The 230,686-nt window shown below is 74.9% G+C and carries 116 protein-coding genes and 1 pseudogene (2 of these 117 only partly in view); 61 read left to right on the top strand and 56 right to left on the bottom strand.

Annotated features, from left to right (window positions below; genetic code table 11):
• Together ACIQ87_RS02930 and ACIQ87_RS02935 are read right to left on the bottom strand one after the other, a co-directional pair.
• Positions 1-632, bottom strand: the 5' portion of a protein-coding gene (locus tag ACIQ87_RS02930; protein WP_402400590.1) for a leucyl/phenylalanyl-tRNA--protein transferase. 142 nt of this gene lie to the left of the window's left edge; the window shows 632 of its 774 coding nt (coding positions 1-632); its start codon is at positions 630-632; its stop codon lies beyond the left edge, outside the window.
• Between the two features lie 59 nt (positions 633-691).
• The gene (locus ACIQ87_RS02935; RefSeq protein ID WP_402400593.1) at positions 692-4,108 is read right to left on the bottom strand and encodes an amino acid adenylation domain-containing protein; all 3,417 of its coding nucleotides are present in this window, start codon (positions 4,106-4,108) and stop codon (positions 692-694) included.
• Positions 4,109-4,339: 231 nt separating this feature from the next.
• On the opposite strand from ACIQ87_RS02935, the gene ACIQ87_RS02940 reads away from it, so the two are divergent.
• On the top strand, positions 4,340-7,570 hold the full coding sequence (locus ACIQ87_RS02940) for an EAL domain-containing protein (RefSeq protein ID WP_402400596.1): 3,231 nt from the start codon (positions 4,340-4,342) through the stop codon (positions 7,568-7,570).
• Between the two features lie 90 nt (positions 7,571-7,660).
• Here ACIQ87_RS02940 and ACIQ87_RS02945 read toward each other — a convergent pair whose 3' ends face one another.
• The 4 genes from ACIQ87_RS02945 to ACIQ87_RS02960 form a co-directional block, all read right to left on the bottom strand.
• Positions 7,661-9,460 (bottom strand): CocE/NonD family hydrolase, encoded by a 1,800-nt coding sequence (locus ACIQ87_RS02945; protein ID WP_402400599.1) that lies wholly within the window; start codon positions 9,458-9,460, stop codon positions 7,661-7,663.
• 171 nt (positions 9,461-9,631) lie between these two features.
• Complete coding sequence (locus ACIQ87_RS02950) at positions 9,632-10,852, bottom strand: putative PEP-binding protein (protein WP_402400600.1); 1,221 nt, start codon at positions 10,850-10,852, stop codon at positions 9,632-9,634.
• Complete coding sequence (locus ACIQ87_RS02955) at positions 10,853-12,739, bottom strand: FAD/NAD(P)-binding protein (RefSeq protein ID WP_402400602.1); 1,887 nt, start codon at positions 12,737-12,739, stop codon at positions 10,853-10,855.
• Between the two features lie 252 nt (positions 12,740-12,991).
• Positions 12,992-13,375, bottom strand: coding sequence for a VOC family protein (locus ACIQ87_RS02960; protein ID WP_402400605.1), 384 nt, complete (start codon positions 13,373-13,375; stop codon positions 12,992-12,994).
• 145 nt (positions 13,376-13,520) lie between these two features.
• On the opposite strand from ACIQ87_RS02960, the gene ACIQ87_RS02965 reads away from it, so the two are divergent.
• Positions 13,521-14,015, top strand: coding sequence for a hypothetical protein (locus tag ACIQ87_RS02965; RefSeq protein ID WP_402400608.1), 495 nt, complete (start codon positions 13,521-13,523; stop codon positions 14,013-14,015).
• Positions 14,016-14,081: 66 nt separating this feature from the next.
• Here ACIQ87_RS02965 and ACIQ87_RS02970 read toward each other — a convergent pair whose 3' ends face one another.
• Together ACIQ87_RS02970 and ACIQ87_RS02975 are read right to left on the bottom strand one after the other, a co-directional pair.
• Positions 14,082-14,348: a hypothetical protein gene (locus tag ACIQ87_RS02970; protein ID WP_402400610.1), complete on the bottom strand. Its 267-nt coding sequence runs from the start codon at positions 14,346-14,348 to the stop codon at positions 14,082-14,084.
• A 67-nt stretch (positions 14,349-14,415) separates the two neighbouring features.
• Positions 14,416-14,805 carry a hypothetical protein gene (locus tag ACIQ87_RS02975; protein WP_402400613.1) on the bottom strand — a complete coding sequence of 130 codons (390 nt, stop codon included), beginning with the start codon at positions 14,803-14,805 and terminating at the stop codon, positions 14,416-14,418.
• 223 nt (positions 14,806-15,028) lie between these two features.
• Here ACIQ87_RS02975 and ACIQ87_RS02980 point away from each other — a divergent pair, with 223 nt between their 5' ends.
• Complete coding sequence (locus ACIQ87_RS02980) at positions 15,029-16,288, top strand: alpha/beta hydrolase family protein (RefSeq protein ID WP_402400615.1); 1,260 nt, start codon at positions 15,029-15,031, stop codon at positions 16,286-16,288.
• A 70-nt stretch (positions 16,289-16,358) separates the two neighbouring features.
• Here ACIQ87_RS02980 and ACIQ87_RS02985 read toward each other — a convergent pair whose 3' ends face one another.
• From ACIQ87_RS02985 to ACIQ87_RS03000, 4 genes are all read right to left on the bottom strand, one after another.
• Positions 16,359-17,099, bottom strand: a complete 741-nt coding sequence (locus tag ACIQ87_RS02985) for a hypothetical protein (protein WP_402400617.1) — start codon at positions 17,097-17,099, stop codon at positions 16,359-16,361.
• Between the two features lie 89 nt (positions 17,100-17,188).
• Positions 17,189-17,749: a PadR family transcriptional regulator gene (locus ACIQ87_RS02990; protein WP_402400620.1), complete on the bottom strand. Its 561-nt coding sequence runs from the start codon at positions 17,747-17,749 to the stop codon at positions 17,189-17,191.
• Positions 17,750-17,791: 42 nt separating this feature from the next.
• A complete protein-coding gene (locus ACIQ87_RS02995; RefSeq protein WP_402400623.1) occupies positions 17,792-18,337 on the bottom strand; it encodes a YcxB family protein in 546 nt (181 codons plus the stop codon).
• Between the two features lie 169 nt (positions 18,338-18,506).
• Entirely contained in the window at positions 18,507-20,549 is a 2,043-nt protein-coding gene (locus ACIQ87_RS03000) for an FAD-dependent oxidoreductase (RefSeq protein ID WP_402400626.1), read from the bottom strand.
• A gap of 225 nt (positions 20,550-20,774) precedes the next feature.
• Here ACIQ87_RS03000 and ACIQ87_RS03005 point away from each other — a divergent pair, with 225 nt between their 5' ends.
• On the top strand, positions 20,775-21,998 hold the full coding sequence (locus ACIQ87_RS03005; RefSeq protein ID WP_402400629.1) for an FAD-dependent monooxygenase: 1,224 nt from the start codon (positions 20,775-20,777) through the stop codon (positions 21,996-21,998).
• Between the two features lie 54 nt (positions 21,999-22,052).
• Here the strand turns inward: ACIQ87_RS03005 and ACIQ87_RS03010 are convergent, their stop codons facing one another.
• Entirely contained in the window at positions 22,053-22,628 is a 576-nt protein-coding gene (locus ACIQ87_RS03010) for a TerD family protein (RefSeq protein ID WP_049650185.1), read from the bottom strand.
• A 123-nt stretch (positions 22,629-22,751) separates the two neighbouring features.
• The gene (locus ACIQ87_RS03015; RefSeq protein WP_402400632.1) at positions 22,752-23,168 is read right to left on the bottom strand and encodes a hypothetical protein; all 417 of its coding nucleotides are present in this window, start codon (positions 23,166-23,168) and stop codon (positions 22,752-22,754) included.
• Positions 23,169-23,247: 79 nt separating this feature from the next.
• On the opposite strand from ACIQ87_RS03015, the gene ACIQ87_RS03020 reads away from it, so the two are divergent.
• From ACIQ87_RS03020 to ACIQ87_RS03035, 4 genes are all read left to right on the top strand, one after another.
• Positions 23,248-23,541 (top strand): hypothetical protein, encoded by a 294-nt coding sequence (locus ACIQ87_RS03020; protein ID WP_402400635.1) that lies wholly within the window; start codon positions 23,248-23,250, stop codon positions 23,539-23,541.
• Positions 23,542-23,674: 133 nt separating this feature from the next.
• Positions 23,675-23,878, top strand: coding sequence for a CopG family transcriptional regulator (locus tag ACIQ87_RS03025; RefSeq protein WP_402400638.1), 204 nt, complete (start codon positions 23,675-23,677; stop codon positions 23,876-23,878).
• 1 nt (position 23,879) lies between these two features.
• On the top strand, positions 23,880-24,230 hold the full coding sequence (locus ACIQ87_RS03030) for a VOC family protein (RefSeq protein WP_402400640.1): 351 nt from the start codon (positions 23,880-23,882) through the stop codon (positions 24,228-24,230).
• Positions 24,231-24,412: 182 nt separating this feature from the next.
• Positions 24,413-24,826: a hypothetical protein gene (locus ACIQ87_RS03035; protein ID WP_402400642.1), complete on the top strand. Its 414-nt coding sequence runs from the start codon at positions 24,413-24,415 to the stop codon at positions 24,824-24,826.
• A 13-nt stretch (positions 24,827-24,839) separates the two neighbouring features.
• Here ACIQ87_RS03035 and ACIQ87_RS03040 read toward each other — a convergent pair whose 3' ends face one another.
• Together ACIQ87_RS03040 and ACIQ87_RS03045 are read right to left on the bottom strand one after the other, a co-directional pair.
• A complete protein-coding gene (locus tag ACIQ87_RS03040; RefSeq protein WP_402400644.1) occupies positions 24,840-26,435 on the bottom strand; it encodes a glycerol-3-phosphate dehydrogenase/oxidase in 1,596 nt (531 codons plus the stop codon).
• Positions 26,432-27,034 carry a TetR/AcrR family transcriptional regulator gene (locus ACIQ87_RS03045; RefSeq protein ID WP_402400647.1) on the bottom strand — a complete coding sequence of 201 codons (603 nt, stop codon included), beginning with the start codon at positions 27,032-27,034 and terminating at the stop codon, positions 26,432-26,434. The genes ACIQ87_RS03040 and ACIQ87_RS03045 overlap by 4 nt, the downstream gene beginning before the upstream one ends.
• 74 nt (positions 27,035-27,108) lie before the next feature.
• On the opposite strand from ACIQ87_RS03045, the gene ACIQ87_RS03050 reads away from it, so the two are divergent.
• Together ACIQ87_RS03050 and ACIQ87_RS03055 are read left to right on the top strand one after the other, a co-directional pair.
• On the top strand, positions 27,109-28,677 hold the full coding sequence (locus ACIQ87_RS03050) for an FAD-binding oxidoreductase (RefSeq protein WP_402400650.1): 1,569 nt from the start codon (positions 27,109-27,111) through the stop codon (positions 28,675-28,677).
• Positions 28,674-29,582, top strand: coding sequence for a diacylglycerol kinase (locus ACIQ87_RS03055; protein WP_402400652.1), 909 nt, complete (start codon positions 28,674-28,676; stop codon positions 29,580-29,582). Before ACIQ87_RS03050 ends, ACIQ87_RS03055 begins: the two co-directional genes overlap by 4 nt.
• On the opposite strand, the gene ACIQ87_RS03060 is transcribed toward ACIQ87_RS03055, so the two are convergent.
• A complete protein-coding gene (locus ACIQ87_RS03060) occupies positions 29,521-29,865 on the bottom strand; it encodes a DUF6342 family protein (RefSeq protein ID WP_402400655.1) in 345 nt (114 codons plus the stop codon). The two genes, ACIQ87_RS03055 and ACIQ87_RS03060, sit on opposite strands and share 62 nt — an antisense overlap.
• A 189-nt stretch (positions 29,866-30,054) precedes the next feature.
• Between ACIQ87_RS03060 and ACIQ87_RS03065 the strand changes: the two genes are divergently transcribed.
• Positions 30,055-31,203 (top strand): Cmx/CmrA family chloramphenicol efflux MFS transporter, encoded by a 1,149-nt coding sequence (locus ACIQ87_RS03065; protein ID WP_402400658.1) that lies wholly within the window; start codon positions 30,055-30,057, stop codon positions 31,201-31,203.
• Positions 31,204-31,441: 238 nt separating this feature from the next.
• On the opposite strand, the gene ACIQ87_RS03070 is transcribed toward ACIQ87_RS03065, so the two are convergent.
• The 7 genes from ACIQ87_RS03070 to ACIQ87_RS03100 all read right to left on the bottom strand — a co-directional run bounded on the left by ACIQ87_RS03070 (position 31,442) and on the right by ACIQ87_RS03100 (position 40,517).
• The gene (locus ACIQ87_RS03070) at positions 31,442-32,800 is read right to left on the bottom strand and encodes a DUF2252 domain-containing protein (RefSeq protein WP_402400661.1); all 1,359 of its coding nucleotides are present in this window, start codon (positions 32,798-32,800) and stop codon (positions 31,442-31,444) included.
• Between the two features lie 142 nt (positions 32,801-32,942).
• Positions 32,943-34,538 (bottom strand): multicopper oxidase family protein, encoded by a 1,596-nt coding sequence (locus ACIQ87_RS03075; protein ID WP_402400663.1) that lies wholly within the window; start codon positions 34,536-34,538, stop codon positions 32,943-32,945.
• The gene (locus tag ACIQ87_RS03080) at positions 34,535-35,008 is read right to left on the bottom strand and encodes a hypothetical protein (RefSeq protein WP_402400664.1); all 474 of its coding nucleotides are present in this window, start codon (positions 35,006-35,008) and stop codon (positions 34,535-34,537) included. The genes ACIQ87_RS03075 and ACIQ87_RS03080 overlap by 4 nt, the downstream gene beginning before the upstream one ends.
• Positions 35,009-35,220: 212 nt before the next feature.
• Positions 35,221-37,746, bottom strand: coding sequence for an FtsX-like permease family protein (locus ACIQ87_RS03085; protein WP_402400666.1), 2,526 nt, complete (start codon positions 37,744-37,746; stop codon positions 35,221-35,223).
• On the bottom strand, positions 37,743-38,624 hold the full coding sequence (locus ACIQ87_RS03090; RefSeq protein WP_402400669.1) for an ABC transporter ATP-binding protein: 882 nt from the start codon (positions 38,622-38,624) through the stop codon (positions 37,743-37,745). The genes ACIQ87_RS03085 and ACIQ87_RS03090 overlap by 4 nt, the downstream gene beginning before the upstream one ends.
• Before the next feature lie 104 nt (positions 38,625-38,728).
• A complete protein-coding gene (locus ACIQ87_RS03095; protein WP_402400672.1) occupies positions 38,729-39,523 on the bottom strand; it encodes an aminotransferase class IV in 795 nt (264 codons plus the stop codon).
• Entirely contained in the window at positions 39,516-40,517 is a 1,002-nt protein-coding gene (locus tag ACIQ87_RS03100; protein WP_402400674.1) for a GNAT family N-acetyltransferase, read from the bottom strand. Before ACIQ87_RS03100 ends, ACIQ87_RS03095 begins: the two co-directional genes overlap by 8 nt.
• Positions 40,518-40,846: 329 nt before the next feature.
• Here ACIQ87_RS03100 and ACIQ87_RS03105 point away from each other — a divergent pair, with 329 nt between their 5' ends.
• Positions 40,847-42,121, top strand: a complete 1,275-nt coding sequence (locus ACIQ87_RS03105) for a hypothetical protein (RefSeq protein WP_402400677.1) — start codon at positions 40,847-40,849, stop codon at positions 42,119-42,121.
• Positions 42,007-43,140, top strand: a complete 1,134-nt coding sequence (locus ACIQ87_RS03110; RefSeq protein WP_402400924.1) for a glycosyltransferase family 4 protein — start codon at positions 42,007-42,009, stop codon at positions 43,138-43,140. Before ACIQ87_RS03105 ends, ACIQ87_RS03110 begins: the two co-directional genes overlap by 115 nt.
• On the opposite strand, the gene ACIQ87_RS03115 is transcribed toward ACIQ87_RS03110, so the two are convergent.
• From ACIQ87_RS03115 to ACIQ87_RS03130, 4 genes are all read right to left on the bottom strand, one after another.
• Complete coding sequence (locus tag ACIQ87_RS03115; protein ID WP_402400678.1) at positions 43,112-43,474, bottom strand: hypothetical protein; 363 nt, start codon at positions 43,472-43,474, stop codon at positions 43,112-43,114. The genes ACIQ87_RS03110 and ACIQ87_RS03115 overlap by 29 nt on opposite strands.
• Before the next feature lie 68 nt (positions 43,475-43,542).
• On the bottom strand, positions 43,543-44,199 hold the full coding sequence (locus ACIQ87_RS03120; RefSeq protein WP_402400680.1) for a response regulator: 657 nt from the start codon (positions 44,197-44,199) through the stop codon (positions 43,543-43,545).
• A complete protein-coding gene (locus ACIQ87_RS03125; protein WP_402400683.1) occupies positions 44,184-45,506 on the bottom strand; it encodes a sensor histidine kinase in 1,323 nt (440 codons plus the stop codon). Before ACIQ87_RS03125 ends, ACIQ87_RS03120 begins: the two co-directional genes overlap by 16 nt.
• A gap of 138 nt (positions 45,507-45,644) precedes the next feature.
• Positions 45,645-46,625 carry a DMT family transporter gene (locus ACIQ87_RS03130; RefSeq protein ID WP_402400686.1) on the bottom strand — a complete coding sequence of 327 codons (981 nt, stop codon included), beginning with the start codon at positions 46,623-46,625 and terminating at the stop codon, positions 45,645-45,647.
• 92 nt (positions 46,626-46,717) lie between these two features.
• Between ACIQ87_RS03130 and ACIQ87_RS03135 the strand changes: the two genes are divergently transcribed.
• Positions 46,718-47,626, top strand: coding sequence for a LysR family transcriptional regulator (locus tag ACIQ87_RS03135; RefSeq protein ID WP_402400689.1), 909 nt, complete (start codon positions 46,718-46,720; stop codon positions 47,624-47,626).
• A gap of 428 nt (positions 47,627-48,054) precedes the next feature.
• On the top strand, positions 48,055-49,719 hold the full coding sequence (locus tag ACIQ87_RS03140; protein ID WP_402400692.1) for a translation initiation factor 2: 1,665 nt from the start codon (positions 48,055-48,057) through the stop codon (positions 49,717-49,719).
• 271 nt (positions 49,720-49,990) lie between these two features.
• Here ACIQ87_RS03140 and ACIQ87_RS03145 read toward each other — a convergent pair whose 3' ends face one another.
• Positions 49,991-52,051, bottom strand: coding sequence for an NB-ARC domain-containing protein (locus ACIQ87_RS03145; protein WP_402400694.1), 2,061 nt, complete (start codon positions 52,049-52,051; stop codon positions 49,991-49,993).
• Positions 52,052-52,240: 189 nt separating this feature from the next.
• On the opposite strand from ACIQ87_RS03145, the gene ACIQ87_RS03150 reads away from it, so the two are divergent.
• Positions 52,241-53,563: a carbohydrate-binding protein gene (locus ACIQ87_RS03150; RefSeq protein ID WP_402400696.1), complete on the top strand. Its 1,323-nt coding sequence runs from the start codon at positions 52,241-52,243 to the stop codon at positions 53,561-53,563.
• A gap of 61 nt (positions 53,564-53,624) precedes the next feature.
• Here ACIQ87_RS03150 and ACIQ87_RS03155 read toward each other — a convergent pair whose 3' ends face one another.
• The 6 genes from ACIQ87_RS03155 to ACIQ87_RS03180 all read right to left on the bottom strand — a co-directional run bounded on the left by ACIQ87_RS03155 (position 53,625) and on the right by ACIQ87_RS03180 (position 63,007).
• Positions 53,625-56,591: a hypothetical protein gene (locus ACIQ87_RS03155; RefSeq protein WP_402400699.1), complete on the bottom strand. Its 2,967-nt coding sequence runs from the start codon at positions 56,589-56,591 to the stop codon at positions 53,625-53,627.
• Entirely contained in the window at positions 56,591-58,498 is a 1,908-nt protein-coding gene (locus ACIQ87_RS03160; RefSeq protein WP_402400701.1) for an HSP90 family protein, read from the bottom strand. Before ACIQ87_RS03160 ends, ACIQ87_RS03155 begins: the two co-directional genes overlap by 1 nt.
• A 120-nt stretch (positions 58,499-58,618) precedes the next feature.
• Positions 58,619-59,659, bottom strand: a complete 1,041-nt coding sequence (locus tag ACIQ87_RS03165) for a hypothetical protein (RefSeq protein ID WP_402400704.1) — start codon at positions 59,657-59,659, stop codon at positions 58,619-58,621.
• 83 nt (positions 59,660-59,742) lie between these two features.
• On the bottom strand, positions 59,743-60,438 hold the full coding sequence (locus tag ACIQ87_RS03170; RefSeq protein ID WP_402400707.1) for a zinc ribbon domain-containing protein: 696 nt from the start codon (positions 60,436-60,438) through the stop codon (positions 59,743-59,745).
• 197 nt (positions 60,439-60,635) lie between these two features.
• Positions 60,636-61,433, bottom strand: a complete 798-nt coding sequence (locus ACIQ87_RS03175) for a hypothetical protein (protein WP_402400710.1) — start codon at positions 61,431-61,433, stop codon at positions 60,636-60,638.
• A gap of 131 nt (positions 61,434-61,564) precedes the next feature.
• A complete protein-coding gene (locus ACIQ87_RS03180; protein WP_402400712.1) occupies positions 61,565-63,007 on the bottom strand; it encodes a glyceraldehyde-3-phosphate dehydrogenase in 1,443 nt (480 codons plus the stop codon).
• Positions 63,008-63,264: 257 nt separating this feature from the next.
• Here ACIQ87_RS03180 and ACIQ87_RS03185 point away from each other — a divergent pair, with 257 nt between their 5' ends.
• The 14 genes and pseudogenes from ACIQ87_RS03185 (at position 63,265) to ACIQ87_RS03250 (ending at position 78,843) form a co-directional block, all read left to right on the top strand.
• Positions 63,265-65,415, top strand: coding sequence for a UvrD-helicase domain-containing protein (locus ACIQ87_RS03185; RefSeq protein ID WP_402400715.1), 2,151 nt, complete (start codon positions 63,265-63,267; stop codon positions 65,413-65,415).
• A 169-nt stretch (positions 65,416-65,584) separates the two neighbouring features.
• Positions 65,585-66,052 (top strand): GreA/GreB family elongation factor, encoded by a 468-nt coding sequence (locus tag ACIQ87_RS03190; protein WP_402400718.1) that lies wholly within the window; start codon positions 65,585-65,587, stop codon positions 66,050-66,052.
• 192 nt (positions 66,053-66,244) lie between these two features.
• Entirely contained in the window at positions 66,245-67,501 is a 1,257-nt protein-coding gene (locus tag ACIQ87_RS03195; RefSeq protein WP_402400721.1) for an MFS transporter, read from the top strand.
• Positions 67,502-67,529: 28 nt separating this feature from the next.
• The gene (gene fdhD, locus ACIQ87_RS03200) at positions 67,530-68,441 is read left to right on the top strand and encodes a formate dehydrogenase accessory sulfurtransferase FdhD (protein WP_402400724.1); all 912 of its coding nucleotides are present in this window, start codon (positions 67,530-67,532) and stop codon (positions 68,439-68,441) included.
• Between the two features lie 3 nt (positions 68,442-68,444).
• A complete protein-coding gene (locus ACIQ87_RS03205) occupies positions 68,445-69,362 on the top strand; it encodes a LysR family transcriptional regulator (protein ID WP_402400726.1) in 918 nt (305 codons plus the stop codon).
• 206 nt (positions 69,363-69,568) lie between these two features.
• Positions 69,569-71,878: an FdhF/YdeP family oxidoreductase gene (locus tag ACIQ87_RS03210; RefSeq protein WP_402400926.1), complete on the top strand. Its 2,310-nt coding sequence runs from the start codon at positions 69,569-69,571 to the stop codon at positions 71,876-71,878.
• Between the two features lie 420 nt (positions 71,879-72,298).
• Positions 72,299-73,948 (top strand): NRAMP family divalent metal transporter, encoded by a 1,650-nt coding sequence (locus ACIQ87_RS03215; protein ID WP_402400729.1) that lies wholly within the window; start codon positions 72,299-72,301, stop codon positions 73,946-73,948.
• 96 nt (positions 73,949-74,044) lie between these two features.
• On the top strand, positions 74,045-74,434 hold the full coding sequence (locus ACIQ87_RS03220) for a winged helix-turn-helix domain-containing protein (RefSeq protein WP_402400731.1): 390 nt from the start codon (positions 74,045-74,047) through the stop codon (positions 74,432-74,434).
• Between the two features lie 53 nt (positions 74,435-74,487).
• Positions 74,488-74,703, top strand: coding sequence for a hypothetical protein (locus ACIQ87_RS03225; protein ID WP_402400734.1), 216 nt, complete (start codon positions 74,488-74,490; stop codon positions 74,701-74,703).
• Positions 74,704-74,811: 108 nt separating this feature from the next.
• On the top strand, positions 74,812-75,192 hold the full coding sequence (locus ACIQ87_RS03230; protein ID WP_402400737.1) for a hypothetical protein: 381 nt from the start codon (positions 74,812-74,814) through the stop codon (positions 75,190-75,192).
• A gap of 145 nt (positions 75,193-75,337) precedes the next feature.
• Positions 75,338-75,604, top strand: a pseudogene (locus ACIQ87_RS03235) (ABC transporter permease subunit); the annotation flags it as partial.
• Positions 75,605-75,923: 319 nt separating this feature from the next.
• The gene (locus ACIQ87_RS03240; RefSeq protein ID WP_402400740.1) at positions 75,924-76,622 is read left to right on the top strand and encodes an ABC transporter permease subunit; all 699 of its coding nucleotides are present in this window, start codon (positions 75,924-75,926) and stop codon (positions 76,620-76,622) included.
• 14 nt (positions 76,623-76,636) lie between these two features.
• Positions 76,637-78,028 (top strand): nitrate/sulfonate/bicarbonate ABC transporter ATP-binding protein, encoded by a 1,392-nt coding sequence (locus ACIQ87_RS03245; RefSeq protein ID WP_402400743.1) that lies wholly within the window; start codon positions 76,637-76,639, stop codon positions 78,026-78,028.
• A gap of 143 nt (positions 78,029-78,171) precedes the next feature.
• On the top strand, positions 78,172-78,843 hold the full coding sequence (locus ACIQ87_RS03250) for a deaminase (protein ID WP_402400745.1): 672 nt from the start codon (positions 78,172-78,174) through the stop codon (positions 78,841-78,843).
• An 83-nt stretch (positions 78,844-78,926) separates the two neighbouring features.
• Here ACIQ87_RS03250 and ACIQ87_RS03255 read toward each other — a convergent pair whose 3' ends face one another.
• On the bottom strand, positions 78,927-79,337 hold the full coding sequence (locus ACIQ87_RS03255) for an ArsR/SmtB family transcription factor (RefSeq protein WP_402400748.1): 411 nt from the start codon (positions 79,335-79,337) through the stop codon (positions 78,927-78,929).
• A gap of 102 nt (positions 79,338-79,439) precedes the next feature.
• Positions 79,440-79,754: an antibiotic biosynthesis monooxygenase family protein gene (locus ACIQ87_RS03260; RefSeq protein ID WP_402400751.1), complete on the bottom strand. Its 315-nt coding sequence runs from the start codon at positions 79,752-79,754 to the stop codon at positions 79,440-79,442.
• A gap of 339 nt (positions 79,755-80,093) precedes the next feature.
• Here ACIQ87_RS03260 and ACIQ87_RS03265 point away from each other — a divergent pair, with 339 nt between their 5' ends.
• The 3 genes from ACIQ87_RS03265 to ACIQ87_RS03275 all read left to right on the top strand — a co-directional run bounded on the left by ACIQ87_RS03265 (position 80,094) and on the right by ACIQ87_RS03275 (position 83,140).
• The gene (locus ACIQ87_RS03265; protein WP_402400754.1) at positions 80,094-80,843 is read left to right on the top strand and encodes a DUF4232 domain-containing protein; all 750 of its coding nucleotides are present in this window, start codon (positions 80,094-80,096) and stop codon (positions 80,841-80,843) included.
• Positions 80,844-80,933: 90 nt separating this feature from the next.
• Positions 80,934-82,358, top strand: a complete 1,425-nt coding sequence (locus ACIQ87_RS03270) for a helix-turn-helix domain-containing protein (RefSeq protein WP_402400756.1) — start codon at positions 80,934-80,936, stop codon at positions 82,356-82,358.
• A 74-nt stretch (positions 82,359-82,432) separates the two neighbouring features.
• On the top strand, positions 82,433-83,140 hold the full coding sequence (locus ACIQ87_RS03275; protein ID WP_402400759.1) for a TetR/AcrR family transcriptional regulator: 708 nt from the start codon (positions 82,433-82,435) through the stop codon (positions 83,138-83,140).
• Between the two features lie 97 nt (positions 83,141-83,237).
• Here ACIQ87_RS03275 and ACIQ87_RS03280 read toward each other — a convergent pair whose 3' ends face one another.
• Both ACIQ87_RS03280 and ACIQ87_RS03285 read right to left on the bottom strand, forming a co-directional pair.
• Positions 83,238-84,875: an amidohydrolase gene (locus ACIQ87_RS03280; RefSeq protein WP_402400762.1), complete on the bottom strand. Its 1,638-nt coding sequence runs from the start codon at positions 84,873-84,875 to the stop codon at positions 83,238-83,240.
• A 93-nt stretch (positions 84,876-84,968) separates the two neighbouring features.
• Positions 84,969-86,390: an APC family permease gene (locus tag ACIQ87_RS03285; RefSeq protein ID WP_402400765.1), complete on the bottom strand. Its 1,422-nt coding sequence runs from the start codon at positions 86,388-86,390 to the stop codon at positions 84,969-84,971.
• Between the two features lie 412 nt (positions 86,391-86,802).
• On the opposite strand from ACIQ87_RS03285, the gene pstS reads away from it, so the two are divergent.
• Positions 86,803-87,915, top strand: a complete 1,113-nt coding sequence (gene pstS / locus ACIQ87_RS03290; protein WP_402400929.1) for a phosphate ABC transporter substrate-binding protein PstS — start codon at positions 86,803-86,805, stop codon at positions 87,913-87,915.
• An 81-nt stretch (positions 87,916-87,996) separates the two neighbouring features.
• Here pstS and ACIQ87_RS03295 read toward each other — a convergent pair whose 3' ends face one another.
• A complete protein-coding gene (locus ACIQ87_RS03295; protein ID WP_402400767.1) occupies positions 87,997-88,980 on the bottom strand; it encodes a LuxR C-terminal-related transcriptional regulator in 984 nt (327 codons plus the stop codon).
• 338 nt (positions 88,981-89,318) lie between these two features.
• Here ACIQ87_RS03295 and ACIQ87_RS03300 point away from each other — a divergent pair, with 338 nt between their 5' ends.
• From ACIQ87_RS03300 to ACIQ87_RS03395, 20 genes are all read left to right on the top strand, one after another.
• Positions 89,319-90,614 (top strand): IS256 family transposase, encoded by a 1,296-nt coding sequence (locus tag ACIQ87_RS03300; protein ID WP_402400770.1) that lies wholly within the window; start codon positions 89,319-89,321, stop codon positions 90,612-90,614.
• Between the two features lie 180 nt (positions 90,615-90,794).
• Positions 90,795-90,953, top strand: a complete 159-nt coding sequence (locus tag ACIQ87_RS03305; protein WP_402400773.1) for a hypothetical protein — start codon at positions 90,795-90,797, stop codon at positions 90,951-90,953.
• A 76-nt stretch (positions 90,954-91,029) separates the two neighbouring features.
• Complete coding sequence (locus tag ACIQ87_RS03310) at positions 91,030-91,242, top strand: MbtH family protein (protein ID WP_392872619.1); 213 nt, start codon at positions 91,030-91,032, stop codon at positions 91,240-91,242.
• A 618-nt stretch (positions 91,243-91,860) separates the two neighbouring features.
• Positions 91,861-101,490 carry an amino acid adenylation domain-containing protein gene (locus ACIQ87_RS03315; protein WP_402400776.1) on the top strand — a complete coding sequence of 3,210 codons (9,630 nt, stop codon included), beginning with the start codon at positions 91,861-91,863 and terminating at the stop codon, positions 101,488-101,490.
• Positions 101,491-101,613: 123 nt separating this feature from the next.
• Positions 101,614-108,696: an amino acid adenylation domain-containing protein gene (locus tag ACIQ87_RS03320; RefSeq protein ID WP_402400779.1), complete on the top strand. Its 7,083-nt coding sequence runs from the start codon at positions 101,614-101,616 to the stop codon at positions 108,694-108,696.
• A 104-nt stretch (positions 108,697-108,800) separates the two neighbouring features.
• Positions 108,801-109,847: an SAM-dependent methyltransferase gene (locus ACIQ87_RS03325; protein WP_402400782.1), complete on the top strand. Its 1,047-nt coding sequence runs from the start codon at positions 108,801-108,803 to the stop codon at positions 109,845-109,847.
• Positions 109,847-110,878, top strand: a complete 1,032-nt coding sequence (locus tag ACIQ87_RS03330; protein ID WP_402400785.1) for a pyridoxal phosphate-dependent aminotransferase — start codon at positions 109,847-109,849, stop codon at positions 110,876-110,878. The genes ACIQ87_RS03325 and ACIQ87_RS03330 overlap by 1 nt, the downstream gene beginning before the upstream one ends.
• Before the next feature lie 212 nt (positions 110,879-111,090).
• Entirely contained in the window at positions 111,091-112,440 is a 1,350-nt protein-coding gene (locus ACIQ87_RS03335) for an MFS transporter (protein ID WP_402400788.1), read from the top strand.
• Between the two features lie 114 nt (positions 112,441-112,554).
• Entirely contained in the window at positions 112,555-113,652 is a 1,098-nt protein-coding gene (gene hppD, locus ACIQ87_RS03340) for a 4-hydroxyphenylpyruvate dioxygenase (protein ID WP_402400791.1), read from the top strand.
• Positions 113,649-114,791: an alpha-hydroxy acid oxidase gene (locus ACIQ87_RS03345; RefSeq protein WP_402400794.1), complete on the top strand. Its 1,143-nt coding sequence runs from the start codon at positions 113,649-113,651 to the stop codon at positions 114,789-114,791. The genes hppD and ACIQ87_RS03345 overlap by 4 nt, the downstream gene beginning before the upstream one ends.
• Positions 114,792-114,856: 65 nt before the next feature.
• Positions 114,857-116,086: a PLP-dependent aminotransferase family protein gene (locus ACIQ87_RS03350; protein ID WP_402400932.1), complete on the top strand. Its 1,230-nt coding sequence runs from the start codon at positions 114,857-114,859 to the stop codon at positions 116,084-116,086.
• Between the two features lie 150 nt (positions 116,087-116,236).
• Entirely contained in the window at positions 116,237-116,461 is a 225-nt protein-coding gene (locus tag ACIQ87_RS03355; RefSeq protein ID WP_402400797.1) for a hypothetical protein, read from the top strand.
• A 154-nt stretch (positions 116,462-116,615) separates the two neighbouring features.
• The gene (locus ACIQ87_RS03360) at positions 116,616-119,156 is read left to right on the top strand and encodes a lantibiotic dehydratase (protein WP_402400800.1); all 2,541 of its coding nucleotides are present in this window, start codon (positions 116,616-116,618) and stop codon (positions 119,154-119,156) included.
• 164 nt (positions 119,157-119,320) lie between these two features.
• Positions 119,321-120,667 carry a B12-binding domain-containing radical SAM protein gene (locus tag ACIQ87_RS03365; protein WP_402400803.1) on the top strand — a complete coding sequence of 449 codons (1,347 nt, stop codon included), beginning with the start codon at positions 119,321-119,323 and terminating at the stop codon, positions 120,665-120,667.
• 1 nt (position 120,668) lies between these two features.
• Entirely contained in the window at positions 120,669-121,766 is a 1,098-nt protein-coding gene (locus ACIQ87_RS03370) for an arginase family protein (RefSeq protein ID WP_402400806.1), read from the top strand.
• On the top strand, positions 121,763-122,815 hold the full coding sequence (locus ACIQ87_RS03375; RefSeq protein ID WP_402400809.1) for a hypothetical protein: 1,053 nt from the start codon (positions 121,763-121,765) through the stop codon (positions 122,813-122,815). The genes ACIQ87_RS03370 and ACIQ87_RS03375 overlap by 4 nt, the downstream gene beginning before the upstream one ends.
• Positions 122,815-123,768, top strand: a complete 954-nt coding sequence (locus ACIQ87_RS03380) for a PHP domain-containing protein (protein WP_402400811.1) — start codon at positions 122,815-122,817, stop codon at positions 123,766-123,768. The genes ACIQ87_RS03375 and ACIQ87_RS03380 overlap by 1 nt, the downstream gene beginning before the upstream one ends.
• Before the next feature lie 4 nt (positions 123,769-123,772).
• Positions 123,773-126,436, top strand: a complete 2,664-nt coding sequence (locus ACIQ87_RS03385) for a lantibiotic dehydratase (protein ID WP_402400814.1) — start codon at positions 123,773-123,775, stop codon at positions 126,434-126,436.
• A complete protein-coding gene (locus ACIQ87_RS03390) occupies positions 126,433-127,683 on the top strand; it encodes an MFS transporter (RefSeq protein WP_402400817.1) in 1,251 nt (416 codons plus the stop codon). Before ACIQ87_RS03385 ends, ACIQ87_RS03390 begins: the two co-directional genes overlap by 4 nt.
• On the top strand, positions 127,680-128,582 hold the full coding sequence (locus ACIQ87_RS03395; RefSeq protein WP_402400819.1) for a phosphotransferase family protein: 903 nt from the start codon (positions 127,680-127,682) through the stop codon (positions 128,580-128,582). Before ACIQ87_RS03390 ends, ACIQ87_RS03395 begins: the two co-directional genes overlap by 4 nt.
• A 141-nt stretch (positions 128,583-128,723) precedes the next feature.
• Here the strand turns inward: ACIQ87_RS03395 and ACIQ87_RS03400 are convergent, their stop codons facing one another.
• Entirely contained in the window at positions 128,724-129,026 is a 303-nt protein-coding gene (locus ACIQ87_RS03400; RefSeq protein ID WP_402400821.1) for a hypothetical protein, read from the bottom strand.
• The gene (locus ACIQ87_RS03405) at positions 129,023-133,021 is read right to left on the bottom strand and encodes a polymorphic toxin-type HINT domain-containing protein (protein WP_402400824.1); all 3,999 of its coding nucleotides are present in this window, start codon (positions 133,019-133,021) and stop codon (positions 129,023-129,025) included. Before ACIQ87_RS03405 ends, ACIQ87_RS03400 begins: the two co-directional genes overlap by 4 nt.
• Before the next feature lie 419 nt (positions 133,022-133,440).
• Between ACIQ87_RS03405 and ACIQ87_RS03410 the strand changes: the two genes are divergently transcribed.
• The 5 genes from ACIQ87_RS03410 to ACIQ87_RS03430 all read left to right on the top strand — a co-directional run bounded on the left by ACIQ87_RS03410 (position 133,441) and on the right by ACIQ87_RS03430 (position 140,312).
• Entirely contained in the window at positions 133,441-133,932 is a 492-nt protein-coding gene (locus ACIQ87_RS03410; protein WP_402400827.1) for a hypothetical protein, read from the top strand.
• 54 nt (positions 133,933-133,986) lie between these two features.
• The gene (locus tag ACIQ87_RS03415) at positions 133,987-134,511 is read left to right on the top strand and encodes a hypothetical protein (RefSeq protein WP_402400829.1); all 525 of its coding nucleotides are present in this window, start codon (positions 133,987-133,989) and stop codon (positions 134,509-134,511) included.
• Between the two features lie 48 nt (positions 134,512-134,559).
• Positions 134,560-136,230: a trypsin-like serine protease gene (locus ACIQ87_RS03420; protein WP_402400831.1), complete on the top strand. Its 1,671-nt coding sequence runs from the start codon at positions 134,560-134,562 to the stop codon at positions 136,228-136,230.
• A gap of 392 nt (positions 136,231-136,622) precedes the next feature.
• Positions 136,623-137,594 carry an AfsA-related hotdog domain-containing protein gene (locus ACIQ87_RS03425; protein ID WP_402400833.1) on the top strand — a complete coding sequence of 324 codons (972 nt, stop codon included), beginning with the start codon at positions 136,623-136,625 and terminating at the stop codon, positions 137,592-137,594.
• Positions 137,595-137,711: 117 nt separating this feature from the next.
• A complete protein-coding gene (locus ACIQ87_RS03430; RefSeq protein ID WP_402400836.1) occupies positions 137,712-140,312 on the top strand; it encodes an AfsR/SARP family transcriptional regulator in 2,601 nt (866 codons plus the stop codon).
• A 93-nt stretch (positions 140,313-140,405) separates the two neighbouring features.
• Here the strand turns inward: ACIQ87_RS03430 and ACIQ87_RS03435 are convergent, their stop codons facing one another.
• Positions 140,406-143,150 carry an AAA family ATPase gene (locus ACIQ87_RS03435; RefSeq protein ID WP_402400838.1) on the bottom strand — a complete coding sequence of 915 codons (2,745 nt, stop codon included), beginning with the start codon at positions 143,148-143,150 and terminating at the stop codon, positions 140,406-140,408.
• A gap of 148 nt (positions 143,151-143,298) precedes the next feature.
• Positions 143,299-143,586 carry a hypothetical protein gene (locus ACIQ87_RS03440; RefSeq protein ID WP_402400841.1) on the bottom strand — a complete coding sequence of 96 codons (288 nt, stop codon included), beginning with the start codon at positions 143,584-143,586 and terminating at the stop codon, positions 143,299-143,301.
• Positions 143,587-143,764: 178 nt separating this feature from the next.
• Between ACIQ87_RS03440 and ACIQ87_RS03445 the strand changes: the two genes are divergently transcribed.
• Entirely contained in the window at positions 143,765-144,823 is a 1,059-nt protein-coding gene (locus tag ACIQ87_RS03445) for a hypothetical protein (RefSeq protein ID WP_402400844.1), read from the top strand.
• Positions 144,824-144,862: 39 nt separating this feature from the next.
• On the opposite strand, the gene ACIQ87_RS03450 is transcribed toward ACIQ87_RS03445, so the two are convergent.
• The 5 genes from ACIQ87_RS03450 to ACIQ87_RS03470 all read right to left on the bottom strand — a co-directional run bounded on the left by ACIQ87_RS03450 (position 144,863) and on the right by ACIQ87_RS03470 (position 150,868).
• Positions 144,863-145,636: a 4'-phosphopantetheinyl transferase family protein gene (locus ACIQ87_RS03450; protein ID WP_402400847.1), complete on the bottom strand. Its 774-nt coding sequence runs from the start codon at positions 145,634-145,636 to the stop codon at positions 144,863-144,865.
• Between the two features lie 391 nt (positions 145,637-146,027).
• Positions 146,028-146,681, bottom strand: coding sequence for a LuxR C-terminal-related transcriptional regulator (locus tag ACIQ87_RS03455; protein WP_392872677.1), 654 nt, complete (start codon positions 146,679-146,681; stop codon positions 146,028-146,030).
• A complete protein-coding gene (locus ACIQ87_RS03460) occupies positions 146,645-147,994 on the bottom strand; it encodes a histidine kinase (RefSeq protein WP_402400850.1) in 1,350 nt (449 codons plus the stop codon). Before ACIQ87_RS03460 ends, ACIQ87_RS03455 begins: the two co-directional genes overlap by 37 nt.
• A gap of 145 nt (positions 147,995-148,139) precedes the next feature.
• Positions 148,140-150,056 (bottom strand): hypothetical protein, encoded by a 1,917-nt coding sequence (locus ACIQ87_RS03465; RefSeq protein WP_402400853.1) that lies wholly within the window; start codon positions 150,054-150,056, stop codon positions 148,140-148,142.
• 5 nt (positions 150,057-150,061) lie between these two features.
• Positions 150,062-150,868 (bottom strand): ABC transporter ATP-binding protein, encoded by an 807-nt coding sequence (locus ACIQ87_RS03470; protein WP_402400856.1) that lies wholly within the window; start codon positions 150,866-150,868, stop codon positions 150,062-150,064.
• Positions 150,869-151,139: 271 nt separating this feature from the next.
• On the opposite strand from ACIQ87_RS03470, the gene ACIQ87_RS03475 reads away from it, so the two are divergent.
• On the top strand, positions 151,140-152,378 hold the full coding sequence (locus ACIQ87_RS03475) for a cytochrome P450 (RefSeq protein WP_402400859.1): 1,239 nt from the start codon (positions 151,140-151,142) through the stop codon (positions 152,376-152,378).
• 78 nt (positions 152,379-152,456) lie between these two features.
• On the opposite strand, the gene ACIQ87_RS03480 is transcribed toward ACIQ87_RS03475, so the two are convergent.
• The 7 genes from ACIQ87_RS03480 to ACIQ87_RS03510 all read right to left on the bottom strand — a co-directional run.
• Positions 152,457-155,642, bottom strand: coding sequence for an amino acid adenylation domain-containing protein (locus tag ACIQ87_RS03480; protein WP_402400862.1), 3,186 nt, complete (start codon positions 155,640-155,642; stop codon positions 152,457-152,459).
• 13 nt (positions 155,643-155,655) lie between these two features.
• Positions 155,656-156,450 (bottom strand): hypothetical protein, encoded by a 795-nt coding sequence (locus tag ACIQ87_RS03485; protein ID WP_402400865.1) that lies wholly within the window; start codon positions 156,448-156,450, stop codon positions 155,656-155,658.
• A 205-nt stretch (positions 156,451-156,655) separates the two neighbouring features.
• A complete protein-coding gene (locus tag ACIQ87_RS03490; RefSeq protein ID WP_402400868.1) occupies positions 156,656-157,417 on the bottom strand; it encodes a thioesterase II family protein in 762 nt (253 codons plus the stop codon).
• Between the two features lie 124 nt (positions 157,418-157,541).
• The gene (locus ACIQ87_RS03495; protein ID WP_402400871.1) at positions 157,542-172,793 is read right to left on the bottom strand and encodes a type I polyketide synthase; all 15,252 of its coding nucleotides are present in this window, start codon (positions 172,791-172,793) and stop codon (positions 157,542-157,544) included.
• Between the two features lie 127 nt (positions 172,794-172,920).
• The gene (locus ACIQ87_RS03500; protein ID WP_402400874.1) at positions 172,921-183,801 is read right to left on the bottom strand and encodes a type I polyketide synthase; all 10,881 of its coding nucleotides are present in this window, start codon (positions 183,799-183,801) and stop codon (positions 172,921-172,923) included.
• A 20-nt stretch (positions 183,802-183,821) separates the two neighbouring features.
• Positions 183,822-199,547 (bottom strand): SDR family NAD(P)-dependent oxidoreductase, encoded by a 15,726-nt coding sequence (locus ACIQ87_RS03505; protein WP_402400877.1) that lies wholly within the window; start codon positions 199,545-199,547, stop codon positions 183,822-183,824.
• A gap of 57 nt (positions 199,548-199,604) precedes the next feature.
• Positions 199,605-230,686: the 3' portion of a type I polyketide synthase gene (locus ACIQ87_RS03510; RefSeq protein ID WP_402400880.1), read on the bottom strand. 2,830 nt of this gene lie beyond the right edge of the window; only the last 31,082 of its 33,912 coding nucleotides appear in the window; its start codon lies off the right edge, out of view; its stop codon occupies positions 199,605-199,607.

A 230,686-nucleotide genomic window follows, 5' to 3' on the forward strand; every position in this document is an offset into this window, starting at 1 on the left:
TGGGCGTCGAGCAGCCGCCCGCCCGCCGCGGCGAACCGCGCCCCGAGGTCGGCGACGGCGACCCGGGAGGCGTCCGGGCGGCGGTGGAACATCGAGTCCAGGCTCAGCACCGGGCCGACCGCGATCCCGAACACCCCGCCGATCAGCTCCTCCCCCTCCCAGACCTCCCCGCTGTGCGCCGCCCCCAGCTCGTGCAGCCGCAGCAGGACGTCCGCCAACTCTCCGGTGAGCCAGACCGGTCGGCGCCCCTCGGCGCAGCCCGCCAGCACCCGGCCGAAGGCCCGGTCCGCGCTCGTCCACCACGAGGACCGGTTGCGCAGCCGCCGCGCCAGCCGGCTCCCGAGCCGGACGCCGTCGGGGGCGATCACCGGCCGGGGATCGGGCGACCACCAGGCCAGCGCGTACGGGTCCGCCCCGCCCGGCAGCAGCGCCACCTCTCCCGCCTCGACGGCGTCCCCGTACACCGCCTCGTTGTACGCGCCGGCGTACACGTCCGCCGCCGGCAGCGGGAACAGCCCCCGCCGGTACGCCGTCAGCAGGCCCCCGGGGCCGAGCGCCCCGAGCGATCCTCCGAAGGCCACCGGGCCGCCCCCGGGGCCGCGCCACACGTCCAGCCCCTCCAGTGCCTTCAAGGTCTCTGGCCCCGCCGGCCCCTGCCGCCCCTGCGGCCCCTGCGGCCCTTCGAAGGGCCTCACCACGACGCCGTCCGCAGGAAGCCCTCCCGCTCCAGCCCCGCCAGGTAGTGGTCGATCAACCCCGCCTCCACCGGCGGCAGTTCGATCCCGCTCCCGGCCAGTGCCGCATCCGCGTCCGCCCGCTCGAACAGCGGGAACGTCGGCCGGAAGTACATCTCGCTGATCGACAGCTCCGACCCCGGCGCCCGGTCCACGAACAGCGGGACGAAGGGCGCGATCGGGTGCGTCGGGTTCCCGGCGGCGAACCGGACCAGCCGCCGCACCCAGTCCCCGTACGGCAGTCGGGCGATCCGGTGGCCGCGTGCCCGCAGCCGCTCGGCGAGGTCGGCGAGGACGCCCGGCCGCGGGGAGGTGAGGTGGTAGACCTCGCCGGCGGCGGGCGCGTGGGCGGCGATGTGGGCGACGGCGCGGGCGAAGCGGTCGGCGGGGACGAAGTCGAGCAGCAGTTGCACGTCCGGGCTGGTCCCGCTGTCGGCCAGGTAGGCGATCAGCGCACACAGTTCGGTGCCGGTGTTCATCACCCCGCCCGCGAGGTCCCCGGTGACGTCGTTGGTGCGCAGCACGGTCACCGGCAGCCCGGCGGCGGCCGCGTTGTGCAGCAGCTGTTCGGCGACCCACTTGCTCTCGACGTAGCCGACGCCGAGCCGTTCCGGGTGGGCGAGCGGGGTCCGCTCGGTGACCTTGGCGATGCCGGCCGCGCCGAAGCCGGCCAGGACGGCGAGGGTGGAGAGGTAGTGCACGGGGATGCCCCGGCTGCGTCCGGCGAGCCGGACGACCTCCCGGGTGCCGCCGACGTTGGGCTGTCGCAACTGGTGGTACGGATACAGCAAGTTGACCTGCCCGCCGAGGTGGTGGATCGCGTCCAGGCGCCCGGCCAGCCAGTCGTACCGGCGGTCCGTCAGCCCGAGCCGCGGCCGGGTGAGGTCGCCGACCAGCGGCACCACCCGCCGGTCGGCGAGGTCGTGCCGCAGGAAGCGCTGCTGCGCCGCGCGCAGCCGTTCCAGCGCGTGTTCCTCGTCGGGTGCGCGGACCAGGCAGTGGATGCGCGCCCGGGTGGTGGCGAGCAGCGCGTCCAGCAGGTGGGCGCCGCAGAAACCGGTGGCGCCGGTGAGCAGGATCTCGGCGGGGTCGGCGCGGGAGGGCGCCGGGTTCCAGGACTGCCGGAGGTCCTCGGTGAGCCGGGCCTCCGCGGACCAGTCGACCTCGGTGTCCCGTACGGCACCGACGGGGGCGTCCGTGCGCGCCGCCCGCAGCGCCCCCGCGAAGGCCCGCAGGACGGGCTCGCGCAGCAGCGCCCGGGTGAGCGCCCGCACCTGCCCGACCTCGACGCCGAACATGATCCGGGCCCGGGCCAGCATCTCCATGGCGAGCAGCGAGGTGCCGCCGAGCGCGAAGAAGTCGCCGTCCGGGCCGACGTGTTCGACGCCGAGCAGTTCGGCCCACAGCTGCCCGACGGCCGCCTCGACCGCCCCGGCTCCCGCCCGGTCGGGGACGGATGCGGGCACGGACACGGGCACGGGCACGGGTGCGGGCATGGGCACGGGCACCGGCGCGGGCTCGGCCGCCTGGGCGCGCACCGGAGCGCGCGGCAGCCGCCCCCGGTCGATCTTCCCCGCCGCCGTGAGCGGCATCGCCTCCAGCGGCACGAACGCGGTCGGCACCAGGTGCTCCGGCAGCCGCTCGGCCAGGTACGCCCGGATTCCGGCCGCCCCGCCGCTCACCCCGGGGACGAGCGTGTAGTACGCCGTGAGCGCGCGGCCGCCGTCCGCCGCCTCGCCGCGGGCCGTGACCCCGGCCTGCCGGACGTCGGGGTGCGCGGCCAGGACGGCCTCGATCTCGGCCGGGTCCACCCGGTACCCGCGCACCTTCACCTGGTCGTCGAAGCGCCCGAGGATCTCCAGCTGCCCGTCCGCCCGCCACCGCCCGGCGTCGCCGGTGCGGTACATCCGCTCGCCGGGCAGCGGCGCGTACGGGTCGGGCAGGAAGGACTCGGCGGTGAGCCCGGCCTGCCGCCAGTAGCCCCGGGCGAGGCCCGGTCCGCCGAGGTGGATCTGCCCCTTCTCGCCGGGCCGGACGGGGTGCAGCCGGGCGTCGAGCACGTGCACCCGCACGCCGGGCAGCGGCCGTCCGATCGGCACGGACGCGACGGGGGCGCCCACCGGCCCGCCACCGTGCGGCACCCCGCCGAGCAGGTCCGCCGTGACCTCGCAGAGCGTCGAGGTCACGGCGGCCTCGGTGACGCCGTACGCGTTGACCAGCCGGGCGCCCGGCAGCCGCTCCAGGCAGCGGCGGCAGTCGTCGGCGTGCACGGAGTCCCCGCCGACCACCACCAGCCGCAGTTCCCGGGGGCCGGGCCCGCCGGGCGGGAGCAGGTCGAGCAGGCGGTGCCAGTAGGCGGGGGTGAAGTCGGCGACGGCCAGGCCCAGCCCGGGCAGCCGGCCGGCCAGTTCGGTGGGGGCCCAGGTGCCGCCCGCGCGCCCGCCGCCGCCGAGCACCACCGTCGCGCCCGCCAGCAGCGCGCCGAACACCTGTTCCAGCGCGGTGTCGGAGCCCAGCGCGGCCAGTTGCAGGACGCGTTCACCGGGGCGCAGCCGGTAGGCCTGGACGATCCGGTCGAGGGTGAACAGCAGTGCGCGGTGGGTGACGGGCACGCCCTTGGGGCGGCCTGTGGTCCCCGAGGTGTAGATCAGGTAGGCGAGGTCGTCGGGGACGGCCCCGTCGTCGCTCAGGAACTCCCCGGCGTACGGCGCGTCCCCGGCGTGTGACGGCTCCCCGGGGCCGCCGCCGCGCGGGCCGGGGACCGGGGCCGGGACGGGCACCCGGTCCGTTCCCGGAAAGCCCTCGCCGTCGGCGACCACCACCCGCGCCCCGCAGTCCTCGACCAGCCGGGCCGACCGCCGCCGGGGGTGGGCCGGGTCCAGCGGCAGGAAGGCGCCGCCCGCCTTGAGCACGGCCAGCCAGGCGGTCACCAGCCCGGCCCCGCGCTCCAGGCAGACCGGCACCACCTGCTCCGGACCGGTTCCGCGGGCCCGCAGCGCGGCGGCCAACCGGTCGCTGCCCAGGTCGAGTTCGCGGTAGCTCAGCGTGGCGTCGTCGGCGACGACGGCGACCGCCTCCGGGTCGTACGCCGCCCGCGCGCGGAACAGTCCGTGCACCGTGTCCGCGAATCCGGCCGCCGGCCGTCGTACGGGGGCGCCCTCGGGGAAGCCCAGTTCGGCCGGGTGCCACTCGCGCTCGACCCAGTCCCGGCAGTCGGCCCGTCCGGCCGGCCCGTGGACCTGCCACCAGCCCGCCGGGACGGTCAAGTCTCCCGGCCAGATCGCGTACTGACCGTCGTCGTTGCGGACCACGGCGTGACGACCGGAGCTCACATCCGTTCGTACGCCCTGTGCGCTGTCTGCTGCGTCGTCCACCGGCTTGACCTCGTGCTGTGGCGGCAGAATGCTTGGGAGTGCGACATTTCCGACTATACGCACTCCTGCCCCGTCGAGAACGTCCGGTCGTACCCCCACCGGGCGCCTCACTGCTGCGCGAAAGCGCTCATCCGTCCCACCCGGGCCGGCGCCGTACGCCCGGCCCGGCCCGCCCTCGCCCGAACTCCCCCGCCCGACCGGCGGGGTGATGTCGCGGAGGAGGTAGCCTCGTTGACTCGCCGGCGCCGACGCCTGATGGTCTGTTACCTGCTCTGGATGGTGCTGTTCACCGGCATCTACTACGCGAATCCGAGCCAGCGGATCATCTGGTGGACGGGCATCGGCCTCGGCGGCGTCGCCGCCATCGTGGTCGGCGTCCGCCTCAACCGGCCCGCGCACGCGCGGTTCTGGTACGTGCTGGCGCTCGCCAACCTCAGCTTCACGGTGGGCGAGGTGATCCAGGCCGTCCAGTTGGACATCCTGCACCTGCCCAACCCGTTCCCGTCCGTCGCGGACGCCTTCTACCTCGCCGAGTACGTGCTGTACGCGGTCGGCGTGCTGGGCTTCATCCGCTGGCGCACGGCCCGTCAGGACCGCGCCGGGCTGCTCGACGCGCTCATCCCCACCATCGGGCTGGCCCTGCTCGCCTGGATCTACCTGATCCTCCCGTACGCCCGGAACCCGGACCTCGACTGGATCCAGAAGGCCGTCTCGATCGCCTACCCGCTCGGCGACGTGGTCGTGCTCGCCCTGCTGCTGCGTCTGCTGACCCCACGCGGGGGCACCTCCCGCGCGCTGCGGCTGCTCGCCGTCGGCTCGCTCGGCCTGCTGGTCTCCGACGTGCTGTACGGGCTGATCCAGCTGCACGGAACCTGGCACATCGGCACGCCCGTCGAACTCGGCTGGGCCGCCTTCTACACCGCCTGGGGCGCCGCGGCGCTGCACCCGTCGATGGTCGAGCTGACCCGGCCGGTCCCCACCCAGCAGCCGGACCTGAGCACCGCCCGGCTGGCGCTGCTCACCCTCGCCTCGCTGATCGCCCCGGCGATCCTGATCATCGAGGCGCTGGCCGGCAACACCGGCAACGCCGGTGTGATCGGTGCCTTCTCCGCGCTGCTCTACCTGCTGGTGCTGGCCCGGCTGGCGGTGGTGGCCTCCGCCCGGCGGCAGGCCGTGGCCCGTGAGCGGGCGCTGCGCGAGGCGGGCGCCCGGCTGACCGCGGCCGTCACCGTGGAGGAGGTGGCCGACGCCGTCCAGTCCGCCGCCTCCACCCTGATGCCGGCCGAGGCCGGGCACGTCGCCCTGCTCGCGGTGACCGAGGACGGCGTGCTGCACGTCCGGCACGCCGGGAGCGGCACCGCCCGGCCGACGCCGGGGGACGCCGCGCCGTCCGACCAGGTGCTCCGGCTCGCCGCCGCCCGGGAGACCCTGCTGCTGCCGGTGGCCGCCCTGGGCCTGGCCGCCGACGACCCGCCCGGCGCCCCGAAGGCGGGCGGCACGAAGGCCGACGGCACCAGGCCCGGTGCCGCCAGGCCCGGTGCCGCCCGCCCCGGCGGCATGCCGTACGCCCTGGTCTGCCCGCTCACCCTGGCCGAGCGTCCCTCCGGCGACCCGCTGATCGGCGCGCTGATCGTCACCGGCACCGAGCAGGAGCTGACCAGCCTCTGGAGTTCGCTGGAGATCCTGGCCGCCCAGGCGGCCCTCGCCGTCGAACGGGTGGTGCTGAGCCGGGAGGTCACCCGCCGCAACAGCGAGCTGTACTTCCGCACCCTGGTGCAGAACTCCAGCGACGTCATCCTGATCCTCGACGCCGACGACGGCGTGCGCTACGCCTCCCCGTCCGCCGCGACGCTGCTCGGCCATCCGAACCTGGTCGGCACCCTGCTGACCGACCTCGTCCCGCCCGAGGACAGCCGGGAGGTCGGCAAGGCGCTGGCCCGGATGCGCGGGATGTGCGAGGCGGCCGACCAGCCCCGGGGCGAGCAGCCGCGCGAGCACTGGCGGCTGCTGCGCCAGGACCACACCCCGATCGAGGCCGAGGTCCGCTTCAACGACCTGCGCGCGGACCCGACCGTCGGCGCCCTGGTGCTCACCCTGCGCGACGTGACCGAGCAGCGGCAGATGGAGCGCGAGCTGACCCACCGGGCCTTCCACGACTCGCTGACCGGACTGGCCAACCGGGTGCTGTTCCAGGACCGGGTCGGCCACGCGCTCTCCCGGGGCGAGCGCAGCGGGGCCGTCACCGGGGTGCTCTTCATCGACCTGGACGACTTCAAGGTGGTCAACGACACCCAGGGCCACGCGGTCGGCGACGAGCTGCTGGTCGCCGTCTCGCTGCGGATCTCCACCGCGCTGCGCGCCTCGGACACCGCCGCCCGGCTCGGTGGCGACGAGTTCGCGGTGCTGGTGGAGGACGCGCGGCTGCCGGAGGACGTGGACACCATCGCGGACGGGGTGCTGGCGGTGTTCGCCGAGCCGTTCAAGCTCAGGTCGGGCGCGGTGCGGGTGACGGCCAGCATCGGCGTGGCGACCACCGAGGACAGCGTGGACGCGACCGAGCTGCTCGCCCACGCCGACCTCGCGCTCTACGCCGCCAAGGCGGCCGGCCGCCGCCAGTGGCGCCACTACCGGCCGGCCCTGCAGACCGGGATGGTGGAGCGGCACGAGCTGAACGAGCACCTGGACTCGGCGATCGCGGAGTCGGCCTTCCAGCTGTACTACCAACCGATCGTCGATCTGCGTTCGGGCGATCTGGTCGCCTTCGAGGCGCTGGTCCGCTGGCCGCACGACCGGCGCGGCATGGTGCTGCCCGACGAGTTCATCGCCCTCGCCGAGGAGAGCGGCCAGATCGTCCCGCTCGGCGCCTGGGTGCTGGAGCGCGCCGCCCAGGAGGTCGCCGCCTGGCAGGCCGCGAGCTCGGCGGTCCGGATGGCCGCCGGCCGGCCGCCGCTGCGGGTCAACGTCAACGTCTCCGCCCGGCAGTTCCGCGACGCCGGCTTCGTGGACGTGGTCCGCCGGGCGCTGGCCACCACCGGCATCGACCCGCGCACCCTCGTCCTGGAGCTCACCGAGTCCGTGCTGATGCGCCGCGACGACCGCATCCACGCCGACATGGCCACCCTGTCCGGCCTCGGCGTCGGCATCGCCATCGACGACTTCGGCACCGGCTACTCCTCGCTGTCCTACCTGCGCGAGTTCCCGATCTCCCTGCTCAAGATCGACAAGTCCTTCATCGACGGCCTCGGCCACTCGCCCCAGCAGTACGCCCTGGTCGAGGGCATCACCCGGATCGCCGACACCCTCGGGGTCCAGGTGATCGCCGAGGGCATCGAGACCCCCGATCAGCGCGACCTGCTGGCCGCCATGGGCTGCCCGCTCGGCCAGGGGTACCTCTTCGCCCACCCCATGGACTCCCCCAGGGCCCGCGCCCTGGTCCGCGGGACGTCCTACGAACCGGCCTGAGGCGCGCGGAGCCGGGGGTGGGCGCCGAGGGCGGGCCCGGAACGGCCCGCCGCGGCGAGGCGGCGGGCCGTCGTCGAGCGCGGTCCGGAATCAGCCCAGCGGCAGCTCCAGGCGGGACTCGCTGCCGCGCGGCGAGCTGACGATGGTGGTGCTGACGACCTGGGCCCAGGCCCCGGGCAGGTACAGCGGGTCGGCGCTGTTGACGACCAGCGCCAGCCGGTGTTCGGCCGCCACGTCGTACGAGGTGGCCTGGAGCTTCCAGCTGACGGTGGCGTCCTCGCCCGGGGTCAGCCCGGTCTCGGTGTACGGCTCGTGGGTGATGATCCGCGCGGTGCCGTCCGGGGCGATGTCGAACAGATAGGCCACCAGGGTCGCGGTGTCCGTGGTGCTGCGTACCGTCAGCCGGACCTCCGCGGCGCCCCGGATGCGGCGGGCCGCGTCGCCGCCCTGGGCCGTCAGCGCCTCCGTCGACCAGGACAGCAGCCGCGAGGACTCGAACTGCTCCGGGTCGTACCGCTTGGGGTTGCCGAACCACTCCTTCTCCCCGGTCTTGAGGAGTTGACCCGCGTCGGCCTCGGTCGGGTTACCGGCGATGAAGTCCTGCGACCACCCGGCGGTCGGCTTGTCGCTCAGCGTGCCCTCGCCGGTGAGGTTCCACGTCTCACCGCCGGTGGTGACCTCGCTCCAGGAGGAGTACGACTGCCGGTGCGCCGGGACGGTGATCCGCCTGCCGCCGATGCCGGTGCCGGTGGTCTCGTAGGTGAACATGGACTGGTTGATCACCTGCGACCAGTTCGGCACGTCGTTGGCGACGCCGAGCAGGTGGTGGTCCAACCAGTCGTAGGCCTCCTGGATCGGCACCGCCAGCCCGGGGAACGGCCAGCCGGCCGACAGACCCACCAGGCCGGGGCCCTCGGGGGCGCCGTGGTCGCCGATCCACAGGTTCAGGTGCTTCGGCACGGTGAGCGCCTCGAAGGTCTCGATCACCGGGCCGACCGGGAAGAGCGTCTCGTGCCAGGTGTTGGAGATGAAGGTCGGGATCCCGCGTTCGTTGGTCTTGTCGACATAGGTCTGCGGGGAGCGCTTGGTGCCCCACTCCACCACGGCGTCGAGGTTCACGCCGTTGCGGAAGTCGGTCAGGATCCGCCGGCCCTCCTCGTCGAACTTCTCCTCCATCTCGCCGCCGGTGAAGCCGATCAGGGCCTCGACGGCCGCCAGATGCCGGGTGCCGTTGGCGTAGAGGCTGGTGGCCAGGTTGCCCCAGGTGCTCAGGGCGACGACGGCGGAGACGCGGTTCTGTGGGTCGTGGGCGGCCACCAGCTGGCTGATCCCTGAGCCGTAGGACTCGCCGAGGAAACCGATCTTGGTGGGGCTGAAGTACCGCTCGGCGAAGTCGATCACCTTCGAGCCGTCGGCCCAGTCCTTGTCGCCGCCGACGTCGATGTGGCCCCCGGAGGTCGACAGCCAGCCCTTGATGCCGATCCCGCGCGGGGTGTACGCGAGGACGTGGTACCCCTTCTGCGCCAGCTTGAGGTACAGGTGCAGGAAGGGCAGCCAGCCGAACGGGTTCCAGCCGGCCGGGACGATCACCGCCGGGTGGGGCTCGCCGTCGCGGAGCTTGATGGCGAGCCCCGACAGCCGGACGTCGCCGGCGCCGTCGATGCCGTGGAGGTCGGTCTCGGCCTTCGCCCGCACCTCCCCGACCAACTCCGCCAGCACCGGCGGCAGCTGCACCCCCGCCTCACCCCGCAGCGCGGCGAGCAGCGCCTCGGCCACGCCGAGGGTGGACGCGCTGGGGGTGAGGCCGTCGCCCCAGATGCCGTTGGTGGCGATGTCGGTGAGCGTGGCCTCGGTGATCGCCGGGATCGGCTCTCCGCTGATGCTGGTCATACCAACCACCCTTTCCGTGGACGGATTACTGACCGCATCCTGGTCACATCCGATCGAAAGGAAACTGACCGTGTGTCAGATTCACCGATACGGGTGGAGCCTTGAGCCAACTCCCGACAATGACAAGAGGGTTGTAGTATCCGCGCCCCCGACTTCCGTCCAGTGCCCCGGTCAGGACCGGAGCACGAGGGGCCGGAGCTCGGCGGTGCACATCATGTAGCCGTCCGGGGTGGGGACATGGGCGAGGTAGTGGGCGAGGTCCGTGCCCAGCGAGAACACCCGCACCGGGGTGCCCGCGGCGCGCGCGGACTCCACCACCCTGCGCACGCCGTCCAGGACGGCCGGGTGCCGGGTCTGGTAGGACTCCGCCACCAGGTGGTTGCCGCGGTCCGCGGCCAGGTAGAACTGCACCAGGTCCTTGACCCCGACGAACAGTTCGCTGGCCCCGGCCGCGCAGATCTCCGCCGTGGCGTGCACCGCCGCCGGCGTCTCGATGAACGCGGACAGCGGCACCTCGGCCGGCAGCCGCAGGTGCGCCCTGAGCCGGCCGAACTCCTGCGCGTCGTTGAGGAACGGAACGGAGAGCTGCACCAGGCCGGCCTCCTCGCCGAGCCGCTCGCGCAGCGAACCGAGCATGGCGTGCAACGCGTCCCGGTAGGCGGCCGACCCCAGCAGCCAGCGGGCGCCGTGCAGGCCCAGTTCGGGGTTGGGCTCGACCGCGACCGGGGCCAGCTCGGTGACGCTGGCGGCGTGGTCGGAGCGCAGGTCCAGGAGCCTCAGCACCAGCCGCTGGCCGGGCAGCAGCGCCTCGACGAAGCCGCACAGCCGGTCCGCGAGGGCCCGCCCGTAGGCCTCCGCGTCCGCCGGGCCGCCCTCCAGGGCGTCCAGCGGGCTCAGCGCCGCCGCCAGGCAGAGGAACTCCTCCCGGATGAAGAAGCAGTCGACCCGCTTCGCGTTCGGCCCGCAGGAGTTGATCGTCCGGATGTCCTGCATGTCCGCGATCACCGCGCAGGCCGAGCCGAGGTCGTCCAGCGAGGGGCTCCCGGCCCCGGAGTCCTGGTCGCCCCCGGCGGCGGCGCCGGACTCGACCACGATCGACTCGCTGTCGAGGTCCAGCACCGCCTCGCCGACCAGGTCGGCGAGGTCCGCCTCGTCGACCCGGAGCACCGGGATCCCCCGGCCGCGGCAGAGGGACTGCATGTGGCCGGTGAGCCCGCCCGAACCGCAGACGACCGCGGCCGCCGCCACGATCGCGTCGTACAGGCCGGCGTGGAGGGAGGGGGCGACGAGGATGGATCCGTCGAGTGGACGTCTCGTGCGATTGCAGGTACCGCGCACTTCGCTCTGAATGCCACCGGTCAGCAGGGATCCCTGAATCCGTCGCCCGTTCAACTAGTCCTCCTGTTCTCCGGCGGTCGCCATTCCCAGCTGTCGACGCAGTTGTCGTGGTGTCACGGAAACATCGGTGAGCCGTTCGACCGCGACCCGGTTGACGACCGCCCTCATCAGGCGGTCGTGCCGAGCGGCGTCCGTCGGACGGGTCGGACGGTCACCCATGGACCGAATACGGGCGTCCAGCCTGGAATCGAGCAGTTCACGCTCGATCCGACCGCGCGAGGCCATTCTCCTGGCCTCCAGTAACACAGCGTCCTCGAATCCCTCCCGGACCGCTTCCTCCAGATTGCCAAGGGCCCCGTGGTACCGGACCAGACCCAGGGCGACCTCCTCGGCCGAAACGTCCTCCTCCGGTTCCAGCCGCTCGACCACGTGGGCGGCGACCGCGATCGAATGGTTCTTGATCGCGGCGAGGTTGAAGGTGAACGCACCCGTCCGGCCGTTGCGCACGATCTCGTCGCCCTCCCGCAGCGCGCCGACCGCGGAGACCGGCCCGGACTCCCCGCCGGAGCCCAGCAGCGCCCCCCGCCCGTCGACCTCCAGGCCGCGCCCGGTGCGCTCGTGGGGCACCGCGAGCCCGCGCCGCAGGAGGTTGCGCCACAGCGGCTGCTCGACCCTGGTGTAGTCCGACTCCCGGCTGAAGTTGGACACCACCAGGTCGACCTCGATCGCGTGCTCCTCCTCCGCGGAGACGACCGACACCAGCAGCCGGCCCGACTCCGCCGGGACGACCGCCTCCACCCTGCCGAGGACCAGCTCCACCGCCCCGTCCGTGCCGTCCGCCCGGTCCAGTGCCCGCTCGATGACCGCCATGGTGTACTCCAGCACCCCGACCCGCAGCGCGGCCAGCGCGGTGCCGAACTCGTCCAGCAGCCCGCGCAGTTCGGCGGTGGGAATGCGCTCGATGGCCTCGGGCAGGTGCGGCTCCCACGCCTTGACCACCCGCTCGGCGACCACCACCGGGGAGACCTCGGGATGCTCCCGGACGACCGTCGAACACGCCGTGTCCCACTCGGCCCGGACCCGGTCGAGGAACTCCGCGCGGTTCCGGTACGGCTGCAACAGGGTCTTCGGACAGGGCAGGTTCAACACCCCGTGCTCGTGGCCGTCCGGGTACGTCCGGAACATCGTCCCGGTCCTGGAGATCAGCTGGATCCTCCCGGTGTGGCCCTGGCGCAGCAGGAGGCCCGCCGAGTCGTAGGCGCTCAGGACGGAACCGACGATCGCGACGTCCGCCCCGGAGGGGAGCGAGACGAGCTTGCGGATCCCGGCCGCCGAGTACGGGTTGCGGATGAAGGACGCGTGCGTACGGACCTCGGAGGCGAAGGCCGGCTCCCGGAGTTCGAGGCCGGTCGCCAGGACGACGTGGTCGGCGCGGAGCACCGTCACCGCCGGGGGCCCGTCGGGGGCCGGCCGCTCCACCGTCACGTCGACACCGGTGGGGCCGACCTCCAGATCGACCGCGTCGCCGTCCGCCTCGACGAGCACCACCCCAGGACGGGCTTCGCGTCTCGCCTCGGCCAGCCGGTCGTCCAGGTAGTCCTGGAAGATCCGCCGGGGCGCCGGCCCCTGCTCGACGAACCGGAGCCCGGCCCAGGGCTCCGGCCAACCACCGCGGTCCGCCTCGTGGTTGGCCCAGTGGACGAAGTCCAGGACGTCCTCGCGGAACACCGACATCCGGCCCGCCTGGATGTTGAACACGTAGTCCCAGGGGTTGCCGTCCCGGTGGTAGGCGACACCCGCGGAGCGGTAGTCGGAGCGCCGCTCCAGCAGGACGATCTCCAGCGGTCTGCGCGCGAAGCAGAGCAGCCGGATCGCCGTCGCGGTGCCGGCCAGGCCCGCCCCGACTATGAGGACTTTCGGACGCGTACCAGATCGACTCATGGTCAAGCCTTCCCGTCGAGGGATGGGAGCCCGGCTCCGCCGTCCCGGACACCGGGCGCAAAGGTCTGCTGAGGAAGTGTGACGCGGAAGGAGTGCCCAGGGTCCCGGAACGGCCGAATGAGGGCCGCCCGTCCCGGCCTGGTGGCGGGCGGCACGCCGACGGCCCACCGCCGGGCGGGCGGTGGGCCGTCGAGAGGAGGAGCAGCCGGTCGGCCCCGGACTCCCGGCACGGGCGGACCACCCGTGGCCGGGCTACGGGTGCGCGGCGGCCCGGTCGGACTCGCTGCGCAGCACGCAGAACTCGTTCCCCTCAGGATCGGAGAGGATTGCCCAACCCGAGCCGTCGGGGTTCCGGTGGTCGGCGACGAAGCCGGCGCCGAGCCCCAGCAGCCGCTCCACCTCCTGGTCGCGCGAGGTCTCGGGCCGCAGGCAGAGGTGCACCCGGTTCTTGACCGTCTTCGCCTCGGGCACCTGGTTGAAGTACAGCACCAGGCCGCCCGACAGCGGCACCTGCGTCTCCCGGTCCCCCGGCCGGCAGTCCGGATCCAGCGGCCTGCCCGTCACCCCGCTCCAGAACAGCGCCAGCCCATGGGCGTCCGCGCAGTCGATCGCCACGTTCTGCAGTACCGAAACCATGGGCGCGAGTCTTCCCGATCACCGCGCCGGACGCCACCGCCCCGCGCACGTCCTCCCCGCTCCCCGCTCCCGGCTCCCGGCTCCCGGCTCCCGTCGCTCCGGCCCCGCGAGCAGCCGCGGACGGCCGGTCTGGTTGGATGCGGGCATGAACAGCACCGCCCATCCGGAATCAGGTCTCTCGAAGAGCGTCTGGAGCGATGCCGACTTCGAGGAGATGGGCTGGCACGACGCCACCGTCCACGGCCTGTACGTGCAGCAGGGCGACGAGTTCGAGGCCCGGCTCCTCCTCGACCTCGACTACGTCGTCCGCTGGGTCGACCCGGTCCGGCCCGCGAAGACCTTCTCCTTCTGGGTCGCCCCCGCGACGCTCGTCTTCGACGGGGTGTGGGACCTCGAGGGCGGTCTCGACTACAAGAAAACCGCCCCGGAGCTGGAGATCGCCGACCTGCACCGGCAGGCCCCGGACGACGACCACCGGGATTCGTCGCACTGGCACGTCGAGGGCCACTCCTTCGACCTGCGATTCCGCGCGTCGGGCTTCCGCCAGTACTTCCGCGAGGCCCCGCGGCTCTCGCCGGGCCCGGTCCTCTCCCCCGCCGAGCGCGGAGGCTGCCGCTTCACCGAGGCCGGCTTCGCCTGAGCGGGCCCACCGCCCGGGCCCACCGCCCGGGGCGGGCCCGGGCAGCGCAGGGCCGGGGCGGCGACCTCAGAGCCGGTGCAGCGCCGCCTCGCAGAGCCGACAGCGCTGCTGCTCCAGCTCGGGCGGGTACCACGGCTCGCCGGGCCGGGCGGGGCGGTAGTGGGCGTGCTCCATCGGGGCGGTGTCCAGTCCGCAGAGGGTTCGCGCCTGCGGGTCCTCCGGGACGTCCGGGTCCTGGCCGGCGGCGTGCACCGCGACCACGCCCGGCCCGACACCCTCGGGGCCGAGGGCCTGGTCCGGGCCCAGTTCGAAGAGGACGACGATCGAGGCCACGGTCCCACCGTGGCGGGCGGCGGACGCCCGCGCATTTCGATCTTCACCCGGCCGGGGCCCCGGGCCGCTACCGCGCCGCCCCGCGGTAGCACGTACCGCCGGGCCCCGTGTCCGGGGAGCCCATGCCGAAGACGTACAGGAGGAACAGCACCACGGCCACCACCAGCAGCGCCACCCACTTGACCTCCGGCTCCGTCTCCTCCGGCAGCACCGCGGCCAGCACCCCCTGGAGGAGGGCCAGCGCAACGGTCATGCCGATCAGGGCGATCGGCAGGCTCAGCACCATCGACGCCTGGGTCGCCCGGTCCATCCCGCGCGGGCAGTCCGACCACCGCCACCGGATCAGGGCCGCGCCCGCCGCGGTGCCCGCCACCGCGAGCACCGGCCCGGCGAGGAACCACAGGCAGCCGTACCGGCTTCCACTGCCGGAGCTGTCGCCGGCCGTCGACGCCGTCATCCGTGCCCGTCCCCCTCGTCCGATCCGCGTTCCGGGGACGCACACGCCTCGTGGGCCCCGTCCGGTTCCCCGCGTGCCGCAGCTGCCGATCGACAGGAACGTCGTCCGGCCCCGCCCGTCCGCATCAGCCCGGGGATGTAAACCCGTGGGCCGATGCGGGGTGACGGAGGATCAATCGGTGGGCGGATGCTGCCCGCCCGGCCCCCGTGACAGCGTTCCGCGCATGGACACCACGTCGCCGGACACCACGCCGACCGCCTCCCCTTCCGGACCGACCCGCCGCCGGGTGCTGGGCGCCGCCCTCGCGCTGGGCGCCGTCGCGCCGCTGGGCCTCGCCCGCACCGCGTCGGCCGCCACCGCCTCGGCCACCACCGCTCCCGCCTCCTCCGCCGCCGCCCCCTCCCGGCTCACCCTGCCCGCGCCGACCGGCCCGTTCCCGGTGGGCATGGTGCCGCTGCACCTGCGCGACGGGTCCCGGCCGGACCCGAACGCCAGGCCCGGACGGTTCCGCGAGCTGATGGCCACCGTCTGGTACCCGGCCCGGGCCGCGGACGCCGACTCGTACCCGCCGGCCCCCTGGATGACCGAGGGCGCCCTGAAGGCCTTCCTCGACGACGCCGGCTACCCGCTGCCCCTGTCGCTCGCCCCGCTCACCTCGGGCCACCAGGGCGCGCCCGTCCACCGGTCCGGCCGGCCGCTGCCCGTCGTCCTCTACTCGCACGGCGCGGGCAGCCACCGCGCCGACCACACCGTCGTGGTCCAGGAGTTGGCCAGCCACGGCTTCGCCGTCGTCACCGTCGACCACACCCACGACGGGTTCACCGAGTTCCCGGACGGCACCGTCGTCACCCGGGACGCCACCTTCCCGGGGCTGTACCCGAAGGACTACGCCGCCGACCTGCTCTTCCTGCTCGACCAGGTCGTCGGCCTCGCCGCCGGACGCAACCCGGACGTCGACGGCCGCGCCCTGCCGGACGGCCTGCTCGGCGGTCTGGACGCGCGGAACATCGGCGCCTTCGGCTGGTCCAAGGGCGGCACCGGCACCGCCCTCGCCATGGTCGCCGACCGGCGCATCCGCGCCGGGCTCTCGCTGGACGGGCCGATGGCGTGCAACCCCGCCATCACCACCGACATCGACCGGCCGTTCATGATGATGACCGCCGACTTCGCCCGGGCCACCAACCCGTACGCCGAGGCCTTCTGGGGCCACCTGCGCGGCTGGCGCCTGGACGTCCAGGCCACCGGCGCCGTGCACGGCTCGTACGGCGACAACATGACGCTGATCCCCCAGGCGGGCAGGCTGCTCGGCATGACCGAGCAGCAGATCCAGTCCCAGGTGGGCACCCTCGACCCGCAGCGCGGGATCCTCGTCCAACAGGCCTACCCGCTCGCCTTCTTCGACCTCCACCTGCGCGACCGCCACCACGGCAAGCTGCTCGACGGCCCGTCGAAGGCCTTCCCCGAGGTCGTCTACCACCCGTAGTGCCCGCCGGCGGACACGACGGCGGGCGGCCGACACGGGGGTGCGGCCGCCCGCCGGGTGCGGGGGCGGGTCAGACGCGCTGTCCTTCGGAGGCCACGGCGGTGGGGGCGGTGGTGCTGCCGGCCTGGGTGCCGAGGGTGCGCTCGACCTTGGCGACGGCGGTGCGGTACCGCATCGAGGCGTCCTCCTCGTTGCTGCCCTGGCGTTCGAAGTAGCCGAAGACCATGGCCACCGTGCCGAAGCGCTCGACGCCGACGTAACCGTTGAGTTGGACGCCGGCCAGGGTGCCGTCGAGACGGACGGCGGGGGCGTCCTTGCGGTCGCCGAGGGTCACCGGGGTGACGGCGAAGGTCACGGTGTCGGCGGTGCCGGAGCTGAAGGTGATGGTGTGGCAGGTCTTGAGGGCGTCGGCGGCGGAGTTGAAGTCGGTGGTGAGCCGGTCGGGCGCTTCGGCCGCCAGGGCCTGGGTGACCATCGGGTTGCCGTCCGGACCGTCGAGTTCGGTCTCGGCGCGCGGGATCGGCGCGCCCGGCTCGGTGACGTACATGTTGATCAGGGCGTTGAGCGCGGCGCAGCCGGTCACCGGGGAGGACGGGCTCGCGCCGGGGCTGGGGCTGGGGCTCTGCGTCACCGGGATCTCGGTCCAGTCGGCGCCGAGGTCGGACGCGGTCAGCAGGGCCGACTTCAGCTGGTCGGCGGAGGGGAGGTCCGCGGTCGGTGCGGCGGACGCCGGCAGGGTGGCCGGGCCCAGGAGCACCGCCAGGGCGGCGGCCGCGGCGGCGAGGGTGTGGATGGGCCTGGGACGGGACATGCGGGCCCCCGGTCGAGAGTTCGGGCAGGGACAGCCACCAGTGTCCCACCGGGGTCCCGAGGGGGCGCGCGGGCGGGGATCCGCGCAGGTCAGGAGCCGTCCGCGGGGTCCGTGGCCGGTAGCGTTCCCAGGGCTTCCAGGGTCTCGGCGAGCCACTGCACCCAGAAGGTCTCCAGCCCGATGCCGGCCCGCAGCACCGCGTGCTGCAGCCGGTTCTCGGCGTCCGCCCGCTCGACCGGGAAGTCGCGCCGCTCGATCTCCCGGTAGTCGTCCAACTGCTCGCGGTGCAGGGCGAGATGGCGCTCCAGCTCGGCCGCCAGCCCGTCCGTGCCGACCACCGCGGCCGCTCGCAGCCGCAGCAGCAGGGGCTCCCGGACGGCGCGCGGCGCGGCGCCCTCGGCGGTCCAGCGGGCGAGTTCGGCACGGCCCTCGGGCAGGACCTCGTACTCCTTCTTCTGTCCGCGCACCGGTCCTTCCGGCTGGAGGTTCCGGATGTGCCCGGAGGCCTCCAGCCGGCCCAGTTCGCGGTAGATCTGCTGGTGGGTGGCGGGCCAGAAAAAGCCGATCGACCTGTCGAACCGCCTGGTCAGCTCCAGCCCCGAGGACGGCTTCTCCAGCAGGGCGGTGAGGATGGCGTGCGGCAGCGACATGCCGTCGATCGTACGGGGCCCGCCGCGGGCGGCGGGCCCGGCTCAGCCCCGGGCGGGCGCGGAGGCGTGCCGGGCGAGCAGGGCGCCCAGGCCGTCGGGGTCGGCGGTGCCGCGCTTGGGCAGGATGGTGAGGCAGGAGTTGTTCTTGTCGGCGCTCAGCAGCACGAACAGCCCCGGGGTCTCCACGTAGTACGGGGCCGCCTGCCAGGTCAGGGTGCTGGTGGAGTGGTGGTTGGCGATGGTCACGCCGGCGGCTTCGACGGCGACCTTGAACTCGCCCTTCTGAGCGGCCAGCCGGTGGAACTGGCTCGCCTGGAGCCGGGGCACCCCCACGATCAGGAACAGGACGGCCACCACCATGACCACCAGCGACGTGTCGACCCCCTCGCCGCCCGCGAGTTCGATCGTGCCGGCGAGCAGGCAGCACACGCCGACCACGTAGGTGAGCATCCGGGTGCGCCGGCCCGCGCGAGTCGTCCGGGACCGGGCCGCCAGGGCCTCCCGGAAGTCCGCCGCCGTCGGCGTGTACGCGAGCTCGATCCGCTCGTCCACCGCCGGTCTGTGCCCCGCCTCGATCTGCTCGTCCATCGACCTGCTCCCCCTCGATCCGCTTCGTGACCTGCGCATTCGGCCTGCGCTTCGGCCTGCGGATCCTAGCAACACCCGGCGGGCGGGCCACCAGTGGTTTCACGACCGGCGTCCCGCGGCTCGCACCGCGGGGCGCCGGCCCGGGGACGCCGGCCCGGGGACGCGGGCCTCAGAGCGAGGCGGCCAGCTCGGTGCCCTGCTTGATGGCGCGCTTGGCGTCCAGTTCGGCGGCCACGTCCGCGCCGCCGATCACGTGCGCCGACAGGCCGCGCTCGCGCAGCGCCTCGTACAGGTCGCGGCGCGACTCCTGGCCGGTGCAGAGCACGACGGTGTCCACGGGCAGGAGTTGGCGCTCGCCGTCGACGGTGAGGTGCAGCCCGGCGTCGTCGATCAGCTCGTAGGTGACGCCGGGGACCATCACCACGCCGCGGTGCTTGAGTTCGGTGCGGTGGATCCAGCCGGTGGTCTTGCCGAGGCCGGCGCCGACCTTGGTGGTCTTGCGCTGGAGCAGGTGGACGCTGCGCGGGGGCTTCGGCCGCTCCGGGGCGCGCAGGCCGCCGCGCTCGCGGTACTCCGGGTCGATGCCCCACTTGGCCTGGAACGCGGGCGGGTTGAGGCTCGCGGCGTCGCCCGGGTCGGTGAGGAACTCGGCCACGTCGAAGCCGATGCCGCCCGCGCCGAGGATGGCGACCCGCTCGCCGACGGGCGCGCCGTCGCGCAGCACGTCGAGGTAGCCGAGCACGCTGGGGTGGTCGATTCCCGGGATGTCGGCGGGAGTTCGCGGGGTGACGCCGGTGGCGAGCACGATCTCGTCGTGGCCGTGCTCGGCCAGCTGCTCGGCGGTGACGGTCGCGCCGAGCCGCAGCGTGACGGCCAACTCGGCCAGCCGGGTGCGGAAGTAGCGCAGCGTCTCGTCGAACTCCTCCTTGCCGGGGATGCGCCGGGCGATGTTCAGCTGCCCGCCGATCGTCTCGGCGGCGTCGTACAGCGTGACGTCGTGGCCGCGTTCGGCGGCGGAGACGGCGAACGCGAGTCCGGCCGGGCCCGCCCCGACGACGCCGATCCGCTTGCGCGACCGCGTGGGCCCGAGGACGAGTTCGGTCTCGTGGCAGGCGCGCGGGTTGACCAGGCAGGAGGTGATCTGGAGGTTGAAGGTGTGGTCGAGGCAGGCCTGGTTGCAGCCGATGCAGGTGTTGATGGCCTCGGCGCGGTCCGCCCGGGCCTTGGCGACGAAGTCGGCGTCGGCGAGCAGCGGGCGGGCCATCGAGACCAGGTCGGCACTGCCCTCGGCGAGCAACTTCTCGGCGATTTCAGGGGTGTTGATGCGGTTGGTGGTGACCAGCGGGATGCCGACCTTCCCCATCACCTCCTTCGTCACCCAGGCGAAGGCGCCGCGCGGCACCGAGGTGGCGATGGTGGGGATGCGGGCCTCGTGCCAGCCGATGCCGCTGTTGATGATGGTCGCCCCGGCGGCCTCGACGGCCTGGGCGAGCCGCACGACCTCCTCCAGGGTGGAGCCGCCGGGGACCAGGTCGAGCATGGAGAGCCGGTAGACGATGATGAAGTCCTCGCCGACCCGCTCGCGGACCCGGCGGACGATCTCCACCGGGAAGCGCATCCGCTGCTCGTACGCCCCGCCCCACTCGTCCTCGCGGTGGTTGGTGGCGGCGACGATGAACTCGTTGATCAGGTAGCCCTCGGAGCCCATGATCTCGACGCCGTCGTACCCGGCGCGGCGGGCGAGTTCGGCACAGCGGGCGAAGTCCTCGATGGTCTGCTCGACCTGCTCGGCGGTGAGCTCGTTGGGCGTGAAGGGGCTGATCGGGGCCTGGATCGCGCTGGGGGCGACGAGGTCGCGGTGGTAGGCGTAGCGGCCGAAGTGCAGGATCTGCAGGGCGATCTTCCCGCCGGCGGCGTGCACCGCGTCGGTGACCGTCCGGTGCCGGTCGGCCTCCTCCTCGGTGGTCAGCATCGCGCCGCCCTCCCAGGGGCGCCCGGCCTCGTTGGGGGCGATGCCGCCGGTGACGATCAGGCCGACGCCGCCGCGGGCCCGCTCGGCGTAGAAGGCGGCCATCCGCTCGTAGCCGCCGGGGGCCTCCTCCAGGCCGACGTGCATCGAGCCCATGATCACGCGGTTGGGCAGGGTGGTGAAGCCGAGGTCGAGCGGGCTGAGCAGGTGCGGGTAGCGGCTGCTGCCGGGGTGGGCGCTCATCGACGTCTCCTGGGGGCGCGGGCGGGGGTCGTTGGTTACCGCAGGGTAGGGGACGGGCGGCTGGATATGCAACTAGTTGCATAAGGCCCGAAGGTCCGCTCCGATGCGCCCTCCGGATGGCGCAGAACACGGCACCCGGAGCGGACGGGCGGCGTATCGTCGTGTCCCGGACAGGGCGGGGGACATCGCGAGCTCGGGAGAGGGGCGACTGTGCGGGGTGGCTCGGTGGCCGTGGTCGGGGGCAGCATCGCCGGGAGCGCCTTCGCCGGCGCCGCCGCCCGGCTCGGCGCGGAACGGGTGGTGGTGCTGGAACGCAGCCCCGGCCGCCTGGAGGACCGCGGCGTGGGACTGTGCACCCACGACGACCGCTTCGACGAACTGGTCCGGGCCGGGCACCTCGACGCCGACACCCGCCGCCACCGCCTCACCGTCCGCCGCTGGGTCACCCGCGGCGCGGCCGGCGAGGGCGACGGACCGGACGGCTGCGGGCGGCTGCTCTGGGCCCAGCCCTTCCCGTTCCACTCCCACCACTGGGGCGTGCTCTGGCAGGCGCTGCGCGAACGGACGCCCGAGCAGGTCGAGTTCCGGCTGGGCGCCACCGTGACGGCCGTCGGCGACGACGGGGACGGCGCCTGGGCCGAAGCGGGCCGCGGCCGCGAGGAGTACGACCTGGTGATCGGCGCCGACGGCTACCGCTCGGTGGTCCGCGCCGCCGTCTGCCCGCAGGCCGAGCCCGAGTACGCCGGGTACGTGTGCTGGCGCGGCAGCTACGACTCCGCCCTGCTGGCCGAACTGCCCGGCGGCGCGGCGCCCTGGCCCGAGGAACAGTGCGTCACCGCCTGCTACCCCGGCGGCCAGGTGGTGATCTACCGCATCCCCGGGGTCGAGCCCGGCCGCACCCAGGTGAACTGGGTCTTCTACGCCCCCACCCCCGCCTGGCTACGGCTCGACGGCCCGACCAGCATCCCGGCGGGCACCCTCGGCGACGGACAGCTGGACGAACTGCGGCAGCTCGCCGAGCGACACCTGCCGCCGTACTGGGCCGGCCTGGTCACCCTGACCCCGCGCGAACGGACCTTCCTGCAGCCGATCTACGACCTGGCGGCCCCGCACCGCACGGCCGGCCGGCTGCTGATCGGCGGGGACGCGGCCACCGTGGTGCGCCCGCACAACACCAGCGGCGTGGTGAAGGCGGTGCAGGACGCCCACGCCTTCGAGCTGGCCGGACGGGAGCACGGCTCCTGGCCGGCCCTGCTGGCCGCCTACGACCGCGAACGGACGGCGTCCGGACGGGAGTTGGTGGAGCTTGGCCGCGCCCTCGGCCGGGCCCAGGTCACCGCGGCACCGGACTGGCCGGGGATGGACGAGCCGGCCATGACCGCCTGGTGGCAGCACCAGTTCACCGGCGGCGGGGGTTTCGGCGGCCACGCGATCGGCCGGACCGGCTGAGCGCCCGCCACGGCCGCCGAAACCGCCGAAACCCCGTCAGATCACCGCGGACGATCAGACGTTGACGCCGTAGTCGGTCGCGATGCCACGCAGGCCGGAGGCGTAGCCCTGGCCGATGGCGCGGAACTTCCACTCGTTGCCGTTGCGGTACAGCTCGCCGAAGACCATCGCCGTCTCGGTCGAGGCGTCCTCGGTCAGGTCGTAGCGCGCGATCTCCAGGCCGTTGGCCTGGTTGACGATCCGGATGAACGCGTTGCGCACCTGGCCGAAGTTCTGCAGCCGGGCGTCGGCGTCGTAGATCGACACCGGGAAGACCACCTTGGCCACGTCGGCCGGGACGCGGTCCAGGTCGACCTTGATCTGCTCGTCGTCCCCGTCCCCGCCGCCGGTCAGGTTGTCGCCGCTGTGCTCGACCGAACCCTCGGGGCTGCGGAGGTTGTTGAAGAAGACGAAGTGCTGGTCCGAGACCACCTTGCCCAGCGCGTTGCACAGCAGCGCACTGGCGTCCAGGTCGTAGTCGGCGCCGGTGGTGGTGCGCACGTCCCAGCCGAGACCGACGATCACGGCGCTCAGACCGGGCGCCTCCTTGCTCAGCGAGACGTTGCCGCCCTTGGCCAGCGAAACTCCCACAATGCCCTCCTCTGATCTCTCCCTGTGGACGAATCTACAACACTGTAGAGATCACGAGAATCCGTCTGCGGGTGGGCCCGCCCCGGGAAGTTCTCCGGGTCGCGCACGGGAACCGCTCACCACTCACTGCACGGCGTCGATCTCGATCCGCAGCGCGCCGTCCTCGGCCAGCGACCTGCGGGCCCAACCCAGCAGCAGGCTCAGCACCTCGCGCTCGGCGGCCGGGAGCCGGGCCAGGTCCACCCGCTCGACCTCCCGGACCAGCCCGGCCATCGACGGCCGCCCGATCCGGCTGCTGAAGTCGAGGTCCGGCTCGTGCCGGGCGAGGGTGGGCAGCGCCCGCGCACCCAGACGGCACAGGACGGCCCGCAGCGCGCCCCCGTCCACCCACGCCTCCAGCAGCCCGGACTGCGGCGCCGGGCCGGCCTTCCGCCCCGCCCTCACCTTGACCGGCACCCGGTACAGCCCGAGCACGTACTCGTGCTCCGCCACCTCGTCGTCCGGCCCGTACGGCCGCGGGCCACCCGCTGCGCTCCTCATGCCGAGCACCCTAACGACCTGCCGCCCTAGACTGTCAGTGGATTTCCCCTCGTCGCAGGCCCGGTCGCCGGAGGTCCCGATGCGCCAGCGGTACAGCTTCCACCTCGACCAGGGCGGGCACTCGGTGACCGTCAACGTCCGCTCCGGCCGGATCACCGAGACCGAGGTGCTGGTCGACGGCAAGGAGTGCGCCTTCCACCGCGTCCACGGGCACGGCGCCTACCCGCTGACCCTCGCCACCCAGGTCGCCGAGGAGCCGCCGAAGCCGCTCGCGGTGCGGCTGGAGCGCACCGGCCGGGCCGAGCACCCGCTCTCCTGCGTACTGGAGCTGTCCGGCGCCGAACACCCGATGCCCGAGCGCACGGCCCGCTGACCCCGGCACGCTGACCCCGGCACGTCGACCCCGGCACGTCGACGCTCGCGACCCGCCGACTCCGCTTCACCGCTCGGCCCCGCTCCTTTGCGGGGCTACCTTGCTAGCAAGCTAGAGTGCTAGCATCGTGAGCGTGGGAGACGAGGATGTGAAGCAGTTCAACGTGTACCTGCCGATCGGGCTGATCAAGCAGGTCAAGCTCCGCGCCGTCGAGCAGGAGCTGTCGCTGTCGGCACTGGTCGCCGAGGCGCTGCGCGCCTACCTCGGCGACGTCCCCGCCGCCCAGCACGCGCAACCGTCCGAGAAGTCCGTCGAGAAATCCGTCAAGGAGGACTGAGATGACCACCGAGGGCATCGAAGCCGTGTTCATGGAGACCCACAACTGGGGCAAGTCCGTGAAGTTCTTCCAGGGCCTGGGCTACGAGCTGGAGTTCGCCACCGACCACAACTCCGGCCGGCTGCGCAGCAGCACCGGCCCCAGCCTGTTCATCGCCGAGATCCCGGCGGACCGGCAGCCGCAGGTCCAGCTGGTGCTGAAGGTGGCGGACGCCGACGCCTTCGCCACCGCCGACGGCGTGGAGCTGGAGACCCCGTTCGAGGACACCCACTTCGGCACCCGGATGGCGGCCGTCCGCGACCCCGACGGACGCCTCTGGGGCCTCCAGGCGCCGGGCAGGACCGAGGCGTAGCAGCGGGGGCGGGCTCGGGCCGGTACGGCGGATCGCCGTACCGGCCCGAGCCCGCGGTACATCGGACACCTGCCCGGGCACACGGGCAGCCACCCGTTCAGGCGGTTTGCTCGCATTTGCCCGGGAATGCCGGAAACCCCTACGATCCCTCGGCCACCCCACCACCCACCGAAGGCCTCCGCATGACCTCCCCCGCCTCCCCCGCCACCCCCGACGCCCCCGACGCCTTCGACGAGTTGCTGCGTGAGGTGATGGGCGACGCCGAGCGCTTCGGTCACCGCCAGCACGTCCGGCTCACCTGGCTCGCCGTCCGCCGCCACGGCGCCACGGCCGCCCTCGACCTGATCGGCGAGGGCATCCTGCGCACCGCCACCAAGGCCGGCGCGCCACAGAAGTTCCACGTCACCATGACCCGGGCCTGGGTCGAGCTGGTGGCCCACCACGCCGACGACGCACCGGACTTCGACGCGTTCGCGGCCCGCCACCCCGACCTGCTCGACAAGGACCTGCTCGCCCGCCACTACCGGCCCGGGACGCTCGCGGACGAGCGAGCCCGGACGAGCTGGGTCGAGCCGGACCTCGCGCCCCTCCCCTAAGGGCCCTGGCCGCTCAGCCCTCCTGAACCGCCCCTCGGCACTCTCCGACGATCTCCTCGACGGCCTTCCGGGCCCGCTCGGCGTCCTCCGCGACCAGCCCGATCCTGGTGCGGCGGTCGAGCACGTCGGCCACGTCCAGCGCTCCCTCGTGGGTGACGGCGTAGGCGATCTCGGCGCGGGTCACGTCCAGGCCCTCCGCGACCGGCGCCGACTCCCCCGCCGCCAGCACCTCGTGGGCCGCGCCGCCGTGACGGGCGAGCAGTGAGGCGGGTACCGAGGCGGGCACCGAACCCATGGCACCTTCCCCGGCGGGCAGCGGGCGGCTGTCCCGGTGCCCGGGGGCGCCGATCAGCGGCAGCCGGGCCGTCCAGCAGGCCCGGGCGGGCAGGCCGCGCAGCCGGACGGCGGCGTCCACCGCGTCCTCGGCCATCCTGCGGTAGGTGGTGAGCTTGCCGCCGACCACGGTGACCACCCCGTCCGGGTTCTCCAGCACCGCGTGCTCGCGGGAGATGTCGGCGGTGCTGCCGTCCCCGGTGTCGATCAGCGGGCGCAGCCCGGCGTAGGCCCCGCGCACGTCCGCCCTGGTCAGAGCGGTCTCAAGGGCGGCGTTGACGGTCTCGAGGAGGAAGGAGAGCTCGGCCTCGGTGGGCTGGGGCTCGTCCGGGATCGGGCCCGGGGCGTCCTCGTCGGTCAGGCCGATCGCGACCCGGCCGAGCTGCTGCGGCAGGGCGAAGACGAAGCGGCTGGTGGAGCCGGGCACCGGCACGGTGAGGGCGGCGGTCGGGTTGCCGAGCGCCCGCGCGTCCACCAGCAGGTGGGTGCCCCGGCTGGGCCGGAGCCTGATCGAGGTGTCCACCTCGCCCGCCCAGACGCCGGTGGCGTTGACCACCGCGCCGGCCCGGACGGCCAGTTCCCGCCCGGTGAGGGTGTCGACCAGCCGGGCCGAGGTGCCGGTGACCTGCTCGGCGCGCACCCTGGTCAGCACGCTCGCCCCGTACTGCGCGGCGGTCCTGGCCAGTGCGACCACCAGCCGGGCGTCGTCCACGAGTTGGCCGTCGTGCGCCACCAGCGCGCCGCGCAGCCCGTCCGTCCGCACGCCCGGCACCAGCAGGCGGGTCCGGTCGGCGTCGATCCGGCGCACCCGCGGCAGCAGCGCTCCCGGGGTGCCGGCCGTCAGGCGCAGCGCGTCGCCGGCGTGGAAGCCGGTGCGGATCAGCGCGGCCTGGCCCGGGCGCAGCAGGCCGGGGAGCAGCGGCACCAGTTGGGGCAGCGCCCGGATCAGGTGCGGGGCGGTGCGGGTCATCAGCACGCCGCGCTCGACGGCGCTCTCCCGGGCCACCTTGATCCGCCCGGAGGCGAGGTAGCGCAGGCCGCCGTGCACCAGCTTGGAGCTCCAGCGGCTCGTGCCGAAGGCCAGGTCCCTGGCCTCGACCAGCACCGTGCGCAGGCCGCGCGAGGCCGCGTCCAGGGCCACGCCGGCGCCGGTGACGCCGCCGCCGATGACCAGGAGGTCGATCCGGGGGTCGTCGCCGAGCGCTTCGAGCTCCAGCGTGCGGCGGGCGGCGTCGAGTCGGGAGGTCCCGGCGTACGGGCCTGCGGTGGGGGTCATGGCGCGAGGTATCCGTTCAGCGCTCTGGCCAGTTCGCGCCGCCAGGCCGCCTCGGGCAGCAGGGAGGCGACCATGCGGTGCGACTGGACGGTGGACTGGGCGATCAGCAGGACCATGGCGGCCAGTTCGAGCGGCTCGCCGGCCCGGATCGAGCCGTGCTCCTGGCCCCGCTCGATGGCGGCGCGCAGCGCCTCCAGCAGGCCGCGCTGGCTGGCGCCGAGCCGCTCGACGACGTACTGGAGGAGCAGGTCGGAGTCGTCGGAGTGCAGCAGTGCGCCGAGCACCGGGTGGTCGCGCAGCCGGACGGCGATCTCCACGACCCGCTCGACGAGGGTCTCCCGGTCGTGGACGTCCAGCCCGGCGCCCTCCAGGGTGGTCAGGATCTCCCGGGTGAGCAGTGCGCCGATCACCGCCCGGACGTCCGGCCAGCGGCGGTAGACGGTCGGGCGGCTGACCCCGGCGCGGCGGGCGATCTCGGCCAGCTGGGTGCGGCGCACGCCGAGGTGGACGATCAGGTCGGCGGCGGCGTCCAGGATCGCGTCGTCGGTGCTGCGCTCCCCGGGGGCCTGGGGCTGAGGCTCGGCGTTACTACTTGACATGATGTGTGAAACTGTAACGCATGGCACCTGAGACGCAAGCGGGACCGGCCGGCGCCGCACTTCCGCTCCCCCCGATGAAGTGGGACGCCTGGGGCGACCCGGCCCTGGCCAAGGAGCTGTCCGCCGACATCAAGGGACTGCTCGCCGCGGCCCTCGGCGTGACCGGCGACGCCGCCCCCGGGCCGAGCGCCGACGAGGTCGTGCTGCGCCCGTCCCGGATCTCCGCCGAAGCCCTCGCGGCCCTGGCCGCCGCCGTCGGAGAGGCCAACGTCAGTGCCGCCGACGCCGACCGGCTGCCGCGCGCCGGTGGCAAGTCCACCCCCGACCTGCTGCGCCGGCGCAGCCACGAGCCGCAGGACGCGCCCGACGCGGTCGTGCTGCCCGGCAGCGAGCAGGAGGTCGCCGCCGTCCTCGCGGTGTGCGCCGAACTCCGCATCGCCGTCGTCCCGTTCGGCGGCGGCACCAGCGTCGTCGGCGGCCTCGACCCCGAGCGCGGCGGCCTCGACGCCGTCGTCTCGCTCGACCTGCGCCGCTTCGACCGGCTGCTCGCCCTGGACGAGACCTCCGGCGAGGCCGTCCTCGGCGCCGGCCTCACCGGCCCGGCCGCGGAGGCCCTGCTCGCCGAACGCGGCTGGGAGCTCGGCCACTACCCGCAGAGCTTCCGTTACGCCACCATCGGCGGCTTCGCGGCCACCCGCTCCTCCGGCCAGGACTCCGCCGGGTACGGGCGCTTCGACGAGATGGTGCGCGGCCTGCGCGTCGTCACCCCCGCCGGGGTGCTCGACCTCGGCCGTGCCCCCGCCTCCGCCGCCGGCCCCGACCTGCGCCAGCTCTTCCTCGGCTCCGAGGGCACCCTCGGCGTGATCACCGCCGTCCGCCTGCGGGTTCACCCGCTGCCCGCCGTCAAGGCGTACGAGGCGTGGAGCTTCCCCGACTTCGCCACCGGGGCGGCCGCGCTGCGCGCCGTCGAGCAGCAGGGCACCGGCCCGACCGTGATCCGGCTCTCCGACGAGGCCGAGACCATGATCAACCTGGCCATGACCGAGCAGATCGGCGGCGCCCCGGCGGTCAGCGGCTGCCTGGCCGTCACCGTCTTCGAGGGCAGCGCCGCCCAGGTCGCCGCCCGGCAGCAGCTCACCCGCGACGCCCTGCTCGCCGCCGGCGGCACCTCGCTCGGCGAGGCCCCCGCCCGGGCCTGGGAACACGGCCGGTTCAGCGCCCCCTACCTGCGCGACTCCCTGCTCGGCGCCGGCGCGCTCTGCGAGACCCTGGAGACCGCCGCCACCTGGGAGCGGCTCCCCCACCTGCGCACCGCCGTCACCGAGGCGCTCACCGGGGCCCTGCCCGGCGCCCTCGTGCTCTGCCACATCTCGCACGTCTACCCGACCGGCGCCTCGCTCTACTTCACCGTCGCCGCCGCCCTCGGCGAGGACCCGCTCACCCGCTGGGGCGTCGCCAAGCGCGCCGCCGGGGACGCCATCATCGGCGCGGGCGGCACCATCAGCCACCACCACGCCGTCGGCGCCGACCACCGGCCGTGGATGACCGACGAGATCGGCGACCTCGGCGTGCGCATCCTGCGCGCCGTCAAGGCCGAACTCGACCCGGCGGGCATCCTCAACCCGGGCAAGCTGATCCCGTGAACGAGGTGAGAACCGTCCGCAGGGTCGCCGTTCTCACCAACCCGGCGGCGGGCATCGGCCATGCCGAGCCCGCCGCCCACCGGGCCACCGCCCGGCTGCGGGCCCTCGGCATCGAGGTCGAGCCGCACGCCGGGCGCTCCCCCGAGGACGCCGTCCGCCTCGCCCGCGAGGCGGTGGCCGGCGGGGTGGACGCGGTGGCCGTCGTCGGCGGCGACGGCATGATCAACCTCGCCCTCCAGGCCCTGGCCGGCACCCCCGTCCCGCTCGGCGTGATACCCGCCGGCACCGGCAACGACCACGCCCGTGAGTACGGGCTGCCGCTCGGCACCCCCGAGGCCGCCGCCGACGTCATCGCCGCCGGACGCACCCGCGGCATCGACCTCGGCCGGATCACCGGCCCGGACGGCGCCGTCCGCTGGTACGGCTCCGTCCTCGCCACCGGCTTCGACTCCCTGGTCAGCGACCGCGCCAACCGGCTGCGCTGGCCGCGCGGCCGGATGCGCTACAACCTCGCCATCGCCGTCGAGTTCGCCAACCTGCGGGCGCTGCCGTTCCGCATCACCCTCGCCGACGGCACCGTCATCGAACGCGACCTGACCCTGGCCGCCGTCGGCAACACCCGCAGCTACGGCGGCGGCATGCTGATCTGCCCCGCCGCCCTGCCCGACGACGGCCTGCTCGACGTCACCCTCGTCGACGCCATGCCGCGGCTGCGCATCGCCCGCTTCTTCCCGACGCTCTTCAAGGGCACCCACATCAGCCACCCGGAGGTCACCACGCTGCGCACCGAGTCCCTGCGGATCGAGTCGCCCGGCATCACCGCCTACGCCGACGGGGAGTTCATCACCCGGCTCCCGGTGGACGTCGCGGTGGCGAAGGACGCCCTGCGGATGCTGGTGCCGTGAGCCGGCGACCGGCGCCGCCCGACGGCGGCCGGGCCGGCGAGCGGCGCACGGCAACGGCGGAGGTCCGCGCACTCCGGAGAGTGCGCGGACCTCGGGGCCGCGGGAACCGCGCGGCCGCCTGGTAGCCCAGGTTGATCCGGTACTGCCCCTCGGTCAGGTCACCTGCGAGGTAGAGGTTGCCGGAGGAGTCCAGGACCGCGACGACCACCTTGGCGTCGCCGTGGTGGGTCGTGAAGTAGAACTTGTCGCTCCGACAGCGGACGGTCGGGTAGCCTGCGGGCATGTCGAGCCCTGAGGCATCCAGGGTGGGGTCTCTCGGTCACGCGCCGTCAGCCCCCTGAAACCCGGAACCCCCGAACCGAACCACCGAGTTCCGGTCCGGGCGAGCGCCACGCCCGCGCCGCCCGGGGGCTGAGCGTGCGGTGACGAGACGTCCGTTCCTCGTTCCCACCGCCCTCCTCGGAGCCTCGCCATGCCTCTTCCGCTCTACCTGCTCGCCCTGGCCGTGTTCGCCATGGGCACCTCGGAGTTCATGCTCGCCGGGCTGTTGCCCGACCTCGCCGCCGACCTCGGCGTCCCCGTCGGCACCGCCGGCGGGCTGACCTCGGCCTTCGCGGTCGGGATGGCGCTCGGCGCGCCCCTGATGGCCGTGCTCGTCCGCAACCGGTCGGGGCGCGGCAGCCTGCTCGGGTTCGTCCTGGCCTTCGCGGCGGCGCACGCCGTCGGGGCCGTCACCGCGAGCTTCCCGGTGCTGCTCGTCACCCGGGTGGTGGCCGCGCTCGCCGACGCCGGGTTCCTGGCCCTGGCCCTGACCACCGTCGCCGCGCTGGTCCCGGCGGACCGCAAGGGGCGGGCGCTCGCGGTGCTGCTGGCGGGGACGACGGTGGCGACGGTGGCCGGTGTCCCGGGCGGGGCGGTGCTGGGCGCGCTGTTCGGGTGGCGCGCCGCGTTCTGGGCCGTCGCGCTGCTCTGCCTTCCGGCCGCCGCCGGGATCGCCAAGTACCTTCCGTCTCCGGCCACTTCGTCCGACGGGACCGCGACGGCAGAACTGCGCTCGGAGTTCGCCGAGCTGCGCCGCCCGGGGCTGCTCCGCGCGATGCTCCTCGCCGCGCTGGTGAACGCGGCGACCTTCGGCGGGTTCACCTTCCTCGCCCCCGTGGTGACCGGCCGCGCCGGGCTGGGCGAGCTGTGGGTGCCGGTCGCGCTGGTGCTGTTCGGTGCCGGGTCGTTCGCCGGGGTCAGCGTCGCCGGGCGGCTCGCGGACCGGCGCCCCGGCCTGGTCCTCGCGGTCGGCGGCCCGCTGCTGCTGGTGGGCTGGCCGGCGCTCGCCGTCGTCTCGGACGCGCCGGGCGCGCTGCTGCCGCTGGTGTTCCTGCTGGGCGCGCTGTCCTTCGCGGTCGGCGGCACGCTGATCACCCGGGTGCTGTACGAGGCGGTCGGCGCCCCCACCCTGGCCGGCGCCTACGCCACCGCCGCGCTCAACCTCGGCGCCACCGCGGGCCCGCTGCTGGCCGCCGCCGCCCTCGGCACGGCGGCCGGCGACCTCGGCCCGTTCTTCGCCGGGGGCCTGCTGGTCGCCACGGCGCTGCCGATCGCCGCGATCCGGCCCAGGGTCGGCTGACCCACGGCGTCCGGCACCCCGCGCCGCACCGCCGTCGGAGCACGGCGGCGCGGCGCGCGGGAGCCCGAGGACGCGCAGGGACGCGGGGGCGCGGGGGCGCGCAGGGACGCGGGCGCGCCAGTCGACCACCTCTTCCGGCCGGTCCTGGACGGCCTGCGGCCCGGCCCCGGCCCTGGCTCTGGCCCTGCCGTGGAGCCTGCCCGAGCCCTGGCCTGAAGCCGGGCCCGACCCCGGCGGCTCACACCCCCGGGGTCGCCGTCACCCGGCCGGCCGCGATCGCCGCCACCAGCTCACCGTGGTCCGCCACCGTACGGTCCGCGTAGCGCAGGGCGAAGTCGGCGACGGCCTCGGCGAAGGTGTCCGCGCTGCCGAGGTAGCCGGCGATGGCCAGGCGGTCGCCGGTGCGGGCGTGGGCGCGGGCGAGGGTGCGGCCGCAGAGGTCGGCGTAGGCGCACAGGCCGGAGGGGGTGAGGTCGGCGATGTCCGTCGAACCCTTCATGTCGCGCAGTTGGCGGCCGTAGTAGTGCCGCCCGGCGGGGCCGGTGGTCCAGCCGAGGAAGATGTCGCTGGCGGCCTGCATCAGGTGCTGCCCGGTGACCACCCGGCGGCCGCCGTGGTGGACGGCCACCTCGGCGTCCACCCGCACGGGCGGCAGGTGCTCCTCCAGCACCGACCGCCCGGCCTCCTTCAGCTGGAGGAAGAGCGGGTCGCGGCCGTCCCGGCCTTCCAGCAGCACGATGTAGCAGCGGGTGCCGACGCTGCCCACGCCGACCACCTTGGTCGCCGCGTCGACGAAGCGGTAGCGGTCCATCAGCACCCGGCGGTCCTCCGCGAGGGTCGACCGGTAGTCGCTGAACACCTTGCCGATGGCGCGCAGTTCGGCCGGCTTCAACGGTTCGATCAGTGGCGGCGCGCTGATGATCCGACGCTTCCCGTCCCGTTCCTCGGTGAGTTTGCCGAAGGCCTGGAGGCTGGTGCAGCGCCGGGCGCGGGCGAGGCCGGCCTCGACCTGCCTGCGCTGCCCCGGCTTGCGCAGCAGCGCCGGCAGGTCGGCGGTGTCCACCCGGTCGTACCAGACGTCGAGTTCGCCCATCCCGGCCAGTCGCCGCATGCCGCCCGCGTACGCCCGGACGGCGGCGAGCGCGGCCCGGCGCGCCCGGCGCTCGTCCTGGCCGTTGTCCCGGGCGGCGACGGCGACGCTGGCGGCGAGCCGTTTGACGTCCCATTCGAAGGGGCCGGGGAAGGTCTCGTCGAAGTCGTTGACGTCGAAGAGCAGCGCGCGCTCCGGCGAGGCGTACACGCCGAAGTTCAACAGGTGTGCGTCGCCGCAGAGTTGGACGATGAGGCCGGTGCCGGGGAGGGCTCCGAGGTCGGCCGCCAGCACGGCGGCGGCACCGCGCAGGTAGGCGAACGGGCTCTGCGCCATCCGCCCGTAGCGGATCGGCAGCAGCCGGGCGATCCGGTCCTCGCCCTGCCGTTCCAGCACGTCGAGCGGGTCCGGCCGTTCGGCGGCGGGGATCCACCGGCCGTGGGCGGAACGGGAGACGCGCTCCCGGGCGGCCCGGCCGCGCCGGCGGCGTTCGGCGGGGGTGGTCATGCGGCGGCTCCGTCCGTCGGCAGGTCCTTCTTCCCGCGACGGTAGGACAGGAGTGCCGAAGGGCGCAGCGGACGCCCTCCGACCCTGCGCCGTCCGGGTGAACCGGGCGGCTCGGAACCGGCCGGATCTCCGGACAGCGGACTCACCGCACGGTGAAGTCCGCCATCATCGCCATGTCCTCGTGCTCCAGGTTGTGGCAGTGCAGCATGTACACCCCCGGGTGGTCGGTGAACCTCACCAGCACCTCCACCGCCTCGGCCGGGCGCAGGTCCACGGTGTCCTTCCACCCCGCGTCGTACGGGCCAGGGTCGTCGCCGTTGCGGCCGATCACCTGGAACTGGTTCAGATGGACGTGCACCGGGTGGTGCAGGTCGCTGGAGAAGCGCCAGAGTTCGACCTCGCCGAGGGCGGGCCTGGCGATGTTCCGGCCGGGCTCGTACAGGCGGCCGTTGATGGTCCAGCCGTCGCCGCGGCTGCGGCGGAAGGCGAAGTCGCGGGTGGCGACGGCGTCGTAGGCGTCCAGGGCTTCGACGGTGGCGAGTCGGTCGGGCACCCTCGCGTCGTCGGTCACCTGCCTCGCGGTGACGTCGAAGCGCATCACCTCGGCCGTCCGGCCGCGGCCGAAGCGGTTGACCAGCCGGACCTTGGTGCCGGGCGCGTAGCGGGCGAAGTCGACCACGACGTCGAAGCGTTCGGCGGGCGCGATCTCGATCCCGTCGTGCCGGACCGGGGCGGCGAGCAGGCCGCCGTCGGAGCCGATCTGGACCAGGGCGTCGCCGCCGGCGGGCTGCGGGTCGAGTTCCAGCCGGTAGAGCCGGGTGTTGGAGGCGTTGAGCAGCCGCAGCCGGTAGCGGACCCGGTCGACGTCCAGTCGTGGCCAGGGCGCGCCGTTGACCAGGATGACGTCGCCGAGCACGCCGTTGGCGTAGGCGTCGGTGACGCCCGGCTCGCCGAGGTCGGGATCGACGGCCGGGTAGCTGAAGGAGCCGTCGGCGGCGAAGGAGCGGTCGGCGATCATCAGCGGCAGGTCCCGCTCACCGTGCGGCAGCGGCAGCGCGGCCTCCTCGTCGTCGTGCACGAGGTGGAAGCCGGCCAGTCCGCGCCAGACGGCGGGGCCGGTGAAGCCCATCCGGTGGTCGTGGTACCAGAGGGTGGCGGCGCGCTGCCTGCCCGGATAGGTGTACGTGCGCTCGCCGGTGACGGTCCTGCCCTCGGCGTGGCGCATCCCCGGCATCCCCGCCATGCCCCCCATGTCCGCCATGTCCACCATCCGCCGGGCGTCGTCGTCCGACGTCCCGACCGGCAGCACCAGGTCCACGGGGTAGCCGTCGCTGTCCGCCGGGGTGTGCCCGCCGTGCAGGTGGGTCGTCGTGGGCACCGGCAGCTCGTTGCGGTGTCTGACCACCGCCGGCCGCCCGGAGCGGGCGACCAGGGTCGGCCCGGGGAAACTGCCCCCGTACGTCCAGGCCTCGGTCGTCACGCCGGGGAGGATCTCCAGGTTCGCGACCTGCTGGGTGATCTCGTAGTGGTCGCCGGTCTCGTCGGTGCGCACCGGCCGCAGCACGGGCGGCAGCGGCAGCGCGGTCCGGAAGGCCTCCGGAAGGTCGAGCTCGCTGCTCAGCAGTTGCCCGGGGCGGCCCTCGGCGAGCATCCGGGCGGCGGAGGGGGCGGCGACGGCGGCCAGGGCGCCCGTGCCGAGGACGGAGGCGCCGATGCCCAGGAACCGGCGCCGGTTCACTGGGACACCTCCACCGGCCCGCCGGGGCGCGGCAGCCGTCCGGCGCCGTCCGGGCCGCCGGCCACTCGTACGTTCCGGGCCGGCAGCGGCAGCCGCCAGGCGCCGACCAGGCCGAACAGCACACCGCTGACCAGCAGGACGCCGAGCGTGACGTGCACGCCGAGCGCCCGGGCGTAGCCGGCGGCGATCTGTCCGGTGACGGCGCCGGCGAGCAGCGCGGTGGTCCACAGCGGCCACAGCGGGCCCCGGCCGTGCCACCGGACGGCGGCGGCCCCCGCGAGCTGGACCACCACCACGGTGGCCAGCACCATCCCGGTGCCCTCGTGGTCCTTCAGGGATTCGTAGGTGCCGTTCAGGAAGCTTCCGGCGAGCATGACCTGGAGCAGTGACAGCAGCGCCAACAAGGTGGTGGAGGTGCGCAGCAGGATCAGCGGCCAGCGGGGTGCCGGGGCGGCAGGAGGACTGCTCATGTCGGGCTACTCTCTGCGTCGAGGTCGGGCGGGGCGGGCGAGAGCGTAACCGACCGGACATCACGATCCGCCCGAATAGGGCCGGTTGGTACTTCCGGTGGTTTCGTTCGCCACCCACTCGGGCCGTAGCCCTCACCCGAAGGAGGGATGCCCCCGAGTCGTCCTCGAGCGCACCCCTCCCCGGCCTGCCGCGGCCCGCTTCCGCTTCGCCGCTACTGGCGTGCCGCGCCCAGCGCCGCCGGCCGGGTGCGCAGCAGGGCCCGGACCGGCACCCCGGTCGCGGCGAGGCAGAGCAGCACGGCTCCGGCGGCCAGCGGCAGGGCGAGCATCGGCGGTACGTACGGGGCGGAGTTGGCCACGCCCCGGGCGACCGGCACCAGGGTGAGCCCGGCGATCGCCGCGCCGACCGCCAGCCCGGTCGTGGCCACCAGCAGCGCCTCCCAGCGCATCATGCGGCGCACCTGGCGCCGGGTGGTTCCGGCCAGTCGCAGCAGCGCGACCTCCCGGCGCCGGTCCAGCACCGTCATCACCAGGGTGTTGGCGGCGCTGACGGCGGCGAACCCGCCGAGCACGGCGGCCATCACGGTGTTGGCCCAGCCGCTGATCTCCAGGTCCTTGTCGGCCTGGGCGACGAAGCCGGCCCGGTCGGTCACGGTGGCCCCGGTCAGGGCGCCCAGTCCGGCGGCCACCGCCGCGGGGTCGGCGCCCGGCGCGTCGGCGACCAGCACCTGGCTGTCGTACCCGGCGGTGACGTGCTCGGCCACCGCGGCCCGGGGCAGCAGCGCCTGGCCGACGCCGAGCCCGCGGTCGTACACCGCGACCACGGCGGGCCGCACGGCGGTGCCGTCGCCGAGCCAGAGCTTCACCCGGTCGCCGACCTCGGCGCCGAACGCGTCGGCCATGGTGACGCTCAGCGCGATGGTGTCGGGGGCGCGGCCGAGGTCGGCGAGCGTGCCGCTGCGCACGCCCAGGTCGAGCACCTTCGGCAGCCGGGCCGGGTCGCCGTCGACGCCGAGCACGGGGGCGGAGCCCGGCTGGCCGGCGTTCTCGAAGACGACTCCGGTGCGCAGCACGCCGACGGCGGTGTCCACGCCGGGCACCCGGGCCGCCCGTTCGGCCGTCCCGGCGGGCAGGCCGGGGCCGGTGGAGGCGATCACGTGGTCGGCGGTGACACCGGCCCGGACGTTCTCGCCGGTGGTGTGGCGCACGGTGCTCTGGAGGATCAGCAGGGTGCCGCAGAAGGCGGTGACCAGCACGATCGGGGTGATCGCGGAGGCCAGCCGGCGGGCGTTGGCGCGGGTGTTGTCGGCGGCCAGCGAGCCGGGCGCGCCGCCGGCCCGCAGCGGGGCGCCGAGCACCACGGCGGCGGCCCGGGCCAGCCGGGGGCCGAGCAGGGCGACGGCCAGCATGAAGCACATCACCACGCCGAGCGCGGTCTGGGCGGCCTTGGCGCCGTCCAGGGACGTGGCGACGGCGGCGGCCGCGGTGCCGCCGGCGACGAAGACCAGCCCGAGGACCGTGCGGACCCGGCCCGGGCGGGGCGGCTCGACGGCGGCCTCGCCGAGCGCCTGGGCGGCCCGCATCCGGGACGGCCGGCGGGCGGCCAGGAAGCCGGCGGTCAGCGCGGCGAGGGTGCAGGCGAGGACGGCGGCGAGCATCGGCAGCGGGCCGACGTCCAGACGGACGTCCGCGGGGACGGCGCCGCGCTCGACCAGCTGGCCGAACCACCAGCGGGCGAGGGCGAGTCCGGGCAGCACGCCGAGGGCCGCGGCGAGCGGCGCGACCAGCATCGCCTCGGCGGCGATGGTGCGGCGGATCTGGCGCGGGGTGGCGCCGATGGCGCGCAGCAGGGCGAACTCGCGGGCGCGCTGGCCGGTGGCGAGGGCGACGGTGCTCATCACCACGAAGATCGCGGTCATGGTGGCGTAGCCGCCGAAGGTGCCGCCGAGGGCGATCAGCATGGTGCGGGTGTCGCCGGGGGCGGGGTGCTCGACGGCGCCCCGGTCGTCCCCGGTGAAGGTCCTGGCGTCGCCGCCGACGGCCTGGCGGACCTGCGCGGCGAGCGCGGAGGTGGTGACGCCCTCGCGGGGCTGCACGGCGATGGCGTCGATCCGGCCGGGGTGGCCGGAGAGGCGGTCGGCGGTGGGGCCGGCGAACCAGGCGGTGGGGCCGGCCTGCTGGGCGGCGGCCAGGCCGGAGACCCGGTAGTCCGCGGTGCCGCCGGGCGCGGTGAGCGTGAGGCTCGCGCCGGGCGCGAGGTGGGCGGCGTGCGCCGTGTCGGCGTCCAGCACCACCTCGTTCGCGCCGGGGGCGCGGCCCTCGACCAGCTTGTCGCCCGGCCCGGCGATGCCGAGCGCGGCGAAGCCCCGGCCGGTCAGGGCCGGCGCCCGGTCGGTGGCGGGCAGCGGGAAGGCGGTGTCCGGGCGGGCGGCCGCGACCCCGGGCAGGGCGGCCAGCCGGGCGACCAGCGCGGCGTCCGTCCGGGCCCGCTCCGGGACGGTCAGCTCCTCGGTCTCGGTGTCCTCACCGATCTTCCGCTGGAACGTCACGGCCTGCTCGGCCGCGACCACCACCGGGGCGTTCGCGTACCGGGTGGGCTGGAGGCTCGCGGTCAGGCCGGTCTGCAGCAGCACGCCGCAGGCCACCACCACGGCGGCGCCCAGCAGCAGGGCGACCAGGGTGCCCACGAAGGACGCGGGCCGGAAGCGCACCGAGGCGCGCGCGAGTCCGTTCGTCATGCCGCCGCTCCCACCGGACGGGCGGTCAGCGCGACCATCCGGTCCGCGACGGCCTGCGGGCTCGGGTGCGGCAGGTCGTCGACGATCGCGCCGCCGGCCAGGAACAGCGCCCGGTCGGCGAAGGAGGCCGCCACCGGGTCGTGGGTCACCATCACCACCGTCGCGCCGAGCGAGTCCACGGCCTGCCGCAGCAGGGACAGCACCTCGTGCGCGGTCCGGGTGTCCAGCGCGCCGGTCGGCTCGTCGGCGAACACCACGTCCGGGCGGGTGATCAGCGCGCGGGCGATCGCCACCCGCTGCTGCTGGCCGCCGGAGAGCTGGCCGGGCCGCCGCCCGGCGTGCTCGCCGAGGCCCACCCGCGCCAGTAGCTCCCGGGCCCGGGCGCGGTCCTGGCGCTCCCCGGCGAGGCGCTGCGGGAGCAGCACGTTCTGCTCGACGGTCAGCGAGGGCAGCAGGTTGAAGGACTGGAAGACGAAGCCGATCCGGCTGCGGCGCAGCTTGGTCAGCCGGTCCTCGCCGAGTGCGGTGATGTCCTCGCCGCCCAGCAGGACCTGCCCGGCGTCCGGGCGGTCCAGACCCGCCGCGCACTGGAGGAAGGTGGACTTGCCGGAGCCGGAGGGGCCCATCACCGCGGTGAAACTGCCGTGGGCGAGCGCCAGGTCGACTCCGCGCAGCGCCTGTACCGTCGCCTCGCCGCGCCCGTAGGCGCGGCGCACCCCGCGCAGCTCGATCGCGGGGGCCGCCTGCGGGGCCGGGGCGTACGGGGCGCTGTCGTACGGGGCGCCGCCGTACCGGGCCGCGGTGTGGACGGATCCGTCAGGGCCGTACCGGTCCGTTCCGAACTCGTCGGTCCTGCGGCGGTCTTGGCGGCGTGCCATGGGTGGGCCTTCCTTCGGTCTGCGTCGCTCGTCGTCAACGTGCTCCAACCTAGGAAGCGCGGGCTCCGCGGACCATGCAGGCCACCGGCGGACCGAAGGTGGGGTTATCCCCCCACCCGTTCGCCGGGAATCCCCAGGTAGGAGGCTCGCAGCTCGGCGAGCACCGGGTGCGCGGGGTCGAAGGCGGTGCCGTCCACGGCCGCCAGCGGACGCACCCCGACACCCGCATTGACCGCGAAGGCGGCGGTGAAGCGGGCCAGCGCGTCGGCGGGCAGCGGCGCGCGGAACTGCGGTCCGCGGTACGCGGCCGACAGCAGGGCCTCGGTGACGCCGGGCAGGCTCGGGCCCTGCGGCCAGACCAGCTCGTCCCCGGCCAGGAAGCCGACGTTCCAGGTCGCGCCCTCGACCACCAGGCCGCCCTCGTCGACCAGCAACACGTCGTCGAAGCCCGCCAGTTGGGCCTGCCGGCGATGGTGCACCAGGCCGAACAGGCCGACGTGCTTCACCTCCGACAGCTCCCGCCGGTAGGTGGTGGTGCGGACCCGCAGCGGGGCGGGGTCGGCCGTCGCGGCCGGGCGGGTGGTCACCAGCAGGACGGGTGCGGCCGGTGCGGCGGGGCGCTCCAGGCCGAGCGCCGGGTCGTACACGGTGACACGGACGATCACCGGCGCGCCGTCGGCCGGCAGCACCGCACCGATCCGCTCCCGCACGACCGCCCGGTCAAGCTCGACGCCGAACAGCAGCCGGCAGTCCCGGACCAGCCGGTCCAGGTGCAGCGCCAGACCGCGCACCCGGCCCGCCTCGGCGCGCAGGGTGGTGAAGTGCCCGTAGTTGAGCAGCCCCAGCGCGGCCAGCCGCGCCGGGTCGGCGGGGGCGCCGTCGATCTCGATCTCAGCCATCCCCCGAGTCTGCCAGCCGCCAGGACGCCGGCGGGGCCTGCTCCGGGAGCCGGGACTGCGGCAGTCGGGACTCCGGGAGCGGGGACTGCGACAGCGGCACCGGGCGGTACGGGCTCGCCACCGGCCGGCCCGCCGCCCTGGCCACCCGTTCGAACTCCTCGATCCGGTACGCCAGGCCCTCCGGCTCCCCGGCGTCCGACCAGCGCCACGCCTCCGCCCACCACTGCGGACCGCGCACCAACGGCCGGCCGGCCAGCGCCAGGTACAGGGCGAGCGTGGAGCGGGCGTACTCGTGCACCCAGCCGTCGCAGCCCCGGTAGTCCGCCGTCTCGTCCAGCCGCAGCCAGCGGCCCTCCTGCCCGGCGGCCAGTATCGGCACCCAGCCGCGCAGCCGGTCCTCGACCAGCAGGAGCAGCCGGCCGTCCTCCTCCCGCACGCGGTGCGCGGGGAGTTGGGGCATCCGGGCGAAGGACAGCGAGTGCTTCCAGCCCACCACCCACAGGCCCCGGCGCAGGTAGTAGCGGACCGCCGGCTGCCAGGCCCAGTGTGCCTCCAGCCGGAACCCGGGTAGGCCCTCGGCGGTGGCCGCCGCGTAGACCTCGTCCAGCGCGGCGGCGGCCAGGCCGCGGCCGCGCGCCTGCGGGGCCACGTAGAGGGAGGAGACGGCGAGCTGGCTCGGGCCCTTGGTCCAGTTGTCCACCGCGACGGTGCCGACGACCGTGCCGCCGTCGTCCTGGATCCAGTAGCGGCGCCGGTACAGCTCGCCGCCGGGCCACTCCCGCCCGCTCTCCCCCAGCCGCTCCCGCCACCCGCGCTCCACCTGCGGCGCCAGCCCGTCCGGGTCCACCAGCTCGCCCAGCCCGCCCTCCACCAGGGACGCCAAGTCCCAGAGCGCGAACCGCCGTTCCTCCCCCGGCCCGGCCGCCCGCAGCCGCGGCCCCGCCGCCAGCCGGTCCTGCGCCCGCTCCACCGCCGCATCCCACGACCTCAGCACACGGCGAGGATAGCGGGCCCGTCGGGACGATCAGTAATCCGGCTGCCACCGAACGTCAGTGCAGGCGGGGGACGTTCGGCTCCCGGGCCGGACGGACCTCACCGCCCGGAGGGACGTCAGCGCCGGGACGGACCTCACCGCCCGGACGGACCTCAGAGCCGGGACGGACCTCAGCGCCGGGACGGACCGGCCCGACGGCGGCGGGCCACCCGATGAACCCCCGCCCGCGCGAGGAGCGTCGCGGGCCCGGGCGGAGGTAGGGAAAACCCGACCACGGGACTCGACTTGACCGTGCTGACCCCGCCGGCCTGCGGCGATGCAATGAAGGGGTGACGAAACGGGCGTGGTGGTGGTGCGGTGGGTGGCTGGCCGCGGCGGGGTGGGCGGGAGCGTTCCCGCTGGTGTCCGGGCTCGGGCCGCACCGGAGTTGGGGGGCGTGGGCGGCCCTCGGGTACCTGCTCGCGGCGCTCGTCGTGGCGACGGCACGGCGGCGCGGGCCCGAGCTGTCGGTGGCGGTCGCGGCCGTCGGGGCGGTGCTGGTGCCGCTGATCGTGCTGGTGCCGACCGGGCAGGGGCAGAGCGAGGTCGGGGTGATCGAGCGCTCCGGGTCACTGCTGCTGCACACCGGCACGCCGTACCGGGCCGACCCGCAGGTGGTCGAGGAGTACGACCCGTACCTCCCGGGGATGGCCCTGCTGGGCCTGCCCCGCGCGCTGCTGGGCGGTTCGCCGCTGGGTGACGCCCGGCTCTGGTGCGCCGCGGTGTTCGTGGTCTGCGTGCTGCGGACGGTGCCCGCCGGGCGCCGGCTCGGCGCCGTCGCGCTCACCGCCTCGCCGGTGGTCGCGCTGCCGCTCTGCGTCAGCGGCGTCGACCTGCCGCTCATCGGCCTGTGCCGGCTCGCCCTGGTCCGCGCCGCCGAACGGCGGCCGGTGGCGGCCGGGTTGGCGCTGGCCGCCGCCTGCTCGCTGAAGTGGACGGCCTGGCCGGCGCTCGCCGTGGTGGCGGCCCTGCTGGCGGCCACGGCCGGACGGCGCGCCGCGCTGCGCGGGACGGCCGTCGCGGTGGGGGCGGCGGCGGTGGCGGTGCTGCCGGTGGCGCTGCGCTCGCCCGGGCCGCTGATGGAGCAGGTGTTCGCCTTCCCCACCGGGCGCGGCCGGCTGGCGACCCCGGCCGCCAGCCCACTGCCCGGGCGGCTGCTCGCCGATCTCGGCCCGATGGGCTGGTACGCCGCCGTCGGCCTGCTGCTGCTCGCCGGGCTCGCCGTCGGGGCCTCGCTGCTCACCCGCCCGCCCCGCACCGCGGCCGCCGCGGCGCACCGGCTGGCCCTGGGGCTGTCAGCGGCCTTCCTGCTGGCGCCCGCCGGACGGTTCGGCTACCTCGCGCTGCCGCTCGTCCTCGTCCTGCTCTCCTCCTCGTCCTCCGTTCCGAAAGGCCTGCCATGGGCACCACCCTCGTCGTCACCAACGACTTCCCGCCGCGCCAGGGCGGCATCGAGACCTTCGTCCGGGCCATGGCCGACCGCGTCCCCGGTCACGACGTCGTGGTCTACACCTCGGCCGAACCGGGCGCCGAGCGCCACGACGCCGCTCTCCCCTACCCGGTGATCCGCGACCGCGCCCGCATGCTGCTGCCGACCCCGCGGGCCACCCGCCGGGCCGCGGAGATCGCCCGCGCCCACGGCTGCGACCGGGTCTGGTTCGGCGCCGCGGCCCCGCTCGCCGCGATGGCGCCCGGCCTGCGGCGGCTGGCCCCGGGCATCCGCCGCACCGTCGCCACCACGCACGGCCACGAGATCTGGTGGGCCCGCACCCCCGGCGCCCGCGGCCTGCTGCGCCGGATCGGCCGCGGTACGGACGTGGTGACCTACCTCGGCGCCTACACCCGGGCCCGGATCGCGCCCGCGCTCGGGCCGGACGCCCGGCTGGCGCGCCTGGTGCCGGGGGTCGACCCGTCGGTGTTCCGGCCCGCCGGCGCCGGGAGCCCGGCGACCGCCCCGGTGGTCCTCTGCGTGGCGCGGCTGGTCCCGCGCAAGGGCCAGGACGTGCTGATCCGCGCGCTGCCCGCGGTCCGCCGGGCCGTGCCCGGGACCACCCTGGTGCTGGTCGGCCGGGGCCCGGACGAGGGCCGGCTGCGGGGCCTCGCCCGCCGGCTCACCGAACCGGGCAGCGTGGTGTTCACCGGCGGCCTCGACCACGCCGCGACCGCCGCGCACTACGCCGGGGCGGACGTCTTCGCGATGCCGTGCCGCACCCGTCGGCTGGGTCTGGAGGCCGAGGGCCTGGGCATCGTCTTCCTGGAGGCGGCGGCCGCCGGCCTCCCGGTGGTGGCCGGCCGCTCCGGCGGCGCCCCGGACACCGTCCTGGACGGTGTCACCGGCGCGGTGGTCGACGGCCGGGCCCCCGCCGAGGTGGCCGCCGCCCTGACCCGGATCCTGCTGGCCCCGCCCGCCGAGCGCGCCCGGATGGGGGCGGCGGGGCGGCGCTGGGCCGAGGAGCACTGGGCCTGGGAGGCCTCGGCGCGGCGGCTCACCGACCTGCTCGACCCCACCGCGCCCCTGCCGGAAGCGGCCGCTCAGGACGCCCCGGCCGCGCACGTCACTCCGGCTGCCCCCGCAGGTGCCTGACCAGGCGGGCGATCGCCGGGGCCCCGCCGTTGGCCTGGACGGCCGTCACCCAGTTCCGCGCCTGGCCGGCCAGGTCGTCCCGGCTCGGGCAGGAGAAGCTGAACAGCCAGACGTGGGCGGACAGATCACGCTCCGGCAGTGCCCGCCACTCCTCGCCGCCGGCCTGCGTCAGCATGTCCTGGCAGGCCGTCAGTGCCTGGTCGCCGTCCCCGGCCCACTCCTGTCGCAGCCACAGCAGGAAGTTCGTCTGGGCCGTCGTGGTGTCGTCCTTGGTCGCCTCGCCCTTGAGCAGTCGGTTGACGATCGCGCTCTGCGGTTCCCGTGTCCTCGCCATGACGCCATCGTTCCGGCACCGCGACCGCCCTGACAAGTGGGTGACCCGCCACCCGACGGGCCGGCCGCTCACTCCCCGCGCAGGTGGGCCAGCACCGCGAGCACCCGCCGGTTGCCCTCCGTCGGGTCCAGGTCCAGCTTCATGAAGATGTTCCCGCAGTGCTTCACCACCGAGGCCTCGGTGATGCTCAACCGGCCTGCCACGGCCTGGTTGTTGAGGCCTTCGGCGATCAGCGCGAGCACCTCGCGCTCGCGCGGGGTGAGGCGGGCGAGCGGGCGGTCGGCGGACTGGCCGCGCAGCAGCGCCCGGACCACCTCGGGGTCGATCACCGTCTCCCCGCCGGCGACCCGCCGCAGCGCGTCCAGGAACTCCGCGACGTCGCCGACCCGGTCCTTCAACAGGTAGCCCAGACCGGCCGGTTGGGCGCCGGCGGCGGCGAGCAGCCGGGTCGCGTACGGGGTGGCCACGTACTGGGAGAGGACCAGGACGGGCAGGCCCGGGTGGCGCTCGCGCAGGGCGAGGGCGGCGCGCAGGCCCTCGTCGGTGTGGTCGGGGGGCATCCGGACGTCGGTGAGCACGATGTCAGGACGGTCGGCGTCGACGGCCGCCGCCAGCGCCCGGGCGTCGCCGACGGCCGCGGTCACCACATGGCCGCCGAGGGCGAGGAGTTCGACCAGTCCGGCGCGCAGCAGCACCGCGTCCTCGGCGATCACGACCCGGAGCACGGCACCTCCAGCCGCAGCGTCGTCGGGCCGCCCGTCGGGCTCGTCACCATCAGCCGTCCTCTCAGCAGTGCCACCCGGTCGGCGAGCCCCGCCAGCCCGGCCCCGGCGGCCGGGTCGGCCCCGCCGCGGCCGTCGTCGGTCACCTGGACGACCAGCCGGCCGCGCGAGACCCGCCCGTGGACGGTGATCGCGGTGGCACCGCTGTGCTTGGCGGCGTTGGTGAGCGCCTCGGTGACGGTGAAGTAGGCGGTGGTCTCCACGGGGGCGGGCAGCCGCTCCGGGAGCTCGATGTCGGTGGCCACCGGGATCGGGTGGCGCTGGGCGACCTCGTCCACGGCGGCGGCGAGCCCGTGGTCGGTGAGCACCTGCGGGTGGATGCCGCGCACCAGCCCGCGCAGCTGCTCCAGCGCCTGCCGGGCCTCGCCGCGCGCCCGGGTGACGAGTTCCGCCGCCCGCCCGTCCCGCTCGCGCAGCTCGTACTCGGCGAGCCCGAGGGTCATGCTGAGCGCGACCAGCTGCTGCTGCGCGCCGTCGTGCAGATCGCGCTCGATCCGGCGCCGCTCGGCCTCGAAGGCGTCGGCCAACCGGGCGCGGGAGCGGGTGAGTTCGAGCACCTGACGGCCGAGGTCGTCCTCCCGGGGCCCGAGCAGGAAGCGGGCCAGGGCGACCTCGGCGGCGGTCAGCAGCGCCCCGGCGTAGGCGCAGAGCAGCAGGCCGGCCAGCCCGACGGCGGTGAACGGCAGGGCGGCGAGCGGCCCGTGGGCGGCGTGCCCGGGGATCAGCATCACCGTCTCCGGCGCGAGCGCCCAGACCACCAGCGGGGAGAGCACGTACAGGCCGGAGAGCACCAGGAGGACGGTGAAGCCGAGCGCGGCGGCGGCCAGCACCGTCGAGGCGAGCACCGTGTGGGCGAGTTCGCGCCAGGTGGCCCGCTCGCGCAGCCGGGTGCGGATGCGGGCGCGGTGGCCCGCCCCGGGCAGGCTCCGGTGCGGGTCGGGCAGCGGGACCGGCTCGACCAGCCGCAGCCGCCACCGGGCCGCGGTGGCGGCCGGGATGCCCGCGAGTGCCAGGGCGAGGAGCACCGGCAGCCCGATGCCGACCACCGACAGGCCCATGCCGAGCACCAGCAGCACCGCGAGGACCGCCAGCTGCACCGGCCCGAGCAGGGCGCTGCCCAGCAGGTACGCCCAGCAGCGCGGCACCCGGCGGGTGAAGGGGAAGCGCAGCGGGTGCGCCCACAGCGCCTCGCGGACGGAGGCGGGCCGCTGCTCCCCCTCGCTGGTCCCGTCGCCGGTCCTCTCGCTCACCCGGTCAACCCTAACGGAACGTCTGACGGCCCTTCGGGGCCTCGCCCGGGGCCTCACCTGGGACTCCACCTGGGACTCCACCTGGGCCTCTGCCTGGACCTCTGCCTGGACCGGTACGCCGGTGGCCTCCACCCGGGCCTACGCCTGGGCTGCCTCCTGGGCCTCCACCCGGTCCCCGGTCGAACCCTCGGCCGGAGCCCCGCCCGGTGCCTCCGCCCGGGCCCGGCGCGGCCTGGTCAGCGCGACGGCCACGATCACCAGCGCGCCGCCGGCCAGGGCGTTCCAGCCCACCGGCTCGTGCAGGACGGCCGCGCCGAGCGCCGTCGACCAGAGCGGCATCGCGTACGTGACGGCGGAGGCCACGGTCGTCCCCGCACTGCGCACCAGCGCGATGTTGAGCAGGTACGCCAGACCGGTGCCGAACACACCGAGCACCAGCAGGGCGAGCGCCGCGCCGGCCCCGGGCCAGTGCGGGACGCCCGCGGCGAGCGGCGCGACCAGGGCCAGCTCGACGGCGGCACAGGTGATCTGGAGCACGGACAGGGCGGCCACCGACTCCGAGCGGCCGGACAGGAAGCGGCGCAGATAGACGTAGCCGGCGCCGTAGCAGCAGGTGGCGGCCAGGCAGGCCAGCGCGCCGGTCGTCGCGCCGGCACCGAGGCCGTGCCAGACCCCGAGCACGGTGAGCACGCCGAGGAAGCCGAGCCCGAGTCCGGCCAGCCGCCGGGCGCCCGGGCGGCGCTCCTCGGGGACGGTCAGCACCGCGAACAGCAGGGTGAACAGCGGGGTGGTCGCGTTCATCACCCCGGCGAGCAGCGAGCTGACCCTGGTCTCGCCGAACGGGAAGAGGGTGAACGGCACGGCGTTGAGCAGCACCGCCACCACCGCCGAGTGGCCCCACAGCGCCCGGTCGCGCGGGACCCGCTCGCCGCGCACCACGAGGATCGCCCACAGCGCGGCCGCGCCCAGCAGGCAGCGCCACAGCGCCACCCAGAGCGGCGGCACCCCCGCGTCGACCGCCACCTTGATCAGGGCGAAGCTCGCGCCCCAGATCGCCGACAGGGCCACGAAGCCCGGCAGCCAGCGCCGCATCCCCACCACCTCCTGTCCGAGTCCCATGTCCGAGTCCGTGCCATCGGCTGGACAGAGACTGGCCCGGCGTCGGAGCATGAGTCCAACAAGTGGCGTTGCACTCGTGATGAGGAAGTCTCATGACCTCGGACGTCAACCTGGCCCAGCTCAGGGCCCTGGTCGCGGTCTCCGACACCGGCGGCTTCGGCGCGGCCGCCGACGAGTTGGGCATCAGCCAGTCCGCGGTCTCGCACGCCGTCGCCGCACTGGAACGGGCCCTCGGCGCGCCCGTGCTGTGGCGCGGCAGCCCGTGCCGCGCCACTCCACTGGGCGAACAGGTCCTGCCGCACGCCCGGACGGCCGTCGCCTCGGCCGCCGCCGTCCGCACGATCGCCGCCCGGCACTCCGGCGGCCTGACCGGCACCATACGGCTGGCGGCGCCGACCACCGTCTGCCAGGCACTGCTGCCCGGACTGCTGAAGGACTGGCGGGCGGCCCACCCGCAGCTGACCGTCCGGGTCTTCGAGGGCGAGGACGACGAGCTGCCGGTCTGGCTGGAGGCGGGCATGGTGGACGCCGCCGTACTGATGGACGCCGGCCGGCTGCCGCCCGGGGCGGTCGCGCTCGGCGCCGACTCCATGCACGTGCTGCTGCGCCGCGACCACCCGCTGGCCGGCGAACCGACCGTCCACGTGGCCGAGTTGGAGGACGACGACTTCCTGCTCTCGGAGGGCGGCTGCGAGCGCTACGTCCGCGAGGCCTACCGACGGGCCGGGGTCCGCTTCACTCCGCGGCACCGCATCCGCGACCTGAACACCCTGATCGGCATGGTGCACGCGGGTGTCGGGGTGTCGGTGATGCCCGCACTGGCGCTGACCATGCTCCCGGCCGACTGCGTGCTGATCCCGATCCGCCCCGCCGTCCACCGGACGCTGACGCTCACCGGGCCGAGCGGCCGCCCGTGGTCCCCGGCGGTCAGCGGTCTGCTGGCGGGCGTGGGCGCGGACCTCGTCGGCAGGGCCTCACCGGGCCCCGCCGCCAGGGCCTGAGCGAGCCCGCCGCCAGGGCCTGACCTGCCGCAACGGCTCCTCCACCGGTCGCGTAGATTCGGCTGCGGCTGACGGGGCGTCCGGTGAGGGGGAGGAGCGGTGGGGCGGAATGCGCTGATCCACGCCGTTCCGGCACCCCGGCCGTTACCATCGCCCCTATGCCGCCGCAGGACCACCCCGACCACGCCGAGCCGGTGCCGCCGCACCGACTCCGGGGGGTGCTGAGGTGTGGTACGGGACCATTGGGCCAGCCAGCCAGCCAGCCAGCCAGCCAGCCAGCCAGCCAGCCAGCCAGCCAGCCAGCCAGCCAGCCAGCCAGCCAGCCAGCCCGCCCGGGTGGCCAGGGTGGCCGACTGGGCGGGTGGCCGGATGGGCGGCCGCTGGCGCCTCCGTGCGGTGCGGACTCCCCCGCCGAGGTGCTGTTCGCCGTGCGCTCGGCCACCGCACTGCACCGCCTGCTCGACCTGCTGCCCGTCTTCGAGGGTGACGAGCGCGTCCGCTGCCGCTTCACCCTGGTGCCCGGCTCCGACTTCGCCACCGACGCACTGGCGGCCGTGGACGCCGCCGGGGCACGCTGCGTCCCGTGGGCGGAGGCCCTCGCCGGCCGGCACGACCTGATCCTCACCGCCAGTCCCAAGGGCGCGCTCGGCGGCCTGCACGGGCGGCAGGTGCTGCTCCCCCACGGCGCGGGTTTCAACAAGGCGCTGGCCCGGGAGGGCTCGCCCTCGCTGCCGTCCGGCCTCGACCCGGCGTTCCTGCTCAACGACGGCCGACCCACCGCCGCCCTGCACGCCCTCGCCCACCCCGACCAGGTCGAGGAGCTGGCCGACCGGCTGCCCGGAGCGCGGCAGCACGCCATCGTCGCCGGGGACCCGACGCTCGACCGGCTCCTGGAGTCCCTGGACCGGCGGGAGGCCGTCCGCGCCGCGCTCGGCACCGGCGGGCGACGGCTGGTGGTGCTCTCCTCCACCTGGGGGCCGCAGTCACTGCTCACCCGCCGCCCCGAGCTGCCCGCCGGGCTCGCCGCCCGGCTGCCGTACGACGAGTACCAGCTCGCGCTGGTCGTCCACCCCAACGAGTACAGCCGGACCGGCTCCTTCGACCTGTCCCGGCGGCTGCGCCCCGCACTGGACGCGGGCCTGCTGCTCGCGGCGCCCTACGAGGAGTGGGCGGCGTTGTTGGTCGCCGCGGACGTCCTGGTCACCGACCACGGCTCGGTCGCGCTCTACGCCGCCGCGCTGGACCTGCCGGTGGTGGCGGCCTGTGACGGCGCGGACGAGCTGGTCCCCGACAGTCCGATGGCCCACCTGCTGGCCGCCGTGCCGCGCCTGGAGGGTTTGGAGGGTCTTGGCCGCTCGGGCCGCTCGGACCGCTCGGACCCGCCGGTACCGGTCCTGCCGGAGGGGCCGGGCGGCACCCGGCGGTTCGCCGAGCGGGCGTTCGCGCTCGCCGGGCAGTGCCTGGAGACGCTGCGGCCGGAGCTGTACAAGCTGCTCGACCTCGTCCCACCGCCGTACCCGGTCCGGCCCCGCCCGCTGCCGGTGCCGGTACCCGAGCGCGCTCCGCGGACCCCGGACACCTTCGCCGTCCGGGCGTCCCTCGACGGCGAACGGATCACCGTCGACCGGCTCCCGCCGTGGACGGACCTGCCCTACCACCACCTCGCCGCCGAGTACGGCCGGGCCGGCACCCGCGCCCTCCAGAGCGCCGCCCTGCTGTACCGGCGCGCCGACACTCCGGCGGCGCCGACCGGTTGGCACCACGAGTACCGGACCGCCGCCGACTGGACGGCCGAGGTCTTCGCCGAGTACCCAAACTGCCGCACGGCCGCCGTGGTCCTCTCCCCCACCGCCGGGCTGCTGCGTCGCGACGGGGGCGACCCGGTCACCGTGCACGTGGCCCCCGACCGCTCCGGCGGCCGCATCCGCCGTACCGACCCGGCCGCCGCGCTCTCCGCCGTCCACACCTGGCTCGCCACCCACCCGGACGGCCTGCGCACGCTCCCCGCCGCCCTGACGGCCCGGATCGGCACCGCGACCCACCACCTCCGGATGGAACCGGCCACCGAGGCCGAAGCCGAGCAGCCGGTCTGAGCCGGCGCGGCGAACGGCGAACAGCTGACAGATTTCGACATCTGTTATCCGTCGGCTGTCATCTGTTCCTTGCCGGCCGCCCCGACGGCCCACATCGACATCGCGACCCACGCCCTCCGGCTGGAGCCGACCGCCAAGGCCGAAGCGGAACGGTCGATCTGAGCCGACGCGGGACGAACGGCGAACAGCGAACAGCTGACAGATTTCGAAATCTGTTATCTGTCGGCTGTCATCTGTTCCTCGTCCGCCGCCCCCGCGCCCCCGCTCCGGGCTACCCCCGCAGCCGCGCCGCCTCCGCCCGGTAGCCGGCCGCCTGCTCGGCCTCGCCCTGTTCCTCGTGGAAGTCCGCCAGCGCGTCCAGGACCCGCAGTTCGTCGGTGGCCGACTTCCGGGCGCGGGCGCCGTCGAGGGCGGCCCGGTACAGCGGCGCGGCCTCCGCCCGCCGTCCGGCCGCCCGCAGCGCGGTGGCGAGTTCGAACCCGGTGCGCGAGGTCATGCGCTCACGACGGTCCTCGGTGGCGACCCGGTGCGCCTCGGTGAGCAGGGCGACGGCACGCTCGGGGTCGCCGAGGGCGAGGGCGGCACGGCCGAGCAGGTAGGTCTGGAGCATCGCGCCGTAGGTGTTCCCGATCGCGAGGTGCTCGGCCCGGGCCGCCTCGAAGTCGGGGACGGCGGCGGCCCAGTCGCCCTGGACCGAGGCCAGCTTGCCGCGGAACTCGACGGCGGAGGCGCGGAGTTTGCGCTCCGGCTCGGTGGAGCCGAGGAGCCGGGCCCGCCCGACGGCCACCCGCAACTGCTCGGCGGCCTCCGCGTACCGGCGCTGTTCCCACAGCGGCCGGGCGAGCTGGCAGCGCATCCGGACGACAGCGAGCGGGTCCTCACAGCGGTCGGCGGAGGCGACGCCGAGCCCGAAGGAGTCGATCACGTCGGCGTAGTGCTGGTGGTCGAGGAAGTGGGTCCAGAGCGGTTCGCACAGCGCGACGGCGTCGGCGTCCAGGCCGTCCTCGTACGCGATCCGCACACAGCCGTAGAGGGCGAGGTGCTCCCGCTCCAGCCAGTGCAGGGCCTCCAGGCGGGAGGCGAACGACAGGTCGGGCGCCTCGGCGAGCCCCGGTTCCTCCTCCGGCGGCCGGGCCACCACCAGCCGGGGCCCGGCCGCGACCAGGTCCGCGCGGGTGGCCTGCCGCCGGTACCAGCGGACCAGTCGGCGCCGGGCGGCCGGGACGTCCTCGGCGGCATCCGGGTCAAGGGCCGCCCGCCGCGAGGCGTGCCCGCGGATGAGGTCGTGCAGCCCCCGCCCGTCCGGCCGCGGGAGCAGCAGCCCCGCCTCGTCCAGCTCCTCCAGCGCGCCCTCGGCGTCGGCCACGCCTCCGCCGAGCAGTGCGGCGGCCGCCCCGTCCGTGACCACGGGCCCCGGGTGGTGCGGCAGCAGCCGGTAGAGCCGGGCCGCCTCGGGGCTCAGACCGGCGTACGCCGCGTCCCAGACGGCTTCCACCACGGGCACTCCCTCCCGGTCCAGCGTGACGGTCAACTCGTCGATGAGCCTGCGCAGTTCACGGTTCCGGTAGCGGCTCACCCAGCGGCCGGCGACGTGCAGCGCGGCGGGCAGCCCGGCGCAGCGGCGGGCGAGTTCGGCGGCGGCCTCGGGGTCGGCGGCGAGCCGGGGGTCGGAGACGGTGGCGCGCAGCAGCCCGGTGGCGTCCTCGCCGCCGAGGGGGCCGAGCGGCAGTTCGACGGCGCGGGTGCCGTCGAGGTCGTGGAGACGGCCGTGGCTGGTGACGATGACGATTCCGCCGGCCGAGGAGGGCAGCAGCGGCAGCACCTCGGCGCCGCTGCGGGCGTTGTCGAGGACGAGCACCAGCCGCTTGTCCTGGCTGGCGGTCCAGTAGCGGCGGCGCCGGTCGGCGTAGCCGGGTGGGAGCGCGGCGTCGGGGTCGAGGCCGCGGGTCAGTTCCCCGAGGGCGTCGGCGAGCTCGACGGTTCCGTCGCGCCGCAGGTCGTCGAGGTCGAGGTGGAGGATGCCGTCCGGGCAGCGGTCGTGCTCGCGCAGCACCCGGGCGAGCCGGAAGCCGAGCGCGGTCTTGCCGATGCCGCCCATGCCGCTGAGGGCGACCACCAGCGGGCCGCCGGTCGCCGCGGCCTCGGAGGTGGCGGCGAGGACCTGTTCCTGTTCGCCGGTCCGGTCGGCGAAGTGGGGCAGCTCGGGCGGCAGCTGCCAGGGGACGGCGGGCGGCGCCTGCTGGGTCAGGTTCAGCTGCCCGATGGTGTGCGCCTGGATGATGGCGCCGGCGCGCACCTGCCCGTCCACGCGGTTCGTGTTCTCCTTGGCCACCCGTCAACTGTAGGGCCTGCCGGTCGGTCGGACGCGGCTTGACCCTTTGGGGGTTGACCACCCTTCGGGGCAGGTCTATACCAGTGAGGGCCTTCGGCAACCACTCGCCGCCGACGGCCCGTTCGGCCGGCACGCCGCGGCGTGACCAGGTCCGCCCTCCCCCACCGCCGTGTCCTGGAAAGGCTTCCGATGGAACGCGCTCTTCCCCCACACCGCACCCCACACCGCGCCCCACCCGCGCCGCGGGAACGCCGCCCCCACCGCCCCCACCGCTCCCGCCGGGCCGCGCTCGCCGTGGCGGGCGTGCTCGGCCTGGTCGCCGGCGGTGTCGCCGCGCTGGCCGGCACCGGCTCCGCCGCCGCGGACACCACCGGCCCGGCCGCCGCTGCCGCCGGAGGGCTCGGCAACAACTGGTACGCCTCGGCGCCGTACCTGATGCCGGAGGACAACAGCCCGCCGGACGCCGCCGCCGTCATGGACGCCACCGGCCAGAAGGCCTTCCAGCTGGCGTTCATCCTGGCGCAGGGCAACAGCTGTTCGCCCGCCTGGGGCGGCACCTCCTCGATCGACACCGACACCACCATGCCGGGCGTCATCCGGACCGTCCGCGGCAAGGGCGGGGACGTCTCGGTGTCGGTCGGCGGCTACGGCGGCACCAAGCTGGGCCAGGTCTGCGGCACGCCCGAGGCGACCGCCGCCGGGTACCAGAAGGTGATCACCAAGTACGGCCTCAAGGCGATCGACTTCGACCTGGAGGAGCCGGAGTACGAGGACACCGCGGCCATCCACAACGAGATCGGCGCGGCGCGGATCCTCCAGCAGGACAACCCCGGCCTGTACGTGTCGATCACCACCGCCGGCACCAACGCGGGCACCGGCTGGTTCGGCACCCAGATGCTGAACGAGGCCAAGTCGCAGGGCTTCACGCCGGACAACTACTCGATCATGCCGTTCGACGGCGGCTTCAACGGCGCCGCGGCGCAGACCGACGCGCTGGTGAAGTTCAACCGGATCCTGCAGACCACCTTCGGCTGGAACGAGGCCACCGCGTACGCCCACGAGGGCGTGTCGATGATGAACGGCCGCACCGACGCCGCCGAGTACTTCCACCAGTCCGACTTCCAGACCGTGCTGGACTTCGCCACCGCGCACGGGCTGGCCCGCTACACGTACTGGTCGGTCAACCGGGACCGCCAGTGCGCGGGCAACGTCGACCCGGGACTGTCCGGCTCCTGCTCCAGCGTGGTGCAGAACGACTGGGACTTCACCAAGTACACGGTGAAGTTCGCCGGCGTAACGCCGCCCACCACCCCGCCGACCACCCCGCCGACGACTCCCCCGACCACCCCGGGCAGCTGCACCGCCCCGGCGTGGAGCGCGAGCACCACGTACAACGGCGGTGCCAAGGTCTCGTACAACGGGCACGACTACCACGCCAAGTGGTGGACGGTGAACGAGGTGCCGAGCGCCAGCGGCCAGTGGGGCGTCTGGGCCGACGACGGGCCCTGCTGACGGAACGACCGTCGGTGCGGCGGGGGCCCGGGCCCCCGCCGCACCGACAGGACGCGGGGCGTCACTCGCCCGCGAACTGCTCCCGCAGGTCCGCCAGGATCTCCGCGGCCTCCGGCAGACCGACCGCCTCGCAGCGCGCTATGCCGGCCGTCAGCCGGGCCACCGCCGCGTCCGTGCGGCCGAGGTCGCTGCCCTCGATCAACGCGGCCAGCCGGACGGCCTCAGCCCGCGGCGACTCGGCCTGCCCGCCGCCCGCCTCGTACTCCGGGATGGCCCGCTCGACCTCGGCCAGCGCCTCCTCGTGCCGCCCGGCGACGGCCAGCGCGCGCGCCCGCTCGTAGTGCGAACCACCGCGCAGGTACCAGGAGTTGTACTCCGCGCCGGCCCGCTCGGCGGCCTCGCCGATCGCGTCCGCCTCGGCCAGCAGGGCGAGCGCGGCCGAGAGCCCCTCCTCGCCCTTGGCCCGCGTCGTCAGCCGCACCAACTCCCGCAGGGTGGCGGCCATCTGGTCCACCTGGGGGGCCTTGCCGTGCGCCTCGCGGGCCCGGGCGAGCGCCGCGTCGGCGGCGTCCCAGCGCTCGGCCCGGGCGAGCGCCACGGTGGCCTCGCAGGCGACCATGGTGTGGGTCTCCTGCTCCTCCCAGCCGGCCACCTGGTCGGCCAGCCGCAGGTACTCCTCGGCGGCGTCCCGGTACTCCTCCAGCTCGGACAGGCCCCGGGCGAGGTCCAGCCGGGCCTGGGCGAGCATCCGGCCGTCCAAGCGGGCCGCCGACGCGTCCAGCAGCACCGACTCCAGCACGGCCACCGCGTCCGCCGGCCGGCCGGTGTCGCGCAGCACGTCGGCCAGCTGCAGGCGCACCTGGGCGGCCTCCTCGACCGCCTCGGCGCCCTTGCGGTCGTAGCGCGCGGCCGCCTCCGACAGCGCGCGGACCGCGCCGCCGAGGTCGCCCACCCGCAGGCAGGAGTGGCCGAGCATCATGTACGTCGGCGCGAACGGGTAGGAGTCGTCGCCCCAGCGGACGGCCTCGGCCAGCGCCCGGTGGAACACCTCGACCGCCGGGCCGGGCTCGTCGCTCTGCAGCAGCACCTGGCCCAGCAGGCCGAGCACCCGCGGGGTGTGCCAGGGCAGCTCGGCGGCGTCCAACCGGGCGAGCACCTCACGCAGTTCGGCCTTCGCCTCGGCCATCCGGCCCGCCCGGGCGGCGGCGTCCGCGGTGTACTGCCGGGAGGTGGCGGCCCGCCGCTCGGAGCCGAGCTCCACGGCCGCCCGCCGGTACGCCCCGACGGCCGCCTCGAAGCGCTCGGCCACCTCGGCGGCGGGCTCGGGCAGCGCCTCGACCAGGTCGTGGTGGGCGGCGTAGGCGCGGGTCTGCAGCACGATCAGGTAGTCGTCGTCGGTCAGTTCGCCGCCGGCGCGCAGCTCCTCGGCCCGGACGAGCGCCGCGTCGAGCGCCGCCCAGTCGGGCCTCCGGGCGCCGCTGCCCTCGCCGTCGCCGTCACCGTCACCCTGGACGTCTCCGTCGACGTCGCCGTCGCTCTCGTCCAGGTCCGCGATCAGCGTCCGGGTGCGGCACATCAGCGCCGCCCCGGCCAGCCCCGCCTCCTCGAACAGGTCGGCGGCGGCCAACAGTCCGGCCTTGCCCTCGGCGTACGCGTCGCGCTGGAGCGCCTCGTGGGCGCGCTGCTCGGCGAGTTCGGCGCGCAGCCGCTCGGGGCCGCCCAGCTCGGCGCTCTCCGGATGGACGAAGCCGGCGGCCCCGACGCGCTCGGCGACCCGCTTCCACAGCCGGTCGGAGTCCGGGTGGCCGAGCACCTCCAGCTCGCGGGCACGCAGCACCAGGGCGGTGAAGTCCTCCGGCTCCGGCTCGACCGCCCGGCGCGGCGCGGGGGCGACGGCCGGGGCGGCGGACAGCCCAGGCGCCGCGGCGGCCCGCACGCCCAACGCCAGCGGCTCGGCGAGCAGCGGCTCGGCGGCCAGCCGGGCGCGCCGCGCGGCGCCGACCGCGTCGGTGCCGTTGCGGGCGTCGAAGCGGGCGGCCAGGGCGTCGGCCTCGGTGCGCACGTGGGCGAGCAGGGAGTCCACCGTCCAGGTGGTGCCGGCCGGGCCGCTGACCGCCAGGTCGCCGTGGCCGGTCCGGGCGAGCCGGCCGAGCAGCACCTCGACGCCGGTCAGGAAGTCCAGCAGGGCCGCCGGGTCCCCCGTGACGGCGAACAGGCCGCGGTTCTCGGCGAGCAGCTCCAGGCCGCGCGGCTCGTTGCCGGACAGCGCGCAGAACTCGACGTGCAGGCCGAGGGCGCTCAGCATCGAGGCCTTGCCGCGGGAGTTGCGGTAGCCGGCGAGGTGGCCGGAGACGGCCTCGTCCAGCCGGCCCTGGCGCAGCTGGGCGAGCAGCGCGGTGGCCTGGCTGAGGTGGGGCTCCTGCTCGCAGCCGCTGCGGCCGTCCAGCACCGGGGCGAGCACCTCCAGTGCCCGGGCGTCGTCCCCGGCGGCGATGAAGTGCCGGGCTCGGGCGCGGGTCTCGCAGGCGTGGCAGTCGCTCAGCTCGGAGCGCGGGCGCGCCGCCCACAGCTCGTAGGCGTCCTGCACCCCGGTGCCGGTCTGTACGGCCAGGTGGTAGCGCTGGGCGTAGTAGGGCTGGAGGTCGTGGCCGGCCGCGCGGTAGCGGTCGCGCAGCTCGGTGTGCCAGCGCCGGATCGCCGCGAGCGGGACGTCCGGGGTGTCCTTGAGCGCGTCGGCGACCCACTTGAAGCGCCAGAGCACCTGGTGCCGGGACCATTCACCGAAGCCGTCCGGGTCGGTGTCCCAGAGCTTGAGGATGCGGGCGAAGACGACCGGGCTCTTGCTGCGCTCGCCGTCGTACTCGTAGGCCTCCATCAGCTCCAGCAGGGCCATCGAGCGGACCCCGGTGTCCTCGAACTGTTCGGCGGCGTCGACGAGTTCCTCGGCGGTGACGGTCCTGGTCCGGCCGTACGGGCGGGCGTCGTTCTCGCGCAGCGCGGCCATCACCGCGTCGGGGGTGTCCAGCATCACGCCTCCTTCTCGCCGTCGGACTTCTCGACGCCGGACTTCTCGACGCCGGGGGAACCCGCCGCGGCCGCCGCCTCGTGGCCGAGCATGGCGTGGTCGAGCAGGCTGATGAACGAGCGGTTGAGCAGGGCGGACTCGCTGGCCTTGAGCGGACGGCGGGTCATCAGCACGGCCTGCCCGTACAGCGCCTCGACGGCGGTGACGGCCAGCTCGCGGCTGGTGACGGTGGCGGCGCGGCGCACCAGCGGGTTGAGGTGGTTGAGCACCAGCTGGGCGCGGGGCGCCTCGGCGCGCAGCGAGCCGAGGATGTCGGCCCACAACCCGTCGGCCTCGTCGGCGAGTTCGGCGCGGGTGCGCTCGTGCCTGGCCTCCCGGTTGTCGAGCAGCAGGGCGGGCGCGTTGGTCGGGTGGAAGCTGCGCAGCGCGACGTCGCAGTCGAACCGGCCGACCACCTCGCGGGCGATCGTCAGGAAGGCGTTGGCGGCCAGTTCGGCGGCCGGGTCGACGGTGTCCAGGTGCGCGGTGACGGTGCCCGGGTCGAGGTCGGAGACGGAGACCCCGGGGCGGATCTCGGGCAGCCGGTGCACCAGGTCGTGGTCGTAGGTGTAGCCGCCGTTGACCACGCCGAGTCCGGCCGCGCCGGCGATCGGGGCGACCTGCCGGAACTCCTCGACCGTACGGGTCACCAGCACCACCGGGTGGCTGCGGGCGAACTCGTCCAGGGTGACGTTGCCGTCGGTGGTCTCGAACGGCAGCCAGGGCAGCATCATCCGCAGCAACTCGTCGTCGTAGCGGGCGAGTTCTTTGACGGCCAGGTGGTGGACGGACAGGAAGCGGTGCAGCAGGGCGGGGTCGCTCGCGGACAGGCCGGTCAGCCAGTCGCGGATCCGGGCGCCGAGCGCGTCGCGGACGGCGGCCAGCGTCTCGTCGGCGTACAGGCCCTCGCGGGAGGCGGTGGGGCGCAGCCCGTCGGTGTCGACGACGCAGCGGACGAAGAACGCCCAGTCCGGCAGCAGTTCGTCGGCCTGGTCGGAGAGCAGCATGCCCTTGAGGTGCACCCGGTGGCCGTTGCGGCGCGAGGGCGGGGCGGCGTCCGGCAGGACGTACGCGACACCGCGCAGGCCGACCAGCGGCAGGTCCAGCTCGATGGTGTCGAGCGGGGTGAAGTCGAAGGCCGCGCGGCAGTACTCGGTGAGGGCGTCGCGCCGGGCGATCGGGGAGGCGTGGCGCTCGGCCCACGGCGGGGTGCGGTTGATCCGGTGCTCGGTGCCGTTGCCGTCGATAACGGTGACGTCGTGGCGCAGCAGGCTGCCGAAGTCCCGGGCGAGGGTGACGACCCGGCCGGGGCGGGTCCACTCGACGGCGTCGGCGCGCGGGGCCAGCGTGACGGTGGTGCCGGGCTCGGGCTTGGCCGAGGCGGGCAGGGTGCGGATGGTGTAGCTGCCGTCGGAGCTGCCGCGCCACTCGATCGCCGGGGCGTCGGGGGTGGCGGCGGAGCGGGTGACCACGGTGATCTCGTCGGCGACCACGAAGCAGGCGAGCAGGCCGATGCCGAACTGGCCGATGAAGTCGCCGCGGGCCCGGGCCAGTCCGGCGCCGTCGAGCCGGCCGTCGGCGTCGCGCTTGGAGCTGCGGCCGATGGTGGCGAGGAAGGTGTGGACGTCCTGCTCGGTCAGGCCGATGCCGGTGTCGGTGACGGACAGCTCGTCGTCGGCGCGGACGGTGATCCTGGCCGGCGCCCCGGGGTCGAGGGCGCGGCGGGCGGAGATCGCGTCCACCGCGTTCTGCAGCAGCTCGCGCAGGTACACCCGCGGGCTGGAGTAGAGGTGGTGGGAGAGCAGGTCCACCAGGCCGCGCAGGTCCACCTGGAAGGTGTGCGCACTCGTCGGGTTGTCGGTAGGGGACACCGGAGGCTCTTTCGATCGCGGGGTGGATGACGGTGGTGGGCGGGTGGCGGACAAACGGCGGGCGGGTGCCGGCGCCGGGCGGGTGCCGGTGCCGGGCGGGTGCCGGCGCCGACGTACGGCTCAGCGCCAGTACGACGTGCAGCGGTCCCGGTGGGCGCGGAAGGCCTTGACCGGATCACGCGACAGGTACTGCCACGGCGACTCGGTCACGAAGCCGTCCAGCGCCTCGAACAGCAGACGTGCCGTCTTGGGCTGGCCGGCGAGGGAGAAGGCCATCGCGAAGGCGTTGAAGCTCGCCTGCCAGCCGCGCACCGGCGTGAAGTCGGGGTGCAGGACGGACCGGAAGGCCGCCTCCTGCAGCTCGCCCACCACGGCGGGGCTGGTCAGGTACGCGCCGTCCTCGCCGTCCGGGAGGGCCAGCCAGTGTTCCAGGTGTGCGCGCGCCACCAGCTCGCCGAGCTGGCTGCCCTCGGGGGCGGCGAGCATCGCGGTGCGGGCGAACTCGTGCATCTCCTCGTGCGAGCCGCCCCACTTGGCGCTCAGCTGCTGCAGCCGGGTCCGGTGCGAGCCGGCGTTCCCGGGCGCACGGCGCACGGCGGCCTCGAAGCGGACGGTGGCGACGTCCGCGCCGAGCGAGGCTCCCATGGCGCTCCTCTGCAGGAAACTCCAGGGGGCGTGCCAGGACGGCTCGCGCTCGGCGGCCTCCAGCAGCTGCTCCTCGGCGGTGTCCAGCCGCTCGTGGAACACCTTCCAGCGCTCCTCGGTGACGTCCTTGGCGCGGGCGCCGGTGCGGGCCTCCCAGCCCCAGACGACGTGCCGGGCGCCGGACAGCACCAGCAGCAGCGCGTCGTCCGGGGTGTCGGCCAGCGCGCGGGCCGTCCACTGCTCGACCCTGGGTACGTCGGATATCGCCCCGACCAGGAAGGACAGGTCGGCGCCGTCGGCGGCAGCCAGCACGGGGCGCAGCGCGGGCCAGTCCCCGGCGGCGGCCTGGCGGAGCGCCAGGCGCGCCGTCTCGTCCCCGTACGTCGGGTCGAGCCGCGGCTCGCCGGCACCGGCCGCCGCGGGCGATCCGGTGCCCCGGCGACCGAAGCCGAACCCGCGCCGCCCGGCTCCGCCCTGCGCGCCCTCCCCACCGGAACGGCGTCGGAACAGCGGCATGTCTGGCCCCCTCGAACGTCATCGGAATCTTTCACATGACCGAACAGTGGCCACGAGATAGGTACATTTGGCTTCCTCCCGTGCTAAGGCACAGGGGTTCCGGCCGCCCGTGCCGCACGGGGGTTTCGCCCTGTGCGTGTACGCGTCGCCGGTGGTTGGCGCTTCTCGGACCGCCTCGTGGCGAGGTCTCCACGCCCTGACACCGCATGCCCTGCGGCGTTGAGGATGTTCTTCGCGGCGTTCACGTCAGCATGGTCCCCGTGCCCGCAGGCCGTGCACTCGAAGACCGCTTGGCTCTTGCGGTTCTTCGGATCCACATGCCCGCAGGCATGGCAGGTCTGCGATGTGTACGCGGGATTCACCAGCACCACGCGGGTGCCGGTGGTACGCGCCGCGTTGCGCAGCGCGACTTCGAACAGGTGCCAGCCCTTGTCAAGGATGACCCGGTTCCCGGCCGGAAACCGGAACGACGGCAACCAGCGGGCCTTCGACCGCCACCGAACCCTGAACGTCCCGTGCTCGCGGCACGCCCGATCCGGATCCCGCAGGGTCTGCTGCAACACATGCGACGGCGCATCGGCCGGCCACGGGAACTCCCGCTTCGCCTCCGCCAGCTCGGCGGCCTGCGACACGTAGTCCATCCACGCACCCCGCCGCCGATACTCCCGTCGCTGCTCCGACGCGGTGTTCCACACCACCCGGCAGACGTCGCCGAACAGCTCACACAACCCGACCTGCGCCGAGTCGAGCACAAGCCGGTATCGACGCCCGGACAACATCGCGGAACACCCCCCTTCTGCAGCTGTGATCAATCTAGTGCATGTCACTGACAACGCAGCGACTCGCGCCGCTTCACGGCTTCGGCTGGCGGAGAGCCGACTTCAAGCCGAAGCAAGGGGTCTGCGCTCAATTCAGATCGAGGTCGACTGACATCCGTTTGCCCAGCCCAGCGCGCTGCGTGTGCGGGGAGGGAGCCTCAGCCCGCGGCGAGCCCGGCGTCCGGCGTCTTCCCGGCCTGCGCCTGCTCGATCCGCTGCACCAGCATCACCGCGAACCGCCGGGTGGCGGCCACGTCCACCGGACCGCCCTCGCTGGTCACGCTCGCCACCACGGTGCCCGAGCGCACCACGATGCCGACGCCCTCGCCCTCGGCCAGCGGCCCCTGGAAGGCCTGGCTCTCGCTGCCCAGCGCCGGGGTGTCGACCTTCCTGAACGGCCCGGCGGCGTACGAGGCGTAGTTCTCCTTCAGCCGCTGCGCCGCCGCGTCCCGGCTGGGCAGGGTGTCCACCAGGAAGCGCACGACGACGTCCCCCGAGGAGTACCGGACCGACCCGCTCAGCGGCTTTCCGGCGCAGGAGGCGGCCGCGGCGCCGGCGCAGGTGACCTTGTGGTCGGCGGTGTCGACCCTGCGCTTCTCCTCCTCCCACCCGGGCATCGCCCTGGCGTCCGGCAGCACCTGTCCGACCACCTTGTCGTCCAGCAGCGCCGCCTCCAGGTCCCCGTGCGGCGCCTCGGCGGCCGGGGCGGGTGCGGGGGCCGAAGCGGAGGCGGCCGCCGGGGGCGCCCCGGGGGCGTCGGCGCCAGCCGGGGCGGACCCGGGTGCGGCCACGGCCGCCGAGGCCGTGGGCGCCGCCGACAGCGCCGCCGCCGGACCGGACGCGGCCGAAGCCGCCGTCCCGCCACGGCTGTCGGACCCCCCGGAGGAGCACCCGGTCAGCACACCCGTCAGCACCCCGGCCGCCGCCACCGCGGCGAGCACCCGCCGACCACCCATCCCCGTCGCCTCCCCAGTCCTGTCAGTGACTGCTCAAGATAGCCGCAGCCCGTCCCCCGAACGCCGGTGGGGCGGTGACCGATCGGTCACCGCCCCACCGCACTGCCGTGTCGTCCTGCCCTACCGGTGGGTCAGACCGCCGGGACCGGGAAGGTCGGGTACTCGACGCCCGAGATGTACTGGACGACCCGGATCACCTGGCACGAGTAGCCGAACTCGTTGTCGTACCACAGGTAGAGGATCGCGTTGTCGCCCTCGACCTTGGTCGCGCCGGCGTCCACGATGGAGGCGTGGCGCGAGCCGATGAAGTCGCTGGAGACGGCGTCGGGCGAGTCCGTGAAGTCGATCTGGCGCTTCAGCGGGGACGTCAGCGAGACGTTCCGCAGGTACTCCAGGACGTCCTCGCGGTTGGTCTCCCGCTTCAGCTGGAGGTTGAGGATCGCGATGGAGACGTCCGGCACCGGGACGCGGATCGAGCTGCCGGTGATCTTCGCCTCGAGGTCCGGCAGGGCCTTGGCGACGGCCGAGGCGGCACCGGTCTCGGTGATCACCATGTTCAGCGGCGCCGAGCGGCCACGGCGGTCGGCCTTGTGGTAGTTGTCCAGCAGGTTCTGGTCGTTGGTGAACGAGTGGACGGTCTCCACGTGGCCGCGGACCACGCCGTACTCGTCCTCCATCGCCTTCAGCGGCGGGACGATGGCGTTGGTGGTGCAGGAGGCGCAGGACAGGATCTGCTCGTCCGGCTTGATCGTGTCGTGGTTCACGCCGTGCACGATGTTCGGGACGTCGCCCTTGCCCGGCGCGGTCAGCACGACCTTGGCGATGCCGGGGCGCAGGTGCTTCGACAGGCCCTCGCGGTCGCGCCAGCGGCCGGTGTTGTCGATCAGGATCGCGTCCTTGATCCCGTACTCCGTGTAGTCGACCTTGGTCGGGTCGTCGGAGTAGATCACCGTGATCTCGTTGCCGTTGGCGATGATCTTGTTGTTCGCCTCGTCGACGGTGATCGTGCCCTGGAACTGGCCGTGGATGGAGTCACGGCGCAGCAGCGAGGCGCGCTTGACCAGGTCGTCACCGCCGCTGTTGCGCACGACGATGGCCTTCAGCCGCAGGCCGTTGGCCGAGGCCTTCTCGACCAGCAGGCGGGCGACCAGACGGCCGATGCGGCCGAACCCGTACAGCACGACGTCCTGCCCGGACCGGCACTCCAGCTTGTTCTCGCCGGTGGCGCCGACGACGGCCCGGGCGGTGAACTCCGCCACCGACAGGCCCCGGTCGTCCGCCTTGTAGGTCGAGGCGAGCATCCCGAGGTCGATCTGCGAGGGGCCGAGGTCCAGGGCGGTCAGGGCCTCCAGGAACGGCATCGTCTCGGTGACCGAGAGCTCCTCGCCGGCTATCTGCCGGGCGAAGCGGTGCGTCTTGAGGATGCTGACCACCGACTTGTTCACCAGGGACCGGCTGTGGAGCAGGACGGTGACGTCCCGCTCCCGGTGCAGGCGCCCGATGATCGGGATCATCGACTCCGCGATCTCCTCGCGGTTCTTCCAGTCCGTGAACACGTCGTCGTTGACAGTCACAAGTCCATCTTTCGAGCTGAGGGTGTTGCCCACATGGTAGCTTCGCCCGCCCGCGCCCCGACCGCCGGTCCCCGCCCGGCCCTCCCCGTCCACGCCCCCGACCTGCGCTTTCGCCCCCCGCCCCGCCCCCGAAGGTGATCACCGCCACCCCGCAGGGGCCCCCGCCGGACGGCCCGCCGCGAGTGATCACCGGGGCCAGTACAGTGAGGCGCACTGCCCGGCCGCGCGGACGGGCCGGGAGCGCGAGGGGGGCCGGGGTGGCGACGCTGGGCATGCACCGGGACTTCCTGATGGAGTTCGCGGCGCTGGAGAAGCCGGTGCAGCGGCGGGTCTTCGAGACCTTCGAGAAGTTCACCGGGGCCACCCACACCGGCGTGCACCTGGAGAAGCTCACCAACCAGCGGGACCCACGGATCCGGACCATCCGGATCACCGACTTCTGGCGCGGGGTCGTCCTCAAGGCCGACCGGGGCGACGGCTACCTGCTGCTGAAGGTCCTTCCGCACGACAAGGCCAACGACTGGGCCGCCAAGCACCGGGCCTCGGTCAACGCCGCCACCCACGGCGTCGAGATCCGCAACGACGTCGCGCTGGAACGGGCCTCCCGGTCGCTGAGGGTGCTGGCCGCCGACGAACCCCGGAGGCTCTTCGCCGACCGTTCCGACAAGGTCCTGCGCAGTCTGGGCGTCGACGAGGAGATCCTGCCGATCATCCGGCTGCTCCCCGACGAGGCCCACCTGGAGGCGCTCCACCGCGTGCTGCCGGAGCAGCAGTTCGACGTCCTGATCGGCCTCGCGAGCGGGATGGAGCCGGCGGAGATCGACCGTGAGATCGTCCAGGCGTACGCCCGGGCGGCCGCCCCCACGAGCGTCGAGCAGCCCGCCGGCGGTCTGGTCTCGGCGATGGCCCGCGCGCGCGGCCGGGTCGCCCTGGTGTCCGGGCCCGAGGAGCTGCTGGAGATCCTGGAACGCCCCTTCGACGCCTGGCGGATCTTCCTGCACCCGGCCCAGTACCGGGTCGCCTACCGGGAGTCGTACAGCGGGCCGGCCCGGGTGACGGGTGGTCCCGGGACCGGGAAGACGGTGGTGGCCCTGCACCGGGCGTACCACCTGGCACGCCGGTTGCCGCAGGACGCGCCTGACGGATCGATTCTGCTGACCACCTTCTCCGAGGACCTCGCCGCGGAGCTGGAGCGCTGCCTCGCACTGCTCGTCACGAACGAGCGGATCCTGGCGAAGGTCCGCGTGGTCACCGTCGACGCGCTGGCCGAGGAGGTCCTGCGGCGTTCCCCCCGCGGCGCCCCGGCGAAGGTCCTCTTCCAGCAGCACGCGGTCCTCGCCCGCTGGGGACGGGTCACCCGTCGGCTCGGCGCCGAGTTCACCGACGTGTTCCTCGACCAGGAGTGGCGCCAGGTCGTCCTGGCCCAGGCGATCGGGAGCCACGAGCAGTACCTGCGGGCACCGCGCTCCGGCCGCGGCAAGGCCCTCGGGGCCGCGGAGCGGACCCGGCTGTGGCGGGTGGTGGCCGCGTTCGAGGAAGAGCTGCGCCAGGCAGGGGAGTTGACGTACCTCCAGGTCTGCGCGCAGGCCGCGCGGGCCCTCGACGACCAGGACGCCCGCCCGTTCCGGCACGTGGTGATCGACGAGGCGCAGGACCTCCACCCCGTCCAGTGGCGGTTCCTACGCGCGCTCGTGGCCGTCGGGCCGGACGACCTGTTCCTCGCCGGCGATCCGCACCAGCGGATCTACCGGAACAAGGTCTCGCTGCGCTCGCTCGGCATCCAGGTGGTCGGCCGTTCCTTCCGCCTGCGGATCAACTACCGGACGACGCAGGAGATCCTCAGCTGGTCCGCGTCCCTGCTCACCGGCGAACGCCCGGACGACATGGACGGCGGCGAGGACTCGCTGGCCGGCTACCACTCGACCCTGCACGGCGCGCACCCCGAGGTGTTCGGCCACCCCGACCAGGCCGAGGAGATCCGGGCCCTCGTCGCGCGCGTCGAGGAGTGGACCGCCTCGGGCGTGAGCCCGGCGGACATCGGAGTCGCCGTGCGCACCGCCCGGCTCGGCCGCGACATCGTCCGGGCCCTGGAGCGGAGCGGGACGCCGGCCCACCTGCTCGGCGACGCGCCCTCCCCCGGTGTCCGGGTCGGGACCATGCACCGGATGAAGGGGCTGGAGTTCCGCTGCGTCGCCGTGGCGGGCGTGAGCGACGGAATGCTGCCCATGCCCAGCGCGGTCACCCCGCAGGACACGGACCCGCTGCAGCACCGCGAGGACCTGGACAGCGAGCTGAGCCTGCTCTTCGTGGCGTGCACGCGCGCGCGGGAAGCCCTCTTCGTCTCCTGGCACGGGGCACCCAGCGACTTCCTCGAACCGGTCGTCCCGGCACACTCGCCGGCCCGGTGACCCGCGCGGCCGCGGGACTGCGGGACCGCGGGAGCACAGGACCGCGGGTGACGCTCGGTGAGGCGCCGAAGGCGGTCGATCCGCCCGGAAGTTGCCCCGGTCCCCGTCGGGTGGGGTAATGGGAGACGGCCGGTGTTCGAGCGTTGACGAGCAGCCCCGGGAGCTTGGGATGAGCGGTGGGCCGGAACCGATCAGTGCCGAGGGTCTGCGCGCGGTGCGGGAGGAGTTGGCGCAGCTGCGGGTGGAGCGGGGGAAGGTGGCCGCGACGCTGCGCGGGGTGGAGCCGACGGGGGACCGGGCGGACGCGGCGGACGAGTTGCAGCGGGCCTCGGAGGTGACCCGGCTGGACCGGCGGATCACCGAGCTGGAGACGCGCCTGCGGGAGGCCGAGGTGGCCGGGGAGCCGTCCACGCGCGTGGTCGGGGTGGGGTCGACGGTGACCGTGCGGTTCGGCGACGGCACGGAGGAGACCGTCGAGATCTCGGAGTTGGCGGAGGAGCGGGACCTCACCCTGGTCACCTTCGACAGCCCGCTCGGGAAGGCGCTGCTGGGCCGCCACGCCGGGGAGACGGTGCACTACGAGACTCCGGCCGGCGCGGACAGCGCGGTGGTGCTGTCGGTGGGCGACGCGGCGTAACCCGGGCGGAATCGCGGAATTCCCGATCGCCCGTCCGGGACATTCCTGGAAGGGCGTTCGGGAATTCGCCGATAGGCGCCGCCTATCGGCTCACAGGAATTGCCTCTTTGACGCTCCGGGACGACGGACCACACACTGGACCTGCGGAAATCCAGGAATGGCCGGAAAGTCGGGAACGGGGCAGAACAGCGCATGGGCAGTACCGATGAAATGCCCGTGCCGCACGCCGCCGGCCATTGGATCCCGGCGGCCGCCGCCGTCGCCGTCGCCGCCTGGGGCGCCAATCAGTTCACGGCGCTGGCCTCCGTGTACCGGGCCCGCACCGACTGGTCGGCGCTCTCGCTGGCCGCGATGTTCTCGGTCTACCTGCTCGGCCTGGTGCCCGGTCTGCTGCTGGGCGCACCGGCCGCCGACCGCTACGGACGGCGGCGGACGGTGCGCGGCGCGCTGGCCCTGTCCGCCGCCGCCAGCGTGGTGCTGGCCCTGCCGGACGAACCGTCGGTGTACGCCGCCCGGCTGGCCACCGGCTTCACGGCCGGGCTGGTGTTCCTCGCCGGGACGGCCTGGCTGCGCGAGCTGTCCGGGCGCGGCGTCCCGCCCGAGCGGAGCGCCCGCCGGGCGATGTACGCCACCGGTACGGGCTTCGCGGCGGGTGCGCTGGCCTCCGGGGTGATCGCCGAGTGGCTGCCCGCCCCGACGGTGCTGCCCGGTCTCGTCCACGCGCTGGGCTGCCTGCTGGTACTGCGGGCCACCCGCGGGCTCCCGGAGACCGTCCGCGGCCACGGCACCGGACCGGTGCGCGGCACGCCGCCGCCCCACACGGCCGCCGTCCGCCACCCCCGGTTCCGCTACGTCGTCCTGCCCGCCAGCCCGGCCGTGCTCGGCGCCGCCACCGTGGCGTACGTGGTGCTGCCGCCGCTGGTCGCCGACCGGGTGCCCGGCTACGCGCCGCTGTTCAGCGGTCTGGTCGCGGCGCTGACCCTGGCCACGGGCGTGGTCGCCCAGCCCTTCGCGGCCCGGCTGGACGACGTGGACAGCGCCCGGGCCACCCTCACCGCGATGGCCACCGTGATCGCCGGACTGCTGCTCGGCGCCCTCGCCGCCGCCCGGGACTCGGTGGGCCTGGTGGTGGCCGCCGCCGTCGTCCTCGGCACCGGGTACGGGCTGACGCTCGGCGCGGGGCTGCACGAGGTGGAGCGGCTGACCCCGCCCGCCTCCGGGCCGACCTCCGCCTCGCTCTACCAGAGCACCACCTCCAGCGGCTTCCTCACCCCGCTGCTGCTCGCCGGCACCGCCGGCCACGCCTCCTACCCGGCGCTGCTGGCGGGCATGGCGGCCGTCGGCCTGCTCTGCCTGGCCGTCACCGCGGCGCACAGCCGCCGCCACCTGCCGGACCCGCCGGAGCCGCGCACCGCCGTCAGGAGGGAGGATTCATCCGTACAGACCTGACGCAGAGCACACCGAGGAGCCGACGAGCATGGGCCGAGTGACCGTACCCCGCAGAGTGCTGCGCCTGCGCCAGGGCACGCCGTCGTACCGCCCCGACACCCTGGCGGCCGAGGAGCCGATGGAGATCCGGGTCGGCGGGCGTCCGCTGACGGTGACCATGCGCACCCCCGGCAGCGACTTCGACCTGGCGGCCGGCTTCCTGGTCAGCGAGGGCGCGGTGCACGCCGCCGAGCAGGTGGCCGGCATCCGCTACTGCGCCGGCGCCACCGGCGACGGCGGCAACACCTACAACGTGGTGGACGTCCTGCTCGCCCCCGGTGTGCCCGCGCCCGACGCCTCGCTGGAGCGCAACTTCTACACCACCTCCTCCTGCGGCCTGTGCGGCAAGGCCAGCCTGGACGCGGTGCGCACCACCGCGCCGTGGAGCGTCGCCGAGGACGGGCTGCGGGTGACCCCCGCGCTGCTCTCCGCGCTGCCCGACCGGCTGCGCGCCGCCCAGAAGGTCTTCGACAGCACCGGCGGCCTGCACGCGGCCGGGCTGTTCGACGCCGACGGGCGGCTGCTCTGCCTGCGCGAGGACGTGGGCCGGCACAACGCGGTGGACAAGGTGGTCGGCCACGCCCTGCGCGAGGGCCTGCTCCCGGCCCGCGGCACGGTGCTGATGGTCAGCGGCCGGGCCTCCTTCGAGCTGGTGCAGAAGGCCGTGATGGCGGGCATCCCGGTACTCGCGGCGGTCTCCGCGCCGTCCTCGCTGGCCGTGGACCTCGCCGAGGAGAGCGGGCTGACCCTGGTCGGCTTCCTGCGTGGCGACTCGATGAACGTCTACACCCGCACCGACCGCGTCGACACCGACGGCCCCTCGACCGCCGGTCCCACGACCGCCACCGCCACCGCCACCGCCACCACCGTCCCCGGCACCGCCGTCCCCGGGATCAAGTAGGCGATGCTGTTCCGCCAGCTCGAGTACCTCGTCGCGCTCTCCCGGGAGCGCCACTTCGCGCGCGCCGCCCAGGCCTGCCACGCCTCCCAGCCGGCCCTGTCCGAGGCGCTGCGCAAGCTGGAGGACGAGCTCGGGGTGCTGCTGGTGCGGCGCGGCCGCGCCTACGAGGGCCTGACCCCGGAGGGCGAGCGGATCGTGCTGTGGGCGCAGCGCATCCTGGCCGACCGGGACGCCCTGCGGGACGAGGTGGACGCGCTGCGCACCGGTCTGAGCGGACGGCTGCGGATCGGCTCGGTGCCGACCGCCTCGGGCGCGGTGTCCCTGCTCACCGGGCCGTTCTGCACCGCCCACCCGCTGGCCGCCGTGGAGTTGTCCACCGATCTGCGCTCCGAGGAACTCCTGCGCCTGGTACGGAACTTCGAGATCGACGCGGGCGTCACCTACCTGCCGGGGCCGGGCCACGAGGACCTGCGCGCAGTCCCGCTGTACGAGGAGCGGTACGTCCTGCTGACCGGCCCGGCCGACGAGCTGGCCCAGCACCCGCGGGCGACGTGGGCGCAGGCCGCCCGGCTGCCGCTGTGCCTGCTGCACCCGGGCATGCAGGGCCGCCGGGTGCTGGACGAGGTGTTCGCCGGCCTCGGGCTGGAGCCGACGCCGCGGGTCGAGACCGACTCGGTGGCCTCGCTCTTCGCCCACGTCCGCACCGGGCAGTGGGCGAGCGTGGTGCCGTACGCGTGGCTGCACGTGTTCGGCGTGCCGCAGGGGATGCGGGCCGTCCCGCTGGCGGAGCCGGCGCACAGCGCGCCGATCGGGCTGGTGATCGCCGCCCGGGAGCCCGGCTCGGTGATGGCCCGCGCGTTGCTGGAGGTCGCCCGGCGCACGGAGGTGGCCGCCGTGCTCGGCAGCCTGCCGGGCGGGTGAGCGTCCGGTGCGACGGGCCGCCGGCCACCGGCCGGGCTCGACGCGCGGGGTCCCACCGCCCGGCATAGCCTCGACCCGACGCCGGGTGCCCGACGCCGGGTACCCGCCCCGGGTGCCCGTCTCCGGGCGCCCCCGGGTGTCCGACCCCGTGCGCCCGTGCGCCCGTGCGACGGAAGGCGAGTGCCGTGACCACCTCCGACGACGACGTGACCACCGCCGCGCGGCAGCGGCCGGAGGACGTCGGCCCCTCCCCCGCCGGCCCGCCCCACGTCCGGCCGTACCACCACCCGGCCGCCGGCTGGGGCGCGGCGAAGAGCGTCACCCGCTTCCTGGCGCGCGAGGGCGCGTACCTGGACGGGCCGCGGGCCGTGATGCGGATGAACCACGAGAACGGCGGCTTCGACTGCCCCGGCTGCGCCTGGCCCGACGACACCAAGGGCCTGCACCTGGACATCTGCGAGAACGGCATCAAGCACGTCACCTGGGAGATGACCCGCAAGCGGGTCAGCCGGGAGTTCTTCGCCGCCCACACCGTGGGCGAGCTGTCCGGGTGGAGCGACTTCGCCCTGGAGGACCAGGGCCGGCTCACCGAGCCGATGGTCTACGACCCGGCCACCGACCACTACGTCCCGATCACCTGGAAGGACGCCTTCGCGCTGGTCGGCCGCACCCTGCGCGGGTTGGACGACCCGAACCGGGCCGCCTTCTACACCTCCGGCCGGCTCGGCAACGAGGCGACCTTCCTCTACCAGCTGATGGCCCGCGAGCTGGGCACCAACAACCTGCCCGACTGCTCCAACATGTGCCACGAGGCCAGCGGCCGGGCCCTGCAGGCCGCGCTCGGCACCGGGAAGGGCACGGTCGACCTCAAGGACTGGGAGGTCACCGACGCGCTGTTCATCCTGGGCGTCAACGCGGCCTCCAACGCGCCCCGGATGCTCACCTCGCTCGCCGAGGCGTACCGGCGCGGCGCGCGGATCGTGCACGTCAACCCGCTGGTGGAGGCGGCGGCGACCCGGACGATCATCCCGCACGACTTCACCGACATGGCGCTGAACCGGGCCACCCGCACCAGCACCCTCAACCTCCAGCCGCGGATCGGCGGCGACATGGCGCTGCTGCGCGGCATGGCGAAGGCGATCCTGGAGCAGTCCGCGACCGACGAACGGGCGCTGGACCGGCTGTTCATCGAGCGCCACACCAGCGGCTTCGAGGCCTACCGCGACATCTGCGCGGCCACGCCCTGGGAGGAGATCGAGCGGCAGAGCGGGCTGGACCGGGCCGCCGTCCTGGAGGCGGCGCGGGTCTACCGGGAGGCCGACCGCTCGATCTTCAGCTGGTGCCTGGGCGTCACCCAGCACGAGCACGGGGTGGACACCGTCCGGGAGATCGTCAACCTCCTGCTGCTGCGCGGCAACCTGGGCCGCGAGGGGGCGGGCCCCTCCCCGGTGCGCGGGCACAGCAACGTCCAGGGCAACCGCACCTGCGGCATCGACCACCGACCCACCGCCGCGTTCCTGGACCGGCTCGCCGAGGTGTGCGGGATCGAGCCGCCGCGTGAGCACGGGCTGGACACCGTCGGCACGATCGAGGCGATGCGGCGCGGCGACATCACGGTGTTCGTCGGCATGGGCGGCAACTTCGCGCTCGCCGCGCCGGACACCCCGTACACCCACCAGGCCCTGGAATCCTGCGAGTTGACCGTCCAGGTGAGCACCAAGCTGAACCGCAGCCACCTGGTGCACGGCCGGGCCGCGCTGATCCTGCCGTGCCTGGGCCGCACCGAGAAGGACCACCAGCGGGCCGGGGTGCAGTCCACCTCGGTCGAGGACTCGATGAGCATGGTGCACCTGTCGGTCGGCATGAAGCGCCCGGCCTCGCCGCACCTGCTCTCCGAACCCGCGATCATCGCCGGGATGGCCCGCGCGGCGCTGCCGGACAGCCCCGTCCCCTGGGAGTGGTACATCGAGGACTACGACCGCGTCCGCGACACCATGGCCAGGGTCCTGGACGGCTTCGAGGACTTCAACCGCCGGGTGCGGCTGCCGCTGGGCTTCCGGATCAAGCAGCCGGCCCGCGAGCTGGTCTTCGACACCCCCTCCGGCAAGGCCGAGTTCTCCAGCGCCCCGCTGCCCGACGTCGTCCCCGAGCCGGGCACCCTGGCGCTGGGCACGATGCGCTCGCACGACCAGTGGAACACCACCATCTACTCGGACGACGACCGCTACCGGGGTGTGCGGAACCTGCGCACCCTGGTGTTCATGAACCGGGACGACATGCGCGAGCGCGGCCTGGCCGAGTTCGACCGGGTCGACGTCACCAGCACCGCCCGGGACGGCTCCACCCGCTCGGTGCACGGCTACCTGGCCGTCCCGTACGACATCCCGCGCGGCTGCGCGGCCGGGTACATGCCGGAACTGAACGTGCTGTGCGCGATCGGGGACCACAGCACCCAGAGCGACCAGCCGATCATGAAGCACCTGAAGGTGACCGTGACGAAGGCGACCCGATCGTAAAGGTTTAACCAAGTACGCAAGTATCGCCTCCGAGCAGGGCTAAGCTCGGACGAGTTGGGGTGAACCGGCGGTCGCGTTCCGCGGGCCGGTGAACTCCTTGCCGCGTCGATGACACGCACCACGGGGTGCACCGGCCGGGAGGAGGCGAGAGACATGGATTGCAGTAGTCCGGGCCACAGCAGCCCCTACCCCCGCTTGCCCTCGTACACCTCCGGCATGCGGTAACACCATTCCCTGCACGATGTCCTGACGATCCGTCAGCCACGACGACACGTCGTTTCCGCACGCGGTTCCACCGTGCCCGCACGCCTGCGTACGGGCCGCCGCCACCGCGTGTCGATGCGCCGTGCCCGCTTGCAGGGAACGCTGCCGCCTGCCTCCGACCCGCCCCGCCTGCCCGGGGCCCAGGGAGGAAACGTCATGACCACCCACGCCACTCTCGACTCCACGGTCCCCGAGCCGCGTTCGGCCGTCCTCGACGACGCGCACATCGGCGACATCAGGGGTGCGCTCGGCACCATCCGGCTCGACGACACCACGCCCCGCCACGGCCTGTCGGCGCGGCTGAAGACGCTGCTCGCGATCGTCGGCCCCGGCCTGATCGTGATGGTCGGCGACAACGACGCCGGCGCCTTCTCCACCTACGGCCAGGCCGGCCAGAACTACGGCACCAAGCTGCTGTGGACGCTGCTGATGCTCGTCCCGGTGCTCTACGTCAACCAGGAGATGGTGCTGCGCCTGGGCGCCGTCACCGGCGTCGGCCACGCCCGGCTGATCCTGGAGCGCTTCGGGAAGTTCTGGGGCGCGTTCAGTGTGATCGACCTGTTCCTGCTGAACGCCCTGACCCTGGTCACGGAGTTCATCGGAGTGACGCTCGCGGCCGGGTGCCTGGGACTGCCGAAGGCGGCCTCGGTGGTACTGGCGGCCGGGATCATCGTCGCCTCGGCCTTCACCGGCTCCTTCCGGCGCTTCGAGCGGGTCGCCGTCACCCTGTGCATAGGCTCGCTGCTGCTGGTCCCGATCTACTTCATGGTCCACCCCAGGACCTCGCAGATGGCCCACGACTTCGTCGTGCCCAGCATGCCCGGCGGCGCCGGCGAACTCGCCGCCGTGATGCTGGTCATCGTCTCCATCGTCGGCACCACCGTCGCCCCGTGGCAGCTGTTCTTCCAGCAGTCCTACGTCATCGACAAGCGGATCACCCCCCGCTTCATGAAGTACGAGAAGGCCGACCTCTGGATCGGCATCGTGATCGTGATCGTCGGCGCCGCCGCCATGATGGGCCTCACCGCCGCCGCCTTCGCGGGCACCGACGGCTTCGGCCAGTTCTCCGACGCGGCGGCCGTCGCCCGGGGCGTCGAGGACAAGGCCGGCCGGCTGGCGGGTGTGCTGTTCGCCATCGCGCTGCTGGACGCCTCGATCATCGGCGCCTTCGCGGTCTCCCTGTCCACCGCGTACGCGATCGGCGACGTGTTCGGCATCAGGCACTCGCTGCACCGCGGGGTGAAGGGTGCCAAGGGCTTCTACGGGATCTACGCGGGCCTGGTCGTCGCCGCGGCGGCGATCACCCTGCTCTCCACCGACTACACCCAGGGGCTGATGACCCAGTTCGTCCAGGTGCTGGCCGGGGTGCTGCTGCCGTCCGCGACCGTCTTCCTGCTGCTGCTCTGCAACGACCGGGCCGTGCTCGGCCCCTGGGTGAACGGCCCCAGGACCAACGCCTTCACCTCGGCGGTGGTCGGCGTCCTGGTGATGCTCTCGCTGATCCTCACCGCCGCCGTGGTCTGGCCGGACATCAGCTCCGGGGCGATCCTGTGGATCATGGCCGGCTGCGGCGTCGCCGGGGTGCTCGTCGCCGGGTACTCCTTCACCGCCGGGCGCCGCGGCACCAAGGAGGACCCCGTCGACCGCACCGGCCGGGAGAACTGGCGGATGCCCCCGCTGGAGACCCTCGACCGGCCGGTGATGTCCACCGCCCGCAAGGTCGGCATGGGCGCGCTGCGTGCCTACCTGCTGCTCGCGATGGCGATGGTCATCGTCAAGATCGTCCAGACCGCGCTCAGCCACTGAGCCGCGGACCGGGCCGACGGACCGGCACCACCACCACCTCCCCGTCCGCCCCGACGTCCGCCCCGTCCGCCCCGACCCCGAAGGAGTCCGACCACCATGGCCCTGCGCTACCCCAGGCTCGACGCCCTCTTCTCGGACCACCCCGCACCCGCCCCTAACCGGCGCCCGGCCCCGCGCCCCTTCCCCGCGCCCGGCCTGGTGGTGGACACCGAGCAGCGCACCGTCACCGTCGAGGGCCGCCAGGTCACCATGCCGTACCTGGAGTTCGAGCTGCTCGCCCACCTGGTCGGCAACCCGCTGCGGGTGCACTCCCGGCGCCAGCTGATGGAGAACGTCTGGGGCCGCACCGACACCGGCGACTCCCGCACCGTCGCCACCCACATCGCCCGGATCCGGCGCAAGCTCGGCCCCGGGCACCGGGAGGCGATCGCCACCGTCCGGCAGATCGGCTACAAGTACGACCCCCGGCTGGCCCGGACCGCCTGACCGCTTGACCGCCCCACAGAAGGACACGTCACCCGTCGAAGGAGGGCCCCGCGATGACCCGAACCGTCCTGTTCCCCCGGACCGGCAGAGGCACCGCCCTGTGCGGCGTCCTGCTGCTGATCACCACCGAGGGCCTCGCCGTCGGCCTCGCACCCCACCCGCTGCGGCTGTTCCTGTCCGGTGCGCTCGTCGGCGCCTCGGTCGCCGGGCTGCTGCTCGCCCTGCTGCTGGCCGGCAGCCGGCGGCGGCAATCGTCGGACACGCGCTAGCCGGGCGGGCCCCGGGGCGGTACGTCATGCGGTACGGCATGCGGGACGGGTTTGCATACGGACGTACCGAGGGAGCAGACTGCCCGGGTTTGCGCCGGAGGTACCGCCATGACCCTGCTGAAGCCCGCCCCGGGCCGCACCCGGAGCCCAGTGCCTGGCGGCCGGTCCCGGAGCCCGCTGCCCGGCGGCCGGTCCGCGGGCCTGTTGCCCGCCCGGACGGCGAGCCGCCTCGGCGGGCGGGTGTGGGTGGACCTGGTCGTCGCGGCCGCCGTCCTGGTGCTGCTCTACCTGGTGCTGCGGCTCGGCCAGGGCGGCTCCGTCCGGTTCTCCTCCGTCCGGGACTCGGCCGTCGACACCGACCCGGCCCGGCTGCCGTACGACGCGGTGCGTTCGCTGCTGCGGATGTTCGCCGCGCTCGCCGTCTCGGTCGTCTTCACCTTCTGCTACGCCTACGCCGCCGCTCGCAGCCGCCGACTGGAGCGGTGCTGATCCCGGCGCTGGACATCCTCCAGTCGGTGCCGGTGCTCGCCTTCCTGAGCGTCGCGGTCTCCGGCTTCCTCGCGCTCCTCCCCGGCCCGGTGCTCGGCCTCGAGTCGCCGCCGTGTTCGCCATCTTCACGTCCCAGGCCTGGAACATGACCTTCGCCTTCTACCAGGCGCTGGTCTCGATGCCGCGCGAACTCGACGAACTGTCCCGCTCGTTCGGGTTCAGCCGGTGGACGCGGTTCTGGAAGGTCGAGCTGCCCTCGGGGATGATCGGCCTGGTCTGGAACGGCATGCTCGGCTTCGGTGGCGGCTGGTTCTTCCTGGTCGCCTCCGAGGCGATCACCGTGGACGGCCGGCGGTACGCGCTGCCCGGGGTCGGCTCGTACGCGGGCGCGGCCATCGCCGCCGGGGACCTCGGCCGGGTCGGCTGGGCGATCGCCACCATGGTGGTGCTGGTGATCGGCGTCAACTTCCTGTTCTGGCGGCCGCTCACCGCCTGGGCCGAGCGCTTCAAGAACGAGCAGTCCGAGGCCACCGAGGTGCAGCGCTCGGTCGTGCTGGACCTGCTGCGCCGCTCCCGGCTGCCCACCGCGCTCGGCGGGGCACTGCGCCCGGCCGGACGGGCACTGAACCGGGCCGGGCGGGTCTTCGGCACCGCCGCCCACCCGCCGGCGGCCCGCCCCGGCCGACGGCGGGCCGGGGACGTGGCCTTCGCCCTGGTCGCGGGGCGGCATCGTGCTGTGGGGCGTCCTCGACCTGGGCCGCTACCTCGCCGACCGCACCGGCCTCGGCGTCTTCGGCGAGCCGCTGCTGCTGGGCCTGGCCACCCTCGCCCGGGTGCTCGTGCTGGTCGTGGTGGCCACCGTGGTCTGGGTGCCGATCAGTGTGAAGATCGGCTTCTCGCCCCGGCTGACCAGGATCGCCCAGCCCGTCGTCCAGGTGCTGGCCGGCTTCCCGGCCAACTTCCTCTTCCCCCTGGTGGTCTGGCTGCTGCTGCGCACCGGGGTGTCGATCGACCTCGGCGGCATCCTGCTGATGGCCCTCGGCTCCCAGTGGTACATCCTGTTCAACGCCATCGCCGGCGCCATGGCCGTGCCCGCCGACCTGCGCGAGGCGATGGACGACCTCGGCGTGCGCGGCTGGCAGCGCTGGCGGCGGCTGATCATCCCGGCGGTCTTCCCGGCGTACGTCACCGGTGGCATCACCGCCTCCGGCGGCGCCTGGAACGCGTCCATCGTCGCCGAGGTGGTCACCTTCGGCTCCACCACGCTGACCGCGACCGGCCTCGGCGCGTACATCGCCCGGGCCGCCGAGCACGGTGACCACCCGCGCCTGCTCGCCGGAGTCGCGGTGATGAGCCTGTACGTCGTCGTCCTCAACCGTCTGCTCTGGCGCCGGCTCTACCGGCTGGCCGAGCGCCGCTACTCGCTGTAGTCCGGAGTCCGCCGATGCGCTTCCCGTTCCGCCTCCGCGCCACCGCCACCGCTTCCACCGCTCCCGTTCCCACTCCTGCTCCCGCCCCGGTTCCCGAAGGGGACGAGGGGGATCGGGAGGTGCTGCTGGAGGCCGCCGGCCTGACCAAGGCCTACGCCGGGGCGGCCGGCGAACTGCCGGTGCTCTCCGGCATCGACCTCACCGTGCGGGCCGGCGAGATCGTCGCCGTGCTCGGGCGCTCGGGCTCCGGCAAGTCCACCCTGCTGCGCTGCCTGGCCGGGCTGATCCCGCCCAGCTCCGGCACCGTCCGCTACCGCGGCACCCCGCTCACCGGCGCCAACCCCGGCACCGCGCTGGTCTTCCAGACCTTCGCGCTGCTGCCCTGGCTGACCGTCCGGCAGAACGTCGAGCTCGGTCTGGAGGCCCGCGGGGTGCCGCCCCGGGAGCGTGCCCGGGCCGCCGCCCAGGCCATCGACCTGATCGGCCTGACCGGCTTCGCGTCCGCCTACCCCAAGGAGCTCTCCGGCGGGATGCGCCAGCGGGTCGGCTTCGCCCGGGCGCTGGTCGTCGAACCGGACGTGCTGATGATGGACGAACCGTTCTCCGCGCTCGACGTGCTCACCGCCGAGAACCTGCGCGGCGAGCTGATGGAGCTGTGGGACTCCGGCCAGTTCCCCACCCGGGCCGTCGTCCTGGTCACCCACAACATCGAGGAGGCGGTGCTGATGGCCGACCGTGTCGTGGTCCTCGGCGCCCGCCCGTACGGGACCATCCGGGAGACCGTCGAGGTCGCCCTGGAGCGGCCGCGGGACCGCGAATCGGCGGCCTTCGACGCGCTGGTGGACCGGGTGTACCGGATCATGACCGGCCGGCCCATGGACACCCGGCCCGCCGGCCGCACCGGCCACGACCCCGACCCCGATCGGCGCACCGTCGCCAGCACTCCGCTGCCCCCGGCGAGCGTCGACGGCCTGTCCGGTCTCGCCGAGACGGTCGCCCACCGCGGCGGGAGCTGCGACCTGGCCGGGCTCGCCGACGAACTCGGCCTGGACATCGACGACCTGCTCCCCCAGGTCGACGCCCTCGACCTGCTCGGGCTCGCCGAGGTCCACGGCGACGACCTGCTGCTCACCGGGACCGGCGCCGCCTACGCCGGGGCCGACGCCCAGGACTCCCGCGCGGTGTTCGCCGCCGCGGCCCTGGAGGTCCCGCTGGTCAAGCTGATCGCCAACAGCCTCGGCGGCCGCCCCGGCGCCACCGTCCGCACCGGGTTCCTGCGTGACCTGCTCGGCCGCCACTACACCGCCGAGCAGACCGACCGGCAGTTGGAGACCGCCACCGACTGGGGCCGCTACGCGGGGCTCTTCGCGTACGACGCCGACCGGCAGGAGTACCGGCTGCGGTAGCGGCTCCCGGCCCCGGGAGCCGGACGGACCGGCGGGCCGCGATACCGGCGAACCCCAGCGCCCCGTGCCCCCGCCCGCGGAGAATGCCGTCGGGGCCGGCGCACCCGTCGTGCCGGCACGTCGACCGGACGGAGAACACAGGGATGTCGGACAGGCGCTCCTTCCTCAGAACCGCCGCCGCGGCCGGGACCGTTCCGTACGCCGCGCGCGCCGCACCGGTCGCGCGACCGGAGCCGGAGCCGGAGCCCCGGTCACGGCCGCGGGAGCGGGAGCGGGAGCGGGAGCGGGAGCGGGAGCGGGAGCGGGAGCGGGAGCGGGAGCGGGAGCGGGAACAGCGGCGCGGCCACGAGTACTTCATGGCCCAGGCGATCGTCGAGGGCCGCAAGCTGGATCGCTACCCCTTCGGAGCGGTGATCGTCCGGGCCGGGGTGGTGGTGGCCCGCGGGGTCGCCGCCGCCGCGGAGAACCCGACGTACCACGGGGAGATGGTCGCCATCGAGGACCACGCGCAGCGGGCGGACGACCCCGACTGGGGCGCCACGACCCTGTACACGACCGCGGAGCCCTGCCCGATGTGCATGAGCGCCTGCGCGTGGGCCGGGATCCGGCGGGTCGTGTGGGGGACGACGATCGAAGGGCTGCGCCGCACCGGTCTGGGTCAGATCGATCTCGCCGCGACCGCCGTCGCCGAGGCCGCCAGGTCCTTCTACTCCCCGCGGCTGCTCCTCGGCGGCGTGCTGGCCGCCGAGACCGACGCGATGTTCCGCCGCGCCCGGGCCATCCGCGACGGCGGGATCCCGGCGGGCACGGGCTGATCCGGGCGCGGCGCGCCGGGGAGCCGGACGGGCTGGGCGGGCTGGGCGGGCTGGGCGGGCTGGGGCCGGACGGGACCGGCCGGTTAGCCGGTCGCCGGGCGGCGGCGCACCGCGCGGGCCGCGCGGGCGAAGGGCTGCGGGGCGGTCGCACCGGCCGGAGCGGCCCCGTCGTCGCCGCCGTCGCGGCGGTCGGGCAGGTCCTGGGCGATCAGCGCGGCCTCGGTGAGCAGCCCGCGCACCTCGGTGGCCCGGTAGAAGATCCGCGTGCCCTCCCGCCGGGCCACCACCAGACCGGCCGCCCGCAGCTTCGCCAGGTGCTGCGAGGTCGCCGCCACGTGCGCCCCCAGCAGCTCGGCCAGCTCGCTCACCGGCAGCTCCCGGCCGCTCAGTGCCCACAGCAGCCGGTAGCGCGACGGGTCCGCCACCGCCTTCAGCACCGCCACCGCCCGCTCCGCCGCCTCGGCGTCCCAGGCCTCTTCCCGCACACCACCCATACAGGGATCGTACCGAGGTGCGCCCGCGCGCCCGGGTCGGGAAGATCCGACGGCGGCCCCGGGGCGTGCGCCGGGCGTTCGCGCCGGGCGGTCGCGCCGGGGTCAGCGCGCCGGGTACGCCTCCGGCTCCAGGGTCGAGCTGGTCCGGAGCACGTCGGTGACGCTCAACTCGTAGAACGAGTACCACGTGTCCCGCCCCTGCTGTTGGGCGTTCCGGTGCTCCAGGTCGGCGCGCCACTGCGCCAGCGTCTCCGGGTTGCGCCACCACACCAGCGTCAGGCGTTCGCCGTCCTCGGCCTCGTAGCTCTTGACCCGGACGAGGTCGTCGCCGTAGACCGCCCGTGCCTTCTCGGCGAGGTGGTCGTCCGTCGTCCGGTAGTCGCCGTCGACCTGCTCCGAGAAGCGCGACCTGAACACGACCAGAATCATCTCTGTCTCCCATCAGTTCCGGCTGATGACATCTGATGACACAGCAGTTCCCCCGGTTCCCACGGTTCACCCGGTCCCCGGTGGTTCCGTTCCCGCGCCGGCCCCGCGAAGGGCCTGCGGAACGTTCCGGAAGTCCATTCCAGGCAGGCACGAAGCCGCAGGTCAGAGGGCATGGAACCGTTCCGGCGTCCCGGCCTGGCCGGGAAGTCTGGCGGACCGGGCGGACGGCGGACCAGAGTTCTGCCCAGCGGCCGGTGCCGATGGCCCGCCGCCCCGTCCACTCCTTCATCCGCGGCTTCGTCCGCGATCCGTTACGGGGGAACCTCCATGTCCGTTCGCCGCGCCGTGTCCGCTCGCCGTGCCCTGTTCGTCCCGGCCGCCCTCGCCCTGGGCGCCTCCCTCACCCTGACGGCCTGTGGGCCCGACGGCGGCGACGCGGCGCAGCCCGCGAAGCCCGCCCGGTCCGCCTCGGCCGCCGCGCCCGCCGCGCCCGCCGGAGACGCCGCCCAGCCGACCGCCGGAGCTCCCGCCCCGGCCGCCGGAGCTCCCTCCTCCGCCCGCCCCAAGACCCCCGTGGCCCCCGCCACGGCCGGCGGGGGCGCGGCCGGAACCGATGAGGCGTACGCCTACACCCACTCCTGCAAGGCCGACAAGCTGACGGTCAAGGTGACCACCAGGGCCGGGTCGCCCGACCAGCGGGTGATCGAGGTGCACAACCAGGGCAGCACCTACTGCGGTCTGAGCTACTACCCGCTCGTCAACCTCGGGAGCTCGAAGGCCCCCGACCACGGCAACGACCTCACCCCGCTGGTTCCGGGCGGGCTGGGCGGCCCGCCGGCCCACGCGCTGGCCCCCGGCAAGAGCACCTACGCGGTGGTGGACCTCAACCCCGGCAGCGGCAGCGTGGCCGACGTGGACCAGCTGAACGTCCTGGCCGACGACCAGATGCCCAACTCCGACACCCGGACCTTCCAGCTCGGCGCCGGCGCGAAGGTCGGCAAGCAGCCCAAGGTCGGCCTGTACCGGGACAACGTCGCCGACGCGGCCTCCTCCACCGAGACGGCCGGCCGGAGCTGACCTGCTGCGTCGCGCTCCCCCCGCTCCCGGTACGGTGATCCGCGGATCGGTGACATCCCGGGCCGGCCCGGGGTGGGGGAAGGGCAGCAGATGAGTGTGGAGACCGAGGAGTTCGCGGCGATGCTGCGCGAACTCAAGGAGCGTTCGGGCCGCAGCTACGGGGCCCTGGCCACTCGGCTGCACGTCAGCACCTCCACCCTGCACCGCTACTGCAACGGCGCCGCCGTACCGACCGAGTACGCGCCGGTGGAACGGCTGGCCCGGGTCTGCGGGGCCGGCACCGAGGAACTGGTCGAGTTGCACCGCCGCTGGATCCTGGCCGACGCGGCCCGCCGCCGGGAGTCCTCCGCCGCGGGCGCCCCGGCCGGCACCGGACCGGCACCCGCACCGCGGCCGGAGGCCCGGCCGGAGCCCGAGACCGATCCGGCGCCTGGCCGGGAGCCCGATGCGAAGCCCGGCCAGGAGCCCGGCCAGGAGCCCGGTCAGGAGCCCGGTCTGGAGCCGGAGCACCGGCCGGGCGCCGGGCCCGACCGGCCGTCAGCCGCCCTACCGGAGGAGGAAGAGGAGGTGACGAACGCGACCCCCTCGGCCCCGCCCGCCGGGCCGCGCCGCCGCGTCCGCGCCCGAGTGCTGTTGAGCGCGACCGCCGTGGCCGTGCTGGCCGCCGTGGTCTCCGGCCTCGTGCTGCGCGAGGCCGGAGACACCCCGCGCACCTCCGCCCCCTCGGCCGTCTCCTCGGCCGTCTCCTCGGCTGCCGCACCGTCCGTCTCCGCCGGTGCGGTGGCCGGCACCGCGCCCACCGACGCCCCGGCTCCGCCCGCCCCCTCGGACCCCGCCGCCACGGACACCCCGTCCGCGACCGCCTCGGCGATCCCCGAGGAGCTCCCCCCGCCGTTCCACGTCAGCGTCCTCAACAACAACTGGGGCAGCCTCTGCAACCAGTGGTTCCTCTCCGCCCGCTCCCCCGCCCAGGTGGCTCCGCCCCCGTCGTCCTCCGGCCGGATCGACAGCTGGGCGGCCTCCCAGCGCATGGTCCCCGCCGGGCACCTGCGCATCGAGCTGACCGCCCTGGGCGCCGACTCGGACACCGTCGTGCTGAACGCCATGTACGTGCAGGTGGTCAGCACCCGGCCCGCACCCAAGTGGAACGCCTACACGCCCGGGTCCGGCTGCGGCGGCGGGCTCGAACCGGCGGCCTTCGCGGTGGACCTCGACGCGGCCACGCCGCGCGCCGTCCCCGTCCCGGGCAACGAGGGCGAACGGAAGACCGCCACGACGGACTTCCCGTACCGGATCTCGGCCAACGACCCGCAGGTGATCGACGTGGACGCCTCCACCCGGTCCCAGGACGTCAGCTGGTTCCTCGAACTGGTGTGGACCGGCAAGGACGGCCGCAGCGGCACCACGCGGGTGGGCCTCGGCGACCAGCAGCAGTTCCGGACCGTGGGCAGGCACGGCGCGCCGAACTACTTCTACAACGGCACCGCCTGGGCCCCGGACCACGACGAGGGCTGAGCCCGACCGTCGGCCGGGGGCGGAACGTGCCCGCCCTCTGGATTGTGTCAACGGTGTCGGCATAACCTCGGCGGATGACCGACCGCGTAGTGCCCGAACCGCAGCGACGCCGACGCCGTCCCACCAAGCAGGGCGTGGTGCTCTCCGCCGAGCTGATCGTCGACACGGCGATCCGGCTGATCGGCGGGCACGGCGCCGAGGCGCTCACGGTGCGGCGGCTCGGCTCGGCCCTCGGCGCCGACCCAAGCGCGGTCTACCGCTACTTCCACAGCACCGACGACCTGCTGCTCGCCATCGCCGACGAACTGATCGGCCGTGCCCAGCGTGGCTGGCGGCCCACCGGCGACTGGCGCGCCGACCTGCGCGCCATCGGCCTGCGGATCCACGCCAGCTACCAGGCCCACCCGCAGGCCGCCATCCTCGCCGCCCACCGCACCACCGGCCGCACCCACGAGATCGCCGCCGTCGAGGCGATCCTCGGCGTCCTGCGCACGGCGGGTTTCCCCGACCCCGAGGCCGTCCGGATCTACCACGCCTTCGTCGACCAGAGCCTCGGCTTCGCCGCCCTGGACGCCGCCATGCTCGCTCTCCCGGCCGCCGCCCAGAACGCCGACCTCGACGTCTGGCAGGGCTCCTACGCCCGGCTCGACGCCGTCGACCACCCGCACATCGCGGCCACCGCCCACCTGCTCACCACCGACATGCACCGCAGCGGGTACCCGTACGCCCTGGACCTGCTGCTGGAGGCCGCCGAGGCCCGGCTGCGGGCGGCTGGCGGCTGAGGAGGAGGGCGCGCGCCGCTGCGCGCGGGAACGCGGCCGGCCGTCGGTGGTGGGCCCCCGGGCTCACCACCGACGGCCGGTCCGGCCCCGGGCCGGCTCACTGCGCCGCGTGCACCAGCTCCCCTCCGACGTACGTCCGCAGCACCCGGGCGTGGGCGATCTCCTCCGGCGGCCCGGTGAGGATGTCGCGGTCGAGCACGACGAGGTCGGCCAGGTTCCCGGCCGCGAGCACCCCGGCGTCGTCGTGCCCGTTCAGGTGGGCGCTGCCGGCCGTGTAGGCGGCGATCGCGGCGGACAGGTCGAGCCGCTGCTCGGGCAGGAAGACCTTCCCGTCGGTGGCCTCCGGCTCCATCCGGTTGACCGCCACGTGCAGCCCCGCCAGCGGGTCCGGGCTGCTCACCGGCCAGTCGCTGCCCGCCGCCAGGGTGGCGCCGGCCCGCTGGAGCGCGCCGAACGGGTACTGCCAGGCGGCCCGCTCCGGCCCGAGGAAGGGGATGGTGAGCTCGTCCATCTGCGGCTCGTGGGCCGCCCAGAGCGGCTGGATGTTGGCGACGGCGCCGAGCCGGGCGAAGCGCGGCAGGTCGTCGGGGTGGACCACCTGGAGGTGGGCGAGGTGGTGGCGGGTGCCGCGCCGGCCGTTGGCGGTGCGGGCGGCCTCGACGGCGTCCAGCGCCTCGCGCACGGCCCGGTCGCCGAGCGCGTGGAAGTGCACCTGGAAGTCGAGCGCGTCCAGTTCGGTGACGTACCCGCGCAGCGCCGCCGGATCGACGAAGCTGAGGCCGGTGTTGGCGGTGGCGCAGCCGCAGCCGTCCAGGTACGGGCTGGTCATCGCGGCGGTGAAGTTCTCCGCGATGCCGTCCTGCATGATCTTCACCGAGCCGGCCCGGAACCGGCCGTGGCTCAACTCGCGGCGCCGCCGGACGAGTTCGGGGATCTGCTCGGCGCCCCGGTCCCGCTCCCACCAGAGCGCGCCGGTCACCCGGGCGGTCAGCGCGCCGGAGCGGGCGGCGGCCAGGTAGGCGTCGGAGGGGTCGGGCATGCCGTTGAACTCGCCGAGCAGGGCGTCCTGCCAGCCGGTGATGCCGAGCGAGTGCAGCAGGCGCTGGGCGCGCAGCAGTCCGTCGAGCCGGTCGGCGGCGGTCGAGGGCGGGATCAGTCGGGCGACCAGGGCGGTGGCGCCCTCCTGGAGGGTGCCGCCGGGGGTGCCGTCGGCCTCGCGCTCGATCCGGCCGTCGGCCGGGTCGGGGGTGTCGGCGGTGAGGCCGGCGAGTTCCAGCGCCCGGGTGTTGGCCCAGGCGCCGTGGTGGTCGCGGTTGGTGAGGTAGACCGGGCGGTCGGGGACGACGGAGTCGAGCAGCTGCCGAGTGGGCAGGCCGCCCTCGAAGCTCTCCATCGACCAGCCGCTGCCGGTGATCCACTCCTGCTCCGGGTTCGCCTCGGCGTACGCCCGGATGCGCGCCAGGTAGTCGGCGACGCCGACGGTGCCGGTGAGGTCGCAGGACGCCAGCTCCGCGCCGCCGCCCACCGCGTGGATGTGGGCGTCCTGGAAGCCGGGCAGCAGCAGCTTGCCGGTGAGGTCGACGACCTCCGTCCTCGGCCCGATCAGCTCCCGGACCTCGTCGTGCCCGACGGCGACGATCCGTTCGCCGACGACCGCCAGGCCGCTCGCCCGGGTGCGGGCCGCGTCGCCGGTGTGGACGGGGCCATGGGTGAAGACCAGATCGGCCTCGGTCATGGGTGGTGCTCCGTTCTCGCTTGGTCGTGCTTGGTCGTGCTTGGTCGTGCTTGGTCGTGCTTCGTGCTTCACGCATCATGCGCCGTACGGGTCCTACCCGGCGGTCTCCCCCAGGAAGTACGGCGAGCGCCGCCGCCAGCGGGCCCAGGCCGCCGCCGGCAACCCGCTGACGATCATCAGGATCACCACGGACAGCTCGAACCAGCCGTTGTCGGCGGCGAGTTCGAAGTGGTCGGCGGAGTCGTAGAAGGTCCAGGCGAGGTAGCCGCCGACGGCGAGCAGCGCCGCCGCGCCCAGGATCGGTCCGACCACCGCGCGCAGGCCCTCCAGTGGGGCGGTGCGCAGCAGGCCGCGGAAGCGGACGGCGGCGGCGATGGCGGTGAGCGCGTAGTAGAGCGCGACGACGATGCCGATGGCGTTGACCGCGGCCGAGATCAGGTCGTTGACGGTCGGGATGGCGATCGCGCACAGGGCCAGGGCGACGGCGAAGCCGGTGACCAGCAGGGTGCCGGCGGCGGGGGTGGCGTGGCGGGGGTGCAGTCGGGTCCAGACCGGGCCGAGCACCCGGTCGCGTCCCATCGCGTACATCCCGCGGGCGGTCGGGATCACCGAGGACTGCAGCGAGGCCACCGCGGAGAACATCAGTGCGATCAACGGCAGTGCGGCCAGCGGCTGTTCGGCCAGTTTCGTACCGAAGTAGGTCAGCCCGTGGGCGCCGTTGTCGGCCAACTCGTCCAAGGGCAGCACCCGTTGGAACGCGGTGCCGGCGAGCAGGAACAGCAGCAGCATCACCACCAGGGCGATCATGCCGCCCCGGGAGGCGTCCCGCGGGTCGCGCACCTCCTCGCCGACACTGAACACCGACTCGAAGCCCCAGTAGCAGAAGACCGCGAGCACCATGCCCTGCGCGACCGCGCCGAAGGAGGGGATGTCGAAGGGGTTGTACCACTGGAGCGAGAACGGCTGGTCCCCGGCGAACAGCCCGTAGCCGCAGAAGCCCAGCAGCACGACGTACTCGAAGACCAGCAGCGCCTTCTGCAGCCTCGCGGCCAGGTCCAGCCCGCGCACCGCGACCAGCGCGGCGCCGACCAGCACGACCAGACCGATGAGCGTGCACTGCACCGTCGAGTCCGCGTCCAGCCGCAGGCCCGCGACGCTGCGCAGGTGGGCCAGGTCGAGCAGTTGGATGACCGAGGAGCCGGTGACGGTCGTGGTGTACGCCATGAAGACCACGGTCCCCACGGTGTTCACCCACCCGGTCAGGAAGCCCAGCCAGGGGCTGAGGGTGCGGCCGACCCAGCGGTAGCTGCTGCCCGCGTCCGGGTCGACGGCGTTCAGCCGCCCGTAGCCGCCCGCGATGGCGAGCACCGGCAGGAAGGCCAGCAGCATGATCGCCGGCAGGTGCAGGCCGACCACCCCGGCCATCAGGCCCAGGCCGATCCCGATACTGCTGGTGGCGGCCGTGCTGGAGGCGGCGATCGCCGCCCCGTCCAGCAGGCCGAGCGACTGTCGCATCGCGACGTGGGAGGCTCGCGCGTCCGCTCTCGGGCTGCCGCCCGTGTCCTTCACCGTCGATGCCAACGGATCACCGCCTTGGTCGTGGGGTGCGCGTGTGGGGGAGCTCCCGCACCGGTCGGAGGGGGTGACGCGGACGGGAAGTGCGAGCCATGAAACCGGCGCCGCCCGCACACGTCAATGCCGTTGTCATAAGAGCGCCGCGCCCGGGCGCCGGCCGTCGGGTTCCCCGCCGACCGCCCTCGGTTAACCCCGGATTCACCGGCCGCCGGAAATCACGTTCACCTCGGCCGCCTAGCGTCGTTCGTCCCCCCGGCCCCGGCCGTGTGGCCGCACCGCCTGACCGCACCGCCGCCTGCCGGAACCCTGCACGAGCACCGTGAACCAGAACCGTTCCGACGAGAGGGAACCACTGATGCTCCAGCGCAACCGCCGGTCCACCACCCTCGCCCTGAGCGCGGTGGCGCTGGCCGGCGCACTGACGCTCACCGCCTGCGGGGACGAGAAGCCCGGGCCCACCGATGCGAGCGCCGCCTCGATCGCCTGCGGAGGGAAGGGCGGGAACCTCCTCGGCGCCGGCTCCACCGCGCAGGGCAACGCGATGGACGTCTGGAAGACCGCCTACAACGCCGCCTGTTCCGGCACCACCGTCAACTACAGCGGTGGCGGATCCGGCGCGGGCGTCCAGCAGTTCAACCAGGGCAAGGTCGCCTTCGCGGGCACCGACTACGTGCTCAAGCCCGCCGACGTCGACGCCTCCAAGTCGGTCTGCACCGGCGGCCGGGCGATCGACCTGCCGATGGTCGGCGGCCTCGTCTCGCTGGTCTACAACCTGGACGGCGTCGACAACCTGGTGCTGGACGGCCCGACCGCCGCGAAGATCTTCGACTCGCAGATCACCAGGTGGAACGACCAGGCGATCGCCGCCCTCAACCCGGGCGCCAAGCTGCCGGACGCGGAGATCCAGTCCTTCCACCGCTCGGACGACTCCGGCACCACCTACAACCTGACCTCCTACTTCGCCAAGACCTCCGGCGGGGCCTGGAGCGCGGCGCCGGACAAGGCCTGGAAGGGCAAGGAGGGCCAGTCCGCCAACGGCAGCGCCGGCGTCTCCGCCCAGATCAAGCAGGTCAAGAACTCCATCGGCTACGCGGAGCTCTCCTACGCCCAGGTCAACAACCTGAAGAGCGCCAGGATCGCCACCGGCGCCGCCAAGCCCGTCGAGGCCACCGGCGCCAACGCGGCCGCCACCATCGCCTCCTCCACCGTGGCCGGCACCGACGGCGACCTCGCGCTCTCCCTCGACTACGGCACCAAGGCCGACAACGCCTACCCGATCGTCCTCGTCACCTACGAGATCGCCTGCGACAAGGGCAACAAGGCCGACACCCTCGCCGCCCTCAAGTCCTTCCTCACCTACACCGTCGGCGACGGCGCCCAGAAGGCCATCGGCGAGAAGGGCTACGTCCCCCTCCCGGCCGCGATCGCCGACAAGGTCAAGGCCGCCGTCGCCACCCTCGCCTGACCCGCCCCGCACCCGCGCCGCCGCCGGCCCCACCGGGGCCCGGCGGCGGTGTCTTCCAGGACCCGGCCGGCTGCCCCCTCGTCAGAGTTCGTCGAGGGGCTCGTCGAGGACGCCCTGGCGGGCGATGATGTAGCCGAGGTGGCCGCGGCTGCGGCTGCCGAGGAGTTCGCTGGCCTTCTGGATGTGGCTGGAGACGGTGCGGGTGCTCATGCCGAGGCGGGAGGCGATGGCCTCGTCGGTGTAGCCGTTGACCATCAGGCGCAGGACGTTCTGGCGGGTGCGGGCGGTCAGCAGCCGGGGGCGGTGGTGGCCGTGCTGGTAGGTGACGGGCTCGGCACGCTCCCACATCAGCTCGAAGATCTTGAGCAGGTACTCGACCAGCGGCGGGAGTTCGATGAGCATGGCCGCGGCCTCGCGGTCGGCGCCGGCCGGGATGAAGGCGGTGGTGCGGTCGCAGATGATCACCCGGTCGAAGACCTCGTTCAGGGTCCGCACCTGGGCGCCCTGGGCGGTGACCTGCTCGATGTAGGCCAGCGTCGGGCCGTGCGAGCGCACGGTGTGCTGGTAGAGGGTGCGCTGGCGCACGCCGCGGCCGGCCAGGGCGAGGTCGCGCGGGAGCGCGTCGGCGAGTTGCTCGGGCCCGCGGCCGCCGCCCGGCTGGGCGGTGAGCAGTTCCTCGGAGCAGGCGGCGACGGCCTTCTCCAGCGCGAGGTTGATCTCCTCGCCCGCCAGTAGCCGGATCGGCAGCTTGGCCTGCCGCATGACGTCGCGGTAGGCGTGCTCGGCACTGTGGAAGGAGGTGTGCAGCGCGGCGAGCCGTTCCTGGTGCGCCAGTACGGCGAGTTCGAGCGGACGCGCTAACCCGGTGACGGCGATGTCGGGCGGGACGGGGGCCAGCCGGTCGCCGGGGCCGGGCAGCGGGCGCAGCAGCCCCATGGCGAGCAGGCATTCGGGGGCTTCGCCGGTCGCCTCCCCCTCGGCCAGCGCCGTGCGGTAGAACTCGATGCCCCGGTCGCAGAGCTGGGGGGTTCCCCTTTCCGCGCAGTTGTCCTGAGTTGGGCACATCTGGGCATCCTTCCGGCTTCGGCATTGCGGTTTCACGAATGCCCGTACCGGCTACCGCCAGGCATCAGAACCGGCAAGATGGAGGTGACTGCCGTTCGGACGCCGCCCCCCGGGCTCCGACAGCCGTGAGTGTACGCCCAATGGGCGCGGAAATCATCGGCTGACAGTAGTCGGGTGAGCACGCAGGAGGGGGAGCCGACGGTGGCGGTCACGATCACGGCCGCGCCCGGCAGCGGTGACCCGGGGGATTGCCGGCGCATCGCACCTGGCGCCCCGGCGGGGTGCCCGGAGCGGGCGGTCGGCGCATGGAACGGCCTACAGACGGAAGGCACCCCCAGTTGCGAGCTGATTCCGACCCAGCGACACCGCCCGCCGCCCTCGCCGGCCTGGTGGACCAGCGCCTGGTGCGACAGTTCGCGGAGGCCGCCGCCGCGCAGGTCGGCTCCGGTGCGGTCCGGCTGCTGGGCGACGGCGGGATCCTCCAGGCCTTCGCCAAGCAGCTGATCGAGGGCGCCCTGGAGCTCGAACTCCAGGAGCACCTGCGCGGCTCCGGCTCGGATTCCGGCTCCGGGTCCGGTACCGGCGGCAACGGCCGCAACGGCGCCCGGGCCAGACGGCTGCTCACCGAGATCGGCCCGGTCGAGGTGCGGGTGCCCCGGGACCGCGAGGGCAGCTTCACCCCCAAGGCCGTCCTCCCCCGGGCCCGGCGGCTGCCCGGGCTCGACCGGCTGGTGATCTCGCTGACCGCGCGCGGCCTCAGTTCGGGCGAGCTGGTGGCGCACCTGGCCGAGGTGTACGGGGTGGAGCTGAGCAGGGAGACCGTCTCGGCCATCACGGACCAGGTGCTCGACGAGCTCGCCGAGCGGCGCGGGCGGCGGCTCGACCCGGTCTACCCGGTGGTCTTCGTCGACTCGGTGCGCAGCGGCCGCTCGGGCGGGCCGCTGGTGCACCTGGCGCTCGGGGTCTCCGTCGAGGGCCGGCGCGAGGTGCTGGGCCTGTGGCCGGCCGCGGACGGGGAGCAGTGGCCGCAGGTGCTGGCCGGGCTCGCCGGGCGCGGGGTGCGGGAGGTCTGGGTGCTGGTCGGCGGCACCGGCGCGGCGCTGGCCGAGGCGGCGGCCGAGCAGTGGCCGAGCACCGTGGTGCACGGCTCGGTGGCCCACCTGCTGCACGCGGCGCTGCGGCACGCGCCCGGCGAGGACTGGGCGGCGCTGTCGCGGGCGCTGCGCGGGACCTGTACGGCGGCGACCGAGGCGGCCGCGCTGGAGCGGCTGACCGAGGCCGAGCGGGAGTGGGGGCCGAGCCACCGCGAGGTGTTCCGGGTGTGGCGCTCGGGCTGGCCGCTGCTGGCGCCCGGTTTCCGCTTCGGACCCGAGGCGCGGCGGCTGCTGACGGGCGGGGGCGCGCTGGAGCGGCTGCACGCCCGGCTGCGCCGGATCGAGCAGTCCGCGGGCCGGGTGCAGGACGAACGGGCCGCGCTCAAGCGCGCCTATCTGGCGACGCTCGCCCTGGAGTCGCCGGCCGGGGCGGGGCGGCCGGGGGTCGAGGACTGGCCCGCCGTCCGGGCGGAGTTGCGCCGGGGCTCGCGGCGGCGCGCGGGGGTGCGCGTCTCCGCACTGCTCCCACCACTGATCTGACAGAGCCAGGCGGGGGTTGGATCATGTCTGTCTGTTTTTGACACGATCTGCCCAGGCTTCCGGTTCCCGCATTGCGTGTTCACGATCACAAAGAGAGCTTCCAAGCACGTTTGGGCCTTCGGCAGGATGCGTTTCAGAGCGAAGAGGGCAGACCGCCCTCCTCAGGAAGAGGAATTCGCGATGCCAAGCCTTGCCGTCCGCGTCCACAAGATGCCCGGGATGCGCACCGTTCGACCGGCCGCCGTGGTGGGCCTGCGACTCCACGACCGGCCGCACCCGTCCACGGATTCCCTCGGCGCCCACGACTCCCTCTGCGGGGACTCCGGCTGGGGTCCGTGAGCCTCGGCTCCGTCGACCACCCGATCCTCGCCTTCTCGCACTGCCCCGAACAGACCTGATCAGAGAGGAACCGACGATGGCGAACCCGTTCGAGGACCCCGAGGCCAGCTACCTCGTCCTGGTCAACGACGAGGGCCAGCACTCGCTCTGGCCGGCCTTCAGCCCGGTGCCCGCCGGCTGGCAGCAGGTGTTCGGCGCCGCCGGACGTCAGGACTGCCTCGACTACGTCGAGCAGAACTGGCAGGACCTGCGGCCGAAGAGCCTGATCGCGCAGCTGTCCGAGCACTGACCTCGGCCACCGCCCACCGACCGTCGGCGGGCTGAACACCCGGCTTCCGTACGGGGATCCCCGCCGAGCGGCCGCTCACCCGGCCACACCGCCTCGGCGCCGACCGCGGAGCAGACCGCCGCTCACCCGGCGTGGCACCGCGCCCGAGCCGCCGCTCACCCGGCCGCTCCCCGGCCCTTCCCCCGGTCGTCGGCACCACCCGCGGCACGGATCGCACCACACCATCGCGGCACCGGATCGCACCACACCGCACCGTCGCGATCCTCCGCACCACACCGCACCGCCGCGATCCTCCGCACCACCGCGAGCCGTCTCACCCTCGCGAGCCACCGCTGCACCCCACCACCGCCGTACGGCCCCGTCACGCCGTCGGCGCGCTCCCGTGTCCGACGTCTACGCGCGTGCATCGAACAGCGCCGGCGCGCCGGCACCCGCCGCACCGCGCCGGCGCCGCCACACCGCCGCGCCGCGCCGCACGCCCGTCACACGAAGCACACCCCCAGCACCGCAAGACGACCGCAACTTCGCTCCGCCGACCGCCGGGCTGACCGCCCCGAGGTCAACCCAGCTCGCCGCTCCCGCCACCGCGGGGGCCAGCCGCACGAGGGAGAGAGTCACATGTCCGGGGTCCAGCAGACGCACAGATCCGAGCAGCGGCCGGAATCGGCCGAGGTCCTGTGCCGCGCCCGTCCCGACGCCCGTCCGACCCTCACCGAGCTGGTCGACGCCCAGGTCGCCCGCACCCCCGACGCCCCCGCGCTGTACGCCGAGGGCACCACCCTCACGTACGCCGAACTGGACGCCCGCGCCAACCGGCTGGCCCGGGTGCTGGCCGCCCGCGGCCTGGGCACCGAGGACGTCGTCGCGCTGGCCCTGCCGAAGTCCCCCGAGGCGATCGCCGCGATCCTCGCCGTCGCCAAGACCGGCGCCGCCTGGCTGCCCGCCGACCCGGCCTACCCGGCCGAGCGGCTGCGCCACATGCTGACCGACTCCCGCGCCGCCCTGGTGCTCACCACCGCCGAGGCCGCCGGGCAACTGCCCGAGACCGGCGCCCCGCTCCTGCTGCTCGACTCCCCCGAGCACCGGGCCGAACTCGACGCCCGCAGCGACGCCCCGTTCACCGCCGCCGAGCGGGTGCGGCCGCTGAGCGCGCCGAACACCGCGTACGTCATCTACACCTCCGGCTCCACCGGCGTGCCCAAGGGCGTGGCCGTCACCCACACCGGGCTGCCCAGCATGATCGGCACCCAGGTCGCCGCCACCGGGGTCGGCCCCGGCAGCCGGGTGCTCCAGGCCTCCTCGCTCAGCTTCGACGTCTCCGTCTCCGACCTGTGCGTCGCCCTCACCACCGGCGCCGCGCTCGTCCTGCCGCGCGAGCAGAGCCAGTTGGTCGGCGAGCCGCTGGCCGCCCTGATCGACCGGTTCGGCGTCACCCACGCCGACATCGCCACCGCGATGATCTCCACCCTGCCCGACCTGCCGATGCCCTCGCTGCGCACCCTGATCGGCGGCGGCGAGGCCGTGTCCCGCGAGCTGGCCGCCCGCTGCGGCCGCGGCCGGCTGATGCTCAACAGCTACGGGCCGACCGAGGCCACCGTCATCGTCTCCATGAGCGAGCCGCTCACCGGCGAGGAGCAGCCGCCGATCGGCCGGCCCTGCCAGGACGTGCGCATCCACGTGCTGGACGAGCGGCTGCGCCCGGTCGAGCCGGGCACCGTGGGCGAGCTGTACCTGGCCGGCCCGCACCTGGCCCGCGGCTACCTCAACCGTCCCGGCCTGACCGCCGAACGCTTCGTGGCCGACCCGTACGGCGAGCCCGGGAGCCGGATGTACCGCACCGGCGACCTCGGCAGCTACCGCCCGGACGGCCAGCTGGACTTCCTCGGCCGGGCCGACGACCAGGTGAAGATCCGCGGCTTCCGGGTGGAGCTCGGCGAGATCGAGCAGACCCTCTCCGCCCACCCCGAGGTGCGCCAGGCCGTGGTGCTGGTCCGCGAGGACCGCCCGGGCGAGCGCCGGCTGGTCGGCTACACCGTCGGCGCCGCCGACCCGGCCGAGCTGCGGGCGTACTGCGCCGAGCGGCTGCCCGACCACATGGTGCCCACCGTCGTGGTGCTCGACCGGCTGCCGCTGACGCCCAACGGCAAGGTGGACAAGCGCGCCCTGCCCGCGCCGGTGTTCGGCGCCGGCGAGGAGGACGGCCGCGCCCCCGTCGGGGAGCTGGAGCACACCCTGGTCCGGCTGTTCGGCGAGGTGCTGGGCCTGCCCCGGGTGGGCGTCACGGAGTCCTTCTTCGAGCTCGGCGGGGACTCCATCGTCGCCATCCAGCTGGTCTCCAGAGCCCGGCACGCGGGCCTCCAGCTCACCCCGCGCGAGGTGTTCCTCGCCCCGACCGTCGAGGCGCTGGCGCTGATCGCCCGTCCGCTGGAGGGCCCGGTCGTCGTCGAGCCCGCCGGGGCCGGCCTCGGCGAGGTGCCGCCGACGCCCATCGTGCACTGGCTGGCCGCGCAGCACGGCGCGGTCGAGAGCTTCTACCAGTCGACCCTGCTCACCCTGCCCGCCGGCACCACCCGGGAGCACCTGACCGCCGCCGTCCAGGCCCTGCTCGACCACCACGACCTGTTCCGCGCCCGCACCTCCCCGCTCGCCGAGCGCCCCTGGACGCTGCACGTGCCGGAGCCCGGCGCCGTCGCCGCGGCCGACGTGCTGAGCCTGGTCGAGGGCCCGGCCACCGCCGGGGCGCTGCGCGCCGCGACCGAGGCCGCCCGCGAGCGGCTGTCGCCCGAGGACGGCCGGATGGTGCGGGCCGTGCGCTTCGACGCCGGCCCGGAGCTGCCCTCGCAGCTGCTGCTGGTGATCCACCACCTGGTGGTGGACGGCGTCACCTGGCGCATCGTCGAGGAGGACCTGCTGGGCGCGCTCGACGCGCTCCGCGAGGGCCGGGCCGTCGAACTCGCGCCGGTGCCCACCTCCTTCCGCCGCTGGGCCCAGCGGCTCACCGCCGAGGCCAACACCGACCGTCGCGCCGCCGAACTCCCGCTCTGGCAGGCCGCGTTGGCAACCCCGGACCCGCTGCTCGGCGACCGCCCGCTGGACCCTTCGCAGGACACCTACGCCACCGAGGGCCTGCTGCGGCTGGTGCTGCCCGCCGAGACCACCCAGGCACTGCTCACCAAGGTCACCGCCGCCTACCACGCCCAGGTCAACGACGTGCTGCTGACGGCGCTGGCGCTGGCCCTCGGCCACTGGCGCGGCCTGGAGACCACCGGGCCCGACGGCGCGGTGCTGGTCACCGTGGAGGGCCACGGCCGCGAGGAGATCGTGGAGGGCGTCGACCTCCACCGCACCGCCGGCTGGTTCACCTCCGTCTACCCCGTCCGGCTCGCCCCCGGGGCTCCGGACTGGTCCGAGGTCACCGCGGCCGGCCCCGAGCTCGGCCGGGCCCTCGGCCGGGTGAAGGAGCAGCTGCGGGCCGTCCCGGACAACGGCATCGGCTTCGGCCTGCTGCGCCACCTCAACCCGGAGACCGCCGCCGTCCTCGCCGACTGCGCCGACCCGCAGATCGAGTTCAACTACCTGGGCCGCTTCGCGCCCGAGGGCGTCACCGCCGAGGACGTGCTGGCCGGCACCGAGGCGATGTCCGAGGGCGCCGCGACGGGCCTCGCGCTCGGCCGGGTGCTCGGCCTGGACGCCACCACCGTGGACACCCCGCAGGGCCCGCTGCTGGTCGCCCAGTGGTCGTACGCCTCCGGGCTGCTCTCCGAGGAGCGGGTGCGCGCCTTCGCCGAGGCCTGGTTCGCCGCGCTGGGCGCGCTCGCCGAGCACGCCGAGCGGCCGGACGCGGGCGGGCACACCCCCTCCGACTTCCCGCTGGTCGAGCTGACCCAGGACGAGGTGGACGCGCTCGCCGCCCACCACGCCCCGGCCCGCCTGGTGGACGTCTGGCCCACCTCGCCGCTCCAGCAAGGCATGGCCTTCCACTCGGCGTACGACGCCGAGGGCGCGGACGTCTACACCTCGGTGGTGACCTTCGACCTGACCGGCCCGGTGGACGCCGACCGGCTGCGCGCCGCCGCCGAGGCGCTGCTGGTCCGCCAGCCGAACCTCAGGGCCGCGTTCCACCAGCGGCACGACGGCCCGCCGGTGCAGGTCGTCCCGGACGGCGTCGAACTGCCCTTCACCGTCCTCGACCTGAGCGAGCACGCCGACCCGCGGGCGGAGGCCGCCAGGATCGCCGCCGCCGAGTACGGCCGCCGCTTCGACCTCGACCGCCCGCCGCTGCTGCGCTACACCCTGCTCAGACTCGCCCCAGGGCAGCACCAGCTGATCGCCTCCGCGCACCACATCCTGCTGGACGGCTGGTCCACCCCGCTGTTCGCCGAGGAGCTGTGGGGCCTGTACTTCGAGCAGCCGATGGCCCCGGCCGCCCCGTACCGCGAGTACCTGCGCTGGATCACCCGGCGCGACGGCGTGGCCGCCCGCGCCGCCTGGGCCCAGGCGCTGGCCGGCGCCGACGAGCCCACCCTGCTCGCGCCCGGCCGCTCCGCCGCCACCCCGCAGCTGCCGCTGCGCCTGCACACCGGGCTCACCCCGGAGCGCACCGAGGCCCTCGCCCGTACCGCCCGCCGCTACGGCGTCACCCTCAACACCCTGGTCCAGGCGGCCTGGGGCGTGCTGCTGGCGCGGCTCACCGGCCGCGAGGACGTGCTGTTCGGCACCACCGTCTCCGGCCGCCCGCACGACCTGCCGGGCGTGGAGCGGATGATGGGCCTGCTCATCAACACCGTGCCGGTGCGGGTGCGCCTGGACCAGGCGGAGAGCTGGGGCCAGCTGCTGCTGCGCCTGCAGCACGAGCAGTCCGCGCTGCTGGACCACCAGCACCTCAGCCTCACCGAGATCCAGCAACTCGCCGGGATGGGAAGCCTGTTCGACACTGTCACGGTGTACGGCAACTACCCGGACCCGTCCGCCCTGGACGACGCCGACCCGAGCGGCGCGACCGGCGTCACCCTGGTCGAGGACGTCGACAGCGCCCACTACCCGCTGGTGCTGGCCCTCACCCCCGGCGACGGCCTCCAGCTGCGCCTGGACCACCAGCCGGACGCCTTCACCGCCGACGAGGCCCGCGCCCTGCTGGACCGCTTCCTCGCCCTGCTCGACCGGATCGTCGCCGACCCGGCCGAACTCGTCGGCACCGTCGAGGTGTTGACCGCGGCCGAGCGCGCCGAGCTGGTCACCGAGTGGAGCGGCACCGGCACCCCGCTGCCGGAGGGCTCGCTGCCCGAACTGTTCGAGGCACGGGCCGCCGCGACCCCGGACGCGATCGCGCTCACCGCCGACGACGCCGAGCTGACCTACGCCCAGCTCAACGCCCGGGCCAACGGCCTGGCGCTGCGGCTGGTCGAGGCCGGGGTCGTCCGGGAGACGCCGGTCGCGCTGATGATCGACCGCTCGGCCGCCCAGGTGGTGGCGATCCTGGCGGTGCTCAAGGCCGGCGGCCTGTACGTGCCGCTGGACGACGCCCAGCCGGCGGACCGGCTGCGGACCGTCCTCGCGGACGCCGGGGCCGAGCTGGTGCTGGCCGACGACGCGCACCGCGGGCACCCCGCGCTGGCCGGCCTGACCGTGCTCGACCCGCACGCAGAGGAGCACCCGGAGAACCTCGGACTGCCGCAGCGCGCCGACCAGTTGGTGTACGTGATGCACACCTCGGGCTCGACCGGCGTGCCCAAGGGCATCGCCGTCACCCACCGCGGCGTGGTGGACCTCGCCCTCGGCGGGCAGTTCACCGGCGGAGGCCACGAGCGGCTGCCGGTGCACGCGCCCTCCGCCTTCGACGCCTCCACCTACGAGATCTGGACCCCGCTGCTCTCCGGCGGCCAGCTGGTGATCGCCCCGGCCGGCCGGCTCGGCATCGCCGAGCTGGCGGCGGTGATCGGCCACGAGCGGACCACCTCCGCCTGGATCAGCGTCGGCCTGTTCAACGTGCTGGCCGCCGAGGCCCCGGAGACCTTCGCCGGGCTGCACGAGGTGTGGACGGGCGGGGACATCGCCTCGCCGGTCGCCATGCGGCGGGTGCTGGACAGCTGCCCCGGACTGCGGCTGGTCAACGTCTACGGGCCCACCGAGACGACCACCTTCGCGACGCACTTCCCGATGACCTCGGCCGCCGAGGTGCCCGCCGTCGTGCCGATCGGCCGGCCGCTGCCCAACAACCGGCTGTACGTGCTGGACGCCGGGCTGCGCCCGGTGCCGGTCGGGGTGGCCGGCGAGCTGTACATCGGCGGCAACGGCCTGGCCCGCGGCTACGTCCGCCGACCCGGCCTGACCTCCGAGCGCTTCGTGGCCTGCCCGTTCGGCGAGCCCGGCGGCCGGATGTACCGCACCGGCGACGTGGTCCGCTGGACCCCCTCGGGTGAACTGGAGTTCGTCGGTCGAGCGGACGACCAGGTCAAGCTGCGCGGCTTCCGGATCGAACTCGGCGAGGTCGAGGCGGCGTTCACCGCCCACCCGGCGGTCGGCCAGGTCTGCGTGGCGGTCCGCCAGGACCAGCCGGGCGACAAGCGCCTGGTCGCGTACGTCACCGGCGAGGTGCGGGCCGAGGAGCTGCGCGACTTCGTCACCGACCGGCTGCCCGGCTACATGCTGCCAGCCGCGATCGTCGTCCTCGACGAGCTGCCGGTGAACCCCAACGGCAAGGTGGACCGCAAGGCCCTGCCCGCGCCCGACTACAACGGCGCCGACGGCGGGCGCGAGCCGCGCAACGCCACCGAGCGGGCCCTGTGCGAGCTGTTCGCCGAGGTCCTCGGGCTCGCCCGGATCAGCATCGACGACAACTTCTTCGAGCGCGGCGGGCACTCGCTGCTCGCCACCAAGCTGGTCAGCCGCGTCCGCGCCGGGCTGGGCGCCGAGCTGCCGATCCGCGCGCTCTTCGACAACCCGACGGTGGCCCTGCTGGCCGCCGCGCTGCCCGACTCCGCCGCGGCCCGCCCGGCCCTGCGGCCGGCCGAGCGGCCGGAGCGCGTGCCGCTCTCCTCCGCACAGCAACGCCTGTGGTTCATCGAGCAGTTCGAGGGCCAGAGCGCGCTCTACAACACCCCCGTCGCGGTCCGGCTCACCGGCGCCGTCGACGCCGCCGCCCTGGAGCGGGCCGTCCGGGACGTGGCGGAGCGGCACGAGGTGATGCGCACCGTCTTCCCGACCGTCGACGGACAGCCGCACCAACTGGTCACCTCAGCCGACGAGTTGGCCCTGCACCGGGTGCCGGTCGCCGACGGGGCCGAGCTGCGGACCGCACTGGTCACCGCCGGCGAGGAGGTCTTCGACCTCGCCCGCGACCTGCCGGTGCGCGCCACCCTGCTGTCGCTGCCGCACGACGAGCACGTCCTGCTGGTGCTGATGCACCACATCGCCAGCGACGGCTGGTCGGTGGAGCCGCTCTTCCGCGACCTCGCCGAGGCCTACCGGGCCCGCTGCGCCGGCGCCGAGCCGCAGTGGCGGCCGCTGCCCGTGCAGTACGCCGACTACACCCTCTGGCAGCGCGAACTGCTCGGCACCGACGAGCGGCCCAGCGACCTGCTGAACGCCCAACTCGCCTACTGGCAGCAGGCCCTGGCCGACGCGCCGGAGGAGCTGGCGCTCCCCTACGACCGGCCGCGCCCGGCCGTGCCGGGGCACCGGGGCGGCCTGGTCGAGGTCACCGTCGACGCCGAACTGCACGGAAAGCTCGGCGAGTTGGCGGCGGCGCAGAACGCCAGCCTGTTCATGGCGCTGCAGGCCGCGGTCGCCACCCTCTACACCCGCCTCGGCGCCGGCACCGACCTGCCGCTCGGCACCCCCGTCGCCGGCCGCACCGACGAAGCCCTCGACGACCTGGTCGGCTTCTTCGTCAACACCCTGCTGCTGCGCACCGACACCAGCGGCGACCCCAGCTTCCGGGAACTGCTGGACCGGGTCCGGCGCACCGACCTGGACGCCTACGACCACCAGGACATCCCCTTCGAGCGCCTGGTCGAGCACCTCAACCCGACCCGCACCCCCGCCCGCCACCCGCTCTTCCAGACCCTGGTGGCACTGGAGAGCCGGGTGACGGTGCCGGCCGCCTTCGACGACCTGGGCTGCGCGGAGCACCCCTTCGAGCTGGACGTGGCCAAGTTCGACCTGTCCTTCCGCTTCACCGAGCAGGGCCCCCAGGCGGGCCTGACGGTGGCGGTCGAGTACGCCGTCGACCTCTTCGACCACGCCACCGTGGCCGCCCTCGGCGAGCGGCTGCTGCGGGTGCTGCGCGCCGCCGTGGCCACCCCGGACGCGCCGATCGGCGGCATCGAGATCCTCGACCCGGCCGAGCGCGAGCTGCTCCTCACCGGCTGGAACGACACCGCGGCGCCCGTCCCGGACGCGACCCTGCCGGAGCTGTTCGAGGCCCAGGCCGCCGCCACCCCCGACGCGCCGGCCGTGGTCACCGCGGACGCCACCCTCAGCTACGCCGAACTGGACTCCCGCGCCGAGCACCTGGCGGCCCACCTGGCCGCCGCCGGGGTCGGCGCCGAGACGCCGGTGGTCCTGCTGATGGACCGCTCCGCCGACCTGCTGACGGCGATCCTCGCGGTGGCCAAGGCGGGCGGCGTGTACGTCCCGCTGGACGACCGGCACCCGGCCCAGCGGCTGCGGCGGGTCACCGCCGAGACGGCCGCGGCGCTCGTCCTGGTCGACCCGGCGCACCGGGACCACCCACTGGCCGCCGACGCCCCCTGCCCCGTCCTGCCGCTCACCGAGGGCTGGTTCGAGGGTCCGCGCGAGCGGCTCGCCCACCGGGCCGCGCCCCACCCGGAGCAGCTCGCGTACGTGATGTTCACCTCCGGCTCCACCGGGGAGCCCAAGGGCATCGCGATCACCCACCGGGACGTGGTGCAGCTCGCCACCGACCCGTGCTGGCGGCACGACGAGGGCCTGCGGGTGCTGTTCCACGCGCCGCACGCCTTCGACGCCTCGACCTACGAGATCTGGGTGCCGCTGCTGTCCGGTGGCCGGGTGGTCGTCGCGCCGCAGGGCGACCTGGACGCGGCCGCCATCCGCGACCTGGTCCGGGTCCACGCGCTCACCCACGTGCACGTCACCGCCGGCCTGTTCCGGGTCATCGCGGAGGAGGACCCGGCCATCTTCGCCGGTGTGCGCGAGGTGCTGACCGGCGGCGACGTGGTCTCCGCCCCGGCCGTGCGCCGGGTGCTGGAGGCCGTCCCCGGCATCGCGGTGCGGGCGCTCTACGGGCCGACCGAGACCACCCTGTGCGCCACCCAGTACCCGATGCCGGACGCCACGGCGGTGCCGAGCACGGTGCCGATCGGGCGCCCGCTGGCCAACACCCGGCTGTACGTGCTGGACGCCGGGCTGCGCCCGGTGCCGGCCGGGGTGGCGGGCGAGCTGTACATCGCCGGGGCCGGCCTGGCCCGCGGCTACGTCGGCCGCCCGGCGCTCAGCGCCGAACGCTTCGTCGCCTGCCCGTTCGGCGAGCCCGGCGGCCGGATGTACCGCACCGGGGACCTCGCCCGCTGGACGGCATGGGGGTCCCCCCGGCCGGTGGGGGCACCTCCCAGCCGCCAGGCTGGGGGCGCTGGGGGAGGCGTCCTGGAGTTCCTCGGCCGCGCCGACGACCAGGTGAAGATCCGCGGCTTCCGGATCGAACTCGGCGAGGTCGAGGCCGCGTTCACCGCCCACGAGAGCGTCGGCCAGGCGCTCGCGGTGGTCCGCGAGGACCAGCCGGGCGACAAGCGCCTGGTGGTGTACGCCACCGGCAAGGCCACCGACGGCGAGCTGCGCGCCTTCGTCGCGGACCGCCTCGCCGGCTACATGCTCCCGGCCGCCGTGGTCGTCCTGGACAGCCTGCCGGTCACCGCCAACGGCAAGGTCGACCGCCGGGCCCTGCCCGCGCCCGAGTACGCCGGGGCGGCCGAGGGCCGCGCCCCGCGCACCGAGCGCGAGCGGGAGCTCTGCGCCCTGTTCGCCGAGGTGCTGGGCGTGCCGACGGTCAGCATCGACGACCGCTTCTTCGACCTCGGCGGCCACTCCCTGCTCGCCACCCGGCTGGTCAGCCGCATCCGCGCCACCCTCGGCGCGGAGCTGCCGATCCGCACGCTGTTCGACGCGCCCACGGTCGCCGCCCTCGCCGCCGTCCTGCCCGGCGGCGAGCAGGCGCCCGCACCGAAGAAGGCCCGCCCGGCCCTGCGGCCGATGCGCCGCCCGCAGGCCTGACCGGCGGCGGGACGCGGGCCGCCCATCGGCGGCGGCCCGCCCCGCCCCTCGACCGCCCCGCCCCACCGGGCGGAGCGTCCCCACCAGCCACAGCAGCCGTACGTCGCCAGTCGGAGGCAGACCTTGATCCCGTTGTCGTTCGCCCAGCAGCGGCTCTGGTTCATCGAACAGTTCGAGGGCCCGAGCGCCCTCTACAACACTCCGTTCGCCCTCCGGCTGACCGGTGAGCTCGACGCCGCCGCCCTCGAAGGCGCGCTCGGGGACGTGGTGGACCGGCACGAGGTGCTGCGCACCGTCTTCCCCACCACCGACGGCCAGCCCCACCAGCACATCCTCGCCGAAGGGCGCCCGCCGCTGCACCGGGTGCCGGCGGCCGGCGAGGCCGAACTGCACGAGCTGATGCGCGAGGCCGCCGGGCAGGTCTTCGACCTCGCCGCGGACCTCCCGGTCCGGGCCTGGCTGTACGCCCTGCCCGCGCCGGACGAGCACGTCCTGCTGCTGCTCACCCACCACATCGCCAGCGACGGCTGGTCGGTGGCCCCGCTCTTCCGCGACCTCGCCGAGGCCTACCGGGCCCGCCTCGCCGGCACCGAGCCGCAGTGGGAGCCGCTGCCGGTGCAGTACGCCGACTACACCCTCTGGCAGCGCGAACTGCTCGGCGAGGAGGACGACCCGGAGAGCGTCGTCTCCCTGCAACTCGCCCACTGGCAGCAGGAGTTGTCCGGCCTGCCGGAGGAGCTGGCGCTCCCCTACGACCGGCCGCGCCCGGCCCTGCCGAGCCGCCGCGGCGGCGCCGCCGACTTCGAGCTGGACGCCGAACTGCACACCGCCCTCACCGAGTTGGCCTCCGGTCGGCACGCCAGCCTGTTCATGGCGCTGCAGGCCGCGGTCGCCGCCCTCTACACCCGCCTCGGCGCCGGCACCGACCTGCCGCTCGGCACCCCCGTCGCCGGCCGCACCGACGAAGCCCTCGACGACCTGGTCGGCTTCTTCGTCAACACCCTGCTGCTGCGCACCGACACCAGCGGCGACCCCAGCTTCCTCGAGCTGCTGGACCGGGTCCGGCGCACCGACCTGGACGCGTACGACCACCAGGACATCCCCTTCGAGCGCCTGGTCGAGCGCCTCAACCCGACCCGCACCCCCGCCCGCCACCCGCTCTTCCAGACCGTCGTCACACTGAACGCGGAGCGGGCCGGCGACCTCGCCTTCGGCGCCGCGGTGGGCACCCCGGTCGAGGTCGGCGAGGCGCAGGCCCAGTTCGACCTCAACTTCAACTTCGTCGAGCGGCTCGCGCCCGACGGCACCTGCCTGGGCGTGCGCGCCGCCGTCGACTACGCCGCCGACCTCTTCGACCACGCCACCGCCGTCTCCCTCGCCGAGCGGCTGGTGCGGGTGCTGCGCGCCGCCGTCGCCGCCCCCGAGGCCCCGATCGGCACCGTGGAGATCCTCGACCCGGCCGAGCGCGAGCTGCTCCTCGCCGGCTGGAACGGGCCGGCCGCGCCGGTCGCCGAGCAGAGCCTGCCCCGGCTGTTCGAGGCCCAGGCCGCCGCCACCCCCGAGGCCCTCGCCCTCGTCTCCGACACCGAGCGGCTCGACTACGCCGAGCTGAACGACCGCGCCAACCGGCTCGCCGCCCTGCTGCTGGAGCGCGGGCTGACCACCGAACAGCCGGTCGCGGTGCTGATGGAGCGCTCCTCCGGGCTGCTCACCGCCGTCCTCGCGATCGCCAAGGCGGGCGGCACCTACGTCCCGCTGGACGACCGCTACCCGCTGGACCGGCTCCAGCACATCCTCGCCGACACCCGCACCGGCCTGCTGCTCGTCGACCCGGCCCACCGGGACCACCCGGTGCTCGCCACCGGCGGCTTCGCCACCGTCGAGGTCACCGGGACGCTGCTCGACGAGGCCCCCGCGGCGGACAACCCGGCCGTGCCGGTGCTGCCCGGCCAGCTGGTCTACGTGATGTACACCTCCGGCTCGACCGGGGTGCCCAAGGGCGTCGCCGTCACCCACCGCAACGTGGTCGACCTGCTCGGCAACCCGCACTTCCGGGCCGGCCACCACGAGCGGGTGCTGCTGCACTCGCCCACCGCCTTCGACGCCTCCACCACCGAGATCTGGGCGCCGCTGGTCACCGGCGGGGCGATCGTCCTCGCCGAGCCCGGCGAGCTGGACATCCGCCGCCTCGCCGAGACCGTCACCACCCACCGGGTGACCCTGGTCCAGGCCCCGTCCGGCCTGCTGCGGCTGATGGCCGACGAGAACCCGGCCGCCTTCCGCGACGTGCGCCAGGTGTGGACCGGCGGCGACGTCGTCCCGCCGGAGTCCGTCCGCCGGATCCACCGGGCCTGCCCGGACACCGACGTGCTCGCGGTGTACGCGCCCACCGAGACCACCGCGATCAAGACCGTCTTCACCATGCGCCCGGGCGAGCCTGTCCCCGCCGTGGTGCCGATCGGCAGCCCGCTGAACAACACCCGGCCGTACGTGCTGGACACCGCGCTGCGGCCGGTGCCGGCCGGCGTGGCCGGGGAGCTGTACATCGCCGGCGAGGGCCTGGCCCGCGGCTACGTCGGCCGCCCCGCGCTGACCTCCGAGCGCTTCGTGGCCTGCCCGTTCGGCGAGCCGGGCAGCCGGATGTACCGCACCGGCGACCTGGTCCGCTGGACCGCCGACGGCGTCCTGGAGTTCCTCGGCCGGGCCGACGACCAGGTGAAGATCCGCGGCTTCCGGATCGAACTCGGCGAGGTCGAGGGCGCGTTCACCGCCCTCCCGGCCGTCGGCCAGGCCTTCGCCGTGGTCCGCGAGGACCGGCCCGGCGACAAGCGCCTGGTGGTCTACGCCACCGGCGGGGCCGCCCCCGCCGAACTGCGCGCCGCCGTCGCCGACAGCCTGCCCAGCTACATGCTCCCGGCCGCCGTGGTCGTCCTCGACGCCCTCCCGGTGACCGCCAACGGCAAGGTCGACCGCCGCGCCCTGCCCGCCCCCGACTACACCGGGGCCGCCGAGGGCCGCGCCCCGCGCACCGACACCGAGCGCGCGCTGTGCGAACTCTTCACCGACGTCCTCGGGTTGGAGCGGATCGGGATCGACGACAGCTTCTTCGACCTGGGCGGCCACTCGCTGCTCGCCACCAAGCTGGTCAGCCGCATCCGCACCGCGCTCGGCACCGAACTGCCCGTCCGGACACTGTTCGACGCCCCCAGCGTGGCCGCGCTGGCCGCCGCCCTGCCCACCCCGGGCACCGAGGAGCCGGCCGCCCGCCCGGCCCTCGGGCCCGCCACGCGGCCCGAGCGCGTCCCGCTCTCCCCCGCGCAGCAACGCCTGTGGTTCATCGACCAGTTCGAGGGCCCGAGCACGCTCTACAACACCCCGTGCGCCGTCCGGCTGACCGGCCCGGTCGACGCCGCCGCCCTCCGGACGGCCCTGGCGGACCTGCTCGACCGCCACGAGGTGCTGCGCACCGTCTACCCGACCACCGAAGGACAGCCGCACCAGCTGCTCCTGGAACACCCCGAACTCCCGCTGCGGACCGCGGCGGTGGCCGACGAGGAGGAGCTCCACCGGGCCCTCGCCGAGGCCGGCGCGGAGGTCTTCGACCTCGCCCGCGACCTGCCGGTGCGCGCCACCCTGTTCTCGCTGCCCGGCGAGGAGCACGTCCTGCTGGTGCTGATGCACCACATCGCCACCGACGGCTGGTCCGTGGTCCCGCTGCTGCGCGACCTCGCCGAGGCCTACCGGGCCCGCCTCGCCGGCACCGGGCCGCAGTGGCGGCCGCTGCCCGTGCAGTACGCCGACTACACCCTCTGGCAGCACGAGCTGCTCGGCACCGACGAGCGGCCCAGTGACCTGCTGAACGCCCAACTCGCCTACTGGCAGCAGGCCCTGGCCGACCTCCCGGAGGAGCTGACGCTCCCCTTCGACCGCCACCGCCCCGCCGCCCCGAGCCGCCGCGGCGCCGCGGTGGAACTCCGGATGGACGCCGGACTCCACACCGCCCTGGTCGAGTTGGCGCAGCAGAGCCGGGCCAGCGTGTTCATGGTGATGCAGGCCGCGCTGGCCACCACGCTGGGCCGGATCGGCGCGGGCACCGACCTGCCGATCGGCACCGTGGTGGCCGGGCGCACCGACGAGGCGCTGGAGGACCTGGTCGGCTTCTTCGTCAACACCCTGGTGCTGCGCACCGACCTGAGCGGCGACCCGAGCTTCCGCGAGCTGGTGGAGCGCGTCCGGGTCGCCACCCTGGACGCCTTCGAGCACCAGGACGTGCCCTTCGAGCGGCTGGTCGAGCTGCTCAACCCGGTGCGCTCGACCGCCCGCCACCCGCTCTGCCAGGTGATGCTCACCTCCGGCGGCGAGGCCGGGGAGATCAGCCTCGGCGGCCTGCCCGGCCGGGTCGAGCAACTGGACTCGGACCTCGCCAAGTTCGACCTGACCTTCGCCTTCAGCGAGAGCTTCGACGCGGACGGCAGGCCCGCCGGGCTGGGCCTGACGCTGGAGTACGCCGTCGACCTGTTCGACCGGGCCACCGCCGAGGCGACGGCCGCCCGTCTGGAGCGCGCCCTGCGCGCGGTGCTGGCCGACCCGGACCAGTCCGTGGGCCGGGTCGAGGTGCTGGCGCCCGAGGAGCGCGAGCAGCTGCTCACCGGCTGGAACGACACCCGGGAGGACCTCCCGCTCGGCACCTTCCCGTCGCTGTTCGAAGCGCAGGCCGCCGCCCGGCCGGAGGCCGTCGCGCTGTCCTTCGGCACCGAGCAGGTCACCTACGGCGAACTGAACGAGCGCGCCAACCGCCTCGCCCGGCTGCTGATCGAGCACGGCGCGGGCCCCGAGCGGTTCGTCGCGATCGCCCTGGAGCGCTCGGTCGAACTGATCGTCGCCCAGCTCGCGGTGCTCAAGGCCGGCGCCGTCTTCCAGCCGCTGGACCCGCGCTACCCGGCCGACCGGATCGCCTACATGCTGGACGACGCCGCGCCCGCGCTGGTCCTCACCAGCAAGGCGCTGGCCGACGACGTACTCGGCGACAGCACCGTCCCCCGGCTGCTGCTCGAGGACCTGGACGCCTCCGGCCACCCGTCGCACGACCTCACCGGCACCGCGATCACCCCGCACTCCGCCGCGTACGTCATCTACACCTCGGGCTCCACCGGCCGCCCCAAGGGCGTGGTGGTCACCCACAGCGGCCTCGCCGCCATGGTGGAGAGCCAGCGGCGGAACCTGGCCGTCACCCCGGACAGCCGGGTACTGCTGTTCGCCTCGCCGTCCTTCGACGCGGCCGTCTGGGAGCTGGGCATGGCCCTGCTCACCGGCGCCCGGGCCGTCCTCGGCGACGCCGACCGGCTGCTGCCCGGCCCCTCGCTGACGGCGCTGATCGCCGAACAGGGCGTCACCCACCTGACCCTGCCGCCGACCGCGCTGGCCGTGCTCGCCCCGGACGCGCTGCCCGTGGGCGCCACCCTGGTCGTCGCCGGCGAGGCCTGCCCGCCCGACCTGGTCGAGCACTGGTCGGCCCGGCTGCGGATGGTCAACGCCTATGGCCCGACCGAGTCCACCGTCTGCGCCAGCATGAGCAGCCCGCTCAGCGGCCGGATCGCCCCGCCGATGGGCCGGCCGGTGCCGGACACCCGGCTCTACGTCCTGGACGCGGCGCTGCAGCCCGTCCCGGCCGGGGTCGAGGGCGAGCTGTACATCGCCGGCGCGGGCCTGGCCCGCGGCTACCTCAACCGGCCGGGCCAGAGCGCCGAGCGCTTCGTCGCCGACCCGTACGGCGCCCCCGGCAGCCGGATGTACCGCTCGGGCGACCTGGTCCGCCGCCAGGCCGACGGCACCCTGGAGTACCTGGGCCGCACCGACCACCAGGTCAAGATCCGCGGCTTCCGGATCGAGCCCGGCGAGATCGAGGCCGTGCTCGCCCGGCACCCCTCGCTGGCCCAGGCGTTCGTGCTGGTCCGGGAGGACCGCCCGGGCGACCGCCGGCTGGTCGGCTACGCCGTCGCCCACCCCGGGCAGAGCGTCGACCAGGCCGCGCTGCGGGCCCACGTCGGCGCGTCCCTGCCGGACTACATGGTGCCCTCGGCGGTCGTCACCCTGGACGCCCTGCCGCTGACCGCCAACGGCAAGGTCGACCGCAAGGCCCTCCCGGCCCCCGACGCCACCTGGCTCGGCTCCGGGCGGGCGCCCGCGACGCCGCGGGAGGAACTGCTCTGCGGCCTGTTCGCCGACCTGCTCGGGCTGGAGAAGGTCGGCGTCGACGACAACTTCTTCGAGCTGGGCGGGCACTCGCTGCTGGCCAGCCGGCTGGTCGCGGGCCTGCGCGAACTGGTCGGCGAGGACGAGGAGATCGGCGTCCGCGCGGTGTTCGAGGCGCCGACCGTCGCCCGGCTGGCCGAGCGGCTCACCCGGGGCCCGGCCGCCGAGAGCTTCCCCGTCCTGCTGCCGATCCGCACCCGCGGCTCGCGCCCGCCGCTGTTCTGCGTCCACCCGGCCGCCGGCATCAGCTGGGTCTACACCGGCCTGCTGCGCCACCTCGACGCCGAGCAGCCGATCTACGGCCTCCAGGCCCCCGGCCTGGCCGATCCGGGCGCGCACCCGGCCACCGTCGGGGAACTGGCCCGCACCTACCTCGCGCAGATCCGCACCGTCCGCCCCGAGGGCCCGTACGCCCTGCTCGGCTGGTCCTTCGGCGGGGCCGTCGCCCACGCGATCGCCGCGCTGCTGCGCGAACAGGGCGAGGAGGTCCGGCTGCTGGCCCTGCTGGACGCCTACCCGGGCACCGGCGAGCCGGGGCCCGAGCAGTGGCGGGACGACCCGGCGCAGCTCGAGGTGATCCTCGACTCGCTCGGCCACCCGGTCGGGGAGGTCACCGCCTGGCCCGCGGACGAGGACGGCTACGCCGCGCTCGTCCGGGGCGGCGAGGGCCCGCTCGCCGGCCTCAGCGGCGCCGGGGTGGCCCGGGTGGTCTCGGTCTTCCAGGCCAACGCCGAGCTGTCCCACGCGCTCCCGCTGCCCGGTTACGACGGCGACGCGGTGTTCTTCACCGCCGCCAAGGACCGGCCGGCCGACGCCCCCGACCCGGAGAGCTGGCGCCCGTACCTGGGCGGACGGCTCGACGTCCACGAGGTGCCGAGCACCCACGGCGCGATGACGAGCTCCGAAGCGCTCGCCGTCATCGGCCCGGTGCTCGCCGCCCACCTGACTCCCTGACCCGTCCGCCCCACCGACTCAGCACCCCTACCGACCGCAGGCAACCGACCTGCGCACACCACGCGGACCGCACCCGGCCCGCCCACGGAGAAACGGACACCACCATGACCACTGCGGCCATCCCCGACACCTGGCGTGGCATCACCCCGTCGCCGATCACCTCGACCGACGCCTACAACGGCTTCATCGCCGCCAACGTGATCTTCGCGCTGGACCGGATCGGCCTGCTGGAGTCGATCGGGCGCGGCGAGCCGCTCTCGGCCGCCGAGGCCACCGCCCAGGCCGGCGACACCGCCCGCACCGAGGCCGTGCTGCGCGCCGCCGCCGACTACGGCTACCTCAAGGCCGACGGCGACGCCTACCTGCCCACCGAGGCGGGCATGGAGATCGCCGCCGCGCGCGGCTACTTCACCTGGGCCGTCGGCGGCTACCACGACGTGTTCGGCCGCGCCGGCCACCTGAGCGCCGGCACCCACCGCTACAACGAGGACGTCTTCCGCGACGAGGCGATGGTCGCCCTCGGCTCCGCCCAGTGCGACCAGTCGATGTTCGCCGCCCAGCTGACCGACGTGCTGAACGGCATCGACTTCCGCACCATCGCCGACCTGGGCTCCGGCACCTCCGCCCGGGTGCGCCGCGTGGTCTCGCAGCGCGAGGGCACCCGGGGCCTGGGCATCGACATCAGCCGCCCGGCCACCGACATCGCCCGCCGCGACATCGTCGAGGCCGGCATGCAGGACCGGGTCACCGCCGTCCGCGCGGACGTGCTGGGCCTGCTCGGCACCCAGATCGACAACGACGCCGAGGCCGCCGAGGTGGCCGAGGTCGACACCGTGATGAGCTTCTTCCTGCTGCACGACCTGCTGGCCGACCCGTCCACCCGCTCGTCGATCTTCACCCGGATGCGGGAGGCCTTCCCGAAGGCCCGCACCTTCGTCCTCGGCGACACCATGCTGCGCGACCCTGGCACCTCCGAGGGCGCCCAGCCGGTCTTCTCGGTCGGCTTCGAGCTGGCGCACGCGATGATGGGCGTGCCGCTGCACACCAAGGCCACCTACGAGCAGCTGTTCACCGACGCCGGCCTGCGGATCGACCGCGTCGAGGCGCTGGCCACCCCGCACTCCTGGCTCTACGTCCTCCAGGCCGACTGATGGCCGCCCCGTCGGGCGCCAGATACCTGCTGGCGCAGAACGAGCACCCGTACCCGCCGCTGCCGTCGGTGCGGGCCGCGCTGGCCGAGGCCAGTGCCGACCTGCACCGCTACCCGGACTTCCGTCCGGAGCGGATCGCCGGGATCGTCGCCGACTGGCAGGGCGTCCCGGCCGGCCAGGTCGTGGTCGGCCACGGCTCGGCGGGCGTGGCACTGGACCTCTTCCACGCGGTCGTCGAGCCCGGCGACAACGTGGTGCACTCGGACCCCTGCTTCGACGCGTACCCGCTGTTCTGCGAGATCGCCCGGGCCGAGGCCCGGCCGGTCCCGCTCGGCCCCGACGCCCGGCACGACCTGGCGGCGATGGCCGAGCGGATGGACGGGCGCACCCGGATCGTCGTGCTGTGCAACCCGCACAACCCGACCGGCACGGTCTACTCCTGGGCCGAGCTGACGGAGTTCTTCCGCCGGGTGCCGTCCACCGCGCTGATCCTGCTCGACGAGGCGTACGTCGACTTCGCCCTGGGCTGGCAGGCCCCGGACGTGCCGGCCCGGATCGCCGAGTGGCCGAACCTGGTGGTGCTGCGCACGCTGTCCAAGTCGCACGGCATCGCGGCGCTGCGGATCGGCTACGCGCTGGCGGAGGAGTCCGTGGCCCAGCGGGTGCGGGACCACCAGGTGCCGTACGCGGTGAACCGGCTCCAGGAGGCGGGCCTGCTCGCCTCCGTCGCCGCCGGCGACGAGATGGCGCACCGGATCGCCGGGATCGCCGCGGAGCGGGAGCGCACCGAGGCCGAACTGCTGCGGCTCGGCTGGACGGTGGCGCCCAGCGTCACCAACTTCCTGTGGGTCGACGCCCCGGGGGACCAGCTGCCGCTGCGCGCGGAGCTGGAGCGCCTGGGCGTGGCCGTCCGCTACTACCCCGGGATGGGCGTCCGGGTCGCCATCGGCGAGAAGGACGCCAACGACGCGGTGATCGAGGGTTTCGCCGCCGTCGCCCCGCTCGCGCCGGCCCACCCCGTCGCACCCTGACGCCCGGCGCCCTGAGCACCCCGCGTGCGTCAGGGCGCACCCCGGGCACTCCCCGCACCTGCGGCACGTCCGGCACGTCCGGAACTCCCTGCACCTCCAGCACGTCCAGCACCTGCGGAACCTCCTGCACCTGTGGCACCTCCCGTACACCGCACCACCGCACACCCACGCACACTCCGAAGCGCCGCCGTCGGCGCAGCGAAGGAACCGCCATGCACCCGCTGTTGGCCCGCCCGGAGTTCCGGCGCTACCTCGTCGGGCAGACCCTGTCCGTCCTCGGTGACAGCGCCCTCTCCATCGCCCTCGGCATCTGGGCCAAGGTGCTGACCGGCAGCAACTCCGCCGCCGGTCTGGTGCTGTTCTGCTTCTCCGCGCCGCTGCTGCTGCTGCCGCTCGGCGGCCTGCTCGCCGACCGGGTCCGCCGCAGGCCGCTGCTGGTCGGGGTCAACCTGGCGGTGGCGGTGTCGCTGCTGCCGCTGCTGCTGGTCGACGGCCGGGACACGGTCTGGATCATCTACTGCACCGCCACGGTCTGCGGTCTGGCCGGGGCCGTCCTGGCCCCGGCGCAGAGCGCGCTGCTGCGCAGCATCCTGACGGAGCGCCAGGACTTCGGTGCGGCGGCCGGGCTGACCCAGAGCGCCCGGGCCGGCACCACCCTGGTGGCACCACTGGTCGGATCGGGGCTCTACGGCTGGTTCGGCGGGCACGCGGTGGCCGTGGCCGACCTCGTCGTGCTGCTGCTGGCGGCGCTGAGCTTCCTCACCCTGCGGGTGGAGGAGGTCAAGCCGGAACCCTCGGGCCTGCGGTGGCGCAGCGAGGTGCTGGCCGGCTTCGTCCACCTGCGCGCCTCGGTCGGGCTGCGGTCGCTGGTGGCGGCCACCGCCGTCTCCGGCTTCGTGCTGAGCCTGCTCCAGCCGGTGCTGTTCGCACTGACCCAGCACGGACTGCACCGCTCGCCGCAGTTCCTCGGCGTGCTGGAGACCACCGAGGCGGTCGGCGCGCTGGGCGGCTCGGTGGTCGGCGGTCTGCTGATCGGCCGGCTCGGGCCGCGCCGGACGGTCATGGCGGGGTCGGCGGTGTTCGGCCTCGGGACCGTCCTGCTGCTCGCCCCGTCGCTGTACGTGGTGGAGGCCGGCCTGGTGATCGCGGGCGCGGGCATCCCGGCCGCCATGGTCGGGCTGGCCACCGCCGCCCAGGCGTCCACCCCGCCGCAGCTGATGGGGCGCGCCCAGGCGGCCGTCAACCTCTCGCTCACCGCACCGCAGGCGCTGGCCGTCGGCGTCGGCTCCGGCCTGGTGGCCGCCCTGGACTTCCGGGTGGTGCTCGGCGTGATGGTGGTCGGCGCGCTGCTCGCGGCCGCCCACCTGATCGGCAAGCCGGAGGCCCCGACGGAGCCGCCGGGCGCCGAGTCCGAGTCCGAGTCCGACGGCGAGCCCCGGCCCGAGTCCCAGCCCCAGCCCCAGCCCGAACCCGAGTCCGCATCCGAGCCCCGGCCCGAGGGCGCGTCCGCGCCCGAGGGCCCGGCCGAGCGGCAGGACGCCAAGGACCTCCAGGCCGGCTGACCGGCCCCGGCGTACCCGCCCCGCCCCACCCCACATGCCTGCACGACCCCGCACGTCCGATCACCCGATCACCCCTCAGCACCTCCCGTTCCTCCTCACCAGAGAGCTCCTCAGATGACCGACCGTTCTTCTCCCGCCGCCACCCCGATCCCCGTCGCGCTGGACCACGTCGAGTTCTACGTGGCCGACCTGGGCACCGAGACCACCCGGCTGACCGCGGAGTACGGCTTCGAGCTGCTCGTGCCGCCGACCGAGCGCGGCGACGCCGCCGAGCGCTGCCTCTCCGCGCTGTTCGGCCAGGCCGACATCCGGCTGCTGGTCACCCAGCCGCTGGCCGCCGGCCACCCGGCCACCGACTACCTGGAGCGGCACGGCGACGGCGTGGGCGCCCTCGGCCTGCGGGTGTCGGACGCCGCCGACGCCTTCCACGTCCTGACCGCCCGCGGCGCCGCCGCCCTGCGCGAGCCGCAGGCCGCCGACGGCTGCGTCACCGCGGTGGTCGACGCCTTCGGCGACGTGGTGCACACCCTGATCGAGCGCGGTCCCGAGGCCCCGGCCGGCCGTATCCCCGGCCTGCCCGACCCGGCCCCGCTGACCGGCGAGGGCCAGGTCGGCCTGCGCTCCGTCGACCACTTCGCCGTCCTGGTCCCGTTCGGCGAGCTGCGCAAGACCGAGCACCGCTACCGCGAGGTCTTCGGCTTCCGGACGATCTTCGAGGAGCGGGTCGAGGTCGGCACGCTCGGCATGGACTCGGCCGTCGTGCAGAGCGCCGACCGCAGCGTCACCCTCACCCTGATCGAGCCGCTCACCGCCGACGCGGGCGGCCAGATCGCCTCCTTCCTGGGCGGCCACGACGGCGCCGGGGTGCAGCACGTCGCCTTCGCCGCCGAGGACGCGGTGCACTCCGTCTCCGTCATGGCCGAGCGCGGCGTGCCGTTCCTGCGCACCCCGCAGACCTACTACGACGCGCTGCCCGACCGCCTGACGCCGCTGCGGCACTCCTTCGAGCAGCTGCGCGAGCTGAACCTGCTGGTCGACCAGGACCACGACGGCCAGCTGTTCCAGATCTTCACCCGCTCCCAGCACCCGCGGAACACCTTCTTCTTCGAGGTGATCGAGCGCATCCGGGCCCGCAACTTCGGCAGCAACAACATCCGCGCGCTCTACGAGGCCGTGGAGCTCCAGCGCAACGCCAGCGAAGTGGCCGGATGAGCGCGTCCGTCCGCAGCGAACCCCCGGCCGACGTACGCCCGGCGCTGTCCGTCGCGGAGTACGCCGACCGGGCCCGGGCCGTGCTCGCGCCCGAGGTCTGGGAGTGGCTGGAGGGCGGCGCCGAGCGCGAGTTGACCCTCGCCGCCAACCGGGCCGCCTTCGACCGGGTGGGCCTGGTGCCCCGGGTGCTGACCGACGTCGGCACCCGGGACACCGCCGCCACCCTGGTGCGCAGCCGGGCGGCGCTGCCGGTGGCGGTGGCACCCGTCGCCTACCACCGGCTGTTCCACCCCGAGGGCGAGCTGGCCTCGGCCCGCGCCGCGGCCGCCGCGGGCGTGCCGTTCACCGTCGGCACGCTCAGCAGCGTCGGCTTCGAGGAGCTGGCGAAGACCGGTGCCACGCTCTGGTTCCAGCTGTACTGGCTGCGCGACCGCGGCCGGCTGCTCGACCTCGTCAGGGCGGCCGAGGAGGCCGGCAGCGAGGCCCTGGTGGTCACCGCCGACGTGCCGTACATGGGCCGCCGGCTGCGTGACGCCAGGAACGCCTTCGCGCTGCCCGAGGACGTCCGCGCGGCGCTGCTGGAGGGCGGCGCCGCCGGGCGGGCGCACCGGTCCACCACCGCCGTCTCGGCGGTGGCCGCGCACACCGCCGAGCTGCTCTCCCCCGGCGTCACCTGGGCCGACCTGGAGTGGTTGCGCGGGGAGACCGAACTGCCGCTGGTGGTCAAGGGCGTGCTCGACCCGGCCGACGCGCGGCGGGCCGCCGGGATCGGCGCCGCGGCCGTGGTGGTCTCCAACCACGGCGGCCGCCAGCTCGACCGGGCCGTTCCCGCGCTGACGGTGCTGCCCGCCGTCGCCGAGGCGCTGGCCGGCGAGGACTGCCAGGTGCTGATGGACAGCGGGGTGCGCGGCGGCTCGGACGTGCTCACCGCGCTGGCCCTCGGCGCCGCCGGGGTGCTGCTGGGACGCCCGCTGATCTGGGGCCTGGCGGCCGGCGGCGAGGCGGGCTGCACCGAGGTCCTCGACCTGCTCGCCGCCGAACTGCGGCACGCCCTCGGCCTCGCGGGCTGCGCCGACCTGCGGGCCGCCGCCGAACTGCGCACCACCACCCTGCCCTGCACCACCTGGAGCACCCCGTGACCACCGACGCCGCACCGCACGACCTGCTGCTGGCGGGCCTGCACACCTCGCTCGCCGACCCGGCGATGACCTCGATGAACCTGCTCAACGAGATCTCCATCCGCTACCCGGAGGCGGTCTCCTTCGCGGCCGGCCGTCCGGCCGAGCAGTTCTTCGAGACGGACGCCGTCCACCGCCACCTGGACCGCTACCTCGACCACCTGCGCACCGAGCGCGGGCTGACCGAGGAGCAGGCCCGCCGCCAGGTGCTCCAGTACGGGCGGACCAAGGGGATCATCCACGACCTGATCGCCACCCATCTCGCGACGGACGAGGGCATCGAGGTGCCCGCCGAGTCCATCGTGGTGACGGTGGGCTGCCAGGAGGCGATGTTCCTGGTGCTGCGGGCGCTGCGCCGCGGCCCCGAGGACGTGGTGCTGGCCGTCTCCCCCACCTATGTGGGGCTGACCGGCGCGGCGCTGCTGGCCGACCTGCCGGTGCGGGCCGTCGCCGACGGCCCGGACGGCGTGGACCTCGCCGACCTGCGCCGGCAACTGGCCGCCGCCCGGGCCGAGGGGCTGCGCCCGCGGGCGCTGTACCTGGTGCCGGACGTGGCCAACCCGAGCGGCGCCAGCCTGCCGCTGGAGCTGCGCCGGGAGCTGCTGGCGCTGGCCGGCGAGGAGGACTTCCTGCTGCTGGAGGACAACCCGTACTGCGTCTTCGCCGGTGAGGAGCGGCTGCCCTCGCTCAAGGCACTGGACACCGAACGGCGGGTGGTCCACCTCGGCTCCTTCGCCAAGACGGCCCTGCCGGGCGCCCGGGTCGGGTACGTGGTGGCGGACCAGCTGGTGGCGGACGGGCAGGGCGGCACCGCGCTGTTCGCCGACCTGCTCGGCATGATCAAGAGCATGACCACGGTGAACACCTCGCCGATCGCCCAGGCGGTGATCGGCGGCGCGCTGCTGGAGCACGGCCACAGCCTGCGGGCCGCCAACACCGAGGTGGCCGCGCTCTACCGGCGCAACCTCTCGCTGGTGCTGGAGGGCCTGGCCCGGCGCTTCCCGCCCGGCAGCGGGGTGACCTGGAACGAGCCGCGCGGCGGGTTCTTCCTGGTGCTCACGGTGCCGTGCCTGGTGGACGACGCGCTGCTGGAGCGCTCGGCCTCGGAGTACGGGGTGATCTGGACGCCGATGTCGCACTTCTACCCGGGGGAGGGCGGGGAGCACCAACTGCGGCTCTCCGTCAGCCAGGTCGACCCGGCCACCGTCGACCGGGGGCTGGACGGGCTGGCCGCGCTGCTCACCGCGCACTCCTGACCCGCGGGCCCCGGCCCACCCTGAAGGGGCGTCCCGCCGAGGGGCGCCCCTTCCGGCGTAGGCGTCGGCTCCGGTGGTGACGGTGCGCTTCGGCGCGGCCACGCCGGGCAGTCTCCCGGCGCAAGCACCGGAGCCCACCGAGGAGGACGCATGCCGCACGACGAGAACCGGCCCGCCGGACACCAGCCCACCGAGGAGGCCCTGCGCCGCTCGTCCGCCTTCCTCGTCGACGAGGCGCTCGGCTTCGCCTTCCCCGCGGCCCTGCGCGCCGAGGCGGACTTCGCGGAGCTGCTCGACCGGGCCGGCCTGCGGCTGTCCCGGGTCCTGCCCACGGGGACGGTGCTGTCCGTGGTGGAGGCGGTCGCCGCCGACTGACCGACCACCGCGTCCGGCAGTCACCCGCGCGCGGATCTCCCGACGCACCGACCGCGGCCGCTTTCACCCGTCCGGACGGTACCGACACGAAGGATTGCCGCCAGAATGGTCTGGTCGCGAACCGTCGTGACCGGAACGGCCGTTGGGGGCGATCATGGACGAGGCTCGGGAGCTCCGGGGTGGCGGCGGGTGGTCGCTCGCCCCGGTCGCGATGCTGCGCCACGCGGGCTACCCGCTCTCCCTGCTGGACCGCGTCGTCGACTCCCCGACCGCCCGGGCCGCCGACACCGTGCTCGCCCTGCGCGACGAAGCCGTCGAACTGGGGCGGCGGTTGAAGGCCGCCCTGCGCGCGGAGCGGGCCGGCACCCGGGGCGACCTCGCCTCCGGTGTCGGCATGCTCCGGCCCTTCCCGCCCGTCGACCTCGCCCGGCTCGGGGCCGAACTCGGCCCGGCCGCCCTGGACTCGGCCAAGCGCTACCAGGACGCGGTGCTGGCCCTGGACGCCCACTGGACGGCGTTCGAACGGCAGCACGGCGCCGCCCTCGCCGACGCCCGCGGGGCGGTCCTGGACCTCTTCCGCGAGCCCTCCCTCCAGCAGGTCCTGCTGCTGTCCAACGACGCCCGCTTCGAGGAGTTCACGGCCTGGATCGCCGCCGGCGGCGCCGGCTCGGACGGGCACGTCAGGCGGATGACCGACCTGCTCGCCATGTACCTCCAGCGGGTCACCACCAAGAACGAGACCCACGCGCACTTCGGCCCGCTCGCCGTCGCCCGGACCTCCCCGTGGGGCCCCGCCGGCGTCACCTGGTCCACCGGCCCGCTGCGCCGGGTCGCCCGGCTCAGCCACTGGGCGGGCGAGGCGATGGCCGCGGTCCTCAGCGCCCGGCCGGAGGCCTTCGAGACGGTGCGCCCCCGCCGGCGCCCGCTCGCCTTCGCCGAGGGCCCGGTGGTGCGGCTGTACGCGTTCGAGGCCACCACCGGCATGCCGGACGGCTGGCGCTTCGTCGCGGTGCGGTCCGACACCTTCGACGCCCACCAGTGCTGGCTCTGGGAGCGCTGCGACGGCGAGCGCACGGTGGCGCGGCTGCGCGACGACTGGGCCGGACGGCCGGACCGCCCGGCCGACCGCACCTTCGACCGGGTGCTCGCCGAACTCGTCGACCAGGACTGGCTGGTCGGGCGCTGGGAGATCCCGATCGGATCCACCGACGTGCTGCGCTCGCTCGCCGGGCACCTCCCCGCCGGCTCCCCCGACCTCGCCGTGGTGCGCCGCCTCGACGACGGGCTGCGCCGCTTCGCCGAGGGCCCGACGGCGGGCCGCGCGGCCCTCCTCGGCGAACTCAAGGCGGCCTTCGAGGAGGTCACCGGGACGCCGGCCAACCGCTCCGGGGGCCGGCACTACGCCGACCGCGGCATCCTCCACGAGGAGGCGTACAGCCCGGTGCGGGACGTCGTCCTCGGCCCGGACGTCGCCGAACTGATCGGCCGCGAGCTCTCCCCCGTCTACGACCTGACGCTGCTCGTCCCCCGGCTGCGCGTCCGCCGCGAACTGGCCGTCCTGCACCACTGGACGGCGCGGCGCTTCGGCCTCGGCACGCCCGTACCGCTGCCGGACTTCTACGCCGCCTTCTTCGCCGACCGGCCGCTGCTCGCCGCGCGGTGCGAGGAGGTGGACCGGGAGGCCGAGGCCCTCGACCGGGAGGTCGTCGCCCTGCTGCTGGACGGCGCCGAGGACGGCCGGCCGGAGAACGTCGTCGAGCGGGCCCGGCTGGAGGAGTTGCTCGCCCGCCACCCGGCCACCCCGCCCGCGCTGTGCAACCCGGACGTCATGCTCGCCGCGCCGGACGCCGCCGCGATCGGGCGCGGCGACTTCCTCGCCGTCGTCGGCGACTGCCACGCCGTCCGCGAGGCGCTCACCCACTCCAGCTTCGCCCCGCTGCTCCAGGCCGAGGCGCCGGAACTGCTCGACGGGATCCACGCCCGGTACCGGGGTCTGCTCGACGAGGACGAGACGCTGGTGGACCTCTCCCGCTCGCACCCCGACAAGACCGCCGCCCAACTCACCTACCCCTGCCCGGACCTGGAGGTGTACGGACGCTCCCCGAAGGCCCGCTCCGACGTCCTGCGGCCCGACCGGCTGTACCTGGTGGCCACCGCCGACCGGCTGGAACTGCGCGCCCACGGCCTGACCGGCCGGCTGAAGCTGCTCGCCCCGCCGGCCGGCGGCCCGAGCATCCGCCAGGACCCGCTCTCCCCGTTCGCCTTCCCCCGGCACTTCGGCGGCGTCGGCATCCGCGACCGGGACCGCGACCACCTGCCCCGCATCCGCTGCGGCCGCGTCGTGCTGCACCGGGAGCGCTGGCGCATCCCCGCCGGGGCGCTGCGCGGCTGGAGCCCGGGCGTCCACCGGTCCAGGGGCGACGCCCCCGAGTTCGCCGCCGCCCGCGGGCTGCGCCGCGAACTCGGCCTGCCACGCCGCGGCTTCCTGAAGATCCCCGGCGAACCGAAGCCGGTCTACGTCGACTGGGACTCGCCCCTGGTCGTCCGGCAGGTCTTCCGGCTCGCCCGCAGGACGGCCGCCGACCTGGAGTTCACCGAGATGCTCCCCGCCCCGGAGCACCTCTGGCTCGACATCGACGGAGAACGCCACACCAGCGAGCTGCGCTGCGCGGTCTTCTCGCCCCGCTCCCCCTGAGCGCTCCACACCGAGCGCCCCACGTCCGGTGCCCCACCCCGGAGTGGTCCGCCTCCCGTTCCCCACCCCCGAGTGCCCCACCCCCGAGTGATCCACCCCCGAGTGATCCGCCTCCCGTGCTCCACGTCGAGGGCGCCGCGCCCTCACCGACCGAAGGCACCGCCATGACCAAGAGCTGCATCGTCCAGTTGCCCTTTCCCTCCAGCCACGACCCCGACCCCAAGCTGGCGCGCTACTACGACGACTACGACCGGCGATTCCGGGCGATGCTGCCCGAGTACTTCATCCCCACCGACGGCCTGTGGGAGATGCCGCTGTGGGTCGCCCACCTGACCGCCCTGCTGGACACCGCGGGCCTGGACTCCGTCTTCCGCGACCTGTCCGGGACCCCGGCCGAACCGGAGCTGTGCGCCGAGGCGCTGCTGGACGCGACCGCCGCCGGAGACCTCGTGCTGATGTCCCCGCTCGCCCAGAACCTGCGCCTCGCGCTGGAGGTGGCCGAGCGACTGGAGCACGCCCGCCGGCGCGTCGTCCTCGGCGGGAACATGGCCCCGCTCGCCCCGGACGGTTCCGTGCACGCCGTCCACCGCGGCCAGCTCGACGCCACCTTCGTGCACCGGCTGGTCGAACTCGCCTCCGGGTCCGGCGGCAGCCTGGAGAAGCCCCTGCTGCCCGGCCTGGTGTCCGACCGGATCACCTGGGCGCCGGACTACCGCCACCTCGCCGGCTACCAGGGCCGGGTGCCGCTGCTGCGGCTCAACGCCAGCCACGGCTGCCTGTACCAGTGCTCGTTCTGCGGCGACGCCTGGAGCAAACAGCTGACGCTGGTCTCCAGGGACGCGCTCGCCCGGGAGGTGGACGAGCTGACCGCCCGCTTCCCCGACACCCGGCTCTTCTACATCGGCGACAAGACCTTCGGCCAGTCCCGCGAGGCCGTCGGCAACCTGCTGGACGTCTTCCGCGACCGCCCCGGCCACCGCTTCATCGTGCAGACCCACGTGATGCAGGTGAAGGAGTGGATCGTCGACGCCATGCTCGAACTCGGCGTCGTCGCCGTCGAACTCGGCTTCGAGTCGGCCGACTCGCAGATGTTGAAGCGGCTCAACAAGCTCTCCCGTGGCCTGGACGACTACACTTCGAAGATCCGTCAACTCAGCGACGCCGGGCTGAAGATCGTCCTCAACATGATGGGCGGCCTCGACGAGGAGACGGAGGCCTCGCACGGCCAGACCGTCACCTGGATGCGGGAGAACGAATCGGCGCTGTGGCTCTTCAACCTGTACAACTTCGTGCCGTACCCGCTGACCCCGGACTTCCCCAGGCTGCGCGAGCGCATCTTCAACTGGGACTTCGCCGACTGGCGGGAGGACGCCCCGGTCGTCTACCGGCCGCGGCACCTGTCCCCCGAGGACAGCTGGGCGCTGTTCCAGGAGAAGATCGCCACCGCCCACGACGTCATCCGCGGCCCCCGGACCACGCCCGTCCCGGTGCCCGCCGTGCGGGAGGACTGACATGACCGAACTCCCCGACTTCGAGGCGCTGCGGAACAGCGTCTCACCCGAGGACTTCGCCCAGGACCCGCTGCCGGGCTGGGCCGGCGTCGGCACCCTGTTCGGCGCCCCGACCACCACCGCCGAGCGGGTGGACGTCGGCGGGGCGGGCTGGGTGGTGTCCGGCGTGCCGTTCGACGCCACCGCCAGCTCCCGGCCGGGCGCCGCGGAGGGGCCGCGCGCCGTCCGCCAGGCCAGCCTGGTCTTCTCCAGCTACCTCACCAGCCTCGGCCAGTGGCGGATGCTGGACACCCGTACCGGCCGGACCTTCCGCTACCTCGCGCCCCGCGTCGCGGACGCCGGTGACCTGCACGTCTACCCGACGGACACGGTGAAGACCTTCCAGGCCGTGGCCGCCGAGAGCCGCCGCCTGAGCCGCGACGCCCCGCACCTGGTCTTCCTCAACGGCGACCACTCCTGCACCTTCCCCACCTTCGCCGGCTTCCGCGCCGGACGCCTCGACCACGGCGCCGCCCGGGTCGGGTTCGTCAACATCGACCACCACTTCGACTTCGGCAACTGGAGCACCCTGCACGGGCCGCTCTACCACGGCTCCAACTCCCGCCGGATCAGCGAGATCCCGCGGATGCGCCCGGAGGACATCGCCTTCGTCGGCGTCGGGGACGTGACCAGGTACGACCAGTTCCGCGGCCTGCTCGAACGCGGCTTCCATGTCGTGCCCGGCTCCTCGATCACCCGGGACGGCGCCGCCGCGGCGCTGCGCCCGGTGATCGAGGAACTCGGCTCGCGCTGCGACACCGTCTACGTCTCCCTCGACATCGACGTGCTCGACAGCGCCGCCGCGACCGGCACCGGGCACGTCACCATGGGCGGCATCACCATCGGCGACCTCCTCGACGTCTACGAGGAACTGCGGGCGCTGCCCGTCGGCGCCCTCGACATCGCCGAGATCGCGCCCCGCTACGACCCGTCCGGCGGCACCGCGCAGATCGCCGCCCGGCTGCTCTTCGAGTTCCTCTTCCGCACCGAGGTGGCCCCGGCCGAACTCGCGCCCTGGGCCCCCGGCGGCACCCCCTCCGCACCCCGGGAGCACCGGTGAGATTCACGCCCCACGAAGCGCAGTTCGACTGCACCCCGCTGGTCTCCGGGCCCCCCGCCGAGCGCGAGCGCGCACTGGACGCCCTCGCCGCCGAGGCCGTCGAGGTCGTCCACCGGGTCGGGTACGCGGTGTTCCGGATCGGCCGGCTGCGGCTCGGGGTCGAGGACAGCCGCCGGCTGTCCACCGGCATCGTCGAACGCGTGCGCACCGCGCTGATCGCCCGCGGCGCCCCCGGGCGGATGCGGCTGGAGGTCGACCGGGCGCAGCGGACCCACGTGCCCGGGGGCCACGCCACCCGGACCCTGCTGCCCCACCACGACGGCCAGCACTGCTCGTACCTGACGCCCAGCATCCACGACGCCCCCGACTGGGACCCGGCCCGGCGCACCTACGGCGACTCCGGGTACACCACCACCCCCGCGCACAAGATGTACCAGGGCATCTTCCTGCCCGAGGTCGGCGAGGGGTTGAGCGTCACCACGTACTACGACTGGCTCGGCGTGATCGGCGAGGTGCTGGAGCGGCGCGGCGTCGACCGGGGCGCGGACCCGGCGGCGGCCGCCGCCCGCTGGCTCGGCGACAACCTGAGCCGCGGCCTGGCGCGCCAGCCGGAGCACGGCTGCGCCTACCCCTCGGTGGGCGCCATGCTCGGGCTGGAGGAGCCGCTCTGGCACGGCCTGTCCTTCCACCACGGCGAGGCGGAGCTGACCGAGGAGGAGCGCGGGCGCTACCCGGCCGCCGCGCCGCTGGCCCGCGACTGTCCCTGCGGCGAGTGCCGGGGCGAGGCCGCCCGGCTCTTCTGCCACCTGGTGCTGATGGCCACCGGCCTGACCTGGGCGCGGTTCCGCCGCCGCTGGGAGGTGCTCGCCCCGGGCGAGCAGTGCGACCTGCTGCTCGGCCACAACCTGACCATGCTGCACGGCGGCCTGGCCGGCGGCGCGGGGCGGATCATCGAGCCGCTCTGCCTGGTCGTGGACGAGCCGTCCGGCCCCGCGTACGAGCGCTGGCTGGCCGCCTCCTGGCGGCGCACCCTGCCCGGGGCCCGCTGATGGCCCGGAGCCCGCTGACGCGGGGGGCGCCCGCCACCCTGGCCACCCCGGTCGACCTGCACCTGCACACCCGGCACTCGGACGGCGACGAGACGCCGGCCGAACTGGCCCGGCGGTGCGTGGCGGCCGGACTGCGGGTGGCCGCCGTGACGGACCACAACACCCTCGCGGGCGTCGCCGCCTTCGAGCGGGCCGCCGACGGGCACTTCACCGTGGTGCCGGCCTGCGAGATCACCACCGCCTGGCGCGGCGAGGAGGCGCACTGCCTGGCCTACTTCGTCGACCCCGGCGACGAGCCGTTCCGGCGGCGGATCGGACGCGTCCACGACGCCGAACTGGCATGGTGGCGCGACTGGGCCGAGCGGGTGCGGGCCCTGGGCGTACCGCTGGACCGGGCGGGGGTCGAGCGGCGGATCGGCGGCGACCGGGTGGCCCACGTCGACGACTATCTGGCTCTGCTGCTGGAGGCCGCCCGGGACGACCCCAGGTTCGCCCCGTACGCCGAGGGCGGCGACCGGTTCGCCCGCCTCGCCGCCGACTGGTGCCGGCCCGGCCGGCCGCTGCACGTCGAACACCCCCGCTACCCCGACCTGGTGGACGTGCTGCGCTGGATCGAACAGGCGGGCGGGGTCGCCGTGCTCGCCCACCCCGGCCCGCTCACCACCGGCCTGGACGCCCCGCGGTGCGCCGCGCTGCTGGAGCCGCTGCGCGCGGCCGGGCTGGCCGGGCTGGAGGTGTGGACCAGCTGGCACACCCCGGCCGACAGCGCCCGGCTCGCCGAGGCGGCCGGGCGGCTCGGCCTGGTCGCCACCGCCGGGTCCGACCACCACGGGGCGCGGGTCAAGCCCTGGGCGCCGCGCCCCGGCCTGCTGCCCGCGCTCCCCGCCGATCCGCTCGCCGTCCTGGACGCCCTGCACGACCGCCGTCCGCCCGTCCACTCCACTCCCAGGTGAGGCTGTGACCACCGTCAACGACCCCCAGACCGGCACCGGGCCCGCCACCGCCGGGCCCGGCGTGCGCGCCGCCTGGCAGCTCGCGCCGGTCGTCGTGCTCCGCCAGGCCGGCTTCCCGATGGAGCTGCTCGCGCCGCTGGCGGACCCGGACGCCGCCGAGGAGGCCCACGCGCTCGTCGCCCGCGGGCGCCGGCTGAAGGAACTGGCCGAGGAGTTCAAGGCCGTCCTGCGCCGGCACCCGGTGCCCGGCGCCGCCCGGCTGTCCTCCACGGCCGGTTTCCTGCTGCCCGTCCCCGGGCCCGAACTGGCCGCCGCGGCGGCCGCCGCACCCGCCGACGCCGCCACCGTCCTGCACGCCTACCAGGACGCCGCCCGGCACTTCGCCGAGGAGCAGGAGCGCTTCTCCGCCCGGCACCGGGACCGCCTCGACCGGGCCGGGGCCGCCGTGGTCGGGGCCTTCGCCGACGAGCGGCTGCGACAGGTGCTGCTGCTCTCCAACGACTCCGCCTACCCCACCTTCGCGGCCTGGCTCGACGGCCACGACGGCGGGACGGGCCGGCGCACCCGCAAGATGACGGACCTGCTGACCATGTACCTCCAGCGGGTCACCACCAAGAACGAGACCCACTCGCACTTCGGCCCGTTCACCCCCGGCCGCCTCGGCACCGCCCCCGGCATCGACTGGTCCGGCGAACGGGAGCTGGAACGGCGGGCGCTGTTCAGCCACTGGGCCGCGGAGCGGATCGCCCGCAGCGCCGGCGCCGTCCCCGGCCTGCTCGACCACGCCCGGCCCCGGCGCCGCCCGCTGTCCTTCCTGCGCGACGGCCGGATCGACCTCTACGCCTTCACCACCCGCGACGGCCTGGACGCCGACTGGGACTTCCGGCACCTCGGCGGCCGGCCGGTGGAACCGTACGAGGCCTGGCTGTGGCGGCACTGCGACGGCGAACGCACCCTGAGCGAACTGCGGCGGGCCTGGCAGGACGAGCTGCGCAGCCCCGCGCCCTTCGACCGGGTGCTCGCCGCCCTCGCCGACCGCGAATGGGTGGTGGTCGAGTTCGAGATCCCGATCGGCGACCACCGGCCGCTGGCCGCCCTGCGCGAGCAGCTGCTCGCCGCACCCGCCGACCTGGCCGCCCCGCTGCTCGCCGCGATCGACGGCTTCGAGGCGGACCTGACCCGCTTCGCCCGGCTGCCGCTGCCCGAGCGCGCGGCCGCGCTCGCCGCCACCAAGGCCCGGTTCGAGCGGCTGACCGGCGGCCCCGCGAACCGCAACAGCGGCCTGCACTACGCCGACCGCAGCATCCTGTTCGAGGAGGCCCGCGGCCGGCCGGCCGACCTGACCGTCGGCCCGGACCTCGCCCGCTTCATCACCGACGAGCTGTCCGTCGTGTACGAGACCGTGCTGGCCGGCCCGCGCCTGCGGATGCGGCGCGAACTGGCCATCCTCACCCGGTGGGTGGCCGGGCGGTTCGGCCCCGGGGTGGAGATCCCGCTGGACGTGTTCTACGCCGAGTTCTTCCGCGACCGGGACGCCATCGCCCGGGAGTGCCTCGCCGTCGAGGCCGAACTCGCCGAACTGGACCGGGAGATCGGCGCGGCCCTGCTCGGCGCGGCCGCGACGGACCCGGACCGCTCCGAGGTCGTGGTGGACCGGGAGCGGATGGCGGCCGTCCTCGCGGCGCGGCCCGGCGGCCCGCCGGCGCTCTGCGACCCGGACATCCTGTTCGCCGCGAAGAGCCGGGAGGACCTGGCCGAGGGCCGGTTCACCGCCGTCATCGGCGACTGCCACGCGGTGCGCGAGGTCATCACCCACACCAGCTTCGGCCCGCTGGTCCAGGAGCACGTCCCCGAGCTGCTCCCCGAGGTGTACCGCGGCTACCGGTCCCTGCTCGCCGACGACGAGGTGCTCGCCAACCTGTCCCGCGGCCACCCCGACAAGTCCTCCACCCAACTCGTCTACCCCTGCCACGACCTGGAGGTCTACGGCCGCTCCGGGCAGTCCCGCGACCGGGTCCTCCAGCCCTCCCAGCTGTACCTGGTGCTGCGCGGCGGCCGGCTGGAGCTGCGCGCCCACGGCGTCGGGGGCCGGCTGCGCCTGATGGCGCCCCCGGCCGGCGGCCCGAGCATCCGCCAGGACCCGCTCTCCCCGTTCGCCTTCCCCCGGCACTTCGGCGGCGCCGGGCTGGACGCGCCCGAGCTGACGCACATCCCGCGGATCCGCTGCGGCCGGGTCGTGCTGCAGCGCGAGACCTGGCGGATCCCCGCCGACCGGCTGCGCGACACGGGCGTCCTCGGCCGGCAGCGGGGCCGGGACGACGCCGCCCGGTTCGTCGCCGCCTGCCGGTTGCGCGCCGAGCACCGGCTGCCCCGGCACGTCTTCGTCAAGGTCCCCGGCGAGCCCAAGCCGGTCTACGTGGACTGGGACTCCCCGCTGCTGGTACGGCAATTGGTCCGGCTGGCCGGCGGGGCCGACGGCGTCCTGGAGGTCTCCGAGATGCTGCCCGCCCCGGACCAGCGCTGGCTGGAGGTGGACGGCCACCGGTACACCAGCGAACTGCGCTGCGCCGTCTTCTCGACGGGGAACGGCCTCGTGACGGGGGACAGCCTCGTGACGGGGGACGGCCCCTCGGCCGGGGACGGCCGGCGGTCGGAGCCGCGCGGGTGAGCACCGACACCGCCGTCCGTCCGAACTCCGGCTACCACCGCGTCCTCGGCGCCGCCGCCTCCTCCGCGGTCGGCGACGGCATGCGCTTCGCCGCGCTGCCGCTGCTGTCCGCCGCGGTGCTGCACGACGCCTTCCGGGTGTCCGCGGTCACCGCCGCCACCACCCTGCCCTGGCTGTTCTTCGCGCTGCCCGCCGGGGCGTACGCCGACCGCTTCGAGCGGCGGCGGCTGATGGTCCTCGCCGACCTGCTGCGCGCCGTGGTGCTCTTCCTCACCGTCGTGCTGCTCGCCGCCGGCCGACTGGGCTTCTGGCCGCTGGTCACCGCCGCGTTCCTGCTGGGCGTCGGCGAGGTGCTGTTCGACTGCGCGTCCTTCGCGCTGCTGCCGGGCGTCGTGCCCAAGGAACGGCTGGAGTCGGCGAACGGCCGGCTCTTCGCCGTCCAGACGGCCGGGCGCGACCTGCTCGGACAGGTGGTCGGCGGCGTGCTGTTCACGGTGGGCCGCGCCGTCCCGCTGCTGCTGGACGCGCTCTCCTTCCTCGCCTCCGCGGCGCTGCTGCGCGGCGTGCGCGCGCCCGAGTCCGAGCCCGAACCCGGCCCGTCCGCCGGCGGGCCCCGCCTCCTGGCCGACATCCGCGAGGGCGTCGCGTTCGTCCTCCGCGACCGGCTGCTGCGCGCCCTGACCGTCTCCGCCGGCGTCGTCAACGCCGTCTACCTGGGGCAGATCGCCGTCCTCGTCATCCTGGTGCGCGACGTGCTGGAGCTCCCGGACTCCGCGTACGGGGCACTGCTGGCCGCCGGGGCGGTCGGCGGCGTGGTCGGCGGCGCCGTCGCGAGCCGGCTGACCAGGGCGATCGGCCGGGCCCCGGCACTGGTCGGCAACCTGGCCCTGACGGGCGCCGCCGGCCTGGCGGTGGCCGCCACCGACCGGGTCGCCGTGGTCGCCGCCGCCTACGGCCTGACCGGCTTCGCCCTGATGGTCTGGAACGTCGTCGCCGTCTCGCTGCGCCAGACGGTCATCCCGGACCGGATGCTCGGCCGGGCCACGGGCGTCTACCGGCTGTTCGCCTGGGGCACGATGCCCCTCGGCGCGCTGGTCTTCGGCCGGGTGAGCGCCTCGGCGGGGCCGCGCGCCGCCTTCGCCCTCGGCGGCGCGGCCACCCTGCTGACCTGCCTGCCGATCGCCTACACCCTGCTACGGGACAGCAGGGTGACGGACCGTCACGACACACCGGAGGACGCCCCATGAGCGAACGCTTCGCCGCACTGGACCGACTGGCCGAGCAGTGGGGCCTCAGCGGCCTCGAACTCGTCGGCAAGGGACTGGAGTTCACCGTCTTCCGGGCCCGGGCGCGGGACGGCGCACCGGTCGCCGTCCGGCTCGCGCACCGCCGTTTCGACTCCAACGCCAACGACCCGCACGTGGACACCCGCGCCCTGCTCGTCCAGGAGCACGCCATCGCCCGGCACCTGGCCGAGCACGGCCTGCCCGTCGCCCGGGCCCGGGAGCTGGTCCTCGCCGACGACCCAGGCTCCCCCGACGTGCTGCTCTCCGACTACGTCCCCGACGACGGCTCCCCGCTCGACTCCCACGCCCTCGGGCGGCTCCTCGCCCGGCTCCACCGGGTGCCCCCGCCGCGGCTGCGCCCCGTCGCCGCCGAGGGCGGCACCACCGCCGAGGCCCTCGCCGCCCGGATAGCCCGCCGCTGGGCCGAACTCGCCCACCGCGTCGACGACTGGCCCGCACCCCCGGCCCCCGGGCTCCTCGCCCGCCACCTCTCCCCGCTCACCGGGAGCAGCCTCCTCCACCTCGACGTCCGCAGCTCCAACATCCGCCGCCACCAGGGCCGCACCACCGCCCTCCTGGACTGGTCGAACGCCCTCCTCGGCACCCCCGCCCTGGAGTTCGGCCGCCTCGCCGAATACGCCCGCTACCCGGAGAACGACCTCGACCTCACCGCCCTGCGCGCCGGCTACGCCACCCTCGCCCCCGTCCCCGCCGAGGACGACCCCTGCCTCCTCGCCTGCCGCCTGGACGCCGCCCTGATGCTCGCCCTGGTCTTCCTCTCCGAGGCCCCCGACCCCACCCGCGCCCCCACCGCCACCGCCCACGCCCGCGACCTGGCCGTGCGCCTCGGCCGCCCCTGACCAGTCACGCGGAAGTGGGACCTTGCCCCACCCGGTGACGTCGGCAGGTGACGCCGAACGACCACAAGGCCCCGCCGTACTTTCGGCGGGGCCTTGCGCGGTTACCGGATCGGCACTGTTGCCGGAATTACGGCTCGGCGACTACACGACTTTCGACCCGATGGCACGAAGGACATCGGCAAGCCAGACCAGACCGTACCCGATGGCCTTTTCCTCGTCGTCGATCATCTCCTCGACCTGGCTCCACGATTCGGAAACCATGCCGATGGTGAGCTCCGGAGGACCGGAGTAGACGTCGGCCATCGACGCTACCGGGACCGACCAGAAGGCGTCGTGATCGATGGCGATCCCTCCGGCCGGCGCGCTGGCGGCGACATGGCGCACGAGCACATCGAGCGCCTCGCGCAGCCTTTCCAAGGGGATCTGCAGTTCAGGTTCGTTCACTTGCATCCTTCGGGGCGAATCTTGGCGATGTTGTCCTTGAAGGTCTGGATCTCCTTGTTGAGGTGTCTGACCCTTCCCTCGATGATGCTCTTTCGCACCTCATCATTGGGCGCGTTCTTCAGGAATCCCTTGTTGTCGTACGCGTCCGGATTCTCCAGGTATTCCTTCAGCTTCTGCTCGTGTTCGGCAATCCGCTGTTCGTAGGTCCGGATCGCCTTGAGATCTTCGGGCGACAGGTTTTCGCCGTCATTATGCACCAGGACCGGCGTGGCCCCGGCGAGCGCGTAGTAGGTGTGGAGTTCTTCGACGGTGAGGTTGTAGGCGGGCTGGAGGGTGTTCCAGTGCCGGACGTCCTCGACGCGCCGGGGCCGGCCGACCGGGTCGCGCAGTTCGTCGCCGGTCTTGAGGTCGACGGCGTAGATCCACTGCTTCCGGTTCTCGGACCAGAAGGCGTGGTGGTCGGTGCTGGTCAGGGACTGCCCGGCGCCGAGCGAGACGTCGGTGAAGTCGCGGTCGTCCGGGCCGAAGATGGTCGCCGTGACCCGGCGGGGTCCGGTCTGTCCCGTGATGGGATCGGTGGCGAGGACCTCGTCGCCGATCCTGACGGTCTCGATCGGGCGGGTGGAGCCGTCGCCCATGAGGACGCGGGTGCCGGCCGGGAAGCTGTTCAGCGGGCAGGACTTGGGGACCCGGCCGACCAGCTTCTTGATGAACTCGACGGCCTTCTCGCCCCAGGAGCCGAACTTCTTGGCCCACTTGGCGAGCTTGGCGACGGCGGCACCGTCTCCGATGAAGGGGATCGCGCCGATGCAGGACTCGACCGCCTCGGTGGTGCGGCCTTCGACCGCGTAGTAGGCGCAGTTGACGAGGTCGGCGATGTCGGCGAGGCCGGGGGCGATGACGCCGCCCGCGCCGCCGATGACGTCGAGGGTGAAGTGGATGCTCTCGGAGACGAGGCGGTAGATGGCGCTGGAGGTCTCGTTGTCCTCCTTCGCCTTCTTGATCTCCTCCTCGATCGCCGCGATCGAGTCCTGCTTCTGCTTGTCGAGCTGAGCCTGCTTCTCGGCCACCAGGCGATCGGCCGCCAGCTTGTCGGCCTCGGCCTTCTGCTCGGCGTCGAACTTGCCCTGGTAGTTGGCGCGGGCGTCGTCGGCGGACGCCTGGGCGGCCTCCGCGTCCTTGCCGGCCGCTACCGCCGAGGCCCGGGCCTCGCTCGCGGACTCATGGGCTTCAGCCGCGGCCAGCCGTGCCTGCCCGGCCGACTGTTCGGCCCGGTTGGCGGAGTGGACGGCGCTGGCGGCGTCGCGGTTGGCGGAGGCCTTGGCGGTGTTGGCGGTCTTCGCCGCGGCGGCGGCCTTGGCGGCGGAGGCCTGGGCGGCGTCGGCGGCGGCCTGGGCCTTGGCGACGTGGTCGGCGGCGGTGTCGGCCGACGCCTTGGCCGTGGCCTCGTAGCCCCTGGCCTCGTCGGCGATGCCACGCGCGTAGGCGGCGGCGGCCTGAGCCGTGGCCGCGTTCTGCTGGGCCGCTGCGGACGCGGCGGTCGCCTGGGCTATCAGGCCCTGGACATCGGCGACGTGCAGCGCGGTGAGCTGGTCCTTCTGCTGCGCGGTGTACTGGCCTTCGGCCACGAAGGCGCGCAGACCCCGCACGGGGCCTTCGATGGCGATCTTCGCCGCGGCCTTGAGCTCGGGCTCGGTGGACGGGGCGTCCTCCAGCCGGGTGGCGGTGAGAAGGTCGTCGGCGGCCTGCGCGTCCGACAGCCCCTTGCCGAGGAAGTCCCGCAGGGCCGCTGGGGTGTTGGTCCGCAGCGCGGCGTCGGCGGCGGCCTTGACGGCGGGGCCGGCCTTGTCGCTGAGACGGGTGATCGTCAGCCGGTTCTCCGGCGCAGCGGCCTCGAACTGACCACTGTTCAGGAAGGCGCTGATCCGGGCGCTGTCGCCCTGCAGCGCGGCGTAGGCCGCGGTGCGGACCGCCTCGCTGTCGGCGTCCTTGTGGATCTGGGCGACGTGCTCGCGAGCGTCGCGCTCCTCGGCCTCCCGCCGGCCGGTCTTCACGTAGGCGAAGACAGCCGTGTCGTCACCGGTGAGGGCGTCCTCGGCGGCCGCCGCTCCCCACTCACCGGAGATCTTGCGGGAGATCAGGGCGAGCTTGCGGCCGTCGGTGGCGACCAGCTCCGGGGTGGTGCCGGGCTGGTCGGCCAGCTGGGCGAGACGGGCGGCCTCGGCCTTCGCCTTCTGGACCTCCTGGGCGGCCCGGTCGGTCTGCGCCTGCTTGTCCGCCTCTTCGGCCTTGGCCTGGCGGGCCTTCTCCACGGCCACCGCGGTGCGGTTGGTCAGGTCCTCGGCCTCGATGCGGCGGGCCAGGTCCTGGACCTTGTTGGCCTTGTCGACCGCGTTCTGGGCATCCGCCGCGTAGCCGGAGGCGGCGTTCGCGTGGTCGGTCGACTCCTGCGCGGCGTTCGCGCTCTGGCCGGCGTGGTCGGCGGCGTCCCGGGCGGCCTGGGCCGCCGCGGCGGCGTGTTCGCGCGCGGACTTCAGCAGCGCCGCGGCCAGCTGCGACTGCGTCGCGGCCTCCCCGGCCAGTTGCTGCGCGGCGGCGGCCGCACGGCCGGCCTCGGCGGCCTGACGGCGCGTCGTCGCCGCGGCCTGCTTGGCCTTGGCCGACTGGCCGCCGGCGCTGGCCGCGTAGGCACCGGCCTGCTCGGCGGATCCCGCCGCGGCGTCCGCGTTGCCCTTGGCACTCAGCGCGGCAGCCGACGCGTCCTTGCTGTCTGCGAGGGCCTTGTCCGAATGGACGAGCGTGTCCTCCGCGGCCGCCGTCAGCTTGGCGGCCGCGTCAGCGGCGTCCGCCGCCACTCGCGCCTCGTGCGCCTTGGTCGCGTCACCGGCCGCCGCGGCCGCGGAAGTCCGCGCACCGGCCGCGGCCCGCTGGGCCCCGGCCGCCGCGGCCGCCGCGTTCGACGCCGCGTAAGCCGCGGCACGCGCACCCGCGTTGGCGGCACGCGCGGCCGACAGCGCCGTGTTCGCCGCCTTGCCCGCGCGCTCGGCCGCCGTCGCGGCCTTGTTCGCCGCCTCCGTCGCCTTGGCCGAATCGTTGCCCGCCTGCTGCGTCTCCACCGCGGCCCTGGCCGCGGCCTCCATGGCCTTCTGCGCCTCGTAGACGGCCGTGTTCTTGGCGTCGATGGCCGCAGCCGTCTCCTGGGCCGCCTGCGCGCCCGCGTCCTTCGCCTGCTGGACCAGCTGCGCGATGCTCGCGCGCTCCAGGTCACGGTTCTGCGCGACGTACTGACCGACCGCGAGGAAGTCGCGGACGTCCTCGATCGACCCGTTCAGCGCCGCACGAGCCGCCGCCTGGGTGTTCGCGCCGCCCGCGCTCAGGATCTGGACCAGCTTGACCCGGTCGTCCGCGTCCTTGGCCGGGAACTGGCCCTCGGTCAGGAACCGCTGCAGTTCCTCACTGCTGTTGCTGCGCAACGCGGCATCGCCCGCGGCCTGGAGACCACGGCCCGCCCCTGTCGCGGGGTCGATGATCCGGGTGATCCACAGCCGCCGGTCCGCGTCCATGGCCGACTGCCAGCCGCTTTCCAGGAACGCGCGCAGCTCTGCGGGGGTGCCCTCGATGGCCTTGCCCGCGGCCTCGCGGACCTTCGGCCCGCCCACGCCTTCGATCTGCGACGCGGCCAGCAGGTCGTCCAGGTGCTGGGAGCCGACGAGCTCGTTGTAGACGAACCGCGTCACGTCCTGGTCCGAGCCCGCCAACGCGGCCTCGGCCAGTTCGTGCACCCGGGGACCGCCGTCGAGCCACGCCTGCACCGCGCGCTCACGGGGGCTCAGCTGAACCTTCACGCCGGTCGGCTCGACGGCGACGGCGTTCGGAATGCCCGCCCCCACCAGACCCGCCGTCAGGGCGAGCGGCAGCAGGCTCAGGGAGAGCCTGCCCAGCAGCGGCGGCCTCCCCCTCCTCCGCCGTCGTGAGCCGGATATCGAATGGTGCATCAAAACCTCCGCTGTCGGTGCCGGCCAATCACGGCCGCAGCGGAGCCTACGACAAATGAAACCACAACAGAACGCCTACGAAGCCACGAAGTTGCACGCAAAGTGAAGGCGATGACGCCCCCGGTCACAGGCATAGCCCAGCAAAATAAACACATCACCACGAACCCCACATTGCCTTGAAAACCAAGACATTCCACCCCTGCTGACCATGGAAACAGTTGTCGAGGCGTCAGTCCATCTGGTTCGATGGGCCGGATTCCGCCGGGGGCGACAAAGGCCGCGCTGCAGTGAGAGCACGCATTTCCAAGGACATTGACGCTTCGTTAAGGGCCCGCGGTTCGCCACCCAATCAGGTTGGTTCGCGCCAATCCGTGGATCCGCCCTTCAGGGCAACACCAGCTGAACGAAAAGGATTAGGAATGGCAAAGCACGTGTCCCGCTGGCTCGTTGGCGGTGCCGTCGTGGCGGCCGTGACGCTGGGCGCCACCGCGCTCGCGTCGGCCGACGGCGCCCCCGCGGACAACTCGACCGCGCCGGTGGCGGTCGAGGACTTCAACCACCCCGGCCCAGCCCCGTACCCGAACGTCAAGCTGCTGCGCGGCGACGGCCACATCATGCTGTCCGACTGCGCCGTGGACAACCAGATCAGCGTCCTCAGCTTCGACCTGCCCAACAGCAGCGGCAACCAGATCTGCTTCCGCGCCACCAGCACCACCGGCTACCTCGCCCTGGAGGTGCCCAACGTCTTCCGCATCCGCACCGACGACTACTCGGTCAACGCCAAGCTCACCACCGTGGACGGCGTCCAGAGCGTCGACATCGCCAAGGGCACCGCCGCCAGCGTCGGCATCGGCAGCGGCACCGGCACCGGCAAGCCCGCCGCGCTCCTCGAACTGCGCATCACCGGCTGACCCCCACCGGCACCGCTCCCCGCTCCCCGCTCACCCTTCCCGATGGAGCCCCAGGTGACCCACACCCCCCTCCGCAGCACCAGGAGGACCGGCCGCACCACCACACGCCGGTGGCTCGCCGCCGCCGCCGTGACCGCGACCGCGCTCGCCGGAGCCACCGCGATCGCCTCCGCCGACACCACCCCGCCCCCCGCCGACAACTCCGCCGCACCCCCGGCCGTCGAGGACTTCACCTACCCCGGCGCCGACACCGTCACCAAGGTCAAACTGGTACGCGGCGACGGCCACATCCTGCTCGGCGACTGCGCCAAGCCCACCCAGATCCAGATCTGGACCCGCGCCCCGGGCAACCCGGACAACCGGATCTGCTTCACCGTCGCCGGCACCACCGGCACCCTCACCCTCCAGCTGCCCGACGCCTTCGCCGTCCAGACCAGCGGCGGCCGCTCACTGAAGGTCGGCCTCACCGTCGACGGCACCGCCCAGACCCTCGACGTCCCCAAGGACGGCTTCAAGGGCATCGGCGAAGGCACCAGCGGCAACCCGGCCGGCATCACCGAGCTCACCGTCACCGGCTGACAGCCACCGCCCGCATCCACACGCCACCTCTCACCTCCGGGAACACACATGCTTCGCAACTCCTCGCCCCGCAACCTGCGGGCGGGCACCCTGGCCACCGTCCTCGCCGCCGGCGCCCTGACCACCCTCGCCACGCCCCCGGCCGGCGCCGTCGGCGGCGCCGGCGCCGCCGAGGACTCCTACACCTACACCGCGCGCCTGGTGATCGGCGACAACCTGCGCGCCTGCACCGGCACGCTGGTGGACCGCTCCTGGGTGCTCACCGCCGCGTCCTGCTTCGCCGACGACCCGGCGCAGCCGCAGGCGCTGGCCGCGGGTGCGCCGAAGTGGAAGACCACCGCCACCATCGGCCGTACCGACCTGACCACGTCCAAGGGCAAGACCGCCGAGATCACCGAGCTGGTGCCGCGTGCCGACCGTGACCTGGTGATGGCCCGCCTGGGCACGCCGGTCGACGGCATCGCCCCGCTCGCGGTCACCTCCACCGCCCCCACCGCCGGGCAGACGCTGAAGGTGCCCGCGTACGGACGGACCAAGGACGAGTGGGCGCCGCTCAAGCTCCACAGCGGCGCGTTCTCCCTCGACACGGTGAGTGCGACCGGCATCGGCACCACCGGCACGGGCGGCGCGGCGATCTGCAAGGGCGACACCGGCGCTCCCGTGGTGCGTGAGGTGAACGGCAAGGCGGAGCTGGTGGCCGTCGCCTCCCGCTCGTGGCAGGGCGGCTGCCTGGGCGTACCGGCCACCGAGACCCGCACCGGCGCGTTCAACTCCCGCGTCGACGACGTCGCCGGGTGGGTGCAGCAGGTCCGTGCGAAGGCCGTGGGCTGGAAGACCCAGGCCCTGGTGCGCGGTGACGCGAACCTGTTCTTCGCGTCCCGGCTGTACGACGGGTCGTGGACGCCGTTCGAGGATGTCCAGGCCGTGGCCGGGAGCATCGGTGGTGTGCGGGCCGCGTCCTCGGTCGGTATCAACGGTGACACCCATGTGGTCGCGCTCGGTGGTGACGGGCACCTGCACTACGCCGTGCACAACCTCGACGGCGGCTGGGGGCAGAAGTTCGTCGACCTGAACACGACGGTGTCCGACCTGGGCAACATCACCCAGGTGACCATCGCCTCGGTCGGTGGTGACCTGCACGTGGTCGTCGTCGCGGACGGCTACCTGTTCCACAACGTCCGCTCCGCGAGCGGGCAGTGGACGTCGTTCAAGCTGGTCACCGACGTGACCGGTCCGCTGAACGGGATCACGTCGATCTCGGCGGCCGGTGCCGCGGGCGGGGAGCTGCACATCGCCGCCGTGTCGGGTGGGAAGGTCTACCACGCGGCCCGTTTCGCCTCCGGGAGCTGGTCCCGCTGGGGCTCGGTCGCCGAGGCCGCCGGTGCCACCGCGCCGGTGAGCGCCGTCGCCGTCACCCGGCAGAACGACGACCTCGACCTCGCCCTGATCGCGAGCGACGGCCAGTACCACACCATGCGCTACGCCAGCGGCAGCTGGCAGCCGGTCAGGTCGCTCGGCAGCGTCGTCGGGAACGTCGCCGGCACCGGTATCAGCGCCGCCACCGTCGACACCGACGCCGTGTTCGCCGTCACCACCAACGACAACAAGGTCCTGCTCACCGCCCGCCACGCCGACGGCGGCTGGAGCGCCCCCGAGGACCTCAACCTCACCGCGATCCCCGGCAACCACACCGGAACCGTGATCACCAGCTCCCTCTGACCGGTGGTTCACCGAGCGTCCTGGTGTGGGAGCGGACACGATCCCGCACCAGGACGCTCGCGTCGTTACCGAGGGCGGCCGGCTGCTCCTGCCGAATCCGGCCCGTCTCGTCGACGTCACCACACTGCGGTCGAACTCGTCTATCCTGGGCGACACTTCGCCTCCTGCGGGACCCCGCCGGTGGCGGCCGCGACGGCGGGGCCACGGACGGATCGCGGCCCCGGAGGGCGGCGCCCCCGGCGCCGGGCAGGGGTCGGACGACGGGTGGGACAACCGGCGGTGCAGCTTGCTGCCACCGTGACGGGCTGTCCTCGGGCGCGCCGCGGAGTCATGCTGACCCTGGGCCCGTCGACACCGCGGCCGCCGAGCAGCAGCCGGGTGAGGGAACCGCCATGACCACCGAGAGCACCGCGATCGTCGCCCCGGCACCCGCCGCGGCGCCGGTCCGCCGGGGCGTGCGGCACCTGGTGCACTGCCCTCCCTCGTGGGACCACTACCTGCTCGCGGCCCCCGCCACCGGCGAGGACCGCTTCCTGCTCACCGGCGACATGCCCGGCGACCACCCGCTGTTCAACGACGGGCCCGGCCAGTTCCACGACCCGCTGGTGGTCGCCGAAGCCCTCCAGGAGACCGGCGAGTTCATCGGCCGTCAGTACTTCGGCATCGCCGCCGACCGGCCCGGACTCTACCAGCGGTTCGGCCTGCGGCTCACCGACCTCGCCGCCTGGCGCACCGGCCCCGACCCGGCCCGGATGACCGTCGAACTGTGGGCCGCCCCCACCGGCGCCGCGTCCGGGGCGCCGTCCGGGCTGGACCTGCGGCTGGACGTCTCGCTGGACGACGTGCCGTGCGCGACCGGCGCCGCGGCCCTCGCCTTCGCCCCGGCCGGCCGCGGCGGCCCCGGCTGGCCGCTGCGGGCCGCCTGGCCGGCCCCGGCCGTGCGGCCGGTCACCCCGGCCGAGGTCGGCCGGCTCGACCCGGCCAACGTGGTCGTCGCCGAACCCACCCCGGCCCCCAGCGGCCGGCTCAGCACCTGGGTGCTGCCCAGCCGGCAGAACCCGGCGCTCGGCGCCGCCGCCGGCGGACGGCTGTCCGGCACGCTGCTGCTGGAGGCCGTCCGGCAGTGCGCGGTGCTGACCGCCGGACGGGCCGTCGGGCTGGTGCCCGAGCGGTCCGTGCCGGCCGGCTGCGAGATCCGTTTCCACGGCCGGCCCCGGTCCGCCTCGCCAGTGCGCTGCGCGGCCGTCCCCGGGGCACTCGACCGGGACGCGGCCGGCCGGCCCGCCGTCCCGGTCACCGTCACCCTGGTCCAGGACCGGGTGACGGTCGGGGAGGCCCGGACGCTCGTCGTCCAGGACTTCTGAGGGGGACGGACTCCACGGGAGGCGGACGAGGTGGCAGACGTGGGGGCGTCGCCGCGGGGAGCGGGCGACGGGCGGAGCGGACGGGGGGCAGGGGTGAGGTTCCGGATCCTGGGACCGATGGAGATCGAGGGGGACGGGGGACCGGCGGTACCGCTCACCCCGGGGCCGCCGAAGGTGCGGACCGTCCTGGGCACCCTGCTGGTGCAGGCCAACCAGGTCGTGACGGTCGACACCCTGGTGGCCGAGCTGTGGCGGGACGCGCCGCCGCGCACCGTCAGCACCACGCTCCAGGTCTACATCTCCCAGCTGCGCAAGCTGCTGGACACCGCCGACCCCGGGCACGGACGCGACCTCCTGCTCACCCACGCCCGCGGCTACCGGCTCGCCGTCGAGGACGACGGGCTCGACCTGACCGCCCTGGAGGACCTGCACCGCCGCGGCCGGGAGGCCCTGGCCGCCGGCGACCACCGCGACGCCGCCGACCTCTACCGCAGGGCCGCGGCCCTGCGGCGCGGCCCGCTGCTCTCCGACACCCCGCACGGCCCGCTGCTGGAGTCCGTCGCCACCCAGCTCGCCGAGGCCGAGAGCAGCGCCCTCGCCCACCGGATCCACGCCGACCTGCAACTCGGCCGGCACCACGAGCTGATCGGCGAACTGCGCACGCTCACCGCGCGGTACCCGCTGCGCGAGGAACTGCACGAGCACCTGCTGCTCGCCCTCTACCGGGCCGGCCGGCAGGCCGAGGCCCTCCAGGCCTTCGCCGCGCTGCGCACCCACCTGGTCGCCGAACTCGGCGTCGAACCCGGCCCGTCGGTGCGGCGGCTGCACGGGCGAATCCTCACCGGCGACCCCGAACTGCTGCGCACCCCGGAGCCGGCGGCGGGCGGCCCCACCACGACGCGCGGGCCGGCCGCCGAGCCGCCCGACGTCCGGGCCGGCACCGCGCTGCCCGCCGCCGACCCGGCCTTCACCGGCCGCGGGCCCGCCCTGGCCCTGGTCGAGGAGTTCCTGCGGAACGCGCCCGCCGGCGCGTTCGTCGCGATAGCCGGGCAGCCCGGGGTGGGCAAGACCGCCCTCGCCCTGGAGGCCGCCCACCGCAGCGGGCCCGCCTTCCCCGACGGCCGGCTCTTCCTCGACCTCCAGCCCGAACCCGGCCGGCCGCTGAGCGCGGTCGAGGCGGTCACCGCCCTGCTGCGCCGGCTCGGGGTCCGGCCGGCCGCCGACGCCGGCGCCGGCGAGCTCCTGGACACCTGGCAGCAGGAACTGACCGGGCGCCGGCTGCTGCTGGTGCTCGACAACGTCGACTCCGAGGCGCAGCTGCGCCCGCTGCTGCCCGGCACCCCGGGCAGCGCCGCGATCGTCACCGGCCGCCGGCTGCCGGTGGGGCTCGGCGGGATCCGGCCGGTGGTGCTGGACGTGCCCGATCCGGCCGAGTCCCGGCGGCTGTTCACCGCGGTGGCGGGCCACGGGCGGGAGGCGGCCGAGCCGGAGGCCGTCACCGAGCTGCTGGAGCTGTGCGGCCGCCTGCCGCTGGCCGTCCGGATCGCCGGGGCCCAGCTGACGGCCCGACCGCACTGGAGCGCGGCCACGCTGGTGGAGCGGCTGCGCGAGGAGCGGACCCGGCTCGGCGAGCTGCGGATCGGCGGGCTCGACGCGCGGGCCGCGCTGGTGCGCGCCTACCGCGACGCCGGTCCGGTGCCGCGGTGGGCGTTCCGGCTGCTCGGGCTGCTGCCGGCCGGGCCGTTCGGGCCGGCCGCGGCGGACGCCGTGCTGGGGCTGCCGCGCTCGGAGACCACCCGGCTGCTGGACGAACTGGTCGACGACCGGCTGCTGGTGGCGGGCCCCGAGCAGGGGCGGTACCGGCTGCCGGAGCTGCTGCGGGTGCTGGCCGTGGAACGGCTGGCGGACGAGGAGGGGCCCGCCGAGGCCGCGGCCGCCGTGGAGCGGCTCTGCACGGAGTACGCCCGGGTCGCCACCCAGGTCACCGCCGTGCTGACGCACGGCCTGTCGGCCGACGGCGCCCGGTGGGACACCGCCCAGCTGCGGCCCTCCGACTGGTTCACCCGGGAGCGCGACGCGCTGGTCCGGGCCGTCCGGCAGGCCCACGGGTACGGCCGCTGGGCCGCGGTGGTACGGCTCGCGGGCGCGCTGCGCGGCCACCTCGAGGCGCACGCCGACTGGGGCGCCTGGGCGCGGACGCACGCCCTCGCCCTCGACGCGGCCCGCCGCTGCGGCGACCGCGCCGCCGAGGGCCGCATGCTCCGCTCCCTCGGCGACCTCGCCTGGGAGCAGCGGCGCCCGGCCCAGGCCGAGGAGCACTACGAGCTGGCCCGGCGGATCACGGAGGAGACCGGCGACCGCGCCGAACTCGCCCTCACCCTGGTCGGTCTGGCCGAACTCCGGTGTGACCGCGGCGAGTTCGGCGCGGCGGCGGAGCTGCTCGCGGCCGCCCCCGACGTCGCCGAGCCGCGCCCCCGGTTCGAGGTGCGGCGCGCGCTGGCCCTGCTGGCCCTGGCGGGCGAGGACCACCTCGGTGCCCTCGCCCACTTCACCGCCTGCCGTGACCTCGCCCTCGCCCTGCACGACCGGCGGCTGGAGTCCTTCGCCCGCCGCGCGATCCACGCGCTGCACGGCGACCGGCCGGCCGCGGCCCGGCCCGTCGAGTTCCGACCCGGCGTCTGGCGCCTCCCCCGGCCGGCCCCGTACGTCCTGCGCTGACCCACCGGGGGCCGGGGCCGGGACAGGACGTGGCCGGGCCGGACGACGGTGGTCGTCCGGCCCGGCCGCGCGCGGGGGTCGGCTAGCCGGGGCTCACACCCGGCCGCCGGAGCCGAGCAGGTGCATCTCGGCGGCCAGTTCCTGACGGCGGGTGATGTTGAGCTTCCGGTAGATCCTGGTCAGGTGCTGCTCGACGGTGCTGACGGTGATGTAGAGCTTGGCCGCGATCTCGCGGTTGGTGTGGCCGTACACCGCGAGCATGGCCACCCGCTTCTCGGAGTCGCTGAGCCTGGCCTCCACCTCGACGTGGCCGCCGGCGCAGCGGCCGTCGTCCTCGGCGTCGCCGCCGGGCGGCAGGTCGAGGCCGGGGGCGATCTGCTCGCGCAGGGCGTCCGCGCCGCACTCCTTGGCGAGCTGCCAGGCGCGCCGGTTGACCATGTTGGCCCGGCCGGAGTCGCCGTTCTCCTTCAGCACCCACGCGAAGTCGACCAGGGTGCGGGCGAGCTCGTAGCGGTCCTCGGAGTCCCGCAGCTCGTCGACCGCGCGGGCGAGCAGGGCGTGCCGCTCGCGGGGGTCGCTGAGGGCGGCCCGGACCCGCAGGGTGACGCCGGAGATCCACGGGTGGGCGGCGTCGCGGAAGGCGAGCTGGTCGGTGATCAGTCGGGCGGCCTGCTGGGGCTCGCCGAGCTGGATCAGCGCCTCGGCCGCACCGGTGCGCCACGGGGCGAGCAGCGGCCGGTCGAGCCCCCACCGCTTGAGGGTGCGGCCGATCTCCAGGAAGTCGCCGAGCGCCGCGTGGAAGCGGTGGGTCGCGAGGTGGTACTGGCCGCGGGCCCGCAGGTAGCGGATGCCGTGGATGCTGGTGCCGAGCCCTTCGGGCAGCGGCCGGCTGAGTTCGCGGGCGGCCGTGTCGTGGCGGCCGGCGGCGGTGGCCGCGCGGATCAGGACGGAGGCCACTCCCCCGGCGAACACGCTGCCGCCGCGTTCGGGCAGCAGGTCCAGGGCCGCCTCGGCGTGCTCCCGGGCGCCGGCGAGGTCACCCTGGCGGAGCAGGGCGTCGGCGTACAGGGCGGTGAAGGTCGACTGCCACCCGGGGGCGCCGCGCCGGACGGCCTCCTCCATGAAGACCTGGCACCAGGGCAGCGCGCGGGCCGGTCCGTCGACGCACAGCAGGGCCCGGATGGCCTGCACGATGGGGGCCGCGGTGCCGCCGCCGAGGGTGGCGCCGCGCAGGAACATCTCGGCCGCGGCGACGGTCGCGCCGCCCGCCGAGTACTCGGGGACGGCCCACAGCCCGGCGGGGGCGCAGGGCCTGACCAGCAGGGGTGCGCCGGGGGCGGCCGGCTCGGCCGCGGCCCCGCTCTCGGCCGGGGTCGGGCCGCCGCCCCACCACGGGAAGGCGGAGAGGCCGTCCAGCGGGTCTCCGCCGCGGCCGAACCGGACGGGGTGGGCGACCAGGGCGGGCTGCTCGGCGTCCCGGTCGGCGGTGAAGCGGTCCAGCACCTCGGCCGCCTCGTCGATGCGGCCCTGCTCGGTGAGCAGCCGGGCGAGCGGCCCGAGCCTGGCCTGGCCGAGCCGGCCGGCCCGCAGGGTCTCCAGCGGCCCGGCGAGGTCGCGCTCGGCGGCGCTGGGGTTGGTGCGCCAGGTGATCCCGGCGAGCATGGTGCGGAAGTGGTTGCGCTGCTCGTCGTCGACCCGGCCCCGGTGGGCGAGTTCGAGGCAGGCGGCGGCCCGGTCGGTGTCGCCGTCGGCGAGCAGCTGCTCGGCGGCGGTGGAGAGCACCGCGACCGCCCAGGGCAGGTCGGTGGAGCCGACGCAGAGGAGCTGGGCGGCGACGGCGGCGGTGGGGGCGCCGTCGCGGTAGAGGAGTTCGGCGGCCCGCCGGTGCAGGTCGGCGCGGTCCCGCGGGTCCATCCGGTCCAGCACCGCCTGGCGGGCGACCGGGTGGTGGAAGCGGTGGCCGTCGAGGATGCCGGCGGCGGTGAGCGCGGCGGTGTCGCGGCCGACCGTGCCGGCGGTGCTGTCGAGCATCCGCACGGCGAGGTCGTCCGAGGCGTGCTCGCCGAGGACGGCGGTCACCTCGGCGAGCCGGCGGGCGGCCGGGCCGCAGCGGCGCAGGCAGGCCAGGACGGCCTGGGTGAAGGCGCGGCCGGGCTCGGGGGCCCGTCCGCCGAGGCGGTGCTCCTCGATCAGGGCTCGGAGCAGCAGCGGGTTGCCGCCGGCCACCTCGGCGGGCGGCCGGCCGCCGGCCGGGGCGTCGCGGAGCTCGGCGGCGACCAGCCGGGCCACCGCGTCGGGGCGCAGCCGCTCGGCCCTGATCCGGACGAAGTTGCGGGTGCGCAGCAGCTCGGTGCCGTAGCGGTCCTCCCCGGACTTGTGCAGCGACTCGGTGCAGGCCAGCAGGACCCGGGCGGAGCGGGTGCGGCGGACCAGGTGGAGCAGGTAGCGGCAGGACAGCTCGTCGATGTGGTGCAGGTCGTCGACGCAGATCACCACCGGCGCGGTCTCGGCGAGGCGGTGCACCGCGGCGCACAGCGCCTGCATCACGTCGGTCCGGTCCGGGTCCGCCGCGTGCGCCGGATCGGGCAGGGCCCCGGCCGGGGCGGCCGCCAGCAGCTGGCCGACGACGCCGAGCGCGAGGTCGCGCTCCACGGCGGTGCCGATGGCGCGCAGCACCACCGCCCCGGCGGTGGCGGCCCGTTCGGCGAGGGTTTCCAGGAGTTCGCTCTTGCCGCAGCCGACGGCTCCCTCGATCAGTACGATCCCGGGAATTCCCCGTACGCATTCGTCGAGGGCCGAATCCAACAGATCCAGTTCTCGCTCACGATCGATCAACACTCTTGTCATCCCCCGGTTTCTTCGGTACCGCAGAACCAATCCCGTATGGCGGCGAGGAAAAGCACGGCCCCGTGCTGGGAAGCCCGGGAAATGCGTGCCGGCGGAGTGTCGGCCGACCGGTCTTCACTCCGATCCGCCCGGTCTCGGCTCAGACGGTCCGAATTCTCACCGGGGCGGCCTGGGCGGCGTCCCCGGGCCCGGCGTCGTGGCGGCCGGCGCCCCAGCGGTCGTCCATCGCGCGGATGTCGTTGCGGTCGGCGCCCCAGCGGTCGTCCATCTGCCCGATGTGGGAGAACCTGGCCAGACCCCAGCGGTCGTCCGCGGTGAGCTCGGCGCCGAGGCCCGGGGTGTGCCCGTGGGTGAGCAGGGAGGCGATCACGGCGCCCAGCAGGGCGGTGGGCGCGAGAACCCTGGCCCGGATCGTTGAAAACTTCACGGCTTTCCCCTTGAGCAGTATTGAGCGGGCGTCAGTGCGCCCTGATCCCGCGACAGCCCCGCAGCCAGGCGTCGCTCGGGCCCTACTCTGCCGCTTCCCGAGGCCCCCGTCCGAGTGGATCTCGATGGCGTAAAGTTGCATGGCAGGAACTTCGCAAACGCCGACGGGGGGACGCCAGGTGTTCGGACACCAACCTGTCCAGTCCGGCTTCGCAGAGCTGGACGACCTCAGCGCCCTGGCCTACGGCCACGCCGTCGAGTCCGGCCGGTTCGACCGGGTCGCCATCGCCGCGCGGCTGGAGCTCGAGGACGAGGCCGAGGTCGACCGCATCGAGCAGGTCCTGAAGCTGATGCGCCTGCTCCAGCCCCGACCGGGCGATCCGAGCGTGCTCGTCCCGGTCAGCCCGGACGTCGCCGCCGCCGACCTGGTCGGGCCCGCCGAGCACCACATCCGGGACCTCAAGCAGGCGGTCACCGACGTGCGCAGCAAGCTGCTGTCGCTGACCCCGCTGTACTACGAGGGCCGGCGGCTGCGGAACCGGGTCGAGGCCTTCGACGTCGTCAACGACGTCGACACGATCCAGAACATGCTCGACCAGCTCGGCCAGACCTGCCGCAAGGAGGTGCTGACCGTCCAGCCCGGCGGCGGCCGCCCCGCCACCCTGCTGCCCGCCGCCCGCCGGTCGGCCGAGGGGATGCTGGGGCGCGGGGTGCGGATGCGCACCATCTACCAGCACACCGCCCGCTGCGACCTGGCGACCAAGTCGTACGTCCGGGACGTCACCGCGCTCGGCGCCGAGGTCCGCACCGCGGACCAGGTGATCGACCGGATGCTCGTCTACGACCGGGAGACGGTCTTCCTGCCCGCGCGTGTCGCGGGCGAGACGACCATGGGCGCGGCGATCGTCCGCGAGCCGACCCTGGTGGCCTTCGTGTGCGCGGTCTTCGAGCACCTGTGGGAGAACGCCAGCCCGTTCGTCGCGGACACCCCGAAGGCCGCCCCGAGCACCGACGAGCTCAAGCTGTCGATCATCCGACTGATGGCCCGCGGCCACAAGGACGAGATGGTGGCCCGCCGGCTCGGCATGTCGGTGCGCACCTGCCGGCGCCACATCTCGGAGATCACCGAGGAACTGGAGGCGGCCAGCCGGTTCCAGGCGGGTTACAACGTGGCGCTGGCACGGTTGTTGGAGAGCGAGTCCGCGCTCGTCACGCCGGAGGACGGCGAGCCGGTCTAGGCCGGGGGTCGCGGGGCGGGTTCCGGGGAGGATCGTCCCTCACCCCCGGCCCGGACGGGGCTCGTAGAGCGCGGCGCTGACGTAGTGTCCGCTGTCCAGCTCGAAGGTGCGGAAGACCCACTCGCGGTGGCTCCCGGCGCTGCCGTCGGGGCGTTCGACCCGCACCGGGGTGTCGTCCGGGCCGAAGCCGAACTCGGTGAAGTCGAAGGACCGGCCCGGCCCGAGGGCCTTGCGGTAGGCCTCCTTGCGGTTCCACAGCCGCACCAGGGCCGGGTTGCGCTGCTCCTCGGGCCGGGTGGCGAGGGCGACCAGCTCGTACGGGGTGCACAGGTGGCGGTCCAGGCCCTGCGGGTACAGCTGGCGCTCGGCGCTCTCGACGTCCACGCCGATCAGGCCGCGGGTGGTCAGGCCGACCAGCAGCAGGTCCCCGGACAGGCTCAGGCCGACGTCGAGCCGGTCGTGTCCGCGCAGGTACGGACGGCCGGTGGGGCCGTAGACGAGTTCGGCGCCGTCCGGGTCGCCGTCGAACAGCGTGCCCGCCGCGCGCCGCAGCAACTCCCGGGAGGCGGCGTAGCGGTGGACCACGTCGGGGCCGGCCAGACCCAGGTAGCGCGACCAGTCCCGGCCGAGCGAGCCGGCCGGGGCCCCGTCGGCCGACGGGCGCGCCTCCAGCCGGGCGAGGCGGGTGTAGATCAGCACGGTGCCGTGGTCGGACAGGTCCGCCCTCGCCCGGCTCCAGGCGTCGCCGCCGGAGTCCACCTCGATCGGGTCGCCGACCGGCAGGCCGAGCGTGGAGTTCCCCGGCTGTGTCATGCCTTCTCGCTCCAGAACTGTGGGGTTTTCCCCGGAGGTCGCCCACCCCGGGGTCGTACGCGGAACAAACCGGAAGTCGATCGTCCCTTCCGGCACCGCGAGCTCCTGTCCGGGGCCTGCGACTTCGGGCGGCGCGCCCGAACTATCCGATCCAACGGACAGGCAACCCACGATCGTTCACGGATCGAGACGGAAATGACCACGCCTTTGCCCACATCACACCAGGCTTTTACCTTGTGCGAAACCCCTCGCCTGTGACACCTCTGCGGCCCGCCCCCGGACACCCCTCCAGCATGGCCGACGCCACTAAAGCACCACTAGGGCCCGGCCCGGGCCCTGGGCCCGGTCGTCAAGGCCCGGCCGTCAGGGCCCGGTCGTCAGGGCCCGGCCGTCAGGGCCTGGTCCCGTCGAGGTAGGCCAGGACGGCCAGCACCCTGCGGTTCTCGCCGTCGGAGACGCCGAGGTTGAGCTTGGCGAAGATGTTCGAGGTGTGCTTGCTGACGGCCCCCTCGCTGAAGTGCAGGCGCTGGGCGATCGCCGCGTTCGACAGGCCCTCGGCCATCAGCGCCAGCACGTCCCGCTCGCGCGGCGTGAGCAGGGCCAGCGGCTGGTCGTAGGCGTTGCGGGCGAGCAGCCGGGAGATCACCTGCGGGTCCATCACCGTGCCGCCGGCCGCCACGGTGTGCACCGCGTCGACGAACTGGTCGGCCTTGGACACCCGGTCCTTGAGCAGGTAGCCGACACCGCCGACGCCGTCCGCGATCAGCTCGCGCGCGTACAGCTGCTCGACGTGCTGGGAGAGCACCAGCACGGGCAGCCCCGGCTGCTCCCGGCGGGCGGCCAGCACCACCTGGAGCCCCTCGTCGGTGAAGGTGGGCGGCAGCCGGACGTCCACCACCGCGATGTCGGGCCGGTGCTCCGCGAGGGCCGCGGCCAGCTCCGGGCCGCTCTCCACCGCCGCGACGATGTCGTGCCCGTGGGCACGCAGCAGCAGGGCCAGTCCATCCCTCAGGAGGACGAGGTCCTCGGCGAGGACAACACGCACGGTAGCTCCATGATCAGCCGGGTCGGCCCCCCTGGGGGGCTGCTCAGCGTGAGCGTACCGTCGAAGGCCGCCAGCCTGCGCTGGATGCCCCGCAGGCCACTGCCCTGGCCGGGGTCCGCCCCGCCCTGCCCGTCGTCGGTCACCTCGGCACGCAACAGCCCGGCGGCGTGCGACAGTTCGACGGTCGCGGCGCGGGCCCCGCCGTGCTTGACGGCGTTGGTCAGCGCCTCGCTGACGGCGAAGTAGACCGCGGACTCGACCGGCGACTCGGCCCGGCCCGGCAGGTCGGCCAGGACCTCGACCCGCAGCGGCACGTCCAGCGCCAGGGCGCGCACCCCCTCGACCAGTCCGCGCTCGGCGAGCACCGGCGGGTGGATGCCGCGGACCAGGTCGCGCAGCTCCTGCAGGGCCTGGGTGACGTTCTCCTGAGCCTCGGTCACCACCTGCTTGGCGCCGGACGGATCGCGGTCGATCAGCGCCGCGACCGCGCCCAGCCGCAGGCTCACCGCGACCAGCCGGGCCTGGGCGCCGTCGTGCAGGTCGCGTTCGATCCGGCGCAGCTCGGCGGCCTGGGCCTCGGTGGCGTCCAGCCGGATCTCGGTCAGCTGCTCGACCCGCCGGGCGAGCCGGGAGCGTTCGGTGGGGCCGAGCAGGGCGCGCGTCCAGTGGCCGTACAGCCACAGCGACGGCGCCGCGAGGGCCAGGCCGGCGAGGGTCAGCGCGAGACCGAGCACGGGCGCCAGCGCGCCGCCCAGCGGCAGCAGTTCGTAGCCGGGGCCGGGCGGCAGCACCGGCTGGGCGAGCCCGTACAGGCCGTAGCCGGTCAGCAGCGGGGCGGCGAGCGCGATCACGCCGCCGACCAGCGGGTTGAGCAGCACCCACAGCGCGTCCCGCCAGGTCGCCGGGTCGTTCCACAGCCAGCGGACGGTGCGCGAGATGTCCGCGAACCAGCGGCTCTTGTGGTAGTCGTGGCCGGTCCAGAACCAGCCGTGCAGGGTGCGCTCCAGCGCCGGGCGCGGCGAGTACGGCGACGGGACGGGCACCCGCGACCAGTGGCCGGCCACCCAGCGGGCGCGCTCGGCGGCCGCCCGGACCAGCCTGGTCGCGGCCGGGAAGAGCGGGAAGACGCCCAGGCAGCACCAGAGCAGGAAGCCGACCAGGGACACCGCCAGCAGCAGCGCCGTCACCGGGGTCAGGAGGGCCAGGACGACGAGGCGGCCGAGCGCCGGCGCGGCCCGGCGCAGGGCCCCCGCCGCGTCGGTCGGCGCGGCGTCGCTCGGCTCCACGGCCGCTCGGGACTGCGTGCTGGTCACGGCACCTCCGGTGCGGGGTCGGGCGGGACCGCCGGACGGGCGGCCGCGCTGGTCATGATCCCAGCCCGGCGCGGCGGGCACGGGACGCAGCCCGGCCCGCCCTGACGGGGGTCCAGGGCGGGCCGGGCCGGGCGGGCGGTCCTGGTCAGCGGACCGCCGCCCGCTCTCGCGGCGCCTCGGTGGGCCGGGGCGCCTCGTGGTCGGGGGTGCCGGGCCGGTTGGCCCGGACGAGCAGGTAGACGCTCCAGAAGCAGACCAGGCCGAGCACCATGAAGGCCGCCGCCACCGGGATCTGCAGGGCCGACGGGGCGTACAGGGCGACGAACCAGGACCGGGTCGGCACGCCGAAGGCCGACAGGCACAGCGCCACCGCCCCCTGCGGGGCGAAGCTCAGGATGCCGAGCGTGATCAGGGTGCCGACGGCCACGGCACGGCCGCCGGAGAGGTCGCCCAGACCGCCGGCCTCGGACACCGAGCCGTCCTGCGTCTCGGACTTCGCCGCCTCGGGCGCCCGGCGCACGCCCTTGCGCATCACGTCGAGCAGCTCGGGCCCGCGGTTCTCCAGCCGGCGCTGGGCCGCCCGGCCCAGGGCCCAGGCGTACAGCAGGCCGGTGGCCAGGCCGACCACCACGCCGGCCCAGCGCAGCGGCGCGCTGTCCAGCACCGTGCCGGCCACCACCACGCCCACGGCGGGCAGGGCGCAGAACAGCTGGAACAGCAGCACCACCAGGGTCTGCAGGCGGACCTGGTCGCCGCTCTCGTCGTTGAAGCCGTCCAGCGGGTTGCCGCCGGGCCGGTCGGGGAACGGCGCGGCGCCGAGCACCGACATCAGCGGGATCAGGCCGGCCGCGCCGCCGAGCACGGCGGGCAGGACGGCGAGCACCCACGGCCAGGCCCAGCCGGCCGAGGAGACCGCGGTCAGCGCCAGGGTCAGCACCAGGGCGACCGGGGCGACGATCAGCAGCCAGGTCACCTGCCGGGCCCGGACGTCGACCCGCTCGGCACCCGGGACGACCAGGGTCAGCCAGATCGCCCCGGCGTCCAGGCCGTACAGGTTGGCGCACAGCGCGCCGGCGAACAGCGCGGCGACCACGCCCGTCCACGGCAGCATCACCTGGAAGCCGCTGAGCAGCGGCAGCAGGCCGGTGAACACGCCCGTCCACAGGGCGATCCGCAGGAAGCGGGCCCGGCGCGGGTCACGCGCCCACAGCCGCAGTTCCTTGCCCATCACGGCGCCGCCGACGGAGTCCGGCAGCAGCCCGCCGGTGCCACGGGCGGAGCCCTGCTGGGCCTTGCCGCCGGTGGTGCCCCGCACCAGCTGCCGGGACAGCATGGCCGTCCAGACCGCGAACAGCAGCAGGCACAGCGCCGCCAGCCCGCCCAGGGCGGCGGCGACCGTCGCCCAGTCCGAGCGCCGGGCGGCGTCGACCGCGACCACGGACCAGCCCGAGGGCAGCAGCCGCACCACGGTGCCGGCGTTCGCCGCCCACTCGCCGGTGAACAGCTTGATGAAGAAGCCGATCGCGAACCAGCCGGTGTTCAGGAAGGCCACCACGAAGCCGACCACCAGCGAGGAGACCTCCCAGCCGAGGCGCGAACGCACCACGCTGCCCAGGCCCTGCATGGTGAACTTCGCCAGCACCACCACGAACAGCAGCTGCAGCAGGGTGGCGGGGACGGCGACCAGGAGGGGCAGCAGCCCCAGGCAGGCGCCGCGGACGATCAGCACGCTGAACGCGACCAGGCCGAGCAGCGGGGTGATGCCGATGAAGCCGGCGCCCAGCAGCCCGAGGGCCAGGGTGCGCGGGCGCAGCGGCACCAGGGTGAAGTAGTCGAGCCGCAGTGTCGCGTCACCGCCGGTCAGCATCGGCCCGAGGGCCCAGCCGAGGGTCCACAGCAGCATCACCACGGCCAGCACGCCGACCCCGGCCTGCGGGGTGTCGTAGTCCACCAGGCCCAGCAGCGCGGTGCCCACCGCGACCAGGCCGCCGAACACCGCCCCGAGGATCAGGCTCGCGGCCCGGGGCCCGGACATCGACCGCCGCAGGACGGTCAGTTTCATCCCGCTCAGGACGCCAACCACGACAGCCCCTCCGCTCCTCCGGTACGGGCGCCGACCAGCTCGACGAAGACGTCCTCCAGGGTGCGGCCGGCCCGGACCTCGGACACCGTGCCGGCGGCCACCACGCGGCCCTTGGCGATCACGCCGACGTGGTCGCAGAGCTGCTCGACCAGGGCCATCACGTGGCTGGAGAAGACCACCGAGCCGCCGGAGGCGACGAAGCGCTGGAGGATGACGCGGATGGTCGCGGCGGACACCGGGTCGACGGCCTCGAAGGGCTCGTCGAGCACCAGCAGCCGGGGGGCGTGCAGGAGGGCGGTGGCCAGGCCGATCTTCTTGCGCATGCCGGTGGAGTAGTCGATCACCAGCGTCCGCTCGGCCTCGGTCAGCTCCAGGACGGTCAGCAGTTCCTCGGCCCGGGCGTCCACCGTGCGGGCGTCCATGCCGCGCAGCCGGCCCAGGTAGTGCAGCAGCTCACGGCCGGTCAGTCGCTCGGGCAGCATCATGCCGTCGGGCAGCACCCCGACCAGGGACTTGGCGTGGACCGGGTCGCTCCAGACGTCGACCCCGAAGATCTCCGAGGTCCCCGCGTCCGGCCGCAGCAGGCCCACCGCCATCGACAGGGACGTGGTCTTGCCCGCGCCGTTGGGGCCCACCAGTCCGTAGAACGACCCGCTCGGCACGACCAGTTCGACGCCGTCCACCGCGGTGTACGCTCCGAACCTCTTGCGCAGACCCGACAGCCGCAGCGCCGGCGCCCGCTCGTCGACCGGCGGACGGGATCCCTGGCCCGCGTGCACCGTTCCTCGCACCTCTTCCTCCCACCTCACCCGCGGCCACCGCCGCCCGTCACCGCCTCGCAGCTCCGAGCGGCTCGTCAACGACACTAGGCGGCGGCGAAGGTGAGCAGAATCCACCTTCGCCCCCGTCAGGGGGTGGGTCTGGACCCACCCCTACGGAGCGTGCGCCCACGAAGGGGTCGAGGTCGCCCGGTTAGGGGTTCAGCACCACAGGATCCGCACATACCGTCCGACCGCAGGACCGTCCTGCTGACCACGCGTCGACCCGGCCGGAGGCGTACCCATGCCCACCCTGTCCGACAGCGAGCTGGACACCCAGCTGCGCACCGCCCGTGCGGCCCTGAAGTCCGTGGGCGCACTCGGCGACATCTACGCCCAGCTGCTGCTCGGCCAGGAGGACCCGTACCCGCTGTACGAGCGGATGCGCCCGCGCGGGCCGCTGCAGCGCAGCATGATCGGGTCCTGGCTGGTCGTCGACCGGGCGCTGGCCGACGAGATCCTGCGCGACCGGCGCTTCGGCCGGCGCACCACCAAGGGCGAGTGGCCGGAGGGCCCGTCCGACTTCGACAACTCCTTCCTGGCGATGGACCCGCCCGACCACACCCGGCTGCGCCGGATCGCCACCCCGGCGTTCGGGCCGCGTGTGGTGGCGGCGTTCCGGCCCGAGGTCGAGCGCGCCTGCCACGAGCTGCTGGACCGGGTCGACACCGGCGCCCCGTTCGACCTGATGGACGCCTACGCCAAGCAGGTGCCGGCGCGGGTGATCGGCGCGCTGTTCGGCATCCCCGAGCAGGAGCAGCCGCGCTTCGACGAGCTCTGCCGGGGCCTGAGCCTGGTCCTGGACGGCGTGGTCTCGCTCGCCGAGGTCAAGGAGCTGCAGGCCGCCGTGGACGGCACCAGGGAGCTGTTCACCGAGCTGCTGGAGCTGCGCCGCCGCTCCCCCGGCGACGACCTGGTGAGCCGGCTGCTGGCGGACGTGGACGCCGAGCGGCTGACCGCCGAGGAGCTGGTCGCGATGTGCGGGATGCTCGCTCTGGCTGGCACCGAGACCACCGTCAACCTGATCGGCAACGGCACCCTGGCCATGCTGGGCGAGCGCGCGGTCTGGGAGCGGCTGTGCGCGGACCCGGAGCTGGCGCCGCGCGCCGTCGAGGAGTCGGTGCGCTACGACACCTCGGTGCTGATGCAGAGCCGCTTCACCCACCAGGAGATCGAGATCGCCGGGCGCCGGCTGCCGGTGGACGCCCAGGTGATCATCCTCACCGGCGCCTGCAACCGCGACCCCGCCGCGTACGCCGAGCCGGACCGCTTCGACCTGGACCGCACCGGCGAGCCGGACCACATCTCCTTCTCCAGCGGCATCCACTACTGCCTCGGCGCCCCGCTCGCCAAGCTGGAGGCGGAGGTGGCCTTCCGGGTGCTGTCGCAGCGCCTGCCGGGGCTGCGCCAGGCCGGCCCGGTGCGCCGGCGGCTGTCGCCGTTCATCCGCGGTTTGCACGCCTTCCCGGTGACGGCCTCCTGACAGCCGCACGCGAAGCACCGAGGCCCTGCCGGACGTCCGGCAGGGCCTCGGTGCTTCGGTGCTTCGGTGCTTGGCGGGTCAGTCCTTCTTCTCCGCCGTTCCTTCGATGAACTCGGCGATCTGACGCGGCGTCGGCATGGCGAAGACGTCCGCCAGGCCCAGCCGCACGCCCAGCTTCTCCTCGATCCGCTGCGCCAGTTGGGCGCCGAGCAGTGAATGCCCGCCGCTGGCGAAGAAGTTGGAGTCCGCGGAGAGGTCCGAGCGGGACAGCAGCGACGCCCAGATCGCCACCAGCGCGCCCAGCAGGCCCTCTTCCTCCTCCGCCCGCGCCTGCGTTCCGGCCTCGGCGGCCCGGTCGGCGCGCCGTTCCTCGGCGATCCGGGTCAGCCGCGGGTAGTCGACCTTCTCCGTGACGGTCTTGGGCAGTTCGTCGAGCAGCACGAAGTCGTGCGGCACGGCCGCCCTGGGAAGCCGGTCGCGGGCGTGCTCCCAGAGCCGGTCGCCGATCCCGCGGGCCGCCTCGTCCGCCTCCGCCCCGGACTGGCCCGGCTTGCGCGGCACCTCGACGAAGGCCACCAGCAGGCCGTCCGCGCTGGTGTCCCCGGCGACCACGACCGCGGCCCCCTCGGCCTCCGGGTGCTCGGCCAGCACCGCCTCGACCTCGCCGAGCTCGATCCGGTTGCCGCGCAGCTTGATCTGCCGGTCGGCCCGGCCGAGCAGCTCCAGGCCGGCGTCCGGGCTCCATCGGGCCTGGTCGCCGGTGCGGTAGTACCGCCCGTAGCGGGGGTGCTCGCGGAACTTCTCGGCCGTCAGCTCCGGGCGCCCGTGGTACCCGAGGGTGACGCCGTCGCCCGCGATGCACAGTTCGCCGCGCACCCCGAGCGGCAGTTCCCGGCCGTCCGGGTCGGCGACGAACACCCGGGTGTTGCGGATCGGGCGTCCGACGCCGATCCGCTCCGCCGACTCCATGACGGCGCCGGTGGACCACACCGTGGTCTCGGTCGGCCCGTACAGGTTGCGCAGTTCGGCGCCGGTGGCCAGCAGCCGCCGGGCCAGCGCGGGCGGCATCGGCTCGCCGCCGCAGACCAGCCGGCAGCCCGCCAGCTCCCCGCCGGCCTCGTCCAGGACGAGGCGCCAGGTGGTGGGGGTGGCCTGGATGACGTCCACCCGGTGGCGGCGCAGCACCTCGGCGAGCGCCCGGCCGTCGGTCCTCGCCGTGTCCGGGGCGACGACCAGCCGGCCGCCCGCGAACAGCGGCAGGAACAGGTCCATCACCGACATGTCGAAGGCGAAGGTGGTCATCCACAGGCCGCCGTGCTCCGGCGTCAGGCGCATCTCCTCGCGGAAGTGCGCCACCAGGTTGGCCAGGTTGCCGTGGCTGACCAGGGTGCCCTTGGGGCGGCCGGTCGAGCCGGAGGTGTAGATCAGGTAGGCGCGGGTGTCCGGTGCGCCGGCGCCGTCGAGCGAGCGGGACGGGTCGGCGGCCGGGGCGTCCTCGACGGTGACCAGCGGGACGGCCGAGCGGGGCCGGCCGTCGGCCGCCGTGTCCTCGGGCAGGGTGATCCCGGGGCCGGTGACGACGGTGCGGGTGCCGGAGTCGGCGAGGGTGTCGGCGACCCGGTGGTCCGGGTGGTCCGGGTCGATCGGCAGGTAGGCGGCGCCGGCCAGCCAGATGCCGAAGACGGCGGCGACCAGGTCGGGGCCACGCCGGGCGCACAGGCCGACGATCTCGCCGGGGGTGACGCCGGCCTCCCGCAGCTGTTCCCGGGTGGCGACCGCGGCGTTCCACAACTGCCGGTAGCTGACGGTGCGTTCGCCGTCCTGGACGGCCGGGGCGTCCGGTGTCAGGGCGGCGTGGCGGGCGACGGCGGCGAGGACGGTCGGCGGGACGTCGGTGCGCCCGGTCCGGTTGGCGGCCTCGATCAGCTCGGTGTCGGCGGCGCCGCGCAGCGGGTGCTCGCCGACCGGGAGGTCCGGGTCGGCGCCGAGCGAGACCAGCAGGGCGTCGTAGCGTTCCAGCAGCCGCTCGACCTCGGCGGCGGTGTGCACGTCGGTCGAGTAGCGGCCCTTGACCCGCAGCGCGTCGCTGCCGGGGGCCGCGACGAACTCCAGGTCGAACTTGCTGGTGCCGTTCTCCAGGCTGACCGCGGCGGCCTGCCGGCCGGCGATGGCGAAGGGCGGGAGCCCGCCGCCGGGCGCGTAGTTGAACAGGTGCCGGAACGCGGTGGTGCGCCAGGAGCCGCCGGTGCGGGGCAGTTCGGGCAGCATCAGGTCGATCGGGACGTCGGCGTGCGCGAGGGCGTCGAAGTACCCCGTCCGCGCCCGGGCGACCAGCTCCCGGAAGCCGCCGCCGAGGTCGACCGGCAGCCGCAGCGGCAGCACGTTGACGTGGTAGCCGACGGCCCGGGCGGTCCGCTGGTCCCGGACGTTGACGGGGGTGCCGACCACGATGTCGGGACCGGCGCCGTGCCGGGCCAGCAGCAGGTCGAAGGCGGCCAGCAGGACGACCGCCTCCGGGGCGCGCAGCTCGCGCTGCAGCCGGACGAGCGCGTCGGCGGCCGCCTGCGACAGCACCCGCTCGACGTGGCCGCCGGCCAGGGTCGGCTCGGTGGTCTCGTCCTCACCGAGCCACAGGTCGAGTTCGTCGGCCCGGTAGCCGGCCAGGCCGCGGCGCCAGAACTCGACGCTCTCCCCGCTGGGGGCGGCCGACTCGACGACGGGGACCTCGGGCAGCAGCTCCGCGGGGACCGGGCGACCGGCGAGCGCGGCGTCGTACGCGGCGGCCAGCTCCTCGAACAGGAAGGTCGCCGAGATGGTGTCGAAGACCAGGTGGTGGGCGGCGACGCAGACCACGTCGCCCGCGGGCGTGTGCAGGTGCCGCAGCCGCACCAGCGGACGGTCGGTCACCGCGAAGGCGTGCCGGGCCAGGGCGGCGAGTTCCGCGTCGACGGCGTCCTCGGCGATCTGCGCGTACTCCGGCTCGAACGCGGCCTCGGCCTCCGTCAGGAGCCGGTGCAGCAGCCGGCCCTCCCGCACCTCGAAGCCGGTCCGCAGCACCTGGTGGCGGCGGACCAGCAGCCGGGCGGCCCCGGCCAGCGCGGCCGGGTCCAGCGCGGTGTCCACCCGGAAGGCGACCGCGACGGTGTTGGCCGCGGTGCCGGGGACGAGCCGGTCCATCAGCCAGAGGGCCTCCTCCTTCGGCGTGACCGCCGTCGCCGCCCGCGCCGGCTCGCCGGCGTCGTTCTTGCGTACCAGGCGTCGCATCTGTCGGTTCCCCCTAGCGCGCCGCGAGCAGGTCGGACACCGCGGCGGCGACCTCCGGCCGGCGCAGCAGCTCGTGCCGGTCGATGGCGAAGGGCAGCTCCCGCGCGCCCAGGTGCAGTCCGTCGACCGGGGTGTCGGAGCTGACCACGGTGGAGGTGCTGACGTCCGCGGCCGTGGTGACCTGCGTCGCGGCGACCAGGTAGGCGAGGTAGGAGTCGAACATGGCCATCAGCTCGGCGCGGCGGTCGGCGTCCAGGCCGACCCGCTCCAGGCCGAGGTCGCCGTACTCGCGGTAGAGCGCGACCAGTGCGGCACCGACCGCGACCGGATCGGTCTCGGTCTCCTGCATCCGGTAGCCGGCGCTCTGGGCCGCCTGGATCTCCTCGGGGGTCAGCACGCCCGCCAGCCGGTCGACCAGCTTGTGGAACTGCCAGTACATGACCAGCGGGCTGACCGGCTCGGGGTCGAACAGCACCGTCACCGGGTGGTGGCCCTGGCGGGCGGCGATCTTCTCGCCGAGCGCCGAGCCGAAGATCCCACCGACGCAGAAGCCGAGCACGCCGCGGACGACCGCGCCCACGGGCAGCGCCTCGATCCAGCGGTCGAGGTAGTCGTCGCCGCGCATGCCGGTCTCCTCGCCGGGCGCGGGCTGCATGGTCTCCCAGACCGAGTACGGTCCGTCCAGCATGGGCACCAGGTCGCCGAAGGCGGCCTCGGCCCGGCCCGGGGCAAAGAAGTCGACGGCGAGGACGAGGTCCGTCGGGTCTCCGCTGTGCAGCACCCGCCAGGGGGTGGTGTGCTCGGCCATGTCGGTTCTCCAAGAGGGGATGGAAACGGCGCGGAGTCCGCCCGTTCCTCTGCGGTCAGGCTAGGGACGGGGGTTCGCGGCGGGCACCCCTGTCGGAACCCCTACCACCCCCCGGTGCTGCGACGGTCGGGCCGCCGCGGCGGCCCGGGCCCGGTTCCCGCCCCGGGCCCCGGCGGGCGGGGGGCGGGAACCGGGCCGTTCGGGGTCAGCCGGCCGACACCCGGGCCAGCCGGTCGGCGATCCTGCCGTTGATGTCCCGCTGGTGGTGGGCCAGGAAGAAGTGCCCGCCCGGCAGGACGGTCAGGTCCGAGCCGCCGGTGGTGTGCCGCTCCCACGCCCGGGCCTCGTCGATGGTGGTCTTCGGGTCGTCGTCGCCGGTCAGCACGTGCACCGGGGCGGCGATCACGGCGTCCGGCTCGGGCCGGTAGGTCTCGATCGCGGTGTAGTCGGCGCGGATCGCCGGAAGGATCATCCGCAGCAGCTCCTCGTCGCCGAGCAGGGCGGCGTCGGTGCCGCTGAGCTCGTGCAGCTCGCGGACGATGCCGTCGTCGTCGCGCAGGTGCACCGTCTCGTCCCGGACGCAGGACGGCGCGCGGCGGCCGGAGGCGAACAGCGCCACCGGGCCGTTGCCCTCCCGCTCCTGACGGCGGGCCACCTCGAACGCCAGCACGGCGCCCATGCTGTGGCCGAAGAAGACGGTCGGGCGGTCGGCCCAGGGGGCGAGCGCGGCGTGGACGAGGTCGGCCAGCTCGGGTATGGAGTCGACGCACGGCTCGGTGCGGCGGTCCTGGCGGCCCGGGTACTGCAGGCACAGCACGTCGGTGCGGTCGGCGAGGGCCGCCGACACCGGGAAGTAGAAGCTCGCCGAACCGCCTGCGTGCGGGAAGCAGACCAGCCGGGTCGGGCTGTCGTCGTTCGGGTGGAAGCGCCGGACCCACAGGGCGGCCTGGCTCACGGACACGGACATCTCAGGGTGTTCCCCTCGTCGGTCCGCCGCCCCGGGGCCGGGGCGGCGGAGGGTTTCCAGAGCCCGGCCGGGGCGCGCGGTGCGGGCGCGCGCCCCGGCCGGACTGGCGGCGGGTCGGACGGAATCAGCTCGTCCGGGAGGTCAACCACTCACCGACCGCCGAGGCCACCGCCTCGACGTGCTGCTCCTCCATCATCGAGTAGTGGTCCCCCGGGACGTCCACGACGGTCTGCGCGGACTCCCAGTCGGACCTCCATTCGCGCTCCCCCCAACCGGTCATCGGCTCGGCGGCACGGACCAGCAGTGTGGCCGCCCCGACCGGGCTCGGCTCCGCCTCTTCCAGGAGCCGGAACCAGCCTCCCATGGCGGTCAGCCGGTCGTCGTCCATTGACGCGAACACCCCGTCCCGCTCCGCCATGCCGCCCATGAGCGCGGGCAGCAGCGGAGCCACCAGGTCACTGCCCGGCGCGTAGATGTCTAGCAGAACGAGCGCGACAGGGGGCACCCCTATCTCCTCCAGGTACCGGGCCAGGGCGTGCGCCAGGACCCCTCCGGAGGAGTGGCCGACCAGGACGACGGGCTCGCCCTGCGCCAGTTCGGCGGTCTGCTCGGCCAGCGCGCGCACCCCCGCCGCCAGCGTCGCCGGCAGCGGCTCGCCGCTGCCGAAGCCGGGGGCCCGCAGGGCCCCGACCCGGAACCGGTCGCCCAGCGCCGCGGCGAACCGGGCGTACTGGTGCGGGCCGGAGATCGCCGTCACCGACGGGCAGCAGACCACCACCGGCCGCCCCGCGCCACCGGACAGCCGCACCGGGGCCGGCAGCGGCCCGGCGAGCGCCGGGTCGGTGAAGGCGGGCCGGAACCCGGCGACGCTCTGCAGCATCGCCGCGAAGTCCGCGATCCGTCCGGACGCGACGGCCTGACGGAGCATCGGGGCCAGCGTGCCGGTCGCGGCGGCCGGCGGCGCGTCCTGCGGCACCTCGGCGGCGAGGTGCCCGGCGAGGGCCGCCGGGGTCGGGTGGTCGTAGATCAGCGCGGCCGGCAGCTCCCGCCCGGTCAGGGCGGTCAGCCGGTTGCGCAGCTCCACCGCGGTCAGCGAGGCGAAGCCCTGCTCCAGGAAGTCCCGGTCCGGGTCGACCGCGTCGCCGGAGCGGTGGCCGAGCGCCAGCGCGGCCTCCGTCCGGACGGTCTCCAGCAGGACGGCGTGCCGCCCGCCGGGGCCCGCCTCGGCCAGGCGGCGGGCCAGCGCCCCGGCCGCGTCCCTGACCGGCTCGGCGGACCGCGCCACCGGGTCGCGGTCGGCCGCGTCCGGACCGGCCAGGGCCGCCAGCAGCGGGACGGGGGCGCCGTCACGCAGGGTGCGGGCGAACCAGCTCCAGCCGTCCCCGGCGATCACCAGGCCGTGCTCGCCGAGGGTCACGGCGTGGCCGAGGACCGATGCCGCCTCGTCGACGCCGGGCGCCCGCCCGGTCGGCCCCTCCGAGCCGGTGTCGGCCAGGGCGACCGTCCGCAGCGGGACGTCCCCCTCGGCGCGGCCACGCGCGACCGCGTCCAGGTGGGCGCCGCAGACCGCGGCCACGGCCTGCCCGGCACCGCCCCACACCGACTCGCCCGGCAGGCAGACGACCTGCGTGGCGAGTCCGGGGCCGCCGGCCGGCAGCGCGGTGGCGGCGGCGACCGCCTCCGCCAGCGCCCGCGCGTCCAGGCCGTCCAGGGCGACCGGCTCGGCCGGGGCCACCAGGTGCAGCAGCACCTGCGCCGGGGTGTCGGCCTCGGCCGGCCCGGACACCGGCACGGCGCCGCGCTCGGTCAGCCAGCCGGCCAGCGCCTCGCGCCGGGCGTCGGCCGGGCCGGTGAGCAGCACCGGGCCCTGCGGCCGCCAGGTCGCGGCCTCGGCCGCCAGGCCGAGCGGGGCCGGCACCAGGCGGCGGGCGAAGGCCGCGGCGGACCGCAGCACCACCTCGTCCTCCCCGGTGCGCCCGGCCAGGACGGCCGTCAGCCACTCGCCGGCCAGGCCGTCCAGCCGCTCGGGCAGGTCGACCAGACCGCCCCAGCGCCGCGGGTGCTCGGCGGCGAACGCCCGGCCGAAGCCCCAGGTCAGCGCCTGGGCCGGGTTCGGCACCTCGCTCCGGCCGACCGCGACGGCGCCCCGGGTGGCGCACCAGAGCGGGGCGTCCACCCCGGCGTCGCCGAGGGCCTGGGCCAGCGTCAGGTTGAGCCCCAGTCCGCCCGCCACGGTGGGGACGGCCGGGTGCGGCTGCTCGTCGAGCGCCAGCAGGGACAGCACACCGCGCACCGGCGCCTCGCCGGCGAGCAGCTCGCCCAGGCCCGCCGCGACGGCGGCCCGGTCGGTGTCCTGCGGGTCCAGCACCGCGCCGAGCACGGTGGCGCCCGCGGACTCCAGCAGGCCGAGCAGGGCCGTCACCGGCTCGCTCTCGGCGGCCTCCGCGGGGGCCACCACCAGCCAGTTCCCCGCGAGTTCGGCACTCGGCCGGGCCGCCAGCGGCTGCCACTCCACCCGGTGGCGCACCGCCTCCGCGGCCGCCTGGCCGCGCCGGCGCCGGTGCCAGCCGGACAGCGCGGGCAGCAGCGCCCGGAGCGCCTCGCGGCCCTCGCCGTCGAGGTCGAGCGCGCCGCTCAGACCCTCCAGGTCGGTCTCCTCGACGGCCGCCCAGAAGCCGCCCTCGCCCGCGTGCGCGGCCTCCTTGGCGGCCTCCTCCGGGGCCTCCAGCCAGTACCGCTCGTGCTGGAAGGCGTAGGTCGGCAGGTCGACGAGCCGCCCGCCCCAGTCGGCGGCTATCGCCGGCCAGTCCAACGGGACGCCGTGGACGTGCAGTTCGGCCTGCGCCGTGGTCAGCGCGACCTCCTCCGGCCGGTCGGCGCGCAGCAGCGTCACCAGCAGGGCGTGGTCCGCGTCGGCGCCCAGGCAGTCCCGGGCGGCGGCGGTCAGGACACCGTCGGGGCCGAGCTCCAGGAACCGGCCGGCTCCCGCCTCGCGCAGGGCGGCGACGCCGTCCGCGAACCGGACGGCCGCGCGGACCTGCCGCACCCAGTACGCCGGGTCGGTGAGCTCCTCGCCCGCCTCGGCGCCGGTGACGGTGGAGACCACCGGGATGCGCGGGGCGCTGTACGTCAGGCCCTCCGCGATCCGGCGGAACTCCTCCACCATGCCGTCCATCAGCGGGGAGTGGAAGGCGTGGCTGACGTTGAGACGCTTGGTCTTCTCGAACTTCCCGGTGATGTCCAGGACTTCGGACTCGTCTCCCGAAATCACCACGGAGGTCGGGCCGTTGACGGCCGCGATGCTGACGTTCTCGGTGAGCAGCGGCAGGACGTCCGCCTCGGCGGCCTTGACCGCCACCATCGCGCCGCCCTCCGGCAGCGCCTGCATCAGCCGGCCACGAGCGGCGACCAGGGTGACGGCGTCGTCCAGTGACAGCACACCGGCGACGTGCGCGGCCGCGATCTCACCGATCGAGTGCCCGAGCAGCAGGTCCGGGCGCACCCCCCAGCTCTCCACCAGGCGGAACAGCGCCACCTCGACGGCGAACAGCGCCGGCTGGGCGTACTCGGTGCGGTCCAGCAGCCGCGAGTCCGTGCCGAACACGACCTCGCGCAGCGGGCGGGCCAGGTGGGCGTCGACCCGCTCGCAGACGGCGTCGAAGGCCGCGGCGAACACCGGGTGGGCCCCGTACAGCTCCCGGCCCATGCCGAGGCGCTGGCTGCCCTGTCCGGTGAACAGGAAGGCGGTGCGGCCCGCGGTGGTGCCGGAACCCCGGACCACCCCGGCGCCGCTGCCGTCGGCGACGGCGGCGAGGCCGGCCAGCAGCTCCGCGCGGTCGGTGCCGACCACCACCGCGCGGTGGAAGAAGGACGAGCGGTGCACGGTCAGCGAGCGGGCGACGTCGGCCTCCGTCGGCCCGGGCTCGGCGGCCAGGTGCGCGGCCAGCCGCTCGGCCTGCGCGCGCAGCGCGTCCGGCGTCCGGGCGGACAGCACCCAGGGCAGCACCCGGGCCGGGCCCCGTTCGGCCTCGGCGGGCGCCGGGCCCTGCTCCAGGATCACGTGGGCGTTGGTGCCGCTGACGCCGAAGGAGGAGACGCCCGCGCGGCGCGGTTCGCCGGTCTGCGGCCACGGCCGGGCCTCGGTCAGCAGCTCGACGGCGCCGGAGCTCCAGTCGACGTCCGGGGTCGGCTCGTCGACGTGCAGGGTCTTCGGCAGCACGCCGTGCCGCATCGCCATGATCATCTTGATCACGCCACCGACGCCCGCGGCGGCCTGGGAGTGGCCGATGTTGGACTTCAGCGAGCCCAGCCACAGCGGGTCCCCGGTGCGCCCCTGCCCGTACGTCTCCAGCAGGGCCTGCGCCTCGATCGGGTCGCCCAGCCGGGTGCCGGTACCGTGCGCCTCGACGACGTCCACCTGGGACGGCGTCAGCCGGGCGGCGGCCAGCGCCTGCTCGATGACCCGCTCCTGGGCGGGGCCGTTGGGGGCGGTGATGCCGTTGCTGGCGCCGTCCTGGTTGACGGCGGTGGCGCGGACGACCGCCAGCACCCGGTGGCCGTTGCGCACCGCGTCGGACTGGCGCTCCAGCAGCAGCATGCCCACGCCCTCGGACCAGCAGGTGCCGTCGGCCGCCGCCGCGAAGGACTTGCAGCGCCCGTCGGTGGCCAGGCCGCGCTGGCGGCTGAACTCGATGAACACCTGCGGGGTGGCCATCACCGTGACACCGCCGGCCAGGGCCATCGTGCACTCGCCGCTGCGCAGCGACTGGGCGGCCAGGTGCAGGGCGACCAGCGAGGAGGAGCAGGCGGTGTCCACGGTGACCGCCGGGCCCGACAGCCCCAGGGCGTAGGAGATCCGGCCCGAGGCGACGCTGCCGGTGGTGCCGGTGGCCAGGTAGCCCTCCACGTCGGCGGGGACGGCGGGCAGGGTGATCGCGTAGTCGTGGTACATCTTCCCGGCGAACACGCCGGTGGCGCTGCCCTTCAGCGTGGTCGGGTCGATGCCGGCCCGCTCGAGGGCCTCCCACGCCGTCTCCAGCAGCAGGCGCTGCTGCGGGTCCGTCGCCAGCGCCTCGCGCGGGCTGATGCCGAAGAACCCGGCGTCGAAGTGCCCCGCGTCGTACAGGAACCCGCCCTCGCGGGCGTAGCTGGTGCCCACGTGGTCCGGGTCGGCGTCGTACAGGCCCTCGGTGTCCCAGCCGCGGTCGGTCGGCAGCGGCGAGATCGCGTCGGTGCCCTGCGCGACCAGCTGCCACAGCTCCTCGGGCGTGCGGACGCCGCCCGGGTAGCGGCAGGCCATGCCGATGATCACGATCGGGTCGTCGTCCGCGTGCCGCGGCGCCGGGGCGACGGCGGCCGCCGGACGGGCACGCCCGCCGCCGGACAGCCGGGACTCCAGCCGGGCCGCCAGCTCGGCCGGGGTCGGGTAGTCGAACACGGTGGTGGCCGGCAGCCGCAGCCCGGTCGCCGCGCTCAGCCGGTTGCGCAGCTCGACCGCGGTCAGCGAGTCGAAGCCCAGCTCTCGGAACGCCCGGTTCGCCTCCACCGCGTCCGCGGACGCGTGGCCCAGTACGGCGGCCGCCTGGCCGCGCACCAGGTCGAGCAGCAGCCGGGCCCGGTCCTGCCCGTCGAGGTCGGCCAGCCGCTGCTGGAACGCCGAGGCCTCGCCGGTCCCGCCCGCCGCGGCGACCGTACGGCGCAGCGGCGTACGCACCAGGCCGCGCAGCAGCGGCGCGAGGGCCCCCGCGGCGGCCTGACCGCGCAGCGCGGCCGAGTCCAGCCGCATCGGCACCAGGAGCGGCTCCACGCCCGCCCCGGCCGCGTCGAACAGCGCGAGCCCCTCGGCCGAGGACAGCGGGGCGACACCGCCCCGGCTCATCCGGCGGACCTCCGCCTCGTCCAGCGCGCCGGTGAGCGTGCTGCGCTCGGCCCAGAAGCCCCAGGCCAGCGAGACGGCGGGCAGGCCGTTCGCCCGGCGGTGGTGCGCCAGCGCGTCGACGAAGGCGCTCGCGGCGGCGTAGTTCGCCTGGCCGGCGTTGCCGAGCAGGCCGACCGCGGAGGAGAACAGCACGAAGGAGTCCAGGTCCAGGTGGGCCGTCAGCTCGTGCAGGTGCTGGGCGGCGTCCGCCTTGGGCCGCAGGACGTGGTCCAGCCGCTCCGCGGTGAGCGAGTCCAGGACGCCGTCGTCCAGCACGGCCGCCGCGTGCACCACGGAGGTGAGCGGGTGCTCGGCGGGGACGGCGTCCAGGACGGCGGCGAGCGCCGCGCGGTCCGCGACGTCGCAGGCCGTGACGGTCACCTCGGCGCCCAGGCCGGTGAGTTCGGCGCTCAGCTCCTCGGCGCCGGGCGCCGCCGGGCCCTGCCGGCTGAGCAGCACCAGGTGCCGGGCGCCGTGCTCGGTCACCAGGTGGCGGGCCAGCAGCGAGCCCAGGGTGCCGGTGGCACCGGTCAGCAGGACGGTGCCCTCCGGGTCGAGGACGCGCCGGGGCTCGTCCGCCCCGGCGGGCACCCGGGCGAACCGGGGCGCCAGCACCTCACCGGCGCGCAGGGCGAGTTGGGGCTCGCCGGTGGCGACGGCGGCGGGCAGCGCGGCAGCGGAGACGGCCGTGCCGTCCAGGTCCGCCAGGACCAGCCGGCCGGGGTTCTCCGTCTGCGCCGAGCGCACCAGGCCCCAGACCGGGGACTGGGCCAGCGCCGGGACGTCCTCGTCCGGGCGGGTCGCGACCGCCGCGCGGGTGAGCACCACCAGGCGGGCCGCCTCGAAGCGCTCGTCCGCCAGCCAGGAGTGCAGCAGGGCGAGGGTGTCGCCGGTGCTGCGCCGCAGGCCGTCCAGCAGCGGGTCGTCGGCGCCGGTGGCCACCGCGGCCACCACCACGGACGGCAGCTCGGCGCCGGCGTCGACGGCCTCGGCCAGCTCGGCCAGGTCACCGTAGCGGCGCGCCGAGGCGGCCCACTCCCCCTCGACGGCGCCCAGCAGCGCCAGTTCCGCCGCGGGGGTCGCGGCGGGCAGCGGCACCGGCGTCCAGTCGACCCGGAACATCGAGTCCTGGAAGGCGGATTCGGCGGCCATCGCACGCTCGGCCAGCGGGCGCAGCACCAGCGAGCCGACCGCCGCGACCGGACGGCCCTCCTCGTCGGCCAGCTCCAGCGCCACCCCGTCCGCACCGGTCGGGGTGAGGCGCAGCCGCAGGGCCCCGGCGCCGGTGGCGAACAGCGTCACGTCCGTCCAGGCGAACGGGAGCCGCCCGGCGGCGAGGTCCCGGGTCGCGTCGCCCAGGCCCGCCGCCTGCAGTGCGGCGTCGAGCAGGGCGGGGTGCAGGCCGAAGCGCTGGGCGTCGCCCTGCTGGTCCGCCGCGAGGGCGACCTCGGCGAACACCTCGGAGCCGCGCTGCCAGACGGCCCGCAGGCCGCGGAACGCCGGACCGTAGGCGAAGCCGAGGTCGGCCAGGGTGTCGTAGTACCCGTCCACCGGCACCGGCTCGGCGCCCTGCGGGGGCCAGACGGCCAGGTCGAACTCCGGCACGACGGCGCCGCGGAACAGGGCGCCGGTGGCGTGGCGGGTCCACGGCTCGTCGGGCGCCGCGTCCTCGGCGCGGGAGTAGACCTCCACCTCGCGGCGGCCGTCGGCGTCGGGCGAACCGACCACCACCTGCACCGCCACGCCACCCTGGGCGGGCAGCACCAGCGGCGCCTCCAGGGTCAGCTCCTCCAGCACGTCACAGCCGGCCTGGTCACCCGCGCGAACGGCCAGCTCGACGAACGCCGTGCCGGGCAGGATCACCGTGCCGGCCACGGCGTGGTCGGCCAGCCACGGGTGCGTCTGCACCGAGAGGCGGCCCGTGAAGACGTGCCCGTCGCGGTCGGCCAGTGCCACCGCCGCGCCCAGCAGCGGGTGGTCGGCCGCACCCAGACCGGCGGACAGCACGTCACCGATGCCGCGCGTGCCCGGCTTCGGCCAGTAGTGCTCGTGCTGGAAGGCGTAGGTGGGCAGGTCCACGCGGCGGGCCGTGGGGAACCGGGCGGCCCAGTCGACGGTGGCGCCGTTGGCCCAGGCCTCGGCGAGGGCGGTCAGGAAACGCTCCCGGCCACCGTGGTCACGACGCAGGGTGCCCTGGACCGTCGCCTCGGCGCCGGTGGCGTCGATGGACTCCTGGATGCCGACGGTCAGCACCGGATGGGCACTCACCTCGACGAACTGCGAGTGACCGGACGCGAGGAGAGCCTCGACGGTGCTCGCGAACTCCACCGTCTGGCGCAGGTTGCGGTACCAGTAACCGGCGTCCAGCGCGGCCGAATCGATGACCTCATCGGTCACGGTGGAGTGGAACGGCACCGCCGGAACACGCGGGGCGACCGGGGCCAGCAGCTCGGCCAGGCGGGCCTCGATGCGCTCCACGTGCGCCGAGTGCGACGCGTAGTCCACCGCGATCCGACGAGCCCGGATCTCCTGCCCGGTGCAGTACTCCACCAGCTCGTCCAGGGCGCCGGCATCGCCGGAAACCACGACGGAGTTCGGGCCGTTGACGGCCGCGATCGAGATTCCCTCACGGCCGGACAGCAACTCGCGAACGCTCTCCACCGGCAGCGGAACGGACACCATGCCACCCAGGCCCGACAGTTCGATGATCGCCTGACTGCGCAGCGCCACCACCAGCGCCGCGTCCTCCAGCGACAGCGCACCGGAGACAGCAGCGGCGGCAATCTCGCCCTGCGAGTGACCCACCACCGCCGACGGCTCCACACCATTCGCACGCCAGAGAGCAGCCAGCGACACCATCACGGCGAACAGCACCGGCTGGACCACGTCCACCCGCTCCATCCACCCGCCGTCCTCACCCGAGACGACCTCCAGCAACTCCCAATCCACATGCGGAGCAAGCGCCTTGGCACACTCCTCCATCCGCGAACGGAACACCGGCTCGTCCGCCAGCAGTTCGCGGGCCATGCCCAGCCACTGCGACCCCTGCCCCGGGAACACGAACACCGGACGCCCCGAACGCACCCGCCCGGACACCACGCCCGCACCCGGCAGACCGTCCGCCAGCGCACCCAGGCCCGCCAGCAGCGCCTCCCGGCCCTCGCCGACCACCACGGCCCGGTGCTCGAACACCGCCCGCGAGGACACCAGCGAGAAACCGACATCCGCCGGCCGCTCCTCCACGACCACCGCCAACAGCCGCCGCGCCTGCTCCCGCAGCGCCGCCTCACTGCGACCCGACAGCACCCACGGCACCACACCATCGGCAACCGACTCCTCGTCGGCTGCCGCGGCCTCCTCCGCCGGCGCCTGCTCCAGCACCACATGGGCGTTGGTCCCGCTCGCGCCGAAGCCGGAGACACCCGCGCGGCGCGGTTCGCCGGTCTCGGGCCAGTCCCTGGCCTCGGTGAGCAGCTCGACGGCGCCCGCCGACCAGTCGACGTGCGGGGTGGGCTCGTCCACGTTGAGGGTGCGCGGCAGCACGCCCTCCCGCATCGCCATCACCATCTTGATGACGCCGCCGACACCCGAAGCCGACTGGGTGTGGCCGATGTTGGACTTGAGGGAGCCGAGCCACAGCGGGTCGCCGCCGCGCTCCTGGCCGTACGTGGCCAGCAGCGCCTGGGCCTCGATCGGGTCGCCGAGGGTGGTGCCGGTGCCGTGCGCCTCGACCGCGTCGACCTGACCGGGGGTCAGTCGGGCGTTGGCGAGGGCCTGGCGGATGACGCGCTGCTGCGCGGGGCCGTTGGGGGCGGTCAGGCCGTTGCTGGCACCGTCCTGGTTGACGGCGGAGCCGCGCACCACCGCGAGCACGGGGTGCCCGTTGCGCCGGGCGTCGGACAGGCGCTCCAGCAGGAGCATGCCCGCGCCCTCGCCCCAGCCGGTGCCGTCGGCAGCGGCCGCGAAGGGCTTGCAGCGGCCGTCGGCGGCCAGGCCGCGCTGGCGGCTGAACTCGATGAAGGGGCCGGGCAGCGGCATCACGGTGACGCCGCCGGCCAGGGCCAGCGAGCACTCGCCCTGGCGCAGCGACTGGGCGGCCAGGTGGAGCGCCACCAGCGAGGAGGAGCAGGCGGTGTCGACGGTCACCGCCGGGCCCTCGAAGCCCAGCGTGTAGGAGATCCGGCCGGACATCACACTGGCTGCCGTACCGGTGAGCATGTAGCCCTCGGCGCCGCCCTCGCTGTTGGTCAGCACCGTGGTGTAGTCCTGGGTGGACCCGCCGGCGAAGACGCCGGTCGCGGTGCCGCGCAGCGTGCCGGGGTCGATTCCGGCGCGCTCCAGGGTCTCCCAGGTGACCTCCAGCAGCAGGCGCTGCTGCGGGTCCATGGTGACGGCCTCGCGCGGGGAGATGCCGAAGAAGCCCGCGTCGAAGAGGCCGGCGTCGTGCAGGAAGGCGCCTTCGCGGCAGTAGCTGGTGCCGGGCTGGTCGGGGTCGTCGGCGTAGAGCGCCGCCAGGTCCCAGCCGCGGTCGGTGGGCATGCCGGTGACGGCGTCCCGGTCTTCGGTGACGAGCCGCCACAGGTCCTCGGGCGAGGCGACCCCGCCGGGGAAGCGGCAGCCCATCGCGACGATGGCGATCGGCTCGTCGTCGGCGGCCGCCGCGCTGGTGGCCCGGGCCTGGTCCTGGTCCGCGCCGAGGGTCTGGGCGCGCAGGTAGCCCGCCAGGGCCGCCGGGGTCGGGTAGTCGAAGACCAGCGTGGTGGGCAGCTTCAGGCCGGTGGCGCTGCCGAGGCGGTTGCGGATCTCCACCGCGGTGAGCGAGTCGAAGCCGAGTTCGCGGAAGGCGCGCACGGGGTCGACGGACTCCGGTCCGGCGAAGCCGAGGACACCGGCGGCCTGGGCGCGCACCAGGTCGGTCAGGACGCGTTCCTGGTCGGCGGCGGACAGTCCGGCGAGCCGGCGGCGCAGCGCAGACTGCTCGGGCACCTCGGTGCCGGGCTCGGCGGTGCCGGTGCCCGCGCGCAGGGCGCGGACCTCCGGCAGGTCCTCGATCAGCGGGCGGCGGCGGGTGGCGGTGAAGGCGGGCTGGAAGCGCTCCCAGACGACGTCGGCGACGGCGAGGAAGGTCTCGTCGAGGTCGAGGGCCTGCTGGAGGGCGGCGACGGCCAGCTCCGGCGCCATCGCCGGGACGCCGCGGCGGCGCATGGCCTCCCCGGCGGGGCCGTCCGCCATCCCGCCGTCGGCCCAGGCACCCCAGGCGACCGAGGTGGCCCGGACGCCGGCCGCGCGCAGCCGTTCGGCGAAGGCGTCGAGGAAGGCGTTGACGGCGGCGTAGGCGCCCTGGCCGCCGCCGCCCCAGACGCCCGCGTTGGAGGAGAACAGGACGAAGGCGTCCAGTTCGGTGCCGGTGAGCGCCTCGGCCAGGTTGCGGGCGCCGGCGATCTTGGCCTCGGCGAGCTCCTGGAGGTCGGCGGGCCGCAGGTCGGCGAGGGCGCCGGTGCGGCCGAGGCCGGCGGCGTGCAGCACCGCGCGGATCGGCGCGCCCTCCAGGGCGAACCGCCCGACCAGGGCGTCCACGGCGGCGCGGTCGGCGGTGTCACAGGCGACGACCGTCACCTCGGCGCCCGCCGCGCGCAGTTCGTCGGCGAGTTCGGCGGCGCCCGGGGCCTCGGGGCCCCGGCGGCCGGCCAGCACCAGGTGCTCGGCGCCGTTGGCGGCCAGCCAGCGGGACACGTGGGCGCCGACGGCGCCGGTGCCGCCGGTGACCAGCACGGTGCCGCGCGGGCGCCAGGCCCGCTCGGCGGACACCTCGGCGCCGGGGGCGCGGACCAGTCGGCGGGCCAGCACGCCGGTGGCGCGCACGGCCAGCTGGTCCTCCTCGTCCTCGGCCGCGAGCACCGCGGCGAGTCGGGCGGCGGCGCGGTCGTCGGGGTCGGCGGGCAGGTCGACCAGGCCGCCCCAGCGCTCGGGCTGCTCCAGGCCGAGCACCCGGCCCAGGCCCCAGACCTGGGCCTGGGACGGGTCGGCGGGGCCGTCCGCGCCGCCGGTGCGGACGGCCCCGGTGGTGGCCGACCAGAGCGGGGCGTCCAGGCCCGCGTCGGCGAGCGCCTGGACCAGGGCGACGGTGCCGGCCGTCCCGGCCGGGACGAGCGGGGCGTCCGGGTGCGGGCGGTCGTCCAGCGGCAGGAGGGAGAGCACGCCGGCCCAGCGGGCCGGCTCGGCGGCGCCGTCCCCGGCGGCCCCGGCGGCCTCGGCGAGTTCGGCGGCGAGCAGCGCCGCGAGGCGCCCGCGGTCGGCGGTGGCGTCGGCGGTGACCCGGCGCACCCGGGCGCCGGCCGTCTCCAGGGCGCGCTGGGCCGCGTCGGCCCACGCGGTCCCGGCGGCGGGCTCGACGAGCAGCCACCGGCCGGTCAGCCGGGGCCGGCCCTGGGCGGTGACGGGCTTCCAGGCGATCCGGTAGCGCCAGCCGTCCACCGTGTCGGCCTGCTGCCGGCGGCGGCGCCAGGCCGCGAGGGCGGGCAGCACGGCGCTCAGCGGGTCCTCGCCGTCCACGGCCAGGGCGGCGGTCAGTTCGGTCAGGTCCCCGCGTTCGACGGCGGACCAGAAGCCCTGGTCGGCGGCGGACTCCGGGGCCGTGCCGGGCAGGGCGGCCGGAGCCGGGACGTCGAGCCAGTAGCGGCGGTGCCGGAACGGGTAGGTGGGCAGTTCGCACGGGGCCAGGGCGCGTCCGTCGAACGGCGCGGTGCGCCGCACCGGCACGCCGTGCGCGTGGACGGCGGCGAGCGAGGCGAGGAAGCGCTCCGCGTCGTCCTCGTCGCGGCGCAGCGAGCCGAGGATCGCGGCCTCGGCGCCGATCCCGTCGAGGGTCTCCTCCATGCCGGTCACCAGCACGGGGTGCGGGCTGACCTCGAGGAAGGCGCCGTGGCCGTGTTCGGCCAGGCTGCGGACGGCCTGCGAGAACTCGACCGTCTGCCGCACGTTGCGGTACCAGTACTCGGCGTCCAGCGCCGCGGTGTCCAGGAGGCCGCCGGTCACCGTGGAGTAGAACGGGACGTCGCAGGAGCGGGAGGTGACCTCGGCGCCGATCGCGAGCATCTCCTCGCGCATCGCCTCGGTCTGCGGGGAGTGGGCGGCGTAGTCGATCGGGAGGAGCTTGGCGCGGACGTCGAGCGCCTCGCACTCGGCCGCGAGCTCGGCCAGCGCGGCCGGGTCGCCGGCGACGACGACGGTGCGGGGGCCGTTGACCACGGAGAGCTGGAGCCGGTCGGTGCGCTCCCCGATCAGCTCGCGCATCCGCTCGGCGCCCTCCGCCACGGCGAGCATGCCGCCGAGGCCGGAGAGCCGGGACAGCGCCGCGCTGCGGGCCGTCACCAGCCGGGCGGCGTCGGCGAGGCTGATCGCGCCGGCCACGCAGGCCGCGGCGATCTCGCCCTGCGAGTGGCCGACCACCGCGGCCGGCTCCACGCCGTACGAGCGCCACAGGTCGGCGAGCGCGACCATCACGGCGAACAGGGCGGGCTGGACGATGTCGATCCGGTCGAGCGGGGGCGCGCCCTCGACGCCGCGCAGCACGTCCTCCAGCCGCCAGTCCACGTGCTCGGCGAGGGCCGCCGAGCACTCGGCGAGCCGGGCGGCGAACACCGGCGAGGAGTCCAGCAGCCCGACCGCCATGCCGGGCCACTGCGAGCCCTGGCCGGGGAAGACGAAGACGGCCTTGCCGGCCGCGGCGCCGCGGGCCGTGCCACGCACCAGGGCGGGGTGTTCCTCGCCCTCGGCGAGCGCGGCGAGGGCGGCGAGCGCGCCGTCGCGGCCGTCGGCGAGCAGGACGGCCCGGTGCTCGAAGGCGCCGCGTCCGGCCGCCAGCGTCCAGGCGACCCGGTCGGCGTCCAGCTCCGGCCGGTCCGTCAGGTGGTCGTGCAGCTGCCGGGCCTGCTCGCGCAGGGCGTCCGCACCGCGGGCGGACAGGAACCAGGGGGTCGCCCGGGTGGTCAGCGGCGGGCGCTGCGGCTCGCCGGAGGCCGGTTCCCCGTCCGTGTCCTGGGCGGGAAGCTCGGCCGGGGCCTCCTCGATGACGGTGTGGGCGTTGGTGCCGCTGAAGCCGAAGGAGGAGACGGCGGCCCGGCGGACCCGCTCGCCGGCCGGCCAGGGGCGGGCCTCGGTGAGCAGCTCGACGGCGCCGGAGGCCCAGTCGATGTGCGGAGACGGCTGGTCGACGTGCAGGGTGCGCGGCAGCTCGCCGTGCCGCAGCGCCATGACCAGCTTGATGATGCCGGCGACGCCGGCGGCGGCCTGGGTGTGGCCGATGTTGGACTTGATCGAGCCGAGCCAGAGCGGCGCCCCGCCCTCGCCGCGCTCCTGCCCGTACGTGGCGAGCAGGGCCTGGGCCTCGATCGGGTCGCCGAGGGTGGTGCCGGTGCCGTGTGCCTCGACGGCGTCGATCTGGTCCGGGGAGAGCCCGGCGCCGGCCAGGGCCTGGCGGATGACGCGCTGCTGGGAGGGGCCGTTGGGGGCGGTGAGGCCGTTGCTGGCACCGTCCTGGTTGACGGCGGAGCCGCGGACGACGGCGAGCACGGGGTGCCCGTTGCGCCGGGCGTCGGACAGCTTCTCCAGCAGCAGCACGCCGGCGCCCTCGCCCCAGGCGGTGCCGTCGGCGCCCTCGGCGAAGGCCTTGCAGCGGCCGTCGGGGGCGAGGCCGCGCTGACGGCTGAACTCGACGAAGGTGTCCGGGGTCGACATCACGGTGACGCCGCCGGCCAGCGCCAGCGTGCACTCGCCGCTGCGCAGGGCCTGGGCGGCCAGGTGGACGGCCACCAGCGAGGAGGAGCAGGCGGTGTCGATGGTCACCGCCGGGCCCTCAAGACCGAGGGTGTAGGCGACGCGGCCCGAGACGACGCTGCCGGCGGTGCCGGTGCTCAGGTAGCCCTCGACGCCCTCGGGGACGGTGAACAGGCGGCTGGCGTAGTCGTGGTACATCACGCCGCTGAACACGCCGACCCGGCTGCCGCGCACGGCGGCGGGGTCGATGCCGGCCCGCTCGAAGGCCTCCCAGGAGGTCTCGAGGAGCAGCCGCTGCTGCGGGTCCATCGCGGTCGCCTCGCGGGGGCTGATCCCGAAGAACTCCGGGTCGAACTGGGCCGCGTCGTGCAGGAACCCGCCCTCGCGGGTGTAGCTGGTGCCCGAGCGGCCGTGTTCGGCGTCGGCGTCGTACAGCGCGTCGGTGTCCCAGCCGCGGTCGGCGGGGAAGCCGGTGATCGCGTCGGTGCCGTCCGCGACGAGCTGCCACAGCTGCTCGGGGGTGCGGACGCCGCCCGGGTAACGGCAGCCCATCGCGACGATGGCGATCGGTTCCTGCTCGCCGGACTCGACCTCGCGCAGGCGGCGACGGGTCTCGTGCAGGTCGGCGGTGACCCGCTTGAGGAAGTAGCGGAGCTTCTCTTCGTTCATGACGTTCTGTCCCAATCGAGCGACCGCGGGGCGCGGTTCGGAAGTCTGGTGGGGTGGGCCGGGCGGCTCGGGCGCCGGGTGGCGCGGCGCCCGGCCCACCGAGGGTGGCGGAGCGGGAGGTGCCGGTTCGGGCGGCGACGGGTCAGGAGATGCCGAACTCCTTGCCGATGAACTCGAACATCTCGTCGTCGGTGGCCGCCTCCAACTCGTCGGCGACGGTGGCGTCCTCGGGGCGGTCCTCCTCCGCGGCCCAGCGCTCGGCGAGGGCCCGCAGCCGGATCGCGACCCGCGCCCGGCCCTCCTCGTCCGTCGCGGCGGCGGTCAGCGCCGCCTCCAGCCGGTCGAGTTCGGCGAGCACCGGGGTGACCGCGTCGGCGCCCTCCTGGAGCAGGTCCTCCCGCAGCCGCTCGGCGAGGTCGAGCGCGCACGGGTGGTCGAAGACCAGGGTGGCCGGCAGCCGCAGGCCGGTCACGGCGTTCAGCCTGTTGCGCAGCTCGACCGCCGTGAGGGAGTCGAAACCGAGCTCCTTGAAGGCCAGTTCGGGCTCGACGGCGGACCGGTCCGGGTGTCCGAGGACGGCCGCCACCTGGTCCTGGACCAGCTCCAGCAGGATCCGCTCCCGCTCGGCCGGGGAGGCCGCGGCCAGCCGGCCGGCCAGGTCGCCGCCGGCGGCGGGCGCACCCGCCGCCGCACGCCGCACCGGACGGACCAGCCCGCGCAGCAGCGGCGGGACCGGACCGTCGCCCAACTCGCCGCGCAGCGCGGCGACATCGAGCCGGACCGGGACGGGCGCGGGCTCGGCGAGGCCGAGCGCGGCGTCGAACAGGGCCAGGCCTTCGGCCTCGGTGAGCGCGCTCACGCCGCCCCGGGCCATCCGGCGGCCGTCGCCCTCCTCCAGCGAACCGGCCATGCCGGCCTCCGCCCACGGGCCCCAGGCCAGGGAGACGGCGGGCAGGCCCCGGGTCCGGCGGTGCCGGGCCAGGGCGTCCAGGAAGGCGTTGGCGGCGGCGTAGTTCGCCTGCCCGGCGTTGCCGAAGACCCCGGCGGCCGAGGAGAACAGGACGAAGGAGTCGAGCTCCAGGCCCGCCGTCAGCTCGTGCAGGTTGAGCGCGGCGTCGACCTTCGGCCGCAGCACCCGCTCCAGCCGCCCCGCGTCCAGGGAGGACAGGACGCCGTCGTCCAGCACCCCGGCCGCGTGCACGACCCCGGTCAGCGGGTGGTCGGCCGGGATCCGGGCGAGCAGGCCGGCCAGCGCCTCCCGGTCGGCCGCGTCGCACGCCTCGACGGCGACGCCCGCGCCCAGCGCGGTCAGCTCCCCCACCAGCTCGTCCATCCCCTCGGCGGACCGGCCGCGCCGGCCGGCCAGCACCAGGTGCCGCACGCCGAGGTCGGCGACCAGGTGCCGGGCGAGCACCCGGCCGAGGGCGCCGGTGGCGCCGGTGAGCAGGACGGTCCCGTCCGGGGCGAAGGCGCCCGGGACGGCGGCCTCGGCCGCCCGCGGGGCGCTCACCCGGGCCAGCCGCGGGGCCAGCGCCGCACCCCGGCGCAGCGCCAGCTGCGGCTCGTCGGCCACCAGGGCCGCGGCCAGCGCCCGCCGCGAGCGCTCGTCGCCGTCCAGGTCCACCACGGTGAACCGGCCGGGCTCCTCGGACTGCGCCGAGCGGACCAGACCCCAGACCGCGGCGGCGGCCAGATCGGTCACGTCCTCCTCGGCGCCCGCCGCCACCGCGCCACCGGTCAGCAGCACCAGCCGACTGCCCGCCAGCCGAGTGTCGGCCGCGAACAGCTGCACCAGCGCCAGCGTCTCGCCCAGCGCGTCCCGGGTGGCCTCGGCGAGGTCCCCGCCGCGCCCGCGCACCGGCACCAGCACGGCCTCCGGCGCGGGCGCGCCGTCGTCCAGGGCCGCCAGCAGCGCGGCCACGTCCGGGTGCCGGTCCACCAGGCCGCCGACGGCGCCCAGGGCGTCCTCGAGAGCCTCGAACCCGTGGCCGTCCGCGCCGACCAGGGACCAGTCGGACGGCTCCGGGGCGGGCAGGCCCGCCACCGGCGACCACTCGACCGCGAACATCGAGTCGATCACGGCCGCGCCGGCCGCCCGGACCTGCTCCGGCGACAGCGGCCGGACCACCAGCGACTCGACCGAACCGACCGGACGGCCGTCCTGGTCGGCCAGTGTCAGGGCGACGGCGTCCGGGCCGACCGGGGCCAGCCGGACGCGCAGCGCCCGGGCCCGGGCGGCGACCAGGGTGACGCCGCTCCAGGAGAACGGCAGCCGGCCCTGTGCCTGCTGCTCCCCGCCGTCCGCCGCCGCAGAGTTCTCTTCGGCGGCGGGCGCCGCCGGGTCGGGCAGGCCGAGGGCGTGCAGCGCGGCGTCCAGCAGCGCCGGGTGCAGGCCGAACCCGACGGCCTGGTCGGCCAGTTCCTCCGCCAGGGCGACCTCGGCGAACAGCTCGTCGCCGCGCCGCCAGGCGGCCCGCAGGCCCTGGAACGCCGGGCCGTAGCCGAAGCCGTGCTCCGCCAGGCTCTCGTACAGGCCGTCCAGCTCCAGCGCCCGGGCCCCGGCCGGCGGCCACTCGGCCTGCCCGGCCTCGGCGGCCTCGGCGGCCCGCCCGGCGTCGGCCGGCTCGGCCGGCTCGGCCGGCTCGGCGGTGAGCGTGCCGGTGGCGTGGCGGGTCCACGGCTCGCCCGGCGCGGCGTCCTGTGAACGGGCGTGCAGGGTCAGCGCGCGGCGGCCGGACGCGTCCGGCGCGGCCACCCGCACCTGCAACTCCACGGCGCCACGTGCCGGGAGGACCAGCGGGGCCTCCAGCGTCAGCTCCTCCAGGTGGCCGCAGCCCGCCTGCTCGCCCGCCGCGAGCGCCAGCTCGACGAAGGCCGTACCGGGGAGGATCACCGTGCCCGCGACCGCGTGGTCGCCCAGCCAGGGCTGGGTGCGCAGCGACAGGCTGCCGGTGAACAGCAGCTCCTCGGAGTCGGCCACCGCGACGGCCGCACCGAGCAGCGGGTGCCCGGCGAGCCGCAGCCCGGCCGACGCGACGTCCCCGACCAGGACCGGCGCCTCCAGCCAGTAGCGGCGGCGCTGGAAGGGGTAGGTGGGCAGGTCGGCGCGGCGGGCGCCGGTACCGGCGAACAGCACCGGCCAGTCCACGGACGCACCGTGGGCGTGGGCGGTGGCCAGGGCGGTCAGCGCGCTCTGCGCCTCGGGGCGACCGGCACGCAGCGCCGGCGCGAACACGCCGTCCGCGACGCAGTCCTGGCCCATCGCGGTGAGGACACCGTCGGGACCCAGCTCCAGGTAGGTGGCGACGCCCTGGGCCTCCAGGGTGCGCATGCCGTCGAGGAAGCGGACGGCCTCGCGGACGTGGCGCACCCAGTACTCGGGCGAGCACAGCTCCTCGGCGCTGGCGAGGGCGCCGGTGACGTTGGAGACCACCGGGATGCGCGGGGCGGAGTAGGTCAGGCCCTCGGCGACGCGGCGGAAGTCCGCCACCATGCCGTCCATCAGCGGGGAGTGGAAGGCGTGCGAGACGTTGAGACGCTTGGTCTTCTCGAACTGCCCGGCGATCGCCAGGACTTCGGACTCGTCGCCCGAAATCACCACGGACGAGGGCCCGTTGATCGCGGCGATGCTGACGTTGCCGGTGAGCAGCGGCAGCACCTCGGCCTCGGTGGCCTTGACCGCCACCATCGCGCCACCCTCGGGCAGCGCCTGCATCAGCCGGCCACGGGCCGCCACCAGCGCGACAGCGTCATCGAGGGAGAAGACGCCCGCGACGTGCGCGGCCACCAGCTCGCCGATCGAGTGGCCCACCAGGACGTCCGGGCGCACACCCCAGCTCTCGAACAGCCGGAACAGCGCCACCTCAACGGCGAACAGCGCGACCTGGGTGAACTCGGTACGGGCCAGAACCTCCGCGTCCTCGCCGAACACCGCCTCCTTCAGCGGCAGTTCGACCTCGGCGCACACCGCGTCGAAGGCCTCGGCGAACACCGGGTAGGCCTCGTACAGCTCACGCCCCATCCCGGGACGCTGGCTGCCCTGCCCGGTGAACAGGAACGCCAGCTTCCCGCCGGCCTCCCCCGCGACCACCCCGGCCGCCGCCTCACCGCGCGCCAACGCGCGGACACCGGCCAGGAGTTCGTCGCCGTCACGGCCGACGACCACGGCCCGGTGCTTGTGCACGGCCCGGCCGGTGGCCAGCGCGTACGCGACGTCGACCGGCTCGACGCCGGTCCGGTCCGCACCCAGCCGCCCGAGGAGCCGGACCGCCTGCTCGCGCAGCGCGGTCTCGTCCCGGCCGGAGAGCACCCACGGGAGCGCCGGGGGCGTGATACGGGCCTCGGTCTCGGGCGCGGCCGGCGCCTGCTCGACCACGACGTGGGCGTTGGTGCCGCTGAACCCGAAGGAGGAGACGGCCGCGCGGCGCGGACGCCCGGTCTCCGGCCACGGCCGGGCCTCGGTCAGCAGCTCGACCGCGCCCGCGGTCCAGTCGATGTGCGGCGACGCTTCGTTGACGTGCAGGGTGCGCGGCAGCACGCCCTCCCGCATCGCCATCACCATCTTGATGATGCCGCCGACACCGGCCGCCGCCTGGGCGTGGCCGATGTTGGACTTGAGCGAGCCCAGCCACAGCGGCTCGCCGTTCTCGCCGCGCTCCTGCCCGTAGGTGGCGAGCAGCGCGTCGGCCTCGATCGGGTCGCCGAGGGTGGTGCCGGTGCCGTGCGCCTCGACGGCGTCCACCTCGGCGGCGGTCAGCCGGGCGGCGGCCAGGGCCTGGCGGATGACGCGGCGCTGGGAGGGGCCGTTGGGGGCGGTGAGGCCGTTGCTGGCACCGTCCTGGTTGACGGCGCTGCCGCGGACCACGGCGAGCACCGGGTGCCCGTTGCGGCGGGCGTCCGACAGCTTCTCCAGCAGCAGCATGCCCGCGCCCTCGGCCCAGCCGGTGCCGTCCGCGTCGGCCGAGAAGGCCTTGCAGCGGCCGTCGGCGGCCAGGCCTCGCTGGCGGCTGAACTCGACGAACGGGCCGGGGGTGGACATCACCGTCACACCGCCGGCCAGCGCCAGCTCGCACTCGCCGCCGCGCAGCGCCTGGGCGGCCAGGTGCAGGGCGACCAGCGAGGAGGAGCAGGCCGTGTCCACGGTGACCGCCGGGCCCTCGAGACCGAAGGTGTACGACACCCGGCCCGAGGCGACGCTGCCGGAGCCGCCGGTGCCGAGGTAGCCCTCGACACCCGCGGGCAGAGCCGGCAGCCGGCTGAGGTAGTCGTGGTACATCACGCCGGCGAACACGCCGGTGGCGCTGCCGCGCAGCGTGCCGGGGTCGATGCCCGCCCGCTCGAAGGCCTCCCAGGAGGTCTCAAGCAGCAGCCGCTGCTGCGGGTCCATGGCGAGGGCCTCGCGCGGAGAGATGCCGAAGAACGCCGGGTCGAACTCGGCAGCATCGTGCAGGAACCCGCCCTCGCGGGCGTAGCTGGTGCCCTGCTGGTCCGGGTCGTCGTCGTGCAGGCCGTCGAGGTCCCAGCCGCGGTCGGCCGGGAACGGGGTGACGGCGTCCCGACCGCCGGCGACCAGGGCCCACAGCTCCTCGGGGGTCCGCACCCCGCCGGGGTAGCGGCAGGCCATGCCGACGATGGCGATCGGCTCGTCCTCGCCGGCCGGCGTCACCGGCGCGGGGAGCGTCCGGTCGGCCCGGGCGCCGTCGAACAGCTCCTCGGCCAGGTAGGCGGCCAGGGCCGCCGGCGTCGGGTGGTCGAAGACCAGGCCGGCGGGCAGCCGCAGACCGGTCAGCGCACCGAGCCGGTTGCGCAGTTCGACGGCGGTCAGCGAGTCGAAGCCCAGCCGGGTGAAGGAGGTCGCGGGCTCCACGGCCTCGGCCGAGCTGTGGCCGAGGACGGCCGACGCCTGGTCGCGGACCTCCGCCAGCAGCCGCGCCGTCCGCTGCTCCGGCGCCAACGGCGCCAGCAGGCGGGCCAGTTCGGAGCCGGACACCTCGGCGCCGGCGGCCGCACCGCGGCGGACGGGGACCCGCACCAGGCCGCGCAGCAGGTGCGGCAGCCCGGCCTGCGCCCCGGCCCGCAGGGCGCCGAGGTCGAGCCGGATCGGCACCAGGACCGGCCGCTCGGCGGACAGCGCCCGGTCGAACAGGGCAAGGCCCTGCTCGGCGGTGAGGGCGTCGACGCCGGAGCGCGACAGGCGCCGGGCGTCGCCGTCCTGCAGCTCGCCCGCCATGCCGCCGGTGCCGGGCGTCCCGGACCGCTGCTCCCAGAGGCCCCAGGCCAGCGAGGTCGCCGGGAGGCCACCGGCGCGGCGGTGCGCGGCGAGCGCGTCCAGGAAGGCGTTGGCCGCCGCGTAGTTGCCCTGGCCGGCGTTGCCGAAGGTGCCGGCCGCCGAGGAGAAGAGCACGAAGGCGGCGAGGTCCCGGCCGGCCGTCAGCTCGTGCAGGTTGAGCGCCGCGTCGACCTTCGGACGGAACACCGCGTCCACCCGGTCGGGGGTGAGGGCGGCGACCACGCCGTCGTCGAGCACACCGGCGGTGTGCACCACCGCGGTCAGCGGGTGCTGCGCCGGGACGGCCGCGAGCACCGTGCCCAGCGCCTCGCGGTCGGCCGCGTCGCAGGCGACCATGGTCGCCTCGGCTCCCAGCCCGGCCAGCTCCCCGGCCAGCTCCGGCCAGCCCTCGGCCGCCGGGCCGCGACGGCTGAGCAGCAGCAGGTGCCGCACGCCGTGCCGGGTCACCAGGTGACGGGCCACCAGGGCGCCGAGCGAGCCGGTGGCACCCGTCACCAGGACGGTGCCCGCCGGGTCCAGGGCCGGGAGGTCGGTGCCGCCCGCCGCCCGGGCCAGCCGGGGCGCGTGGGCTTGGCCGGCCCGCAGCGCCAGCTGGGGCTCACCGCTCGCCAGCGCGCCCGGCAGGGCGGTGACGGCGTCCGGGCCGCCCGCCGGGTCAAGGTCCATCAGCACCAGGCGGCCCGGGTGCTCGGACTGGGCCGAGCGCAGCAGGCCCCACAGGGCGGCCGCGGCGGGGTCCGCGAGGCCCTCGCCGGGGAGCGCGACGGCACCCCGGGTCACCAGGACGAGCCGGGAGGCGGCGCACCGCTCCTCGGCCAGCCAGGCCTGGGCCAGCGTCAGGGCGAAGCAGGCGGCGTCGCGGGCCGCCGTGCGCAGGTCGCCCGCGGCGGGCTCGGTGGCCCACGGGACCAGGACGGTCGCGGGGGCCTCGGCACCGGCGTCCAGGTCCGCCAGCAGGTCCGGCAGACCGGCGTGGACGTCGAGCCGGGCGACGGCGGCGGGCAGGCCCGCCAGCAGGCCCAGCGGGTCCTGGCCGGCGACGGCCCAGGACGCACCGGCCGGGCCGTCGGTGGCGGGCAGCGCCGTCCAGTCGACGGCGAACAGCGCGTCAGCACCGTCGGCGGCCGTCAGGGCGCCGGCCGCGAGCGGGCGCAGGGCCAGCGACTCGACCGAGCCGACCGGCCGGCCGTCGGCGGTGGCGAGGCTCAGCGCCACCGTGTCCTGGCCGGCCGCCGTCAGCCGCACGCGCAGCGCGTCCGCGCCGGCGGCGTGCAGGGCGATGCCCGTCCAGGCGAAGGGCAGGTGGGCCCCGCCGTCGGCCGCGACGAACCCGCCGAGGCCCACGGCCTGCACGGCGGCGTCCAGCAGGGCCGGATGCAGGCCGAAGGCGCGGGCGTCGCCGCGCACCGGCTCGGGCAGCGCGACCTCGGCGAACACCTCGTCGCCGCGCCGCCAGGCCGCCCGCAGGCCGCGGAACGCCGGGCCGTACCCGAAGCCGGCGGCCGCCATCCCGGCGTACAGGCCGTCCACGTCCAGCGCCTCGGCGCCGGCCGGGGGCCAGCTGACCTCGGCGTCCCCGGCCGGGGCGGCCGGCAGCGCCGCCGAGAGCGTGCCCGCGGCGTGGCGCGTCCAGGGGCCGTCCTCACCGGCGCTCTCGGCCCGCGCGTGGACGGTCACCGGGCGGCGGCCCGCGCCGTCGGCCGCGCCGGCGCGGACCTGGACCTGCACGCCGCCGGACGCCGGGAGCACCAGCGGGGCCTCCAGCGTCAGCTCGTCCAGCAGCGCGCAGCCGACCTGGTCGCCGGCCCGCAGGGCCAGTTCGACGAAGGCCGTACCGGGCAGGATCACCGCGCCGGCCACCGCGTGGTCGGCCAGCCACGGGTGCGAGTGCAGCGAGAGCCGGCCGGTGAACAGCACCCCGTCCGCGTCCGCCACGGAGACGGCGGCGCCGAGCAGCGGGTGGCCCACGGGGCTCTGGCCCAGGGCGACCGGGCTGCCGAACGGGACGGCCGGCGGGTGGAGCCAGAAGTGCTCGCGCTGGAAGGGGTAGGTGGGCAGGTCGGCGCGGCGGGCGCCGGTACCGGCGAACAGCACCGGCCAGTCCACGGACGCGCCGTGGGTGTGGGCGGTGGCCAGGGCGGTCAGCGCGCTCTGCGCCTCGGGGCGACCGGCGCGCAGCGCCGGCGCGAACACGCCATCCGCGACGCAGTCCTGGCCCATCGCGGTGAGGACACCGTCGGGACCCAGCTCCAGGTAGGTGGTCACGCCCTCGGCTTCGAGCGTGCGCATCCCGTCCAGGAAGCGGACGGCCTCGCGGACGTGGCGCACCCAGTACTCCGGCTCGCACAGCTCCTCGGCGGTGGCGAGGGCGCCGGTGACGTTGGAGACCACCGGGATGCGCGGGGCGGAGTAGGTCAGGCCCTCAGCGACGCGGCGGAAGTCCGCCACCATGCCGTCCATCAGCGGGGAGTGGAAGGCGTGCGAGACGTTGAGACGCTTGGTCTTCTCGAACTGCCCGGCGATCGCCAGGACTTCGGACTCGTCGCCCGAAATCACGACGGAGGAAGGCCCGTTGATCGCGGCGATGCTGACGTTGCCGGTGAGCAGCGGCAGCACCTCGGCCTCGGTGGCCTTGACCGCGACCATCGCGCCACCCTCGGGCAGCGCCTGCATCAGCCGGCCACGGGCAGCCACCAGCGCGACAGCGTCATCGAGGGAGAAGACGCCCGCGACGTGCGCGGCCACCAGCTCGCCGATCGAGTGGCCCACCAGGACGTCGGGCCGCACACCCCAGCTCTCGAAGAGCCGGAACAGCGCCACCTCGACGGCGAACAGCGCCACCTGGGTGTACTCGGTACGGGCCAGAACGTCCGCATCCTCGCCGAACACCGCCTCCTTCAGTGGCAGTTCGACCCGCGCGCACACCGCGTCGAAGGCCTCGGCGAACACCGGGTAGGCCTCGTACAGCTCACGCCCCATCCCGGGACGCTGGCTGCCCTGCCCGGTGAACAGGAACGCCGTCCGTCCCTCGGCGGCCTCGCCGACGACGGCACCGGCCGCCGGTCGGCCATCCGCCAACGCCCTGACACCGGCGAGGAGTTCCTCGGCATCCCGGCCGACGACCGCCGTCCGGTACCGGTGCTGCGCCCGGCTCGTGGCCAGGGCGTACGCGACGTCGAGCGCGGACGTGTCCGCCGCGCCGTCCGCCAGGCGGGCCAGCAGCCTGACGGCCTGCTCGCGCAGCGCGTCCTCGGTCTGGGCGGAGAGCAGCCACGGCAGCACCGCCGGGGAGGCGGCGGCATCGGCGGGCTCGGCGGCCGGCGCGGGCGCCTGCTCCAGGATGACGTGGGCGTTGGTGCCGCTGAACCCGAAGGAGGAGACGCCCGCGCGGCGCGGCGCACCGGTCTCGGGCCAGTCCCTGGCCTCGGTCAGCAGCTCGACCGCGCCGGCGGTCCAGTCGATGTGCGGCGACGCTTCGTTGACGTGCAGGGTGCGCGGCAGCACGCCCTCCCGCATCGCGAGCACCATCTTCATGATGCCGCCGACGCCGGCCGCCGCCTGGGTGTGGCCGATGTTGGACTTCAGCGAGCCCAGCCAGAGCGGGCGGTCGCCCGGGCGCTCCTGGCCGTAGGTGGCGAGCAGCGCCTGGGCCTCGATCGGGTCGCCGAGGGTGGTGCCGGTGCCGTGCGCCTCGACCACGTCCACCTGGTCGGAGGTGAGCCGGGCGTCGGCCAGGGCCTGGCGGATGACGCGCTGCTGGGACGGTCCGTTGGGGGCGGTGAGGCCGCTGCTGGCACCGTCCTGGTTGATCGCGCTGCCGCGCACGACGGCCAGCACCGGGTGTCCGTTGCGCTCGGCGTCGGAGAGGCGCTCCAGCAGGAGCATGCCCGCGCCCTCGGCCCAGCCGGTGCCGTCCGCGTCGGCCGAGAAGGCCTTGCAGCGGCCGTCGAGGGCCAGGCCGCGCTGGCGGCTGAAGTCGATGAAGGCGCCGGGGGTGGCCATCACCGTCACGCCGCCGGCCAGGGCGAGGGTGCACTCCTGGCGGCGCAGCGCCTGGACGGCCCAGTGCAGGGCGACCAGGGAGGAGGAGCAGGCGGTGTCCACCGTCACCGCCGGGCCCTCCAGGCCGAAGGTGTACGCGACCCGGCCGGAGGCGATGCTGCCCGAGCTGCCGGTGCCGAGGTAGCCCTCGACGCCCTCCGGCACCACGGACAGCCGGGCGGCGTAGTCGTGGTACATCACGCCGGCGAACACGCCGGTGGCGCTGCCGCGCAGGGTGACCGGGTCGATGCCCGCGCGTTCGAACGCCTCCCAGGAGGTCTCAAGCAGCAGCCGCTGCTGGGGATCCATGGCCATCGCCTCGCGCGGCGAGATGCCGAAGAACGCCGGGTCGAAGCGGCCCGCGTCGTGCAGGAAGCCGCCCTCGCGGGTCACCGAGGTGCCGGGGCTGTCCGGGTCCGGGGAGTACAGCGCCTCCAGGTCCCAGCCGCGGTCGGTCGGGAACGCCGACACGCCGTCACCGCCGGCCGCGACCAGCTCCCACAGGTCCTCGGGCGAGGCCACGCCGCCCGGGTAGCGGCAGCTCATCGCGACGATCGCGATGGGCTCCTGGTCGGCCGCCTCCACCTCGCGCAGCCGCAGCCGCGTCTGGTGCAGATCGGCCGTCACCCGCTTGAGATAGTCGCGAAGCTTGTCCTCATTCACCACGGTGCTCCCCCGTCCGGAAGTTGTCACAGATATCCATACGCACGAGGTCAGAGCCCCAGCTCGTTGTCGATGAAGTCGAAGAGGTCGTCGTCGCTGGCCTCGTCGAGCCGCTCGGTGACGGCCTCGCCGGCCGCCGGGGCGGCGGCGCCCCACAGGGCGAGCAGGTCCTGGAGGCGGGCGGTCAGCCCGGCCCGGACCGCGTCGTCCAACGGACCGGCCGCCAGGGCCGCCAGGGACGTCTCCAGCCGCCCGAGTTCGCCGAGCACCGGCTCGACGGAACCGCCGGCGCCGGAGGTCCGCAGCTCGCCCGCCAGGTGCCCGGCCAGCGCGGCGGGGCTCGGGTGGTCGAACAGCAGGGTGGCCGGCAGCCGCAGCCCGGTGGCGGCGCCGATCCGGTTGCGCAGCTCGACCGCCGTCAGCGAGTCGAAGCCCTGCTCCAGGAAGCCGCGCCCAGGCACCACCGCGTCGGGGCCCGCGTGGCCGAGCACCGCCGCGCCGTGCGAGCGGATCAGGTCCAGCAGGATCCGGTCCCGCTCCTCCGGCTCGGCACCGGCCAGCCGCTGCCGCAGCGCGTGGGCGGCGTCGCCCGAGGCGTCCACCGCCCGGCGGGCCGCCGACGGCGCCAGCGTGCGCAGCACGGCCGGTACGGCCGCCCCGGCGGCGCGGGCCCGCAGCGCACGCAGGTCCAGGGCGATCGGCACCAGCACCGGCTCGTCGCCGGCCAGCGCCCGGTCGAGCAGCGCCAGGCCCTGCTCCGCGGTCAGCGCCGAGACACCACCCCGGGCCATCCGGCGGGCGCCGGTGCCCTCCAGGGCGGCGGCCATGCCGCCGGACTGCTCCCAGAGCCCCCAGGCGAGCGAGGTGCCGGGCAGGCCGCGGGCCGCGCGGTGCTGCGCCAGCGCGTCCAGGAAGGCGTTGGCCGCGGCATAGTTCGCCTGACCGGCGTTGCCCAGCGTGCCCGCCGCCGAGGAGAACAGGACGAAGCGGGCGAGGCCCGAACCGGCCGTCAGCTCGTGCAGGTTGAGCGCCGCGTCGACCTTGGGCCGCAGCACGGCGTCCAGCCGCTCGGGCGTGAGCGAGCCGATCACGCCGTCGTCGAGCACACCGGCGGTGTGCACGACGGCCGTCAGCGGGTGCTCCGCCGGGACGGTGGCGAGCACCGTGCCCAGCGCCTCCCGGTCGGCCGCGTCGCAGGCCGCGAAGGACACCGCGGCGCCCAGCCCGGACAGCTCCTCGGCCAGCTCCCGCGCCCCGTCGGCGGCCTCGCCGCGACGGCTGAGCAGCAGCAGGTGGCGCACCCCGTGCTCGGCCACCAGGTGCCGGGCGACCAGGCCGCCCAGCGCGCCGGTGGCACCGGTGAGCAGCACCGTGCCGTCCGGGTCGAGGGCGCCCTGAGCGGTGCCCGGGGCCTGCGCCCTGGCGAGCTGCGGGATCAGCAAGGCGCCCTCTCGCACCGCCAGTTGGGGCTCCTCGGCCGCCAGGGCGGCGGGCAGCACCCGGGCGGCGTCCGGCGCCTCGTCCAGGTCGACCAGGACGAAGCGTCCCGGGTGCTCGGACTGCGCGGACCGCACCAGGCCCCAGACCGTGGCCGCGCCCGGGTCCGGCACCCCGTCCTGCGGGGCGGCGGCCAGCGCACCCCGGGTGAGCAGCACCAGACGGGTGCCGGCGAAGCACTCCTCGGCGAGGAACGCCTGCACCAGCGTCAGCACCCGGAAGGCGGCGACCCGGGCGTTGTCGGCGGCGTCCGGGGTGGCCTCGGCGAGCAGGCCGCCGGCCGGGCAGGTCAGCAGCAGCACGTCGGGAGCGGTGCCCGACTCGACCAGGCCGAGCAGGTCGGCGTGGCGGTCCGGAACGGTACCCGCGGCGGCCAGGGCCTCGGCCACGCCGAAGGCGTCCTCGCCCAGCAGCGCCCACCGGCCCTCGGCCACCGGCTCAACCGGGGAGTCCGACGAGGTCACCGACACGACGGCCGGAGCCGACCAGTCCAGCCGGAAGAGCGCGTCCTCGTACGAGGCTCCGCCCGCCCGGGCCAGCTGCTCCCGGTCCACCGGCCGCAGCACCAGCGAGTCCACCGTCGCCACCGGACGGCCCCCGGCGTCCGCGACGGTCAGCGCGACCGCGTCGCGCCCCGCCGCCGCCAGCCGGACGCGCAGCGCGCCCGCGCCCGAGGCGTGGAGTTCGACACCGCTCCAGGAGAACGGCAGCAGACCTCCGCCCTCCCGGTCGGCCAGGACACCCAGCCCGATCGCGTGCAGCGCGGCGTCCAGCAGCGCCGGGTGCAGACCGAAGCCGGCCGTCCGGTCGGCCAGTTCCTCCGGCAGGGCGACCTCGGCGAACACCTCGTCGCCGCGCCGCCAGGCGGCCCGCAGGCCCTGGAACGCCGGGCCGTAGTCGAAGCCGGACACGGCCAGCGCCTCGTACCAGCCGTCGACGGCCACGGGCTCGCCCCCGGCCGGCGGCCACTCGGTCAGCGACTCGCCCTCCGTCCGCGTGGCCGAGGCCAGCACACCGGTCGCGTGCCGGGTCCACGGCTCGTCCGCCGAGGCCCGCTCCGACCGGGAGTGGACGCTCACGGGCCTGCGCCCGTCCTCGTCCGGCCCGCCGACCAGCACCTGGACGGCACGCCCGCCCTGCTCGGACAGCACCAGCGGCGCCGCCAGCGTCAGCTCCTCCAGCACCGCACAGCCGACCTCGTCCGCCGCCCGCATCACGAGCTCGACGAAGGCCGTACCGGGCAGGATCACCGCGCCCGCGACGGCGTGCTCCGCCAGCCACGGGTGGGTCCGCAACGACAGGCTGCCGGTGAACAGGTGGCCCTCGCCGTCGGCCAGCGCCACCGCCGCGCCCAGCAGCGGGTGGTCGGTCCGCCCGAGCCCGAAGGCCGTCGCGTCCCCGGCCCGGCGGACACCGACCGCCGGCCAGTAGCGCTCGCGCTGGAAGGGGTAGGTGGGCAGGTCGGCGCGGCGGGCGCCGGTACCGGCGAACAGCACCGGCCAGTCCACGGACGCACCGTGGGCGTGGGCGGTGGCCAGGGCGGTCAGCGCGCTCTGCGCCTCGGGGCGACCGGCGCGCAGCGCCGGCGCGAACACGCCGTCCGCGACGCAGTCCTGGCCCATCGCGGTGAGGACACCGTCGGGACCCAGCTCCAGGTAGGTGGTCACGCCCTCGGCTTCGAGCGTGCGCATCCCGTCCAGGAAGCGGACGGCCTCATGGACGTGGCGCACCCAGTACTCCGGCTCGCACAGCTCCTCGGCGGTGGCCAGCTCACCGGTGACGTTGGAGACCACCGGGATGCGCGGGGCACTGTACGTCAGGCCCTCGGCCACCTCCCGGAAGTCCGCCACCATCCCTTCCATCAGCGGGGAGTGGAAGGCGTGGCTGACGTGCAGCCGCTTGGTCTTCTCGAACTTCCCGGCGACCACGAGGACTTCGGCCTCGTCTCCCGAAATCACCACGGAGGAAGGCCCGTTGACGGCGGCGATGCTGACGTTGCCGGTGAGCAGCGGCAGGATCTCGGCCTCGGCGGCCTTGACCGCGACCATCGCGCCACCCTCGGGCAGCGCCTGCATCAGCCGGCCACGGGCCGCCACCAGCGCCACCGCGTCATCGAGCGACAGCACACCCGCGACGTGCGCGGCCACCAGCTCGCCGATCGAGTGGCCGACCAGGACGTCGGGCCGCACACCCCAGCTCTCGAAGAGCCGGAACAGCGCCACCTCGACGGCGAACAGCGCCACCTGGGTGAACTCGGTACGGGCCAGAACGTCCGCGTCCTCACCGAACACCGCCTCCTTCAGCGGCAGTTCGACCCGCGCGCACACCGCGTCGAAGGCCTCGGCGAACACCGGGTAGGCCTCGTACAGCTCACGCCCCATCCCGGGACGCTGGCTGCCCTGCCCGGTGAACAGGAACGCCAGCTTCCCGGTGTCGGCCGTGCCTCGCACCAGGCCGTCCGCGAACTCGCCCCGGGCGAGCGCCGCAAGAGCCTGCAACGCCCCGTCCCGGTCGACCGCCGTCAGCACGGCCCGGTGGTCGAACCGGCCCCGCGTGACCGCCAGCGAGAAGGCGACGTCCGCCGACTCGACGGGGCCCTCAAGGTGGGAACGCAGACGAAGCGCCTGGTCCCGCAGCGCGGCCTCGGTGCGGCCGGACAGCACCCACGGAAGCAGCTGCCGGGCGGTGGTGCCCGCCTCACGCGGAGCGGCCTCGGGGGCCTGCTCGATGATGGCGTGGGCGTTGGTGCCGCTGAAGCCGAAGGAGGAGACGGCCGCGCGGCGCGGACGCCCGGTCTCGGGCCAGGGGCGGGCCTCGGTGAGCAGCTCGACGGCGCCGGAGGCCCAGTCGATGTGCGGGGACGGCTCGTCGGCGTGCAGGGTCTGCGGCAGCACGCCGTGCCGCATCGCCATGACCATCTTGATGATGCCGCCGACGCCGGCCGCCGCCTGGGTGTGCCCGATGTTGGACTTCAACGAGCCCAGCCAGAGCGGCTCTTCGGTACGCTCCTGGCCGTAGGTCGCGAGCAGGGCCTGGGCCTCGATCGGGTCGCCGAGCACCGTGCCGGTGCCGTGGCCCTCGACCGTGTCCACGTCGTTGGCCGTGAGCCGCGCGTTGGCGAGGGCCTGGCGGATCACCCGCTGCTGGGACGGCCCGTTGGGGGCGGTGAGCCCGTTGCTGGCACCGTCCTGGTTGATCGCACTGCCACGGACCACCGCCAGGACCCGGTGGCCGTTGCGCTCGGCGTCGGAAAGACGCTCCAGCAGGAGCATGCCCACGCCCTCGGACCAGCCGGTACCGTCCGCGTCGGCCGAGAAGGCCTTGCAGCGGCCGTCGAAGGAGAGCCCGCCCTGGCGGCTGAAGTCGATGAACGCGGCCGGGGTGGACATCACGGTCACACCGCCCGCCAGGGCCATCGTGCACTCGCCGTTGCGCAGGGCCTGGGCGGCCAGGTGCAGAGCGACCAACGAGGAGGAGCAGGCGGTGTCGACGGTCACCGCCGGGCCCTCGAGACCGAAGGTGTACGCCAGGCGGCCCGAGATGACACTGCCCGCGTTGCCGGTGCCCAGGTAACCCTCGGCGCCGGACGGGACCGACTCCAGCAGCGAGGCGTAGTCGTGGTACATCACACCCGTGAACACACCGGTGGCGCTGCCGCGCAGAGCGGCCGGGTCCACGCCCGCCCGCTCGAAGGCCTCCCAGGACGTCTCCAGCAGCAGCCGCTGCTGCGGGTCCATGGTGAGCGCCTCGCGGGGGCTGATGCCGAAGAATCCGGCGTCGAACTCGGCGGCGCCGTGCAGGAATCCGCCTTCCCGGGTGTGGCTGCCTCCGGGCTGGGTGCCGTCCGCGCCGAACAGGGCGTCGAGGTCCCAGCCACGGTCGGTCGGGAAGAGCGAGATGCCGTCGCCGCCGCCGTGCACGAGCCGCCACAGGTCCTCGGGCGAGGTGACCCCGCCCGGGTAGCGGCAGGCCATGCCGACGATCGCGATCGGCTCGTCCACGACGGTCGTGGACAGCACGCCGGCAGTCGCCGGGGCCTCACCCACGAGTTCGTCGCGGATGAAGTCGGCGAGCGCGGCGGGCGTCGGGTAGTCGAAGACCAGCGTGGCCGGCAGGCGCAGGCCGGTGGCCGCGTTGAGACGGTTGCGCAGCTCGATGGCGGTGAGGGAGTCGAAGCCCAGCTCACGGAAGGCGCGAGCCGGGTCGACCCCTTCCGCCGAACCGTGGCCCAGGACCTCGGCCACCTGGGTGCGGACCACATCGCGGACGGTCTCGTCGCGGCGCGCGGCGGGCAGGGCGAGCAGGCGCTCGGCCAGCGAACCGGCGGCTGCGGTGCTGCCGCTCGCGGCGGTCCGGCGGCGAGGCGTACGGACGAGCCCGCGCAGCAGCGGCGGGACCTCGCCGGCGCCGGTCATGGCCACCGGGTCGAGGTGCATCGGGACCAGCAGGGCACGGTCCAGGGTGAGCGCGCCGTCGAACAGGGCCAGGCCCTCCTGCGACCGCAGCGGGGCGACGCCCGCGCGGGCCAGGCGACGCACGTCGGCCTCGGACAGGCTGGTGGCCATGCCGCCGTCCTCGGCCCACAGGCCCCAGGCCAGCGACGTGCCCGGCAGGCCTTCGGCCCGGCGGCGGGCCGCCAGAGCGTCCAGGAAGGCGTTCGCAGCGGCGTAGTTGCCCTGGCCCGCAGCGCCGAACACACCGGAGGCGGAGGAGAACAGGACGAAGGCCGACAGGTCCATTCCGGCGGTCAGCTCGTGCAGGTGCCAGGCCGCGTCGACCTTCGGACGCAGTACGGCAGCCAGACGCTCCGGCGTCAGCGACGACACCACACCGTCGTCCAGGACTCCCGCCGTGTGCACAACTGCCGACAGCGAACGGCCTTCGAGCATGCGGGCGACGGCCGCGCGGTCGGTGACGTCGCAGGCGACGACGTCCACCTCGGCGCCCAACCCGGCCAGCTCGTCCAGCAGTTCGACCGCTCCGGGCGCGTCCAGGCCGCGACGGCTGGTCAGCACCAGACTCCGCACCCCGTGAGTGAGGACCAGGTGCCGGGCCACCAGCGAACCCAGACCACCCGTACCACCCGTGACCAGGACCGTGCCCTCGCCCAGCGAAACACTGTTGTCCGGTTCGGTGACGACGCGCACCAGACGCGGCGCGAACGCCACACCCCCACGCACCGACACCTGCGGCTCACCGGACTCGACAACACCCGACGGCAGTTCGGCACCTGCCTCCAGGTCCACCAGCAGGAACCGGTCCGGGTTCTCCGACTGCGCCGAGCGCACCAGACCCCAGACCACCGACTCCGCCAGACCCGCAGCAACGGCGCCACGCGTCACCACGGCCAGCTTCGACGCGGCGAACCGCTCCTCCGCCAGCCAGCCCCGCACCAGCTCCAGGGCCCACACACCGGCAGCGTGCGCGGCCTCGGCCACGTCACCGCCGCCCGCCCGCGGAGCCTCGACGACCACGACCTCCGGGACCTCGTCGCCGGCCAGCTCGGCCAGTGACGACACCACCCGAACGCTCGCACCCGCACCGGCCCCGAGCGCGATCTCCGCCCAGTCGACGCCGAACAGCGAGTCGACCGAAGCGCCAGCGGACGCCAACTGCCCAGCGGCCACCGGCCGCAGAGCCAGCGATCGGATGGTCCCGACCGGCTGCCCCTCCGCGTCCGCCAGCGTCAGCGACACCGTGTCCGCACCAGCGGACACCAGCCGCACCCGCAGCGCGTCCGCACCCGAAGCGTGCAGCTCGACACCAGCCCACGCGAACGGCAGGTGCGCCTGGCCCTCGGCCCGGACGAACCCGCCCAGCCCAACCGCCTGCACCGCCGCATCCAGCAGCGCCGGGTGCACACCGAACGACCCGGCATCCCCGCTCACCACCTCCGGCAGCACGACCTCGACGAACACCTCGCCATCCCGACGCCACGCCGACCGCAGCCCCTGGAACGCCGGCCCGTACACCAGCCCGGCCTCCGCCAGACCCCGCGCGAACGCCTCCACGTCCACCGCCTCGGCACCCGCCGGCGGCCACTCCACCAGACCCGCACCCTCAGCAGCCGACGCACCCTCCGCCAGCACACCCGAGACATGCCGAACCCACTCAGACGCGCCCTCGGCCCGCCCGTGCACAGCAAGCGAACGACGCCCGGACGCGTCCACCGCACCCACCGTCACCTGGACCTGCACACCGCCCGACTCCGGAAGCACCAGCGGCGCCTCCAGCGTCAGCTCCTCCACCACCGAGCAACCCACCTGGTCACCCGCACGCACCGCCAACTCGACAAACGCCGTCCCGGGCAGGATCACCGAACCCAGCACCGCGTGGTCGGCCAGCCACGCGTGCGACTCCACCGACAGACGACCCGTGAACAGGAAGCCCTCAGCGTCGGCCAGAGCCACCGCCGCACCCAACAGCGGGTGATCGGCCGCGCCGAGACCGGCGGACTGGACGTCCCCGGCCAGAGCGGGGGCGTGGAGCCAGAACCACTCGCGCTCGAATGCGTACGTCGGCAGGCCCATGACCTGGGCCCCGGCCTCCGCGAAGAACCCTCGCCAGTCGACCTGGGCTCCCTGGACGTGCGCGGTGACGAGCGCCGTCAACGCGGTCTGCGCCTCCGGCCGCTCGGCGCGCAGAGCAGGCGCGAACACGCCCTGTTCGACGCACTCCTGGCCCATGGCCGAGAGCACGCCGTCCGGGCCGAGTTCGACGAAGGTGGTGACGCCCTTGGCCTCCAGGGCCCGCATGCCGTCAGCGAAGCGAACCGCCTGGCGGACGTGCCGCACCCAGTACTCGGGCGAGCACAGCTCCTCGGCGGTGGCCAGCGAACCGGTGACGTTGGAGACGACCGGGATGCGCGGGGCGTTGTACGTCAGCCCCTCGGCAACGGCCCGGAACTCCTCCACCATCCCGTCCATCAGCGGCGAGTGGAACGCGTGCGAGACCTTGAGACGCTTGGTCTTCTCGAACTGCCCGGCGATCGCCAGAACTTCGGACTCGTCACCCGAAAGCACCACCGAGGAAGGACCATTGATCGCCGCAATGCTCACCTGAGCGGTCAGCAGCGGCAGCACCTCCTCCTCCGAGGCCTTCAGCGCCACCATCGCGCCACCCTCCGGCAGCGCCTGCATCAGCCGACCACGCGCCGCGACCAGCGCCACCGCGTCGTCCAGCGACAGCACACCCGCGACGTGCGCGGCCGCCAGCTCACCGATCGAGTGCCCCACCAGGAAGTCGGGCCGCACACCCCAGCTCTCGAAGAGCCGGAACAGCGCGGTCTCCACCGCGAACAGCGCCACCTGAGTGAACTCCGTACGGGCGAGAACCGAAGCGTCCTCCCCGAACACCGCCTCCTTCAACGGCAGTTCGACCCGCGCGCACACCGCGTCAAAAGCCTCCGCGAACACCGGGAAGGCCTCGTACAGCTCACGCCCCATGCCCGGCCGCTGGCTCCCCTGCCCCGTGAACAGGAATGCCAGCTTCCCGCCCGAGGCGGCACCCGTCACCAACCCGGCAGCCGTACCGCCGTCGGCCAGCGCCCGCAGAGCGGACGCGAGCCCGTCGCGGCTGTCCGCGACGACGCCGGCGCGGAGGTCCATCGTCGCGCGGGTGGTGGCCAGCGAGTAGGCGAGGTCGGTGACCCGCAGCTCGGGCTCGGCCTCGACCAGGGAGAGCAGTCGCCGTGCCTGGCCGCGCAGAGCGCCGCCACTCTTCGCGGACAGCACCAGCGGCGCCTGGCCGTCCTCGGTCGACAGACGCTCCGGACGCTTCTCCGCCGGGGCCTGCTCGATGATCGTGTGGGCGTTGGTGCCACTGATGCCGAAGGAGGAGACGGCCGCGCGACGCGGACGCCCGGTCTCCGGCCACGGCCGGGCCTCGGTCAGCAGCCGGACCTCACCGGAGGCCCAGTCGATGTGCGGGGACGGCTCATCGACGTGCAGGGTCTGCGGCAGCACGCCGTGCTGCATCGCCATCACCATCTTGATGATGCCGCCGACACCGGCCGCCGCCTGGGTGTGACCGATGTTGGACTTCAACGACCCCAGCCAGAGCGGCTCTTCGGTGCGCTCCTGGCCATAGGTCGCGAGCAGCGCCTGGGCCTCGATCGGGTCACCGAGCACCGTGCCCGTGCCGTGCGCCTCGACCACGTCGATCTGGTCCGAGGTCAGTCGGGCGCCGGCCAGGGCCTGGCGGATGACGCGCTGCTGGGACGGGCCGTTGGGGGCAGTGAGCCCGTTGCTCGCGCCGTCCTGGTTGATCGCGCTGCCACGCACCACCGCGAGGACCCGGTGGCCGTTGCGCTGGGCGTCGGAGAGACGCTCCAGCAGGAGCATGCCCACACCCTCGGACCAGCCCGTGCCGTCCGCCGCCGCGGCGAACGACTTGCAGCGGCCGTCCATGGCCAGGCCGCGCTGCTTGCTGAACTCGATGAACGCGCCCGGGGTGGACATCACCGTCACACCACCGGCCAACGCCATCGTGCACTCGCCCTCACGCAGGGCCTTCGCCGCCCAGTGCAGAGCGACCAACGAGGAGGAGCAGGCGGTGTCGATGGTGACCGCCGGACCCTCCAGACCCAGCGTGTACGCCACCCGGCCGGAGGCAATGCTGCTCGAACCACCCGTCCCGAGGTAACCCTCGACACCGGCCGGAATCGCGTGCAGACGCGAGGTGTAGTCGTGGTACATCACACCCGCGAACACACCCACCGCACTGCCACGAACGACGCCCGGGTCGATACCCGCACGCTCGAACGCCTCCCAGGACGTCTCCAGCAGCAACCGCTGCTGCGGGTCCATCGCCGACGCCTCACGCGGACTGATCCCGAAGAACGCCGGGTCGAACAGCCCCGCGTCGTGCAGGAAACCACCCTCCGTGACATAACTCGTACCAGAAAGACCCGAGTTGACATCCTCCAGGGCATCCAGGTGCCAGCCACGATCAGTCGGGAAGGACGTGATGCCGTCACCGCCACCGAGCACCAGCCGCCACAGGTCCTCCGGCGAGGCGACTCCACCCGGGTAACGGCACGCCATCCCGACGATCGCGATCGGCTCGTCGTCGCGGTGCGACCTGACCGCGGGCACGCTCGGGCGCGACTCCTCGGCGCGGCCGACGAGTTCGTTGGCCAGGTGACCGGCGAGCGCCTCGGGCGTCGGGTAGTCGAAGACCAGCGTCGCCGACAGGCGCAGGCCGGTGGTCGCGTTGAGGCGGTTGCGCAGGTCCACGGCCGTCAGCGAGTCGAAGCCGAGGTCCTTGAACGCCCGAACCGGGTCGATGCTGTCGGGGGTGGCATGCCCGAGGACGTACGCGACCTGCGTCTGCACCATCGCCAGCAGCGTGCTCAGTCGCTCGGACTCGGTCAGGCCGGACAGGGCCCGGGAGAGCTCGACCGACGCGCCGGTTCCGGTACCGACCTTGCGGCGGCGCGGCGTGCGGACGAGAGCCCGCAGCAGCGGCTGGACCTCACCCCCGCCGGTCATCGCCACCGGGTCGAGGTGCATCGGGACGACCAGGGCACGGTCCAGGGTGAGCGCGCCGTCGAACAGGGCCAGGCCCTCCTGGGCGCGCAGCGGGGCGACGCCCGCGCGGGCCAGACGGCGCACGTCGGCCTCGCTCAGGGCTGCGGACATGCCGCCGTCCTCGGCCCACAGGCCCCACGCCAGCGAGGTGGCGGGCAGGCCGTCGGCGCGGCGCTGCGCGGCGAGCGCGTCCAGGAACGCGTTCGCGGCGGCGTAGTTGCCCTGGCCGGCGGCACCGAACACACCGGAGGCCGAGGAGAAGAGAACGAACGCCGACAGGTCCATCCCAGCGGTCAGCTCGTGCAGGATCACCGCCGCGTCCACCTTCGGACGCAGTACGGCAGCCAGGCGCTCGGGCGTCAGCGACGACACCACACCGTCGTCCAGGATGCCGGCGGTGTGGACCACCGCCGACAGCGAACGACCCTCCAGCAGCGCCGCGACAGCGTCGCGGTCGGTGACGTCGCAGGCGACGACGTCCACATCCGCGCCCAACCCGGCCAACTCGTCCCGCAGTTCGACCGCGCCCGGCGCGTCCAGGCCGCGACGGCTGGTCAGCACCAGACTCCGCACCCCGTGAGTGACGACCAGGTGCCGGGCCACCAACGAACCCAGACCACCCGTACCGCCGGTCACCAGGACCGTGCCCTCACCCAGCAACGGCACGGCGTTGTCCGAGGAAGCGGAGACACGCACCAGACGCGGCGCGAACGCCACACCCCCACGCACCGCCACCTGCGGCTCACCACACTCGACAACACCCGACGGCAGTTCGGCACCCGTCTCCAGGTCCACCAGCAGGAACCGATCCGGGTTCTCCGACTGCGCCGAGCGCACCAGACCCCAGACCACCGACTCCGCCAGACCGGCAACACCCGACGCCACATCCACAGCGACGGCGCCACGCGTCACCACGGCCAGCTTCGACGCGGCGAACCGCTCCTCCGCCAGCCACCCCTGCACCAACTCCAGCGCACGGACCGCAGCCGCATGCACCTCCCCGGCACCGGAACCATCCGCAGAACCGAACTCCACCGCCACCAGCGACGGCACAACCTCCACGCCAGCCAGCTCCGCCAGGTCGCCCACCACGAGGACCTCACCGGAAGCCTCACCGAACGCAACCTGCGCCCAGTCGACACCGAACAGCGAGTCGGTCGAAGCGCCCGCCGCCGTCAGCTGCCCGGCGACGACCGGCCGCAGCACCAGCGACTCCACCGAACCGACCGGACGGCCCTCGGCGTCCGCGAGCGTCAGCGACACCGAGTCCGTACCAGCGGACACCAGCCGTACCCGCAGCGCGCCCGCACCCGCGGCGACCAGCGACACACCCGACCACGCGAACGGCAACCGGCCCGCCCCCGCGTCCTCCACCAGGCCACCGAGCCCGACCGCGTGCAACGCCGCGTCCAGCAGCGCCGGGTGCAGCCCGAAACCGGCCGCCTCCCCCGCCACCTCCTCCGGCAGCGCCACCTCGGCGAACACCTCGCCATCCCGACGCCACGCCGACCGCAGACCACGGAACACCGGGCCGTAACCGAACCCGACGCCCTCCATCGCCCCGTAGAAGCCATCCAGCTCCACCGCCTCGGCACCCGCCGGCGGCCACTCCACCAGACCCGCACCCTCAGCAGCCGACGCACCCTCCGCCAGCACACCCGAGACATGCCGAACCCACTCAGACGCGCCCTCGGCCCGCCCGTGCACAGCAAGCGAACGACGCCCGGACGCATCCACCGCGCCCACCGTCACCTGAACCTGCACACCACCCGACCCCGGAAGCACCAACGGCGCCTCCAGCGTCAGCTCCTCCACCACCGAGCAACCCACCTGGTCACCCGCACGCACCGCCAACTCGACAAACGCCGTCCCGGGCAGGATCACCGAACCCAGCACCGCGTGGTCGGCCAGCCACGCGTGCGACTCCACCGACAGACGACCCGTGAACAGGAAGCCCTCAGCGTCGGCCAGCGACACGCCCGCACCCAACAGCGGGTGATCGGCCGCGCCCAGGCCCAGCGCGGCGACCTCGCCCATCCAGCCCGAAGCCACCGTCGGCCAGTAGCGCTCACGCTGGAACGCGTACGTCGGCAGCTCGACCGGGGGAAGCGACACCCCTGCCGTCCAGGCCACCGGGACGCCGTGGACGTGCAGGCTCGCCAGGCACTCCGCGACACCGGCCCGCTCGTCCCGGCCGTTCCGGAGCGCCGGGACGAACACGCCCTGCCCGACGCACTCCTGGCCCATGGCCGAGAGCACGCCGTCCGGTCCCAGCTCCAGGTACGTGGTGACGCCCTGGGCCTCCAGAGTGCTCATGCCGTCGGCGAAACGGACGGCCTGCCGCACGTGCCGCACCCAGTACTCGGGCGAGCACAGCTCCTCGGCGCTGGCCAGTTCACCGGTCACGTTGGAGACCACGGCGATCTGCGGCGCCTCGTAGGTCAGACCCTCCGCCACCCGGCGGAAGTCCGCCACCATCCCGTCCATCAGCGGCGAGTGGAACGCGTGCGAGACGTTGAGACGCTTGGTCTTCTCGAACTGCCCGGCGATCGCCAGAACTTCGGACTCGTCACCCGAAATCACCACCGAGGAAGGACCGTTGATGGCGGCGATGCTCACCTGAGCGGTCAGCAGCGGCAGGATCTCGGGCTCGGTGGCCTTGACCGCGACCATCGCGCCGCCCTCGGGCAGCGCCTGCATCAGCCGGCCACGGGCCGCCACCAGGGTGACGGCGTCGTCCAGCGACAGCACACCCGCGACGTGCGCGGCGACCAGCTCGCCGATCGAGTGGCCCACCAGGAAGTCCGGACGGACCCCCCAGCTCTCCACCAGCCGGAACAGCGCGGTCTCCACCGCGAACAGCGCCAGCTGCGTGAACTCCGTACGGGCGAGAAGGTCAGCGTCCTCCCCGAACACCGCCTCCTTCAGCGGGATTTCGACCCGAGCGCACACCGCGTCGAAGGCCTCCGCGAACACCGGATAGGCGGCATACAGCGCACGCCCCATCCCCGGCCGCTGGCTCCCCTGCCCCGTGAACAGGAACGCCGTCCGCCCGTCGCCGGCCACGCCCCGCACCACGCCCGCCAGCGGGCGGTCCGCCGCGAGGGCGTCCAGCGCCGCGAGCAGTGCGTCGCGGTCGCCGTGGCCGGTCACCGCGGCGCGGTGCTCGTGGTGGCTGCGGGTGGTGGCGAGGGCGAAGGCCGTTCCGTCCAGCGGGAGTTCGGGGTGCTCCGCCAGGTGGGTGCGGAGGCGTCCGGCCTGGGCGGCGAGGGCGTCGGCGCTCCGGCCCGACAGCAGCAGCGGGAGCGGGGCGGCGGTGCCCGGGGTCCCGACGAGTGCCTGCGCCGGCTCGGCGGTCGGCGCGGGCGCCTGCTCCAGGATGACGTGGGCGTTGGTGCCGCTCATGCCGAAGGAGGAGACACCGGCCCGGCGCGGCTCGCCGGTCTCGGGCCAGTCCCGCGACTCCGTCAGCAGCTCGACGGCGCCCGCCGACCAGTCCACGTGCGGGGACGGCTGGTCGACGTGGAGGGTCTGCGGCAGCACGCCCTCCCGCATCGCCATCACCATCTTGATGACGCCCGCGACGCCGGCGGCGGCCTGGGTGTGCCCGATGTTGGACTTCACCGAGCCGAGCCAGAGCGGCCGGTCGGCGGCGGCGCGGCCGCGGCCGTAGGTGGCGAGCAGTGCCTGGGCCTCGATCGGGTCGCCCAGCGAGGTGCCGGTGCCGTGCGCCTCGACGGCGTCGACCTGGGCGGGGGTGAGCCGGGCGCCGGCCAGGGCCTGGCGGATGACGCGCTGCTGGGCGGGGCCGTTGGGGGCGGTGAGGCCGTTGCTGGCGCCGTCCTGGTTGATCGCCGAGCCGCGGACGACGGCGAGCACGGGGTGGCCGTTGCGGCGGGCGTCGGAGAGGCGCTCGACGAGCAGCATCGCGACGCCCTCGGACCAGTTGGTCCCGTCGGCGGCGGCCGCGAAGGGCTTGCAGCGGCCGTCCTCGGCGAGGCCGCGCTGGCGGCTGAACTCCAGGAAGGCGCCGGGCGTCGACATGATGGCGACGCCGCCGGCCAGGGCGAGCGTGCACTCGCCGTTGCGCAGCGACTGGACGGCCAGGTGGAGGGCGACCAGGGAGGAGGAGCAGGCGGTGTCGACGGTGACGGCCGGGCCCTCCAGGCCCAGGGTGTAGGAGATGCGACCGGAGACCACGCTGGCCGCGTTGCCGGTGCCGAGGTGGCCCTCGAAGCCCTCCTGGGAGATCAGCAGCAGGTTGGTGTAGTCCTGCATGTTGGTGCCGGCGAAGACGCCGACCCGGGTGCCGCGCAGGGCGGCGGGGTCGAGGCCGGCCCGCTCGATGGTCTCCCAGGAGGTCTCCAGCAGCAGGCGCTGCTGCGGGTCCATGGCGAGGGCCTCACGCGGCGAGATGCCGAAGAACGCCGGGTCGAACTCGGCGGCGCCGTGGATGAAGCCGCCCTCGCGGACGTAGCTGGTGCCCTGCCGGTCGGGGTCCGGGTCGTACAGCGCGTCCAGGTCCCAGCCGCGGTCGGCCGGGAACGGCGTGATCGCGTCGCGGCCGTCCCGCAGCAGGTGCCAGAGCGTCTCGGGCGAGTCGACGCCGCCGGGGAACCGGCAGCCCATCGCGACGATGGCGATCGGCTCGGTGGAGGCCGACTCGGCCTCGCGCAGCCGCTCCCGGGTGTCCGCCAGGTCGGCGGTGACCTTCTTGAGGTAGCCCAGCAGCTTCTCTTCAGCGACCATCGCTGGCCAACTCCTTCTGGTGATCCGGCAGTCCGGTGGTGCTCTGTCGAATGCCGGTCACGACATCCCCAACTCGTTGTCGATGAACGCGAAGACCTCGTCGGCGGTCGCCTCGTCCAGCTTCTGCGCGGTGGTGGCGGCGGTCGGCGCGTCGCGCCGGTCGCTCCAGCGGGCCAGGACGGCCTGCAGGCGGGCGACCACCTCCTCGCCGGTGTCCTCGTCGGGCAGCGGCTGCGCGAGCGCGGCCTCCAGCCGGGCGAGGGTGTCCAGCAGCGGTTCGTCTCCGGACCGCGGGTCGGCGAGCAGCTGCGGGTGCAGGTGCTCGGCCAGGGCCGTGGGCGTCGGGTAGTCGAAGACCACGGTGGCGGGCAGCCGCAGGCCGGTGAGGCCGTTGAGGCGGTTGCGCAGTTCGACCGCGGTCAGCGAGTCGAAGCCCAGCTCCCGGAAGGCCCGGGCCGTCCCGACGCCGTCGGTGCCGGTGTGACCGAGCACCGCCGCCGCCTCGGTCCGTACCGCGTCGACCAGCAGGCGCCTGCGCTCGGCCTCCGGGGCCTCGGTGAGGCGCTCCACCAGGACCGGCCGCCCGGAGGCGCCGGCCTGCGGACCGCTCTGCGGGCCGTCGTCGGCGAGGGCCGCGGCGACCTCGGGCAGGTCGGCGATCAGCGGGCGGGCCCGGCCGGCGGTGAAGGCCGGGGCGAAGCGCGCCCAGTCGACGTCGGCGACGGTCACCGCGGTCTCGCCGAGGCCGAGTGCCCGGTCGAGCGCCGCGACGGCCAACTCCGGTGCCATCGCCGGGAGTCCGCGGCGGGCGAGGTGTCCCTCGGCCTCGCCCTCGGCCATCCCGCCGCCGGCCCACGGGCCCCAGGAGACGGCCGTGGCGGCCAGGCCGCGCGAGCGGCGCTGCTCGGCCAGGGCGTCCAGGTAGGCGTTGGCGGCCGCGTACGAGCCCTGGGTTCCGCTGCCCCAGATGCCCGCGATGGACGAGAACAGCACGAACGCGTCCAGCGGGGTGTCGCCGAGCAGCTCGTCCAGGTGGACGGCGCCGCCGACCTTGGCCGCCAGCACCTCGGCCAGCTGGTCCGCGGTGATCTCGGCCAGCGGTACGGCCAGGTCCAGTCCGGCCGCGTGGACCACGGCGTCGACGGGGTGCTCGGCGAGCAGCCCGGCGACGGCCGTGCGGTCGGCCACGTCGCAGGCCGCGAGGGTGACCCGGACGCCGAGCCCGGTCAGCTCGGCGGCCAGCTCGGCGGCCCCGGCGGCCTGCGCGCCGCGCCGGCTGGTGAGCACCAGGTGCTCGGCGCCGGCCCGCGCCAGCCAGCGGGCGACCTGCCCGCCGAGGGCGCCGGTGCCGCCGGTGATCAGCACGGTGCCGCGCGGCGTCCACGGGGCCGGTGCCTCGGCCGCCCCGAGCGGACGGCTGTGCACCAGTCGGCGGACCAGCGCGCCGGAGGACCGCAGGGCGATCTGGTCCTCCCCGTCGGCGCCGGCGAGGACCGCCGCCAGGTGCTGCCGCGCCCGGTCGTCGAGCGTCTCGGGCAGGTCCAGCAGACCGCCCCAGCGCTGCGGCTGCTCCAGCCCGACCACCCGGCCGAGGCCCCAGACCTGGGCCTGGACCGCGTTGCGCAGCCGGTCCGTCGGACCGGTGGAGACCGCGCCGCCGGTGATCAGCCAGAGCGGTGCGCCGATTCCGGCGTCGCCCAGCGCCTGCACCAGGGCCAGGGTGCCGGACAGGCCGGCGGACAGGCCCGGGTGCTCGGCGTTCGAGCGCCCGGTCAGGGCCAGCAGGGAGAGCACACCCGCGATGGGGGCCTCCGCGCCGCCGGCGGCCTCGCGCAGCTCGCCGGCCAGGGCCGTGCGGTCCGCGGTCGCCGGGTCGACGGTGATCCGCTCGACCCGGGCGCCGTGCCCGGCCAGCAGGTCCGCCAGGTCGGCGGCCGGCTGCTCGCCGGCCGGGTCGGCGGGCTCGACGACCAGCCAGCGGCCGTCCAGGGACGGGGTGCCGTCCTGGTCGCCGGACAGGGCGCGCCAGCTGACGCGGTAGCGCCAGCGGTCCAGCGTCGACTCGTCGGCGTTGCGGCGCCGCCAGGACGACAGGGCGGGCAGGACCGCGCTCAGCGGCTCGTCCCCGCGGACGTCCAGGGTGCCGGTCAGCGCGGCCAGGTCGCCGCGTTCCACGGCGGCCCAGAAGTCCGCCTCGGCCGGGTCGTGCTCGGTGCCGCCGGCGGGGGCCGCCTGGGCGGCCTTCGGCCAGTACCGCTCACGCTGGAAGGCGTAGGTCGGCAGGTCCACCCGGCGGGCGCCGGAGCCGGCGAACAGGGCCTCCCAGTCGACCGCCGCGCCGCGGGTGTGGGCGACGGCCAGGGCCGCGGCGAGCGCGTCCCGCTCGGGCCGGTCGCCGCGCAGGGCGGCGGCGAAGGCGGTGTCCGGTCCGTCGACGCAGTCCTGGCCCATGGCCGAGAGCACGCCGTCGGGGCCGAGTTCGACGAAGGTGGTGACGCCCTGGGCTTCCAGGGTGCGCATCCCGTCGAGGAAGCGGACCGCCTCGCGGACGTGGCGCACCCAGTACTCGGGCGAGCACAGCTCCTCCGCCGTGGCCAGCGAACCGGTGACGTTGGAGACCACCGGGATGCGCGGGGCGCTGTACGTCAGCCCCTCGGCAACAGCCCGGAACTCCTCCACCATCCCGTCCATCAGCGGCGAGTGGAACGCGTGCGAGACGCTCAGCCGCTTGGTCTTCTCGAACTTCCCGGCGATCGCCAGGACTTCGGACTCCTCGCCCGAAACCACCACCGACGTGGGCCCGTTGATCGCCGCGATGCTCACCCGAGCGGTCAGCAGCGGCAGCACCTCCTCCTCCGAGGCCTTCACCGCGACCATCGCGCCGCCCTCCGGCAGCGCCTGCATCAACCTGCCACGCGCCGCGACCAGCGCCACCGCGTCGTCCAGCGACAGCACACCCGCGACATGCGCGGCCACCAGCTCACCGATCGAGTGGCCCACCAGGAAGTCCGGACGGACCCCCCAGCTCTCCACCAGCCGGAACAGCGCCACCTCGACCGCGAACAGCGCCACCTGGGTGAACTCCGTACGGGCGAGAACCGCAGCGTCCTCCCCGAACACCGCCTCCTTCAGCGGTAGTTCGACCCGCGCGCAGACCGCGTCGAAGGCGTCCGCGAACACCGGGTAGGCCTCGTACAGCTCCCGGCCCATGCCCGGACGCTGGCTGCCCTGACCGGTGAAGAGGAACGCCGACTTCCCGCCGGCCTCGCCCCGGGTGAGGCCCGGCAGGGACCCGCCCTCGGCGAGCTCTCCGAGCCCGCGCAGCACCGTCGCCCGGTCCGTGCCGGTGAGCACCGCGCGGTACTCGTGGGCGGCACGCCCGGTCGCCAGCGAGTACGCGGCGTCGAGCAGCGTGACCTCCGGGTGGCCGGCCAGGTGGGCCTGCAGGCGGCCGGCCTGTCGGCGCAGGGCCGACTCGGACCGGGCGGACAGCACCACCGGCAGGACCGGCGGCTCGACGGCGGCCCGGTCCTCCCCGGCGGCGGCCACCGGCTGGACGCCTTCCAGGATGACGTGGGCGTTGGTGCCGCTGAACCCGAAGGAGGAGACGCCCGCGCGGCGCGGGGCGCCGGTCTGCGGCCAGTCCCGCGACTGCGTCAGCAGCTCGACGGCGCCCGCCGACCAGTCGACGTGCGGGGTGGGCTCGTCGACGTGCAGGGTGCGCGGCAGCACGCCGGCGCGGATCGCCATGACCATCTTGATCACGCCGCCGACGCCGGCCGCCGCCTGGGTGTGGCCGATGTTGGACTTCAGCGAGCCCAGCCACAGCGGGTCCCCGCCGCGCTCCTGCCCGTAGGTGGCCAGCAGCGCCTGGGCCTCGATCGGGTCGCCCAGCACCGTGCCGGTGCCGTGCGCCTCGACCGCGTCCACCTCGCCGGCCGACAGCCCGGCACTGGCCAGCGCCGCGCGGATCACCCGCTGCTGCGCGGGGCCGTTCGGGGCGGTCAGGCCGTTGCTGGCACCGTCCTGGTTGACCGCGCTGCCGCGCACCACCGCGAGCACCGGGTGCCCGAGGCGCTCGGCGTCCGACAGCCGCTCCAGCAGCAGCACGCCGGCGCCCTCGCCCCAGCCCGTACCGTCCGCGGCGCCCGCGAAGGACTTGCAGCGGCCGTCGGCGGCCAGGCCGCGCTGGCGGCTGAACTCCAGGAAGGCCCCCGGCAGCGACATCACGGTGACACCGCCGGCCAGGGCCAGCGAGCACTCGCCGCTGCGCAGCGCCTGCACGGCGAGGTGCAGGGCGACCAGCGAGGAGGAGCACGCGGTGTCCACCGTCACCGCCGGGCCCTCCAGGCCGAAGGTGTACGCCAGCCGGCCCGAGACCACGGCGGCCGCGTTGCCGGTGCCGAGGAAGCCGTCGGCCTCCTGCGGCGCGCCGAGCAGCAGGGTCGCGTAGTCCTGGCCGTTGGAGCCGACGAACACGCCCGCCTGGCTGCCCTTCAGCGTGGCCGGGTCGATACCGGCCCGCTCGAAGGCCTCCCAGGAGGTCTCCAGCAGCAGCCGCTGCTGCGGGTCCATCGCCACCGCCTCGCGCGGCGAGATCCCGAAGAACGCCGGGTCGAAGCGGTCGGCGTCGTGGACGAAGCCGCCGTGGCGGGCGTAGGAGGTGCCCGGGTGCTCCGGGTCCGGGTGGTACAGGGCGTCCAGGTCCCAGCCGCGGTCGGTCGGCATCTCGCCGACCGCGTCGGTGCCGGAGAGCACCAGCTGCCACAGCTCCTCGGGGGTGCGGACACCGCCCGGGTAGCGGCAGCTCATCGCGACGATCGCGATCGGGTCGTCCTGCGTCCCGGTGCCGTCGCCGGAGGCCGGACGGACGGCGGGCAGGGCCGACTGCGGCTCGGCGCCGACGAGTTCGGTCCGAAGGTGCTCGGCCAGGGCGAGCGGCGTCGGGTGGTCGAAGACCAGGGTCGCGGGCAGCCGCAGGCCGCTGGTCTCGGTGAGCCGGTTGCGCAGCTCGACCGCGGTCAGCGAGTCGAAGCCCAGCTCCTTGAACGCGCGGTCCTCCTCGACCCGGGTGGCCGAGGCGTGGCCGAGCACGGCGGCGGCCTCGGTCCGCACCAGGTCCAGCAGGTACTGGCGGCGCTCGCCCTCGGCGAGGCCGAGCAGGTGGGTGCGCAGGGTGCCCGCGGCGTCGGTGGCGGCCGGGTGGGAGCCGGCGGCCAGCGCCTCGCCCGCCTCGGCGATCCGGTCGAGCAGGGGGCGCGGACGGGTGGCGGCGAAGGCCGGCGCGAAGCGCGCCCAGTCGACGTCGGCCACGGTGAGCGCCGGCTCGTCCGAGCCGACCGCACCGGCCAGCGCGGCGATCGCCAGGTCGGGCGCGATCGGCGCCAGGCCGCGGCGGCGCAGCTGCTCGCCCGCCTCGCCGTCGGCCATGCCGCCGTCGGCCCAGGGGCCCCAGGCGACGGCCGTGGCGGCCAGGCCGCGGGCACGCCGCTGCTCGGCCAGGGCGTCCAGGTAGGCGTTGCCCGCGGCGTAGGCGCACTGGCCCGCGCTGCCCCAGGTGCCGGCGATCGAGGAGAACAGGACGAAGGCGTCCAGTTCGGTGTCACCGAGCAGCTCGTCCAGGTGCGCCGCACCGGCCACCTTGGCGGCCACGACCGCGGAGAACTCCGCGAGTTCGGTGGCGGCCAGCGGGGTGGTCTGGCCGACGCCCGCGGTGTGCACGACCGCGTCGACGGGGTGCTCGGCGAGCAGCGCCTCGACGGCCGTACGGTCGGCGACGTCGCAGGCCGCGACGGTCACCCGGGCTCCGAGGCCCTCCAGCTCCGTACGCAGTTCGGCCGCGCCCGGGGCGTCCGGGCCGCGACGGCTGGTCAGCACCAGGTGCTCGGCGCCGTGCTCGGCCAGCCAGCGGGCGACCCGGGCGCCCAGGGCGCCGGTGCCGCCGGTGACCAGGACGGTGCCGCGCGGGTTCCAGCCCGCGCCCTCGGCGCGCTCGGCCCGGACGAGCCGGCGCACGAACACGCCCGAGGCGCGCACCGCCAGCTGGTCCTCGTCGGCCGGAGCGGCCAGGACGGCGGCCAGTCGGCCCTGCGCCCGCTCGTCCAGCACCTCGGGCAGGTCGAGCAGACCGCCCCAGAGCGCGGGGTGCTCCAGCGCCGCCACCCGGCCGAGGCCCCAGACCTGGGCCTGCGCCGCGTCGCGCAGCCGGTCTGCGCGGCCGACCGAGACCGCGCCCGAGGTGGCCAGCCACAGCGGGGCGGTGAGCTCGGCGTCGGCGAGCGCCTGGATCAGGACCATCGCCGACTCCGCGCTCGGCGCGAGCGCCAGCACGCCGGCCGGGGCGGACGGCAGCTGCGCCACCAGGGCGGCCGCCTCCTCCCGCGACCGGGTGCCCGGCTCCAGCCGGTGCACCGCGGCGCCGTGGGCGGTCAGCGCCCGCTCGGCCGCCTCGACCAGGTCGGCGGCGGCGTCGCCGGGTACCAGCACCCAGGTGCCGGACAGCGTCGCGGCTCCCGTCGCGGCGGCCGTCGGCTGCCAGGTGACGCGGTAGCGCCAGCCGTCCACCGTGCGGTCGTCGCGGTTGCGGCGGCGCCAGGAGGACAGCAGCGGCAGCAGCGGCAGCAGGTCGTCCTGCGGCCCGGTGCCGTCGACCGCGAGCGTCGCGGCCAGCGCCGCCACGTCCTCGCGCTCCACGGCGGACCAGAACTCGCTCTCGGCTCCGGAGAGTTCGGCGCGCTCGGCGCCCGCCTGCGGGGCCGCCGGGAGCGGCTCCGGCCAGTAGGCGTCCGGCTGGAAGGCGTACGTCGGCAGGGCGACCCGGTGGGCGCCGGTGCCGGCGAAGACCGCCTCCCAGTCGGGCCGGACACCGCCCGTGTGCACGGCGGCCAGGGCGGTGGCGACGGTCCGTGCCTCCGGCCGGCCGGCGCGCAGCGCGGCGGTGAACCGGGCGCGGGTGGACTCGCCCAGGCACTCCTGGGCCATCGCGGTGAGGACGCCGTCGGGGCCCAGCTCCAGGTAGGTGGTGACGCCCTGGGCCTCCAGGGTGCGCATCCCGTCGAGGAAGCGGACGGCCTCGCGGACGTGCCGGACCCAGTACTCGGGCGAGCACAGCTCCTCGGCGGTGGCCAGTTCACCGGTGACGTTGGAGACCACGTCGATCTGCGGCGCCGAATAGGTCAGGCTCTCGGCGACGGCGCGGAACTCCGCCAGCATGCCGTCCATCAGCGGCGAGTGGAACGCGTGGCTGACATGCAGCCGCTTGGTCTTCTCGAACTGACCGGCGATGGCCAGGACTTCGGCCTCGTCGCCCGAAACCACCACGGAGGAAGGCCCGTTGATCGCCGCGATGCTGACGTTACCGGTGAGCAGCGGCAGGATCTCGGCCTCGGTGGCCTTCACCGCCACCATCGCGCCGCCCTCCGGCAGCGCCTGCATCAGGCGGCCACGGGCGGACACCAGTGCGACGGCGTCGTCCAGCGACAGGACGCCCGCGACATGCGCGGCCACCAGTTCGCCGATCGAGTGACCGGCCAGGACGTCCGGACGGACCCCCCAGCTCTCGAAGAGGCGGAACAGCGCCACCTCGACCGCGAACAGCGCGACCTGGGTGAACTCGGTCCGGGCGAGAACGTCCGCGTCCTCGCCGAACACGGCCTCGCGCAGCGGCAGTTCGACCAGCGCGCAGACCGCGTCGAAGGCCTCGGCGAACACCGGGTAGGCCTCGTACAGCTCCCGGCCCATCCCCGGGCGCTGGCTGCCCTGACCCGTGAAGAGCACGGCGGACCTGCCGCCCCGGGCGCGGCCGCGCACCAGGTTGGGCGCGGTACGGCCCTCGGCCAACGCTGCCAGTCCGTCGCGCAGTTCGACGGCGTCGGCGCCGACCAGCACCGCCCGGTGCTCGTGGGCGGCCCGGGTGGTCGCCAGCGCGTAGCCGACGGACGCGGCGGTGTCGCCGTGGTCGGCGAGGTGCCGCTGGAGGCGGGCGGCCTGGTCGCGCAGGCTCTGCTCACTGCGGGCCGACAGCGGCCACAGCAGCGTCCTCGGCTCGGCGCCGGCCGGGGTGACCGGCTGCGCCGCGGGCGCGGCCGGCTCGGCCGGGGCCTGCTCCAGGACGGTGTGGGCGTTGGTCCCGCTGACGCCGAAGGAGGAGACGGCCGCACGGCGCGGACGTCCGGTCTCCGGCCAGGGCCGGGCCTCGGTCAGCAGCTCGATCGCGCCGGCCGACCAGTCGACCTCGGGGGACGGCTCGTCCACGTGGAGGGTCTTGGGCAGCACACCCTCCCGCATCGCCATGACCATCTTGATCACGCCGCCGACACCGGCCGCCGCCTGGGCGTGGCCGATGTTGGACTTCAACGACCCCAGCCACAGCGGCTGGTCGTCGTCGCGGCCCCGGCCGTAGGTGGCCAGCAGGGCCTGGGCCTCGATCGGGTCGCCGAGCACCGTGCCGGTGCCGTGCGCCTCGACGGCGTCCACCTCGTCGGCGGACAGTCGGGCGGCCGCCAGGGCCTGGCGGATGACGCGCTGCTGGGCCGGGCCGTTCGGGGCGGTCAGCCCGTTGCTGGCACCGTCCTGGTTGATCGCGCTGCCGCGGACCACCGCGAGCACCGGGTGCCCGTTGCGGCGGGCGTCGGAGAGGCGCTCCAGCAGGAGCAGGCCCGCACCCTCCGCCCAGCCGGTGCCGTCGGCGCAGGCCGCGAAGGGCTTGCAGCGGCCGTCGGGCGCGAGGCCCTGCTGACGGCTGAACTCGACGAACAGGCCGGGGGTGGCCATCACGGTGGCGCCGCCGGCCAGGGCCAGCGAGCACTCGCCGTTGCGCAGCGCCTGGGCGGCCAGGTGCAGAGCGACCAACGAGGAGGAGCAGGCGGTGTCCACGGTCACCGCGGGGCCCTCGAGCCCGAAGGTGTACGCGACGCGCCCGGACACCACGCTGGTCGAGGTACCCGTGAGCAGGTGACCCTCCAGCCCGGAGCCGGCCAGGATGTTGGTGTAGCCCTGGTAGGCCGCCCCGACGAACACGCCGGTCGCGCTGCCGCGCAGCGCGCCCGGGTCGATCCCGGCCCGCTCGAACGCCTCCCACGAGGCCTCCAGCAGCAGCCGCTGCTGCGGGTCCATGGCGAGCGCCTCGCGCGGCGAGATCCCGAAGAAGTCCGCGTCGAACTCGCCCGCGCCGAGCAGGAACCCGCCCTCGCGGACGTAGCTGGTGCCGCTCTTGGTCCGGTCCTGGTCGTACAGGGCCTCGGTGTCCCAGCCGCGGTCGGCCGGGAACGGGCTGATGGCGTCGCCGCCCTCCGCGACCAGCTGCCACAGCTGCTCCGGGCTGCGCACTCCGCCGGGGAAGCGGCAGCTCATCGCCACGATGACGACCGGGTCGTCGTCGGCGGCGGCCCGGACGGGCAGCGGTGCCTGCACCGCGGGCTCCTCGCCCGCGAGTTCGGCCCGCAGGTGCTCGGCCAGCGCCGCCGGGCTCGGGTGGTCGAAGACCAGGGTGGCCGGCAGCCGCAGGCCGGTGACGGCGTTGAGACGGTTGCGCAGCTCGACCGCGGTCAGCGAGTCGAAGCCGAGCTCCTTGAACGCCCGGTCCGCGTCCACCTGTTCGGCGGCGGCGTGCCCGAGCGCGGTGGCCGCGTGGCCGCGGACCAGGTCGGTCAGCAGGCGCAGCTGCTCGGCGGTGGCGAGCCCGGCCAGCTTGCGGGCCAGGCCGGACTTGGCCTCGCCGGCGCTGACGGCGGCCGCGGTGCGGCGGCTCTTCGGCCGGACCAGCGCGCGCAGCAGCGGCGGCACGGTGCCCGCGCCGACCTGCTGGCGGATGGTGGCGAGGTCGAGCCTGGCGGGCATCAGCTGGGCCTCGTCGGTGCCCAGCGCCGCGTCGAACAGGGCGAGGCCGTCCTCGGACGACAGCGCCCGCATGCCCGAGCGCGACATGCGCGTCACGTCGGCCTCGTCCAGGTGGCCGGTCATGCCGCTGCGTTCGGCCCAGAAGCCCCAGGTCAGGGCGTGGGCGGGCAGGCCCAGCGCGCGGCGGTGGTGGGCCAGCGCGTCGAGCAGCACGTTGGCCGCCGCGTAGTTGCCCTGGCCGGCGCCGCCGAAGGTGCCGGCGGCGGCGGAGAAGAGCACGAAGGCGGCGAGGTCGCTGCCGGCGGTGAGCTCGTGCAGGTTGAGCGCGCCGTCCACCTTGGGCCGGAGCACCTCCGTGACGCGCTCGGGGGTGAGCGCCGACACCACGCCGTCGTCCAGGACGCCGGCGGTGTGCACCACGGCGGTCAGCGGGTGCGCCACCGGGACGGCGTCCAGCACCGCGGCCAGCGCGGCCCGGTCGGCGACGTCACAGGACGCCAGGGTGACCTCGGCACCCGAATCGCCCAGCTCGCGGGCGAGTTCACGCCCGGCCTCGGACTCGGCGGCCCGACGGCCGGTGAGCACCAGGTGCCGGATGCCGTACCGGGTCACCAGGTGGCGGGCCAGCAGCCCGCCGAGGGTGCCGGTGCCGCCGGTGATCAGGACGGTGCCGTCCCGGTCCGGGAGCGGCGGCATGGTCAGCACCAGCTTGCCGGTGTGCCGGGCCTGGCTGAGGAAGCGGAACGCCTCCGGCGCCTGCCGGATGTCCCAGGTCGCGATCGGCAGCAGCCGCAGCTCACCGCGCTCGAACAGGGCGACGATCTCCCGCAGCATCTCGCGGATCCGGTCCCGGCCGGCCTCGACCAGGTCGAACGCCTGGTAGCGCACGCCCTCGTGGTCGGCCGCGACCACCTGCGGGTCCCGCTTGTCGGTCTTGCCCATCTCCAGGAAGCGCCCGCCGCGCGGCAGCAGCCGCAGCGAGGCGTCGACGAACTCGCCCGACAGGGAGTCCAGCACGACGTCCATGCCGGCGCCGTCCGTGGCCGCCAGGAAGGCGCCCTCGAAGTCGAGGGTCCGGGAGTTCGCGATGTGCGCGTCGTCCAGACCCGAGGCCCGCAGGGTCTCCCACTTGCCGGGGCTCGCCGTGCCGAACACCTCGGCACCCAGGTGCCGGGCCAGCTGCACGGCGGCCATCCCGACACCGCCGGCGGCGGCGTGCACCAGCACCCGCTCGCCGGCGCGCAGACCGCCCACGTCCACCAGGCCGTAGTAGGCGGTCAGGAACACCACCGGCACGGAGGCGGCCTGAACGAAGGTCCAGCCCTCCGGGATCCGGGCCAGCAAGCGGTGGTCGACCACCGAGTACGGCGCGAACGAGCCGGAGAACAGACCCATCACCCGGTCACCCGGGGCCAGGTCCGTCACCTCGGCGCCGACCTCCAGGACGACACCCGCGCCCTCGTTCCCCATCACCTGCTGGTCGGGGACCATGCCCAGGGCGAGCACGACGTCGCGGAAGTTGAGGCCGGAGGCGCGCAGCGCGACTCGCACCTCCCGGGCGCCGAGCGGGCGGAACTCCTCCGGGCAGGGCGCCAGGACGAGGTTCTCCAGGGTCCCCTCGGCCGTGACGTCCAGCCGCCAGGCCGGCTGCCCCACCGGGGGCACGAGCCGGCCCGAGGAGCCCGGACGGGCCAGCCGGGGAGCGCGGACCGCACCGGCCCGCACGGCCAGCTGCGGCTCGTCGGTGGCGAGCGCGGCGAGCACCGCCTCGGCGGCGCCGACGGCGTCCGCCTCCTCGGCGTCGACGTCGAGGTCGAGGTCGAGGTCGAGGTCGAGCAGGACGAAGCGGCCCGGGTTCTCCGACTGCGCGGAGCGGATCAGGCCCCACACCGGGGCGTACGCCAGGTCGGTGACGTCCTCGCCGGTGGCGGTGGCGACGGCGCCGCTCGTCACGAACACCAGCCGGGACTCGGCGAACCGGTCCTCGGCCAGCCAGGCCTGGGCGGCGGCCAGCGCGACGAGCACAGCCGCGTGCGCGGCCTCGGCGGCCGGGAACGCGCCCGACCCGTCGCCGGTGACACCGGCCACAGCCCGGCCGAGCGGCAGGAACACCAGCTCGGGGACGTCCTGCGCCCCGGCCAGCTCCGGCAGACCGGCGAAGACGGGCGCGGACCCGGCCAGGTCGCGCAGGACGGACGGCAGCCCGGCCGCGTCCGCAGCGACCAGCGCACGACGCACGGCGGCGCCCTCGACCGGCTCCGCCCCGAGCAGCGCCCAGTCCAGGCGGAACAGCGCGTCACGCGGGGCGCCCTGACCGGCGGCCACGCCGTCGGCGGAGACCTCGCGCAGCACCAGCGAGTCGATCGCCACGACCGGCGCACCGGTCTCGTCGACGGCCAGCAGCCTCACCGCGTCCGGCCCGGCGGCCGTGAGGCGCACCCGCACCCGGGCGGCACCGACGGCCGACAGACCGACGCCCGACCAGGAGAACGGCAGACGCGCCCGGCCGGTGTCCGCGAGCAGCTCGCCCAGCCCCACCGCGTGCAGCGCCGCGTCGAGCAGCGCCGGGTGCAGGCCGTACCGGCCGGCCTCCGACTGGACCTCCTGCGGCAGTTCGACCTCGGCGAGGACGTCGTCCCCGATCCGCCAGGCGGCCCGCAGCCCCTGGAAGGCCGGGCCGTAGCCGTAACCGGCGGCGGCCAGCCGCTCGTAGAAGCCCTCGACGGGCAGCTCGACGGCACCCTCCGGCGGCCAGACGGCCTCGGTCGCCGGGGCCTGCACCTGGTCACCGGCGGCGACCAGACCGGTCGCGTGCCGCAGCCACGGCTCGTCGGCGGCGGCGTCCTGCGGACGGGAGTGCACCGACACCGGGCGGGCGCCCGAACCGTCGGCGGCACCCACCCACACCTGGACGGCCACCGCGCCGCGCTCCGGCAGCACCAGCGGCGCCTCCAGCGTCAGGTCCTCGATCCGGTCGCAGTCGACCTCGTCGCCCGCGCGGAACACCAGCTCGACGAACGCCGTCCCGGGCAGGATCACCGCGCCGCCGACGGCGTGGTCGGCCAGCCACGGGTGGCTCTGCACCGACAGCCGGCCGGTCAGCACCAGGCCCTCGCCCTCGGCGAGCACCACGGCGGCACCGAGCAGCGGGTGGTCGGCGGACTCCAGGCCCATCGCGGTCGCGTCGCCGATCCAGGAGCCGGACGGCTTCGGCCAGAAGCGTTGCCGCTGGAAGGCGTAGGTCGGCAGGTCGATGCGGCGGGCCGTGGGGAACTGGGCGGCCCAGTCGACGGTGGCGCCGTTGCTCCAGGCCTCGGCGAGGGCGGTCAGGAAACGCTCCCGGCCACCGTGGTCGCGACGCAGGGTCCCCTGGACCGTCGCCTCGACGGCGCTGGCGTCAATGGCCTCCTGGATGCCGACGGTCAGCACCGGATGGGCGCTCACCTCCACGAACTGCGAGTGACCGGACGCGAGGAGAGCCTCGACGGTGCTCGCGAACTCCACCGTCTGGCGCAGGTTGCGGTACCAGTAACCGGCATCCAGCGAAGCGCTGTCGATCACCTCACCGGTCACGGTGGAGTGGAACGGCACCTCCGGAACACGCGGGGCGACCGGGGACAGCAGCTCGGCCAGGCGGGCCTCGATGCGCTCCACGTGCGCCGAGTGCGACGCGTAGTCCACCGCGATCCGACGAGCCCGGATCTCCTGCCCGGTGCAGTACTCCACCAGCTCGTCCAGGGCACCGGCGTCGCCGGAAACCACAACGGAGTTCGGGCCGTTGACGGCCGCGATCGAGATTCCCTCACGGCCCTCCAGCAGCTCGCGGACGCTCTCCACGGGCAGCGGGACGGACACCATGCCACCCAGGCCCGACAGTTCGATGATCGCCTGGCTCCGCAGCGCCACCACCAGCGCGGCATCCTCCAGCGACAGCGCACCGGACACGGCAGCGGCGGCAATCTCGCCCTGCGAGTGCCCGACCACCGCCGACGGCTCCACACCGTACGAACGCCAGAGAGCAGCCAGCGACACCATCACGGCGAACAGCACCGGCTGGACCACGTCCACCCGCTCCATCCACCCGCCGTCCTCACCCGAGACGACCACCAGCAGGTCCCAGTCGACGTACGACGCAAGAGCGCTCGCGCACTCCTCCATCCGCGAACGGAACACCGGCTCGTCCGCCAGCAGTTCGCGGGCCATGCCCAGCCACTGCGACCCCTGACCGGGGAACACGAACACCGGGCCACCGGTCGTCCGGGCCGTGCCCTGGACCAGCTGAGCCACCTGCTCACCGTCGGCGAGCGCGGCGAGACCGGCGAACAGATCCGCCTTCCCCGCAGCAACGACGACCGCGCGGTGCTCGAACACCGAACGGGCCGTCGCCAGCGCCCCGGCGACCGCGGCCGGGTCGAGGGACTCCCCGGCGGCCGCGCTCTCCGTGAGGTGCGCCGCCAGACGGCGGGCCTGGTCGCGCAGCGCGGCCTCGGTGTGCCCGGAGAGCACCCAGGGCAGCGGGCCCGCGGTCCCGTCGGCGGGCGCCGGCTCGGCCGGGGAGGCCGCCGGCGCCTGCTCGATGATGGTGTGGGCGTTGGTGCCGCTCATGCCGAAGGAGGAGACGGCCGCACGGCGCGGGCGTCCGCGCTCGGGCCAGTCCCGGGCCTCGGTCAGCAGCTCGACCGCGCCCGAGGCCCAGTCGACGTGCGGGGTGGGCTCGTCCACGTGCAGGGTCTTGGGCAGCACCCCGTTGCGGATCGCCATGACCATCTTGATCACACCGCCGACGCCGGAGGCGGCCTGGGTGTGGCCGATGTTCGACTTCAACGAGCCGAGCCAGAGCGGCTCTTCGGTGTGCTCCTGGCCGTAGGTGGCGAGCAGCGCCTGGGCCTCGATCGGGTCGCCGAGGGTGGTGCCGGTGCCGTGGGCCTCGACGGCGTCGACCTCGGCGGCGGTCAGCCCGGCGTCGGCCAGGGCCTGCCGGATGACGCGCTGCTGGGCCGGGCCGTTGGGGGCGGTCAGGCCGTTGCTGGCACCGTCCTGGTTGATCGCGCTGCCACGGATCACCGCGAGCACCTGGTGCCCGTTGCGCTCGGCGTCGGAGAGACGCTCCAGCAGCAGCATGCCCGCGCCCTCGCCCCAGCCCGTACCGTCCGCCGAGGCCGCGAAGGCCTTGCAGCGGCCGTCCGAGGCCAGCGCCCGCTGGCGGCTGAACTCCACGAAGGTGCCCGGGGTGGACATCACGACCACACCGCCGGCCAGCGCCATCGTGCACTCGCCGCTGCGCAGCGACTGCACGGCGAGGTGCAGGGCGACCAGCGAGGAGGAGCAGGCCGTGTCGACGGTGACCGCCGGGCCTTCCAGCCCGAAGGTGTAGGCGAGACGCCCGGAGACCACGCTGGCCGCGTTGCTGGTGGCCAGGTAGCCGTCGGTGCCCTGCGGGCTGGCCATCAGCAGGCTCGCGTAGTCCTGGCTGTTGGTGCCGGCGAAGACACCCGTCCGGGTGCCGCGCGCCGCGTCGGGGGTGATGCCGGCGCGCTCGAAGGCCTCCCAGGTGGTCTCCAGCAGCAGGCGCTGCTGCGGGTCCATGGCGAGGGCCTCGCGCGGGTTGATCCCGAAGAAGCCGGGGTCGAACTCGCCGACACCGTAGAGGAATCCGCCCTGGTCGGCGTAGGAGGTGCCGGGGTTCGCCGGGTCCGGGTCGTAGAGCGCGTCCAGGTCCCAGCCGCGGTCGGCCGGCATGCCGCCGACGGCGTCGCGGCCCTCGGCGACCAGTCGCCACAGGTCCTCGGGGCTGCTCACGCCGCCCGGGTAGCGGCAGGCCATCGCGACGATCGCGATCGGCTCGTCGTCCACGGCCGACGTCCGCACCGGGATGTCGTCCACCGTGCCCACGGTGCCGAGGAGTTCGGCACCGATGTGGGCAGCGAGAGCGGAGGCAGTCGGGTGGTCGAAGACCAGGGTCGCGGGCAGCCGCAGACCCGTGGCCGTGTTCAGGCGGTTGCGCAGCTCGACGGCGGTCAGCGAGTCGAAGCCCAGCTCCTTGAACGCCCGACCCGCCTCGACCGCACCGGCGGAGGCGTGCCCCAGGACGGCGGCGGCCTCGGTGCGGACCAACTCGACCAGCAGGCGGTCGCGTTCGGCCTGCGGCCGGCCGGACAGCCGGTCCCGCAGCTCGTTCGCCGGGCCGCCCGGGGTGGCCCCGCCGTCCTCGGTCTCGGCCAGCACCCGGACCACGTCCGGGAGTTCGGCGATCAGCGGGCGCGGGCGGGCGGCGGTGAAGGCCGGGGCGAACCGCGACCAGTCCACGTCCGCGACGGTCACCGTCGCGTCGCTGCCGTCCACGGCCTGCGCCAGCGCCGCGACCGCCGGGGCCGGAGCCATCGGCAGCAGACCACGCCGACGCAGCTGGGCCTCGTTGTCGCCCTGGGCGGCCATACCGCCCTCGGCCCACGGACCCCAGGAAACCGCCGTGGCAGCCAGGCCACGGGCACGCCGCTGCTCGGCCAGCGCGTCCAGGTAGGCGTTGGCGGCCGCGTAGGCGGCCTGCCCACCACTGCCCCAGACACCCGCGATGGAGGAGAAGAGGACGAAGGCGTCCAGCTCGGTGTCACCGAGCAGCTCGTCCAGGTGCGCCGCACCGTCCACCTTCGCGGCCAGGACCTCGGCGAACTCCTCCACCGTGGTCGTGCCCAGCGGCGTCGCGCGGTCCACACCGGCGGTGTGGACGACGGCGGTGAAGGCGTGCTCGGCGAGCAGCGCCTCGACCGCCGCACGGTCGGCGACATCACACGCGGTGACCGTCACCTCGGCGCCAAGGCTCTGCAGCTCCTCGCGCAGCTCGGCCGCGCCGGGGGCCTCCAGTCCGCGACGGCTGGTGAGCACCACGTGCTCGGCACCGCCACCCGCCAGCCAACGGGCCACATGCGCACCCAGGGCGCCGGTGCCGCCGGTGACCAGGACGGTGCCACGCGGGCTCCAGCCCGTGCCCTCGGCACGCTCGGCCCGGACGAGTCGGCGTACGAACACGCCGTTCGCGCGCACGGCGAGCTGGTCCTCGTCGCCCAGACCGGCGAGCACGGCGGCCAGTCGGCCCTGGGCCCGCTCGTCCAGCACCTCGGGCAGGTCGACCAGACCGCCCCAGCCCTGCGGATACTCCAGACCGAGCACCCGGCCCAGGCCCCAGACCTGCGCCTGGGACGCGTCACGCAGCACATCCGCACGACCCGTCGACACCGCACCGTTGGTCAGCAGCCACAGCGGCGTCTCGACGCCCGCGTCGGCGAGCGCCTGGACCGTGACCAGCGTCGACTGGACGGTGTCCGCCACGACGACGGCACCGACCAGGTCCTCGACCTCGGCCACAGCCAGGCCGATCCGGACGGACAGCTCCTCCCGGTCCGGCACGCCCGCACCGATCTCCACCGGCAGAACAGCGGCACCATGACCGGACAGCGCGGCAACCACGCCCGCCGACTCGGCACCGGCCGGAACCAGCACCAGCCAAGTCCCACCCAGGACGGCCGGCTGTCCGCCGACACCCGCCACCGGCTTCCACGTCACCCGGTAACGCCAGCCCTCGGCCGCCGACTCCTCCTGCCGCTTACGACGCCAGGACGACAGCGCGGGCAGCAGCGCATCCGCGCTGTCCTCCCGACGCACATCGAGCGTCGACAGGAACGTGTCCAGATCCCCCGCATCGACCGCGTCCCAGAACCGCGCCTCGGCCGCGCTCAGCGCAACCGCACCCTCCGACACGACCTCACGCTCGGCGGCCTGCGGCCAGTAACGCTGCCGCTGGAAGGCATACGTCGGCAACTCGACCCGACGCGCACCCGCACCCGCACCCGCACCCGCGAACACGCCGCGCCAGTCCACCGCGACACCGTGAACGTGAACGGTCGCGAGCGCCGCCAGCGCGGTCTGCACCTCCGGACGCTCAGCACGCAGCGCCGGGGTGAACACGCCCTGCTCGACGCACTCCTGGCCCATGGCCGACAGCACACCACCCGGGCCCAGCTCGACAAAGGTGGTGACACCCTCGACCGCAAGAGCCCGCATGCCGTCGGCGAAGCGAACCGCCTGACGCACATGACGCACCCAGTACTCGGGCGAGCACAGCTCCTCGGCGCCGGCCAGGGCACCGGTCACGTTGGACACGACCGGGATGACCGGCGCGGCGTAGCTCAGGCCCTCGGCGACGGCCCGGAACTCCGCCAGCATCCCGTCCATCAGCGGCGAGTGGAAGGCGTGGCTGACATGCAGCCGCTTGGCCTTCTCGAACTGCCCGGCGATCGCCAGAACTTCGGACTCGTCGCCCGAAATCACCACGGAGGACGGCCCGTTGACGGCCGCGATGCTCACCTGAGCGGTCAGCAGCGGCAGCACCTCCTCCTCCGAGGCCTTCACCGCCACCATCGCGCCACCCTCCGGCAGCGCCTGCATCAGCCGGCCACGGGCCGCCACCAGGGTGACGGCGTCATCGAGCGAGAGGACGCCCGCGACGTGCGCGGCCGCGATCTCACCGATCGAGTGGCCCACCAGGAAGTCCGGGCCGACACCCCAGCTCTCGAACAGGCGGAACAGCGAAACCTCGACGGCGAACAGCGCGAGCTGGGTGTACTCGGTGCGAGCGAGGACCGCAGCATCCTCACCGAACACCACGTCAAGCAGCGGCAGTTCGGCCCGTGCGCAGACCGCGTCGAAGGTGTCCGCGAACACCGGGTAGGTGTCGTACAGCTCCCGGCCCATGCCCGGACGCTGGCTCCCCTGTCCCGTGAACAGGAACGCCGTCCGCCCGGCACCCGCCGTGCCCGTGATCAGCCCGGCGGCGGATCGGCCCTCGGCCAGTGCCGCCAGGCCCTCGCGCAGACCGGCCTGGTCGCCGGCCGTCACCGCGGCGCGGTGCTCCAGCGCGGCACGGGTGGTGGCCAGCGAGAGGCCGACCTCGGCGGGCGACAGGTCGCCGGCCTCGTCCAGCACTGCCAGCAGTCGGCCGGCCTGCGCCCGGAGCGCCTCCGGGCTGCCCGCCGACAGCACCCACGGCGCCACCGGACCGGTCTCGCCGGCGGGCGCCGGCTCGGCCGGGGAGGCCGCCGGGGCCTGCTCGATGATGGTGTGGGCGTTGGTGCCGCTCATGCCGAAGGAGGAGACGGCCGCGCGACGCGGGCGTCCGCGCTCCGGCCAGTCCCGGGCCTCGGTCAGCAGCTCGACGGCGCCGGAGGCCCAGTCGACCTCGGGGGTCGGCTCGTCGACGTGGAGGGTCTGCGGCAGCACGCCGTGCTGCATCGCCATGACCATCTTGATGATGCCGCCGACGCCGGAGGCGGCCTGGGTGTGGCCGATGTTCGACTTGAGGGAGCCGAGCCACAGCGGGTCCCCGCTGCGCTCCTGGCCGTAGGTGGCGAGCAGCGCCTGGGCCTCGATCGGGTCACCCAGTCGGGTGCCCGTGCCGTGGGCCTCGACGGCGTCGACCTCGTCTGCCGACAGCCCGGCGTCGGCCAGGGCCTGCCGGATGACGCGCTGCTGCGCGGGGCCGTTGGGGGCGGTGAGGCCGTTGCTCGCACCGTCCTGGTTGATCGCCGAGCCACGCACGACCGCCAGCACGCGGTGCCCGTTGCGCTCGGCGTCCGACAGGCGCTCCAGCAGCAGCACACCGGCGCCCTCGCCCCAGCCGGTGCCGTCCGCCGCGGCCGCGAAGGCCTTGCAGCGACCGTCCGAGGCCAGGCCGCGCTGGCGGCTGAACTCCACGAAGGTGCCCGGGGTGGACATCACGACCACACCACCGGCCAGCGCCATCGTGCACTCGCCGCTGCGCAGCGCCTGGACCGCCCAGTGCAGAGCAACCAACGAGGACGAGCACGCCGTGTCGACGGTCGCCGCCGGACCCTCAAGACCGAAGGTGTACGCCAGCCGGCCGGAGACCACGCTGGCCGCGTTGCCGGTGGCCAGGTAACCGTCCGCGTCCTGGGTGAGCGCGAGCAGAAGTCCGGCGTAGTCCTGGCTGTTGGAGCCCATGAAGACACCGGTCCGACTGCCCCGCGCGGACGCCGGGTCGATGCCCGCCCGCTCGAAGGCCTCCCAGGTGGTCTCCAGCAGCAGGCGCTGCTGCGGGTCCATGGCGAGGGCCTCGCGCGGGTTGATCCCGAAGAAGCCGGGGTCGAACTCGCCGACGCCGTCGAGGAATCCGCCCTGGTCGGCGTAGGAGGTGCCGGGGTTCGCCGGGTCCGGGTCGTAGAGCGCGTCCAGGTCCCAGCCGCGGTCGGCCGGCATGCCGCCGACGGCGTCGCGGCCCTCGGCGACCAGCCGCCACAGGTCCTCGGGGCTGCTCACGCCGCCCGGGTAGCGGCAGGCCATCGCGACGATCGCGATCGGCTCGTCGTCCACGGCCGACGTCCGCACCGGAATGTCGTCCACCGCACCCACGGTGCCGAGGAGTTCGGCACCGATGTGGGCAGCGAGAGCGGAGGCGGTCGGGTGGTCGAAGACCAGGGTCGCGGGCAGCCGCAGACCCGTGGCCGTGTTCAGGCGGTTGCGCAGCTCGACGGCGGTCAGCGAGTCGAAGCCCAGCTCCTTGAACGCCCGACCCGCCTCGACCGCACCGGCGCCGTGGTGCCCGAGCACCGCCGCCGCCTCGGTCCGGACGAGGTCCAGCAGAACACGCTCACGCTCGGCCGGGGTGAGCGCCAGCAGGCGCTGGACCAGGCCGTTACGCTCGCCGTCCGCCCGGCCCGACGCCACGGCGGCACCCACGAGGGCGCGCTGGACGTCCGGGAGTTCGGCGATCAGCGGGCGCGGGCGGGCGGCGGTGAAGGCCGGGGCGAACCGCGACCAGTCCACGTCCGCGACGGTCACCGTCGCGTCGCTGCCGTCCACGGCCTGCGCCAGCGCCGCGACCGCCGGGGCCGGAGCCATCGGCAGCAGACCACGCCGACGCAGCTGGTTCTCGTTGTCGCCCTGGGCGGCCATACCGCCCTCGGCCCACGGACCCCAGGAAACCGCCGTGGCAGCCAGGCCACGGGCACGCCGCTGCTCGGCCAGCGCGTCCAGGTGGGCGTTGGCGGCCGCGTAGGCGGCCTGCCCGCCACTGCCCCAGACGCCGGCAATCGAGGAGAAGAGGACGAAGGCGTCCAGCTCGGTGTCACCGAGCAGTTCGTCCAGGTGCGCCGCACCGCCCACCTTGGCAGCCAGGACCTCGGCGAACTCCTCCACCGTGGTCGTGCCCAGCGGCGTCGCGCGGTCCACACCGGCGGTGTGGACGACGGCGGTGAAGGCGTGCTCGGCGAGCAGCGCCTCGACCGCCGTACGGTCGGCGACATCACACGCGGTGACCGTCACCTCGGCGCCAAGGCTCTGCAGCTCCTCGCGCAGCTCGGCCGCGCCGGGGGCCTCCAGTCCGCGACGGCTGGTGAGCACCACGTGCTCGGCACCGCCACCCGCCAGCCAACGGGCCACATGCGCACCCAGCGCACCCGTCCCACCCGTCACCAGAACGGTGCCACGCGGCGTCCACGCGGCGGCAGCACCTGGCACCCGGACCAGCCGGCGCACGAACACGCCGCTCGCGCGCACCGCGAGCTGGTCCTCGTCGCCCAGACCGGCCAGCACGGCGGCCAGTCGGCCCTGGGCCCGCTCGTCCAGCACCTCGGGCAGGTCGACCAGACCGCCCCAGCCCTGCGGATACTCCAGGCCGACCACTCGACCCAGACCCCAGACCTGCGCCTGGGACGCGTCACGCAGCACATCCGCACGACCCGTCGACACCGCACCGTTGGTCAGCAGCCACAGCGGCGCCTCGACGCCCGCGTCGGCGAGCGCCTGGACCGTGACCAGCGTCGACTGGACGGTGTCCGCCACGACGACGACACCGGCCAGGTCCTCGACCTCGGCCACAGCCAGGCCGATCCGGACGGACAGCTCCTCCCGGTCCGGCACGCCCGCACCGATCTCCACCGGCAGAACAGCGGCACCATGACCGGACAGCGCGGCAACCACGCCCGCCGACTCGGCACCGGCCGGAACCAGCACCAGCCAAGTCCCACCCAGGACGGCCGGCTGTCCACCGACACCCGCCACCGGCTTCCACGTCACACGGTAACGCCAGCCCTCGGCCGCCGACTCCTCCTGCCGCTTACGACGCCAGGACGACAGCGCGGGCAGCAGCGCATCCGCGCTGTCCTCCCGACGCACATCGAGCGTCGACAGGAACGTGTCCAGGTCCCCCGCATCGACCGCGCCCCAGAACCGCGCCTCGGCCGCGCTCAGCGCAACCGCACCCTCCGACACGACCTCACGTGCGGTGACCTGCGGCCAGTAACGCTGCCGCTGGAAGGCATACGTCGGCAGCTCGACCCGACGCGCACCCGCACCCGCACCCGCACCCGCGAACACGCCGCGCCAGTCCACGGCGACACCGTGAACGTGAACGGTCGCGAGCGCCGCCAGCGCGGTCTGCGCCTCCGGACGCTCAGCACGCAGAGCAGGCGCGAACACGCCCTGCTCGACGCACTCCTGGCCCATGGCCGACAGCACACCACCCGGGCCCAGCTCGACAAAGGTGGTGACACCCTGGGCTTCCAGGGTCCGCATGCCGTCGGCGAAGCGAACCGCCTGACGCACGTGACGCACCCAGTACTCAGGCGAGCACAGCTCCTCGGCCGTCGCGACCGCGCCGGTCACATTGGAGACCACGGCGATCTGCGGCGCCGAATAGGTCAGACCCTCCGCCACCCGGCGGAAGTCCGCCAACATCCCGTCCATCAAGGGCGAGTGGAAGGCGTGGCTGACATGCAGCCGCTTGGTCTTCTCGAACTGCCCGGCGATCGCCAGAACTTCGGTCTCGTCACCCGAAATCACCACGGAGGACGGGCCGTTGACGGCCGCGATGCTCACCTGAGCGGTCAGCAGCGGCAACACCTCGGCCTCCGAGGCCTTCACCGCCACCATCGCACCACCCTCGGGCAGCGCCTGCATCAGCCGGCCGCGAGCGGCGACCAGCGCCACCGCGTCGTCCAGCGACAGCACACCCGCGACATGCGCGGCCGCCAGTTCACCGATGGAGTGACCCACCAGGAAGTCCGGGCGGACACCCCAGCTCTCGAACAGCCGGAACAGCGAAACCTCGACGGCGAACAGCGCCAGCTGCGTGAACTCCGTACGGGCCAGGACGTCCGCGTCCTCGCCGAACACGGCCTCCCTCAGCGGCAGTTCGACCCGCGCACACACCGCGTCGAAGGCGTCCGCGAACACCGGGAAGGCGTCGTACAGCTCACGGCCCATCCCCGGACGCTGGCTCCCCTGTCCCGTGAACAGGAACGCCGTCCGCCCGGCACCCGCCGTACCCGTGATCAGCCCGGCGGCCGTACCGCCCTCGGCCAGCGCCGCCAGACCACCCCGGAACGAGGCGAGGTCCTCCGCGACCACGGCCGCCCGGTGCTCCAGCGCGGCACGCGTGGTGGCCAGCGAGAAGCCGACCTCGGCGAGCGACAGGTCACCGGCCTCGTCCAGCACCGCCAGCAGCCGGCCGGCCTGCGCCCGGAGTGCCTCCGGGCTGCCCGCCGACAGCACCCACGGCGCCACCGGACCGGTCTCGCCGGCGGGCGCCGGCTCGGCCGGGGAGACCGCCGGGGCCTGCTCGATGATGACGTGCGCGTTGGTGCCGCTCATGCCGAAGGACGACACACCCGCCCGGCGCGGCGCGCCGGTCTCGGGCCACGAGCGGGCCTCGGTGAGCAGCTCGACCGCGCCCGAGGCCCAGTCGACCTCGGGGGTCGGCTCGTCCACGTGCAGGGTCTGCGGCAGCAGCCCCTCCCGCATCGCCATGACCATCTTGATGATCCCGGCGACGCCGGCGGCGGCCTGGGTGTGGCCGATGTTGGACTTCAACGAGCCCAGCCAGAGCGGCTGCCCCTCCGGGCGGTCCTGGCCGTAGGTGGCCAGCAGCGCCTGCGCCTCGATCGGGTCACCCAGTCGGGTGCCGGTCCCGTGCGCCTCGACGGTGTCCACCTCACCGGCGGACAGGCCCGCGCCGGCCAGCGCGGCGCGGATGACCCGCTGCTGGGACGGACCGTTGGGGGCGGTGAGGCCGTTGCTCGCACCGTCCTGGTTGATCGCCGAACCGCGCACGACCGCGAGCACCGGGTGCCCGTTGCGCTGCGCGTCCGACAGGCGCTCCAGCAGCAGGACGCCCGCGCCCTCGCCCCAGCCGGTGCCGTCGGCGGCGGCGGCGAAGGCCTTGCAGCGGCCGTCCGTCGCCAGGCCGCGCTGGCGGCTGAACTCCACGAAGGTGCCCGGGGTGGACATCACGACCACACCACCGGCCAGCGCCATCGTGCACTCGCCGCTGCGCAGCGCCTGAACGGCGAAGTGCAGCGCGACCAGCGAGGACGAGCACGCCGTGTCGATGGTCGCCGCCGGGCCCTCAAGCCCGAAGGTGTAGGCGAGACGCCCGGAGACCACGCTGGCCGCGTTGCCGGTGGCCAGGTAGCCGTCCGCGTCCTGGGTGAGCGCGAGCAGCAGCGCGGCGTAGTCCTGGCTGTTGGAGCCCATGAAGACACCGGTCCGGCTGCCCCGCGCGGACGCCGGGTCGATGCCCGCCCGCTCGAAGGCCTCCCAGGTGGTCTCCAGCAGCAGGCGCTGCTGCGGGTCCATCGCCAGCGCCTCGCGCGGCGAGATACCGAAGAAGGACGGGTCGAACTCGCCCGCTCCGTCCAGGAATCCGCCGTCACGGGCGTACGAGGTGCCCTGGCTTGCCGGGTCCGGGTCGTAGAGCGCGTCCAGGTCCCAGCCGCGGTCGGTCGGGAATCCGCCGACGGCGTCGCGGCCCTCGGCGACCAGTCGCCACAGGTCCTCGGGCGACTGGACGCCGCCGGGCAGGCGGCAGCTCATCGCGACGATGGCGATCGGCTCGTCGGCCGCGGAGACGGCGGTCGGGGCGTCGGACTGCTCCTGGGCGCCGAGGAGTTCGGCCAGCAGGTGTTCGGCGACGACGGCGGCGTTCGGGTAGTCGAACACCAGGGAGGCGGGCAGCCGCAGGCCGGTGACCGCGTTCAGGTTGTTGCGCAGCTCGACGGCGGTCAGCGAGTCGAAGCCCAGCTCACGGAAGGCCTTGGCCGGCTCGACGGCTCCGGCGCCGTGGTGCCCGAGCACCGAGGCGGCCTCGGTCCGGACGAGGTCCAGCAGGGCGCGCTCACGCTCGGCCGGGGTGAGCGCCCGCAGGCGCTGGACCAGGCCGTTGCCCTCGCCGTCCGGCTGGGCCGAGGGCGCGGCGCCGGTGAGGGCGCGCTGCACCTCGGGCAGGTCGCCGATCAGCGGGCGCGGGCGGGCCACGGTGAAGCCGGGGACGAACAGCGCCCAGTCGACGTCGGCCACCACCAGGGCGGGCTCGTCCTCGGCGACGGCGGCGGCCAGTGCGGCAACCGCCTGCGCGGGCGGCAGCACCGGCAGGCCGCGGCGGCGCAGGCGGTCCTCCGCCTCGGCCTCGACCATGCCGCCGTCGGCCCACGGACCCCAGGCGACGGCGGTGGCGGCGAGGCCACGGGCACGCCGCTGCTCGGCCAGGGCGTCCAGGTGGGCGTTGGCGGCCGCGTAGGCGGCCTGGCCGCCGCTGCCCCAGACACCGGCGATGGAGGAGAAGAGGACGAAGGCGTCCAGCTCGGTGTCGCCGAGCAGTTCGTCCAGGTGCGCCGCACCGTCCACCTTCGCGCGGAGCGCGTCGGTGAAGGCGGGCAAGTCGGTGTCGGCGATCGTGCCCCCGTCGGCCACACCGGCGGCGTGGACGACGGCGGTGAAGGCGTGCTCGGCGAGCAGCGCCTCGACGGCCGTACGGTCGCTCACGTCGCAGGCGGCGACGGTGGCCCGGGCGCCGAGCGCGGTCAACTCCTCGCGCAGCTCGGCCGCGCCCGGAGCGTCCAGGCCACGGCGGCTGGTGAGCACCACGTGCTCGGCGCCGTTGGCGACCAGCCAGCGGGCGACGTGCGCGCCCAGCGCGCCCGTGCCGCCGGTGACCAGGACGGTGCCGCGCGGCGCCCAGCCCGTGCCCTCGGCGCGCTCGGCCCGGACGAGCCGGCGCACGAACACGCCGCTCGCGCGCACCGCGAGCTGGTCCTCGTCACCCAGACCGGCCAGCACCGACAGCAGCCGACCCTGGGCCCGCTCGTCCAGCACCTCCGGCAGGTCGACCAGACCGCCCCAACGCTCCGGATGCTCCAGCGCGACGACCCGACCCAGACCCCAGACCTGCGCCTGCACCGCGTCACGCAGCACATCCGCACGACCCGTCGACACCGCACCGCCGGTCGCCAGCCACAACGGCGCACCGACACCAGCGTCACCCAACGCCTGCACCAACGTCAGCGCGACACCCGCATCCGACACCACACCCAGCACACCCGCCACCGGACCACCGGCGACCTCAGCCGCCAGCTCCGCACGCGACAACCCGGCCGAACCCACCAGCCGCACCGACACACCACGACCCGACAACGCCCCCACACACGCCACCACCGACGCAGCAGAGACGTCCTGCGCCACCACCACCCACTCACCGGACGGAACGGCGGAACCGAGCTCGGCCACCGGCTTCCACTGGACGCGGTAGCGCCAGCCGTCGACGGTGTGGCGTTCACGGCGGCGACGCCGCCACGAGGAGAGCGCGGGCAGCACGGTGCCGAGGGAGGTACGGACGCCCTGCTCGGTGTCGTCCACCTCCAGGGCCTCGGCCAGCGCGCCGAGGTCCTCGCGTTCCACGGCCTCCCAGAAGACCGCGCTGTCGAAGACGTCCCCGGCGGGCCCGTCGAGGGCCGGACGCGCCACGACGCTGAGGTCGGGCCAGTGGTTCTCCTGCTGGAAGGCGTACGTCGGCAGGTCGACGCGCACGGCGCCGGTGCCGGCGAAGACGGCGCTCCAGTCGACGGCCGAGCCGTGGACGTGGGCGGCGGCCAGGGCGGTCAGCGCGGTCTGCGCCTCGCCCCGTCCGGTGCGCAGGGCGGCGGCGAAGGCCGCGGCGCCGGTCAGGCACTCCTGGGCCATGGCGGTGAGGACACCGTCCGGGCCGAGCTCGACGAAGGTGGTGACGCCCTTGGCCTCCAGGGTCCGCATGCCGTCGGCGAAGCGAACCGCCTGGCGGACGTGGCGCACCCAGTACTCGGGCGAGCACAGCTCCTCGGCGGTGGCGAGGACACCGGTGACGTTGGAGACGACCGGGATGCGCGGGGCGTTGTACGTCAGCCCCTCGGCAACGGCCCGGAACTCCTCCACCATGCCGTCCATCAGCGGCGAGTGGAACGCGTGCGAGACGCTCAGCCGCTTGGTCTTCCCGAACTGCGCTGCGAGGGCGAGGACTTCGGACTCGTCTCCCGAAATCACCACCGAGGTGGGCCCGTTGACAGCGGCGATGCTCACGTTCTCGGTGAGCAGCGGCAGGATCTCGGCCTCGGTGGCCTTGACCGCCACCATCGCGCCGCCCTCCGGCAGCGCCTGCATCAGCCGGCCACGCGCCGCGACCAGCGCCACCGCGTCGTCCAGTGACAGCACACCGGCGACGTGCGCGGCCGCGATCTCACCGATCGAGTGGCCGACCAGGACGTCGGGCCGAACACCCCAGCTCTCGAAGAGGCGGAACAGCGCGGTCTCCACCGCGAACAGCGCCACCTGGGTGAACTCGGTCCGGGCGAGAACCGAAGCGTCCTCCCCGAACACCGCCTCCTTCAGCGGCAGTTCGACCCGCGCACACACCGCGTCGAAGGCGTCCGCGAACACCGGGAAGGCCTCGTACAGCTCCCGCCCCATGCCCGGACGCTGGCTGCCCTGCCCCGTGAACAGGAACGCCAGCTTCCCGCCCGAGGCGGCACCCGTCACCAGCCCGGCGGCCGTGCCGCCCTCGGCCAGCGCCTCGACGGCGGCCAGCAGCTCGGCCGGGCCGTCCGCGACCACGGCCGCCCGGTGCTCGAAGGCGGCCCGGGAGGTCGCGAGCGAGTACGCGAGGTCGGCGGCCGGCACGTCCGACCGGGTGCGCAGGTGGTCGGCCAGGCGGCGGGCCTGGGCACGCAGGGCGTCGGTGGTGCGCCCCGACAGGACCACCGGCAGGTCGGCGGCCGGGGCCGGATCGGCCTCGCGGGCCGGCGCGTCGGTGTCCGCAGGGGCCTGCTCGATGAGGACGTGGGCGTTGGTGCCGGAGACGCCGAAGGAGGAGACGCCGGCCCGGCGCGGTTGGCCGGTCTCGGGCCAGTCCCGCGCTTCGGTCAGCAGCTCGACGGCGCCGGAGGTCCAGTCGATGTGCGGGGACGGCTCGTCGACGTGCAGGGTCCGCGGGAGCACGCCGGCGCGGATCGCCATGACCATCTTGATCACGCCGCCGACGCCGGAGGCGGCCTGGGTGTGGCCGATGTTGGACTTCAGCGAGCCCAGCCAGAGCGGGCGGTCGCCGCTGCGCTCCTGGCCGTAGGTGGCCAGCAGGGCCTGGGCCTCGATCGGGTCGCCGAGCACCGTGCCGGTGCCGTGCGCCTCGACGGCGTCGACCTGGTCGGCCGACAGCCCGGCGCCGGCCAGGGCCTGGCGGATGACGCGCTGCTGCGCGGGGCCGTTCGGGGCGGTGAGGCCGTTGCTGGCACCGTCCTGGTTGATCGCCGAACCGCGGACGACCGCGAGCACCGGGTGCCCGAGGCGCTGCGCGTCCGAGAGCCGCTCGACCAGCAGCACGCCGACGCCCTCGCCCCAGCCGGTGCCGTCGGCGGCGCCCGCGAAGGACTTGCAGCGGCCGTCGACGGCCAGGCCGCGCTGGCGGCTGAACTCCACGAAGGCGGCGGGGGTGGACATGACGGTGACACCACCGGCCAGGGCCATGGTGCACTCGCCGTTGCGCAGCGACTGGACGGCCAGGTGGAGGGCGACCAGGGAGGAGGAGCACGCGGTGTCGACGGTGACCGCCGGACCCTCCAGACCGAAGGTGTAGGCCAGGCGCCCGGAGACCACGGCGGCGGCGTTGCCGGTGGCCAGGTAGCCCTCGGTCGCCTCGGCGGTGCTCATCAGGAGGGCGCCGTAGTCCTGACCGTTGGAGCCGACGAACACGCCGGCCTGGCTGCCCTTCAGGGTGGCCGGGTCGATGCCGGCCCGCTCGAAGGCCTCCCAGGAGGTCTCCAGCAGCAGCCGCTGCTGCGGGTCCATGGCGAGCGCCTCGCGCGGGCTGATGCCGAAGAAGCCCGCGTCGAAGCGGCCGACGCCGGGGAGGAAGCCGCCCTCGCGCGAGTAGGAGGTGCCCTGGTGTGCCGGGTCCGGGTGGTAGAGGGCGTCGAGGTCCCAGCCGCGGTCCTCGGGGAAGGTTCCGATGCCGTCGATGCCGTCGGCGACGATCCGCCACAGGTCCTCGGGCGAGCTGACGCCGCCGGGGTAGCGGCAGGCCATGCCGACGATGGCGATCGGCTCGTCGTCGGTCCGCGCGGTCACGGCGGCGGGCACGACGGCGGACTGCTCGCCGAGCAGGCGGGTCCGCAGGTGGGCGGCCAGGACCTCGGGGGTCGGGTAGTCGAAGACCAGGGTGGCCGGGAGGGAGAGGCCGGTGTCGGCGGTCAGCAGGTTGCGCAGCTCGACGGCGGTCAGCGAGTCGAAGCCGAGGTCCTTGAAGGCGCGGCCGGACTCGATCTCGGCGGAGTCGGCGTGGCCGAGCACCGTGGCGACGTGGCCCCGGACGAGCCCGGTCAGCAGCTGCACCTGCTCGGCGGCGGCGAGCGGGGCGATCCGCTCGCGCAGGCGGCCGGCCTGGTCGGTGGCCTGGGCGGGCGCCTGCTCGGTGTCAAGCAGCGCCCGGACCTCGGGGAGGTCGGCGATCAGCGGGCGGTTGCGGCCGGCGGTGAAGGCGGGGGCGAAGCGCGCCCAGTCGACGTCGGCGACGGTCAGCGTGGCGTCGCCCTCGGCGAGGGCGCGGCCGAGGGCGGCCAGCGCCAGTTCGGGGGCGAGCGGCGGCAGGCCGCGGCGGCGCAGCTGCTGCTCCCCCTCGCCGTCGACCATGCCGCCGTCGGCCCAGGGGCCCCAGGCGACGGCGGTGGCGGCGAGGCCGCGGGCACGGCGCTGCTCGGCGAGGGCGTCGAGGTAGGCGTTGGCGGCCGCGTAGGCGGACTGCCCGCCGCTGCCCCAGACACCCGCGATGGAGGAGAAGAGGACGAAGGCGTCCAGCTCGGTGTCCCCGAGCAGCTCGTCCAGGTGCGCCGCACCGGCCACCTTCGCGGCCATCAGCTCGGCGGCCTCGGCGGCGTCGGTGGCGGCGAGCACGGCCGAACCGGTCAGACCGGCGGTGTGGACGACGGCGGTGAACTCGTGCTCGGCGAGCAGCGCCTGGACGGCCGTACGGTCGGCGACGTCACACGCGGCGACGGTCACCTCGACCCCCGACGCGGTCAGCTCGTCACGCAGCTCGGCCGCACCCGGAGCCGCCAGGCCCCGACGGCTGGTCAGCACCAGATGCCCGGCACCGTTGTCCGCCAGCCAGCGCGCCACCCGCGCACCCAGCGCACCCGTACCACCCGTGACCAGCACCGTGCCACGCGGCGACCACGAACCCGCCGCCTCACCCGACCGACCGGCCCGCACCAGACGACGCACGAACACACCGCTCGCGCGCACCGCGACCTGGTCCTCGCCGTCCACACCCGCCAACACAGCCGCCAACCGGCCCTGCGCCCGGCCGTCCAGCACCTCGGGCAGGTCGACCAGACCACCCCAACGCTCCGGCGCCTCCAGCGCCACCACCCGGCCCAGACCCCAGACCTGCGCCTGCACCGCACCGCTCACCCGGTCCGCGCGACCGACCAACACCGCACCCCGCGACGCCAGCCACAACGGCGCACCCACACCCGCGTCACCCAGCGCCTGCACCAGCGCGATGGTCGCGGTGAAGCCGACGGACAGCACCGGCTGGCCGGCGTCCGGCTGCTCGGCGAGGGCGAGCAGGGACAGCACGCCGGACACCTCGGTGCCCTCGGCGGTGATCCCGGCCAGCAGCTCCGCCAGGCCCGCCCGGTCGGCGCCCGCCTCGACCTCGACGCGGCGCACCTCGGCGCCGCTCGCGGTGAGGGAGCCGGCCACGGCGGTGGCGGTGGCCTCGTCCAGACCGGCCGGGACGGCGAGCAGCCAGGTGCCCGCCGGGGCGGCCGACCGCTCCCCGTCGACCGGCTGCCAGGTGACGCGGTACTGCCAACCGTCCACCGTGGTCAGGTTCCTGCGCTGCTCGCGCCAGGTGGAGAGAGCGGGCAGCAGGGTGCTCAGGGAGGACTGCACCAGCTCGTCGCCGCCGTCCACGGACAGCGTCATCGCCA

The organism is Kitasatospora sp. NPDC096204 (assembly GCF_044763205.1).
Classification (GTDB): Bacteria; Actinomycetota; Actinomycetes; order Streptomycetales; family Streptomycetaceae; genus Kitasatospora.

Excerpts from the sequence above, each read along its gene's own strand:
- ACIQ87_RS03060 (WP_402400655.1), bottom strand. The coding sequence starts at position 29,865 with ATGCCCGCAGGCTACCCGACCGTCCGCTGTCGGAGCGACAAGTTCTAC.
- ACIQ87_RS03365 (WP_402400803.1), top strand. The coding sequence starts at position 119,321 with ATGACCAAGAGCTGCATCGTCCAGTTGCCCTTTCCCTCCAGCCACGAC.
- ACIQ87_RS03080 (WP_402400664.1), bottom strand. The coding sequence starts at position 35,008 with ATGAGCAGTCCTCCTGCCGCCCCGGCACCCCGCTGGCCGCTGATCCTG.
- ACIQ87_RS03345 (WP_402400794.1), top strand. The coding sequence starts at position 113,649 with ATGAGCGCGTCCGTCCGCAGCGAACCCCCGGCCGACGTACGCCCGGCG.
- ACIQ87_RS03215 (WP_402400729.1), top strand. The coding sequence starts at position 72,299 with ATGACCACCCACGCCACTCTCGACTCCACGGTCCCCGAGCCGCGTTCG.
- ACIQ87_RS03135 (WP_402400689.1), top strand. The coding sequence starts at position 46,718 with ATGACCTCGGACGTCAACCTGGCCCAGCTCAGGGCCCTGGTCGCGGTC.
- ACIQ87_RS03325 (WP_402400782.1), top strand. The coding sequence starts at position 108,801 with ATGACCACTGCGGCCATCCCCGACACCTGGCGTGGCATCACCCCGTCG.
- ACIQ87_RS03115 (WP_402400678.1), bottom strand. The coding sequence starts at position 43,474 with ATGGCGAGGACACGGGAACCGCAGAGCGCGATCGTCAACCGACTGCTC.
- ACIQ87_RS03280 (WP_402400762.1), bottom strand. The coding sequence starts at position 84,875 with ATGACCGAGGCCGATCTGGTCTTCACCCATGGCCCCGTCCACACCGGC.
- ACIQ87_RS03085 (WP_402400666.1), bottom strand. The coding sequence starts at position 37,746 with ATGACGAACGGACTCGCGCGCGCCTCGGTGCGCTTCCGGCCCGCGTCC.
- ACIQ87_RS02945 (WP_402400599.1), bottom strand. The coding sequence starts at position 9,460 with ATGACCAGCATCAGCGGAGAGCCGATCCCGGCGATCACCGAGGCCACG.
- ACIQ87_RS03245 (WP_402400743.1), top strand. The coding sequence starts at position 76,637 with ATGCGCTTCCCGTTCCGCCTCCGCGCCACCGCCACCGCTTCCACCGCT.
- ACIQ87_RS03070 (WP_402400661.1), bottom strand. The coding sequence starts at position 32,800 with ATGACCACCCCCGCCGAACGCCGCCGGCGCGGCCGGGCCGCCCGGGAG.
- fdhD (WP_402400724.1), top strand. The coding sequence starts at position 67,530 with ATGGGCCGAGTGACCGTACCCCGCAGAGTGCTGCGCCTGCGCCAGGGC.
- ACIQ87_RS02975 (WP_402400613.1), bottom strand. The coding sequence starts at position 14,805 with ATGACGGCGTCGACGGCCGGCGACAGCTCCGGCAGTGGAAGCCGGTAC.
- ACIQ87_RS03230 (WP_402400737.1), top strand. The coding sequence starts at position 74,812 with ATGACCCTGCTGAAGCCCGCCCCGGGCCGCACCCGGAGCCCAGTGCCT.
- ACIQ87_RS02960 (WP_402400605.1), bottom strand. The coding sequence starts at position 13,375 with ATGGTTTCGGTACTGCAGAACGTGGCGATCGACTGCGCGGACGCCCAT.
- ACIQ87_RS03360 (WP_402400800.1), top strand. The coding sequence starts at position 116,616 with ATGGACGAGGCTCGGGAGCTCCGGGGTGGCGGCGGGTGGTCGCTCGCC.
- ACIQ87_RS03190 (WP_402400718.1), top strand. The coding sequence starts at position 65,585 with ATGAGCGGTGGGCCGGAACCGATCAGTGCCGAGGGTCTGCGCGCGGTG.
- ACIQ87_RS03170 (WP_402400707.1), bottom strand. The coding sequence starts at position 60,438 with ATGTTGTCCGGGCGTCGATACCGGCTTGTGCTCGACTCGGCGCAGGTC.
- ACIQ87_RS03225 (WP_402400734.1), top strand. The coding sequence starts at position 74,488 with ATGACCCGAACCGTCCTGTTCCCCCGGACCGGCAGAGGCACCGCCCTG.
- ACIQ87_RS03255 (WP_402400748.1), bottom strand. The coding sequence starts at position 79,337 with ATGGGTGGTGTGCGGGAAGAGGCCTGGGACGCCGAGGCGGCGGAGCGG.
- ACIQ87_RS03355 (WP_402400797.1), top strand. The coding sequence starts at position 116,237 with ATGCCGCACGACGAGAACCGGCCCGCCGGACACCAGCCCACCGAGGAG.
- ACIQ87_RS03285 (WP_402400765.1), bottom strand. The coding sequence starts at position 86,390 with ATGCGACAGTCGCTCGGCCTGCTGGACGGGGCGGCGATCGCCGCCTCC.
- ACIQ87_RS03150 (WP_402400696.1), top strand. The coding sequence starts at position 52,241 with ATGGAACGCGCTCTTCCCCCACACCGCACCCCACACCGCGCCCCACCC.
- ACIQ87_RS02990 (WP_402400620.1), bottom strand. The coding sequence starts at position 17,749 with ATGTCGCTGCCGCACGCCATCCTCACCGCCCTGCTGGAGAAGCCGTCC.
- ACIQ87_RS02980 (WP_402400615.1), top strand. The coding sequence starts at position 15,029 with ATGGACACCACGTCGCCGGACACCACGCCGACCGCCTCCCCTTCCGGA.
- ACIQ87_RS03015 (WP_402400632.1), bottom strand. The coding sequence starts at position 23,168 with ATGAGGAGCGCAGCGGGTGGCCCGCGGCCGTACGGGCCGGACGACGAG.
- ACIQ87_RS03310 (WP_392872619.1), top strand. The coding sequence starts at position 91,030 with ATGGCGAACCCGTTCGAGGACCCCGAGGCCAGCTACCTCGTCCTGGTC.
- ACIQ87_RS03305 (WP_402400773.1), top strand. The coding sequence starts at position 90,795 with ATGCCAAGCCTTGCCGTCCGCGTCCACAAGATGCCCGGGATGCGCACC.
- ACIQ87_RS03485 (WP_402400865.1), bottom strand. The coding sequence starts at position 156,450 with ATGGCCGAGCACACCACCCCCTGGCGGGTGCTGCACAGCGGAGACCCG.
- ACIQ87_RS03405 (WP_402400824.1), bottom strand. The coding sequence starts at position 133,021 with ATGCACCATTCGATATCCGGCTCACGACGGCGGAGGAGGGGGAGGCCG.
- ACIQ87_RS02965 (WP_402400608.1), top strand. The coding sequence starts at position 13,521 with ATGAACAGCACCGCCCATCCGGAATCAGGTCTCTCGAAGAGCGTCTGG.
- ACIQ87_RS03410 (WP_402400827.1), top strand. The coding sequence starts at position 133,441 with ATGGCAAAGCACGTGTCCCGCTGGCTCGTTGGCGGTGCCGTCGTGGCG.
- ACIQ87_RS03270 (WP_402400756.1), top strand. The coding sequence starts at position 80,934 with ATGAGTGTGGAGACCGAGGAGTTCGCGGCGATGCTGCGCGAACTCAAG.
- ACIQ87_RS03315 (WP_402400776.1), top strand. The coding sequence starts at position 91,861 with ATGTCCGGGGTCCAGCAGACGCACAGATCCGAGCAGCGGCCGGAATCG.
- ACIQ87_RS03465 (WP_402400853.1), bottom strand. The coding sequence starts at position 150,056 with ATGAAACTGACCGTCCTGCGGCGGTCGATGTCCGGGCCCCGGGCCGCG.
- ACIQ87_RS03480 (WP_402400862.1), bottom strand. The coding sequence starts at position 155,642 with ATGCGACGCCTGGTACGCAAGAACGACGCCGGCGAGCCGGCGCGGGCG.
- ACIQ87_RS03030 (WP_402400640.1), top strand. The coding sequence starts at position 23,880 with ATGACCACCGAGGGCATCGAAGCCGTGTTCATGGAGACCCACAACTGG.
- ACIQ87_RS03045 (WP_402400647.1), bottom strand. The coding sequence starts at position 27,034 with ATGTCAAGTAGTAACGCCGAGCCTCAGCCCCAGGCCCCCGGGGAGCGC.
- ACIQ87_RS03395 (WP_402400819.1), top strand. The coding sequence starts at position 127,680 with ATGAGCGAACGCTTCGCCGCACTGGACCGACTGGCCGAGCAGTGGGGC.
- ACIQ87_RS03275 (WP_402400759.1), top strand. The coding sequence starts at position 82,433 with ATGACCGACCGCGTAGTGCCCGAACCGCAGCGACGCCGACGCCGTCCC.
- ACIQ87_RS03335 (WP_402400788.1), top strand. The coding sequence starts at position 111,091 with ATGCACCCGCTGTTGGCCCGCCCGGAGTTCCGGCGCTACCTCGTCGGG.
- ACIQ87_RS03195 (WP_402400721.1), top strand. The coding sequence starts at position 66,245 with ATGGGCAGTACCGATGAAATGCCCGTGCCGCACGCCGCCGGCCATTGG.
- ACIQ87_RS03130 (WP_402400686.1), bottom strand. The coding sequence starts at position 46,625 with ATGGGACTCGGACAGGAGGTGGTGGGGATGCGGCGCTGGCTGCCGGGC.
- ACIQ87_RS03490 (WP_402400868.1), bottom strand. The coding sequence starts at position 157,417 with ATGTCCGTGTCCGTGAGCCAGGCCGCCCTGTGGGTCCGGCGCTTCCAC.
- ACIQ87_RS03040 (WP_402400644.1), bottom strand. The coding sequence starts at position 26,435 with ATGACCCCCACCGCAGGCCCGTACGCCGGGACCTCCCGACTCGACGCC.
- ACIQ87_RS03205 (WP_402400726.1), top strand. The coding sequence starts at position 68,445 with ATGCTGTTCCGCCAGCTCGAGTACCTCGTCGCGCTCTCCCGGGAGCGC.
- ACIQ87_RS03020 (WP_402400635.1), top strand. The coding sequence starts at position 23,248 with ATGCGCCAGCGGTACAGCTTCCACCTCGACCAGGGCGGGCACTCGGTG.
- ACIQ87_RS02985 (WP_402400617.1), bottom strand. The coding sequence starts at position 17,099 with ATGTCCCGTCCCAGGCCCATCCACACCCTCGCCGCCGCGGCCGCCGCC.
- ACIQ87_RS03250 (WP_402400745.1), top strand. The coding sequence starts at position 78,172 with ATGTCGGACAGGCGCTCCTTCCTCAGAACCGCCGCCGCGGCCGGGACC.
- ACIQ87_RS03505 (WP_402400877.1), bottom strand. The coding sequence starts at position 199,547 with ATGGTCGCTGAAGAGAAGCTGCTGGGCTACCTCAAGAAGGTCACCGCC.
- ACIQ87_RS03350 (WP_402400932.1), top strand. The coding sequence starts at position 114,857 with ATGACCTCGATGAACCTGCTCAACGAGATCTCCATCCGCTACCCGGAG.
- ACIQ87_RS03425 (WP_402400833.1), top strand. The coding sequence starts at position 136,623 with ATGACCACCGAGAGCACCGCGATCGTCGCCCCGGCACCCGCCGCGGCG.
- ACIQ87_RS03050 (WP_402400650.1), top strand. The coding sequence starts at position 27,109 with ATGAAGTGGGACGCCTGGGGCGACCCGGCCCTGGCCAAGGAGCTGTCC.
- hppD (WP_402400791.1), top strand. The coding sequence starts at position 112,555 with ATGACCGACCGTTCTTCTCCCGCCGCCACCCCGATCCCCGTCGCGCTG.
- ACIQ87_RS03295 (WP_402400767.1), bottom strand. The coding sequence starts at position 88,980 with ATGTGCCCAACTCAGGACAACTGCGCGGAAAGGGGAACCCCCCAGCTC.
- ACIQ87_RS03165 (WP_402400704.1), bottom strand. The coding sequence starts at position 59,659 with ATGCCGCTGTTCCGACGCCGTTCCGGTGGGGAGGGCGCGCAGGGCGGA.
- ACIQ87_RS03220 (WP_402400731.1), top strand. The coding sequence starts at position 74,045 with ATGGCCCTGCGCTACCCCAGGCTCGACGCCCTCTTCTCGGACCACCCC.
- ACIQ87_RS03380 (WP_402400811.1), top strand. The coding sequence starts at position 122,815 with ATGGCCCGGAGCCCGCTGACGCGGGGGGCGCCCGCCACCCTGGCCACC.
- ACIQ87_RS03450 (WP_402400847.1), bottom strand. The coding sequence starts at position 145,636 with ATGACACAGCCGGGGAACTCCACGCTCGGCCTGCCGGTCGGCGACCCG.
- ACIQ87_RS03065 (WP_402400658.1), top strand. The coding sequence starts at position 30,055 with ATGCCTCTTCCGCTCTACCTGCTCGCCCTGGCCGTGTTCGCCATGGGC.
- ACIQ87_RS03155 (WP_402400699.1), bottom strand. The coding sequence starts at position 56,591 with ATGCTGGACACCCCCGACGCGGTGATGGCCGCGCTGCGCGAGAACGAC.
- ACIQ87_RS03420 (WP_402400831.1), top strand. The coding sequence starts at position 134,560 with ATGCTTCGCAACTCCTCGCCCCGCAACCTGCGGGCGGGCACCCTGGCC.
- ACIQ87_RS03090 (WP_402400669.1), bottom strand. The coding sequence starts at position 38,624 with ATGGCACGCCGCCAAGACCGCCGCAGGACCGACGAGTTCGGAACGGAC.
- ACIQ87_RS02995 (WP_402400623.1), bottom strand. The coding sequence starts at position 18,337 with ATGGACGAGCAGATCGAGGCGGGGCACAGACCGGCGGTGGACGAGCGG.
- ACIQ87_RS03035 (WP_402400642.1), top strand. The coding sequence starts at position 24,413 with ATGACCTCCCCCGCCTCCCCCGCCACCCCCGACGCCCCCGACGCCTTC.
- ACIQ87_RS03000 (WP_402400626.1), bottom strand. The coding sequence starts at position 20,549 with ATGAGCGCCCACCCCGGCAGCAGCCGCTACCCGCACCTGCTCAGCCCG.
- ACIQ87_RS02955 (WP_402400602.1), bottom strand. The coding sequence starts at position 12,739 with ATGAGTCGATCTGGTACGCGTCCGAAAGTCCTCATAGTCGGGGCGGGC.
- ACIQ87_RS03175 (WP_402400710.1), bottom strand. The coding sequence starts at position 61,433 with ATGGGTGGTCGGCGGGTGCTCGCCGCGGTGGCGGCGGCCGGGGTGCTG.
- ACIQ87_RS03475 (WP_402400859.1), top strand. The coding sequence starts at position 151,140 with ATGCCCACCCTGTCCGACAGCGAGCTGGACACCCAGCTGCGCACCGCC.
- ACIQ87_RS03095 (WP_402400672.1), bottom strand. The coding sequence starts at position 39,523 with ATGGCTGAGATCGAGATCGACGGCGCCCCCGCCGACCCGGCGCGGCTG.
- ACIQ87_RS03265 (WP_402400754.1), top strand. The coding sequence starts at position 80,094 with ATGTCCGTTCGCCGCGCCGTGTCCGCTCGCCGTGCCCTGTTCGTCCCG.
- ACIQ87_RS03330 (WP_402400785.1), top strand. The coding sequence starts at position 109,847 with ATGGCCGCCCCGTCGGGCGCCAGATACCTGCTGGCGCAGAACGAGCAC.
- ACIQ87_RS03430 (WP_402400836.1), top strand. The coding sequence starts at position 137,712 with ATGGAGATCGAGGGGGACGGGGGACCGGCGGTACCGCTCACCCCGGGG.
- ACIQ87_RS03370 (WP_402400806.1), top strand. The coding sequence starts at position 120,669 with ATGACCGAACTCCCCGACTTCGAGGCGCTGCGGAACAGCGTCTCACCC.